Origin of the sequence: Achromobacter sp. ACM04 (assembly GCF_014851465.1) — a bacterium.
Classification (GTDB): domain Bacteria; phylum Pseudomonadota; class Gammaproteobacteria; order Burkholderiales; family Burkholderiaceae_B; genus Achromobacter; species Achromobacter aegrifaciens.
Map to the genome: position 1 here is coordinate 226157 of NZ_JACUZS010000003.1, position 222172 is coordinate 448328.

A 222172-nucleotide genomic window follows, 5' to 3' on the forward strand; every position below is an offset into this window, starting at 1 on the left:
CGACGGAGGGGCCCGAGGTATTGCGGTAGACCCAGTTGCGGTTGCCGCCGTAGCGCAGGCCATCCTGGCTGCTGGCGGAGGCGAACCAGGGCCGGGAAGCGCGCGACACGCCAGAGATCATGACCACGGGTATGCGGGGCAGGTCGCCATCCTGGAGGGTGAGCGAGTAGTCCGGCGCAGGGTCTTCGGGCGTCGCGAGCACGGTGCAATCCTGCGGAACCGGCGCGGGCTGGGCATCGCCGGACAGTCCCAGTCCGGTGCCGGGGATCAGGTCCGTGTCGCCCGTGCTGTGTACGCTGGTGTCCAGCGCCGGCTCCATGGTCTGCATGTCGCAAGGGGACGGATCCAGCGGCACCGCGCGCGACGCCATCGAGGCTGCGGGGCGCACGGGCATGGGTTGAACCGGGGACAGTATGCCGATGCCGCGCGCAGAGGGCGGAGCGGGCATATAGGGGGACGCCGCAAGCGGATCGCCCAGGGCCGGGGCGATCGGGCAGGCAGAGGCCGCGACCAGCGCGGCGCGCAACAAGGGTTTTCGCCAGAGGAATGCAGGGGCGACCATAGGCACAGTGTAGAAAGGGAGCGCTGCCTTGCCTGTAAACGTTTTTTAGCAAAGCGGACAGAAGGCGGGCCGGGTTCCATTTTAGGGCCAGTCCGCATCGGGCGCTGCGCCTTGGCGGGAAAGCGCTGGTAAACGCGCTCAACATCGTGCAACAGGTATATTTCAGTTGATTTCCCGCCTCTTGCGGCTTGTGGCGGCGGGCCGCACTATGGCATCCATGGACAATCCCCACACCAAGCTGCTGGTCGTCGACGACGATCCGGCCCTACGGCAATTGCTGGCCGACTACCTGAACCGGCACGGCTACGACACCCTGCTGGCGCCGGACGCCACCGACCTGTCGTCCCGCATCACCCGCTACGCGCCCGACCTGCTGGTGCTGGACCGCATGCTGCCCGGCGGCGACGGCGCAGACGCCTGCCGCCGCCTGCGCGAGCAGGGCGAGGACATCCCCGTCATCCTGCTGACCGCGCGTGACGAGGCGGTGGACCGCATCATCGGCCTGGAGGCCGGCGCCGACGACTACGTCGGCAAGCCGTTCGATCCGCGCGAGCTGCTGGCCCGCATCGAAGCCGTGCTGCGCCGCAAGCGCGGCCCGTCCGCGCTGACCAAGGACGCGCCGGTCTCGTTCGGTCCCTTCGTGTTCGATCCCTCCACCCGCCAGCTGTCGCGCGAAGGCACGGTGGTCAAGCTGACCGGCGGCGAAATCAATCTGCTGGAGGCGCTGGTGCGCAACGCGGGCAAGCCGCTGTCGCGCGAACGCCTGCTGGCGCTGGCGCGCGACGACGACGCGGGCGAACGCAATGACCGCGCCATCGACATCGCCATCCTGCGCCTGCGCCGGGTCATCGAAGACGATCCCAAGCAGCCGCGCTGGATCCAGACCGTCTGGGGCATTGGCTACCGGTTTTCGCCCTGATGCGCTTTTCTCCCGGCTTCCTGGTGCCGCGTTCGCTGCGGGCAAGGCTCATCCTGCTGATCCTGGGCTCGGTCCTGCTGACGCAGGCGGCCACGCTGGTGACGGTGTCGTACTTCCGGCACAAGTTCATGGAAGACGTGGCCATCGGCTACATCGTCACCACCATCCGCACCTTGCGCGCCGCGGTGTCGCAGGTGCCGGCGGAGGAACGCGCCGACTTCGTGCGCGCCGCCTCGCAGAACCAGTGGCGCCTGTGGTCGCGGGTGCTGCCCGCCGAGGCCAAGCTGCAACGCTTCAATGGCCGCCGCCCGCCGCCGAAGGCCGCCCCGAAGCCGCCGCCTCCGCCGCCCGCGGACATGCAGATACACGGCCCGCCGGCGCCGCCCCCCCCGGAAGTGCGCGACGAGGAGCATGGCGATGAACGCGCCAGCGCCAGGGAAGGCGAGCGCGCGCGCGATCGCGACCGCGAAGAACACAGCCGCCGCTATCAGCCTGAACCGGATGACATCCGCCGCGACCTGCGGGTGCTGGTGCAGCAGCTCAATGAACGTTTGAACGACGGCACGCGCGTGGCGCTGTCGCGCGGACCCACGCCGGAGATCTTCATTTCGCTGGCGCCCAACCCCGCCAGCGAGGACGCGCCGCGCCTGCGCGAATGGCTGGTCATCCCGCTGGACCGCCTGGATCCGCCGGTTGCGACGCCGTTCATCGCCGCCTGGCTGGGCGGCCTGGGGCTGCTGCTGTTGCTGGCGGTGGGTTTTTCCTGGCACATCACGCGTCCTATCACCCGGCTGGCCGACGCGGCCGACCGGTTGGCGGCAGGGCAGCCGCAACGGGTCGAGCCCTCGGGCCCGCACGAAACGCGGGTATTGGGAGAACGCTTCAACGCCATGCTGGATGCGCTGTCCGAATCCGATTCGGTGCGCCGCACGCTGCTGTCGGGCCTGCCGCATGACCTGAAGGGTCCCTTGTCGCGGATGTGGCTGCGCATCGAGCTGGCCGACGACTCCAAGCTGAAGGAGGGGCTGCGCGCGGACCTGCAGGACATGCAGCACATGGTCGACCAGTTCATCGGCTTCGTGCGCGGCACCGACCCGGCCGCCTACCGCTACGCCTCGATGCTGCTGTCCGACTGGCTGACCGAGCGCGTGGGCGCCTGGCAGGGCGCCGGCACCGATATCAGCCTGCGGGCCGGCGACGACGTCGCGACCCTGGTGGTGCAGGCGGACGCCGTGGCGCTGGGCCGCCTGCTGGACAACCTGATCGGCAATGCGCTGAACCACGGCGCGCCGCCGGTCCAGGTCAGCCTGAGGCATGAGGGACGCCACGCGGTGCTGGACGTGGCCGACCATGGCTCCGGCATCGTGCCGGAACGGCGCCAGGAAGCGCTGCGCCCGTTCAGCCGCCTGGACGACGCGCGCACGCGCACCGGCAGCGTGGGCCTGGGGCTGGCGCTGGCCGAGGCCATCGCGCGGGCCCATGGCGGCTCGCTGGAGCTGCTTGAGGCGGAGTCCGGCGGGCTGTGCGTGCGGGTCAAGCTGCCGCTGTCCGAGACGTCCTAGGGGCGCCCGCAAGGGCGCTCGCTTCCCCCTGGGCGGGGCGCGCTACGGTACGATGCATCCTGCTCAGCATTTTGTCGTTTCCGCACCATGGCCATCCAGTCCGATTCGCTTTCCTCCCGTCCCGACGCCCCCCGTATCGTGGCGCCGCAGCCGGTCTCGCCCAACGAGGAGTCGATCGAACGCGCCCTGCGGCCCAAGGCGCTGGACGAGTACGTCGGCCAGCAGCGCGCCCGGGAACAGCTGGAGATCTTCATCGCCGCAGCCAGGAAGCGCGGCGAGGCCCTGGATCACGTGCTGCTGTTCGGTCCCCCGGGCCTGGGCAAAACCACGCTGGCCCACATCATTGCGCATGAAATGGGGGTGCAGCTGCGCCAGACCTCCGGTCCGGTGCTGGAACGCCCGGGCGACCTGGCGGCGCTCTTGACCAACCTGGAAAAGAACGACGTCCTGTTCATCGACGAAATCCACCGCTTGTCGCCCGTGGTCGAGGAAATCCTCTATCCGGCGCTGGAGGACTTCCAGATCGACATCCTGATCGGCGAAGGCCCGGCCGCGCGCAGCGTGAAGCTGGACCTGCAGCCCTTCACCCTGGTCGGCGCCACCACCCGCGCCGGCATGCTGACCAACCCCCTGCGCGACCGCTTCGGCATCGTGTCGCGGCTGGAGTTCTACAACGCCGCCGATCTCGGCCACATCGTCACGCGCAGCGCCGGCCTCTTGAACGCCGGCATCACGCCGGACGGCGCGGCGGAAGTCGCGCGCCGCGCCCGCGGCACGCCCCGCATCGCCAACCGGCTGTTGCGCCGGGTGCGCGACTATGCCGAGGTCAAGGCGGGCGGCACCATCGATGCGGACGTCGCGGGCCGCGCGCTGGCCATGCTGGAGGTGGACCCGCAAGGCCTGGACCTGATGGACCGCAAGCTGCTCGAGGCCATCATCCATAAGTTCGACGGCGGTCCCGTCGGCGTGGACAGCCTGGCCGCCGCCATCGGCGAAGAGCGCGACACCATCGAGGACGTGATCGAGCCCTATCTGATCCAGCATGGCTACCTGCAGCGCACGCCGCGCGGCCGCACCGCCACGCTGACCACCTGGCGCCACCTGGGGCTGACCCCGCCCGCCGGCGCCACGGCGGGCTCCGGCGATCTTTTCGGGAAGTAGGCTGCGGGCAAACCGGACCGTGCCCGGGCGCCGGAGGGCGCCCGAAGCCGGCCGCGGGTTTATCATCCGGAGGTTTTGATTATTCTCCGCGATCAAAGGACCCAAGCCCATGCAGCCCGAATTGCCCACCTATGACGACGTCGTGCGCGCCAGCGAGCGCCTGGCCGGCAACGCGCACCGCACGCCCGTACTGACCTCGGCTACCGCCGATGCGATCAGCGGCGCGTCGGTCTTCTTCAAGTGCGAGAACTTCCAGCGCATGGGCGCTTTCAAGTTCCGCGGCGGCTACAACGCCATCGCCCGCCTGACCCCGGAACAGCGCGCGGCCGGCGTGGTCACGTTTTCGTCGGGCAACCACGCGCAGGCCATCGCACTGGCCTCCAAGCTGCAAGGGGTGCAGGCCACCATCATCATGCCGTTGGACGCCCCGGCCGCCAAGCGCGCCGCCACCGAGGGCTATGGCGGCAAGATCGTCACCTATGACCGCTACACCGAGGACCGCGAGGCGATCGCCCGCCGCATCCATGCGGAAACCGGCGCCACCCTGATCCCTCCCTATGATCACGAAGACGTGATCGCCGGCCAGGGCACCGCCGCCAAGGAACTGTTCGAGGAAGTGGGCGAGCTGGACTACCTGTTCGTCTGCCTGGGCGGCGGCGGCCTGCTGTCGGGATCGGCCCTGTCCGCCTACGCGCTGAGCCCGCGCTGCCTGGTCTACGGCGTCGAGCCCGAGGCTGGCAACGATGGCCAGCAGTCCTTGCGCAAAGGCGAAATCGTCCGCATCCCGGCGCCCAAGACCCTGGCCGATGGCGCCGCCACGACGCACCTGGGCAACCTGACCTTCCCGCTCATCCAGAAGCATGTGCGCGACATCGTCACGGTGACGGACGAACAGCTGGTCACCACCATGCGGTTCTTCGCCGAACGCATGAAGATGGTGGTGGAGCCCACCGGCTGCCTGGGCGCGGCCGCCGTCATGCAGAACGTGGTGCCGGTGCGCGGTGCGCGGGTCGGCGTCATCATCAGCGGCGGCAACGTCGACCTTCCGGCCTACGCCAAGCTGCTGGCGGGCTGACCCCCTTCTGGCGGCCCCCTTGCGGGCCGCCGCCGCGCGCTTGCGGTTGTCGCGTGTGCAAGGCAGAATCGGGACTGAATCCTGACGAACAGGGGCTGCGACATGCGTATCCTTGTCATCGGCGGCACCGGTTTCATAGGCCGTCATCTGGTAGCGCGGCTATCCGCGGATCAGCATCAGATCGTCGTGCCCACCCGGCTCCACAGCCGCGGGCGCGACCTGCAGATTCTTCCCACCGTGACCTTGCTCGAAGCCGACGTGCACGACGACGCCACGCTGGACGGCCTGGCGCAGGGCTGCGACGCGGTCATCAACCTGGTGGGCATTCTGCACGGCAACGCCGGCCGGCCTTATGGCTCGGAATTCGCGCGGGCCCACGTGCTGCTGCCGCAGCGCATCGCGCAAGCTTGTCGCCGGCAGGGCGTGCGCAGGCTCATCCACATCAGCGCGCTGGGCGCCGATTCCAACGGCGACAGCATGTACCAGCGCTCCAAGGGCGACGGCGAAGCCGCCATCAAGCAGGAATTCCAGGGCAATCAGGACGGCGGCTGGACCATCTTCCGGCCCTCGGTGGTCTTCGGTCCGGACGACAAGTTCACCAATATGTTCGCCGGGCTGGCGCGGTGGCTGCCGGTGCTGCCGCTGGCCGGCGCGCATGTGCGCATGCAGCCGGTCTACGTGGGCGACGTGGTCGCTGCCATCGTCTCGGCCCTGGGCAATACGCACACCTGCGGCAAGACCTATGAACTGGGCGGACCCCAGGTCTACACCTTGGGCGAGATCGCGCGCCTGTGCGCCGCCTGGAGCGGCCATCCGCGGCCGGTGGTCAGCATGCCGATGGGCGTGGGCCGCATGCAGGCCCGGCTGTTCGAATGCATGCCGGGCACGCCTTTGATGTCGCGCGACAATCTGGATTCCTTGCGCCGCGACAACATCTGCAGCGGGCCGATCGCGCCCGAACTGCACGTGGTGCCGACGGGCCTGGAAGCCGTGGCGCCGCGCTACCTGTAAGCCGGTTTCAGCGCACCAGTGCTTTCAATGCCTGCTTGATGCCGTCGGACACGCCCACGCCTTCGGGCAGCGTCTTCAGCGCCGACAGCGATTCCTTTTCTGAATAGCCCAGCGCCAGCAGCGCGTTCAGGATGTCCGACTGGTTGTCCGGCGCTGCATGCGGCGAGGCGCCGATGTCCGCGCCCAGTTTGCCCCGCATTTCCAGCAGCAGGCGTTCGGCGGTCTTCTTGCCGATGCCGGGCACGCGCGTCAGGCGGCCCGATTCCTGCAGCGTAATGGCCTGCGCCAGGTCAGCCACCGACAACCCCGACAGCACCGACAGCGCGGTGCGCGCGCCGATGCCGCTGACCTTGATCAGTTCGCGGAAAGCGCTGCGTTCGCCTGCCGAAGCGAAGCCGTACAGGATGTGGGCGTCTTCGCGCACCGTCAGGTGCGTGTAGAGCGTGACGCGCGCGCCCGTGTCGGGCAGCGAGTACAGCGTGCTCATGGGCACGTCGATGTCATAGCCCAGACCGCCCACGTCCACGCAGATGGTGGGCGGGAGTTTCTCGATCAGGGTTCCGGTGATGCGTCCGATCATGGTGATGGTGGCCTGGCAATGGTGAGGCCGCTGAATGCGCGGCGGATGCGGGGATTCTATACGCGCGGGCGCGCATGCGGCGGGAACGGGTCCCGCTTCGCGGCAAATCGCGGCGTGCCAGGCGTTCAGCCGATCAGGCGGCCGTTGCGGATGCGGGTCTTGCCGCTCATGCGCAGCGAGGCGCCCAGGCGTTCGAGCTTGTCCTGCAGCGGGCCGGCATGGGCATGGCAGATGGCACAGGCCAGCGCGTCCGCCGAGTCGGGCGCGGGCGCGCCGTCCAGCGACAGCAGGTGCTGCACCATCATCTGCACCTGCTCCTTGGCGGCGCGGCCGGTGCCGACCACGGCTTTCTTGATCTGCAGCGCGGTGTACTCGTGCACGGGCAGCGAACTGTCGGCCAGCGCGCACAGCGCGGCGCCGCGCGCCTGGCCCAGCAGCAGGGTGGAAGCGGGGTTGGTGTTCAGGAAGATGATTTCCAGCGCGGCCACGTCGGGTTGCGTGTCGCGAGCCACCTGGCGCAGATTGTCCAGGATGACCTTAAGGCGTTCGGACAGCGCCAGCGCCGGCGGGACCACGATGGTCCCGCTGGCCACATAGCGCAGCCGCGGGCCGTCGGCATCGATCACACCGAAGCCGGTGCGGCGCAGGCCGGGATCGATGCCGAGGACGCGCATCAGTGGCGGAAGTGGCGGGTGCCGGTCAGCACCATGGCGATGCCGTGCTCGTCGGCTGCGGCAATCACTTCGTCGTCGCGCACGCTGCCGCCCGGCTGGATCACGCAGGTTGCGCCCGCGGCCACCACCACGTCCAGGCCGTCGCGGAACGGGAAGAAGGCGTCCGACGCCACGGCCGAGCCCTTCAGGGTCAGACCGGCGTTTTCCGCCTTGATCGAGGCGATGCGGGCCGAGTCGATGCGGCTCATCTGGCCGGCGCCCACGCCCAGGGTCATGCCGCCGCCCACGAACACGATGGCGTTGGACTTGACGTACTTGGCGACCTTCCAGGCGAATGCCAGGTCGTTCATTTCGGCTTCGGTGGGCTGGCGCTTGCTGACCACCTTGAGCGCGTCGCGCGGCACGTTGTAGGCGTCCGGGCTCTGCACCAGCCAGCCGCCGCCCACGCGCTTGATGTCGAAGGCGTTCTGGCCCGTGCCCATCGGCACTTCCAGCACGCGCACGTTCTTCTTGGCGGCCAGGATGGCCAGCGCGGCGCCGTCATAGGCGGGAGCCAGCAGCACTTCCAGGAACTGCGCGCTCACGGCTTCGGCCGTGGCGGCGTCGACCGGGCGGTTGAAGGCGATGATGCCGCCGAAGGCCGAGGTCGGGTCGGTCTTGAAGGCTTGCTGGTAGGCGCCCAGCGTGTCGGCCGCGACGGCCACGCCGCAGGGGTTGGCGTGCTTGACGATGACGCAGGCGGGCGCTTCGAAGCTGCGCGCGCATTCCCAGGCGGCGTCCGCGTCCGCAATGTTGTTGTAGGACAGTTCCTTGCCCTGCAGCTGGCGGTAGTTGCCCAGCAGGCCAGCCGGACGCTGCGCGTCCACGTAGAAGGCGGCGGTCTGGTGCGGGTTCTCGCCATAACGCAGGGCCTGTTCCTGCTTGACCTGCAGGGTCAGGGTGCCGGGCCATTCGTTGCGGGCCGGCACGGCTTCCTGCTTGGGCTCGGCTTCGGCCAGGCTGGTCAGGTAGGCGGCGATGGCGCCGTCGTAGGCGGCGGTGTGGGCGTAGACCTTGGAGGCCAGCGCCAGGCGCAGGCCATAGGAGGTGTTGCCGCCCTTGTCCATTTCGGCCAGCACGCGCGAATAGTCGACGGGGTCGATCACCACCGTCACGCCGCCGGCTTCGGTGCCGTGGTTCTTGGCCGCCGCGCGCAGCATGGCCGGGCCGCCGATGTCGATGTTCTCGACGGCGTCGGCGAAGGTGCAGTCCGGCTTGGCAACGGTTTCGCGGAACGGGTACAGGTTGACCACCAGCATGTCGATGCGGTCGATGCCCGCCGCCTTGATGGTGTCCATGTGCTCGGCGCTGTCGCGGCGCGCCAGCAGGCCGCCGTGGATTTTCGGGTGCAGCGTCTTGACGCGGCCATCGAGAATTTCGGGCGAACCCGTGTGGGCCGCCACTTCGGTGACGGTCAGGCCGGAGTCGGCCAGCAGCTTGGCGGTGCCGCCGGTGGACAGCAGGCGCACGCCGCGCGCAGCCAGGGCGCGGGCAAATTCAACGATGCCGGTCTTGTCGGACACCGAAAGCAGGGCGGTTTCGATTTTCATGGTGAGGGACGGAGTGGGGCGGGAGCGCCTTTCTCGTTCAGGTCGGATGGGAAATCTGGGGGAGCGGGCGGCGCGATGCGCCTGCCGCCCGCGCGCGAAAGCTATACCTGGATATTGTGCGCCAGCAACTTCTTGCGCAGGGTGTTGCGGGTGATGCCCAGCATTTCGGATGCCCGCGACTGGTTGCCGCCCGACCTTTCCAACGCCACTTCAAGCACCGGGCGCTCCACGCAGCGCATCACCATGTCCCACATGTCGTGGGGTTCGGATTCGCCCAAGTCTTCGAAATAGCGCTCCAGGCTGGCGCGCACGCATTCTTCCAGGACATCTTTCTTGCTCATTTGAGTACAGATATTTTTATGTTGGTGTTGAGGCGGTTATGCCGCCAGCAGGGCTTCTGCGACCGGCGCCGGATGGGATCCGCCGTCGCGCGAGATGAGGTCGAACCAGTCCGACACGGCCCGCCACTGGTCGCGGGTGTTGTCGATCAGATTCATGCGGGCGCAGAACGAATCCGCCCCCGGCAGGCCGTCCAGATACCAGCCTATGTGCTTGCGCGCCGTGCGTACGCCGGTGTGCTCGCCGTAAAACCGGTAATGGTCGTCGAGATGTTCGAGCAGCAGCTCGCGCATTTCCCCATAGGAGGGAGGGGCCAGTGTTTCGCCCGTGCGCAGGTAGTGGTCGATTTCGCGGAAAATCCAGGGACGGCCTTGGGCCGCCCGGCCGATCATGACCGCGTCGGCGCCAGTGTAATCCAGGACGTGCCGGGCTTTTTCGGGCGTAGTGATATCTCCGTTGGCGACAACGGGGATTTTCAGCTCGGCCTTGACGGCGCGGATAGTGTCATATTCCGCCTCGCCCGTATAGAGGTCGGCGCGGGTGCGGCCATGCAGGGTCAGGGCGGCGATGCCGGCGTTTTCGGCCATTTTCGCCACCCGCAGGGCATTGCGGCTTTCGCGGTCCCAGCCCGTGCGGGTCTTCAGGGTCACCGGCACGTCCAGCGGCGCGCAGGCGGATACCACCGCGTCCAGGATGCGGGCGATCTGGTCTTCATGGCGCAAGAGCGCAGACCCGGAGGCCACGTTGCAGACTTTCTTGACCGGGCAGCCCATGTTGATGTCGATGATCCGGGCGCCCTTGCTGGCGTTGAACACCGCCGCCTCCGCCATCATGGCAGGGTCGGCGCCGGCAATCTGCACCGAAATGGGGGCGATCTCGCCGTCATGGTTCAGGCGGCGGGAGGTTTTGACGCTATCCCACAGCTTGGGGTTGCTCGCGGCCATTTCCGAAACGGCATAGCCCGCCCCCAGCTTCTTGCAAAGCTGGCGGAAAGGACGGTCCGTCACGCCCGCCATGGGCGCGACCAGCACGTTGTTGGGAAGGGTCCATTGACCTATGCGCATGCTCACATTTTAACCGGCTCGTTCGCGCCCTCTTTGTCACCTGGAGAACAATTCGTAACAAAGGAAGGCGAAAGCAGACAACCGCCCCCATTATCGGGGGCGGATAGGAAGAGTTCAGGCGCGGAAACCTTGCAGCAGATGCTGCGCCAGCGGCGCGCGCAGCGGAGAGGCCAGATCCATCCCCAATAAGGCCAGACCACAGGCGTGCTCCACCGGCGCCAGGCCGGTCGAGAAGATGCGGGGCATCAGATCGGTCAGGCCGGCGGTGATGAAGCGGTCCACGTGGCGCGCTCCGGCGAATTCCGCCAGGGCGGAGCCGGGATTGACCTCCGGGTGAGCCAGCCAGCCGGCCAGCGTCTGGGCCAGGCGGGCTGCGTCGCGCAGGCCCAGGTTCAGGCCCTGGCCTGCGACCGGATGCAGGGTTTGCGCGGCATTGCCGATGGCCGCCACGCGGCCGTGCACCTGGGCGCGGCGGGCGCTGAGCGCCAGCGGAAAGACATGCCGGGGCGCCTGGCTGGAAAGCCGTCCCAGGCGGTCGCCGAAGGCGACGGACAGCGCCCGCGAAAACGCGGCATTATCCAGCGCCGCCAGTTCGGCCGCGCGCTCGGGCGCGCTGCACCAGACCACCGAATAGGCGTCCGGGGTCTGCGGATGCGGCAGCAGCGCCAGCGGGCCCTCGGCGGTGAAGCGCTCCCAGGCCCAGCCGCGGCGGGGCAGGGTGGCGTGCGCCGTGGTCAGCACCGCGTGCTGGTCGTAGTCGCGGCGCACGTCGACCGCGCCCGCGCCGTCGGATTGCACCGCCACCCGGCACAGCAGCGTCGTGTCGCCTTGTTCGATGCGCACGCCGTCCGCGTCCTGCATGCCGATCCGGGCGGGCGGGCCCGGCAGCACGGTGACGCCGCAGGCGGCCACGCATTCGTCCAGCTTGGCATGCAGGCCGGAATAGGCGACCACGCTGCCCAGCTGCGGCACGCCGAAATCGGTGTTCTGGATCAGGGTCCGGCCCAGCCGGCCGCGTTGCGACACATGGATGTTGCGGATGTCGGCCGAGCGTTCGGGCCAGGCATGCAGCGACTCCAGCAGCACCCGGCTGCCGTGGTTCATGGCCAGCACGCGGGGATCCGTGGCGGGCGCCGCCGCCGACGGCGCGACCGGGGCGGGCGCGCTGGCGGCAAGCAGCGCGATGCGCGCGGGGTCGGGCGCCACGCGCGCCAGCATCAGGGCCAGCACGCGGCCCACCGGGCCCGCGCCTAGAATCGCTATGTCGAAGGCGGATGAAGTCATGCCCGGATTTTAACCGTCCACTACAATCCGCAGCAGCCGGCGCGTCTTGGCGCCGTGGTCCTCTTTCCGGTCGATCGACATGACGCAGCTACAGGCCTCATCCCCGTTGTCCGCAGCTTCCGCCCGCCGCCCGCGCGGCAAGGTCGCGGTCGGGCTGCTGGCCTGCCTGTTCGGGGCGGTGGGGGCGCATTGGTGGTATCTGGGGCGCCGCCACGCCTGGCTGGTGACCGCGTACACGCTGATCAGCCTGTTCTGTGCCGTCAGCTTCTACCCTGTCTGGTACGACAACCCCGCCTTCTTCCTGGTGTTCATACCCATGGTCGACGGGTTCATCGAGAGCGCGGTGTTCTCGTTGATGCCGGACGAGAAATTCGACCGCCTCTACAACGACGGATTGGGCCGGCCGACCCAGACCGGCTGGGGGCCGGTGCTGGTTGCGATCCTGGCCTGCCTGGTCGGCGCCATCGTGTCCATGTTCGCCATCGCCATGGTGGTGGTCTACACCTGGATCGCCATGGGCTGGCTCGACGGCTACGTCTTTTAGCGCGGCTCTGGCGCGCCGCCAGCCTACTCGCGCATCAGCGCTTCGATCTCGCCGGCCTGCACCGGCACGCCGCGGGTGATGAGTTCACAGCCTTCGTCCGTGACCAGCGCGTCGTCTTCGGTGCGGATGCCGATGTTCCAGTAGGCCTCGGGCACGTCGTCAGCGGGCCGCACGTAGATGCCGGGCTCGATCGTCAGCATCATTCCCGGTTCCAGCTTGCGCCAGGGGCGTTCGGCGCCGTGGGCCGGGCCGGGCTGGCGGTAGTCGCCCACGTCGTGCACGTCCAAGCCCAGCCAGTGGCCGGTGCGGTGCATGTAGAAGCGGCTGTAGTCGCCGGATTCCAGCACCCCGTCCAGCGAGCCTTTCAAGAGTTTCAGGTCCAGCATGCCCTGCGCCAGCACGCGCAGGGCGGCCTGATGGCCGTCGTTGAAGCTGCGGCCGGGCGCCGTGGCCTGGGCGGCGGCATCCTGCGCGGCCACCGTCAGGTCGTACAGCGCGCGCTGCGGACCGCTGTAGCGGCCGTTCACCGGGAACGTCCGGGTGATGTCGCTGGCGTAGCTGTCGACCTCGCAGCCTGCGTCGATCAGCACCAGGTCGCCGTCGCGCAACACGGCTTCGCCGGCCGGGTAGTGCAGCACGCAGGCATTGGCGCCGGCGGCCACGATGCTGTTGTAGGCCACCGATTGCGCGCCGTGGCGGCGGAACTCGTACAGCAGTTCGGCCTCGATCTCGTATTCCCGCATGCCGGCGCGGGCGACGCGCATGGCGCGCACGTGGGCGCCGGCGGAGATCTTGGCCGCGCGCCGCATGGCCGCGATTTCCGTGGCGTCCTTGATCAGCCGCATCTCGGCCAGCAGCGGCCGGATGTCCTGTTGGCGCGAAGGCGGCGCATGGCCGCCGCGGCCAGCCTCGCGCGCCGCGGCCAGCCAGCGGTGCAGGCGCCCGTCGCTGCGCTTGTCGCCCGCCAGTGGGGCGTACAAGGTGGCATGGTCCTGCAGCAGCGCCGGCATCAGTTCGTCCAGCGCATCGAGCGGATGGGCGTCGTCGAAGCCGAAATGCGCGGCAGCCGCCTCGGGGCCGAAGCGCTTGCCCTCCCATATTTCATGTTCGATGTGGCGGGGGCGGCAGAAGAGCACGGCGCGGTCGGTCGCACCGGCGGTCAGCACCAGCCAGGCGCCGGGTTCGGTGAAGCCGGTCAGGTAGAAGAAGTCGCTGTCGTGCCGGTATGGATATTCCGCGTCGCGGTTGCGCGTGGCTTCCGGGGCGGTCGCCAGTATGGCGATGCCGCCGCCCTCCGCGCGCATCTGCGCCATCAGGCGTTGGCGCCGCGCGGCGTAAGGGGCGATGTCGTCGGGAGGCAGGCTCATGGCGGACTGGGGCGCGAACCCCGGCAGGGTGAGGATGCCGTTTACTTTACCTGCCATCCCCTGCTTGCGACAGCCCGCAAGGGGCGCATTGAATTCGCTGGACCGCGCAGGCCAAGCTGCTACAATCGCGGCTCTGTCATTGGGGAGTAGCCATCCTTTGTGCCCACAAAGGAGCTAGCGTCAACAGACTTGGTGGTTCAGCGCTGCGCAGCAGCCGCTAGAACTCCATGGCGCTAGTAGCGGTATCCATGCACGGCGGCACCCGCCGCATGGATCAGCCAGGCGAGACCTTTGGCCGCGTTGCGTTCACCCCAGCCGGGCGAGCCGCGACGTCGCGCCAATTGGTTTCTGCTCGTCCGGCTCGCCCATATGTTTCTCACCCTGTTCCTGTTTTTCCTGTCAGCGGCAGTGATCTACTTCGCCTGCGAGTTCTTCGTGAACGGCGTCGAATGGGTCGGCCATCGCTTCCAGCTTGGCGCCACCGCCACCGGCACCGTGCTGGCCGCGTTCGGTACGGCCTTGCCGGAAAGTGCCGTGACCTTCATGGCTGTCGTGTTTGGCGAAACCCCCGAGCAAAAAGACATAGGCGTCGGCGCCGCCATGGGCGGCCCGCTGGTGCTGGCGACGCTGGCGTATGCGGTGGTTGGCCTGGCTCTGTGGCGCTCACGCCGCGGGCGGGCCACGCAGGCGGACTGTATCAACGCGGACCAGCGCCGGCTGGCCCGCGACCAGGCCTGGTTCATGGGCATCTTCATCTTCAAGGTGGGCCTGGGCCTGCTGGCCTTTGCCTGGAAGCCCTGGTTGGGCATCCTGTTCCTGGCCACCTACGGCCTTTACGTCAAGCGCGAGCTCAGCAACGACGAGGAGAGCCTGGACAGCGAGGACCTCGAACCGCTGAAGCTGCGCCCGCGCGACGAGGATCCGAGCATGTTCTGGGCAGTCACGCAGACGGTGCTGGCCCTGGTCGTGATCGCCGGGGCATCGCATGTGTTCGTGAACCAGATCGAGTTGCTGGGCGTGGCGATGGGCGCATCGCCTCATGTGGCCGCGCTGTTGCTGGCGCCGGTGGCGACCGAGCTGCCGGAAATCATGAACGCGCTGATCTGGGTGCGCCAGGGCAAGGAGCGGCTGGCGCTGGCCAATATTTCGGGCGCCATGATGATCCAGGCGACCATCCCAAGCGCGCTGGGCATCTTCATGACGCCCTGGCTGCTGGACGGTCCCCTGCTCGCGGCAGGCCTGTTCACGATGCTGTCGATCAGCCTGCTGTGGCTCCGTTTCCGCCGCTCGGCTATGAGCGTGCCGGCGTTGTCGGCCGTGGGGGGCCTGTATGCCGTGTTCGCAGCCTATCTGGGCTGGCATTTCTACGTCTAACGGCGTTTGGTGCGCGGGGCTTGGGGCCCCGCGCTTTTTTCCGCATTCAGGCTCGATTTAGCGCCAAAAGCCTTGTCCATAAGTGGAAACCCGCGTAAAATCTTGCCCGTTATCCATCCCAGGAGCAGTCTTCGTGAATACCGATTCCGGCGAAAGTTGTCGATCTTGCATCGACGTCGCTGTTTAACAGGTCCACGCAGAACTCCGTCTGCCGCAGCCTGTTGAACAGGTTGCGGTTGTATCCCAAGCTCCAGGCGCAAGCCAGGGCAATCGCGCAAGCCAGCGGCTTGCCGGGAAACTCCCCAACATAAACCGCCAGAACCGCCGCTTCAGCCGCAGCGTCAGCGTTCGCGCACGTTTTTCTCGTGCCTGTCCGCCAAGCGCAGCGCGCATGCGCGCGTATTCGCGATCACGCTCCCCATTCTTGCAATGGAGGTCGTTATGCGTTTCTTCGACTTGTTCCTACGCCGCGCCGGCGTGGACCGCGCCACCGCCCTGGGCCGCCGCCGCGGCACTTCGCGCCTGACGGTCATCTGTCCGCGCGACGAGCTGGGCGCCTTGCGCAAGCAGATCTGCCTGGACTTCAGCGCCGCCGGCCTGGACGTCTCGCAAGTGCAGATCGACCAGGGCCGGGATCCTGGCATGGCATCCGCCTGCATCACCGTCAATTGCCCCCCGGAGCTGCGGGGCGAACTGATGTCGCAGGCGCGCCGCCTGAGCGCCAATCCCGCCGTGCGCCACGTGCATTTCGGCACCCAGACCACGACGCCGGCCGCGCAGGCCGCGCTGGCCTGAAGCCATCCTTTCTTCCACAGGAGAGATCATGCCCAGTGCCTTAGACCCCGAGCCTCGATTGCGCCCAGTGCGCGGCGCCGGCATGCCTGTCTGACCTGTCTTCTCGCTGCGAGCCGACAGGCAGGATAGTCATCCTGGCCCGTACGGAGTCCGCAGCCAAGAATCACCGGCCTGGCCCACGTCGCGTGCGCTTCTGCCGCCGGCACCGATTCCTCCGCTAGCTCCCATCCGTTTTCCGCACCCGGCGCATTTCATGCGATCCGGATACCGGCAACATTGCCCCGGCGCCTGCGCACGCCTGTACGCGGCGGTTTGACGGCTTTCTGCGCGAAAGCCGCGGACCGCTGCTCTGCCCGCGCGCAGCCAGCAGAGGGCAGGGTCGTCCGTGTCTCCAACAACTACACGTACAACCGGAGCACTCCGATGTTCAAGTTTCTCAAGTCCTTCTTTACGTCGGCGGCGGGCCTGCGCCATAGCGCCAGACACTTCCGCCGTTCGCCCATGCCGGAACGCGGCGTCGCGACCGCCGCGGCGTCTTCCGACACCGCGCGCCATGCCAACCGCCAGATGCTGGACCTGTCGCGCATGGGCTTTGGCGCCCTGTTCGCCCTGTTCGGCAGCAGCCGCGGCGGGCTGTCCGAGGCCCAGGCGCAGACCGCGCGCGAACGCTACGGCGCCAACGAGGTCGACCACGAAAAGCCGCTCTCCTGGTACACGCATCTGTGGCTGTCCTATCGCAATCCGTTCAACCTGCTTCTGACCGCGCTGGCGGCGCTGTCCTGGCTCACCGACGTGCGCATGGCCGTGCCGGACGACCAGTCCTGGACGGCGGTATTCATCATCGGCGCCATGGTGCTCATCTCCACCGTGCTGCGGTTTGCGCAGGAACAGCGCTCCAGCCGCGCCGCCGAGGCGCTCAAGGCCATGGTGCAGAACACCGCCACCGTGCTGCGCAGCGACCCGGCGACCCAGGCCGAGGGCGATGCCCGCCGCTATTTCGGCGTGGCGCTGCATGTCAGCGGCTCGCGCCAGATCGAGGTGCCGCTGGCGGAGCTGGTGCCGGGCGACGTGGTGCTGCTGTCCGCGGGCGACATGATTCCCGCCGACTGCCGCATCCTGAATGCCAAGGACCTGTTCATCGCGCAGGCCGCGCTGACGGGCGAATCGCTGCCTGTCGAAAAGTACGCCACGCAGCGCAGCGAGACCGCCAACGCGCTGGAACTTGAGAACATGGCGTTCATGGGTACCAACGTGGTCAGCGGCTCGGGCAGCGCCCTGGTGGTCGCCACGGGCTCGCGCAGCTACTTCGGCCAATTGGCCGGGCGCGTCACGCAGACCAGCCGCGCGCCGACCCAGTTCCAGCAGGGCATCAACCGCGTGAGCTGGGTGCTGATCCGTTTCATGCTGGTCATGGCGCCCATCGTCATGCTGATCAACGGCTTTACCAAGGGCGACTGGATGGAGGCGCTGCTGTTCGCGCTGGCCATCGCCGTGGGCCTGACGCCCGAAATGCTGCCCATGATCGTCACGGCCACCCTGGCCAAGGGCGCCGTGCGCATGTCGCGCCGCAAGGTCGTGGTCAAGCGGCTGGACGCGATCCAGAACCTGGGCGCGATGAACGTGCTGTGCACGGACAAGACCGGCACCCTGACCCAGGACCGCATCGTGCTGGAGCGCCACACCGACGTCTACGGCGCCAGCAGCGACGACGTGCTGGCCTACGCCTATCTCAACAGCTACTACCAGACCGGTTTGAAGAACCTGCTGGATGTGGCGGTGCTGCAGCACGCCGAAGTCGAGCGCAAGCTGGATCTGGCGGCAAAGTACCGCAAGGTCGACGAGATCCCCTTCGACTTTTCCCGGCGCCGCATGTCGGTCGTGGTCAACGAAACCGAGAATGGCCGCGAGCATCACGAATTGATCTGCAAGGGCGCGCTGGAGGAGATGCTGGCGGTCTGCACCCGCCTGCGCGTGGGCCACGAAGAGCATCTGCTGACCGATGCCCGCCGGGCCGACATCCGCCGGGTGACGGCGGACCTGAATCGCGACGGCCTGCGCGTCATCGCGGTGGGCGTCAAGGAAATGCCGCCCACCCAGCAAACCTACGGCGTGGCCGACGAGTCCGATCTGGTGCTGGTCGGATACATGGCCTTCCTGGATCCTCCCAAGGAATCCACCGCCCCCGCGCTCAAGGCGCTCAAGGATTCCGGCATCGAAGTGAAGGTGCTGACCGGCGACGTGGAGCTGGTGACGCAGAAGGTCTGCCGCGAGGTCGATTTCGAGGTGCGCAAGGTCTATCTGGGCGCCGATATCGAGGCAATGGACGAGGCGCAACTGGCCGCCGCCGTGCGCGAGGCCAATGTGTTCGCGCGGCTCACGCCGGCCCACAAGGAGCGCATTGTGCGCAGCCTCAGGGCCCAGGGAAACACCGTGGGCTTCATGGGCGACGGCATCAACGACGCGCCAGCCCTGCGGGCGGCCGACGTGGGCATCTCGGTGGATTCGGCGGTCGATATTTCCAAAGAGGCTGCGGACATCATCCTGCTGGAAAAGAGCCTGATGGTGCTGGAGGACGGCGTCATCGAAGGTCGCAAGACCTTCTGCAACATGCTCAAGTACCTGAAGATGACGGCCAGCTCGAACTTCGGCAATGTCTTCTCGGTCCTGGTCGCCAGCGCCTTTCTGCCGTTTCTGCCGATGCTGCCCATCCACCTGCTGGTGCAGAACTTGATGTACGACATTTCCCAGACCGCAATCCCGTTCGACAATGTCGACGAAGAATTGTTGAAGAAGCCCCAGCAGTGGGACCCTGACGGCCTGGGTCGCTTCATGGTGTTTTTCGGTCCGATCAGCTCCCTGTTCGACATCGCCACCTATGCGCTCATGTGGTACGTTTTCCAGGCCAATACGCCGGAACACCAGACGCTATTCCAGTCGGGCTGGTTCGTCGAAGGATTGTTGTCGCAGACGCTCATCGTCCATATGATCCGCACACGCAAGATCCCGTTCCTGCAAAGCCGCGCCGCGTGGCCGCTGATGGGCATGACCCTGCTGGTGGTGACGATGGGGTTGCTGCTGCCGTTTTCGCCCTTGGCCGAGTACCTCCAGCTGCAGCCGCTGCCGTTGAGCTACTTCCCCTGGCTGATCGGCATCCTGTTGGCCTATTGCACGCTGACGCAGTTCCTGAAGGGAATCTGGGTCCGCCGCTACGGCTGGCAATAAGTAGATGAGGCCCGCGGCGGGCGCAAGCCCGCCGCGCGATCAGGAGAAACACATGAGAATCGCTACTTTTGCCGCGCTGATGGCAGTGGGCCTGGCCCTTCCCTTGGCGGGTCGCTGCGCCGAGACCGGGCAGGGGCTGACGCTGTACGGGGTGGTGGACGCGGGGCTGGCCGTCACCTCGGTCTCGGGGCAGGGCAGTCACAGCGGGCTGCTCAACGGCGGATTGACCGATACCCTGTGGGGCATGACGGGGGCGGAAGACATGGGCGGGGGCTGGAGCGCCAGGTTCCAGCTGGAAAGCGGCTTCGATCCCTCGTCGGGCAAGCGGGCCGACGACGACCGCTACTTCAATTACGCCGCCTGGGTCGGCCTGGGGCATGACAGCTTCGGCGACCTGCGGTTGGGGCGCCAGCACACCATAGGCCAGGTCTACGGCAATTCCCTGGAAATCGCGTCCTGGAAGGAAATGGGCATGGGTGCCACCTTCAAGGCGTCCGACAACTACCAGCTCAGCAACCTGGTCAATTACTACACGCCGGTATGGCAGGGCTTCCAGGCAGGCATCGGCTATTCCTTCGACGCCGACGACCGCAGCCAGTTCAAAACGGCCAACAACAACCGCGCGCTCAGTCTCGGCCTGAAATATGAGGATGGACCCTTGCTGGCGGTCGCCACCTGGGACCAGCTGCGCCTGGCCGACGCGCCGCCGGGCAGCAACGGACGGCCGCAAGCGGTCCAGCTGGGCGCTTCCTATGACTTCGAGGTGCTGAAGCTGTCCCTGGCCTGGTCGCGCCAGCGCAACGGCGATGTCGGGCTGGACGGGGGCGATCCCGACGGACTGGGCATGGGCCTGGGACCGGCTGCCTTCGTGCGCGGCGGCACGGTCGATGCCTGGCTGGTCGGGGCCAGCGTGCCGGTCGGGCCTGGCGCCGTGCTGGTGCAATGGTCGCTGGCCCATCCGGACTGGCATTGGGACAACGGCATGACGGCGCGCAATGCGCAGGTGATGACGCTGGGCTATACCTACAGCCTGTCCCCGCGCACGACGCTCTATGCCTTCGCCGGCTATGCGTCGAACTACACGCTGGACGACCAGTTCGATCCTGCCCATTCCCACACCACGCGGGTGGGCACGGGCATTTCGCACCGTTTCTGAGCGCCGGGGCAGGGCGGGCCGGGGTCAACTACAATCGGCGAGTGCGGCGCATGGCGCCCGTCCTCGTACAGCCCCGACGTTTTCCGGATGGTTTGCATGGATAGTCTCGAATGGCTCATACCCTGGGAGTTCTCTCCCACGCTGGTGGCCTCCTTCCTGGTGGCCATCGTGCTGTTCGTGCGCGGCCAAAAGGTCCATCGCGTGACCGCCGCCCGCAGCATCCTGTTCTGGACCGGCATGGTGCTGCTGTACCTGTCCATGCATACCCGGCTGGACTACTACGCCGAGCGCATGTTCTTCATCCACCGCATCCAGCATCTGGTGTTGCACCATCTGGGGCCGCTGCTGGTGATGGCGGCGTTCCCGGGGCAGGTGATGCGCGCGGGCCTGCCCATGCGCTGGCGCATCCGCCTGCGCGACTTCCTGCGCACCGGCGCCGGCCGCGCCACGGTGGCGGTGCTGACCCACAAGATCTTCGTGCCGACGCTGTTTGTTTTCCTGGTGCTGGTCTGGCTGATCCCGTCGGTGCAGTTCTATTCCATGCTGGACTGGCGCCTCTACCGCCTGATGAACTGGTCGGTGGTCATCAGCGGCTTCATGTACTGGAACCTGATCCTGGACCGCAGGCCCGCGCCTCCCGCGGCCATGACGCCGGGCGGCCGGGTCATTTCTCCCGTGCTGACGATGCTGCCGCAAATGGTGGCCGGCGCGGTCATTGCCTTCACTGAAAGCGACATCTATCCGCTGTTCGAACTATGCGGCCGCGCCATCGCCATGTCGGCCCAGACCGATCAGACCATAGGCGGCCTGACCATGTGGATTCCGGCCGCGCTGGTCGAGGTGATCGGCCTGATGGTGGCCCTGGGAACCCTGATGCGCCTGTCGGCCAAGGGGCGCTTGCGCAAGGCGGATCGCGATGCGCTGGCCCGTTCCAAGGCCCGTGCCCGCGCCGCTTCAGCCTGAAAACCGCGGCGGGTGGCATACGCCGTCAGCTTAGAAGCTCTTCGGCGTATTGACCCAGAACAGTTCCACGGTTTGCTCGCCGACGACTTTCCACGAATGAGGCCGTCCGCTCAGGAACGAAATGCTGTCTCCGGCGCGCAAGGTCACGGGCGCCGCCAGATCGACCGTAATGCTGAATTCGCCGGCGATGACGTGTATGCACTCCTCTCCATGGTGCGTATAGGCGCCTTCACTGCGGGCGCCCGGCGCCAGGACCCATTTCTGGCAGTCGAGCGAAGGCAGGCTCGTCGCGAGCTGCAGGATCTGGATGCCCGCGCCGAACGACGGGGCATGTCTTTCCTGGCCCTTGCGCACCACCTCGGCCGCGTTGCGCGACGGCTTGGGCGACACCTCCGACAGGGCCGTCAGCGACGTGCCATAACAGGTGGCAAGCAGCTTCAGGCTGGCGACGGTGGCCCCGCGGCCTGTCCGTTCAAAGGTGGAAATGAAGGACACGGGCAGGCTGGTTTCATCTGACGCTTCTTTCAGCGACAAGTCGGCGCTGCGGCGCGCGGTGCGAAAACGCAGTCCAAGCGCGGCGGCGTCAGCCATTTCACGGGCCTGGGATGCCGTGGCGCCTGAGGCGGTCGAGGGTGGCGCCGCGGACGCTGATCCGGCCTGCGACTCCTCCAGTACGCGACGGATCGCAGGCATGTTCAGGCCGTTGATCTGCCGCAGACGAACGATATGGGATACCCGAGCCAGATCTGCATCTGAATAGATGCGCTGTCCCGTTTCGGTGCGCGCCGGAACGAGGAGGCCGTGTTGCTCCCATAGCCGCAGCGTCGAAATGTTCGTGCCCGTGAGGCGCGCGACGTCGCCGATTCGATACTCAGACATGCGAGTGAAGTTCCTGTGCTGGTGCGGTGGATGGACCAGTGTGGCAGTTCGTACAGAATATATATAGATAAATTATATAAATCCGATCCTTCATGATAGGACCGGACATATCGGGGAAAGCCCCTATTTTTTGCAAAAATCAGCTTCGATAGGATCACAACCTACAGAAATTATGTAGACATATTAAATTCGAGGCGCGGCTGGATTAAAGCCGCTTTGCTCATGATCATTTCACGCCATACAAGCCAAGCCGAACCTTTCCTGCAACGCAGCTTCTGGATGCAGGAGGCGGAGCCCGCCATGCAGGCAAGTGCGCCCATGACCGGTAGCCAGGCCGCCGACATCGTGATTATCGGTGGAGGCTATGTAGGCCTGTGGACGGCGTTGAGCATCAAGGAGCTCAGTCCTTGGTCCAAGGTCGTGGTCCTGGAACGCGACGTTTGCGGCGGGGGCGCTTCAGGGCGCAACGGCGGCATGGCCATGTCCTGGTGGCCGAAAATCGCTTCGTTGCTTGCTTTCGCGGATGCCGACGAGGCGCTGTTCCTGGCCCAGGCCTCGGAACGCGCCATCGATGAAATCGAACAGTTCTGCGGCCGCCATCGCATCGATGCGCACATCCGCCGCGGGGGATGGCTCTGGACTGCCACTTCCGAGGCGCAACAGGAGTCATGGGACGGCACGCTCCAGGCCTGCGCCCGGGTCGGCGCGCGTCCCTTCGAGTACGTACTCCCGGAGGACGTTGCACGTCGAACCGGGTCTCGCATGCACAGGGCGGGCGTGTTCGAGCGCGGCAATGCCACGGTGCAGCCGGCACGGTTGGTGCGCGGTATGCGCAGGGTGGCCCTGGAGCGCGGCATCGTGATCCACGAGAACACGCCGGTGCTGGAGTTGAGCGACGGCTATCCGGCGGTGATCCGCAGCGCCTTGGGCACCATGCTGGCCAAAAGCGTCGTGCTGGCGACGAATGCATGGGCCACGGCCATTCCTGAAATCTCAAGGCTGATCGTGCCCGTCAACAGTTCCATCGTCGTGACGCAGGCGATCCCCGAGCGCCTGGCTTCCCTGGGCTGGACCGGAGGCGAAGCCATCACCGATTCGCAGTTGATGGTCGGGTATTACCGGACCACAAGAGACGGGCGGATCGCGTACGGCAAGGGTACGGGGGCGCTTTCCCGGGGAGGCGTCATCGACGCCACCTTCAGCCGCCACGAAGAAAGCTGCCGGATGGCGGAACAGGATTTCCGCCGCGCCTACCCGATGCTTGCCGATGTGCGCGTCTCGCATGCGTGGTCGGGCCCGATTGATCGGACTTACGACAGCCTGCCCGTTTTCGGCACCTTGTCCGGTACGGGGCACATCCACTACGGAGTGGGTTGGAGCGGCAACGGCGTCGCTCCCAGCCTGTTGGGCGGCAGGATTCTGGCGAGCCTGGCCCTGGATCGCAACGATTCTTGGCGCCGCTGCGCCCTGGTTGGCCGCAAGCCCAAGCGGTTTCCGCCCGAACCCATCAAGTACTTCGGCGGTTCGCTGGTCCGCAACGCCGTACGCAGAAAGGAAGCGCGCGAAGCGCGGGATCTTGCGCCGCGCTGGCTGGACGCGCTCCTGGCCGGGTTCGCGCCCGCGGGACTTGAAGATTAGGGTCAGGCGCGCCTTGCATCAGGCCTGTGCGGAAAAAAACAAAACAAGCGCGTTCCATACCGGGGGCGCGGTCAAAGGAGAAAGCATGTCTAAGGGTGAGGGACTCAAGGGTGGGCTGCAATCGCGCCACATGACGATGATTTCCATTGCCGGGGTCATCGGCGCGGCCTTGTTTGTGGGGTCCGGCAAGCAGATCGCGCTGGCCGGACCCGCGGCGATCCTGGCTTATCTGGGCGGCGGGATCCTGGTGTTTCTAGTCATGCGCATGCTGGGCGAGATGGCCGTGGCCCAGCCCGATACCGGTTCCTTTTCGACTTACGCGGATCGCGCTATCGGGCGCTGGGCGGGTTTCACCATCGGTTGGCTGTATTGGTACTTCTGGGCGCTGCTGATGGGGTGGGAAGCCTATGTCGCGGGACAGATTCTGCATGGCTGGTTCCCCGTGGCGCCCAATTGGGTCTACGCGCTGCTCCTGACGCTTGGGTTGATAGGCGTCAACTTCATGAACGTCAGGAACTACGGGGAATTCGAGTTTTGGTTCGGCCTGATCAAAGTGGTGGCCATCGTCTTGTTCCTGGTGGTCGGAACGCTGGCGGTTGTGCACCTGTGGCCCTTTGGCGATGCCGGCGGCATGTCCAATCTCGCCGATCGGGGTTTCATGCCCAATGGGCCCGGCGCCGTGGTCACCGCATTGCTGGGCATCATGTTCGCAATGATGGGCGCGGAAGTCGTCACGGTGGCGGCGGGAGAGACCTCCGAGCCCGGTGGCCAAATCGTGAAAGCCATCCGATCGGTGGTCTGGCGGATCTGCCTGTTCTATGTAGGGTCCATCTTTCTGGTGGTTTGCCTGGTGCCCTACGACACGCCCGCCCTGGTCGACCCGACGCGTGGCAGCTACAACGTGGTGCTGGACGCGATGGGCATTCCCTACGCACAATTGATCGTCAACGCCATCGTGCTGACTTCGGTCTGCAGCTGCTTCAACTCGGCGCTTTACGTCTCGTCGCGCATGCTCTATTCATTGGCCCGTCGCGGCGACGCGCATCGCATCATGGCCGTTACTGGCGTTTCGTCCGGTGCGCCGTACGTGGGCGTGGTCATATCCAGCGTGTTCGCATTCGTTGCCGTCTACATGATGGCGACGTCCTCGATGGACCTGTACGACGTCCTCATGCAAACCACGGGCTGCGTGGCGCTGTTCGTCTACCTGACCATCGCATGCTGCCAACTGCGCATGCGGCAGCGCCTGCAGGCTCAGGGAGCCGAACTGAAGTTCAAGATGTGGTTGTTTCCCTGGCTGACCTGGGCGGTCATCCTGTTCATCTGCGCAGCCTTGCTGACGATGGTGCTGGAGGGTACGTACCGCCAGGAGGTGCTGTACACGTCCGCACTGGGCGCCGTGATCGTCCTGATGGGCGTGGCGGCACAGCGCTTTGGCATCGGCGGGCCGAAGGCCCATGAGCCCTCGGCGCGGAAGATTCTGGAACAAGGCTTCAACGGCCGGCGCGAGGCCGCGGCGCTCAAGCCTTGACGCGGCACGAATAGCCGCAGGCTTGCGGCTATTCCGGCAGCAGGCCGTGGTACTTCTTGCCCAGCGCCACGGTGGCCTGGAACATGCCGGCCTTGCTGCCACAGTCGTAGCGCACGCCTTCATAGCGGTGCGCATACACGGCGCGCTCGCGCATCAGCGAGGCGATGCCGTCGGTCAGCTGGATCTCGTTGCCGGCGCCCATCTTGGTCGAGCGCAGGTGGTCGAAGATCGCGGCTTCCAGCACGTAGCGGCCCACCACGGCGAGCGTCGACGGCGCGGCTTCGGGGTCGGGCTTTTCGACGATGTGGGTGACGCGTTCCGTGCGGCCGCTGGCGCTGGCCTCCCCCTGGCGGGTGGCCACGATGCCGTACTTGCGGGTATCCGCGCGCGGCACGTCCTGTACGCCGAGCACACTGGCGTTCTGCGCCACGGCCACGTCGATCAGCTGCTTCAGCGCGGGCTGGTCGGAGTCGATCAGGTCATCGGCGAGCAGCACGGCAAACGGTTCGTCGCCCACGGCCGGCGCGGCCGACAGCACCGCGTGGCCCAGTCCCAGCGGGGCCGACTGGCGGATGTAGAGGCAATTCACATGCGCGGGTAGAATGCCCCGCACCATGGCCAAAAGCTCGTGCTTGCCCTTGCTTTCCAGGTCCGATTCGAGTTCCGGCGCGGAGTCGAAGTGGTCTTCGATGGCGCGCTTGTTGCGCCCCGTCACGAAGATGAGATCGGTGATCCCGGCGGCCACGGCTTCTTCCACGGCGTATTGGATCAGCGGCTTGTCGACCACGGGCAGCATTTCCTTGGGCATCGCCTTGGTGGCGGGCAGGAAGCGCGTACCCATGCCGGCGACGGGGAAAACGGCTTTACGGACAGGACGCATTGAGACCTCGTTGGGGCTATCGATGAAACATTTTAAGCGCATCGCTATCATAGGCTTATGAACCGCAGGAAAATGCCATCCATTTGCTCGATTGCGAAACGGGGTGCAATCGTCGGGCTGTCCGTGGCCCTGGCCGTGCCCGTCCTCCCCATCGCCGCCTGGGCGCAGCCCGTAGGCCTGCCCTCGATGGGTGCGGCCTCTGCCGCTGAACTGTCCCCTGCGCTGGAGCGCAGCCTGGGCGAGGCCATCATGGCCCAGGGGCGGCGCGACCCGACCTATGTGGACGATTCCGAACTCAGCCAGTACCTCACCACCATGGGGCGCAAACTGGCGGCCTTCGCGCCCGGCGCGGTCCCCGAGGTCGAGATGTTCGGCGTGCGCGACCCCGAAATCAACGCTTTCGCCATGCCTGGCGGCTTCATCGGCGTCAATACGGGACTGATCGTGGCTTCCGCCAGCGAGTCCGAACTGGCGGCGGTGCTGGCGCACGAAATCGGCCACGTCGTGCAGCGCCACATCGCCCGCGGCATGACCCAGCAGAACCAGAACAGCATGGTGATGCTGGCGAGCCTGGCGGGGGCGCTGCTGGCAGCCCTGGCCGGGGGCGGCGGCAACCTGGCGGTGGGCGTGGCGGCATTCGGCCAGGCCGCGGCCATCAACCGCCAGCTGGGTTTTTCACGCGATGCGGAACGCGAAGCCGACCGGGCCGGGCTGCAGATGCTGACCAAGGCGGGCTACGACGCCGAAGGCATGGCGCAGATGTTCGGGCGCCTGATGAATGCGTCGCGCCTGAATGAAGGCGCGGGCGGCGGCTCATGGGCCAGCACCCACCCGCTGTCCATCGAGCGTATGTCGGACGTGCAGAATCGGGTGCGCAACCAGTCTCCGGTGGCGCGCCACGTGGATAGCGACGATTTCTGGTACATACGCGCCAAGATGCGCGTGGTGCAGGGCCGCGACGCGGTCAGCCTGCGCACCGCCGGCCAGCAATTGCAGGACGAGGCCCAGGCCCTGTCGGGCGTACGCAAGTCGGCCGCCTACTACGGCCTGGCGCTGCAGGCGTTCCAGCGCAACAACCTGGCCGAGGCCGAGCGCAACTGGAACCTGGCGTCGGCGGACGGTCGAAGCTCGGCCCAGCTGGCCAAGCTCAGTGTGGATATCGCCCTGGCCCGCAAGGAGTACCCCCGGGCGCTGGAGCTCGCCCAGGCTGGCACCAAGCGCTGGCCCGCCCACCGGGCCCTGGGCATCGCCTACGCCCAGGCGCTGCAAAGCGTCGGCCGCCACACGGACGCGCAGGAATACCTGCGGGCCAAGATCAAGCAATGGGGCAGCGACGAGCCCAGCCTCTACCAGATGCTGGCGCAGAGCGAAGACCGCAACGGCAAGCCCGTGGCCGCGCGCCGCGACCAAGCGCGCTTTTACGTCATGACGGGCGCATACGCCGCCGCGGAATCGCAGCTGCAGCAGGCGCGCAACATGTCCACCGACTTCTACGAGCAGTCTCAGATCGACGTGCAGATCAAGGAAGTGAAGGACAAGCTGGCCGAAGAGCGCCAGTTGCTGGAACGCTTCAAGTCGGGCTGAGCGCCCGGCCGAGCCGGGCAGGGCGCAGGACGCGCCCTACAGGCCGGTTTCGAAGAAGCGTCCCAGCCGCTGGGGCAGCCAGTTCAGGTGGGCGGGGAAGCTGCCGGTCGGAAAACCGGCATGGCCGCCATCGGTAGGCTGATGCAGCAGGATGGTGGACGAGCATTCCTCGGGCGTCGGCAGCGACGCGGCCGGCACGAACGGATCGTTGCGGGCATTGAGCACCAGCGTCGGCACGGATATCTTCGGCAGCCAGGGCTTGCTGGACGCCCGCGTCCAGTAATCCAGCGCATTGCGAAAACCGTGCATGGGCGCGGTGTACGTGTCGTCGAATTCGCGCAGATCATGCGCATGGGCGATGCGCATGACGTCCACGGCGCCGGGATAGCGGTGCGCCTTCTCCAGCACCTTGTGCTTGAGCGTCTTCAGGAAATGGGCGGTGTAGACCCTGCGGTTGAATATGCCGGTGGACAGCGTCTTGCCGCAGGCCACCAGGTCCAGCGGCACGGACACGCCCGCGCAGGCCGTCAGCCAGCCGGTATCCTCCTGGTGTTCGCCCAGGTATTTGAGCAGGGCGTTGCCCCCCAGCGATACGCCGACCGCATGCCAGCGAGCATGCGGGATGCGCTGGCGCACGGTATTCAGCATGAAGCCGACCTCGGCCGAATCACCCGAGTAGTAGGCGCGGGCCAGGCGGTTGGGCACGCCCGAACAGCCGCGGAAATGCGCGATCACCACGATCCAGCCGCGCGCGCGGAAGTGATGCGCGATGGACTGCGCATAGCGGCTATTGCTGCCGCCTTCCAGGCCGTGGAACAGGATCAGGGCTGGGGTATCGGGCGTATGCGGCAGGGACTTCCAGTCCGCATCCGTCATCCACCGGGCCGCGGCGGTCTTGCCATTGGCAACCGGACGCTGGCCGCTGACGGGCGCACCGTCGGCGGACTTGTGTGGGAACAGGCCCGGACCGGTCCAATCGAAATCGACGAAGTCGGTGTCGGGCGTGTCCACCCGTTCGCGTACGAATGCGATGCGGTGATACTGCGCGAACAGGGCGGCATAAACCGTCTGGCTGTCGCCTCCGGGCAACCAGGAGGGGACGGGACAGGGCGTTGTATCAAGACGAGCAGCGGCCAACTAAAAATCCACCCGATTCAGTGCAGCATGTCGGGTACGTCGTGCAAGTCGAGCACCCCGGCTTCGGTGGGCGCCGGCGAGGCATGGTGCATGACCATGCGCCAGCCGGTGGGCCCCTTGTGGTAGATGTTGGTGGCGTAGCAATTGGCGAATTGCGTGCCTTCCCGCGTCTGCACCGCCACCTGTTCCACCAGCACGTGCACCGCGCACATCATGCTGAGCATGACCAGCGGGCGCAATGGGCGCACGTGCAGCGGGCCGTTGGCCAGCACCTGCTGCCAGGAATCGTGCACCGCCGAGTGGCCGACGATGCGCAGGCCCCCCGGATGGATGCAGACGACTTCCTCGTCGTCCGCCCAGACTTGCATCAGGCGTACGACGTCCGCCTGGTCGAGGGCTTCGTAGAACGCGTGCTCTGCTTCTTCGGGCGTGGCGAACATGGCGGCGGAAACGGGTGGACGTTATAGAGCGGGTGACTCAGTGCCCGTGGCCGTGCAATACGGTGCCGGGCTTCAGGCGGTATTCGGCGCCGCAGTAGGCGCAACTGGCGGAGCCGGTGCGGGCCACGTCCAGGAACACGCGCGGATGCATGCTCCAGAGCGGCGCCTTGGGGCCCGGACAGAACACGGGCAGGTCGTCAGCGCCGACCTCGATGACTTCGTGGGGGTGGGGGACGGCGGCCGGAGCAGCAGCGGTCATGGATATTCCTGAAAAAAAACCGGTAATCGGCAGGTTGGGGCAATGATGCGGCCTGGTCATGGACCGGGCCGCGCGGATCAGACTTTACTCAGCCAGTGATGGTACTTCGGGTTGCGGCCATTCACCACGTCAAAAAAAGCTTTCTGCAGCCGCTCCGTGATCGGGCCGCGCCGGCCGGAGCCGATCTGGCGGTTGTCCACTTCGCGGATGGGGGTCACTTCGGCGGCCGTGCCGGTGAAGAACGCCTCGTCGGCGATGTAGACGTCATCGCGTGTCAGGCGCTTGGTCACCACGCGCAAGCCCAGGTCGGCGGCCAGCGCATGGATGGTGGAGCGGGTAATGCCGGTCAGGGCGGATGCGATCTCAGGCTCGCAGAGCACGCCGTCCTTGACGATGAAGAGGTTTTCGCCGGAACCCTCGGCCACGAAGCCTTCCGTGTCCAGCAGCAGGGCTTCGTCGTAGCCGTCCTGCAGGGCTTCGGTATTGGCCAGGATCGAATTGGCGTAGGTGGTGGCCACCTTGGCGCGCGGCATCGTGACGTTCACGTGCTGGCGCGCGAATGACGACACCTTGACGCGGATGCCTGCGGACAGCGCCTCTTCGCCCAGATAGGCGCCCCAGGGCCAGGCGGCGATGGCCACGTGCACCCGGGCGCCCTTGGGCGACACGCCCATTTTTTCGGGGCCGTAGAACACCAGGGGGCGCAGGTAGCCGGCTTCCAACTGGTTTTCGCGCACGACCGTCCGCTGCGCCTCGTTGATCGTGTCGCGATCGAAGGGCATCGGGATCTGGTAGATGTGAGCCGAATTGAAGAGGCGGTTGGTGTGGTCTTCGAGGCGGAAGATGGCGGTGCCGATCTCGGAGCGGTAGGCGCGCACGCCTTCGAATACCGACAGGCCGTAATGCAGGGAGTGCGTCAGGACGTGCGTGGTCGCGTCTCGCCACGGTACGAGCTTGCCGTCATACCAGATGAAGCCGTCGCGGTCTGCCATCGACATGGTCTACTCCCAAGCGCCCAAGAATCCCGAGGCCCGTATTGTATCAAGCAGCGAGGTTACAATACGCCCCTATTCGCGCCCCGGCGCGGCGCCGCCAGGCCCGCGCGTAGTGATCCCGGCGGGCGAACGGGTTGTCGTGCGTTCCTTTTCCTTAGAGTTTCCATGTCGTCCTGTCCGAATCGCCAGGGGCCAGCAGTTGTCCTCTGAATCCGCGCTTCCTGAATCCGAAGACCCCGTCGCGGTCCGCCAGGAGCGTATCGCTGCATTCCGGGCTGGCGTGCACGCCATCGTGCCCGCCCTGATCGCCACCGCCACTTGGGGGCTGGTCACCGGCGTGGCCATGGTCAAGTCGGGCTTGACCGAAACCATGGCGCTGGCCATGACCCTGTTGCTGTACGCGGGCTCGGCCCAACTGACGTCCCTGCCGCTCATCGCTACTGGCGCGCCGCTTTGGCTGATTTTCGCCGCCGGCTGCGTGGTGAACCTGCGCTTTCTCATTTTCGGCGCGGCGCTGCATCCCTATTTCCGCCACCTGTCCTGGCCCAAGCGGCTGGGGCTGGGGTATTTCACGACCGACATGGGCTTCGTGCTGTTCATGCCGCGCTTTGGCGATGCGGCCGTGCGCGGCACCCGCGAGCAGCTCTGGTTCTTCCTGGGCGCCATCGCGCCGGGCTGGTTCGTGTGGCAGACCTCGTCCATCGTCGGCATCTATCTGGGCTCCATGGTGCCCACGGACTGGTCGCTGGACTTTGCCGCGGTGCTGGCGCTGCTGGCCATCACGGTGCCGCTGGCCAGCACCAAGCCCATGCTGATTTCCATGCTGGCAGCCGGCGTGGTCGCCTGGACCGGGCAGGTCCTGCCGCTGCGCCTGGGCCTGGCCGCCGCCGTGGTGGCGGGCGTGGTCGCCGGCATTTGGGCCGAACGCTACTTCAAGGCCCGCGCATGACCCTCTGGCCTGCTGAAATCTACGTCTATTCCGCCATCCTGCTGCTGGCGCTGTGCAGTGTGCTGACGCGCGCCGGCTTCATGCTGTTCGGCGACTACATCCCCCTGCCGGAAGGCGTGCGCCGCGCCTTGCGCTACGCGCCCGCCGCCGCCCTGACCGCCATCATCGTGCCCGACCTGCTGCCCTGGAAGGCCGGCCTGGGGCCGGTGTTCGACTACAAGCTGGTCGCGGGCGTACTCGCCATCCTGGTATTCCTGCGCACCCGCAGCGCGGTGCTGGTCATCATCGTCGGCATGCTGGCGCTCTGGGGCCTGCGCTGGCTGGCCGGCTAAGAGTCATTACCCAAAACGTCCATCCAGTGGACGCGGCTGGTATGCCCGGCGGGCGCTTGCTGACAGCGGGCGGAAGGCGTTTGCAATGCCTTTCAGAAGGCGGCTGGACCGTGTGGTAATGCGGCTGCGCTAAAATCATGTTATCCACAGCAATCCGGGCCTGGTACTGCCCTCATAAGTATCGAATCCAGAATGCGCCGCCTGGCCAGCAAGGCAGGATGCAGATTGCGCGTGTTCAGGTTGTTCCGATGCATATGTAGTGCAGTGCGCGTAGCACTCTCGTTTTGTTCTTTTTCACTGGTCCCGGTATCTGCCTAACCCTGATGACTGAATCCACTCAATCCGTAGCACCTGCCGCGCCCGCGCCGACGTTCACCGATTTCGGGCTGCACCCTCTGCTTCTGCAGTCCATCGCCGAAACCGGCTACACCACGCCCACGCCGATCCAGGCGCAGGCCATCCCCGTCGTGGTGGAAGGGCGCGACGTCATGGGCGCAGCCCAGACCGGCACCGGCAAGACGGCCGCCTTTACGCTGCCCATCCTGCATCGCCTCATGCCGCTGGCCAATACCAGCGCATCGCCCGCGCGCCATCCGGTGCGCGCGCTGATCCTGACGCCCACGCGCGAACTGGCCGACCAGGTCTACGAAAGCGTCAAGCGCTACAGCAAGCAGACGCCACTGCGTTCGGCGGTGGTGTTCGGCGGCGTGGATATCGGTCCGCAGAAGGAAGCCCTGCGCCGCGGCTGCGAAGTGCTGGTGGCCACGCCCGGCCGCCTGCTCGACCACGTCGAGCAAAAGAACGTGAACCTGAGCCAGGTCGGCATCCTGGTATTGGACGAAGCCGACCGCATGCTGGACATGGGCTTTCTGCCCGACCTGGAGCGCATCATCCGCCTGCTGCCCGCGCAGCGCCAGGGCCTGCTGTTCTCCGCCACGTTCAGCAATGAAATCCGCAAGCTGGGCCGCTCGTACCTGAATCAACCGGTCGAAATCGAAGTCGCGGCGCGCAACGCCACCGCCAACACGATCACCCAGATCGCCTACAAGATGCCCAGCGACGCCAAGCGCGCCGCGGTCGTGCATCTGGTGAAGTCGCGCGGCCTGAACCAGGTCATCGTGTTTTCCAACACCAAGATCGGCACGGCGAGGTTGGCCCGCGACCTGGAACGCGATGGCGTCAAGGCTGAATCCATTCACGGCGACAAGACCCAGGCTGACCGCATGAAGGCGCTGGAAGCCTTCAAGGCCGGCGAACTGGAAGTGCTGGTGGCTACCGACGTGGCCGCGCGCGGCCTGGACGTGGCTGGCGTGCCTTGCGTCATCAACTACGACCTGCCGTACAACGCGGAAGACTACGTGCACCGTATCGGCCGCACGGGCCGCGCGGGCGCATCGGGCGAGGCCATCGCCTTGTTCACGCCCGACGAAGAACGCTTCCTGCTCGACATCGAAAAACTCATCAAGCGCGAAGTGCCGCGCGGCACCCTGGATGTTCCTGCCGACCTGGTCGCGCGCAGCCACCGCCGTAGCGACGAGCGCCGCGGTTCGTCGTCGCGCGAAGGGCGCGAGGGTCGTGAAAGCCGTGACAGCCGCGGCGACCGCGGCCGTTCGTCCGACCGCCGCTCCGGCTATTCGTCCGGCGCGCCGCGCCAGCCCGTGGACGATTTCTTCCTGAAGCCCTACGAGCCCTCGGCGCCGTCCGCGCCCGCCGAAGAACCGGCGCCCAGGAGCAATGGCGCATCCTCGGGGCCGAAGCGCCAGATCGCCGTCCTGCTGGGCGGCAGCCGCAAGCCCTGAAAGGCGCCGGCATGAAAAAACCCGCAAGCCCTTAGGTCTGCGGGTTTTTTTATGGCTGGCGCGCGTGACGCCCGCTGCGGCTCAGGCGGCCAGCATGCGCGGCAGGTCCGGCAGCGCGGTGGCGACCGCAGGGCTGTTTTCATTCAGGCTTTCGAGCAGGCGTTCCAGGTGGCCGATGTGCGGCAGCATGGGGCCGTAGAACACCACCTTCGATCCGATCTGCACCAGCAGCGTGGGGAAGTTCTCCACGTCTTCGTCGCCCAAGAGTTCGGCGTGGTCCTCGATGTCGATCCAGGCGAAGACGTGCCGCGGCATGGCGGCGGCCAGCGCTTGCAGCTTGGGCTTGTATTGCTCGCAGGTGTCGCACCAGGCCGCGCAGAAGCAGGCCACCAGCCAGGCGTCGGGCGATGAGCCCAGCCGCGCGCGCAGCGCGGCCAGGTCGGTATCGGGTACAAGTAGGGACATGTGGGCAGATGAAGGCGTGTTTGACTATCATACCCGGGATGTCTACCCCCTCATTCCTCGTCCATGACTGCTTTGCGCACTGATTCCGCCACGCCCGACAACGGCCGATTTTCCGCTGCCGGGGCCGGCGCCGTCAGCGTGGGCCAGGCGTTCAAGCGCGCCCTGGTGTCCCAATGCCATCCCTCCATGCTGTTCGCGGTGCTGCTGCCGTTCCTGATCGCGCTGGTGGGGGCCCTGTTGCTGCTGTACCTGTTCTGGACGCCGCTGAACGAATGGCTGGCTGCCGAGGCGGCGCGCTGGGACTTCGTCAACCGGGCCGAGGACTGGATGCTGGCGATGGGGCTGTTCTCGCTCAAGGTCTACATGATCCCCGTGATCGCGGTGGCCATCCTGTTGCCGGTATCGGGCATCCTCGGCCTGGCGATTGCCGCCGTGTTCGTGATGCCGCTGGTGCTGAACCACGTCGGCAAGCGTGAGTATGTGAGCGTCACGCGGCAAGGCAAGCATGCGACGGCGGTCAGCGTATGGAACGCGATCTGGGTATCGCTGGCCTTTGCCGCGGGCTGGCTGCTGACGCTGCCGCTGTGGCTGGTGCCGCCCATGGCTATCGCCTTGTCGATCTTCTGGTGGGCGTTCGCGTTTTCGCGCATGATGCGCGTAGACGCCATCGTCGAACACGCCAGCCCCGCCGAGCGCAAGCTGATCCTGGAACGCAACAACGGCGGCTTCTGGACCATAGGCCTGATCTGCTCGCTGTTGAACCTGTTGCCGCCCGCGTGGGTCATCCTGCCGGTGTTCTCGGCCCTGGTCTACGCCCACTACGGTCTGGAAGCGCTCAAGCGCTTGCGCGAGGACCGGGTCATCGACGTCTGAACCGCGTCATTCTTCTCAACTTCTGGAATCGGACATGGCCGCAGAATCCGCCGCCCGCCGCATTGGCCTCATCATCGTAGGGGACGAAATCCTCTCGGGCCGCCGTCAGGACAAGCATTTTTCCAAGGTCGTCGAGCTTCTGGGCGCGCGCGGCATGCAGTTGGGCTGGGCTGAAATCGTGCCCGACGACCGCGACACGCTCATCGCCACCTACAAGCGCAGCTTTGTCACCGGCGATGTGGTGTTTTCCTGTGGCGGCATCGGCGGCACGCCCGATGACCACACGCGCCAGGCCGCCGCGGCCGCGCTCGGCCTGCCGCTGGCGCTGCACCCGGAGGCCGAAGAGGCCATCGCGCTGCGCACGGCCGAGATGGCTGCCAAGGGGCAGGGCACAGCCGACATGAGCGCGCCGGAAAACCAGCAGCGCCTGCAGATGGGCGTGTTTCCGGAAGGCTGCGAGATCGTCCCGAATCCCTACAACCGCATTCCCGGCTTCTTCATCAAGGACCACACCTTCGTGCCGGGCTTTCCCGTCATGGCGTGGCCCATGCTGGAATGGACGCTGGACACGCGCTATCGTGCGCTGCAGCATGTGCGCGCCCACGCGGAGCACTCCTTCCTGGTATTCAGCATGCCGGAGTCGCGCATTACGCCGGCCATGCAGGCCGTGGAAACGCGCTGGCCCGGCGTGCGCGCGTTCAGCCTGCCCAGCGTGGGCGAGGCCGGCGGCACCCCCCATATCGACCTGGGCGTGAAGGGCGAACCGGCCGCGGCAGCCGAAGCGCTGGAGTATTTGCGGGCCGAGGTGCTGCGCCTGGGAGGCAGGCTGGCGCCCCCGCCAGCAGTCTGAAGTCAGGGCCGCACCCGATGTGCGGCCCTTTTTTTGATACAAAAAGCGGTTGCCAAACGCGCCAGTAAATTTCACAATACGGGAAAGAACTGTTTGCTGCAATGCCGCAAGTCCGGTTCCCTAAGGTGGGGCCCTACAGGCGGCGCGGCTGTCCACGCCCCCCTTTCCATGTCCCGTCTCCCCACTACCCGCAACGCCCTGGACGCCGAGACCGAAGGCGCCTCCGCCCATCCCATCGCCATCCAGGTGATCGAACGCGCCATGCGTCTGCTCGATGCCCTGGCCGCGCAGCCGGATCCGGTAACGCTGAAAGAACTGTCCGCGACCACGGGCCTGCATGCGTCCACCGCGCATCGCATCCTTAACGACCTGGTCGTGGGCCGCTATGTCGAACGCGTCGACAACGGCCTGTATCAGCTGGGCATGCGCCTGCTGGAGCTGGGTTCGCTGGTCAAGGGGCGCCTGAACGTGCGCGAGGCGGCCATTTCCGCCATGCGCTCGCTGCACAAGCTGACCGGGCAGACTATCAACCTGTCGGTCCAGCAGGGCGACGAGATCGTCTACATCGACCGCGCCTGGAGCGAGCGTTCCGGCATGCAGGTGGTTCGCGCCATCGGCGGCCGCGCGCCGCTGCACCTGACCTCCACCGGCAAGCTGTTCCTGTCCACCGCCGATGCGCGCCAGGTCCGGGCCTACGCGCTGCGCACCGGCCTGGCCGGCCACACGCGCAACAGCCTGACCGACCTGGACCGCCTGGAGCGCGAACTGGCGTTAGTGCGGCGCCACGGTTATGCGCGCGACAACGAAGAACTGGAACTCGGCGTGCGCTGCATCGCCGCCGGCATTTTCGACGATACCGGCAAGCTGGTCGCCGGCCTGTCCATTTCGGCCCCCGCCGAGCGCCTGCAGGACGACTGGATCAAGGCGCTGGTCGACACCGCCGCCAGCATCTCGGAAGCGCTGGGCTACGAGCCCTCCGTTTCCACCGGCTTCAACGGTCTGGGCATGGCCGCAGAGGCTCTGCGCCCGTAATCCAGGGCCGGCCTGCAAAAAAAGAAAAGCCCCGGACGGGGCTTTTCTTTTTGCATGCGCCGCCAGGGCGCATGGTTTGGGTTACTGCTGTTCGACGCCAGCCTTCTTGAACAGCTCGCCCCACTGCGGGACTTGCTGCTTGACCTTGGCTTCCAGGGCTTGCGGGTTCGCTTCGGACGTCAGCACAGTCGCGCCCAGCTGCTTCATGCGTTCCTGGAATTTGGGATCGGCCAGGCCAGCCTGCAGGCTCTTGACCAGCTTGTCGACGACGGGCTTGGGCGTGCCCTTCGGCACCCACATGCCATGCCAGATGCCCACTTCGAAGCCCTTGTAGCCGGATTCGTCCATGGTCGGCAGGTTCGGCAGCGTGGGGACGCGCTTCAGGCTGGTGACTGCGTAGGCCTTCACCTTGCCGCTGTCGATCTGCTGGGTGGTGTTGGTGGTCTGGTCGCAGAGCAGGTCCACCTGCTTGCCCAGCAGGTCGTTCATGGCGGGCGCCGTACCCTTGTAGGGGATGGTCAGCAGCTGTACGCCCAGCGCCTCGACCAGCATGGTGCCGCACAGATGGCTGGCGGCGCCGATGCCGGCGTTGGCCAGGGACACCTTGTCCTTGTTCTGTTTGACGTACTCGGCCAGTTCCTTGATGTTGTTGGGCGGGAAGTCCGAACGCGCGATGATGGTCATCGGCACGTCGACCACCAGGCCGATGGGCTCGAAGCTCTTGTAGGGGTCGTACCCCGGATTCTTGTACAGCGAGGGCGCCGTCGAGAAGCCGGCGTGCATCAGCAGGACGGAGTAGCCGTCAGGCTGGGCGCGCGCTACCTGGGTCGTGCCGATGGTGCCGCCGGCGCCGCCCTTGTTCTCGACCACGACCGTCTGGCCCAGGCTCGGCCGCATGGCTTCCGCGAGCGAACGCGCGACGTTGTCCGTCGGGCCGCCAGCGGCGAACGGCACCACCATGTTGATGGGGCGATCCGGATATTCGGCTTGGGCGGCGCCGGCTGCGAGCATGGCGCTGGCCGCGAGCAAGGCCGAAAGCGTGCGGGGGATGAGGGTCATGGAGTCTCCAATTGCAGGGTTTGCTGCGATTTGCTGTTGCGCGCTGACTTGTGGGTTTATTTGTCTGTCATCAGCGTGAAAGCAGTTTAGAAAACAATTGATACGACGTCACTTCGGGTATTTCCTGAATCCTGGGAAACCTTTGTGCTGGATCAAACCCGGACAAGGCATGCACCGTCAAAGTGCAATTCTTTGTTGCGTCGCACAAAAACTCCTTGACAAGGATTTTTCTCAGCCTAGAATGTCAATTGTGCAGTGCATCAAACGGGCCGGCGGTAGCTTGTAGTACCAGTTTCCGCGCACGTTTCTATAGTTCGTCGCAGACAACCATTCCTTATTTGCCGGACAGCCTCCGGCTACCCTGAAGGAGCATTCTATGAGCGCTATCCCGCAACAAGTCCTGGACCGTCAAAAGGCCAGCATCAACACCATCGTGGCCGCCCAGTCGGCCGTGTTCGCCGGCTTCGAAAAGCTGGTCGAGCTGAACCTGAAGGTCGTCAAGGCCACCCTGGACGAAGTCGCCCAGAAGTCGCAGCAAGCCGCTGAAGTCAAGGATCCGCAGGAAGCCGCCGCTTTCGCCTCGGGCCTGCTGCAGCCGGGCGCCGAAAAGGCCATGGCCTACACCAAGCACGTGTACGACATCGTTGCCGGCGTGCAGACCAGCCTGGTCAAGCTGACCGAGGAACAGATCGCCGAAGGCCAGCAGCAGCTGAGCGAAGCCGTCGACCAGTTCTCCAAGAACGCCCCGACCGGCTCCGAAAGCGCCGTTGCCCTGATCAAGTCCTCGCTGGCCACCGCGACCAGCGCCTACGATTCGATGACCAAGGCCGCCAAGCAGGCCGCCGAAGTCGCCGAGTCGAACCTGAATGCCGCCGCCAACGCGACCTTCAAGGCTGCCTCGGATGCCGCCGACGCCGCCACCAAGGTTGCCAGCCGCAGCCGCCGCAGCGCCTAAGTTTTTGGCGCGCAGTGCTGCGCAAACCGCAGTTATGTAGTACTGTTGAGTGACAGAGCAGAGCTGGAATTAGGGCCACCCACCGGGTGGCCCCTTTTTTTGCCTGCTTTTTTCGCTGTACGGCCGGCGGATGCCGGCCGCGTCCGGGCTCAGCGCGCCACGGCGCGCACGCACTCGCCCACCAGGGCCGGGCCGCGGTAGATCAGGCCGGTATAGAGCTGCACGGCGTCGGCGCCCGCATCCATCTTTTCGCGGGCCTGGCGGCCCGACATCACGCCGCCCACGCCGATGATCGCCAGGCTGCCGCCCAGCTTTTCCTTCAGGCGGCGGATGACGGCCAGAGACAGTTCATGCACCGGGGCGCCCGACAGGCCGCCCGCTTCCTCGGCATGCGGTTGGCCGGTGACGGCGTCGCGCGAGAGGGTGGTGTTGGTGGCGATGACGCCGTCGATGCCGTGGCGCGGCAGCGTTTCCGCGATGGAATCGATCTGTTCGTGCGTCAGGTCCGGAGCAATCTTCACCGCCATGGGCACGCGCCGCTGGTGCTGGTCTTCCAGCGCGCGGCGCTTGTCCGCCAGTTGCGCCAGCAGGGCCGACAGTTCGTCGCCGCCTTGCAGCGCGCGCAGGTTCTTGGTGTTGGGCGACGAAATGTTCACCGTCACGTAGTCGGCATGCGGATACACGCCTTCCAGCCCGATCAGGTAGTCATCTGCGGCGCGCTCGATGGGCGTGTCCGCGTTCTTGCCGATGTTCAGCCCCAGAATGCCGCCTTGCTTGCGCCAGGTGCTGCGCTGCACATTGGCCAGGAAGGCTTCCAGGCCCTGGTTGTTGAAGCCCAGCCGGTTGATCAGCGCATTGGCGCGCGGCAGCCGGAACATGCGCGGCTTCGGGTTGCCGGGCTGCGCGCGCGGGGTCACGGTCCCCACCTCGATGAAGCCGAATCCCAGGTTGCCCAGTGCGTCGATATAGGCGCCGTTCTTGTCCAGGCCCGCGGCCAGCCCGATCGGGTTGGCCAGCTGCAAGCCCATCAGCGTGCTTGGCGCCTTCGGCTGCGCGTGCATGAGCTTGCGGGTGGCACCGCATTCATAGGCGCGTTGCAGGCCCGACAAGGTGACTTCGTGGGCGGTTTCCGCGTCCATGGCGAACAGCGCCGGGCGGGCCAGGGGATAGGCGTGGAAGAGGATAGACATGGGGCGGAATTGTAGAGCGAATTTTGCCGGCCCTGCGCCGCCCCAGGCGCTCCAAAGAAGGGGCGGATCAGGCGGGCGGCAACGCGGGCTGGTCGCCCCACACGCCGTCGACCAGGAACTGGGCTGGATGGAAGCTGGATTTGTAGGACATCTTGCGGCTGTCGGCGATCCAGTAGCCCAGGTACAGCCAGGGCAGGTTCAGCGTGCGGCATTGTTCGATCTGCCACAGGATGCTGTAGGTGCCCAGGCTGCCGGCAATGTCGGGATCGTAGAAGGTGTAGACGGACGACAGGCCGTCGTCCAGCACGTCGATAATGGACACCATGACCAGCTCGCCGGTCTCGTCGCGGAACTCGACCAGGCGGGTGTTGACACGGCTGGTGAGCAGGAATTGCGCATACTGCGTGCGGCTGTCCTCGTCCATGCCGCCGCCCGGATGGCGGCCCTGCTGGTAGCGCGTATAGAGCCGGTAGTGCTCGGGCGACCAGGCCAGCTCCGCCACGAATGACTGCAAACCCTGGTGATCGCGCCAGGCGCGGCGCTGGCTGCGATTGGGCGCGAAGCCCGCCGTATCCACGCGCACCGGGATACAGGCGTGGCAGTTGTCGCAATGGGGCCGGTAGGTGAACAGCCCGCTGCGCCGAAAACCTTGCTCCACCAGTTGCGAATACGTCCCTGCGTTGATCAGATGGCCGGGCGCGGCAACCTGCGACCGTGCCTGGCGACCCGGCAGATAGCTGCAAGGGTAGGGAGCGGTGGCGTAGAACTGCAGGGTGGAGAAAGGGAGTTCTTTGAGCTGGCTCATCGGAGGTCCCGCAATGCGGCAGCAGGCCCGCAAGGGGAGTGGCTACATATTAACGCCGAACCCCGGGCCCGATGCTGTGTCGGGATGCAAGCGGCCAGCGCTGTCCAGCGTGCCCCGCGCCCACGCGACGGCAGGTAGCGCAGTGGCGGTGCGCACATGCTGCAGGAAAGCGGCGCGCGGGATGGGGCGCGCGCCCAGGCTGGCCAGGTGGCGCGTCTGCTGCTGGCAGTCTATGCGTTGCACGCCTTGCGCGGCCAGATAGCGCACCAGATAGGCCAGCGCGATCTTCGAGGCGTTGGGCGCGCGGGTGAACATGGATTCACCGAAGAACATGCGGCCCAGGCTGATGCCGTAGAGGCCGCCGGCCAGTTCGCCGTCAATCCAGGTTTCGATGCTGTGCACGTAGCCGGTCTCATGCCAGGCGCGATAGGCCTGCTGCATGGCTGCGGTGATCCAGGTGCCGGGCTGGCCGTCACGCGGCGCGGCGCATTGCGCCATCACCTCGGCGAAAGCGGTGTCCACGCGTACCTGCACGCGCGGCGCGGCGCCTTGCTCCTGGCTGGCGATCTGCCGCAACAGCTTGCGCAGCGAATGCGAGGGCGCGAAGTCCTTCACGGCGAGCACCATGCGCGGATCTGGGCTCCACCACAGGATGGGCTCGCCCTCGGAGTACCACGGGAATATGCCGTTGGAATACGCCTCGATCAGCCGGGGCGTGGACAGGTCGGCACCCGCCGCGAGCAGGCCGTCGGGATCCGCAAGCGCAAACTCCGCGGGCGGAAAAGGGGTGTCGACGGCGAGCCAGGGCAGTTTCAACGGTGCGATTCTAGGGTGTAGTGATGGGGGGGGTACATGCCCTGCTTGCGGTCGTCGAAGTAGTGGCGCAGCGTGGTCGCCACGGTGCGGAACGCCAGGTCGTCCCAGGGGATCTCGGATTCGTCGAAAAAGCGCGCTTCCAGGCTTTCGGGGCCCGGGTCGAGGTCGGCCGACAACGCCTGGGCCAGGTAGAACACGTGCACCTGATCGATCTGCGGCAGGTCGATGACGGTGTAGAGCTCGCCCAGCTTGATGCGCGCGCCGGATTCTTCCAGTGTTTCGCGGGCGGCGCCCTGCGCCGTGCTCTCGCCCAGCTCCATGAAGCCGGCGGGCAGGGTCCAGGTGTTGTAGCGCGGCTCGATCGCGCGCCGGCATAGCAGGACGCGGTTCTCCCAGACCGGCACCGTGCCGACCACCAGCCTTGGATTCTGGTAGTGGATCGCACCGCAGTGATCGCAGATGTCGCGTTCGCGGTTGTCGCCTTCGGGAACCCGGCGGCTGATGGGCGAGCCGCATTGGCTGCAGAAATGCGAACGGCGCGGCGCGGGGAAGTATTCGAGGGGCGATTTTGCGGTCATGGGTACGATTCTAACGGCTGCGGCGGGGGCTGGCGCGCCGGCCCGGAACGGCTGGGGAGGAGGCGCCGAAGCGGCCTTCCAGATGCTCCACGAAGGATCGTACCTTGGGCGACAGAAAGCGCCGGTGCGGGTAGACGGCGTACATGGAGATCGGGGTGTGGGCGTAGTCGGTCAGCAGCGCAATCAGGCGCCCGGCGCGGACGTCGTCGCCCACCAGGAAATCGGGCTGCAGGATGACGCCGTGCCCGGCCAGGGCCGCGGTCCGCAGCACATCGCCGTTATTGGCCCGCAGGGCCGCGTTCACGCGCACCAGATGGGTCACGCCGTCTTTCTCGAAATGCCATTCGTTGCCGGTGCTGGCATAGGCGTAATGCAGGCAGCGGTGCTGCTTCAGTTCCTCGGGCGTCTGCGGCGTGCCATGGCGTTGCAGGTAGTCGGGCGCGGCGCAGACCAGCAACTGCTGCGGCGCCAGCGGCCGCGCGACCAGCGAGGAATCCTGCAGCGGCCCGATGCGCACCGCCACGTCGTAGCCGTCCTCCACCAGGTCCACCACGCGGTCGTTCAGGTCCAGGTCGATGATCACGTCCGGGTAGCGTTGCAGGTACTCGGCTATGGCAGGCCCCAGGTGCAGGATGCCGAACGACACCGGCGCGCTCACCCGCAGCCGGCCGCTGGGCCGTTGGCCCTCGGCCTGCAGCGACAGCTCCAGGTCCGCCACCTCGGCCAGGATGGGCCGCACGCGTTCATAGAAGGCGCGTCCGGCGTCGGTCATGCTCAGCTTGCGCGTGGTGCGGTTCAGGAGGCGCACGCCGTACTTCTGTTCCAGATAGGCGATCTGGCGCGTGACCACGGAACGGGCCTGGCCCATCTTGTCGGCCGCGGCCGCGAATGAGCCCAGCTCCACGACCTTGGCATAGGTCTGCATGGCGGTGTGCGTGTCCAAGATTGTTTCCTATCGGGGAACAATAATTTGCAATTCTGCATGTTTATCTTTGTTTTTGGAATCGCAAGAATAGCGCTCATCAAGAATCTTCCCATCCTGGGCGATTCCCCTACCGCTCTAGGAGAGTGCAATGGTTGATACCCGTACCGCGCCCTATGCCGCGCTGTTGCTGCGCGTGGCGCTCGGCGTCATGTTCCTGGCCCATGGCCTGACCAAGCTGCTGGTGTTCACGCTGCCCGGCACCGCGCAGTTCTTCGCCAAGATCGGCTTCGCCGGCTGGCTGGCATACCCGGTGACGTTTTTCGAGGTCGGTGCCGGCGTGCTGTTGATCCTGGGCGTCGTGCCGCGTTGGGTCGCCGCCATTGCCGTGGTGCAGCTGTTCGTGGCGTCGACCGTGCATTTTCCCAATGGCTGGGGCTTTGGCAATGCGGGCGGAGGCTGGGAATATCCGATCTTCCTGACCGTGGCTGCGGCCGTACTGGCGTTGCTGGGCGACGGCAAGTACGCGCTGGTCAAGAGCGGCCGCGGCTGATCGCTGCGCGCACCAGACTGTCTACCGCCACGGACGTGGCCGACAGGACGGCCGGACCATAGAATGGCCCGGCCGTTTTTCCATTCCGGAGTTCTCCATGTTCTTCTCCAAGCCTTGCTTCAAGCGCGCCGTTGCCGCAGCCATGCTGGCCCTGGCCCTGTCTCCCGCCGTCCATGCGTCCGCCGAACAGGAAGCTGCCAACAAGGCGGCCGTGCTGGCCTTCTACGAGAAGGGCCTGAATCAGAAGGACGCGGATGCCGCCTTGAAGTACGTCGGCGACCGCTATGTGCAGCACAACCCGAATGCGGCGGACGGCCCCGAAGGCTTCCGCAAGTTCATCGCCTTCCTGCGCGACAAGTTTCCGCAGTCGCGCAGCGAGATCAAGCGAGTCTTCACCGATGGCGACTACGTGATCCTGCACGTGCATGCGGTGCGCCAGCCCGGCGATCGTGGCAGCGCCATCATCGATATTTTCCGCCTGGAGCAGGGCAAGATCGTGGAACATTGGGACGCGGTGCAGCCCATTCCCGAGCAGTCCGCCAATCCCAACGGCATGTTCTGAACGCGCCGTTCAGGCGCGGGGATTCGCTTCGAAGCCCAATTCCCGCGCCACATCCTTTTGCGCTATCAGCGCCAGCGGCGCGGCCGCATAGGTTCCGGGCAGGACGGCCTGGACTGCGCCACCGGGCGCAAGATCCGCCAGCGCATCCAGCAGCGGGGCGCCGTCCGCCGTGGCCATCTTCTCCAACAGCGGCTGCAGATCGCGGTCCAGCACGATGCCGGCGCCCAGGGGCGTCATCGCATACAGCTGTCCCGCGTCGTCCAGCTTCCACGCGTCGACCGAATCGACCGCGACGTTCGTGTGCGTGAGCAGTCGGCGGTTGTCGTCGCTCAGCCGCAGCACATAGGGCGCGGCGTCCAGCCGCAGGAACACGCGCTGCGGACCATTCTGGAAGAACCAGCGGCCCGCTTCATCGTGTTCGTAATTGCGGTTGATGAATTCCAGGATCTGGGTATTGGTGATGGATTCGCCCGGGCCGCCTTCGGCTGATTGCCCTTGCGGATGCAGGCGCCAGCGGCCGCGCGCGTCCAGCGACAGCCAGCCGTATACCGCTGGCACGTCGGGCCAGCGGGCTAGCGCGTCCTTCACCGATTGATCCATGTTCAGGGGCGGATGATGATGGGGGGCGGGTTGATGACAATGGCGGGCGCCGGCATCACGGCCACCGGCTGCGGCACCTGCACATAGCCGTGGCGGTAGTCGTCCCGGCATTTGCGCTTTTCCTGGTAGTCGCCATTGCGCTTCCATTTACGCTCGACCTTACAGGCGCCGTCCCAATACTGCTCTTTATACTCGCGCCCGTGGCGATGGCGGTGCTTGTCCGAATCGGCCTGCGCCGCAAGCGGGGCGAGCGTGAGCAATGCCGCCGTGGACAGCGTCAACAACGCGGAGGAGGGGCGGGCTCGAGAGTTCGGAATGGTACGCATAGGGTCCGTCATCAGTTGCAAACGGCGTCACCATAGCAATCATTTGATTGACGGCGCGTAGGGATGCGTAACCAGATGCTGGCAGAAAGCCGCAATCGTACCTGAGCCTCGGTTTATTTCGGCGCGGCAGGGCGCCGTTGCGAGCGTCTTTCGCGCCTTATGAATCCCAAGAGCGCTTCGGCAGCGGGTGAAAGGCTGCTGCCGCGGCGTTGCATCAGCACGAATGCCCGCGACACAGCGGGGCGCACCAAGGGCACCGCCGCCAGCATCGGATAGGCCCCAGGTTGCAGGGCGAGATCGGGAACGATGGCCACGCCCACTCCCGCCGCCACCATGCCCACCGCGGTCGTGCTTCTCTGGACCTCGAAGCGGGCCTGCAAGGCGATGCCCGCGGGCAGTTGATCATCAAGCAGGGGGCGGTTGCTGCTGCCCGCGCCAGGCAGGGTCAGCGCTTCGTTCTCCAGCTCGGACCAGGGAACCGCCTTGCGCCGGGCCAGGCGGTGTTCATTTCCGCAAACCAGCACGAAACGGTCGTGCAGGAGTTCCTCGTATTCGATTTCGGGTACGAGTCTGTCCGCGATCCCTATGCCGAACTCGGCGGCGCGGTCCAGAACGGCCTGCTGCACGGCAGCGGAAGAGTGGTCCAGCACGCTGACCCGGTTGTCCGGAAATGCCGAGGCATAGGCTTGCAGCACGCGTGGCAGAAAGCGGACGCCCACCGTCGGCACGCAGGCCATGGTCACGTTACCCGCGAGCGCCTGCCGTTGTTCCCGGATCTGCTGCAGAGCGCTTTCCAGTTCACCCAGCAGGCGCCGCGCCTGCGGCAGGAAGCTGCGGCCCACGGTGCTCAGAGAGAGCGTGCGGGTGGTGCGATCGACCAGGCGTACGCCCAGGTGGATTTCCAGGTTCCGGATGCGGCGGCTCAGCGCCGCCTGCGAGAGGAACAGCGACTCGGCGGCCTTGCCGAAACTTTCCCGTTCGGCCAATGCCACAAATGCTTGAACGCCCAGGACGTCCAGTTTCATAGGTTTTTTGCATCAATGAACGAAATCATTTCATTTTACGAGGAGCCCCAGGCAGCGTAAAAATTGAGCACTCACTCTCACCCAGCAGGGTACCGCAAATGAAGATCGCTATTCTGGACGACTGGTTCGACACTCTCCGTCGCCTTCCTTGCTATGCCCTCTTGCGAGATCACGAGGTCACTGTCTGGACGGATCACGCCGAAGATACCGATGTGCTCGCGCAGCGCCTCGCCGATACGGAAGCGTTGGTCTTGATCCGCGAGCGCACCACCATACGTCGCGAGTTGATCGAAAAGTTGCCCAAGCTGCGCCTGATTAGCCAGCGCAGCGTCTATCCGCATATCGACGTCGCCGCATGCAGCGACCATGGCGTCCTCGTTTGCTCGGACCTGCACGCCGATACGCCCTCTTATGCCGCGGCGGAGCTGACCTGGGCGCTGGTGCTGGCCGCTATGCGCCAGTTGCCGCAACAGGTGGAATCCATGCGGCACGGCCATTGGCAAAGCGGCGTGGGCCACACCGTCCGGGGCAAGACCATGGGCATCTTCGGCTATGGCCGCATCGGCCGGGTGGTTGCCGGCTACGCGCGGGCGTTCGGCATGCGGGTGCTGGTCTGGGCCCGCCCCGAGTCGCTGCAGCACGCACGCGACGACGGGCACGAAGTCGCGGCCTCCAAGCAGGAGTTCTTCGCGTCCTGTGACGTGCTGTCGCTGCATATGCGCCTGGTCGCCGCCACCAAGGGCATCGTCAACGCGGCGGACCTCGCGGCCATGAAAGAAGGATCGTTGTTCGTGAACACCAGCCGTGCCGGACTTGTCGAACCTGGCGCATTGGAGCGGGCGCTGCGGGCAGGCCGTCCGGGTATGGCGGCGCTGGATGTCTTCGAGCAGGAGCCATTGACCGATACCGCGAATCCGTTACTGCAGATGCCCAATGTCCTGTGCACGCCTCACATCGGATACGTGACCTATGAGGAATGGGATCTGCAGTTCAAGGATGTGTTCAACCAGATTCTCGGCTTTGCGGCAGGCAAGCCCGTGAACATGGTGAATCCGCAGGTGGCGTCGTCATGAACCTGTCCTTGGAGCGCCTGGCGAAGCTGCTGGATCTGGATGCGGCGAACCATGAGCGCCTGCGACTGACTTTCGGCCTCGCCTGTGCGCAGCGGGTCGAGTATCTGCTCGAAGAACAGGAGGTCGTGGATTGCCTGGCGAGCCTGGGCCGTTATCTGGGCGGCGCGATCGACCACGAACAGCTGGAGCAGATTTCCAGGCGGGCTGCGAGCCTGGCGAACCAGCACCAGGGATCGAAATCGTTGGACGGCTGCGGCCATGCCGCGGTGTCCGCGACCTATGCGGTTGCCAGCGCCCTGGCCGGCAAGGCGCTGCGCGCAGCCGAATACGCGGCTTACGCAGCGGTTTACGGACAGGGTGGTTACGGCGCCGTGTCTGATCCCGAAGCGTTCAGGGTGGAGTTCGCCTGGCAGACGAAATGTCTGGAGTCCTTGGCTGCCGGTAGGGTTGAATAGTCCGTATCGATGCTGTGGAACGGCGCCTTGTCGTGCGGAGCCCGGCATCTCGGAAAACAAAAAACCCGCAGATTTTCATCTGCGGGTTTCGGAAAATCGCTGGAGGCGCAAGCCGGAATCGAACCGACGTACACGGATTTGCAATCCGCTGCATAACCACTCTGCCATTGCGCCAGCACTTGCAAGAAAAAAGGAAGCGCGGTGTTGGCCGTTGCTTCCTTTTTGTATTTGGAGCGGGAGACGAGTCTCGAACTCGCGACCTCAACCTTGGCAAGGTTGCGCTCTACCAACTGAGCTACTCCCGCGGGGGTACTGCAATTTGGTGTGTTTTCTGACTTGGTTTTCAGAAAGGCCGTGTCCACCAAAGACAGCGATTATACACAGAATTTCGGGCTTGTGTAGCCTGGCGGGGCGGGGAAGTGAAAAATCCCCGCTCGCCGGGCCAAACAATGTCCTCAGGGCGTATCGCTCGATGCCGGCGTTGTGACGGTCGCGGCTTCGGGGGCGGCTTCAGGCGCGGGGGCGTCAGCCGGGGCGTCAGCGGATGCGGCAGCCGGCGCGGCGGCCTTTTTCGCGGGACGAGCCTTGCCGGCCGGCCGGCGCGAAGCCTGGCGGCGCGCGTACGCGGCTTGTTCCGCCGTTACCGTGCCTGCGGGCTGGCCTTGCAGGTCGACGCGAGTGGCGTCCGCGACCATGCTGCTCCAGTAGCGGCTGCCCTTGCACCAGGTGGCGATGGCTTGTTTGAGCTGTTCTTCCGTCATGCCCAGCTTCTCGAGATGCTGGGCCGCGTCGGCCAGGATGCCTTGCTTGAGCGGCAGCTTGGGCGCGGGATTCTTGGGGAACGCCTGCGGGAAGTGCTTTTGCAGGCGCCAGATGGCCTCGACCGCGGGGTCGACGGGCTCGCGCTTTTGCTGCGCGCGGGCGGCAGCCTTCGCTTGACCCGACTCGCGCTTTTGCTGCGGCCGCGCCGCAGCCTTCGCTTGATCAGGCTCCCGCTTCTTTGTCCGGCCTGCCGCCTTCGGTTGGACCGGCACCGCCTTTTGAGCCTGTGCCCGCAGCTGCTCGCGCAGGTCGGCAAGTTTTTCAAAACCCATTGTTATTTCCAAGACCTCAGATTTGTTCAGGCTGAAGGTTACCGCAAGTGCGCGAATGCAGCACAGCCTGGGCGTTACGCGTGTGGCGCCGACGCCATGGCCGCAGACGTCGGCGGATGCCGGTTTGCCGGCGGATCAGCGTTTGGAAGACGGGCAGGCGGGCTGGCCGGGCACCTGTATGTTTCTCTCGGTTTGCGGCGGGCCGGACCAGGCTGAGTCCGATCGGCGCGACGTCGATGATCTTGCGGTTCAGCGCGAGGCTGTCGATGAGCGCTGTCTGATGCCGTATCGCGGGCGAAACCAGCGTTTCCCTGATGTGGCGTACGCCCAGCTGGCGCCTTGGAAGCTGAAGGAGTCGCGGGCCAACCTTGCCGAGATCGAGCCGGTTGCGGAAGGAGAGGGGCCGCCGTGCAAGGCGACCCGGCTGTCATTGTCGTAAAGCGCATAGCTTGCGCCGTCGCTGGCGTGTTCCGCTGTGATGACGGAGGCGATGTCGTCGACTTCGAGCCCCACCCAGGTCTGCTCGTTGCCAGCCCCTTCGAGCGGCGTATACAGAAACAGATAATCGGTGGCGTCCGCTGTGGTGTCCGCCTAGCCGCGTGTCGTCCACCGCCAGGCGCGTCGAGCCGGGGCCTGCCAGCGTCGTGTAGACGATGCGCGCGTTGGCGGCGGCTACGTCCGCCCGGTTGCGGCGGGTAAGAATCAGCGCCCAATCGTAGGAGTCCGCCCCGTTCATCAGCGGGATGACGTTGACCTGTCCGGTCTGGCCGAAGGTCCTGGGCGTGTGCTGGGCTGGCATGCGGTCGGTGTTGCGCACTGACGAGGAGGCCACTGCCCGGAGCAGCGTTTCGCGCTGATCGAAGAATATCTGCGCGCGGTCAGCGGCGGCATTCATGCGGCGGCGGTAGCTGGAGACCTCGTCACTGAACGACCAGTACATCGACAGCATCGTGCCGATGAGTATGCATGCCTGCAGTGCCATGGCGAGCAGATGCAGCAGGATCATCGGCAATCTGGCGGTTGCCGGCGTGTATCCGTCGGGGAGGCTGGGGGCGGCCATCATGCCAGCGATGGTATGGGCCGGGCCGGGCTTCACGGATAAGAAAATTCTGGAAGCGCGATGGCGCCGGAGGCCTCGTTCCCATACGGCTATGTCAATTTGTTTCCCGATTGCCTCGGAAATCGGGAAATAGTGCGCCAGTTGTGTCGGCGTGGATGGTATCCGACAAGAAAATTTAAATAAATCGGATATTGGTCATTTTATTTATTTTCTACGTGCGGATGGTATCCATATTCAAATTCTGCGATTTTGGATGGTATCCAAGATACTGAATTAATTAATAAAGATGGTATCTATTCATTAATTTTCGATATTGAAAGAAAAGGGGTATAAATTGCCTCCTTTTTTCGCGAAAACTTGTTTCGGCCATTAGGTTTACCCGGTTACTTAATAATACTTTTATAGCGATCCGGTAATGCCTTGGATATCAGATTTATTAATCGACATATGGAGGATTTACGTTGATACACGACACGAAGAAATGGCTGACGGCGACGCTCGCGCTGAGCGCGTCCTACTGCGGTGGCGTTACGGCTGCGGACCTGACGGTTACGTCGGGCAATACGCAGGTGTTCGACGGCTCGGCCAATTTCCCCGGCGGGGTGGATGTCAACGGCGGCACGCTGGTGATCGGCGGCAATGGCGGCGGCTCGGGCGTTACGTTGGGCGGTAACGTCAATGCGAACTCGAACGGCACCGTCGCGGGCTTTGGCTCGATCAATGGCGACCTCAACGTGTCCGGCGCGCGCGTGGCGCCCGGCTATGAAGTCGGCACGCCCACTGGCGTCTCCAACGGCAATCTGGTCGTCAACGGCAACCTGTCGATGAACAATGCCGTGTTCAATTTCGAGACCGGCTACGCGGGGCTGCCGATTACGCAACCCGGCACCGGCGACAACATTACCGTGCGCGGCGATGCCGCCATCAACAACACCACGCTGAACGTCACGGTCAACACCCTGGGCGTCAATGCCGGCTACTACCGGATCCTGTCCTACGGCGGCAATCTGAGCGGCAACGGCCTGACGCTGGGTTCGGTCTCGGGTGATTCCGCCCCTGCCGCGACCATCCAGAACCTGACTGGCGACAAGCAGATCAACCTCATCCTGGGGCCGAGCACGACCAATCTGTGGAACGGCAACGGCGCGGCATCTGCAACCCGCTCGGGCGGCGGCAACGGCACCTGGAGCGCGGCCAGCACCAACTGGAACAGCCCGAGCAATGCCACGGGCGCTCTGCCCGACGGCGGCTATGCGATTTTCACGGGCGCAGCCGGCACGGTGACCGTGGACGGCAGCGCCGGGCCGGTGCGCGTGTCGGGCATCCAGTTCGCCACCGACCGCTATCGCCTGCAAGGCGCTCCCATCACCCTGGTCGGCAGCGGTGGCAACCCGCCCGCGATCGTGGTCGGTGACGGCACCTATGCTTCGGGCCAATTCGTCGACACCATCGACAACCCGCTGCAAGGCACGCAGGGCTTCGTCAAGACCGGCCCGGGATCGGTGATCCTGACCGCGGACAGCAGCGGCCTCACGGGCCCCATCCTGATCGCCGACGGCGCCCTGGAAATCGACGGCAAGCTGAACGGCCCAATGGACATCGGCCGCGAAGTCGTGCTGGCGGGCGTGGGCCAGGTAGGCACCACCAACCTCTATCCCACCGCGGTCATTTCTCCGGGCAATGACGGCACGCCCATGGGCACGCTCACCGTCAACGGCAACCTGACCTTTGGCCAGAACACCATCTACCGCGTGCATGCCGATCCGGCCAGCAGCCTCAGCGACCGCATCCACGTCACCGGCGTCGCCTACCTCGACGGCACCGTGGCGCATGTGGGGCCAGACGGCAACTACGCGCCGCGCACGACCTACAACATCCTGACGGCCGATGGAGGCATCCAGGGCCAGTTCACCGGCGCTTCGAGCGGATACGCGTTCCTGACGCCCACGCTCAGCTACGACCCGAAGAATGCGTACATGACCCTGACGCGCAACGACGTGCCGATCGGCAGCATCGGCGGCTCGGGCAACGAGAGCAACGTGGGTGGCGCGCTGGATCAGGAAGAGCCGCCCGCGACGGGCAACGGTTCGTCCTCGAACGGCAACGGCTCGACGTCGACGGGCAATGGCTCGTCTTCTGCCGGCAATGGTTCGACGTCGACGGGCAACGGTTCGTCTTCGGCTGGCAACGGTTCGACGTCGACGGGGAATGGTTCGTCTTCGACCGGCAACGGCTCGACATCGACCGGCAACGGTTCGTCCACAGCCGGCAACGAAACGCCCCCCGCCGGTAGCGGGTCCTCCCTGGTCGACAGCGGCGTCGCCGCGGGCAAGAACACCGGCGCCAGCCAGGTGGCGGCGGCCGTGCTCGCCATGACGCCGAACGAAGCGCGTTCGGCCCTGAAGATGCTGTCGGGCGAAGCCTACGCCAGCACCGCCAGCGTGCTGCTGAGCCAGGGCGACACCGTGCGCACGCTGCCGCTGTCGCATCTGCGCGGCAATCTCGACGCGCCGGTGCTTGCCGGACGGCCCACGGCCCAACTGGGTGCGCCGTCGTCCGACGCCATGCCGCAAAGCGGCGCCTCGCCGGTTTGGGCGCAAGCGTTCGGCAACTGGAGCAAGTTCGGCAGCGACGGCAACGCGTCCAGCGTGAGCCAATCGTCGGGCGGCCTCTTCGTCGGCGGCGATGGCGCGGTCGGCGGCGGCTGGCGCCTGGGCGCTGCGGTCGGCTACATCGGCAGCCACAACTCGATCGACGACGCGTCCTCGCGTACCAATGTGGACAGCTACACGGCCACCTTGTTCGGCGGACGGAACTTCCAGGCCGGCCCTGGTCACGTCCGGTTCATGGCCGGCGCGGCCTACACCTGGCATGACATCGACGCAAAGCGCGACGTGGCAGCCGGCAGCCTGAACCAGCGCCTCGAGTCGTCCTACCACGCCTCGTCGACGCAGGTGTTCACCGAACTCGGCTACAACCTGCCGCTGGGCGATGCCTACACCATCGAACCCTTCGCCGGGCTGGCATGGAACCAACTGCGCACGCGCGGCTTCGAGGAATCAGGCGGCACGGCGGCCCTGCACGGGTCCAGCAATTCCGATGACGTGACCAGCACCACGCTGGGACTGCGCGGCGGCTGGGAGTTCGGCTCTGACCGCACGCCGGGCCGTCTGACCGCGTCGCTGGGCTGGCGCCATGCCATGGGCGATGTCAAGCCCAAGCAACAGCTGGCCTTCGAAGGCGGCAGCACGTTCTCGGTGACGGGCGTGCCGATCGCCCGCGACGCCGCGGTGTTGGGCCTGGGCGCAGAAATGGCGATCACGCGCAACACGACGGCCGGCATTGCGTATGACGCGCAGTTCGGCGGCGGCAACCGCCAGCAATCGGGCGTGCTCAAGCTGGCTGTGCGCTTCTGATTGGACGCCGCACAGGCGCAACAGGCATCGCGATTGCGGCGCCCGTTGTGCCTGTGCGGGTTGGAATCCAGGCCAAATGAAAAGGGGCGAATCGAAAGATTCGCCCCTTTTTCCAGGACTTGCTCAAGAATGCGCGCTGAGCGGGGCCAGGGCGGACGAGACGCAGTTGGTCCTAGCGCTTATCGGCCCCTTGCCATCGCAGATAAGCCGAGCGGGTAACAGCAGACACTGAATCGAGGACTTTCCGGTGATCGACCTGATGCCGCAGCATCAGCCGTGCATCGGCCACGGCGCGGGATTTGCAGAACCAATGGCAACTGTGCTGCAGCAGATATAACTCTGCCGAGAGGTGGTACGCGCGTTCTCTTGCGTCCCAGTGGCTCTCGTTGTCCACGACATGGCGCAAGCCGGATGCATGAATGTGCAGCAGTTCACGAAAATCCCGTGTCCTTGCAGGAAGAAAGCGCTCGATGTATGGCACGCAGAACGAGAGCGTGCTCACACGGGTAGCCTGCGGACTTTCCTTTTGCATGGCGTCGGCCAGCGACCGTACTTGTGCCGCCACGGCGCGTTCGGTCTGAGCGAAGGTTTCCAGCACCTGTAGCTGGCGTGTTTCGGCGTCTTCGCGGATGGCGCGTGTGTAGCCTTGCGTCAGGGTTTCCATGTGGCGCTCAAGCTGCAAACCGCCCAGATGACGGCCCAGCAGCGCGATGCGGGCGCGCTGGTAGCGCACGCGCAGCACCTGCCATGCAGCGACAAGCACCAGCAGGATCAATGCGGTATCCATTGCCCGTGTTCCTTCATTTTTCAAGCGGCGCAAACCGCAATGAAAAAAGGGCCCGTAGGCCCTTTCTCAAGGATTTTCAGAATTCCGAGAAGGAAGCTGGAAATCAAAATTTGGAGCGGGAGACGAGTCTCGAACTCGCGACCTCAACCTTGGCAAGGTTGCGCTCTACCAACTGAGCTACTCCCGCAATTTCTTGTCTGGAGCCAGCCCCAACTGGGCGGTTCCTGACAAGCGAGGCGGAAGTATACCCAATTTTTCCAAAGATGCACGCTGGCGGCGGAATGCCGCGATGCGGGCCCTCGAAGCGGCGCGCTGACGCTGCTTCGGCGCCCCGGTGGTCGCCATTGATTGAACATGCGGCGGCGCGGCATGCGCCGGATCGCCAGTCCGGCGCTATGAAAACTGGCAAATTATCTTCAAAAAATATCAACAAAATCCATATTGCTTCACTCATACGCGAGATTCAGAATTCTGTTCATGGGCGCAGCCTGTCGCCCGAGGGCGGAAAATGGATACCAAGAACTCCACGAATCAGAGACAACTCACGGTCCGCATTTCCCGGGGAACCGAGGACGGGGCCTACTCCACGTACTCGGTCCCCTGGCGCGAAAACCAGACGGTCCTGGATGTGGTGACCGAAGTCCAGCGCACGCAGGAGCCCAGCCTCTCGTATCGCTACGCCTGTCGCGTCGGCGTGTGCGGGTCCTGTGCCATGACGGTCAATGGCAAGCCGCGCTGGACCTGTCGCACGCATGTGAGCCGCGTCGAGGAAGGCGGCGTGATCGTGATCGAGCCAATGCGCAATATGCCGCGGATCAAGGATCTCGTCGTCGATATGAGCGAGTTCTTCCAGAAGTGGGCGCGCGCCGGGAACACCTTCGTCGGCACAGCTACACGCAACGATCCGCCGGCGTTGGTGTCGCCGCAGAGCAAGAAGCGCAAGCAGGCCGACGCGGCCATCGAATGCATCAATTGCGGCGTGTGCTACGCGGCCTGTGACGTGGTGTCCTGGGACAAGGACTATCTTGGCCCGGCCGCCCTGAACCGCGCATGGACGCTGTACAACGACGAACGACACGCCGACCCCAAGGACGTGCTGCGCAAGGCCACCTCCGGCAGCGGCTGCAATTCCTGCCACTCCCAGGGCAGCTGCATGAAGCACTGTCCGGTAAGCCTCAGCCCCACCGGCAGCATTGCCGGATTGAAGCGCAGCGCCATCTTCAGCCTGCTCAAGGGAGGCTGACATGGAAGCTCGTCTTTTCGCGCTCCAGCGTCTGACGGCGATGGTGATGGCGCCCTTTGTCCTGGTACATGTGGGCCTGGTCATCTATGCAGTGCGCGGCGGCCTGACCGCGGGCGAGATCCTCTCGCGTACCGAGGGCAACTGGTTCTGGATAGTCTTCTACGGCCTGTTCGTCGTGAGCGTCTCGGTCCACGTGCCGATCGGCGTGCGCAACATCCTGATCGAGTGGCTGCAGTTGGGCCGCGGCGCGGCGTCCGCGGTCGGACTGGCGTTCGGCCTGGGACTGCTCATCCTGGGCGTTCGCGCCGTCGCGGCGGTGGGAGGCCTGATGCCATGAGATCCGCGCGCAACCATCAGGCGTACTGGGCTTTCCTGGGGCATCGCATTTCCGGCCTGGCGCTGGCCCTGTTCCTGCCGGCGCATTTCTATGTGCTGGCGATGGCGCTGGACGAAGCGCGGCTGGACGGATTCCTGAAGCTCGCCGACATGCCGGCGATGAAGGTCGGCGAGTGGGGGCTGGTGCTGCTGCTGACCCTGCACATGTTCTTCGGGCTGCGCCTGCTCGCACTGGAGCTGCTGCCTTGGCGTTCGCCGCGGGACGCGCGCGTCGCGTGGATCGGCTGGGGCTTTGCGGTCTCCATGGCGACGGGCCTGGTTTTCATCGCGGGAGTGATCTGAGATGCGGATCGAGAACATCAAGACGGACATCCTTGTGCTGGGCACCGGCGGCGCGGGCCTGTTCGCGGCGCTGCACGCCAAGAAGGCGAATCCGTCGCTGCGCGTGACGGTGACGGTGAAGGGCCTGTTGGGCAAGTGCGGCTGTACCCGCATGGTCCAGGGCGGCTACAACGTCGCGTTGGCCGCCGGCGACTCGGTGGAACGCCATTTCATGGACACCATCGAGGGCGGCAAATGGCTGCCGCGCCAGGACCTGGCGTGGCGGCTGGTCGAAGGCGCCGTCGAGCGCGTGCGCGAACTGGAAAACGAGATCGGCTGCTTCTTCGACCGCAATCCCGACGGCACCCTGCATTCCAAGGCGTTTGCTGGCCAGAGCTTCGACCGCACTGTGCACAAGGCAGACCTGACGGGCATCGAGATCATCAACCGGCTCATGGAGCAGGTGCGGGCGCTGGACGTCGATGAACTGGAAGAGCATCGCGCCATCGAACTGATTCCCGCCGCCGACGGCTCTGGTATTTCCGGCGTGCTGTTCATCGACATGCGGACAGGCCTTTACCGCTACATCCAGGCCAAGGCCGTGCTGCTGGCAACGGGGGCGGGGCCGACCATGTACCGCTACCACACGCCTTCGGGCGACAAGACCTGCGACGGCCTGGCCATGGCGCTGCGCTACGGCTTGAAGCTGCGCGACATGGAGATGGTGCAGTTCCATCCCACCGGCCTGCTGGGCGGGCCGGACACGCGCATGACCGGCACGGTGCTGGAGGAGGGCCTGCGCGGAGCGGGCGGCTACCTGCTCAATGGCGACGGCGAGCGCTTCATGGCCAATTACGACAAGCGCGGCGAACGCGCCACGCGCGACGTGGTCAGCCGCGGCATCTACGCCGAAATGCGCGCAGGACGCACGGGGCCGATGGGCGGGGTCTACATCCAGATGAGCCATCTGGGCCCGGACAAGGTGGCCAAGACTTTTCCCGGCATGGTCAACCGATGCAAGGACTGCGGCTTCGATCTGGCGGGCGGCAAGGTGGAGGTGGTGCCGACGGCGCACTACCTGATGGGTGGGGTCGAATTCAATGTGGACGGTTCAACCGCGTCGCCGGGCCTGTATGCGGCCGGCGAGGATTGCGGCGGCGTGCACGGCGCCAACCGCCTGGGTGGCAACGGCGTCGCCAATTCCACGGTGTTCGGCGGCATCGCGGGCGATGCGATGGCGGCCTACGTTGCGAAGTCCGGCCAGTGGCGCGACCCCGACCAGGGCGTCATCGCGCGCGGCATCGAACGCGCCGAGTTCCCGTTTTCCCGGCCCGCGGGCCGCATCCACGAGCTGCGCGACGCGCTCTCGCAAACCATGTGGGACGACGTAGGCGTGCTGCGCCGCCAAGAGGCCATGGCGCATGGCCTTGATGCCATTGCCGGCCACCGCGCCGCCTTGCGCGATATCGGCGTGGCGGACGGCGACCGCCGCTACAACCTGACCTGGCACGACTGGCTCAACCTGGAAAGCCTGGTCGACATTTCCAAGGTCATCACGGTTTCGGCGCTGGCGCGAGAGAACAGCCGCGGCGCGCACTACCGCGAAGATTTTCCCGAGGCCGGCGACCTGCACACCAGCTGCTACACGCGCGTGAGCGCGCAGGACGGCGAGGTGGCGCTGGAGATGGTTCCGGTTTCCTTCGACATCGTAAAACCCGGCGAATCGCTCATCGAGGGCGAGGCGGGCATTCCCCAGAGCTGAGGCACTCCAACCATGAGCATTCCTGTCCAGAAAGTTGAAGAGGCGGCGCTGGAGATCATGCGCCGCGCGGCCATCGAGATTCCGGCCGACTACAAGCGCGGCATCCAGGAGCTGCAGAAGAAGGAAACCGGCAAGCTGCCGCGTTTTGTCATCCACGCCATGGTGGACAACTGGGAAGCCGCCGATCAGGACCGGCGCCCAATGTGCGCCGACACCGGCCTGCCGCGCTACTACGTCAAGGTGGGCAACAACGCCTCGGTCGACAGCGGCTTCGTCGCCGTGGAACGTGCGCTGCGCCACGCCACGGCCGAGGCCACGGTCAGCGTGCCGCTGCGGCCCAACCGCGTGCATCCGCTCTGGCGCACCGACCATAACAACAACGTCGGCATCAATGCGCCAGAGGTCGAATGGTCCTTCGAGCCGGACTGCGACTGGATAGACATCACCACCGTGCACAAGGGCGGGTTGTTCGGCACCGACTACCGCATGCTGTTTCCAGGCGACGGCATAGACGGCATCAAACGCTTCGTGCTGGACACGCTGATCGCCTTCGGCAAGCGCGGGCTGGCCTGTCAGCCGGCCATCGTCGGCATCGGGCTGGGCGGCTCCAAGGACACCTGCATGCAGCTGGGCAAGCAGGCGGCCTGTCTGCGCACGGTCGGGGACCGCAATCCGGACCCCAAGGTGGCGGAGCTTGAACTGGAGCTGATGCAGCTGGGCAATTCCATCGGCATGGGCGCCATGGGTTTCGTCGGCTCCGGCATGGTGGTGGACTGCCATATCGAGTGCGGCTACACCCACACCGGGGGCATGCCCATCAGCCTGCACACTTTCTGCCTGTCTTCGCGCCGCGCCACTGCGCGGATCCATGCCAACGGGGAGATCGAGTACCGCACCGATCCCCAATGGTTCACGCCCTACATGCGCCGGGAGACGGTCGAATGGTAAGCAATGACGACGACATCAAGGTCTTTCATCTGGACCTGCCCGCCAGGCGCGAAGACATCGCCAAGCTGGAACTCGGCTCGGCCGTGTACTTGAACGGCGTGGTCTACACGGCCCGCGAAGGCGTATACAAGAAGGTGCTGGACCAAGGCTTGCCGCTGCCCGTGGACTTGCGCGCCATCAGCAACGTCAACTTCCATTGCTCGCCGGCGGCGGCGCCGGACGGTCGCGGCGGCTACAACGTGGGCGCCGTCACCGCCACCGCCTCGTTCCGATTCTCCAAGTGGATACCGCGCTGGCTGGAAGAGACCGGCTGCCGCATCCTGATCGGCAAGGGCGGGATGCCCGCCGACGATTACAAGCAGGTATTGGCGCCGGGCGGCGCGATCTACCTGACGACCGTGGGCTACGGCACGGGCGCACTTCTGGGCCGGGGCATCAAGCGCGTGCGCGAAGTGCATTGGCTGGACGAACTGGGCATAGCCCAAGCCATGTGGCTGTTCGAGGTCGAAAATTTCGGGCCCTTCATCGTCGAGAGCGACCTCGAAGGCAATTCGCTTTTCGCCCAGCACGCCGAGACCATCAATGCAGGCATCGAGAAACTCTACGCCGGGCTGAAGCCGCCCGCGCTGCACCGCTACGGCGAGACGGACGATCGCAAGGACGAAGTGATGTAGGCGTGCAAGCGCGGCCCGGGTAACTCCACCCCCTGACAAAGAGACTGCAATGATCATCGACTTTAGGCTGCGGCCGCCGGTAGGCGGCTTCCTGGATACGCTGATGTACTCGGCGGGAGAACGTCGCGATGGCTTTACGCGGACGGTGGGCTTCGAGCCCTCGGCCGCGGCGCAGCAGCAATCGATGGCGCTGCTGCTGAAAGAAATGGATGCCGCGCGGATAGACCGCGGCGTGGTCGTGGGACGCCTGGCCGGCGTGCTGGGCAGCGTGTCCAACGAGGACGTGCGAGGCATCGTGGCCGAGCATCCGGGCCGATTCATCGGCGCCGCCTCCATCGACCCCACCGACCGGCGCCGCGCGTGCCAGACCATCAGCCAGGCGGTGGAGGGCGGCTTCAAGCTGATCAATATCGAGCCGGGCTCCTACCCGGTTCCCATGTACGCCGACGACAGACGCCTGTATCCGATCTACGGCCACTGCGAGGACCTGGGCGTGCCGGTGATCATGATGGTCGGAGGCACGGCGGGGCCGGACTTGAGCTATTCGGATCCGATACGGACCGACCGCGTGCTGGCGGATTTTCCCGCCCTGAACGTGGTGGTCGCCCATGGCGGATGGCCCTGGGTCACTGAGATCCTGCACCTGGCGTTCCGGCGCCAGAACCTGTGGCTGTCGCCCGATATGTATTTTTCCCGCATGCCAGGCTGGGAGGAATACGTGAAGGCGGCAGACGGTTTTCTCTCGGACAGGATGCTTTACGCCAGCTCGTTCCCGTTCTGCCCGGTGCAAGGGTACAAAGAGTGGTTCGAGACCTTGCCGATCCGGGAAGATAATCTTGGGAAAGTCATGGGAGGGAACGCGCGGCGGCTGCTTGGCATCTGACGCGGCATACTCCTCCTTTCCGCAATGCCGTCAACACCAGGAACCTTCTTGCATGGATATCCGCACGCTCTACACGCTGATCGCGATTGCAGACCACGGCAGTTTCGCCGAGGCCGGCAATACCATCGGCCTGTCGCTGTCGGCGGTGAGCATGCAGGTTCGCGCGCTCGAGGACGAGCTGGGCATCACGATCTTCGACCGCAGCCGGCGTCCGCCCATCCTCACGGACACGGGGTTGGCGCTGGTGCACCGGGCGCGCGACCTGATCGCGCATTGGGAAAGCATGAGCGCCGCCTTGAAGAAGGGTACTTCGTCGGGATTGCTCAGGCTCGGCAGCGTCCATACCTGTGTGTCGGGCGTGCTGCCGCTGGCGCTGCGGCACCTGCAGAAGCAGGGCCACGGCCTGGAGGTCCATGTCACCACGGGACTCACGCACGACCTGGAGCGCGCCATCTATCACCGCCAGCTGGACGTGGCGATCGTGACCGAGCCCGATGCGCCGCGCTCGGGCCTGGATTTCCTGCCGTTCGTCGAGGAACAACTGGTCGTCATCGCCCACCGCTCGGTCAAGGGCGCCAGCGATCAGGAGATCCTGGAGCAGAATCCCTATGTCCGTTTCAATCGTTCGGCGCGCGTGGGGCATCTGGTGCAGGAAGAGATGGTGCGTAGGCGCATCACCGTGCGTTCGACCATGGAGATCGACAACCTGGAAGGCGTGATCGCCATGGTGGCCAATGGCCTGGGCGCATCGGTGGTACCGGCCTGCCGCGGCAGGAACGAGTTTCCCCCGGGCATCCGCGTCATTCCGTTCGGCTCGCCCACGGTCACTCGTCGCCTGGGCATCCTGGCGCCGAAGGAGAACCCGCGGGCCCATCTTACGCAGTTGTTGCTCGACGCATTGAAGTCAGTCTGTGCCGGCCAGTAGTTCTTAGTCCGGTAGTTCTGTAGTTCAGCAGCCTAGTAGTCCGCAGAAAAACACCGCAACGTCCCGAAAAATCGAGCCATCGGCCCGAGGGTCAGTTGCTGCCTGGCGAATCGTCAGCCGGCCGAACGCCGACCCGCTACGCCGTCCCGCGAACTGAAGGAGACAAAGCCATGAAGAACCAAACTCAACCCAATATTGCGCGCCGCCGCATCGTCAAGACGCTGGGCTGTGGCCTCGCGCTTACGCCGTTTATCGCCCTTCCGGCGCGAGCCGACTGGCCGGCGGACAAGGTCATACGCATGATCGTCCCGTTTTCGGCGGGCGGGGCCACCGACCTGCTGGGCCGCGCGTTGGCGGCCGAATTGGGCAAGGGCCTGAAGCAGAGCGTAATCGTCGAGAATCGCGCGGGCGCTGGCGGCAGCGTGGGCGCGCAGGCTGTCGCCAGCGCGCCGGCGGACGGCTATACGCTGTTGCTTGCGTCGGGCAGCATGTTCACGGTCAACCAGTTCATCTACAGCAAGCTGCCTTATTCGCTGACGGATTTCAGTCCCATCGGCAAGGTGGCAAACGGACCCATGGTCATCACCGTCAATGCCAACCTGCCGGTCAAGAACACGCGCGAGCTGATCGAGTACGCCCGCGCCAGGCCTGGCAAACTCAGCTTCTCGTCCGCGGGCGTGGGCAGCCAGACGCACATGGCGGGCGAAGCTTTCAGCGATGCGGCCGGGATCGAACTCATGCACGTCCCGTACAAGGGCGAGGGGCCGGCCTACACCGACCTCATGGCGGGCGTGATCGAAGTCGCCGTGGGCAATATCAATGCCATCGTGCCGTTGCTCAAGGGAGGACGCCTGCGGGCGCTGTCGGTGACGGGCAAGGAACGTTCCGCGTTGCTGCCGGACGTGCCGACCACGGCCGAGGATGGAGTGCCGGGGTTCGAGTTCACGGGGTGGTTCGCCCTGCTGGCGCCGGCGGGCACGCCCCAGGCTTCGGTCGACCGGCTGCTGGCCGATGCCAGGACGGCGGTGGCGCAGCCCAACATGCAGCGCTATCTGGCTGACCAGGGGATGTCGGCGACCATCGTGCCTGCCGCCGCGCTCAGGGAGGAGATCGCCAGGGAGTCCGCCAAGTGGAAGGCGCTGGTGGAAAAGAAGAAGATCACCGCAAGCTGAATCCGCATGATGCCGCCCGATACGCTCGCCTTTGCCGCACCCGTCGTCCTTGCCGCCTATGTCGTCTTCGGGATGACGGGATTCGGCGCGGCCATGGTGGCCGTGCCGCTGCTGGTCCAGTTCATGCCCTTGCAGTTCGCGGTTCCGCTGGTGGTGCTGTTCGACCTGGCCTGCACCGCGCTGGTGGGCGGCAGCAACTGGCGGCGCGTTTCCCTGGTCGAACTCAAGCGCCTGTTTCCCTGGCTGCTGCTGGGGATAGGGCTGGGTGTGACGCTGCTGCACAACGCCGGCGCTCGCTGGCCTTTGATCCTGCTGGGCAGCTTCGTGCTGGCGGTGTGCATCAAGGGCCTGCGGGGCGCGCGCGGGGCCAAGCCGTCGGCGCCGCTGAATACTTTCTGGGCCTTGCCGTTCGGCGTGTTCGGCGGCATCTTCAGTGCGCTGTTCGGGACCGGCGGGCCGATCTACACCATCTATCTGTCGCGCCGGCTGGATGCGCTGGACCAGTTCCGCGCCACGATCTCGGTGGTCATCCTGGCCAGCGGCCTCATCCGGGCGGCGGCCTTCGGCGCCGCCGGACTGTATGCGCAGCCGGAAATCCTGTTCGCGGCCGCCATGCTGCTGCCCGTGGCCCTGATCGGCCTGTACGGCGGATCCCGCCTCAGGGTTCGGGTGTCCCCGGAACTGCTGAAGCGGGCCATCTTCGTTCTGCTCGCGATAGCGGGCGCAGGCGCCATCTATCGCGGATGGGTCTCGCCTGCGTGAGACAGGCTGCCGTTACTTGGCCGTCGGCATGGCGAACTCGGCGCCCTTGCCAATGCTTTCGGGCCAGCGCTGCATGATCGACTTCTGCCGCGTGTAGAAGCGCACGCCTTCTTCGCCATAAGCGTGCATGTCGCCGAACAGGCTGCGCTTCCAGCCGCCGAATCCATGCCAGGCCATGGGCACGGGGATGGGTACGTTGATGCCCACCATGCCAACCTCGATGCGGCGGCCGAACTCGCGCGCGACGTTGCCGTCGCGGGTGAAGCAGGCCACGCCGTTGCCGAATTCGTGGGCATTGATGAGATCCACGGCTTCTTTCAGATCCTTCACGCGCACGCAGCCCAGCACCGGGCCGAAGATCTCTTCCTTGTAGATGCGCATGTCCGGCGTGACGTGGTCGAACAGCGTGCCGCCCATCCAGAAACCGTCGCCGCAGCCTGCGCCTGCCTGAGAACCCTGGAAGCCGCGGCCGTCCACCAGCAGTTGCGCGCCTTCCTGCACGCCCAGATCGATATAGCCGCTGATGCGCTCATGCGCGGCGCGGGTCACGATGGGGCCCATCTCGGCCGCGGGGTTCTCGCCGTCCAGCACCTTCAGCGTCCTGGTGCGTTCGATCAGTCTGGGCAGCAGCCGGTCGGCCACGTCGCCCACCAGCACCGCCACGCTGATCGCCATGCAGCGCTCGCCGGCCGAGCCGTAGCCGGCGCCGATCAGGGCGTCGACCGCCTGGTCGATGTCGGCGTCCGGCATCACGACCATGTGGTTCTTGGCGCCGCCCAGGGCCTGCACGCGCTTGCCATGGCGTGCGCCGGTCTCGTAGATGTAGTTGGCGATGGGCGTGGAACCGACGAAGCTGATGGCTTTCACGTCCGGGTGTTCCAGCAGCGCATCAACCGCCACCTTGTCGCCCTGCACCACGTTGAACACGCCGTCGGGCAGCCCCGCTTCGCGCAGCAGTTCGGCGATGCGCAGCGATGCGCTGGGGTCGGTGGGGCTGGGCTTGAGCACGAAGGTGTTGCCCGCCGCGATCGCCACCGGGAACATCCACATGGGTACCATCACCGGAAAGTTGAACGGCGTGATGCCCGCCACCACGCCCAGCGGTTGGCGCAGCGTCCAGTTGTCGATGCCGGTGGAAACCTGCTCGGTGTGGGCGCCCTTCAGCAACTGGGGAACGCCGCAGGCGAACTCGACGATGTCGATGCCGCGAGTGACTTCGCCTTGCGCATCGCTGAAAACCTTGCCATGCTCGGCGGTGATCAGGTGGGCAAGTTCGTCGCGATGCTTGTTCATCAGTTCAAGAAACCTGAACAGCACGCGGGCGCGGCGGATGGGAGGGGTGTCCGCCCATTGCGGAAATGCCGCCCGGGCGCTGGCCACGGCGCGGTTCACCTCGTCGGGCGTGGCCAGCGCCACCTGCTTGGCGACGGCGCCCGTGGCCGGGTTGTAGACGGGCTGGCGGCTGCCTGTCCCGTCGACGAGGCTGCCGCCGATATAGTGTCCGGCATCGCGGGATTGGGCGCTGGCATTGCTTGCGGTCATGGCTGGCTCCTGGGCTCATGCATGGTGTTCTGGAGCTGGCAATGTCGCGCATTGCCGCCCGGACGTCGAGACCGCAGGGCTGGAATCAGTGTTTGATGTTTCGAACAATGGAGCAAGGCATGACGAAAACCAGGCGTCTGGAAGATCTGTGGTCGCATATCCATTGCCTTGGGGTGCTGGCCGATACCGGCAGCTATACGGCGGCCGCGCGCCGCCTGCAGATCAGCAAGGCGTCGGTGAGCCAGCGCATCGTGGAACTGGAGCAGGCGGCTGGCGTCCCCCTCGTGCGCCGCACCACCCGCAGCGTCGGCCTGACCGAGGCGGGGCAGAGCCTGGTCGACCAGACCGCGGCGGCCTTTCTGCGCATCGAAGAGGGCTTCTCGGCCGTGCGGGACCTGTCCGAGGGGCCGCGCGGCGTGCTGTCCGTGACCGCACCCGTAGCCCTGGGACGTCAGGTCATTGCGCCGCTGATACCCGGATTCCTGAAGAATTTTCCCGACGTGCGGATCCAGCTGGAACTCAGCGACCATCTGGCGTCCCTGGCTACCGAAGGCTTCGACCTGGCTATCCGGCATGTGGCCGGCGTGCCAGACACGCACGTCGCGTCGGTCATCTGCGAGACGCGCTCCGTGCTGGTTGCGGCCCCGGAGTACCTGGCGCAGCACGGCACGCCGAAGACGCCGATGGATCTGGCCGCCCACAATTGCCTGCACTACCTGCGGCGCAGCGGCAGCGCTACCTGGTCGTTCGAGTCGCGTGACGGAGACAAGCGCGTGGCGGTTCCGGTGCGCGGCAGCTTCACCGCGAACAACAGCGAAGTGCTGCGGGAGGTGGCTGCCGGATCCCTGGGGATCGCGCTGGTGCCGGATTTCAGCGCCAACCAGGCCCTGCGCAGCGGAGAGCTGGTCGAGGTCCTGCGCGGGTGGCGCGTGGTGGGCGAATATGCAGAACGGCTGTACGCAGTCAGGCCCTACACGCCGCGCGTGCCGCTGACCGTATCCTCATTCGTCGGTTACCTGCGCGAGGCGATCCCGGCGTCCGCCGGACTTGGCGGACCGCCAGGGGCGGGCAATGAGGCGAGTTAATTGACTTGCAACCCGGCCTTGGCCACAAGGTCGGCATAGATCGCGGCTCCCTGGCTGACGTATTTTTCCGTTTCCGCGGGGGACAGGACGTGGGGGATGCCGCCGAAGTTGGCGTTGCCGGCGATCCACTTCGGATCCTGTGCGATCTGCTTGAGCACGTCGGCCCATTTGGCCACCGCTTCGGGACTCATGCCCGGCGGCCCGAACAGTCCGCTCCAGCCTACGACAGCTTCGAGTTGAGGCAGCCCCAGCTCGCGGGCGGTCGGGATGTCGGGGAACTGCGCCAGGCGTTCGGGCGTGGTCGTCAGCAGGGCGCGCAGCTTGCCGCTGGCAAGTATGCCCGTCATCGAACTCAGGTTGTTGCAGGCGAAGTCCGCATCCTTGCTGAGCACCGCCAGCGCGACTTCGTTGCCGCCCTTGTAGGGGACGTTGACCACGGCCTCGGATTTCAGGCCGAGGCTGTTGAGCAGCAGCTGCGGCGCAAGATTCTGCACCGTGGCCGGACCGGAATGGCTGTAGTTGAGCTTGCCGGGATGGGCCTTCAAGGCCTGTGCCAGATCGCCGATCGTCTTGTAAGGGCTGTCCGGATGCACCACACAGACCACGGGGTTCAGCTCCAGCAGTCCGATGTACGTGAAGTCCCGGGCGGTATAGGGCGTGGTCTTGGGTTGTAGCGCGGGCAGCAGGACCTGGGAGCCTATCCGGCCGACGAGCAGGGTGTAGCCGTCGGGAGCGGCGTTCTTCACGGCGGCCGAGCCGATCGCGCCGTTCGCCCCGGCCTTGTTGACGACGACCAGCGGCTGGCCAAGCAGGCCTTGCGCGGCGGCGGACAAGTTGCGGGCCGCCATGTCGGCGTCGCCGCCCGCGCTGAACGGCACGATGAGCTGGACGGGTTTGGCGGGATAGGCTTGGGCGGTTGCCAGGCCCGGAAGCGCGGCCAGCATGCAAATCGCGGCGCGAGCGAACGCGCCCGGCCAGAGGCCGGTAGGTCTCATCATGAGAAGTCTCCTGTCGTGCTAAGGGACGAAACCGGACTGCAGCTGGGCTCGATGCTTCGAGGTCAATGACCGGTCGCGGACTGCGTTGATGCGCTGAAAACCGGAGCGGGTTCGCCCGCCAGGGATACGTTGACACATGCGGGCAGCCCGCTGTCCGCCGCCGCGCGCAGCGCGGTGGCGAGGCTGTCGCTGTCCCGGGCGGCGTAGCCGGCTCCGCCAAGCGCCGCGGCGACTTCGTGGTAGCGCGCGGTCGGCGCGAGTTCGCAGCCGATCAGCCTTTGCGGACCGTAGGTGCGCATCTGGATCAAGTGTTCCGCGTTCCAGCGCAGGTCGTTGCCGACCACGGCGACGATCGCGGCGCGCTCGCGTACGGCCGTGTCCAGCTCCATCAGGTGAAAGCCCGCCGTGCCGTCGCCCATGAGCACGGCCACGGTGGCCTCTGGTTGTGCGATCTTGGCGGCGATGGCGTAGCAGATGCCTGCGCCGATCGCGCCCGACATGCCGTTGATGATGCGCACCGGCGCCTGGCAGTATGCCTGCGCCCACTGGCCGAATTCGCCGCCGTCGCAGACCAGGATGGGATTGGGGGCGGACGTGAGAAACGCTTGGACCGCTTCACATAGCGCGCGCGGCCCCAATGCTCCATCGGCGCAAGCCGCGGCGCCCAGAGTGTTCCGGTTGCGCAGCGCTTCGTCCACGCGCGCGCGCCACGAGGCGCGCGCGGCCGGGGCTGGCGCCGCTGGCAATGCCGGCAGCACGGTGTAGGGATCGCCCTGCAGGGCCAGAGCCAGGCGGTCGCCCAGCAGGCGGGCCGCGCGTTCCAGCATCGCGGGGTCGGGGTCTATCGCCACGACCCGGGCCGTCTTGCCCAGCGCGCCCGTGCCGCCGAAGCCCAGCGTGAAGTCCAGGCACTTGCCGGCCAGCACGATGAGGTCCGCCTGCGGAATGATTTCGGCCAGGGAGCCCAGGGAAGGGTCCTTCAGGCCGCGCGGGCTTTCCATGGGGATGAGGTGCACGCCTAGCGTTGCTTCCAGCTTCTCGCGAACCGCGCGCATGTGCGGACGCGCTCCGGTGGGGCCTGCCAGCAACAGGGGGCGCTGTGCCGAGTCAAGCAGCGCGGCGAGCTGTTCCAGGCCGGCTGCGTCCACTGCAGCGGGCTCGCGCTTCGGTGTAGTGGCGGGCAGTTCTGCCAAGCCCGTCTCCGCGGTCATCAGGTCGAAGGGCAGGGCCAGATGAACCGGTCCGCGCCGTGGGGCAAGCGCTTGCGCGACCGCGCGGTCGAGCGCGGGATAAAGCTCCTGCACGGTCCGCGGACGCAGCGATAGCTTGGTCAAGGAACGGGTGATGGAAACCTGGTCCAGTTCCTGGAACGCGCCCATGCCGTCTTCTCCTACCGAGGAGTCGCCGGAGATGAGGAGCACGGGGCTTTCCGCCTGCGACGCCGAGTAAAGCGGCGCCAGGCCATTGGTGATGCCGGGCGCGGCGGTCAGCATCGCGACGCCAAGCTCGCCGGTGATCTGGGACCAGGCGTCCGCCATGAAGACGGCGGCCGCCTCATGCCGCACATGGATGATGCGGATGCCTGCATCGATACAGGCATCGTAGAGCGGCATGATCTGATTGCCGGACAGGCTGAAGATGGTCTTGACGCCCAGGCGATGCAGCGTACGGATAATCAACTGGGATCCAAGCACCTGTCTCTCCGCTGGGGCTGCGTCGGCTGTGCGCCGCGCGCCTGTTTTTTACCGGCTATGGGAGAGTTCAGTGTATCGGCTATCCGTGGCGGGTTGGTTGATGTTTTTTGAACCTAGGGGGCGGCCCGCGGACGGTCTTGTTCCGTCTGCGCGACCGCGTCGCGCACGCCTTGCCCATAGGCCGGGTCTGCCCGGGTGCAGTTGGCGATATGGCGTTCGATGACTTCCCTGGAGGCGCCGCGGATCGCGCGCGCGGTGTTCTGGAACAGTCTCTGTTTTTCGTCCGCCGCCATCAACCGGAACAGGTTGCCGGGCTGGGAGTAGTAGTCGGTATCTTCCCTGTGATCCCAGCGGGCCGCAGCGCCGCTGATCTCCAGCGGTGGTTCGGAATAGTCCGGCTGCGCCTGCAGGACGCCATGGCTGTTGGGCGTGTACGCGGGCGTGCTGCCGCCGTTGCCATCCACGCGCATCGCTCCGTCGCGGTGATAACTGTGAAATGGGCAGCGAGGCGCGTTCACCGGGATCTGCGGGTAGTTCACGCCCAGCCGATAGCGCTGCGTGTCGCCATACGAGAACAGGCGGCCCTGCAGCATCTTGTCCGGAGAGAAGCCAATGCCGGGCACGATTGCCGCGGGACTGAACGCGGCTTGTTCGACCTCGGCGAAGAAATTCTCGGGGTTTCGATTGAGCTCCAGGACGCCGACTTCGATCAGCGGATAGTCCTTGTGCGGCCAAACCTTGGTCAGGTCGAAGGGGTTGAGATGATAGGTATGGGCTTCGGCGTCGGGCATGATCTGCACATACAGGGTCCAGCGCGGAAACTCGCCGCGTTCGATCGCTTCGTACAGGTCACGCTGATTGCTTTCGCGGTCCGCGGCGATGACCTGACCGGCCTCGGCGTCCGTCAGGTTCCGGATGCCCTGCTGGGTCTTGAAGGTGAACTTGACCCAGAAGCGCTCGCGGGCGGCGTTGATGAAGCTATAGGTATGGCTGCCGAAGCCATGCATGTGGCGATAGCTCTTCGGAATGCCGCGGTCGCCCATGATGAGCGTCACCTGGTGCAGGGTCTCGGGCAGCAGCGTCCAGTAGTCCCAGTTGTTCTGCGGGCTGCGCATGCCGGTGCGAGGATCGCGTTTGACGGCCCGGTTCAGGTCGGAGAATTTCAGCGGATCGCGCACGAAGAAGACCGGCGTGTTGTTGCCGACCAGGTCCCAGTTGCCCTCCTCGGTATAGAACTTGAGCGCGAATCCGCGGATGTCGCGTTCCGCGTCGGCCGCGCCGCGTTCGCCCGCCACGGTCGAGAAGCGGGCGAACATTTCGGTCTGCTTGCCTACCTGGCTGAAGATCCTGGCCTTGGTGTAGCGCGTGATGTCATGGGTGACGGTGAACGTGCCGAAGGCGCCGGCTCCCTTGGCGTGCATGCGCCGCTCGGGGATCACTTCGCGGTCGAAGTGCGCCATCTTTTCCAGGAACCAGACGTCCTGCAACAGCGCCGGCCCGCGCCGGCCGGCGGTCATCGTGTTGTCGTCGTCGGGCACGGGGGCGCCGAACGCGGTGGTGAGTTTGCTCATGATGGGCTCCTTGCGTGGTTCAACGGGGCAGCGGCCTTCAAGAGCGGGAGCATCGCAACGGGCTCGGATCCGGCCGCGCCAATCTCAGACGTAGTGCTCGATGGGGGAATGGTCTTCCAGGCGCAGCACACGACCATCGATGACGAGGGACGGCAGGCGGGTGATGCCAAGCGCCCGGGCCTGGGCGGCGGACCCGGGCTGCCGCGCGAGATCGAATGATTCGTAGCGATGCTGAGGCGTCGCGAAGGCCGCGGCCATGCTGCGGTCTATGCCCAGGCAGAGATTGCAGCCGTCGTGGAACAGGGTGACTTGAATCAAGGCGATCTCCTTGGCGTGCCGCCAGGGCGGCTGCGTCCCGGCACCCGTGCCTCATGGGCCGACATGCCAGGCTGGTCTTGGAGGCGCGGGCTGGAATCGAACCAACCTCAGGAGATTTGCAATCTGCCGCATGACCACTCTGCCACCGCGCCGTTTTGTTTGTCCTAGGACGTAATGAATGGTACGGAAGCCGGGCAGGGCGCGGGCTTCCTCGAATCCACGAAAATTGTCCTGGCGTCCAGCATGAATGACGCAGGCCAAGGCCGCGTATGTCATAGGGCGTGTGACAGTGGGGGACGGAGAGGGCGGCGCAATATGGCCGCAGGCAGCGTGGGGAGATGCCCGCGTTGCGAGCAGAAATGAAAAAAGGGCCCGAAGGCCCTTTCTCAAGGATTTCCAGAAAGAATCTGGAAATCAGAATTTGGAGCGGGAGACGAGTCTCGAACTCGCGACCTCAACCTTGGCAAGGTTGCGCTCTACCAACTGAGCTACTCCCGCATGGGTTCTGCACTTGAAACAGCCAGAACCTGTTTTCTTATTCACTCTGATCAACTTGGTTATCGATCAGAAGGCGCGCATTCTACATGATTTTTTTGAGCTTGTCTTGGCCTGGACTTATTTGGGTCTGTTCACTGCAAGCAGTTTGCGAACAAAGCCTGAAATTCAGGGCAAGCACTCAATCAAGTAATATGAGCGAAGACAGAAACTATAGCAATCCGCAGCATCCATGTCAAATTCTCCCGCCAAAGTTCTTCCGTCCCCAGCCTTGTCGCCAGCCAGCCAGGATCTCACCCGGCTGAATACGTTGGGCCTGGCGTCGCGGGCCGGGGCCTTTGTGACCCTGGAAGATGCGGCGCAGTTGCCGGCGTTGTCGCAGCTGGCGCACGAGGCGTCTTCCCTGCTGGTGCTGGGGGGAGGCAGCAATCTGGTATTGCCGAGCCAGGTGCAGGGATTGGTGGCTCGCGTCGCGTTCAAGGGCGTGCGCCTGCTGGAAGCTCGTCCGGATGCCTGGCTGATCGAGGCGGCGGGCGGCGAGACCTGGCACGGCTTTGTCGAAACCTGCGTGAACCAGGGCTGGGACGGGCTGGAAAACCTGGCGCTGATCCCGGGTACGGTGGGCGCGGCACCGGTGCAGAACATCGGCGCTTACGGCGTTGAACTGCAGGAGCGTTTCCACAGCCTGACCGCCTGGGACGTGCGCGCAGGGCGCCTGGTCGAAATGAGCGCGGCCGATTGCCGCTTTTCCTACCGCGACAGCGTGTTCAAGCACGACGAGCCCGGACGCTGGGTCATCGTGAGTGTGCGTTTCGCCTTGCCCCGGCCCTGGCGGCCCGTGCTGGGCTACCCTGATTTGCAGCGCCACGCGCGGCTGGCGGCGGGACAGCCGAGCGCCCGCGATATCTTCGACGCGGTGTGCGAGATCCGCCGCGCCAAGCTGCCCGATCCGGCGGTGACGGGCAACGCAGGCAGTTTTTTCAAGAACCCTATCGTGTCGGCGCAAGTGCGGGACAGGCTGCTGGACCGTTTTCCCGGTCTGGTGTCCTACGTCCAGCCCGACGGCGGCTACAAGCTGGCGGCCGGCTGGCTGATAGACCAATGCGGCTGGAAGGGCCGCTCGCTGGGGGCCGCGGGCGTGCATGAGCGCCAGGCTCTGGTACTGGTCAATCGCGGCGGGGCCACGGCGGCCGACATCATGGGCTTGGCGCATGCCATCCAGGCCGCGGTGTCCGAGCGCTACGGCGTGCGGCTCGAACCGGAACCCGTGGTGGTGTGAGGCCGTTTGGGCCGGGCAAGAAAAAAGGACCCCGCAGGGTCCTTTTTTGCAGGCGAGGGCTTGGGCTTCAGAGGCCCAGCACCGATTGCATGTCGTACAGGCCGTTGTGCTTGCCTTCCAGGAAGCGGGCGGCGCGCAGGGCGCCTTCCGCATAGGTGGCGCGGCTGGCCGAGCGGTGCGTGATTTCGATGCGTTCGCCGGTGCCGCAGAAGGACACGGTGTGGTCGCCGACGATGTCGCCGCCGCGCAGCACCGAGAAGCCGATGGTGCCCGGCTTGCGCACGCCGGTATCGCCGTGGCGGCTCCAGGTGGCGACGTCCGGCAGGGCCACGTTCCAGGCCGAAGCAATGGTTTCGCCCATTTTCAGCGCGGTGCCCGAAGGCGCGTCGACCTTGTTGCGGTGGTGCGCTTCGAAGACTTCGACGTCGTAGCCGGAGTTCAGGATGCGAGCGGCCATGTCCAGCAGCTTGAGCGTGGCGTTCACGCCCACGCTCATGTTGGGCGCGAAGACGATGCCGATCTTCTGGGCGGCGACTTCGATCGCGGCGCGGCCGTTGTCGTCGAAACCGGTGGTGCCGATGACGGCGTTCACGCCGTGCTTGACGCAGGCCTGCAAGTGTTCAAGCGTGCCTTCGGGGCGGGTGAAGTCGATCAGGCAGTCGGCCTGGGCCAGGGCGTCGAGGTCATCGGTGATGGCCACGCCCGTCTGCTTGCCCAGCGGCGCGCCGGCGTCCTGGCCCAGCGCGGCCGAGCCCTGGCGGTCCAGCGCCGCGGCGAGCTGCAGGCCGGAGGCGTTCAGCACGGCTTCGATCAGCATCTGGCCCATACGGCCGCTGGCGCCGGCAATTGCGATACGCATAGATAGTCCTTGGTGTTACTTGAGCGGCTCTGGGGCGTTGCCGGGCTGGCCAGGGTACTGGTTGAGGGGGCTGACCGGGGCGGCGGAGTCGCGCTTGCGCTGGTCTTCCTCTTCCTTCTGGCGGGTTTCTTCTTCGATGAGGCGCTTGTCTGCCTTTTCGTCGGCGACGGCGTTGGGCGTATTGATCTGGTAAGGCTGCAGTTCTGGCTGCTTGTCGCCTTCCCAGCGGGTCAGGCGGTCGTTTTCGAACCAGACGGTGAATTTGCGTTCCTGGGCGTCGCCGTAGCCAGGCTTGTAGTAGTAGGGGTAGTCCCAGCGGTTGGCGTGCAGCACGCTGGTCAGCGTGGGGCTGCCAAGGGCGAAGCGCACCTGCTCGCGCGTCATGCCGGGCTGCAGCAGGGCGACCTGCTCCTGGGTGATCCAGTTTCCTTGCTGGACGCCGGCCTTGTAGGGGAAGCCCCACTTGTCCCCCGAGCATCCAGCCAGGGCGACGGCCAGAGCGGCCACCGCCAGGCCGGTCTTCAGCGAGCGGGAGGGAATTCGTGCAATCATGGACACTACGCGCCCCTATTATTTGGAAGCAGACAAAACCGTTATCATAAAGGTTTCATAAGGATAGTTCCGCGTGGCGGCATGATTTCGGTGAGCCGGCTCGCGGTGAACCTATCCTGCCCATGCCAACGCGGACGGAGAGCGATTACACCATGAGCGACCAAAGCGAACTGAAGAACATGGGTTTGAAGGCGACGTTTCCCCGCCTGAAAATTCTTGATATTTTCCGGAAATCGGATCAACGGCACCTGAGCGCCGAAGACGTCTATCGCGCCCTTATCGGCGAAAACGTCGAAATCGGGCTGGCCACCGTCTATCGCGTCCTGACCCAGTTCGAACAGGCCGGCATCCTTGCCCGCAGCCAGTTCGACAGCGGCAAGGCGGTGTTCGAGCTCAACGACGGCGATCACCACGATCACCTGATCTGCACGAATTGCGGCAAGGTGGTCGAGTTTTCGGACCCCGAAATCGAAAAGCGTCAGCAAAAGATTGCCAAGGACAACTCCTTCGCGCTGGAAAGCCACGCCATGGTGTTGTATGGCATCTGCGGCAGCTGCATGAAGGGCCGCTGATCCGGCCCTGCCTACGGCCCGCGGCTACGCTCGCAGCGGGTCCGTGAGATCCAAATCCCCTTCAATGTGAAGGGGATTTTTTTATGGCGCGAATCGGCCCTGTTTTTGCCGGCGTCCCCGCTGTAAAGCGGCGGGCCAGCGCTTCAGTTCTGCCCGAAACCTTCCAGCATTTCGCGGGCGTGTTCGCGGGTGGTCGCCGTGAGCTTGATGCCGCCCAGCATGCGCGCGATTTCCTCCACGCGGGAGGAAGCGTCCAGTTCCTCGATGCTGGAGCGGGTGGCGCCGCGCGATTCCGCCTTGCTGACCAGGAATTGGTTGTTGGCGCAGGCCGCGACCTGGGGCAGGTGGGTCACGCACAGCACCTGATGACGTTCGCCGAGCTCGCGCAGCAGCTTGCCGACGGCCTCGGCCACCGCGCCGCCCACCCCGCTGTCGACTTCATCGAAGATCAGCGTCGGCACGCGCGCAGCGCGACTGGCGATGACCGACAGCGCCAGCGAAATCCGCGACAGTTCGCCGCCCGAAGCCACCTTGGCCAGCGGCCGCGGCGTGGTGCCGGCATGGCCGGCCACCAGGAACTCAACCTGCTCGTTGCCGTGCGCGGACGGCGCCGATTCGGCTAGCGTGGGTTCGAACTTGCCGCCCTGCATGGCCAGCGTCTGCATGGCTTGCGTGACCTGCTTGCCCAGGTCCTTGGCGACCTTGCGGCGCGCCGTCGTCAGCTTGGCGGCCGTGGCGTCGTACTGCGCCTGCGCAGCTTGCGTCTGGGCGCGCAGGGCATCGATGTCGCCCGCGGCTTGCAGCGCCTTGAGCTGCGCATGCAGCGTGTCGCGCAGCTCGCAAAGCGCGTCGGGCTCGACGCGGAATTTGCGAGCGGTTTCGAATACCAGGCCCAGGCGCGCCTCGACCGCTACGAGCCGCTGAGGATCGAGATCGACTCGGCTGACGTAGTTGTTCAGGTCCGATACGGCCTCGCTGATCGCGATGCGGGCCGATTCCAGTTCATCGTAGACGCCCTGCAAGCCGGGATCGTGGCGCAGCATCTGCTGGATGCGGTGGTTGGCCGCGGTGAGCCGGTGGTGCGCGGAATCGCCTTCGCCGTCCAGCCCTTCGAGGATCTGGTTGGCGCCATCCAGCAGGGATTGCGAATGCGACAGGCGGGTGTGCTCGGACTGCAGCGCATCCCATTCGTCGGGACCGAGATTCAGCTGATCGAGTTCGTCGACCTGCCATTGCAGGCGGTCGCGTTCGGTAGCCAGGCTTGCGGCGTCCTTTTCGGCGGATTCCAGCTGGCGCGCCAACGCGCGCCATTGCTTCCAGGCCTGGCCGACCGAGTTGCGCAGTTCGCCATGGCCGCCGTGGGCATCCAGCAGGTCGCGCTGGGCGTCGGCGCGCATCAGGCTCTGGTGCGCATGCTGGCCGTGGATGTCGACCAGGCTGTCGCCCAGTTCGCGCAATTGCGCCACGGTGGCCGGCGTGCCATTGATGTAGGCGCGGCTGCGGCCCTGGGCGTCGATGACGCGGCGCAGGGACAGTTCCGTGTCGGCGTCGATCTCGCGCTCTTGCAGCCAGGCGATCAGGCCCTTGGGGGTATCGAAGACCGCGGTGATGTCGGCGCGCGGCGCGCCCTCGCGCAGCATGCTGGCGTCGCCGCGTTCGCCCAGCGTGAGCGCCAGCGCGTCCACCAGTATGGATTTGCCTGCGCCGGTCTCACCGGAAAAGACGGTAAAGCCGGGGCCGAAATGGATCTCGGTCTGTTCGACGATGACGAAGTCGCGGATATGCAGGGTGCGCAGCATGTCGGGGCGCTTACTACTCTACGTTGTCAGAGGCTTCGGGCATCAGGTTCCAGTGCAGCTTGCGGCGCAGGGTGGAGAAGAAACTGTAGCCTTCGGGATGCACGAAGCGGATGGTATAGGGCGCGCGCTGCACGACGATGCGGTCGCCCGGCTGCAGGTCGGACCAGGTCTGCATATCGAAATGCACGCTGGCGCCGACTTCGACGCGGCCCATGGCCGTGAGCGTCATGTTCAGCACGCCGGAGTCGGGAATGACGATGGGGCGGTTGGACAGGGTTTGCGGCGCCACCGGCACCAGCACCATGGCGTTCATGCCCGGATGCAGGATGGGACCGTTGGCCGACAGCGCATACGCGGTGGAGCCCGTAGGCGTGGCGATGATCAGGCCGTCGGCGCGCTGCGTGTACATGAAGGCGCCGTCCAGCTCCACCCGCACTTCGATCATGCCGCCGCGTCCCGCGCGGTTCAGCACCACGTCGTTCAGGGCCGACGCGGAATACATTTTCTGATCGCCGCGCCACACGCTGCCTTCCAGCAGCATGCGTTCCTCGATCTGGAAGCTGCCTTCGAGCACGCGCGCCAGCGCGCCATGCGCGTCCTGCAACGCGATGTCGGTGATGAAGCCCAGGCGTCCGTGGTTGATGCCGACCAGCGGCATGCCATAGGGAGCAAGGTGGCGGCTGGCGCCCAGCACGGTGCCGTCGCCGCCCATGACGACGGCCAGCGACGCGGTCTTGCCGATTTCCTCGAGCGTGGCGACGGGGTATTCGGTCAGCCCGGTGTTGCGCGCCGTGTCCGCATCGATGAGCACCTGCCGGCCCGCTTGCGTCAGCGCGTGGGCGAGTGCTCTCAGCGGTGTGTCCAGGCCGGTGTCCTGGTATCTGCCGATCAGGGCTACGGTAGGAAAATGCATGGCTGCTTGCGTATCAAAAAAGGCCGGACCAGAAGCCGAAACCTGCCCGGAATGGGCGGTTTAGCCGATTATATGGGGCCGCATATGTGCTTGCGGGACAAAAATCGCCTCAATTGAAAAAGATTCCCTAAAATACTTGTTATGGATGACCGCGCACGCGCACTACTGAAAGCGTTGATCGAACGCTATATCGCCGATGGGCAGCCAGTCGGCTCGCGGACGCTATCGAAAGTATTCGACTTGTCCCCGGCCACGATCCGCAATGTGATGGCGGATCTCGAAGAACTGGGACTGATCCACAGCCCGCACACCTCCGCCGGCCGCGTGCCCACGCCGCGGGGCTACCGCATGTTCGTCGATTCGCTGCTGGCGGTGCAGTCCTACCAGCTCGAACCGCACAACATGGGCGAGATGCTGGCGGCCGCCGAACCTACGCGCGCCGTCAATGCCGCCGCGGCCCTGCTGTCCAACCTGACCCAGTTCGCGGGAGTGGTGCTCACGCCCAAGCGCGCCCAGGTGTTCCGCCAGATCGAATTCATCCGCCTGTCCGATAAGCGCGTGCTGCTCATCATCGTCACGCCCGACGGCGATGTTCAAAATCGCATCCTTTTCGTTCAGCGCGACTATGCCGAAGCGGAACTGCTGGAAGCCGGCAATTTCTTCAACATGCATTTCGCCGGCAAGTCCTTCAATGTCGTGCGGCAAACCCTGTCGACCGAACTGGCGCAATTGCGCGAGGACATCTCGCGCCTGATGCAGGCCGCGGTCGAAGCCAGCGCGGAAGCCGCCGAGGACGGCGATGCCATGGTCATTTCCGGCGAGCGCAAGTTGCTGGACGTGACCGACATCGCCTCCGACATGGACCGCCTGCGCAAGATGTTCTCGCTGTTCGAGAAAAAGACCGACCTGCTGCAGCTCCTGGACGTGTCCACCCGCGCCCAGGGCGTGCAGATCTACATCGGCGGCGATTCGCAGCTGGTGCCGATGGAAGAGGTCTCGGTCATCACCGCGCCTTACGGCGTGGACGGCAAGGTCGTGGGCACGCTGGGCGTGATCGGTCCCACGCGCATGGCCTACGAGCGCGTCATTCCCATAGTGGATATCACGGCGCGCTTGCTGTCCAACGCCCTCAGCCACAACCAGTAGGTCCATCCGAAGCTACGTCCTCCTTGCGGAGGAAGGGGAGTGTTTGTGTTTCTTCGCCTGTTCAAGTACCTGTGGCCTGAGCGCTATCTGCCGGAACCCGAGCAGGAGGACCCCTTCAACGAAGACCCCGCGCCCCGCGGGCCGGCCAAGGTCGGCGTGCTGCTGGTGAACCTGGGCACCCCGGACACCCCGGGTAAGCAAGACATACGCAAATACCTGGGCGAGTTCCTGTCCGACCCGCGCGTGATCGAGATCCCGCGCTATCTGTGGAAGCCCATCCTGCATTGCCTGGTGCTGACGATGCGGCCCAAGAAGCTGGAGCCGCGCTACGCCGGCGTCTGGATGAAGGAAGGCTCGCCCCTGATGGTGTACAGCCAGCGACAGGCCGATGGTGTGCGCGCGGCCCTGGCCGAGGCCGGAATCGACGCCGTGGTGGAGCTGGGCATGCGTTACGGCAACCCCTCGATCCCCGACGCCATTTCCCGGCTGCGCCGGCAGGGCTGCGAACGCATACTGACCGTCCCGCTCTATCCGCAGTACGCCGCCAGCACCACCGCCACGGTGGTGGATGCGGTCACCCGCCATGCCGGCCGCCTGCGCGACCAGCCCGAGCTGCGCTTCATCAAGCGTTTCCACGAAGAGCCGGCCTATCTGGACGCGCTGGCCGGTCGCATCGAACGCTATTGGCAAGAGCACGGCAAACCGCAGAAGCTGGTCATGAGCTTTCACGGCCTGCCGCGCTATTCGATCGAACTGGGCGACCCGTACTACCGCGACTGCATGGAAACGGCGCGCCTGCTGGGCCAACGCCTGTCGCTGCCGCGCGAACAGGTCGAGGTGACCTTCCAGAGCCGTTTCGGTACGGCCCGCTGGCTGGAGCCCTATACCGAACCGACCCTGAAGGCGCTGGCCGCCGCCGGGGTTACCGAGGTCGATGTGGTGTGCCCGGGTTTTGTGGCAGACTGTCTGGAAACCCTGGAAGAGATCAGCCTGGAGTGCCGCGACGCCTTTATCGGGGCCGGCGGCAAGCGTTTCCGCTACATCCCGGCGATCAACGACGATCCGGCCTGGATCGCAGGGCTGGCCGACCTGGTGGCACGCCACTTGCAGGGGTGGCCCACGCAAATCACGGACTTGAAGGAGAAGGCGCATGCACCATGATCCCAAGACTGGAAAGATCGTCAAAAAGGGGCAGGTCAGTACCCCGGTGGACGAAGATCAGGTGGAACACGAACTGGACGAGGCGCTTGCCGAGACCTTCCCCGCCAGCGACCCCATCGCGATCAGCCCCGAGCCGGACGAGGACCGCGCCGTGGACCGCGCCCTGAAGGACAGTTTTCCCGCCAGCGACCCGGTGGCGCCCGCACAGCCGCACAAGAAATAGCCTGGCGCAGAGGGCGTCCGCCATTTGCCGGATGGCGTCGAAAAGCGCTGAATCTATGCTTGCAGTCTGAGATTTGACGGCATTTGGCAGAAATTGGGCGGATTTCTGATTACATTCCGCCTGCCTCTGCTGGCTGGCGCCGTCAGGGAATATTTGCTTTCCCGGGCTTGAAATAGGGGTATTGGCCCCCATTCATGTCTGCGAAAGCCATACTTTTTGGAGGATTCCCCATGACGGCACCCAACGAGCCTGTAGATCAGACGCCCGAAGTCGGCCAGAACGCCGATGCGGCCTCCGCCGCCGAGGACGCCGTGCAGGCCGAGCTGAACGAGTTGCGCGCCCAGCTGGACGCCGCCCAGGCTACCGTCAATGAGCAGCAGGACCAGCTTTTGCGCATCCGGGCCGAAGCCGAGAACGTGCGCCGCCGTGCACAGGAAGACGTGTCCAAGGCGCGCAAGTTCGGCATCGAGTCGTTCGCGGAAAGCCTGGTCCCGGTCAAGGACAGCCTGGAAGCAGCGCTGGCCCAGCCTGAGCAAACCGTTGAAACCCTGAGCGAAGGCGTCCAAGTGACCCTCAAGCAGCTGACGGCCGCCTTCGAGCGCAATCTGCTCAAGGAAATCGCGCCGGCACAGGGCGACAAGTTCGACCCGCACCTGCACCAGGCCATTTCGTCCATCCCCGCCGAGCAGCCCGCCAATACCGTGGTCCAGCTGCTGCAAAAGGGCTACGCCATCGCCGACCGGACCTTGCGCCCCGCGCTGGTCGTGGTGTCCGCCGGCCAGGGCTGAGCAGGCGGCGTGCCATGACGGATCCCCGGTTCGACCCCGCCCAGATATTCCAGGTGTTCGGCATGCGGCACGTCGACACCGAGGGATTCGACGCGGCGGTGGTGCAGGCGCCGGGGACGGATCTGCGCTGCGTGTTCCTCTGGGGACAGGATTGCTATAACTGCAATATTTTCAAGCAGACCGCCTTGCTGCACCGGGACGCGCTGCTGGAGCTGGGGCTGACCTGGTTCGAAGCCGACGTCTACGCGGACGAAGCGCTGGGAAGGCGCTTCTCGCTGCATGGTGTCCCCACTTTTGTGCTGTACCGCGCTGGCAAGCGGCTGGGCCGCGTCACCGGCTGGCCCGGCCTGCCGCAATTCACCGCGGCCATGCGCCGCCTGCAGGAAACGGCTGTAGAAAATTCCGGCCAGGCGTCTTGAAAAACCCTGCGGGCAGCCCCAGTTATGTGGGGACAAGAAGTTTCTCCCTATTTTCATAGATTCAATCAAGGTAACCGACCATGAGCAAGATTATTGGCATTGACCTGGGCACGACCAACAGCTGCGTGGCTGTCATGGACGGCGGGCAGGTCAAAATCATTGAAAACGCGGAAGGCGCTCGCACCACCCCCTCCATCGTCGCCTACATGGACGATGGCGAAACCCTGGTCGGCGCGCCGGCCAAGCGCCAGGCCGTGACCAACCCGCGCAACACCCTGTATGCGGTGAAGCGCCTGATCGGCCGCAAGTTCGAAGAGAAGGCGGTGCAGAAGGACATCAACCTGATGCCCTATGCCATCGTCAAGGCCGACAACGGCGACGCCTGGGTGGAAGTGCGCGGCAAGAAGATGGCGCCTCCCCAAGTGTCGGCCGACGTGCTGCGCAAGATGAAGAAGACCGCCGAGGACTACCTGGGCGAAGAAGTGACCGAGGCCGTCATCACCGTGCCCGCCTACTTCAACGACAGCCAACGCCAGGCCACCAAGGACGCTGGCCGCATCGCCGGTCTGGAAGTCAAGCGCATCATCAACGAACCCACCGCAGCCGCGCTGGCGTTCGGCCTGGACAAGACCGAAAAGGGCGACCGCAAGATCGCCGTCTATGACCTGGGCGGCGGCACGTTCGACGTGTCCATCATCGAAATCGCCGATGTGGACGGCGAAAAGCAGTTCGAAGTGCTGTCGACCAACGGCGACACCTTCCTGGGCGGCGAAGACTTCGACCAGCGCATCATCGACTACATCATTGCCGAGTTCAAGAAGGAACAAGGCGTTGATCTGTCCAAGGACGTGCTGGCCCTGCAACGCCTGAAGGAAGCGGCCGAAAAGGCCAAGATCGAGCTGTCCTCGGCGCAACAGACCGAAATCAACCTGCCGTACATCACGGCGGATGCCTCGGGCCCGAAGCACTTGAACCTGAAGATCACGCGCGCCAAGCTGGAAGCGCTGGTCGAAGAACTGATCGAACGCACGATCGAGCCCTGCCGCGTGGCCATCAAGGACGCCGGCGTGAAGGTTTCCGACATCGACGACGTGATCCTGGTCGGCGGCATGACCCGCATGCCCAAGGTCCAGGAAAAGGTGAAGGAATTCTTCGGCAAGGATCCGCGCAAGGACGTGAACCCCGATGAAGCCGTCGCCGCTGGCGCCGCCATTCAAGGTTCCGTGCTGTCGGGCGACCGCAAGGACGTGCTGCTGTTGGACGTCACCCCCCTGTCCCTGGGCATCGAAACCCTGGGCGGCGTGATGACCAAGATGATCCAGAAGAACACGACCATTCCGACCCGGTTCTCGCAGACCTTCTCGACCGCTGACGACAACCAGCCGGCCGTGACGATCAAGGTGTTCCAGGGCGAGCGCGAAATCGCTGCGGGCAACAAGGCCCTGGGCGAGTTCAACCTCGAAGGGATCCCGCCGTCGCCCCGCGGCATGCCGCAGATCGAAGTCACCTTCGACATCGACGCCAACGGCATCCTGCACGTGTCCGCCAAGGACAAGGGCACCGGCAAGGAAAACAAGATCACCATCAAGGCCAACTCGGGTCTGTCGGAAGACGAGATCCAGCGCATGGTCAAGGATGCCGAGGCCAATGCCGAGGAAGATCACCGCGTTGCCGAACTGGCCCAGTCGCGCAACCAGGCCGATGCGCTGGTGCATGCCACCCGCAAGTCGCTGACCGAATATGGCGACAAGCTCGAGGCTTCCGAAAAGGAAGGCATCGAAGCCGCCATCAAGGAACTGGAAGACACGCTGAAGGACGGCGACAAGGCCGCGATCGACGCCAAGGTGGAAGCCCTGTCGACGGTTTCGCAGAAGCTGGGCGAAAAGATGTACGCCGACATGCAGGCGCAGCAAGCCGCCGGCCAGCAGCAAGCGGCCGACAACGCGAAGCCGGTGGACGACAATGTCGTCGACGCCGACTTCAAGGAAGTCAAGCGCGACCAATAATGGCCGGGCGCTGACCTGCCTCTGCCGCCCGGTAGCCGGAGAAATCCGCCTACCGGGCGTACTCATTCTGTAGCACTGAAAAGAAGGCTCGTTTTCGAGCCCACGGATCATGGCAAAACGTGACTATTACGAAGTCTTGGGCGTCGCGAAGAACGCCTCGGACGACGACCTCAAGAAGGCCTATCGAAAGCTGGCCATGAAGTACCATCCGGACCGCAATCCGGACAGCAAAGAAGCCGAAGAGAAGTTCAAGGAAGCCAAGGAAGCCTACGAGGTCCTGGGTGACGATCAGAAGCGCGCCGCCTACGACCGCTACGGCCACGCGGGCGTGGACCCCAACTCCGCCGGCATGGGCGGCGGCATGGGCGGCGGTTTCGCCGATGCGTTCGGCGACATCTTCGGCGAAATCTTCGGCGGCGGCGGCGGTGGCCGTCGTGGCGGCGGCCCGCAGGTTTACCGCGGCGCCGACCTGAAGTACGCGCTGGAAATCACGCTGGAGCAGGCCGCGGCCGGTTTCGACACCGAGATCCGCGTGCCCAGCTGGGAAAACTGCGACACCTGCCACGGTTCCGGCGCCAAGGCCGGTACCTCGCCCAAGACCTGCCGCACCTGCGGCGGCTCGGGCGCCGTGCGCATGCAGCAGGGTTTCTTCAGCGTGCAGCAGACCTGCCCGACCTGCCACGGCAACGGCAAGGAAATCACCGATCCCTGCCCCGCCTGCGACGGCGTGGGCCGCATCCGCCGCAACAAGACGCTGCAGGTCAAGATTCCGGCCGGCATCGATGACGGCATGCGCATCCGCTCCAGCGGCAACGGCGAACCGGGCATCAACGGCGGTCCTCCGGGCGATCTGTATGTGGAAATCCACATCAAGCAGCACAAGATCTTCCAGCGCGACGGCGACGACCTGCATTGCGAACTGACCATTCCGTTCACGTCGGCGGCGCTGGGCGGCGAGCTTCAGGTACCGACGCTGGGCGGCAAGGCCGAAATCTCGATCCCCGAAGGCACGCAGTCGGGCAAGACCTTCCGCTTGCGCGGCAAGGGCATCCGCGGCGTGCGCGGCAGCTACCCGGGCGATCTGTACTGCCATGTAGTGGTGGAAACGCCCGTGCGCCTGAGCGACGATCAGAAGAACATCCTGCGCCAGTTCGAGGCTTCGCTGAACGATGGCGGCGACCGCCATTCGCCGCAAAGCAAGTCCTGGACCGACCGGGTGAAGGAATTCTTCAGCTGAATTGGCTGAGGCATGCAAAAAGCCGCGATCATGATCGCGGCTTTTTTTTGCCCGGCGAGGGCGTGGGGGCGGGGGCAGCGCGCATATGAAAAGACCGCGGCTTGCGCCGCGGTCCAGTGCTACTGCTACTGCGAGTACTGCAACTGCTGTATCGACTGCAACTTCAACTTCAACTTCAGCTTCAGCTTCTACTGCTACTTTCACAGCTACTTCTACTGCTACTTCTACTGCTACTTCGACCGCCGCTGTCGCCGATAAAAACCGGCCTCAAACCATGATGCCGTCCGAGGCCGGCCGGGCCACAGCAAGCAGCTCACCGGGTGATCGGCGGGTACTCGAGTTCGCCGAACGTGTATTGGCCGCTGGCCTTGGCTTGCGCCAGTTCCTGCTGGACTTCAGCGCTGGTCTTGGCGCTGGCGGGGGCGGATACAGCCGCCGGGTATTCCAGTTCACCGAAGGTGTACTGGCCGCTGACCTTGGCTTGTTGCAGCTGGGCTTGCACTTCCTGCGAGCTCAGGCTGGTGGTCTGGGGCAGGGCGGGCGGATAGTCCAGCTCGCCGAAGGTGTACTGGCCGCTGATCTTGGCTTGCTGCAGTTCAGTGGCGACCTGGGCGCTGCTCTTGGCTTGTTCAACGCCGGCGGCTTGGGCGCCAACGCCAACCAGGGCCAGGGATAGCAGCAGGGTGGTGGTTAGGGTTTTCATGGTAGACCTCCAATTCGTCTTGGTTGGGGACCGAATCCGGCGGCCCTCCGTCGTGGTTCGTTGTGTGTTCCCGATGACTGAATTGTGCTCGTTATCCCACCTGGGATAAACCCGTATTCCTTGAAAACATCTTTCCAAATAATCGAGTAATCACGTTCGCTTTTATGATTTCATCCATTTTTGGCATAGTCGGGGGGCGTTCTGGTGAATTTTGGTGAGCTGACCAGCGCCGGAAAGCCAAAAAAAGCCCCGCCGCAGCGGGGCTTGAGCGAGGCGGGCCTGGTCAGGGCGCCGGCTTCTTCTTGAAGTCGCCGGCAACCGCGGTGCTGAAACCGTCCGCGCGCAGATACTTGCGCAAAGCCGCATTGACCGAATCGGCCGTCAGCGCGGAGATCTTCTTGTCCATGTCGGCCGACCAGGCGAAGGTGCGGCCGCGCTGCATGTAATCCAGCCAGGTGCTGGCCAGGACGTCGTCCTGGGCGCGGGCCAGATTGCGGTAGTTCAGCAGGGCCGTGATGCCGTCCGAGATTTCCTTGTCCGTGAAGCCGTCCTTCAGCACGCGCGCCAGTTCTTCGCCGATGGCCTTTTCCAGGCGCTCGCGGTTTTGCGGCGCGTAGATGGCGTACATGGTCCAGCTGGCGGAGGGCTCGAACGACGAGACCGACAGCGAGCTGCGCACGTTGTACGAGAGGCCGTCGGTTTCGCGTACGCGGTTCCACAGGCGCGAGGTTTCGGAGGCGCCGAACAGGTAGTTGGCCAGGTACAGCGCGGCGTAGTCCGCGTCCGTGTCCTGCAGCTTCAGCGGCATGCGCGAAATGTAGAACGCATTGGCCTTGTCGGGCGTGTCGATGTCGAACTGCTTGGCGGGAATGTCGCGGTACGGATTGGGCACGCGCGTGTAGCCAGGAGCCTTTTTCCAGCCGGCCAAACCGGTCTTGAGCGCCTTTTCCACGGCTGCGGGCTCGAAATCGCCCACCGCCGAGTACTCGATGTTGCCGGCGCCGTAGAACTTGGAATGGAACTTGACCAGGGCGTCGCGGTTCAGGGCGCGCACGCCGGCCAGCGATTCCTCGAAGGTCGGCACGTAGCGCAGGTCATTGGCGGGCCACGGATTGTCCTGGCGGGCCAGCGCGCGTCCGGCCAGTGCCGACGGTTCGGTCATGGCGTTCTGGATCGAGGTTTCGAGCTGGCGCTGATATTCCTCCAGTTGCTCCTTGGGGAAGTTGGCGTTGCGGACGATGTCCAATGCCAGCGCGGTGAGTTCGGGCAGGTTTTCGCCCTTGGTCGACATGGCGATCTTGAGCGTGGTGCCGCCGCCGCTGAAGCCGAGTTCGGCCTGCAGCTTGTCCAGGCGGTCCTGGATGTCCTGGCGCGACAGCTTGGCCGTGCCGCGGGTCAGCAGGTCGGCCACGGCGCTGGAATTCACGCGTTGGCCGAGCAGGTCTTTTTCGTTGCCGAACTGGATCAGCATCTGCGCCTGCACCCGGTTGCCGCGCGTGGCCTTGGGCAGCAGCGCCAACTGCACGGAGCCGTTGGGCAGGTCCAGCTTCTTGCGCTGCGTCAGCTTGTCGATGTTCTCGGGCGTGGGGTCGAAGGCCGATGCGGCCTTGAAGTCCGGATCGCCCTTGTAGTCCTTGAAGACGGCCGTCAGGTCCACCCGTTGTTCTTGCGGCGCGCGCACGGGCTTCTCGGTGGGGATGTAGCGGCCTTCGACGCTGTTGCTTTGGACCAGGTAGGTGGTCGCGGCGCGCTGCACTTCGGCCAGCGTGGCCTTGCGGGCGCGGTCGCGCTGCAGGAAGAACAGGCGCCAGTCGCCGGCGGCGATGGCCTCGGACAGCGCCACGCCGACCTGTTCGGGATCGCTATAGGTCTGTTCCCAGGCAGTCAGCCATTTGCTGCGGGCGCGGTCCAGCTCCTGCTGTGTGAAGGGCTTCTTGTCCAGGGTCTCCAGCGTGCCGGTCAGCGCCTTCATGGCGGCGTCCAGGCTCTTGCCCGGCGTCAGTTGGGCGGCGAACATCGCCAGGCCCGGATCCAGGTTTTCCATGGTGAAGCCGAACACGCCCGAGGCCAGCTTGGTCGGGACCAAGGCATGGTAGAGACGGCCGGAGGGCGTGTCGGCCAGGATGGTGGCGGCCAGGTCCAGCGGCACGAAGTCGGCGCTGCCGGCGGCAGGAATGTGGTACATGGCCGCGACCAGCGGCGTGCCGCCCGTGCGGCGCAGGGTTACGGAACGTTCACCATCCTGCACGGGTTCCACCGTGTATTCGGGCGGGAGCTTGCGTTCGGGCTTGGGCAGCTTGCCCAGCGTTTCCTCGATGTCGGCCAGGGTCGCCTGCGGGTCGAACTTGCCCGCCACGATCAGCACGGCGTTATCGGGCTGGTAGTACTCGTGATAGAAGGCGCGCAACTGGCCGATGTCCACGTTCTCGACGTCGGAACGGGCGCCGATGGTGTTCTTGCCGTAGCTGTGCCACTGGAAGGCCGCGGCCTGCATCTTCTGCATCAGGATGCGGAAGGGGCTGTTTTCGCCGCTTTCCATTTCGTTGCGGACCACGGTCATTTCCGAGTCCAGGTCTTCCTTGGCGATCAGGGAATTGACCATGGCGTCGGCCTGCCAGCCCAGGTACCACTTGAGCGTGTCGGGGTTGGCGGCGAAGCTGGCGAAGTAGTTGGTGCGGTCGCTGGAGGTCGAACCATTGGCCTGCAAGCCGCGGCGCGAGAACTCGCCCATGGCGTTGCGGGTGGTCGAGGTGCCCTTGAACAGCATGTGCTCCAGCAGGTGAGCCATGCCTGTCTGGCCGTAGTTCTCGTTGCGCGAGCCCACCAGGTAGGTCATGTTGACGGTGGTGGACGGTTTGGATTCATCGGGAACCAGCAGCACCCTCAGGCCGTTGGCCAGGCGGTATTCGGTGATGCCTTCGATCGAGGCGGCCTCCGAGACGCCCGCCGGCAGGCTGGCGGCGCCGGCCTGAAAGGCCAGGAAGGAGGAAAACAGCAGCACGCTCAGCGGGCGCGGCAGCTTCGACAGGGACAGGCGCATGGCAGACAATTCCTTTGGCATGGCAGAATCCGTTGGAGTGTATACGTTGGCAATGGTTCAGGGGCGCGGCGCGGCGTTGTCCACGGCGCGCGGCCCGGGACCGCAAGCAAGGAAGTCCGTCATGTCTCTATCCCTGGAAGTCGAAACGCCACGCCTGGTGCTGCGCCAATGGCGCGCCGCCGACCGTGAACCTTTCGCGGCGCTGAACCAGGACCCCCGCGTCGCCGAGTACCTGCTGCCGCTGAATGCACAGGAAAGCGATGCGCTTGCCGACCGGCTGGCCGCCGGCATCGACGAGCACGGCTGGGGCTTCTGGGCCGTGGAGGCGCCAGGCGTGGCGCCCTTCATCGGTTTTGTCGGCATCAAGCCGCTGGCGCCCACCCTGCCGTTCGCGCCAGGCGTGGAGATAGGCTGGCGCCTGGCGCAGCGGCACTGGGGCAAGGGCTACGCCAGCGAAGCCGCCGAGGCGGCCTTGCGCGCGGGGTTCGAGCAGGTGGGACTGGATGAGATCGTGGCCTTCACGGCCACGGGCAACCTGCGTTCGCGTGCGGTGATGGACCGCTTGGGCATGAGGGAGGATCCGGAAGGTTTCGACCATCCCGCCGTTCCACAGGGGCATCCGCTGTGTCGACACGTGCTGTACCGCATTGGGCGTGAGAACTGGCGATTGCGGCAAATTGGTGACACAGGTGAAGCAGCCGTGCCAGTTGCGGCGGCATAAGGGTCCAGGAGGGGCGTCCGGCTGTGATGTTGCGGCGCAATATGACGAAATGACGGGGCTGATTTGAGCTGTCCCGGCCCACGGGTGTAAGCTTTTCAAGACGCAGTACCCAGTTGCAGACGGGATGCGCGACAGCCCGCCCACAGGTTTCCCGTCCAACGCCAGACGCCGTTTTCTGCCCGGCGCCGGTGCTTGTCGTTCGCGCCTTCGCCGCCGGCATTGTGCCGGCGCACTTACCGGAGGAACGACCCATGCTGACCGAGATCGTCACGCGTGCCTTGTCCCAATTGACCGGCAGCCCATTGAGCGGCGACGGGATCAAAGGACAGTTTCAGTACGCCTATGCCAGTGATGACGGCCAATTCGTGGCCATATTGACCCATGACATGACCACCTATGTGGTGGACTTGAGCACACAACGATATTTCGCGGAGTGCGGCGGCTCGCCACGGGGCTTCGCCGGGCACGTGCTGGAAATGGAAGGCGCGGCGGCGCGCAGCCATCCCTGGCCCGCCGCCAACGATCTGTTCGACCTGGACATGGATGCGGATGAGCTTGCATGGCGCAACTGCCCTGGCTTGCGTGGCGAGCCGCCCGCCGCCCGATCTGCTGAGAGCCGCGCCGCCTGAGAGTGGCCAGAAGCGGCAAGATCCAATTGAACCGGCGGCTCCGCCGGTTTTTTTTGCCTGTAGCGGCCGAAAGCCGAATCGCCGCAAGGCCTTGCGGGTCGCTACAATTTGCGCCATGACTACGCACGCCGAAACCCGCGCGCCGGATGGCGCAACCCTGGTCGATTGCACGCATGAGCGCCATGCCGACCAGATACTGGCCATATTCAACGACGCCATCGTCAATTCCACCGCGCTGTACGACTACAAGCCGCGGCCGCGCGAGGCGATGCTGGGCTGGTTCCAGACCAAGCAGCAGGGCGGTTTTCCGGTGCTTGGGTACGAGAATGCCGACGGCGAACTGATGGCCTTCGCCAGCTACGGCACCTTCCGCGCCTGGCCGGCCTTCAAGTACTCGGTGGAGCATTCCGTGTACGTGGACGGACGTTTTCGCGGACTGGGCTTGGGCGAGGCGCTGATGCGCGAGCTGATCCAGCGGGCGCGCGCCAATCAAGTGCACGTGCTGGTCGGCGGCATCGACGCGAGCAATCAGGGCAGCATCCGCCTGCACGAGAAGCTGGGCTTCACGCATGCAGGCACCATCCGCGAGGCAGGCTTCAAGTTCGGACGCTGGCTGGATCTGGCGTTCTATCAGCTGACGCTGGATACGCCTGAAAAGCCGGTCGACGGGTGACCGGCAGTCCTACTTCGATAGCACACGCATGGCCTGTTCCAGGCCGGCGACCGTCACCGGGTACATGCGGCCCTGCATGATGTCGCGCATCAGCGCGATGGACTGGCGGTATTGCCAGGACGCGGTGGGCTCGGGATTGAGCCAGACCGATTTGGGCCAGGCGTCCAGCAGGCGGCGCATCCATTCGGCGCCGGGCTCCTTGTTGTAGTGCTCGACGGAGCCGCCCGGCTGCAGGATTTCGTAGGGGCTCATGGTGGCGTCACCGACGATGATCAGGCGCCAATCCGGGTTGTACTTGCGCAGCACGTCCCAGGTGTCGAAGCGTTCGTTCTGGCGCCGGCGGTTGCTTTGCCACAGGCTTTCGTACGGGCAGTTGTGGAAGTAGTAGACCTCCAGGTTGCGGAATTCGCTGCGCGCCGCCGAGAACAATTCCTCGACGCGTCCGATGTGGTCGTCCATGCTGCCGCCCACGTCCAGCAGCATCAGCACCTTCACGGTGTTGTGGCGTTCGGGGACCATGCGCAGGTCCAGATGGCCGGCATTGCGCGCGGTGCTGGCGATGGTGTCGTCCAGGTCCAGTTCCATTTCGGCGCCTTGCCTTGCGAAGCGCCGCAGGCGGCGAAGCGCCACCTTGAAGTTGCGCGTGCCCAGCTCGACCTGATCGTCGTAGTCCTTGAACTGGCGCATGTCCCAGACCTTGACCGCGCTGCGGTTGCCGGCCGAGTCGCCGCCCACGCGTATGCCTTCGGGGTGGTAGCCGCCATTGCCGAAAGGCGAGGTGCCGCCGGTGCCGATCCATTTGCTGCCGCCGGCGTGGCGTTCCTTCTGCTCTTCCAGGCGCTCCTTGAAGAGCTCCATCAGCTTGTCCCAGCCGTGCTTTTCGATTGCGGCTTTTTCTTCCGGGCTCAGGCTTTTTTCGAACTGCTTGATGAGCCAGTCCAGCGGGATTTCCTTGCCTGGGGGCAGGGCGGCCGCGATGCCCTTGTAGTAGGCGCCGAAAGCCTTGTCGTAGCGGTCGTAGAGCGCCTCGTCCTTGACCAGCGTGGCGCGCGCCAGGAAGTAGAACTCGTCCAGCGTGGGCGCCATGAGATCCTGGCGCAGGGCGTCCACCAGGGTCAGGTATTCCTTGACCGAGACGGGCAGCTTATGCGCCCGGAGGTGATAGAAGAAGTCGATCAGCATTTGCGGGCTGCCGGTAGTTGCTGGCGGATCGTTGCTGGCGGATCAGCGGCGCTGGCCGCCGCGCGTCATGGCCGCCAGGCGTTCCAGCAGGTGCACGTCCTGCTCGTTCTTGAGCAGCGCGCCGGCCATCAGCGGCACGGCCGTGGCCGTGTGCGCGTCGATCTCGGCGGCGGTCGAACCCTCGGCCAGCAACAGGCGCAACCAATCCAGCAGTTCGGAGGTGGACGGTTTTTTCTTCAGGCCCGGCGCGTCGCGCAGCGCGAAGAAGGTGTCCAGCGCCGCGCGCAGCACGTCCTGCTTCAGGTGCGGGTAGTGCACGGCCACGATGTCGCGCATGGTTTCGCGGTCGGGGAAACGGATGTAGTGGAAGAAGCAGCGGCGCAGGAAAGCGTCGGGCAGGTCCTTTTCGTTGTTGGACGTGATGATGACCAGCGGACGGTGCCGCGCGGAGATGGTCTCGCGCGTTTCGTACACGTGGAATTCCATGCGGTCCAGTTCGCGCAGCAGATCGTTGGGGAATTCGATGTCGGCCTTGTCGATCTCGTCGATCAGCAGCACCACCGGCTCAGGCGACTGGAAGGCCTGCCACAGCGTGCCCTGCACGATGTAGTTGCGAATGTCGCGGACCTTTTCGTCGCCCAGCTGCGAGTCGCGCAGGCGCGACACCGCGTCGTATTCATACAGGCCCTGATGGGCCTTGGTGGTCGACTTGATGTGCCACTGCAACAGCGGCCGTCCCAGCGCACGCGCCACTTCCTCGGCCAGCATGGTCTTGCCGGTGCCGGGTTCGCCCTTGATCAGCAGCGGACGCTGCAAGGTGAGGGCGGCATTGACGGCGAGTTTCAGGTCATCGGTGGCGACATAGTTGTCGGTCCCGTCGAAGCGGTCTGGCGAGGCGGAAGTAGCGGACTGGGCTGCGGACATGGTCTGATGGCTTCTGAGATTTGACGGTGATCAATACCATGGTAAAGGTATTAATCCTGAGCAATTATCGTACAATCAGGCGGTTTTGCTTTGGGTTCGACCCGCAACGTGTTTGCCGAGGGCCTTTTCGTGTGAGCAGGCCCTAGTCCTTAGCCATACCAAGAAGAGCCATTCCAATGAAGTTGCGAACCTCTCTGAAGTACACGGTATCCGTGTTGGCCGCGATGGCATCCTGTGCGATCGCCGGCCAGTCTGTTGCTGCAGACGCAGCAGTGGTCGGTAATGTCCAGAACGCCCGCGACAAGGTTTCCATGTGCATCGGTTGCCACGGCATCGAAGGCTACAAGGCAACGTTTCCCGAGCTGTACCACGTGCCGATGATCGCTGGGCAGAACGCCAAGTACATCGAAACCGCCCTCAACGAGTACAAGAAAGGCGCGCGCAGCCATCCCACGATGGACGCCATTGCCGGCAGCCTGTCCGACCAGGACATCGCCGATCTGGCCGCGTACTACTCGAATCTCAAGTAAGGGGGCAAACACATGAATCGCTACATGCTTGCCCTTGCGGGCGCGACCCTGGCCATGACGGGCGTTGCCGCCCAGGCGCAGGACCTGGCGGCCGGCAAGGCCGTCTTCGACAAATTCAACTGCGCTTCCTGCCACGGCGCCGACGCCAAGACGGCCGTGGATCCGGCCTATCCGACGCTGGCTGGCCAGCACGCGGACTACCTGGTTCACGCCCTGAAGGCCTACAAGCGCGGCGCGTCCGGCAGCGCGGCCACGGCCAACGTGCGCAAGAACCCCATCATGGGCGCTTTCGCGACCCAGCTGTCCGACCAGGACATCTCCAACGTGGCGGCATGGCTGTCGGCGCAGCCGAGCGACCTGGGCGTGCGCAGGTAAGCCGTCCGGATCCGTTCCGCAAACAAGAAAGCCCTCGGTCGAGGGCTTTTCTTTTTCCGCCGGGCCGTCCCAAGGAAAAATAGCCCCCTCGGGGGGCAGCAAGCCGAAGGCGCAGCGTGGGGGCTTTTCTTTTTCCGCCGGGCCGTCCCAAGGAAAAAAAGCCCCTCGGGGGGCAGCAAGCCGAAGGCGCAGCGTGGGGGCGGTGCTCAGCGGCTGGCGCGCTGGCGGATCAGGTCGATATAGGTGTCGCTGTCCAGCGGCGTGCCCAGGCGCTGCGCTTCCCACACCACCTGCCCCAGGCATTCCATGATTTCATGCGCGGCCTGGTGCGCGTCGCCGCGCGACACCAGCTGCTGGTAGGCCTGCCGGATTCCCGGCGGATGGTCGATGGACAGCTGCTCTGCAATGGCCAGATGCATGGACAGGTGCAGAAAGGGATTGGTGCGCCCCTTTTCCACCGAGTATTCGGCCGTCATGGCCTCGGGGTTTTCCAGGTCGCCGTGGTATTCGGGATGTTCGATGATCCAGTCCAGCGCGATGGCCTCGAGCGGTGTCAGCACTTCGGAGGCGCGATGCTTGCGCCAGGTTTCGATGAAGAATTCGCGGACTTGGTCGCGTGAGGGATTGAACATCTGATGGGGCTGAAAAGCGGGCTGGTGATGCATTATTTTACCGCCGCGCGCGGGCCGTCAGGCCCGCTGGCCCCTTTGCGATATAGAATTGGTTGCTATCGGCCATCCAGTGCGCGGTTCCCGTGGGCGATCTTCCCCGCCGGAACGGACGCTTCCCGATGCCGGCGCGTGCAGAAAAACCACTCGGAGCAAATGGAGCATTCATGTCCTACCAACATATCAAGGTTCCCGCTGGCGGCCAGAAGATCACGGTCAACGCTGATTTCTCGCTGAATGTGCCCGATCAGCCCATCGTCCCCTACATCGAGGGCGACGGCACGGGCGCCGACATCACCCCGGTGATGATCAAGGTCGTCGACGCGGCGGTGCAGAAGGCCTATGGCGGCAAGCGCAAGATCCACTGGATGGAAGTCTATGCCGGCGAGAAGGCCACCAAGGTCTACGGCCCCGACGTGTGGCTGCCCGACGAGACCCTGGACGTCGTCAAGGACTACGTGGTGTCGATCAAGGGCCCGCTGACCACGCCGGTGGGCGGCGGCATCCGTTCGCTGAACGTGGCCCTGCGCCAGCAGCTGGACCTGTACGTCTGCCTGCGCCCGGTGGCGTACTTCAAGGGCGTGCCCTCGCCGGTGCGCGAACCCGAAAAGACCAACATGGTGATCTTCCGCGAGAACTCGGAAGACATCTACGCCGGCATCGAATACATGGCCGAAAGCGAGCAGGCCAAGGAGCTGATCCAGTTCCTGCAGACCAAGCTCGGCGTGAAGAAGATCCGTTTCCCGAACACTTCGTCCATCGGCATCAAGCCGGTGTCGCGCGAAGGCACCGAGCGCCTGGTGCGCAAGGCCGCGCAGTACGTCATCGACAATGACCGTACGTCGCTGACCCTGGTGCACAAGGGCAACATCATGAAGTTCACGGAAGGCGGCTTCCGCGATTGGGGCTACGCGCTGCTGCAGAAGGAATTCGGCGCGACGCTGATTGACGGCGGCCCGTGGTGCAAGTTCAAGAATCCGAAGACGGGCCGCGAGGTCATCGTCAAGGACGTGATTGCTGACGCGTTCCTGCAGCAGATCCTGCTGCGCCCGGCCGAATACGACGTGATCGCCACCCTGAACCTGAACGGCGACTACATCTCGGACGCGCTGGCCGCGCAAGTGGGCGGCATCGGCATCGCCCCGGGCGCCAACCTGTCTGATTCGGTGGCCATGTTCGAAGCTACCCACGGCACTGCGCCGAAGTACGCAGGCAAGGACTACGTGAACCCCGGTTCCGAAATCCTGTCGGCCGAAATGATGCTGCGCCACATGGGCTGGACCGAAGCCGCGGACCTGATCATCTCCAGCATGGAAAAATCCATCCTGTCCAAGAAGGTCACGTACGACTTCGCGCGTCTGCTGGAAGGCGCGACCCAGGTGTCGTGCTCGGGCTTTGGCCAGGTGATGATCGAAAACATGTAATCGGCAGTGCGGCTCAAAAGCCGCCTCCATGAAAAAACGCAAGGCAAGCGCGCCTTGCGTTTTTTTTATGGGCCTTGCGTTAAATCAAACGCCCTCTGCAGTCTTGGTGAAAACCCTGGTGCTGTCCCTTATTCTGACGGAATACATACATAAACCGTCACATTCTGCCTTGATTGGTTTCATTGGGCGGGTGAAGAAGGATGAGAGGACTATGAAGAATTCCAGCTTGCGCAGGGAACTGCTGTGGTTTGTGTTCGCGGTCGGCGCTGTCGTGCTGGCCCTGGGCGCCTGGGACGCCTGGGAGCGCCGCGCTGAGATGGTGGCCGAGCGCAGGAGCGAGCTGCGCCACGTCCTCGATCTGGCGTCCGGCATCGTGCGCAATGGCAAGCAAAGCGTGCGCGAGGGCATGCCCCTGGACGAGGCCAAGCGCAATGTGGCGCGCCGATTGGCGCAACTGCGTTATGGCGAGGACGGCTATGTGGGCGCCTTCGGCGACGGCTACGACCTGCTGGTGCATCCCGATCCCAAGCTGGTCGGCACCAACGTCCGGGCCGTCAAGGACAGCGCCGGGCAGCCGATCTTCGAAAACCTCTATGCCCAAGGCAAGGCGGGCGGCGGCTATACGCGCTACCAGTTCCCGCGGCCGGGAACGGATCGGGCGCTGCCCAAGATCAGCTATGCCACCTACGACGCCGACTGGGGCTGGTTGTTGTTCACGGGCCTGTACGTGGATGACGTCGATCAGGCGTTCTACGGCACTTTGTGGCGGCAAGGCGGTGTGACGCTGGGCCTTCTGGTGTTGCTATTGGCGGCGGCGCTGCGCTTTTTCCGCACGCATATCCTCGGTCCGCTGGACCAGGCGGTGGTGGTGTGCGAGCGCGTGGCCAATGGCGACTTGTCGGGCAGCGTGCCGCGCAATCAGCGCGGCGAGATCGGCCGCCTGTTCGACGCCCTGGCGCGGATGCAGCAACGCCTGGACGGGGCGGTGCGCAGCATTGTGCATTCCACGGCTTCCATTGCCGCGGCCTCGCGGCAGATCGCGGCGGGCAGCATGGACCTGTCGGACCGCACCGAGAAGCAGGCCGCCGCGCTGGAGCAGACCGCCGCCAGCGTGGAGCAGATCACCGCGACCGCGCAGCAGAGCGCGCAACATGTGCGTGAGGTCAGCGCGCTGGCCGGTCAGGCAGCGCAACTGGCCAGGCAGGGTAGCGATGAAACGCAGCACGCCATCGACGCCATGCGCGAGATTTCGCATAGCTCGCAGCGCATCGACGAGATCATCCGGCTGATAGACGAGATCGCGTTCCAGACCAACATCCTGGCGCTGAACGCCGCGGTGGAAGCGGCGCGGGCCGGAGAACAGGGCCGGGGCTTTGCCGTGGTGGCGGGCGAGGTGCGCGCGCTGGCTCAGCGTTCGGCCACCGCCGCCAAGGAGATCAAGACGCTGATCGAAGCGTCGGCGGATTCGGTGGCTCGTGGCAGCCAGCGCGTCGAGCAGGCCAGCGCGACGATGGGCAACGTGCTGGAGTCCGCCGCCACCAGCGCGCCGCTGATGGGAGAGATTGCCACGGCCTCGGCCGAGCAGAGCGTGGGCATCGAACAGATCAATCAGGCCGTGACGCATCTGGACGGCGTGACGCAGCAGAACGCCGCGCTGGTGGAAGAGTTCGCCGCGTCGGCTGGCGCGCTGCGCGATCAGGCGGCCGAGCTGGCGAATGCGGTGTCCGTCTTCAGGCTGTCTGCAGCCGCCTAGGCGAGCCCTGCACCACGTTCATGGCCCGCTGCAGGCGCTGTCCAAGCTCTCGGCTGGCGCTGGTCATGGGCATGCGCAGCTCATCGGTGATCAGGCCCTGCATCGAGAGGGCGCGCTTGATCGGAGCAGGGTTGGGTTCGGTAAACAGCAGGCGGATCAGGCCGCGCAGGGGCTCGAAGAGTTCGCGCGCGGCCTCCGCGTGGCCGTCGCGGGCCAGCTGCATGACCTCGACATAGCGCTCGGGATAGACATGCGCGGCGGCCGGGATGGCGCCGAGGCCGCCGGCCAGGAAGTGGTCCAGCAGGGCCATATCTTCCCCGCATAGCGGCGTCAGCGTGCCGCGCCGGTTCAAGGCCGCCAGTACCGCAGGATTGCATTCCTTGACGGCGCTGAAGTTGGGCAGCGCGGCCAGCGCTTCCATGGTTTCGACCGTCATGGTGACGCCGGTGCGCTTGGGGATGTTGTACAGGATGATGGGCCGCTGCGTGGCCCAGGCAATCTGGCGGTAGTGCCACAGGATGCCGGCCTGCGAAGGGCCCAGGTAGTAAGGCGGCGGCACCAGGTAGCCGGCCGGCTGGTACTTGTCCAGGCGCCGGATGGCGGTTGCGACGCCGCGCGTGTCCACGCCGCCCGCGCCGAACACCAGCGGCAGCGCGTGCGGATCGCTCGATATGGCTTCTATCATGTCGACCTTTTCCGGCACGCTCAGCAGATTGCCCTCGCCGGTGGAGCCAAACAGCACCAGGCCGGAGATACCCGCGTTGCGGTAATAGCGGGCCAGCGCCTGCGCGGCGTCCAGGTCCACATAGCCGCCGCGCATCGGCGTGACCATGGGCAGCCAGATGCCTTCAAACGCGGTCTTGCGTGGCGTGTCCATGGCTTACTGCCCCGTCATCGCGTATGCGGGAAGCACCGGGCCGAACTCGGCGCGGGGCAGGCCCGACATCACCGCGTGCATCAGCGCATCCAGCTGTCCGCGTTCGCATTGCAGTTGCAGCACGCTTTGCGCATGGACGTGATCCACCGACAGCACGTAGACGCCGATGCGTTCGCCCAATGCGCGATGCAGCGCCAGCCGCACGTTCAGTGCGTCCAGCGTGTCTATCCTGATGGTCAGCGCGACTCGTTCGACGCGGGCGTGCGTACGCTGCGCGGGCAGGATGTCGGACATGGGGGCGAGGCAGGCTTGAAGTCGGGGGATCATGGCGGGTAGCGGGACCGGAGGCGCAGCTTGCAGCGTTCCGGGGATCCGGTTGGTTAATGACGGTTCCACTATAGGAAGCGCGCCGTAAATCCTGCCGATAAAAGCGGACGCAGCGCGTAAAAAACGCGTCAACGTCCGGGGCGCTCAGAACGTCTTGGTCAGCGACAGCAAGCCCGTTGCGCGGCCCATGTCGCGGCCGCGCGTATTGGTGTAGACGGCGCGGTCCGCGTTGGTGTCCAGATAGGCCAGCGAGACCGACAGGCCCCGGCCGAAGTCCTTCGTCAGCCCCAGCTTCCAGTCCGTGTAGTTGCCGTTGTCGACGTTGCGCACCAGTTGCCGGCCGACGTGCGCGTTGACGGTCAGGCCCCAGACGCCCGTATCGAAGTTGCCGGACAGGTCGAAGTACTGGCTGTGCTTGCTGTCGGCGAAGCCGAACAGGTTGGTCAGGGAGAGGGAGTACTTGAACATCAGAGGTCCATAGCCGATGCCGGCATACAGCTCGGTGGTGTCGGGACTGGTGTAGCCGGACGGATAGTCGCCAGGGTAGAAGTACTGCAGGACGCCCAGGTCGACGGGCACGTCCTGCGCGAGATTGCCCTTGTAGCCGCCGTAGAAGTCCATTTCCACGGGCGCGGACACGTCGCTGTTGCTGTCGTCGAGCCAGCTGATGCTGGAGTTCCAGTTGCCCAGGTAGAAGCCGCTGGAGTGGGCCAGATCGAATCCGCCCTGGATGGCCGGCTTGTTATTGCTTTGCATCAGGCCGCGATAGCGGTATTGGCTGGCCAGGGTGACGTTGGCCGTCAATGTGAAGTCGGACGCGGCAGGCGCCGCTTCGGCGGGCGCGTCGGCGGCCAGTGCGTTGCCGGCTTGCGAGGCGGCCAGGGTCAGCAGCGCGAGCGCGGCCAAGGTGTGGCGGGGCATGGAATTGCTCCTACTGTTGGATGGGACCGCAACAATAGGAGCAAGCGCGTAAAGGCCGAGACAAGACTTGCGGGTTGCGCGTAAACGCGGCGTCAATGCGCGCCCGGGACGCGCGCCTCAGCCGGCGAAGCGGTAGCCCACGCCGATCTCGGTGAGCAGGTAAACCGGCTGGGCGGGATCCGCTTCCAGCTTCTGGCGCAGATGGCCCATGTAGATGCGCAGGTAGTGGTTGCTTTCCACGTGCGACGGACCCCACACCTCGCGCAGCAGTTCGCGGTGCGTCATGACCTTGCCGCGATGCGCCAGCAGCGCCGCCAGCAGGCGGTATTCCATCGCAGTCAGGTGCACGTGCTGGCCGCTGCGCTCCACCACGCGTTTGGCGAAGTCCACGCGCACGTCGCCGAAGCTGATCTCGGAAGCATTGCCCGCGCCGCCTCTTGCGTGCCGCCGCAGCAGCACGCGCAGGCGCGCCAGCAGTTCGCTGACGCCGAACGGCTTGGTCAGGTAGTCATCGGCCCCGGCGTCCAGCGCGGCGACCTTGTCGGCCTCGGCGCTGCGGGCGGACAGCACCAGCACCGGCACCTCGGTCCAGCCGCGCAGTTCTCGGATCAGGATCATGCCGTCTTCGTCGGGCAGGCCCAGGTCCAACACCACCGCGTCGGGCTGCCGGGTGCCGGCTTCGATCAGGCCGCGCTTGACGGTTTCGGCTTCGTGGACGACGCAGCCCTCGCTTTCCAGGGCCTGGCGCACGAAGCGCCGGATGTTGGCGTCGTCTTCAATGATCAGGACGGTAGGCTGGTAATCGAACATGCGTTGCGGCGTTCAAGGGGTTTCGGATTGGATCGGGGGCGGCGCGCCCAGTGGCAGCGTAAAGACGAACTGGGCGCCGGATTCCTGGCCCGGCGCGTGTTCGACCCAGATTTTCCCATGGTGGGCGGCGATGATGGCCTCGCACACGGCCAGGCCCAGGCCGACGCCCGGGGTGGCGGACTCGCGGTCGCCGCGCGTGAATTTTTCGAAGATGCGGCGCTCAGCGCCCGGCGGCACGCCCGGGCCGTTGTCGCTGACCGCCACGCGCAGTTCGCCCTCGTGTACGTCCGCATGCAGACGCAGGGCGCTGCCGGCAGGCGTGTACTTGGCCGCGTTCTCCAGCAGATTGCAGAGCACGCGTTCGATCAGTACGCCGTCGCACTCCACCAGCGGCAGATGCGACAGGCTGTCCACGGTGACGCGGTGCGCGGCCAGCGGTTCGCGCATGGCGGCAAGCGAAGCGCCGACCAGTTCTTCGATGGATTGCCATTCCAGGCGCAGCGGCGTGTCGCGGTTCTGCAGCCTCGCCATGTCCAGCAGATTGACCACCAGCGCGTGCATGCGCTGGGCCTGGTCGCGCATGGCGCGGACGGTGTCGTGGATGTCGGGCGGCAGCGTCGCCTGCTGGCGCATCAGCGTGTCCGTCATGCCGACCAGGCTGGTCAGCGGGGTGCGCAGATCGTGCGACACGGCCGCCAGCAGCGAGTTGCGCAGCTTTTCGGATTCCATGCTGACCAGCGCCTGCTGCGCCACTTCCACGTAGTGCAGGCGTTCGAGCGCGATGGCGATCAGGGTGGCGTAGGCCTCGATCTGGCGGCGCGAGTCGGGATTCAGGAACAGGCTGCGGCGCGGAGCGGCCAGCGCCAGCACGCCGCGGGTGCGCATCGGCGCCTTCAGCGGCAGGTACAGCAGTTCGCTGTTGGACAGGGTGGAGGTGCCTGCGCCGGCCGGCTGTCCGTGGTCGTAGACCCATTGGGCCAGCGCGGATTCCAGCGGCGGCATGTCGTCCGCGGCGGGAGACGCCAGCTTCAGGCGGTCGTCCATGCCCAGGATGTATAGCGCGCAGCGCGAACCGAAGGTGGCATGCACGAAGGCGCCCGCCAGGGTGACGATCTGCTCGGGCAGCAGCGCGGACGACAATTCGCGCGCGAATTCGTAGAGGCTGCGCGCATCGGCTTCGCGCTTGACCGAAGCCTGCGCCTGCAAGCGCAGGCCGGCCGTCAACTGGCCGATCAGCAGGCCCACCGACAGCAGCACGCCGAAGGTCAGCAGATACTGCACATCCGATACGGCGAAGGACGCCAGCGGTTGCACGAAGAAGAAATCGAACAGCCCTACGCTGATGACCGAGGCCAGCGCCGCCGGTCCGCGCCCGTGGCGCAGCGCAACGGCCACCACCGCCAGCAGGAACAGCATGACGATGTTGGTCTGGTGCAGCGCCGGGAAGGCCAGCATGGACAGCGCGGTGGCCGCGGCGCAATAGCACAGCGCCCAGGCGTAGCCCGCCAGCGGCCGCGGATTGCGCTCGTCGGCGGCCTGGCGCGTACGTTGTCCCAGCGTGAGCGGATCGCGCCCCGGCGCGGATGCGGCCGGCAGCGGCGGCGCGCCCAGGCGGATGATGTCGATTTCGGGGCAGCCCGCGGCCAGCATGTCGGCAAAGCTGTGGCGGCGCCACAGCCAGCCCGGCGAGATGGCCGCGGTCAGCAGCGCAGACAGCGACAGGCGCAGGCGTTGCAGGCCGCTGGCGCGGGTGCGGCCGATGATGGCCTTGGTGATGTTGTGGCGGCGCACATAGCGCACCACGGCGTCGACCATGTCGCCGCCGGCCAGGACTTCGCTGCGCGCGCCCAATGCATCCGCCAGGGCCAGGCTGCGCTGGATGCGCTCCTGTTCGGCCTGGGGCGGCGGGGCCGCGCGCGGTGTGTCGATGGTGACCACGTGCAGATCGCATTCCAGCTGCTGGCTCAGGCGGTGTGCGCTGCGGATGACGTACTCGGCGTCCACGTCCGGACCGATACACGCGACCACGGCTTCGCGCGTACGCCACACGGGTTCGATGGCGCGGTCGCGGCGGTAGGCCTGGACGTCCTCGTCGACGTGGTCGGCGGTGCGGCGCAGCGCCAGCTCGCGCAGCGCTATCAGGTTGCCCTTGCGAAAGAAATTGCGGGTGGCGTGGCGGGCCTGTTCCGGCAGATAGACCTTGCCTTCCTTCAGTCGGCGCAGCAGCTCGTCGGCCGACAGGTCCACCAGGATGACTTCGTCGGCCGCATCGAAGACCTCGTCCGGCACGGTTTCCCAGACGCGCACGCCGGTGATGCTGCCCACGGCTTCGTTCAGGCTGTCCAGGTGCTGCACGTTCAGCGTGGTCCAGACGTCGATGCCCGCCGTCAGGAGTTCCTGGATGTCCTGCCAGCGCTTGGCATGGCGCGAGCCTGGCGCGTTCGAGTGCGCCAGCTCGTCCACCAACACCAGGTTGGGATGGCGGGCCAGCGCGCCATCCAAATCAAATTCCTTCAGTACGTGGCCGCGGTACGGCACGTCCTTGAGCGGCAGGACAGGCAGGCCTTCCAGCAGCGTGGCGGTTTCGCGCCGGCCGTGGGTCTCAACGATGCCGGCCAGCACGTTGGCGCCCTGGGCGGCCTGCGCGCGCGCCGCCTCCAGCATGGCGTAGGTCTTGCCCACGCCTGCCGACGACCCGAAGTAGACGCGCAGCTTGCCGCGCACCGCCTGGCGCGCAGCGTCGTCCAGGGTCTTCAAGAGCGCGTCGGGGTCGGGACGCTCGCCAGCGATATCAGCCATGAACGCGCAGTAGGTGTGAGGGAACGGCTGGCAATACTATACGCCGCGGCATCAGCGGGCTGGACGCAATTGGTCCAGCGCCAGGTTCAGCGTCAGCACGTTGACCGCGGGGTCGCCCAGCACGCCCAGCCAGGGCTTCTCGGTATGGGCCTGGATCAGCGCGTCGACCTGCGCGCGCGGCAGGTCGCGGGCGCGCGCCACGCGCGCCGCCTGGTAGGCAGCGGCGGCCGGGCTGATGTGCGGATCCAGGCCGCTGCCTGATGCGGTGACCAGGTCCACCGGCACCGGGACCGGGTTGTCCGGATCGGCCGCCTTCAGGGCAGCGATGCGCGCCTGGATGGCATCGGCCAGCGCCGGATTGCGCGGCCCCAGGTTCGAACCGCCGGAGCCGGCGCCGTTGTACGGCATGGGCGCGGTGGCCGACGGGCGGCCCCAGAAGTAGGCAGGCGAACTGAACGACTGGCCGATCAGTTCGGAGCCGACGACGCGGTCGCCTTGCTTGATCAGCAAGCCGGCGGCCTCGTGCGGGAAGACGGCGGCGGCGATGCCCGTGGTCAGGAAGGGATAGGCCAGGCCGGTCACCAGCGACAGCGCGGCGAAGACGACCAGCGCGGGACGCAGGATGCCGCCTTGGCGCGGCAGTGTGGCGGAATTTTTCATGATGGGTTCCTTGCGGTTTCGGGGCTCAGGCCCAGCCCAGGGCGGCCAGGACCATGTCGACCAGCTTGATGCCGGCAAACGGCACCAGCAGACCGCCCAGGCCATAGATGAGCAGATTGCGGCGCAACAGCACGGCCGCGCCCAGCGCGCGATAGCGCACGCCCTTGAGCGCCAACGGGATCAGCACCACGATGATCAGCGCGTTGAAGATCACGGCAGACAGAATGGCCGAGGCCGGTGTGGCCAGGCCCATGATGTTCAGCACGTTCAACTGCGGATAGACGGTGGCGAAGGCGGCCGGAATGATGGCGAAGTACTTGGCCACGTCGTTGGCCACGCTGAAGGTAGTGAGCGCGCCGCGGGTCATCAGCATCTGCTTGCCGATCTCGACGATCTCGATCAGCTTGGTGGGGTTGGAATCCAGGTCCACCATATTGCCGGCCTCCTTGGCGGCCTGGGTGCCCGAATTCATCGCCACCGCCACGTCGGCCTGCGCCAGCGCAGGCGCATCGTTGGTGCCGTCGCCCGTCATCGCTACCAGCCGGCCCTCCGCCTGGTAGGCGCGGATCAGCTTGAGCTTGGCCTCGGGCGTGGCTTCCGCGAGGAAGTCGTCCACGCCCGCCTCGGCGGCGATGGATGCGGCCGTAAGCTTGTTGTCGCCCGTGATCATCACGGTCTTGATGCCCATGCGACGCAGCTCCGCGAACCGCGATTGGATGTCCGGCTTGACGATGTCCTTCAGCTCGACCACGCCCAGCGCCCGATTGCCGTCGCTGACCATCAGCGGCGTGCTGCCGCGGCGGGCCACGTCCTCAGCCAGGCGCAGGGCCTGTTCCGGCACGGTAGAGTCCTGCTCGGCCAGCCAGGCCTGCACGGCGTCGACCGCGCCCTTGCGGATCATGCGGCCATTCAGATTCACGCCGCTCATGCGCGATTGCGCGGTGAAGGGCACGAATTCGGCATGCGCCATGGGCGCGGCCGGGGCGTGGATGGACTTGTCGGCCAGCGCCACGATGCTGCGGCCTTCCGGCGTTTCATCGGCCAGCGAGGCCAGGCGCGCGGCCTCGGCCAGTTCGCGCGCGGACACGCCGGGGGCAGGTAGAAAGGTCGAGGCCTGGCGGTTGCCGAAGGTGATGGTGCCGGTCTTGTCCAGCAGCAGCACGTCCACGTCGCCAGCGGCTTCCACGGCGCGGCCGGACGTAGCGATGACGTTCGCGCCCATCATGCGGCTCATGCCGGCCACGCCGATGGCCGACAGCAGGCCGCCGATGGTGGTGGGGATCAGGCAGACCAGCAGCGCGACCAGCACCGTGACCGTCACCACAGAACCGCCGCCAGCGGCGTTGACCGCGTAGATCGAGAACGGCATCAGGGTCACGACCACCAGCAGGAACACCACGGTCAGGCCCACCAGCAGGATGGTGAGGGCGAGCTCGTTGGGCGTCTTCTGGCGCTTGGCGCCTTCGACCATGGTGATCATGCGGTCCAGGAAGCTCTCGCCGGGGTCGGCGGCGATGCGCACGAAGATCCAGTCAGACAGCACCCGGGTGCCGCCGGTGACCGACGAGAAGTCGCCACCGGACTCGCGGATCACGGGCGCGGATTCGCCGGTGATGGCGCTTTCGTCCACTGACGCCACGCCGGCGATGACCTGGCCGTCGCCGGGGATGATGTCGCCCGCTTCGACCAGCACTACGTCGCCCCGGCGCAGCAGGCCCGAAGGCTGGCTGACTGCCTGGTTGCGCCAGGCGCCGGGCGCAGCCAGGCTGGCGTCGGCATCGCGAAAGCCCTTCAGCAGACGGGCGTCGATGGTGGTGCGCAGGCCGCGCAGGGTGGCCGCCTGCTGCTTGCCGCGGCCTTCGGCCAGGGCTTCGGCGAAGTTCGCGAACAGCACGGTGAACCATAGCCACACGGCGATCGCCAGGATGAACCCGGCGGGCGCTTCGGCCCGGCCGCGCAGGGCCATGACCCACAGCACCGTGGTCAGGATGCTGCCGACGTAGACCACGAACATCACGGGGTTCTTCAACTGCGCGGCGGGCGATAGCTTGCGCAGGCTGTCCAGCACCGCCGGACCGATCAGGGCGCGCGACCACATGCCGAACTGGCGTTCACGCGCAACGCCAGTCGCGGTGCGGGCGGCGCCGCCGCCGGCGCCGGTAGTAGAAGTTTCAATCTTGGCCATTTTCATTCCTAGCCTTTAATTTGCAGGTGTTCCGCCACCGGGCCCAAGGCCAGTGCGGGCACGTACGTCAAAGCGCCTACCAGCAGCACCGCGCCGATCAACAGCACCACGAACAGCGGGCCGGTGGTGGGCATGCTGCCGGGACCGGCGGGCAGCCGGCGCTTGGCGGCCAGCGAGCCGGCCATCGCCAGGATGGCGACGATGATGGCGAAGCGGCCGAACCACATGGCGACGCCCAGCAGCACGTTGTAGAAGGGCGTGTTGGCCGACAATCCGGCGAAGGCGCTGCCGTTGTTGTTGGCGGCCGACGTCAGGCCATAGAGGATTTCGGAGAAACCGTGGATGCCCGGATTCAGCACGCCAGCCTGGCCGGCCGGCACCGAGACCGCCAGCGCCGTGCCGACCAGCACCAGCAGCGGGGTAGCCAGGATGACGATGGAGACCATCTTCATGTCATAGGCTTCGATCTTCTTGCCCAGGTATTCCGGGGTGCGGCCTATCATCAGTCCGGCGATGAAGACGCCCAGGATGGCGAAGGCCAGCATGCCGTACAGGCCCGAACCCACGCCGCCGAAGACCACCTCGCCCAATTGCATCAACAGCATCGGCGTCAGGCCACCCATGGCGTTGAGCGAATCGTGCATGCCGTTGACCGCGCCGCAGGACGCCGCCGTGGTGACGGTGGCGAACAGCGAGGTGGCGGCGATGCCGAAGCGGGTTTCCTTGCCTTCCATGTTGCCGCCCGGCGAGAACGCGCTGAGCGCGCTGTCGGCGCCGGCCTGGGCCGCCATCGGATTGGGCTGCTGCTCGAAGTAGGCGGCGGATAGCGCAAACACCGCGAACAGCACGGTCATGGCCGCCAGGATCGCGATGCCCTGGCGCCGGTTGCCCACCATTTCGCCGAACGAGAAGCACAGCGCGGCGGGAATGGCCAGGATGGCCAGCATCTCCAGGAAGTTCGCCAGCGGCGTGGGGTTCTCAAAGGGATGCGCGGAGTTGGCGTTGAAGAAGCCGCCGCCGTTGGTCCCCAGCAGCTTGATCGATTCCTGCGAAGCGACCGGACCCATGGCCAGGGTCTGGGTCTTGCTGACGGCGGGATCGGTCACGGCCTGTCCCTGGGCGTCCAGCACGGGCTGGCCTTGGGCGTCCACGCGGGGCTGCTCGTAATGCACCGCCTCGATCGTCTGGACTTCCTGATAGGGGCTGAAATTCTGGATCACCCCCTGGCTGACCAGCGCCAGCGCCAGGACCAGGGACAGCGGCAGCAGCACGTACAGCGTGCTACGCACCATGTCGGTCCAGAAGTTGCCCACCGTGGCCGAGCAATGGCGCGACAGGCCGCGGATCAGCGCGAACAGCACGGCGATGCCGGTGGCGGCCGAGACGAAATTCTGCACCGTCAGCGCCAGCATCTGCGTCAGGTAGCTCATCGTCGATTCGCCGCCATAGCCCTGCCAGTTGGTATTGGCCACGAAGCTGATGGCGGTGTTCAGGGCTGAGTCCGGTGACACCGCGCCCATGCCGGCGGGATTGAGCGGCAGCATGCCCTGCAGGCGCTGCAAGGCGTAGACGGCCGCGATGCCGATGATATTGAAGGCCAGCACCGCCACGGCGTAGCGCTTCCAGCCCATTTCGGCCTGCGGGTCTATGCCCGCCAGCCGGTAGATGCCGCGCTCGATTGGACGGCCCCAGGCGGTCAGCCGGGATTGCCCGTTTTCCATGGCGATGCGGATATAACGCCCGAGCAGGGGCGCGATCGCAAGCAGGACTGCCAGGTACGCGACCAGCAATCCGACGAATTCGGCGGTCATCAGAATTTCTCCGGTTTGAACAGCGCGACCAGCAGGTACACGAACAACAAGGCGGCCGTCAGGCCGCTCAGCCAATAGAGCCAGTTCATGGCTGCTCTCCCGCAGACAAGGTTTCGCAGAACCGCAACAGGGCGAAAGTCAGCCCGGCCATGACGGCAAAGATGGCGATATAGAAGGCATCCACGTTTTTCCTCCCGGGAGCGGCGCTCCCTTCGAACGACGGGCCTGCTCGGCGAATAGGGATGCGCGCCGGGCAGGCGTAGTGACCAATCAGGACATCGGCAGGTTACGGAGCGGGGGGTAAAAACGGGGTATACGTTTGGGAGGGGGGTGTAAATGAAACGTAAAATCCCAATATTCAGTACGGGAACACCGAATTGCACTAAGTTGGTGCATGGAATATGTAAATGAATGCTCCTTCTTAGGGCATTCCCCTAGTGTGACAATCCCGCATCTGGTGCAGAATCTCTTCCCATGCAGGTGAGGAGACAAAGCCCTGCATGGGCAAATACCGGCGGCACCGGTACATAAAAAAAGTAAAGCAGTACCCAAAAAAAGCAAAACGCACAACGGCTGGCACCAGGTAGTGCCGGCCGTTGTCGCATAAAAAGCCGGCATTTCAAGCGCAAAGGCTTTTCAAGCGCCGCGTTTCGCGATAATCAGACAGGGTTCGCTCATCCCAGCTATGTCGGAATCGCGCCTTTCATCCTCGGCACCCGCCACGACTCCCTATTGGCGCCGCAATTTGTGGCTGATCCTGGTGTTGCTCGTCGCCTGGGCCGCGCTGACCTTCATTCCCGCTTTTTTTGCCCGCAGCCTGAACTTCGATTTCATCGGCTGGCCGTTCGCGTTCTGGATGGCGGCCTATGGCGCACCGCTGGCCTACCTGGTCATCATCGGCATCTACGCCCGGATCATGAATCGCGCCGATGAGCGCTCCGACGACACGGGAGGGCACCGCTGATGCCGTTTTTCAGCGGAGACACGCCCCAGCAATTCAGAGTCCGGCTGCGCCGCATCTACGTGCTGTACACGGCGGGCTTCGCGTTGATGATCCTGTTGATGGCGCTGGCCGAGATCCTGGGCATGCCGCGCAACTGGATCGGCTATGTATTCCTGCTGGTCACGGTCAGCCTGTACGCCGGTATCGGCATCGTCTGCCGGACCTCGGATCAGGTGGAATACTACGTGGCCGGCCGGCGGGTGCCCGCGATCTACAACGGCATGGCCACCGCCGCCGACTGGATGTCGGTGGCTTCCTTCATCGGGGTGGCCGGCACGCTCTACCTGACGGGCTACGGTGGGCTGGCCTACATCATGGGCTGGACCGGCGGCTACGTACTGGTGGCGATGCTGCTGGCGCCTTATCTGCGCCGCTTCGGCCAATACACCATCCCCGACTTCATGGGTGCGCGCTATGGCGGCAACATGCCGCGCCTGGCGGGCGTGGCCTGCGCCATACTCTGTTCCTTCACCTACCTGGTGGCGCAGATCTACGGCGTGGGCATCATCACCACGCGCATGACCGGCATTTCCTTCGAGCTCGGCATCTTCGTGGCGCTGGGCGGCATGCTGGTCTGTTCGTTCCTGGGCGGCATGCGCGCGGTCACCTGGACGCAGGTGGGGCAGTACATCATCCTGGTCATTGCCTATCTGGTGCCGGTGGTCTGGCTGTCCATCAAGCACACCAACATGCCCGTGCCGCAGTTGTCGGCCGGGGTGGTGCTGCAGCAGGTCACTGAAAAAGAAATCTACCTGCAGAACGACCCGTCCGAAATCGAGGTGCGCAGGCTTTGGCAGGAGCGCGCCGACGAAATGGGCCGCCGGATGGCGGCATTGCCAGAATCCTGGACACTGGAAAAGGACAAGCTGCGCAGCCGGCTGGCGCAGTTGACGGCGAATGATGCGCCCATGGTCGAGATCCGCTCGGCCGAACGCGAGCTGGCCGGCTATCCCCCCAGCGTGGAGGAGGCGCGTGTCGCATGGGCGCAGGCCAAGGCCGCCTTCGAGGCGCGGGCGGCGCCCGCCACACCGCATGCGGAACCGTTCCCGTCCAAGGATCCGGAAGAGCAGCGCAATATGCGCGTCAACTTCCTGGCGCTGGTGCTATGCCTGATGCTGGGCACCGCCGGCATGCCGCACATCCTGATGCGTTCATACACCACGCCTTCAGTCATCGAGGCGCGCAAATCGGTGTGCTGGTCGCTACTGTTCATCCTGCTGCTGTATTTCATGGCGCCGGCGCTGGCGCTGCTGGTGAAGTACGAGGTCTATACACAGGTGGTGGGGTCCAGCTTTCTCAGCCTGCCCAACTGGGTGCATGCCTGGAGCGCCGTCGACAGCAATCTGCTGGACGTGACCGACGTCAACCGCGACGGCATCGTGCAGTTGAGCGAAATCAGCATGGGCGCCGACGTGGTGGTGCTGGCCATGCCGGAAATCGGCGGGCTGCCCTACGTCATATCGGCCCTGGTGGCGGCGGGCGGGCTGGCTGCGGCGCTGTCCACCGCCGATGGCCTGTTGCTGACCCTGTCCAACTCCCTGTCGCACGACATGTGGTACCGCATGGTGTCGCCGCGCATGTCGGCGGCGCGCCGCGTGATGGTGTCCAAGATCCTGTTGCTGCTGGTGGCGTTCGGTGCGGCCTGGGTGGCGGCGCGCAAGCCGGCGGACATCCTGTTCATGGTGTCGGCCGCGTTTTCCTTCGCGGCTTCGTCGTTTTTCCCGGCGCTGGTCATGGGCGTGTTCTGGCGCCGGGCCAACAAATGGGGGGCGACGCTGGGCATGGCGGCGGGGCTTGCGGCGACGTTCGCCTACATGACGCACACGCATCCGTGGCTGCGCGAATGGGTGCTGGGCATTTCACGCACCCAGCCCGTGGACCTGTGGTGGGGCATCCAGCCGATCGCGGCGGGCGTGTTCGGCGCGCCGGTGGCATTCCTGACGATCATTGTGGTGTCCCTGCTGACGCCGCCTCCCGACCGGGCCACGCTGGCGCTGGTGGACTACCTGCGGCATCCGGGCGCACCCAAACCGCAGGGCGAACGCGCCTAAGGCGCTGCGCAGGCGTCGGCCTTCCGGTTTTCCGGATCGACGCAGGAAGCCCATGCCGCCGCGGGCATCGTTTGCAGCAGGGTATAGGTCTGGCCGGGCGCCCATAGCCATTGCACGCCGCCAGGCGTCTGGCCGGCGGCCTCCCAGACCCGTTTGCGTTGCGCGCTGGTCATGGGGAACTGTCCATCGTCGCCGCTTTTTCCTTTTGCCAGCACCTGGGCGGGGTCCCGCTTGGCGTCATAGATGCTGACCATGCCTGCGGCGGTCTGCTTGGGTTGCACGATGGTCCAGTCGTAGTTGTACGAATCCAGCGCTGGCGCTTTCCAGGCCGGACCGGGCAACACTAGTACGGCATAGTGGCCCGGACTTTCGCGGTAGGGCAGTCCCAGAACGGCGGGCTCGTCCGCCCACGCCGTCCGCTGGCGCAAGTAGCGCTGCGCCCTGCGGCCCTGAGCGTCATACGTCACGACTTCGAACGCGTCTTCGGATCTGTCTTGATAGGAAATCGTGCGCAACAGCCGGCCCGCCGCGTCATGCACGTAGCGGGCCATGGGCCGGGAGCGCGCCGAGCAATCGTTGGCGCCCAGCTCGGCCAGCCAGCCGTGGGCGTCGTAGCGCAGGCAGTAGCGCGCCGGCCGGTTGCGGCGGCCGTCCCATGCGCGCGAGCGCTCCTCGTAGCCAGTCAGCCGACCGGCGGCGTCATAGTAGAAGCGCGTTTCAGCGTCTGGCGGGGGCAGCTCGGCCTTGCCCGATGCGCGGGTTTCGTGGACTGCGTTGGCACTGTAACGGGCGATGCCGCACAAATGCTGGCGGCCGTCGGGGGCGCTTTCCCAGCGCAGCATCGTGACGCCGATGCGGGCGTGCGGCGCGGCGGCGTAGACGGACCAGTCCACCTGTTCGGCCCAGATGGCGGGGGAGGCGCGTCCGTCCGTGTCTATGGCGACGCCAGGCAGCCATGACCGGATGCGCGAGCCGTCCAGCGCCAGCAAGGTATTCGTGTCGTCCAGGGAAATGTCCATCACCCTGGTGTGGCGCTGCGCGGACGCCGCCAGTGGCTCGCAGAGCGCGCTGGCCAGCCCCGGCGCCATGGAAAGTGCCGTCAGCGTAAGCAGACGCAGAGAGCAATCAAAGCGCGGCATTGTGCAGGTAGGCGATCAGCCCCCAGAGTTCGCTGCTGACGCCGCCCAGGCGCAAGGCGTTGTCGCGGGTGTCCATCAGCAGGAAGGGGTAGGCGTTGCGTTCCAGCTTGCCCGGAGGAGGTAGTCGGTAAGGCGTGAAGTGCTCGCCCGACAGCAGGTAGGTATTGGTCATGTCGCCGACATCCACATGCAGGTACCAGACGGTCAGCTCCGCGACGTTCAGGGCAGCATCCGCTTCCGGATATAGGCCGCCCTGGCCGGCGGGGATGGCACTGTCCAGCACGGCCATGAGCACGGCGCGCGGGCCAGGCTTCGGAAAGTTTGCGCCTTCACCGCCGCGCTGCGTGAACGCCTGGCGGATGAATCCCGCGCCGCGTGAGCCGGGCACCACCGTGCGGGCGAACATCGCCTCCAACTGGGCTTGCGACAAGGGGCCGGGCGTAGCGGACAACTGGTCCAGGTCCTGCTTGAAAGCGCTCAGCCAGGTGCGGTAGCGCACGAGCTCAGCCGCGCGGTTGAACTCCTGGGCCCAGGCATTGCCGGCCGGCAGCAAGCCCAGACAGCCCAGGCACAGCCAGGCCGCCAGCCAGCGGCGGATCCGGGAACTCGCCGTGGACCCGTCGCGGGGCTTCAATGCGAAACGGATTTCGAGAACACGTTCATCACCACCACGCCGGCGATGATGAGGCCGATGCCGATGAGCGCGGGCGTGTCCAGGTGCTGCTTGAACAGCACCGCGCCCACGATGGATATCAGCACGATACCCACGCCGGACCAGATGGCGTAGGCGATGCCCACCGGTATCTCGCGCAGGGTCAGCGACAGGAAGTAGAACGAGATCAGATAGCCGAACACCGTCACGATGGACGGCGCCAGGCGGGTGAAGCCTTCGGACCCCTTGAGCGCGCTGGTCGCGAAGATCTCGGCGATGATCGCTATGCCCAGATAGAGCCACTTCATTTGCGCGTTCCTTCGGCTTGTCGCAGCAGCACCAGCAGGGCGCCCGCGCCGCCTTCGCGCTCGGGCGCCTCGGAAAACGCCAGCACCTCGTTTTTCTGCACCAGCCAGGTGCGGGCCTTGTCCTTGAGCACCGGTTCCAGCCCCTGTGAGCCATAGCCCTTGCCGTGCACGATGCGCACGCAACGGATGCCGTGCTCCTGGCATTCGTCCAGGAACGACAGCAGGGCGTGGCGGGCCTGTTCCACCCGCAGACCGTGCAGGTCCAGTTCGGCGCCTGCGCGCCATTGGCCGCGGCGCAGGTTGCGCGCGGTGTCGGGCGCGGCGTCGCTGCGTACGAAGGCGGTGCCGCCTTCGGACAGCAGATGCGTGATTTCGCCGCCGTCTGAGACGCCGGCGTCGGCGCGCGTGGGCGTTTCGCCCAGCGCGTTGGCGCGGCGCAGCGCGGGCGCAGGCTGTGCCACGGGCTTGTGCTCCACCCGGGCGGCCTGCTTGATGGGCGTGACCGACTGCATCGTGCGCTTGAACGCCGCCATGTCGTCCACGGGGGCGGTGTCGGCTTTTTTCAGCACCGCCACCCGCTGGGCCAGGGCGGCGCGTTCGCGCTCGGCCTGCAGGTCTTTCTTCAGGCGTTTCAGGTCGGCCAGGCCGACCTTACTGCCCCGCATTCTCCAGCCACCGTTGTGCGTCCAGCGCGGCCATGCAGCCGGTGCCGGCGCTGGTGATGGCCTGGCGGTAGACGTGGTCCTGCACGTCGCCGGCCGCGAACACGCCCGGGACCGAGGTCATCGTGGCCATGCCGGACAGGCCGCTCTTGGTGACGATGTAGCCGTCCTTCATTTCCAGTTGGCCCTGGAAGATTTCGGTGTTGGGCTGGTGGCCGATGGCGATGAAGGCGCCGGTGGCCGCCATGTCTTCGGTGACGCCGGTGTCGACGTGGCGCACGCGCACGCCGGTGACGCCGCTGTCGTCGCCCAGCACTTCTTCCAGGGTATGGAACAGCTTGAGTTCCATGTTGCCGTTCTCGACCTTGCTCATGAGCTTGTCGACCAGGATGGGCTCGGCGCGGAACTTGTCGCGGCGATGGATCAGGGTGACCTTGCGGCAGATGTTCGACAGGTACAGCGCTTCTTCCACGGCGGTATTGCCGCCGCCGACGACGACGACGTCCTGGTTGCGGTAGAAGAAGCCGTCGCAGGTGGCGCAGCCGGACACGCCGCGGCCCATGAAGGCCTCTTCAGACGGCAGGCCGAGGTACTTGGCCGAGGCGCCGGTGGCGATGATGAGGGCGTCGCAGGTGTAGATCTTGCCGGTGTCGCCCGTGAGGGTGAACGGGCGCTTGGACACATCGACCTTGGCAATGTGGTCGAAGATCATTTCGGTGTTGAAACGTTCGGCGTGCTTCTGGAAGCGCTGCATCAGGTCCGGACCCTGCACGCCATCGGCGTCGGCCGGCCAATTGTCGACGTCCGTGGTGGTCATGAGCTGGCCGCCTTGGGCCAGACCTGTAACAAGAACAGGGCTCAGATTGGCGCGTGCCGCATAGACGGCCGCCGTGTAACCGGCGGGGCCGGAACCGAGTATCAAAACTTTAGCGTGCGTAGGCGTGGACATGGGCGGGTATCTTTAGGTTAACGCCCAATTATAATGAGCCGCATGCCGCGTATCTCGACTGCTTCTCCGCGCGCCTCGCGCAATACCCGTAACGGGCCTTCCCCCCTGCAGACGCGCTTGTCCGCTCTGCTGCGCGAAGCCCGCTGGATCCTCTTCGCCGCCCTGGCGGCCTGGCTGACGCTGGTGCTGGCCACCTGGAATGCGGCCGACCCTGGCTGGTCGCATTCCGTCCCCGCCGGCGCCATCCACAACAAGGGCGGGACCCTGGGCGCCTATCTGGCGGACATCCTGCTCTATCTGTTCGGCTTTTCCGCCTGGTGGTGGGTAATTTTGCTGCTGCACCGGGTGCGCGCGGGCTACCGCCGCCTGGCCAGCCATCTTCGCGTTACCAATAGTAAGCAGCCGGAAGTGTTGCCCCGCGTCCACTGGGAAGAGGGCATCGGTTTCTTTCTGCTGCTGGTGGGGTCGCTGGGCATGGAAGCCCTGCGCCTGGCCAGCCGCGGCACGCATCTGCCCGGCGCCTCCGAGAACACCAGCGGCGCCGGCGGCGTGATCGGCCAGACGCTGGCCGACCTGATCGGCCGCAGCATCGGTTTCACTGGCAGCACGCTGGCCTTTCTGGTCATGCTGGCCATCGGCCTGAGCCTGTTCTTCTCGTTTTCCTGGCTGTCCATCGCCGAACGCGTGGGCTCGTGGCTGGAGGGCCTGGTGCGTCGCGTGCGCGACTCCTACGCCGCCCGCGAAGACCGCAAGGTCGGCGAGGTCGCCAAGGCCGTGCGCACCGAACAGGTCGTGGCCAAGCAGGAAAAGCTGGTCCACGAGCAGCCGGTGCGGATCGAACCCGCCATTACCGTGGTGCCCAAGTCCGAACGCGTTGAAAAGGAAAAGCAGCAATCGCTGTTCTTCGCGCCCTCGGGCGGCGCGGAAGGCGATCTGCCCGCGATCAGCCTGCTGGATCCACCCCTGGCCAACCAGGAAACGGTGTCGGCCGAAACCATTGAATTCACTTCGCGCCTGATCGAAAAGAAGCTGGCCGACTTTGGCGTGTCGGTCACCGTGGTGGCGGCGCAGGCCGGCCCGGTCATCACGCGCTACGAAATCGAGCCCGCCACGGGCGTGAAGGGCAGCCAGATCGTCAACCTGGCCAAGGACCTGGCGCGCGCGCTCAGCCTGGTCAGCATCCGGGTGGTGGAAACCATTCCGGGCAAGAACCTGATGGGCCTGGAACTGCCCAACCCGCGCCGCCAGATGGTGCGCCTGTCCGAGATCCTGGGTTCGCAGACCTACCACGCCAGCCATTCCGTCGTGACGATGGCGCTGGGCAAGGACATCGCCGGCAATCCGGTGGTGGCCGACCTGGCCAAGATGCCCCACCTGCTGGTGGCGGGCACGACCGGTTCGGGCAAGTCCGTGGGGATCAACGCCATGATCCTGTCGCTGCTGTACAAGGCGGACGCGTCCCACACCCGGCTGATCCTGATTGATCCGAAGATGCTCGAAATGAGCGTCTACGAAGGCATTCCGCATCTGCTGGCGCCGGTGGTCACCGACATGCGCCAGGCCTCCAACGCGCTGAACTGGTGCGTGGGCGAAATGGAAAAGCGCTACCGCCTGATGAGCAAGATGGGCGTGCGCAACCTGGCGGGCTACAACACCAAGATCCGCGACGCCATCAAGCGTGAGGAACCCATTCCGAATCCGTTCTCGCTGACGCCGGACGCGCCGGAGCCGCTGTCGCCGCTGCCCACCATCGTGGTGGTCATCGACGAACTCGCCGACCTGATGATGGTGGTGGGCAAGAAGATCGAAGAGCTGATCGCCCGCCTGGCACAGAAGGCGCGCGCCGCCGGCATCCACCTCATCCTGGCCACGCAGCGTCCCAGCGTCGACGTCATCACCGGCCTGATCAAGGCCAACATCCCGACGCGCATCGCGTTCCAGGTGTCGTCCAAGATCGACTCGCGCACCATTCTGGATCAGATGGGCGCCGAAACCCTGCTGGGCCAGGGCGACATGCTTTACATGCCGCCGGGCACCGGCCTGCCGGTACGCGTGCACGGCGCGTTCTGCAGCGATGACGAAGTGCACCGCGTGGTGGAAAGCCTCAAGGCGCAGGGCGAACCCAACTACATCGAAGGCCTGCTGGAAGGCGGCCTGGACGGGGATGCGGGCGAAGGCGCCAGCAGCGTCACCGGCATCGGCGGCGACGCCGAATCCGACCCGATGTACGACCAGGCTTGCGAAGTGGTGCTCAAGCACCGCCGCGCGTCCATTTCGCTGGTGCAGCGCCACCTGCGCATTGGTTACAACCGTGCTGCCCGGTTACTGGAGCAGATGGAGCAATCGGGTATGGTGTCGGCGATGCAGTCCAATGGCAACCGCGAGATCCTGGTTCCCGCAGCCGCCGCCCGAGAGGAAGCTTGATGAAGATGTTCCGCCGACTGGCCGCCGTGGCGGCCCTGAGCCTGGCGCCCGCCATGGTGTTTGCCGCCAGCGCGCAGGAGCAGCTGCGCGCTTTCGTGGCCACGGTGACCTCGGCCACCGGCTCGTTCTCGCAGTACACGGTGAACAATCAGGGCCGCACGCAGCCCGCCCAGACCGGCGTGTTCTCGTTCCAGCGTCCCGGCAAGTTCAAGTGGGCGGTGCAGAAGCCCTATGAGCAACTGGTGATCTCGGATGGCCGCCAGGTATTCCAGTTCGATCCGGACCTGGCCCAGGTCACCGAACGCAAGGTCGATGCCGCCATCGGCACCTCGCCCGCCGCCATCCTGTTCGGCTCGGGGTCGCTGGAGCAGTCGTTCGACGTTTCGGCCCTGCCGTCCAAGGATGGGATCGATTGGCTGCGGGCCAAGCCGCGCACCGCCGATGCGGGCTTTTCGCGCGTGGACATCGGCATGAAGGACAACCTGCCGGTGCGCGTGGAGCTGCTGGATTCATTTGGCCAGACCACCCGCGTGGATTTGTCCGGCATTGCCGCCAATCCGCAGCTGCCGGCCAAGGAATTCCAGTTCGTCGCGCCCAAGGGTGTTGATGTCGTGAAGATGTGAAAAAAGCCTGGCAACGCCAGGCTTTTTCTTGTGTGGTGTCCGCTTAGGGACGCTTATACGCGATGCAGTCGACCTCGACCTTGGCGTCGACCACCAGCGACGACTGCACGCAGGCCCGCGCCGGCGGGTTCTCGCCGAAGTATTCCTTGAACACCTTGTTGAACGACGCGAAGTCGCGCGCGTCGTCCAGCCACACGCCGCAGCGCACGACGTGTTCGGGACCGTAGCCGGCTTCCTTCAGGATGGCCAGCACCTGCTGGATGGCCTTGTGCGATTGGGTCACGATGCCGCCTTCGACGACTTCGCCGTTGTCCATCGGCACCTGGCCGGACACGTGCAGCCAGCCGTCGGCCGCGACCGCGCGGGCAAATGGCATGTGCGAGCCGCCCTGGCCCGTGCCGCCGGCGACGCCGTAGCGGGTGATGCCGTTGCTGTCGGCGGTGGGAGCATTGCTCATGGTTCTCTCCTTGAAATGAATGGCCGGTTTTGCGCCGGGATTTCGCCCGTTGCTTACTGGAAGTTCTTGCGCAGGTCGCCGCTGCGCGGCAGCCAGCGGCCGGCGCGGTCGCCGGTGGCCTCGCCCTGGCGATAGGACAGGGCGCCATTGACCCACACCGCCTCGATGCCAGCGGCAGTCTGCACCGGCGCGGCGAAGGTGGCGCGGTCGATGACCGTGGCCGGATCGAACAGCACCAGGTCGGCGTGGTAGCCCTCGCGCACCAGGCCGCGTTCGGCCAGGCCGAAGCGGGCGGCGGACAGGCCCGTCATCTTGTGCACGGCCTCGGTCAGTGGGAACAGTCCCACATCGCGGCTGTAGTGGCCCAGCACGCGCGGGAACGCGCCCCAGAGCCGGGGGTGAGGCATGGGATCGTTGGGCAGGCCGTCGGAGCCCACCATGGTGAGCCGGTGCGACAGCACGCGGCGCACGTCGTCTTCATGCATGTTGTGGTACACGGCGCCGGCCGGCTGCAGGCGCGCGGCCGTTTCGAGCAGGCTCAGGCCCCAGTCGGAGGCAATGTCGGCCAGCTTGCGGCGGGCCTGCTCCGGATGCGGCACGGACCAGGTGATGTCGATGTCGAACTCGTCCGTGACCTGCTTCAGGTCCAGGGTCGAGGAGCTGGCGGAGTAGGGGTAGCAGTCGCAGCCCACGTGTTGCAGGCGGCCGGCGGTCTCGAGCGCGGACAGCACTTCTTTCGTGCGGCCCCAGTTGCCGGCGCCGGCGCATTTCAGGTGCGACACCACCACCGGCACGCGGGCATGCTGGCCGATGTCGAAGGCTTCCTGCATGGCCTCCAGGATGGCGGCGAACTCCGAGCGCAGATGGGTGGTGTAGAGCGCGCCGAATTCATCCAGCGCCTCGGCAAGCAGCTTGACCTCTTCGGTGTCCGCGTCGAACGCGGAGGCATAGGCCAGGCCGGTGCTCAGGCCGATGGCGCCATGGGCCAGCGCGTCGCGCAGCTGCTCGCGCATGGCCAGCACTTCCTCGCGAGTGGCGGCGCGGTCGAGCCGGTCCATGTGGTTGCTGCGCAGGGCGGTGTGGCCGACCAGCGCGGCCACGTTCACGGCGGGGCGCGCGGCCTCGATGGCGCGGGTGTAGTCCGCGAAGGTGGGGTAGCTGAAGTCCGCGCGGGCGCCCAGCAGGTTCATCGGGTCCGGCGGTTCGCCGCGCAGGGCCACGGGCGACGCGCTGATGCCGCAATTGCCCACCACCACGGTGGTCACGCCCTGGGACAGCTTGGGCAGCATGTCCGGCGTGCGGATGACGTTGGTGTCGTCATGCGTGTGCACGTCGATGAAACCCGGGGCCAGCGCCAGGCGGGTGCCATCGATGATCTTGCGCGCCGCCGCGCCGGGCAGGTCGCCGATGGCCGCGATGCGGCCGTCGGCCAGCGCCACGCTGGCGCGGTAGGCGGGTTCGCCGGTGCCGTCCAGGACCAGCACATTGCCTATGAGGGTGTCGTACATCTTGTGTTCCAGTTCAATCGCCCAGCGGCAGGCGGTTTGGACCGCCGCGGTGTTCGTCCAGCGCCAGCTTGATGCGGCGCAGGCGCTCCCGGTTTTCTTCTTGGTTCAGCATGGCCAGTTCGGTCGAGAGCAGGTCTATGGCCAGCATCATCGCGTAGCGCGATGCCGAGGGCTTGTAGATGAAGTCGGTTTCGTCGGTGCGGATGGGCAGCACCACGTCGGCCAGTTCAGCCAGGGCGGAGGTGGCGTCGGTGATGGCGACGATGCGCGCCTGGTACTGCTTGACGATGCGGGCCGCGCCCACGATTTCCGGCGTGAGGCCCGAGGCCGACAGGATCAGCACCGCGTCGCGTTCGTCCAGCGTGGCCGCGACCATGCGCAGCAGCACCGCATCGCTGTACACGGCAATGGGATAGCCCAGGCGAACCAGGCGCGACTGCACTTCCTGCGCCAGCACGGCCGACGCGCCGCCCATGCCGAAGACATAGATCATGCGCGCGCCGTCGACAATGCCGGCGGCCGCCTCGAACAGTTGCTCGGTGAAGTTGGGCAGGTGGGCGCGCAGCGTGCTTTCGATGTCGGCGTAGATGCGGGCGTAGAAGGTGCTTTCCTCGGTTGGCGCGCTGGGGTCCAGGAAGCGGCTGCCCACTGTGCTGGCCTGGGCCAGCTTGAGCTTCAGGTCGCGGGTGTCGTCGCAGCCGACCGTGCGCGCGAAGCGCGAGATGGTTGCGATGCTGACGCCGGCCTTGGCCGCCAGCTGGTCGACGGTGGCGCTGGCGCCCCAGATGATGTCGTCCAGGATGGCGTCGGCGACCTTGCGTTCGGTCACGCTCAGCGAGTCCCGCCGACTGCGTATCTGGAAGACGATGTCGCGGATGATGTTCATGTGGGCTTCCTGGATCTGTTCTGGACTGGGCGGTTATCAGGCGGCCAGCTCGGCGTCGCCGATGCGCGAACACGCCACATAGTGGCCCGGGCCGACATTGGCGGCCTGCGCCTCGGTGGTTGCGCAGCTTTCGATGGCGTAGGGACAGCGGGTGCGGAACACGCAGCCGGAAGGCGGGTTGACCGGGCTAGGGATGTCGCCCTTCAACAGGATACGCGAGCGCGGCGCGCGCGGGTCCGGCACCGGCGCGGCGGACAGCAGCGCGCGGGTATAGGGATGGCGGGGGCGGGCGTAGACCTCACTGGTCGGGCCGCGTTCCATGACACGGCCCAGGTACATCACCACGACCTCGTCGCACAGGTAGTCCACCACCGCCAGGTCGTGGGCCACGAACAGCATGGTCAGGCCCAGGTCGCGCTGCAGGTCCTGCAGCAGGTTCAGCACCTGCGCCTGCACCGACACGTCCAGCGCGGACACCGGCTCGTCGGCCACGATGAAATCGGGCTCGACTGCCAGCGCGCGGGCGATGCCGATGCGCTGGCGCTGGCCGCCGGAGAACTCGTGCGGATAGCGGCGGCTGTGGTCGGCGTTCAGGCCCACGCGTTCCAGCAGCTCGCCGATGCGGGCCATGCGGCGGTTCTGGGCAAGCCGGTGGGTGTCCAGCGCTTCGCCCAGGATCTCGGCCACCGTCATGCGGGGGTTGAGGCTGGCGTAGGGATCCTGGAACACGATCTGCATGCGGCGGCGCCAGGGCAGCATCTGCTTTTCGGACAGCTTGGTGATGTCCTGGCCGTCGAACAGGATGCGGCCGGCGGTGGGCGCGAACAGGCGCAGCAGGGCGCGGCCGGTGGTGGTCTTGCCCGAGCCGGATTCGCCGACCAGGCCGACGATGGTGTTGCGCGGCACGTCGAAGCTGACGCCGTCCACGGCCTTCACGACCGGCGCATGGCGCGCCTGCGAGGTGGGGAAGTGGACCTTGAGGTCCTGGATCCGCACCAGCGGCTCCTCGGCGCGGATGGGAATGGGGCTACTCGTCATATCGGATTCACCTTGATGCAGCGCGCGCGGTGGTCGGTCTGCACCGGCATGAGTTCGGGTACGGCGGCGCGGCAGTCGTCGGCAGCCAGCGGGCAGCGCGGCGCGAAGGTACAGCCGGCCGGCAGCGACAGCACGCTGGGCACGTTGCCCGGGATGGCGCGCAGCCGTTCGCCGGAGGCCAGCAGGGCGGCCGTGGGGATGCAGGACAGCAGACCGCGGGTGTAGGGGTGCGTGGGCTTTTCGAACAGGTCGTAGACGCTGGCGTCCTCGACCACGCGGCCCGCGTACATGACCGCCACGCGATGCGCGATCTCGGCCACCACGCCCAGGTTGTGCGTGATGAACAGGATGCTCATGTTCATCTCGGCTTGCAGCCGGCGCAGCAGGTCCAGGATCTGCGCCTGCACGGTCACGTCCAGCGCGGTGGTCGGCTCGTCCGCGATCAGCACGGCGGGGTTGCACGCCAGGGCCAGCGCGATCATCACGCGCTGGCGCATGCCGCCCGACATCTGGTGCGGGTACTCGTTGATGCGCCGCTCGGCCGCCGGGATTTCGACGCGCTCCAGCATTTCACGGGCGCGCCGCATGGCCGCGTCGCGGGAGCCGCCCTCGTGCTGCAGCACGGCTTCGGCGATCTGGTCGCCCACCGTGTACAGCGGATTCAGGCTGGTCATGGGCTCCTGGAAGATCATGGCGATTTCGGCGCCGCGGATCTTGCGCAGGGTGGCGGGCGAGGCCTGGGCCAGGTCGTGCCGCGCGCCCTGGCGGTCGCGGAACAGGATCTTGCCGGCCTCGATGCGACCGGCCGGCTTGGGCAGCAGGCCCATGATGGACAGGCTGGTCACGGACTTGCCGGAGCCGGACTCGCCGACGATGGCCAGCGTTTCGCCGCGGGCCAGGTCGAAGGTAACGCCGTCCACGGATTTGGCGATGCCGTCGCGGCTGTGGAACCAGGTCTTCAACCCTTCCACGGAAAGCACGACGTCTCGGGTGCTTGCGGTCATGATTACAGCTCCTTGCGCAGGCGCGGATCGAGGACGTCGCGCAGGCCGTCGCCGACCAGTTGCAGCGACAGCACGGACAGGACGATGGCGATGCCGGGGAAGATCATGATCCAGTCGGCCGAACCCATGTACTGCTGGCCGGCGTTGATCATGGTGCCCCAGGTGGGGATGTCGGGCGACACGCCCACGCCCAGGAACGACAGGCCGGCTTCGGCCAGGATCGCGTAGGCGAAGATGAACGTGCCCTGCACCAGGATGGGCGACACCAGGTTGCGCAGCACGTGCACGGTGACGATGCGCCAGGTCGGCACGCCCAGCGCGCGGGCGGCTTCGACGAAGGGCAGTTCGCGGATCACCAGGGTCGAGGCGCGCACGATGCGCGCCAGGCGCGGCGTGTAGACGATGCCCAGCGCGATCACCACGTTGACCAGCGACGGCCCCAGCGCGGCCACCAGCGAGATCGCCAGCAGGATGTCGGGAAAGGCCATCATGGCGTCGATCAGGCGCGACACGAACTTGTCCGCAGTGCGGAAGAAGCCGGCGATCAGGCCCAGCGCGATGCCCAGGATGCTGGACACGATCACGACGGAGAAGCCCACCATCAGCGACAGGCGGCCGCCGTGGATGACGCGGCTGAACACGTCGCGGCCGAAGTCGTCGGTGCCGAACCAGTGCGCGGCGCCCGGCGCCTTCAACCGGTTCATGATGGACAGCTTGAACGGATCGTAGGGGCTGATCCAGGGCGCCAGCAGCGCAGCCAGGACCAGCACGACGATCACGATCAGGCTGATCAGCACGGTCTTGCGCGACACCAGCAGGCGCAGGACCTGCCAGCGGTCGGCGCCCGCGCCGGAATTAGCGGTAGTTGCGATAGCCATATCAGTAGCGGACCCGGGGATCGACCAGCAGGTAGAGCAGATCGATGAAGAGATTGATCAGGACGTAGATGGCCGCGATGATCAGCAGCGCGCCCTGGATGACGGGGTAGTCGCGGCGCAGCACGGCCGACACCACCAGGCTGCCCACGCCGGGCAGGCCGAACACGGTTTCGGTCACGACCGCGCCGCTGATCAGCAGCGCCGTGGTCAGGCCCAGCACTGTCAGGATCGGGATCAGCGCATTGCGCACGGCGTGCTTCAGGATCACCTTGCTTTCGGGCAGGCCCTTGGCGCGCGCGGTGCGCACATAGTCGTCGCGCAGCACGTCCAGCATGCTGGCGCGGATGAAGCGGGTGATCAGCGCCGAGTTCACCAGGCCCAGCACCACCGCAGGCAGGATCAGGTGCGACAGCCGGGTCATGAGCGAGGCGTCGGGCCCGCCGTAGCCGGCCACGGGCAGCCAGCCCAGCTTGACCGAGAACACCTGCATCAGCAGCAGCCCGAGCCAGAAGCTGGGCACGCTGGAGGTGAACATCGAGAACGACAGTACCGACTGGTCCAACGTGGTGCCGCGTTTGACCGCGGACAGTATCCCCACCGGCAGCGCGATGGCGCTGGCGATCAGCAGCGACATGAGCGTCAGCAGGATGGTGGGTTCGGCGCGGTCGGCCAAGGCCGACAGCACCGGCTTGTTCATGAAGATGGATTGGCCCAGGTCGCCTTGGGCCAGCTTGCCCAGCCACGAAACGTACTGCACGGCCATCGGCTGGTCCAGCCCGAGCTGGGTGCGCAGGGCGGCGATGTCCTGCTGGCTGGCCTGCGGACCCAGCATCACGGCGGCGGGATCGCCTGGCGTGACGCGGATGATCACGAACACGATGGTCGCGACGATGAACATCACGGCCACCAGCCCGACCAGCCGGTTTAAGAGATAACGCAACACGATGGATGTCCTAAAAAAGCGTCGTATCGTGGGGAGGGGCGGCGCGCTTGTTGGAAGGGCGCGCTCTGCGGGTCATGCATTGATGCGTGGAGCGCGGCAGGAGGTCTTGTGTGCGCCTTTGCCCTGCCGCGCTACGCCATTACTTGGACTTCCAGGCGTTCCAGAAGTAGGGCCACGGCACGGCCTTGGTGCCTTGCAGCGACGGCGAGCGCGCGGCCTGGGCGTTGAAGTCGCCGACCTTGATGAAGGGCACTTCGTCGTACACGGCCTGCTGCACATCGGCCCAGCGCTTGATGCGCTCTTCCTGGTTGCTGGCCTGGTTGAAGGCGTCCAGCGCCTGGTTGCGGCGGGGGGTGTCCCACCAGCCCGGCGCGTCCTTGGACGGGAAGTCGATCAGGGCGGGTTCAGGCAGGAAGGGGCTGTGCGTGATGAAGACGTCCCACAGGGCCGGGTCCTGGCGGCGCTGCGTCAGCGTGGCCCAGTCCACCACCTGCATGTCCACGGTGAAGCCCGCGGCCTTCAGGTATTCGGCGGCGACCAGCGCCATCTTGTAGTGGAACTCGTACTGCTGGCTGGTCAGGATGCGGATCTTGCGGTCCTGCACGTTGGCGCCATCCACCAGCTTCTTGGCGCCGGCGGCGTCGCCCTTGTTGTAGACCTTGCCGCCCAGGGACGTGGCCCAGGGATAGCCCTCGGGATACAGGTCGCCGTTGAGCTTGTAGAAGTTCTTGTCGCCGAAGGCGGCGTACAGCATGTCTTCTTCGTTCAGCGCCAGCTGCACGGCCTGGCGGACCGCCAGGTTCGTCATGATGCCTTGCTTGGTATTGAGCACCAGGCGCGGCCAGCCGAAGGGCTTGAGCATGACGGGGTCGGAGCGGCCGTTCTTGAGCTTGGGCAGCGATTCCACCGGCAGCGAGTCGACGTAGTCGAACTGGCCGGCCACCGCGCTTTCGACGCGGGTGTTGGCGTTGCTGACCGGTACGAAGCGGATCTCGTCCAGGTACTGCTTGCGCGCGCCGCCAAAGCCGTCGGGCTCGCCTTCGCGCTGCTTGTAGCCTTCGAAGCGGACCAGCTGGATGTACTGGTCGGGCACGCGCGCCTTCAACTGGTAGGGGCCGGTACCGACGAATTCGGTCAGGGCCGGAGCGATCTTGCCCTTGGGCATGATGACGGCGGCGCTGTTGTTCATGGCCAGCAGCGCGGTCAGGGGCGCATAGGGCTGCTTGAGCGTGATGCGGATGGTGTTGGCGTCCGGCGCTTCCATGCCGGTGATGATCTTGGCGGCCATCTTGCCGCGCGTGGCGGTCTCGGTCCAGCGCTTGAGCGAGGCCAGCACGTCGGACGAATCCATCTTGGATCCGTCATGGAAGGTGATGCCCTGGCGCAGCGGGATCGTGTAGGTCAGCCCGTCGGCGGAGACTTCCGGCAGCTTGTCGGCCAGGAGCGGGGTCAGGTTCCACTTGCCGTCGAAGGTGTACAGCGTTTCGAAGAAGTGCTGGGTCAGGATGCCCACCAGGTCGGCCGTGCTGGTCATCGGATCCAGCGTGGGCGGCTCGCCTATGGTGGCAACCGAAATCGTGCCTCCCTTGATCGGCGTGGCACAGAGGGCGGGGGTCGACAATGCGGTCAAGCCAATTGCGCCGGCCAGCAGCAGGCTATTGAGCCCACCGCCTCGCCGGGAGGTACGGAAGTTCATGATTCTCTCTCCAGAGGGTCAAAAACGGGTTTTGCTTGTAGTAATTAGAGGTTTGCGCCGGAATCCCGCGATTCCTCCTGCCCGCCGGGTACCGGCGCGGTGCGGCGGGCAGGGCCGTTCAGAAGAAGGTTTCGGCCACGTCGGTAACGCGGTATTGCTCGTCCACCAGCAGCACCTGGCGCCACTTGTCGAAGGTCAGGCAGGGGTGGGAAATATCGAAGGCGATCATGTCGCCGACCTGGATGTCGTCGCCTGCGCCGATCTGCATGAAGGCGTGCTGGTCCATCATCGCGCTCAGCTTCCAGTGGCCGGGAGCCTGGCCGGGCGCGGCGTCACGGCCGGGGCGGTACAGCGCGGCGGGCGTGGGCAGGCCGGCGTCGAAGGCGGCGTCGCGCTTGCCCATGGCGACGATGGCGCGGCCCGGTTCGGGCAGAGACTGTACGTAGGCCCAGACCTGCAAGGCCGGCTGCAGGCCGGGTTCCATCTTTTGCGCGACCGGATTGTGGGCGTTGATGCGCTCGGCGGCCGAGCGGTAGATGCCGACGTCATGCGACAGGTAGCAGCCAGGGCGCAGCACGATTTCCAGCGGCGCGCCGATGTCCAGTTGCGAGAATTCTTCGGCCACCACGTCGAACCAGGCGGAGCCGGCGCCAGAGATCAGGGCGGGGCCGTTCTTGCGCAGGCGGCCGGCGGCGGCGAGGCCGCGCAGGGCGTCGGCGGCGCGGCGCAGGAAGGCGCGGATGGCGTCTTCTTCCTGCAGCACGCCTTCGTAGACTTCGATGCCGGCCAGGGCCAGGCCGGGCCATTTGCCGATTTCGTCGACCAGCGCCCGCAATTGGGCGTCGTCGCGCACGCCGGTGCGGCCGCCTTGCGGGCCCAGCTCGATCAGCACCGGCAGGGTCAGGCCCTGTTCGCCGAAGTACGCGCCCAGCTGGGCCGCGTTGGCCGGGGAGTCCACTATGCAGAAAAAGGTGAAGGCCGGGTCGCGCAGCAGGTGCGCAATGATGGCCATGTTGGCGCGGCCCACCAGCTGGTTGGCCATCAGGATCCGGCGCACCCCATGCTGGTAGGCGGCCCGGACCTGCGGGGCGGTTGCCAGCGTGATGCCCCAGGCGCCGCCGGCGATCTGGCGCTGGAACAGAGCCGGGCTCATGGTGGTCTTGCCATGGGGCGCCAGCTTGACCTTGTACGCTTCCATGAAGCGCTGCATCCATTGCAGGTTGTGGCGCACGCGGGCTTCGTACAGCACCGCCACGGGCAGGCTGACGTCCTCATTGAGCAGGTTCCAGTTCAGCGCCGCCACGCCGGCGGTGGTACAGGATTCCGGAAAGGCGCCCAGGCCTTTGCCGTTCACGTCCAGGGGGGCTGCGGGGAAGGAGGAGTTCGTCATGGGGCGCCTGCTATGGAAAATATTTACGTCAAACCTGGTTTTTTTCATTATCGTGAAAAGAATTTACAAGCGGGAGTTAGGAGTTTCCCGTAGTCGGCGCTGGCCGGCGGTTGGCGCGACAATAGGAAAAACCTCCGACACAAGGAAGCGTCATGCTGAAAGTTGCTTTGGGCCAGTTCGCCGTCAGCCGCGTCTGGGAAGAAAACGCCCAGGTCTGCATAGACTTGATGGAGCGCGCCCGCGCCGGCGGCGCCGGCCTGCTGGTCTTGCCCGAAGGCATCCTGGCCCGCGACATCACCGATCCGCAGATCGTCCTGAAGGCTGCCCAGCCGCTGGACGGTCCCTTCATGAGCCGCCTGCTGGAAGCCAGCCGCGGCTCGCAGTTGGCGACCATGATGTGCGTGCATGTGCCGACCGGGGAAGGGCGGGTCTGGAACACGCTGGTGACGCTGCAAGACGGCAAGATCCTGTCGCAATACCGCAAGCTGCACCTGTACGACGCCTTCAACATGAAGGAATCCACCAACGTCACGCCCGGCGTCGACATCCCGCCGCTGCTGGACATCGGCGGCCTGCGCGTGGGCCTGATGACCTGCTACGACGTGCGCTTCCCCGAACTGGCGCGGCGCCTGGCGCTGGACGGCGCCGACCTGCTGGTGCTGCCGGCGGCCTGGGTTCGCGGCCCGTTGAAGGAAATGCACTGGGAAGTGCTGGTCACGGCGCGCGCGCTGGAAAATACCTGCTATGTGGCTGCCACCGGCGAATGCGGCGAACGCAACATCGGCTGCAGCATGGTGGTGGATCCGCTTGGTGTGGTGACGGCGCGGGCGGGCGAAGCCCCGGCTCTGGTTTTCGCCGATATCGACCCCGAACGCCTGGCCCATGCCCGCAAGGTATTGCCGGTGCTGGCGAACCGGCGCTTCGCGCCGCCGGGACTGGCCTAGGACCGCTAAGGGAGGCAGGCCCGCGCCATGGTGTAATGCTGGCTTGAATTACTTGCTGTCTCCCCTCATCTTCTGCCAATGAGCAACGATCTCTTCGCGGCCGATCCTGCGCATCGGCCCTATGTGCCCCTGGCCGAGCGGCTGCGCCCGCGGACCCTGTCCGACGTGGTCGGACAGTCGCATCTGCTGGGGCCCGACAAGCCCCTGCGCGTCGCCTTCGACTCGGGCCGGCCGCATTCCATGATCTTCTGGGGGCCGCCAGGCGTGGGCAAGACCACGCTGGCGCGCCTGATGGCGGACGGCTTCGACGCGCAGTTCATCGCCATCTCGGCGGTGCTGGGCGGGGTCAAGGACATCCGCGACGCGGTCACCGTGGCGCAGGTGGCGCAGGGCCAGGGACGACGCACCATCCTCTTCGTCGACGAGGTGCACCGCTTCAACAAGGCGCAGCAGGATGCCTTCCTGCCCTATGTGGAAAGCGGGCTGTTCACCTTCATCGGCGCCACCACCGAAAACCCCTCGTTCGAGGTCAATTCGGCGCTGTTGTCGCGGGCACGGGTGTACGTGCTGCAATCGCTTACCGCCGAGGAGCTGCAACAGCTGGTCGACCGCGCCGTGCAGGCCCTGAACGACGGGCTGGAAGAGGGCGAGCGCATCCATGTCGAGGCCGACGCGCGCGAACAGCTGGCGGCCTGGGCCGACGGTGACGCGCGCCGCCTGATCAGCGCCGTGGAAGTGGTGGCCGAGTCGGCCCAGGCCGCCGGCCGCGATACGGTGGACGCGGCCTGGCTGGAGATCTCGCTGTCGCAGAACCTGCGCCGCTTCGACAAGGGCGGCGACGCGTTCTACGACCAGATCAGCGCACTGCACAAGTCGGTGCGCGGCTCCAACCCAGACGCCGCGCTGTACTGGTTCTGCCGCATGATCGACGGCGGCGCCGATCCCAAATACCTGTCGCGCCGGCTGGTGCGCATGGCGGTGGAAGACATCGGCCTGGCCGATCCCCGCGCCACCGACCTGGCCGTGAACGGCGCCGACATCTATGAACGCCTGGGCTCGCCGGAAGGCGAACTGGCGCTGGCGCAGGCGGTGGTCTACATGGCCTGCGCGGCCAAGTCGAACGCCGTCTACAACGCCTACAACCAGGCGCGCAAGTTCGCGGCCGAGCACGGCAGCGCGCCGGTGCCGATCCACCTGCGCAATGCGCCCACCAAATTGATGAAGCAGCTGGGCCATGGCAAGGCCTACCGCTACGCGCACGACGAGCCGCACGGCTACGCCGCCGCCGAGCAATATTTCCCCGATGGACTCAATCCCTCCTTCTATCGGCCGACCGATCGCGGCCTGGAGGCTAAAATCCAGCAAAAGCTGGCATTCCTGCGCGAGCTGGACGCACAGGAACGCGCCAAGAAACGGTAACGGGCGTCGCCCGTTGCTTCACGCAACCTCACCGATATCACCATGCTAGACCCGATACTGCTGCGCAAAGACCTGCAAACCGTCGTAGACCGCCTCAAGAGCCGTGGCGTGTCCTTCGACACGGAACGGTTCAATGAGCTGGAATCCCGCCGCAAGGCCGTCCAGACTGAAACCGAGTCCCTGCAAGCCCGCCGCAACGCGCTGGCCAAGCAGATCGGCCAGCTCAAGGCCAAGGGCGAGGACGCCAGCGCCGTCATGGCCGAATCGCAGGCCGTGCCCGTGCGCCTGAAGCAGCTGGAAGAAGAGCTGGCCGCCTTGCAGCAGCCGCTCAATGAACTGCTGATGTCGGTGCCCAACCTGCCGCACGCCAGCGTGCCGCTGGGCGAATCCGCCGACGACAACGTCGAAGTGCGCCGCTGGCTGCCGGGCGCGGCCGGCGCCGACGGCAATCCGCCGGCCCTGGCGTTCGAGGCCCGCGACCACGTCGCCATCGGCGAGCCCCTGGGGCTGGACTTCGACATGGCCGCCAAGCTGTCCGGCGCCCGCTTCTCGTTCATGCGCGGCCCGATTGCGCGCCTGCACCGTGCGCTGTCGCAGTTCATGCTGGACCTGCAGACGGGCACGCACGGCTACACCGAGTGCTACACCCCCTACATCGTCAATGCCTCGACGCTGTACGGCACGGGCCAGCTGCCGAAGTTCAAGGACGATATGTTCGCCGTGTCCAAGGGCGGCGGCGACGACGATCCCAAGGTCGACGACCAGGGCAAGCCGTACGTGCGTGAAGACCAGTACCTGATCTCCACCTCGGAAATCACCTTGACCAGCGTGGCGCGCGACACCATCCAGGCCGCCGCCGACCTACCGCTCAAGCTCACGGCGCACACGCCGTGCTTCCGCTCGGAAGCCGGCAGCGGCGGCCGCGATACCCGCGGCATGATCCGCCAACACCAGTTCGACAAGGTTGAAATGGTGCAGATCACCCAGCCCGATCAGTCCTACGAGGCGCTGGAAGACATGGTGGGCCATGCCGAGCGCGTGCTGCAACTGCTGGGCCTGCCCTACCGCGTTGTGCTGTTGTGCACGGGCGACATGGGCTTCGGTTCGGCCAAGACCTATGACCTGGAAGTGTGGCTTCCCGCGCAGAACACCTGGCGCGAGATTTCCTCGGTGTCGAACTGCGAAACCTTCCAGGCCCGCCGCATGCAGGCGCGCTTCCGCAATGCCCAGGGCAAGCCGGAATACGTGCACACGCTCAACGGTTCGGGCTTGGCCGTGGGCCGCGCGCTGGTCGCCGTGCTGGAAAACCACCAGCAGGCAGACGGCAGCGTGCTGATTCCGGAGGCGCTGCAGCCTTATATGGGCGGCCTGACGGTGCTGAATCCGGCACCGAAAGCCTGACGCTTTTCAGCTGTCCATCCGTCATTTGGCGGAGTAAAAGACGGAGCCTTCGGGCTCCGTTTTTTTTTATTATCTGTACATATTCCTGTCGCCTCGGGCCTTTAAGCTGCCTGCGCGAGTGTTTGATTATGATGTGAGCAATTGTGTATTCCAATAAAAGGGCCGGATAGTTACGGCACAATATGCCCCGTGTGCTACACGCTTCATTCACTTAAATAACAAGGAGTTGCCCATGACTTCAAGAATGATTGGAGATTTTCGTGTGAGATGCTCCGTGGCTCAGGAAGACGAGCAGGGCTACCGTGTGCAGATATGGACGCGCCGGGTTGGCGGCACCGCGCCGGAAAAGTGCTGGACCGTGCCCGGACAGGCGCCGTTTTCGAGCCTGCACGAAGCCGAGCAGGAAAGCCTGCAACTGTTCCAGGGCATCAACGGCGTGCGTTTCAACGGTGAACCGGAGTTTGCCCATGCGTCCGCATAATGGTTGGTGGCGGTCGTCGAGCGAGCCCCGCCGTTGGATCGATCTCGTTCAGGAAACGCCGCGGTGGAGCGATGCCAAAGCCAGCAAGGCTCCGCAGCAACCGGTGGTGTTGGTCGGCAAACCCGTGCAGGCTCCTGCAGCCTGAGGTGCTTTCCGCGCGGCACCGGACATTGCCCCGCAGAAAAAAAGGCCACTCGCAAGAGTGGCCTTTGCTTTTTCCGGCGCCTGGCGGCCGTCACGCATTAATCGCGGTCGTGTCCGCGACCACGGCCGTGGTGGTGGTCATGTCCGCGTCCGCGGCCATAGTAATAGCCGCGGTCGTAATAGCGGCCGCCGCCGCGGTAGTACACCGGCGCCGGGTAGACCACCGGCGGCGCGACATACACCGGCGCGGGGCGGTAATAGACGGGCGGCGGGGGCGGCACATACACGGGCTGCGGCGCGACGTAGACCGGCGCGGGGTATACGATCCCCGGTATGCCGATCGAGATGCCGACGTCCACGCGAGCCAAGGCGACGCTGGAGATCAGCAGACCAGCGGCACCAGCACCAGCGATAAGCCATTTTTTCATCTTGCACCTGCCTGCCGCTTGACGCAGCAAAGTTGAGTATTCGTTGATGCCATTTTCGGGCTTTTCGATCAGGCAGACGTAAGCGGGCCCGCGTCAATCGCGACAATCCGCAACCGTCCCCGCCCATATGGCATGCGGCTTGCTGCTACGCAACAGCGTGAGTCCGCTCTGATGCGGCCGCGATTGAAATGGATTGAAATCGCCTGGAATCAGGTGAAGCCGGGTGGCCAGGTTACAGGCAGTCACCATCCGCCCCTGTTTCCGCGTAACGACGTTGCGCGGGCGCACCAGTTTTTTGGGGCAGGAGCTAGGCGTCCAGCTCCCCATCGGCCTGTTGGCGACGGAATTCGACCACCCAGACCCACGGGTTCGCTGCCCAGGCGTGCGAGCCGTAACGCTCGCACCAGGTCAAGGCGAAGGCGGTCTGCAGCGGCACGCCCGGCAATAGGGCGGAGCTTTGGTACAGGGCTTGCGTGCCTTCGGCGCGGGCATCGGCTTCGGACAGCGTTTGCAGGCGCTGGACGCGCACGCCCACGATAACGGCGGTGGCGAAGGTATTGCCGGCTTCGTCGGTCAATTCGATACTGTCGCCGGATTTTCCAAATGGGCACCTGACCCAGCTTGAGGTCTTGCGCAATTCGGATGGATTATCCAGCGACGGGCCCATGGCCACCCATCTGCCGGAATCCGCGGCGTCCGCATACCAGACCGTGGTCAGTTTGGTCGGTTGCGGCTTCAGGATGCGCCGGCTCTGCACTTTACGGCCGTCCAAAACAGCTTGTTTAAGCGGCTCGCTGAATTGAAGAGACTGCCTTTTCATACGCTCGCGGTTCCTCCAACGGTCAAAGCATATGCGCCAATGCGGCGACAGCCTGGTCGACGCATGCCTACTGTGCGGGCGGTTTGGGCCTGGAATCGGGAAGTATGCCGCCTCAAGGCCATCATGTCAGGCATGAGCTGGATTTATGTGTCTTTTTGAATACGGCGCGGGGATGTTTGTATACTCGAAACATGACTACGAACCTGCATGATCTCAAGCCGGGTTACTACTGGTACACCATGGCAAATGACCCGCTCGCCATCATTCATATCCATGAGGATGGCGGCGCCACGCTGATGGGTACGGATTACCGCATCGGCGCCGAAGGCGTGGCCGACATGGTCCGCCAGGGTGAACGTTTCTTCTGGATAGAACCGCCCCAAGCCTGAGCTTGATGGCGCGTGCCGCCTGGTCTGCGCAAGGCCGGCCGCCACGCGCGGCGCCTGGAATCCTGCCATGACCAATCTGTTTTTGAAGAATGTCCGCGCCCCGCAAGGCGGTGCGGTGGACGTGCTGGTGCGCGACGGGCGCATTCAGGGTATCGGGCCGGGCCTCGCCGCCGCGCCCGGCATGCCTGTCGAGGACGGCGCAGGCGCCTTGCTGCTGCCTGGCCTGGTCGAAGGCCATACTCACCTGGACAAGACCACCTGGGATTCGCCCTGGTACGTGAACGAAGTGGGCCCGGCGCTGACCGACCGCATCGAGAACGAACGCGTCTGGCGCGCCCGCAGCGGCCATGACGCGGCCAGCCATTCGCGCGCCCTGGCGCTGGCCTTCCTGCGCGAAGGCACGACCCGCATCCGCACGCACGTGGACATCGACACCGACGCCGGGTTGCGCCATCTGGAGGGTGTGCACGCCACGCGCCAGGAGCTGGCCGGACGCGTCGAGATCCAGACCGTGGCCTTTCCCCAGTCGGGCCTGCTGGTCCGGCCCGGCACGGCCGAGCTGCTGGACCAGGCGCTGGCGCAGGGCGCGGATGTGCTGGGCGGGCTGGATCCCTCGGCGATAGACCGCGATCCGGCGAGGTCGCTCGACGTGCTGTTCGGCCTGGCGGACAAGCATCACAAGCCCGTCGATATCCATCTGCACGAGCCGGGCGAACTGGGCGCCTTTACCCTGGACCTGATCCTGGACCGCGTCCAGGCGCTGGGTATGCAGGGCAAGGTTGTCATCAGTCACGCCTTCTGTCTGGGCGGCGTCGACGCCAAGCGGCTGGACGGCCTGCTGCGGCGGCTGGCCGCGCTGGACGTGGCCTTGCTGACGACCGCGCCGCCGTCGCGGCCCGTGCCGGCCGTGCGCGCCTGTCGCGAGGCGGGGGTGACGATCTTCGGCGGCAACGATGGCATCCGCGATACCTGGACGCCTTACGGCAGTCCCGACATGCTGGCGCGCGCCATGCTGATCGGGCTGCGCAACGACCTGCGGCGCGACGACGAGGTCGAATGGGCGTTCGATTGCGTGACCGCCGCCGCGGCCCGCGCCTGTGGTTTCAGGGACTATGGCCTGGCGCCGGGCGCGCGCGCCGACCTGGTGCTGGTCGACGCCAGCTGTATTGCGCAAGCCGTGGCAACGCGCGCGCCGCGCCGCCTGGTGGTGTCGGGCGGCGTGGTCGTGGCGCGCGACGGCCGCGACGCAAACGCACAGGGCTGATCTTCCGCGCTCAGTCCAGGCCGAGCTGGGTCTCGGCCATTTCCACGAAGGCCTGCATCAGCGCCGAACGCACGCCGGAGCGCAGCCAGACCGCGCCCACGGTGCGCACCGGGCAGGGCGGCGGCAAGGGCCAGCGCCTGACGCGGGCTGACGGTTCACCGGTGGTCGCCCAATCCGGCAGCAGCGCCACGCCCAATCCTTCCGACACCAGTTTGGCAATGGAATCGATTCCATCCAGCTCGAAGCGCACATGCGGCCGCAGGCTGCGCGCACGCAGGTAGTCGTCGGCCATCTTGCCGCCCACCACGCTGCGGTCATAGCAGATATAGGGTTCGCGAGCGATGACTTCCAGCGGATCGCGCACCTTCATGTCGGCCGGCGTGACCAGCACCAGCGGTTCTTGCCGCAGGTCGCGCCAGGCGCAGGTCTTGGGGATGGCGAATAGCGGATGCACCAGCAGCGCGCCGTCCAGTTCGCCGGACAGCACCTTGCCGTAGAGCAGGGTGGTGGGCGCGGGTTCTATGTAGATTTCAATGTGGGGATGGCGCGCGGTCCAGGCGCGCAGCACGGGCGGCATGATGCCGGTCAGCGCGGTGGGCGTGGCGCCCAGGCGCAAAGGGCCCGCCGGCAGTTCGGTGTCGGACGCGGCCGAACGCAGGTCGCGCACGTCGCGCAGGATGGCGCGGGCGCGCTCCAGGATCCGCATGCCGGCCGGGGTGGGCTTCACGGTGCGGCCGGAGCGCGCGATCAGGGCGCTGCCCATGTCCGCTTCCAGCGCGCGCAGGCGCTGCTGCACCGTGGCGGGCGTCAGCCCCTGGTGGCGCGCGGCCTGGGCGATGGAACCCAGCTCCACCACGTGCACATAGGTTTGCAGAAAGCGCGAATCCACGAACCAGCTTCTCCTGAAAAGATGCTTTTTCCATATTCTAAAGATGGATGAAGATAATTGTTGTTTTCTTTTGCCGCGGCAAGAATACGTTCAGAGCGTTGAGGCCCCGCAAGCCGCGCAGGCCCCGCCCGACCATCCCGATTACCAAGGAGCCAGTTGTGCCCATCATTGAATCCATAGACGTGTGCGCCGCCGCGGTGCCCCTGGACAAGGTCACCTCGTTTTCGAACCGCACCGTGTCCACGCGGCACTACGGCCTGGTGAAGGTTCGTTCCTCCGACGGCGTGGAGGGCATCGGCTTCTGCTACGTGGGCAGCGCCGGCGGCGCCATCTTCGAAGCCGCGGTGCAGAACCTGCTGGGCCCCGTGCTGCTGGGCAAGGATTCGCTCGCTGTCGAAGGCCTGTGGCAGGCGATGTACCAGGAAGCCCTGCTGCAAGGCCGGCAAGGCACGGTAATGCGCGCATTGAGCGCCCTGGACATCGCGCTGTGGGACCTGAACGCCAAGACCGTCGGCCTGCCGCTGCACAAGTACCTGGGCGCGGTCGAGCTCGAAACCGTGCCGGCCTATGCCAGCGGCGGCTATTACCTCGACGGCAAGACGCCCCAGCACCTGGGCGAGGAAATGGCGAGCTACGTGGACAAGGGCTTTCGCGCCGTGAAGATGAAGACCGGCCGCCTGTCCCCGGCCGAGGAAGAGGCGCGCCTGAAGGCGGCGCGCGAGGCCATCGGCCCCGACGTCGAGCTGATGATGGACTGCAACAACGCCTGGCAGGACGTGACTCAGGCCATGCAGTACATCCGCCGCTTCGAACAGTACGATCCGTACTTCATCGAAGAACCCTTCGGCCCCGACGACATCGACAGCCACGCCAAGCTCGCGCGCCTGACGCGCCTGCCCATCGCCACCGCCGAGATCGGCTACGGCCGCTGGTATCACAAGGAGCTGCTGGACAAGGGCGCAGCCGGCATCCTGCAGACCGACGCCGCCGTCTGCGGCGGCATCACCGAATGGAAGCGCATCGCCGCTACCGCTGCCAGCTACGGCGTCGTGGTTTGCCCGCACTGGTTCCATGACGTGCATGCGCCGCTGGTCGCCGCGACGCCGAATGCACGCTACGTCGAATTTTTCTGGGACGATCAGGTCCTGAACTTCCGCAGGCTGGTCGACCGCCAGTTGACGCACAAGCAGGGGCGCGTGGTGTTGCATCAGGAGCCCGGCCTGGGCTTCGGCTTCGACGAGCGCATGGTCGAGCGCTACGGCAAGTGGAGCCGGGTCGCTGGTTGAGGGCAGGGCGCGCGGCCTGCCGGCCGCGCGCAGCAGCGCAGGAGCATCGCAGCCAGGCCGCGCCAGACGGCCGCTTGCGGTGAGCGGTGACAGAGTTTCGAGAACCAGTCGCCGGCCATCGGACCGGCGCGCGAGGAGACAGCAATGCAACGTAGGCAATTCATGACCGGCGCCGCGGCGCTGGGAGCCGCGCTGGTCCTGCCGGCGGCGGCGCGGGCGCAAGACCTGCCGCAGGGGCCGGTGAAGATCGTGGTGGGCTTTCCCGCCGGCGGCGGCACCGACGTGCTGGCGCGCCTGCTGGGGCAGAAGCTGGGCGTGATGTGGAATATTCCCGTCATCGTCGAAAACCGCGCGGGCGCGGCCGGCATCATTGCCGCCGAACAGGTGGCGCGCCAGCCCAACGACGGCAACACGCTGTTGATGGCGCACGTCAACAGCCACGGCATCGCGCCGGGCCTGCAACCCAAGCTGGCCTATTCGGTGGACCGCGACTTCACGCCCATCGCGCTGGTCGGAAAGACGCCCACCATCCTGATCGGCGGCGCCTCTCAGCCCGCCAAGACGCTGCCCGAGCTGGTCGCGCTGTGCAAGGCGCAGCCGGGCAAGATCGTGTTCGGTTCGGCCGGCAGCGGTTCGGCGCAGCACCTGGCGCTGGAGATCTTCAAGGCCCGCGCCCGGATTGATGTGCTGCACGTGCCCTACAAGGGTTCGGCTCCCTTGATGAACGACCTGCTGGGCGGCCACGTGCAGTACTGCTTCGAAGGCATGACCACCGCCACGCCGCTGGTGCAGTCCGGCAAGGTGATCGCGTTGGCGCAGACTCTGCTGCAGCGCTCCAAGAGCCACCCCAATGTGCCGACCGTGGCCGAACAGGGCTATCCCGGCTTCGAGGCCAGCATCTGGTTCGGCATGGTCGGTCCGGGCAAGATGCCGGCCGCCATGGTCCAGCGCATGAACCAGGACATCGACCGGGCGCTGGCGATGCCGGATGTGCAGGAAAAGCTGGCGCAGGTGGGCGCGGAGGATGGCGGCGGCAGCGTCCAGCGCTTTGCCGACTTCATGAAGCAGGAGCAGCAGAAGTACGCCCAGACCATCCGCGACGCGAAGATCGTGGCGGAAGGCTGAAACGCCGGCTGCGAGCGGAAATTGATGGAGACACTGCCCCCTCAAAAAGTGTAAAAAGATATAACCTCGCCAGCCGGCGATCCCTGGGGACGGCCTCGATGCCGCGCAAGTTTGTAATCGGCATCGCCATCGCTCTCGCCGCCGCCGCGGCGCTGTTGCCCATCGGCTTCGCGCTGCACATGTCCTGGTCCCGCGCCGTCGCGGGCGAACAGCGCTATCTGGACGACCAGGCCCAGCGCATCCTGAGGGACACGCAGGACTTGCTGGACCAGACCGTGACCACGCTGCGCGATCTGGACGGGCTGGCATTCGAACCCTGTTCACCCCAGCACATCCGCCATATGCGGGCCCTGGCCCTGAGGGACCGGGCCGTGGACGATCTGGCCTACGTGGCGGGCGGCATCGTCCAGTGCACCACCTGGGGCGTGCCCAGCTACGAAGAGCCGCTGGTTCCGGCCCAGGTCGAACTGGCCAATGGTGGACGCCTGTTGCTGGACGCAGTGCCCGTCTTGAGCCCCGGCATCAGGATGGTGGCCGTGCGCCACGGCGATTACAGCGCCTTGTTCGAACCAGGCCGGTTCACCGAAAAGGCGCTCACGGACGGCGCGCAACTTGCCGTGGTCCTGCCGGGCGTGGGCATGCTGGGCACCCGCAACGACCCCGATCTCGTGCTGGTATCGCAGGCGCTGAATGGCGGCAAGCTGGACATCGACGAGGCCTATCTCAGCGCCGTCGCCCGCAATGCGGACCTGGCCGTCGTCCTGCTCGAACCTCAAACCGAAGCGCTGGACATGCTGCCGCGCGAACGCCTGTTCTGGTTGCCCATGGGGACGCTGGTCGCGGCAGCCATGATCGCACTGGTCGTCTGGCTGTCGCGCCGGCGCCTGTCGATCGCGGGCGAATTGGCCGCCGGCATCAGGCGGCGTGAATTCGTCGTCCACTACCAGCCCATCATCGACCTGCGCACTGGCCGCTGCATCGGCGCGGAGGCGCTGGTGCGTTGGATCAGGCGCGGCGGCAAGACCCTGAGACCTGATCTGTTTATCTCGATCGCCGAGGACAACGGCCTGATGGCCCGCATCACCGAAGAGGTGTTTCGCCTGGTGATCCGGGATATGGAGGATCTGCTGGGCGAGGACCGGGGAGCGCACATCTCGGTCAACCTGAGCGCCAGCGATCTCAAGGATGGCGGGGCGTTGCGGGTGTTGCAGCGCATGCTCGAAGGCACGGTCATCGATCCCCGGCAGATCTGGCTGGAAGCCACCGAACGCGGCTTCATGGACGTGGACAAGGCCTGCAGCGTGATCGAACAGGCCCGGGCGCAAGGCCATGCCGTGGCCATCGACGACTTCGGCACGGGTTACTCCAGCCTGTCCTATCTGCAGCGGCTGCCGCTCGACTCGCTGAAGATCGACAAGTCCTTCGTCGACACCATCGGCACCGATTCCGCGACCCACAAGGTCACGGACCACATCATCGACATGGCCAAGTCGCTGAACCTGCTGACCGTGGCCGAAGGCATCGAACGCCAGGAACAGGAAGACCACCTGAAAGCGCGCGAGGTGGATTTCGGCCAGGGCTGGCTGTACGGCAAGCCCATGCCGGCGCCGGAGTTCATCGCTTACTACAAGAAAAACGTGGCCAGCACGCCGCCGCCCAGCCGGCTGCCCGACGCGCGGAGGTGAGGGCGGCAGAAGCGCCTAGCGCGCCTGCGGCTCCACCCAGCCTGCCGTTGCCGAGATCGAGCGGGCTTTTTCACTGAGCAGCCGCGCCGTGTCGGATTGCAGGTCGTCGTCGATGGCGCCCACCGGGCCCATCAGCGTGATGGCCGCCTTCATCTCGCCCAGCATGTCGAAAATGGGCGCGGACAGCGACGTGAAGTGCGGCAGCAGCGCGTCGCGGCAACGGCTGAGGTGGTGTTCGAGCACTTCCTCGCGGATGGCCTGCACGTCCTTTTGCGTGTAGGACTTGCCGCCATATCCGTCCGAACCGGCCGAGGCCATTTCCTGTTCCAGCAGTTCGCGCGTGCTGGCTTCCGGCAGGTGCGCCAGGAAATTGCGGCCCAGCGCCGAGGACAGCAGCGGCAGCACGCTGCCCACGCGCAGTTCCAGCAGGGGGCGGCTGCGAGCGCCTTCGACGCGGTAGACGATGGTCGGGCCCTTGTTGCCCCACACGCCCAGGAACACGGTGTGGCCGGTGACCGCGGCCACTTCGGCCATGATGGGCCGGGCGGTGGTGAATACGTCGAACTGTTCCAGGGCCGCCAGGCCCAGCCGCAGGGCATAGGGACCCAGGCCGTAATGGCCCGTATCCGCGTGCTGCTGCACCACGCCCACCTTCTGAAAGCTGACCAGGTAGTAGTGGACGTTGGGTACCGTCAGTTCACAGGCATCCGCGATTTCCTTCAGGGGCAGGGGGCGGCCGGCCTTGCGGATGACGTCCAGGATCCGGAATCCCACTTCGATCGACTGGATGCCCCTGCGCGCGGCGGCAGGCGCCTGTTCCGCGTTCTTTTCCATCTTGCCGGCGGGCCTTGCCATTGCTGCCTCCACTGTTTTTCTGGCGGGAGTGTAGCAGCGGGGCGGACCCTTGCCGCCCGGGCGCGCGGGCGGCTTCGCCGGGTTTCCCCTAGTTTTTCAGGTCCTGGGTTAAGTTTGATAATAGTTAATGAATACAGCATTATCAATCTAAAGCGATTGGGGAAAGCAAGCATGGAAGCGAATGTGGCAATGCCGCGGATCGACGCCGGTCCGACGCTCAGCAGGAAAGAGGAACGCCAGGTGGTGGTGGCCTCGACCCTGGGCACCTTGTTCGAGTGGTACGACTTTTTCATTTACGGGACCCTGGCCGTCTTCATGAGCCAGGTGCTGTTCCCGCAGGACAACCCCACGGTGGCACTGCTGGCCGCGCTGGGCGCGTTGGCGGTGGGCTTCATCATCCGGCCCCTGGGCGCCGTGATGTTCGGCTACCTGGGCGACAAGCTGGGCCGCAAGTACACCTTCCTCATCACCGTGGTGATGATGGGCGGCGCAACCGTCCTGATCGGCTGCCTGCCCACCTATGAATCGGCCGGCCACCTTTCATGGATCCTGCTGCTGACCCTGCGCGTGGTGCAGGGCCTGGCGGTGGGCGGCGAGTACGGCGGCGCGGTCATCTATGTGGCCGAGCACTGCGAACCCAAGCGCCGAGGCCTGCTGACGGGCTGGATCCAGATCACGTCCTCGGCGGGCCTGATCCTGTCCCTGATCGTGATCCTGTGCACCCAGGCATCCATGAGCGCCGAGGATTTCCGCCAGTGGGGCTGGCGCCTGCCGTTCATCCTGTCGATCGTGATGCTGGCGATTTCGATCTACGTGCGCGCCAAGCTGCACGAGTCGCCCGTGTTCACGCGCATGAAGCAGCAGAACCGCCTGTCCAAGAACCCGGTCAAGGAGACCTTCGGCCAATGGTCCAGCCTGCGGCTGGTGCTGCTGGCGCTGATCGGCGTCACCGCCGGCCAGGGCGCTACCTATTTCACCGGCCAGTTCTACGTCATGATCTTCATGCAGCAGGCCGTGCAATTGGACCAGACCAGCGTCTACACGCTGATCCTGATCGGTTTCATCATCGGCGCGCCGACCTTCGTGCTGTTCGGCTGGCTGTCGGACCGCATCGGCCGCAAGTGGATCATGATGGTCGGCTTGTTCGTCGCGGCGCTGGGCTACCACTCCATGTTCGACGTGCTGCTCAAGGCGGGCAACCCGGCCCTGGCGCAAGCCATGCAGACCACCCCGGTGCGCGTGCATGCCGACACCAGCGGCGGCGCCTGCGATTTCGGACTGCAGGCCGCCATGATCGGTAGCCACGCCGACCACAAGAAGGTCTGCGTGCAGGCCAAGAAATTCCTGGTCGGCAAGGGCATCAACTTCGAATACGCCGCGCCGCTGCCCGGGCAGAGCATCGCCATGAGCGTGGGCGGCACGACCGTCAACGGCTTTGACCGCGCCGCCTACACCAGCGCGCTGACGGCCGCCGGCTATCCGGAGCGGGCCGACCCCGCACGCGTCGACCGCACGACCATCATCCTGATCCTGGTGCTGATGACGGCCGTGGTCGCCATGGTCTACGGCCCGGTGGCGTCCTATCTGGTCGAACTGTTCCCGGCCCGCATCCGCTATACGGCGCTATCCTTCCCGTACCACATCGGCGCCGGCATCTTCGGCGGCATCGTGCCCTTTACCGCCACCTACCTGGCTCAGGCCAGCGGCAATATCTTTGGTGGCCTGATGTATCCGGTCGTCGTGACCGCGGTGGTCGGCGTCATCGGCAGCCTGTTCCTGCCGAACACCCGCGCCCGCGCCATCGACGAAGACGCTGCACACTGAGAAAGAGGAGAGACATGTCCACGCAACAGAGCTTCAAGGCTGCCGTCATCCAGGCGGCCTCCATTCCCACCGACAGCGTCGCCTGCGCCGAAAAGGCGGCATCGCTCATTCGCCAGGCGGCCGAGCAGGGCGCCCGCGTGCTCGTGTTCCCCGAGGCGTTCCTGGGCGGCTATCCCAAGGGCAACTCCTTCGGCGCGCCCATCGGCATGCGCAAGCCCGAAGGCCGCGACGCCTTCGCCAGCTATCACAACCAGGCCATCCGGCTGGATGGCGAAGAGGTCGCGCTGGTGGCCCAGGCCGCGGCCGACACCGACAGCTTCGTGGTCATGGGCTGCATCGAGGCCGATGGCGGCACGCTGTACTGCACGGTGCTGTACTTCAATGGCCGTGAAGGGCTGGCGGGCAAACACCGCAAGCTCATGCCCACCGCCGGCGAACGCCTGATCTGGGGCTTCGGCGATGGTTCCACCATGCCCGTCTTCGACACGCCCTACGGCAAGATCGGCGCGGTCATCTGCTGGGAAAACTACATGCCCATGCTGCGCATGTACATGTACAGCCAGGGCGTGGCGCTGTATTGCGCGCCCACCGCCGACGACCGCGATTCCTGGATTCCCAGCATGCGCCACATCGCGCTGGAGGGGCGCTGCTATGTGCTCACGGCCTGCCAGCATCTGCGCCGCGATGCCTATCCCGACGATTTCGAATGCGCACTGGGCGACGCGCCCGACACCGTGCTGATGCGCGGCGGCAGCGCCATCATCGATCCGCTGGGCGAAGTGCTGGCAGGGCCGGATTTCTCAGCCGAGACCATCCTGTACGCCGACATCAATCCCAACCAGATCCTGCGCGGCAAGTACGACTTCGACGTCTCGGGCCACTACGCACGCCCCGACGTGTTCCAGCTGCAGGTCGACACCCGTGAAAAGCGGGCCGTCTCGGCGCTGAATGCCGGGGAGGCTTGAATCATGCATTTTGATTTCAGCGCCTTGCCGACGCAGACGGTCTACAACGTGCTGACCTCGACCGTCACCCCGCGCCCGATCGCGTGGCTTACCACCATTTCGGACAAAGGCGTTGTCAACGCGGCTCCCTTCAGCTTCTTCAATGTCATGGGGCCTCAGCCGCCGACGGTCGCCATCGGCCTGATGCGCCATGCCAGCGGCGAACTGAAGGATTCCGGCGCCAACATCATCGAGAACGGCGAGTTCGTGGTGAACCTGGTGCCGGAGTCGCTGGTTGCGCAGATGAACCAGACCTGCGCCGATTACCCGGCGGACGTGGACGAGATGGCGGCGGCCGGCCTGACCGCGCTGCCGGCTACACACGTGCGTCCCCCGCTGATCAAGGGCAGTCCGGTGTCGCTGGAGTGCGTCAGCCAGGCAACCATCGTGACCGGCCCGCGCCAGCTCGTGGTGATCGGCCGGGTGCTGGGCGCGCACGTCGACGATGCCTATGTGCAGGACGCCGAGCGCGGCTACATGGACACGCCGGCCATGGGGCTGATCGCGCGCATGCACGGCGGCGGCTGGTACGCGCGCAGCACGGACCTGTTCCAATTGGCGCGGCCAACGGCGCCCTTGTGATAGTCAGGCGGGGCGGCCCCGCCTTCGCTTGCTGCAATGGATGCGCAAAGCGTAGTGGCCCGCGGGGCGACGGGAGCGCTCACAGGAAGTCGGAAACTTCGCACGGTCTGCCAAACAGAAAGCCTTGAAAGGCTGAGCAGCCAATGTTCCGTAGATAGGCAAATTGCTCGGCCGTTTCCACGCCCTCGGCGACCACATCCACCTCCAGGGCCTGGGCCAGCATGACGATGGCCCCGACTATGCCCTGATCCTTCTTGCTCACGACAACTTCGTCGATAAAGGTCTTGTCGATTTTTATTCGGGAGATCGACAGGTATTTCCGGTTGCTCAACGCATCCTGCAGCGCATGGAATGACTGAATGGCAGCATGGTGATACATGGGCCCTCTCTAGCTGTTGGAGGGATTGCGGGCGTCGAAAGAACTGGGCGTCGGCCTAGGTTAGGAGAATGCCGCAGCCGGGTCTTGCCATTCGATGCCAAGTACGAAGCAGCCGTTCAAGCCGGTCTCGAAAAGGCATGGGAGACGCCGATCTTCCTGTCTTGACAGGTATTGCCTCGCTCTGAATACTCCTGGCGCGCCGATGGGGGGGGGCTCGAGTCTGCGGCTTGCCATATGGTGCCAAAGTGACATGGGTCCATATCTGGCGATGGGGCGCTGTCGGGCCATTTCGATGCTCGCCCCGGTGGGGCTGCACTTCGGATCCCTCCGTCCGGCCACCGGCTCAAGGCATCTACCCATGAACGGGGTCCAAACCCAACGCATTAGGCAACTGCCAGCCGAGGACCCCGGAGCCATCCGAAGCGCAGCCCCACCGGGGCGAGCATCGGAATGGCGCAGGGCAGCCTCGGCGGCTAAAGGACTCTGGCATCCGCAAGCTCGAAGCCCTACCGCCCCGCACTTCGGTTTTGTGAGGCAGCGTTCTTGAGTCGCCGCCGTCCGGACTGCGGGATTCCGATGCTCGCCCAGTGGGGCTGCGCTTCGGATCCCTCCGTCCGGCCACCGGCTCGCGGCGTCTGCCCATTACGGGATCCAAAACCAACGCATTAGGCGCCTACCAGCCGAGGACCCCCGGAGCCATCCGAAGCGCAGCCCCACCGGGGCGAGCATCGGAATGGCGCAGGGCTTGCCTACACGCAAGCCGGCGCGCGCCGAGCCTGTGCGTTTTTAGTTTTTATGAAGTCCGAAGGAAAAAGAAAAAGGCCAATCCCGAGGGATTGGCCTTTTTTGCAATACTTGGCGGAGAGGGTGGGATTCGAACCCACGGTACGGGGATACCGTACGCCTGATTTCGAGTCAGGTACATTCGACCACTCTGCCACCTCTCCGTGGCTGGGTTTCGTAACGGTGGTGTTCCTGGCTGGCCTGGGTTACCCCAAGGGCCGGGTCTTCCACTAAAGATCCCTGGTCGGAAGGATCTTCGTTGTCGAAGCAGCGAAGCCCGCAATTCTACAGGATTTTTTTTGTTTGTGTAAAGGGGGTGGTTGAAAGTCTCCCACAGCGGGTTTCAACCGGCTTTCAGCGGCGGCGATCTTTGCCCAGAATTCCGACATGCCCGGCGTCCCTGCCCGGCACTCTTCTCTTCTCGGCGCTCATCCCGGAACCGCTAGTCCCATGGATCTCATCCTTATCCTTTTGCTTGCGGCCGTGCTGTGCGTGCCCCTGACCCAGCTGCTGGGCCTGGGCGCGATCCCGGGCTATCTGCTGGCCGGCGTGCTGGTGGGGCCGTCCTGCCTCAGGCTCGTCACCAATGTGGACACCATGATCAATGTGTCCCAGTGGGGCGTGGTGATGATGCTGTTCATCATCGGGCTGGAGCTCTCGCCCAAACGCCTGTGGGCCATGCGCAACGAAGTCTTCGTGCTGGGTTCCTTGCAGATGCTGGCCTGCGGGCTGCTGCTGGCGGTGGTGTTCGGCGCGGCGCTGCGGCATCTGGCCGGCATGGAATGGCAGGCGGCAATCCTTTGCGGGCTGTCGCTGGCCCTGTCGTCCACGGCGGTGGCCTTGCGGCTGCTGGACGAACGCGTGCTGACGCGCACGCCCCTGGGCAGGTCGGCGCTGGGGATACTGCTGTTCCAGGACATGGCGGCGATCCCGATGCTGGTGGCGGCGGGCCTGCTGGGTTCGGATGGCGCCTCGGCGCCTTCCTTCAAGGAGGCGCTGATCGCCGTGGTGGTGGTCGCGGCGGCGTACCGGCTGCGGCTGCTGGGCTGGGCTGCCAAGGCGCAGTTGAATGAATTGTTCACGGCCGCCGCCCTGCTGATGGTGGTGGGCGCTGCTCAACTGTTCGACTACGCCGGCCTGTCCGCGGGCCTGGGCGGGTTCCTGGTGGGCGTGCTGATGGCCGAGTCGCGCTATCGGGATGACCTGGAAAAGGCCATCGACCCGTTCAAGGGGCTGCTGCTGGGCCTGTTCTTCGTAGCCATCGGCATGTCCGTGAATCTGAAGGTGGTGGCCAACCACTGGCCCTTCATTCTTGTAGGCGTATTCGCGCTGCTGCTGGTCAAGGCCTTGATTCTGTACGGCTTTTCGCGCTTTCTGGGCCTGCCGCGCTATCACCGCCTGCTATTCGCGCTGGCGCTGGCGCAGGGCGGGGAGTTCAGCTTCGCCATCTTCAACGAAGCCTGGGACAACAATCTGATGAACCTGGAACAGCGCGACTTGCTGTCCGTCATCGTGGCGATTTCGATGGGCGTGGTGCCGATGCTGATCAAGCTGCTGGAACGCATACCCGAGAACCGGGGCGGCATGGCCGATCTGCCGGCAGCGGAACCGGTCCAGGACGAGGCGCCGAAACCTCCCGCGCCGCGCGATCCTCCTCCCGCTGCTTGACCCTGCGTGCCGTACGGGCATGGCATGATTGCCGTCATGCCGGGCAGCTACACTTGACCCTTGCTTGGCCCGTCCAATGTGCTCGACCACAGGAGAATGCTCATGCTTAAAGGAAAAGTCGCCCTTGTCACCGGTTCCACCAGCGGCATCGGCCTGGGTATCGCCACTGCCTTCGCCCAGCAAGGCGCCGATATCGTCTTGAACGGCTTCGGCGATGCGGCCGAAATCGAAAAGCTCCGCGCCGGCCTGGCCGACAAGCATGGCGTGAGGGTCATCTACGACGGCGCCGACCTGTCCAAGGGCGCGGCCGTGCGCGAGCTGGTCGAGAACGCCGTGCGCCAGTTGGGCCGCATCGACATCCTGGTCAATAACGCCGGCATCCAGCACACCGCGCTGATCGAGGACTTCCCCGCTGAAAAATGGGACGCGATCCTGGCGCTGAACCTGTCGGCAGTGTTCCACGGCACCGCCGCCGCCTTGCCGCACATGAAGAAGCAGGGCTTCGGCCGCATCATCAACATCGCCTCGGCCCATGGCCTGGTGGCTTCGGCCAACAAGTCGGCCTACGTCGCCGCCAAGCACGGCGTGGTCGGCTTCACCAAGGTCACCGCGCTGGAAACGGCCGGCCAAGGCATCACGGCCAACGCCATCTGCCCGGGCTGGGTACGCACTCCGCTGGTCGAAAAGCAGATCACCGCGCTGGCGGAAAAAGATGGCGTGGACCAGGAAACCGCCGCGCGCGAACTGCTGAGCGAAAAGCAGCCGTCGCTGCAATTCGTGACGCCGGAGCAACTGGGGGGCACCGCCGTGTTCCTGGCCTCGGACGCCGCCGCGCAAATCACAGGTACGTCCGTCTCGGTCGATGGCGGCTGGACGGCACGCTAAAAAAGGAATTCCCGAATGCTGTTTTTGCTTTCTCCCGCCAAGAAGCTGGATTACGACTCGCCGCTGCACATCGAGACGCATACCCAGCCGCTGTTCGTGGACCAGGCCGCCGGCCTCATCAAGGTGCTGAAGACCAAGTCGGCCGAGGACATCTCCGAGCTCATGAGCTTGAGCCCGGCGCTGTCCGAACTCAACGTGCAGCGCTATGCCCACTGGAAGCGCAGCTTCACGCAGGCGAACTCGCGCCAGGCGGTGCTGGCCTTCAACGGCGACGTCTACGAAGGGCTGGAGGCCGCGACCCTGTCGGCCAAGCAGCTGGACTGGGCGCAAGAGCACGTGGCCATCCTGAGCGGCCTGTATGGCGTGCTGCGCCCGCTGGACCTGATGCAGCCCTACCGCCTGGAAATGGGCACGCGCCTGGCCACGCCCAAGGGCAAGAACCTGTACGAGTACTGGGGCCCGGCCATCGCTGACTATCTCAACGAACGGCAGGCCGGCCAGAAGGCGCCGGTGATCGTCAACCTGGCGTCCGAGGAATACTTCAAGTCGGTCGACCTGAAGACGCTGAAGGCGCGCGTCGTGCAATGCGTATTCCAGGACTGGAAGAACGGCGCCTGGAAGGTCATCAGCTTCCACGCCAAGCGCGCGCGCGGCCTGATGGCGCGCTACGCGATCCTGCACAAAGTGTCCAAGCCCGAAGGCCTGCAAGGCTTCGACCTGGAAGGCTACAAGTTCGACGCCTCTGCCTCGTCGGAAGACAAGCTGGTGTTCCGCCGCAAGGTCTGATCCGGTCCCGGGCGTTGCGCCCGGGACTCCCCATTCCCGTCAGAGCCATCCACGCCGGTCATGCTGCCGCCGCCACCGGCGGCGCGTGCGTAGGATCGGCCAGCGCGTGCAGTTCCTGGCGGATCATGTGCGCCGCCTTCAGCATCTGCTTGACCGGATAGACCAGCGCCGCCTGTTCGCCTTCCGTGTCGAACTGGGTCGGCAGGCCGGCCGGCGCCTGCGCGCGGTTCTCATCCAACAGGTCCACCATGCCGGTCAGCGCCCGCTGTACCGCTTCGGGCGTAGCCGGCAGGCTGGCCAGAATGGGGATGGCCGCTGTGATCTGCGAAGCCAGGATGTGGTTCTGGATCAGCAGGTTGTTCAGCTCCGGCACGCTCACTTGGTGCGACGTGGGCTCGCTCATCATCCGGTAGAAAGCCTCGGCGAAATTGCTGAAGGAGATGTGCACGTTCTTGCGCGCCAGCCGCCAGGCCAGGTCGGCGTCCGTGACCGCCGGAGTCTCGCCGGCGGCGGCGCCCACGGGCGCGCCGTGGGCCTGCATGGCCTCGACGTAGCGCAGGCCGGCGATCAGGTATTCGCGATTGGCGCGCGTGGCCGCGGCCGCCAGCGGTTTCAGGTAGCGGGCCTCCCACCAGGGCAGGATGTAGCTGCAGATCAGCGCCAGCGCGCAGCCGATCAACGTGTCGATGGCGCGTTCGCCGATCACCGACATGGACACCGTGCCCGGCGACACGAAGTGGAACACCAGCACCACGAACAGCGTGTTGAAGGTGGCGCTGGCCATGTAGTTCAGCTGCACCAGGCTGTTGCCCATGATGCAGGCGCCCAGCAGCGCGGCGAACAGCAGTTCGGGCCGGTCGGTCAGGTTGAACAGCAGCAGGGCCAGGATGCAGCCGATCAGCGTGCCCGTCAGGCGCCAGCTATTGCGCTGGCGGGTCAGCGCGAAACCCGGCTTCATGATGATGACGATGGTCAGCATGATCCAGTAGTTGTGCGCGGAAAACGCTGGCGAAAGCCATTGGCTGGCCAGCGTCATGGCGATGGCCGCGGCCGCGGTGACGCGCAGCGCATAGCGGAAGTGCGGCGAATCCAGGCGCAGGTTGCTGGTCAGGAGCCCCACGCGGAATTCCTGCCGCGAAATGAAGCGCGTCAGCGACTTGTTGATGCGCAGCACGTCGGTGGGCTTGGCGTCGGGCGAAGCGGCGGTGTGGTCGGCCAGGCGGTCGACGATGCGCGCCGAATTGCGCAGCCGGCGCAGCACCTGGACGATCAGCGCCAGCATCTCGGGCTCGCGCTCGCCCAGGCCCTGCTGCTTGAGCTGTTCGATCTCGTATTCGATGGCGCGCAGTTCGGCCTTGGCGCTGCTGCGGTACTGCACCTTGCGCCCGCGCGACACGTCCAGCGCGATGCGGTTGAGCTCCAGCGACATCTTCACCAGCGCATCGCGCATGAACATCAGGCAGTCGCTGCCGGCCAGCGCGCGGCGCAGCGCCGCGTAGTCGGTATGCGTGGCCACCAGCGTATCCAGCAGCTGCAGCATATCGACGAACATGTTCCAGATCATCACGCGTTGGCGGTCGCCCAGGCCTTTGCCGCGGGGCAGGGCGCGCAGCACCATGTCGCGCGCCGCCTGGTGCTTTTCCGTCATGACGGATTGACGCTGGATCAGCTCGCGGTAGGCGTCGTCCAGATCGGCGGTTTCATCGTAGAAGGTGGCGCGCGCCGCCACGTAGTCGGCGGTGGCGAAGAGCGCCACCGACATGGCCTGCTGCTCCTCGCGCAGCCAGAACAGGCGCGAGAACCCCAGGCTGAATGCGACGTAGAACAGCGCCCCGCCCAGCGTGGCCGCGGCGTGCGCCAGCACCTCATGGGGCGCCAGCGGCGAATGCATGGTCAGGGTCATCAGCAACAGGCCGGCAAAGCCGATCAGCCCGCCGCGTTTGCCGAACACCGTGAACATCGAATAGACGAAGCACTGCGCGATGACCGCCAGCCAGATCAGCACGGGGTGCGATGACGCCAGCCCTGTGATGATGACCGTCAGCGTGCCCAGCGCGGCGCCGCCCAGCATCTCGTTGGTGCGGTGGCGCTGCGGCCCGCCCGGCTGGTCGATGATGGCCAGGCATTGCGCCCCGAACGTTGCAACCAGACCCGTGGTGTAGTTGCCGAACAGGCCGCCCAGCACCAGCACGGGCAACAGCATCCCCACCCCCTGACGCACCCCTCCGAAGAAGTAGTGGCTGTAGAGGAAGCGGCGGATGCTGGCAATGCGCAAATCCATGAGGCGGCGGCTCGGTTTCGGATGACGAAACAAGTATAGAGAGACTGCCTAAATTTTTGGGGTCGGATAGTTACCGAACCTTCCAAGCAACGGTCGAACAAAAGTCGATTTGCTACCTTTGACGCAACGCGGTAAATTGCTCCACTTGCATCGGTCTGCCTATCCGAAACCGGTGCGTTGAGGCGGATTGCCAGGGTCACCTCCCAGCCATCCCGCAGCAGTTACACCTGCCGTTGGCCGCGCCACAAGCGTGTGTTGCCAAGGCTTCCATTTCGACCTCCAGCGTCCCCCAGGGGCGTTTGCACTGCGTTCTGTCGAGCGTGTGCCGGGTCGGCAAGGTGTCCGGGTGGCGTGGCTCCGTGAGCCGCAAAGCGCCGGATCATGTTGTCGGGACCGGTATGGGTTCAGTTGCCGCCGTATCCGGGCGAGCAGCAGTCAGGGTTGCAGGGCCGGTACTGAAAGGAATGACAACATGGAACTGAATGGCGCCGATATCGTCGTGCGCTGCCTGGCCGATGAAGGCGTGGAACACGTTTTCGGCTACCCCGGCGGCGCGGTGCTTTACATCTACGACGCGATTTTCAAGCAAGACAAATTCCAGCATATCCTGGTTCGTCACGAGCAGGCCGCCGTGCACGCCGCCGATGCCTATTCGCGCTCGTCGCAAAAGGTCGGCGTCTGCCTCGTGACCAGCGGACCGGGCGTGACCAATGCCGTCACCGGCATCGCCACCGCCTACATGGATTCCATCCCCATGGTCATCATCAGCGGGCAGGTGCCCACTGCGGCCATTGGCGAGGACGCCTTCCAGGAATGCGACACCGTCGGCATTACGCGTCCCTGCGTCAAGCACAACTTCCTTGTGCGCGACGTCAAGGACCTGGCCGAAACCATGCGCCGCGCGTTCTACATCGCGCGCACCGGCCGTCCCGGCCCGGTGCTGGTGGATATCCCCAAGGACATCACCATCGCGCAGTGCAAGTACACGCCGCCCAAGGGCGAGATCTCGATGCGCTCCTATGCGCCCGTCAACAAGGGCCACCAGGGGCAGATCAAGAAAGCCGTGCAGATGCTGCTGGCCGCCGAGCGGCCCATGATCTACACGGGCGGCGGGGTCATCCTGTCGAACGCCGCGCCCGAGCTGAACAAGCTCGTGTCGCAACTGGGCGCGCCCTGCACCAGCACCCTGATGGGTCTGGGCGGCTACCCGGCCAGCAGCGGCCAGTTCGTCGGCATGCCCGGCATGCACGGCACGTACGAGGCCAATATGGCGATGCAGCACTGCGACGTGCTGCTGGCCATCGGCGCCCGTTTCGACGACCGCGTGATCGGCAACCCCAAGCACTTCGCCCAGAACGCCCGCAAGATCATCCATATCGATATCGATCCCTCGTCGATCTCCAAGCGCGTGCGCGTGGACGTCCCGATCGTCGGTAACGTCAAGGACGTCCTGGCCGACCTCAGCGCGCAGTACGACATCGCCGCGGCCGAGCACAAGCCTGCTCCGATCGCCAAGTGGTGGGAGCAGGTCGAGTCCTGGCGCGGCAAGGAATGCCTGAAGTTCGCCAACTCGGACGAGGTCATCAAGCCGCAGTTCGTGGTGGAAAAGCTCTGGGAAGTGACTGGCGGCGACGCCTTCGTGACTTCCGACGTGGGCCAGCACCAGATGTGGGCCGCGCAGTACTACAAGTTCGACAAGCCGCGCCGCTGGATCAACTCCGGCGGCCTGGGCACCATGGGCGTGGGCCTGCCGTACGCCATGGGCGTGCAGATGGCCAATCCTGGGCACGACGTCGCCGTCATCACGGGCGAAGGGTCGATCCAGATGAACATCCAGGAACTGTCGACCTGCCACCAGTACCGCCTGACGCCGAAGATCATCTGCCTGAACAACCGCTTCCTGGGCATGGTCCGGCAGTGGCAGCAGATCGACTACGGTTCGCGCTATTCCGAGTCCTACATGGATTCGCTGCCCGATTTCGTCAAGGTGGCCGAGGCCTATGGCCACGTGGGTCTGCGCATCGAACGACCGGCGGACGTCGAGCCGGCGCTGCGCGAAGCGTTCAAGAAGCACAAGGATCGCCTGGTTTTCCTGGACTTCATCACCGACCGCACCGAAAACGTGTGGCCGATGGTCAAGGCCGGCCGCGGGCTGACCGAAATGCTGCTCGGCTCTGAAGACCTGTAAGGAGGCCACCCATGAAGCACGTGATTTCCGTCCTCCTCGAAAACGAACCCGGCGCGCTGTCGCGCGTGGTGGGCCTGTTTTCCGCGCGGGGCTACAACATCGAGACCTTGACCGTGGCGCCCACCGAGGACTCCACGCTGTCGCGCATGACCATCGTGACCACCGGTTCCGATGAAATCATCGAGCAGATCACCAAGCACCTGAACCGCCTGGTGGATGTGGTCAAGGTGGTCGACCTGACCGAAGGCGCGCACATCGAGCGTGAGCTGATGCTCGTGAAGGTGCGCGCGGTCGGCAAGGAGCGCGAGGAAATGAAGCGCATGGCGGATATCTTCCGCGGCCGCATCATCGACGTGACCGACAAGTCCTACACCATCGAATTGACCGGGGTGCAGGAAAAAGTACAGGCCTTCCTGGAGGCCCTGGACCGCAGTGCAATCCTTGAAACCGTGCGCACCGGCGTGTCCGGCATCGGACGCGGTGAACGGATTTTGAAGATTTGACCGGCCTTCCAGGCCAAGCCGCACCCTACATCTGAATTAAACAAATATCCAAAATACTGGAATCTGGAGCACAACCATGAAAGTTTTCTACGACAAAGACTGCGATCTCTCCCTGGTCAAGGGCAAGACTGTTGCCATCATCGGCTACGGCTCGCAAGGACACGCGCACGCGCAGAACCTGCATGAGTCCGGCGTGAAGGTCGTGGTCGGCCTGCGCAAGGGCGGCGCCTCGTGGAACAAGGCCGCCAACGCCGGCCTGGAAGTCAAGGAAGTTGCCGACGCGGTCAAGTCCGCCGACATCGTCATGATGCTGCTGCCCGACGAGAACATCGCCTCGGTCTACAACAAGGAAGTGCACGCCAACATCAAGCCCGGCGCCGCCCTGGCGTTCGCCCACGGCTTCAACGTGCACTACGGCCAGGTCGTGCCGCGTGAAGACATCGACGTCATCATGATCGCCCCGAAGGCCCCGGGCCACACCGTGCGCAACACCTACAAGCAAGGCGGCGGCGTGCCCCACCTGGTGGCCGTGTACCAGGACAAGTCGGGCGCCGCGCGTGACGTGGCCCTGTCGTACGCCAGCGCCAACGGCGGCGGCCGTGCCGGCATCATCGAAACCAACTTCCGCGAAGAAACCGAAACCGACCTGTTCGGCGAACAGGCCGTGCTGTGCGGCGGTACCGTCGAACTGATCAAGGCCGGTTTCGACACGCTGGTGGAAGCCGGCTACGCGCCCGAAATGGCGTACTTCGAATGCCTGCACGAACTGAAGCTGATCGTCGACCTGATCTATGAAGGCGGCATCGCCAACATGAACTACTCGATCTCGAACAACGCCGAGTTCGGCGAGTACGAAACCGGCCCGAAGATCGTCACCGACGAAACCCGCAAGGCCATGCGCCAGTGCCTGACGGACATCCAGACCGGCGAATACGCCAAGAAGTTCATCCTGGAAAACACCGCCGGCGCTCCGACGCTGACCTCGCGCCGCCGCATCAACGCGGAATCGCAGATCGAGCAAGTGGGCGGCAAGCTGCGCGCCATGATGCCCTGGATCGCCGCCAACAAGCTGGTGGACAAGTCCAAGAACTGATCCATGCCATTGCGCGGGGCCTGCCCCGCGCAATCAGGGTCGAAGCGGCATGCCTGCGAGGGCATGCCGCTTTTTTTTGCAGGCTTCCCCTCGATTGGCCAGGCACGCGGCTTGCTCCGCCCCGCAAGCGGGGCCAGATGGGTTAACCTTTCAATGTTCGTTGTAAGTTATTGAGACCATGCCCAATTTTTCCATGCGCGATTCCGAGAACCGCCACCGCAGCATCTACCTGCTGCCCAACGCGTTCACCACCGCGGCACTGTTCGCGGGGTTCTACGCCGTCGTGCAGGCCATGAACGACCGCTTCGAAGTGGCCGCCATCGCCATTTTCGCGGCCATGGTGCTGGACGGCATGGATGGCCGGGTTGCCCGCCTGACCAACACCCAGTCCGCCTTCGGCGAGCAGTACGACTCGCTGTCCGACATGACCTCCTTCGGCGTTGCGCCCGCGCTGGTCATGTACGAATGGATCCTGAACGACCTGGGCCGCTGGGGCTGGCTGGCCGCGTTCGTCTATGTCGCCGGCGCCGCGCTGCGCCTGGCGCGTTTCAACACCAACATCGCCGTGGTCGACAAGCGCTACTTCCAGGGCTTGCCCAGCCCGGCTGCCGGCGCGCTGGTGGCGGGTTTCGTCTGGCTGGCCGTGGACAACAAGCTGCCCATCCATGACAGCCTGATGGCCTGGGCGGCGTTCACGCTGACCATGTACGCGGGCATTTCCATGGTGTCGAATGCGCCGTTCTTCAGCGGCAAGAGCTTCGCCCTGGGCCGCAGCGTGCCGTTCTGGGGCATCCTGCTGGTGGTGGCCGTGTTCGTGTTCGTGTCCAGCGATCCTCCGGTCGTGTTGTTCGGCCTGTTCGTGCTGTACGGCCTGTCGGGCTGGATCATGTGGGCCTGGCGCTGGAACCGCGCGCGCCGCCTGACGCAGGAACGCCGCAACCAATCGTCCTGATTGGTGAACGCCTTGAAAACAAAACCCGCCTGATGGCGGGTTTTGTTTTTTAGAGAGGCGGGGGAATCAGCGCCACATGAACCGGTCGTCGTCGTACATGGGGTCCGGGCCGGGATGGAAGTGCGTCAGCTTGCTGCCGTCGCGGCTCATGTAGACATACATCAGCGAGTTCCAGACGCCGTTTTCCTTGTAGCGGTACGACCAGACCACCTCGCGCTTTTCTCCCAGGCCGGCTTCCTCGATCTTGGCGGGCGGGCCGAATTCGCAGCGCACGCGGTCGGGACCCCATACGCCTTCGCTCAGCACCTTGAAGTGTTCGTCCGTCAGCAGCGGCACCACCTGGCCCACGCGTCCGTCCGCGCCGACGTTGGTGCCCCAGGCGTACTGGCCCATGGGCTGCTGGGTCCAGATCACGCGCCGCCCGCCATTGGCTTGCGGGCATTCGAAGTTGGGCCGGCCGAACTGGGCTTGCACGTCGGCGTAGGGCGTGCCGGGAGGAATCTGGGCCATGTTTGCGCAGGCGGCCAGGCCGGCCAACGCGGCGGCAGCCAGTGCCAGGCGCGCGCTTCTGTAATATTTAGACATATCTTCTCCTTATGTGGCATCGCGGCCTGCGGCGGGGCAGGCGGCCCTCATTGGGGTAATTCTAGCGAATCGGCTATAATCATCGAGCTTTATCAAGTGTATTGATCTTGCAACATCCTTTGCGCTGGCCGCAGAGCTGGTCCAGGTGCCAGGCCCCGGTGTCGAAACACCGCGTCCAACACCCGGATTCCAGGCTTCTGTTTGAGTCATCAATGGCAGCAGTGAGAAAGCGAATTCCGCCAGGTTCGCGCAAATTTTTTCCAAACCACGTCAGGGCGCCTCGGCCCTGTCGCATGTCCGAAGAGGTCATAAATGTCTGTAGCTGACATCAAAAAATCCGATATCGTCGCGCAATTCCAACGCGCTCAAGGCGATACCGGCTCCCCCGAAGTTCAGGTGGCTCTGCTCACCGCCCGCATCAACGAACTGACCGGTCACTTCAAAGAACACATGAAGGACCATCACTCGCGCCGCGGTCTGCTCCGTATGGTCAGCCGTCGCCGCAAGCTGCTCGACTATCTCAAGGGCCGCAATCCCGATTCGTACCGCGCACTGATCGAAAAACTCGGTCTGCGCAAGTGATCGACGGGGCTGGCTCCCCATGACGCAACCGTGGTCGGTGCGACGTATGTCGCGACGGCCACGGTTTTTCATTTGTAAGGAATAATCGTCATGTTCAACAAAGTGACAAAATCGTTCCAGTACGGCCAGCACACGGTCGTCCTGGAAACTGGCGAGATCGCTCGCCAGGCCTCCGGCGCCGTTGTGGTGTCGATCGAGGACACCGTCGTCCTGGCCACCGTCGTGGCTTCCAAGAAGGCCAAGCCGGGTCAAACGTTTTTCCCGCTGACCGTTGACTACATCGAGAAGACCTACGCCGCCGGCCGCATCCCGGGTGGCTTCTTCAAGCGCGAAGGCAAGCCCTCCGAGAAGGAAACGCTGACCTCGCGCCTGATCGACCGTCCCCTGCGTCCGCTGTTCCCCGAAGACTTCTACAACGAAGTCCAGGTGGTCATCCACACGCTGTCGGTCAATCCTGAAATCGATCCCGACATTCCCGCCATGATCGGCGCCTCGGCCGCGCTGGCCATCTCGGGCATCCCGTTCAACGGCCCCATCGGCGCCGCGCGCGTGGGTTATATCGATGGCCAGTACGCCATCAACCCGACCGCCTCGCAACTGAAGTCGTCCAAGCTGGATCTGGTCGTCGCCGGCACCGAAAACGCCGTGCTGATGGTGGAATCCGAAGCCGACCAGCTGTCCGAAGAAATCATGCTGGGCGGCGTGGTCTACGGCCACCAGCAAATGCAGGCCGTCATCAACGCCATTCATGAACTGGTGAAGGACGCCGGCAAGCCCGATTGGGACTGGCAAGCGCCCGCCAAGGACGAAGCCCTGATCGCCGCGGTCACCGCCGCTGCCCAGGAAGGCCTGAACGCCGCCTACCAGATCCGCGAAAAGCAGGCCCGTACGACCAAGCTGCGCGAAGTGTCGGCTGACGTGTCGGCCAAGCTGGCCGCCGCCGCCGCCGAAAAGGGCGAAGCGCTGCCGGACGCCGTCGCTGTCGACAACATCATGTTCTCGCTGGAATCCGCCATCGTGCGCGGCCAGATCCTGAACGGCGAGCCGCGCATCGACGGCCGCGATACCCGCACCGTGCGCCCCATCAGCGTGCGTCTGGGCGTGCTGCCCCGCGCACACGGCAGCGCGCTGTTCACCCGCGGTGAAACCCAGGCGCTGGTCGTGGCCACGCTGGGCACCAAGCAGGACGAGCAGATCATCGACGCGCTCATGGGCGAATACCGCGACCGCTTCATGCTGCACTACAACATGCCTCCGTTCGCCACCGGTGAAACGGGCCGCATCGGTGTGCCCAAGCGCCGCGAAATCGGCCACGGCCGCCTGGCCAAGCGCGCGCTGATCCCGCTGCTGCCGGCTCCGGAAGACTTCCAGTACACCATCCGCATCGTGTCGGAAATCACCGAGTCCAACGGCTCGTCGTCGATGGCTTCGGTCTGCGGCGGCTCGCTGGCCATGATGGACGCCGGCGTGCCGGTCAAGGATCACGTGGCCGGCGTGGCCATGGGCCTGATCCTGGACGGCGGCAAGTTCGCCGTGCTGACGGACATCCTGGGCGACGAAGATCACCTGGGCGACATGGACTTCAAGGTTGCGGGCACCGAGAACGGCGTCACCGCACTGCAGATGGACATCAAGATCCAGGGCATCACCAAGGAAATCATGCAAGTGGCGCTGGCTCAGGCCCGCGAAGGCCGCCTGCACATCCTGGGCAAGATGAAGGAAGCGCTGGACGGTTCGCGCGGCGAGCTGTCGGCTTTCGCTCCGCGCATGCTGACCATCAAGATCAACCCCGAGAAGATCCGCGACGTGATCGGCAAGGGCGGCGCCACCATCCGCGCGCTGACCGAAGAAACCGGCACGCAGATCGACATCTCGGACGACGGCACGATCGTGATCGCCAGCGTCGACGAAGCGCAGGCCAAGGAAGCCCAGCGCCGCATCGTCGAACTGACCGCCGACGTCGAAGTGGGCCAGATCTACGAAGGCGCCGTGCTGCGCCTGCTGGATTTCGGCGCCATCGTGCAAGTGCTGCCGGGCCGCGACGGCCTGCTGCACATCTCGGAAATCGCCAACTACCGCATCGCTAACATCAACGATGTGCTGAAGGTCGGCCAGCAAGTCCGCGTCAAGGTCATCGAGGCCGACGACAAGGGCCGCCTGCGCCTGTCCATCAAGGCGATTGGCGGCATCGAGCAGCAGCAAGCCGCTGCGGCTCCCGAAGCTGCCCCGCAATCGGAACCGCAAGCTGAATAAGCCTGCTTGACCGGTAGCATGAAACGGCGCCTGCGGGCGCCGTTTTTCATGGGCCGGCGCGCGCGCTTGTGGCCGGCATGATTCATCTTCTTGCTTCTTCAGACCCCGGACATCTCCCAACTGCGCTTACCTTCCTGTAAAGTCTTGCGCGAGAGCGAGGCCCCCCGACCACGGAGGATGGCCTGCGCGACGTGGCAAAGAAGGGGGAAACGGATGGGCAAGGCATGACGGCGTGGGCCAGATCCGCCAGTGCCGCGGCGCTGCTTGCGGCCGTGCTGAGCGGCTGCATGAGCAGCCCCGCGCCGGGCAAGGGCGGTCCCAAGAGCGAGGACATGTCCGCCGACCAGTTCGGCCAGACCGACTTCAACCGCACCGTCACGCTGGAGGTGCGCGACAACCTGGCCAGCCTGTATGTCCTGCTGGACAAGCTCTACCGCCGCAATCCGCGCGAATGGCGCAAGTCCGGCGCGCCCGACCTGGCCAAGGCGGTGTCGCTGGTCAAGCATTCCATCGAAGTCCGCATCCCGCCCAAGGACCTGGCGGGACTGCGCGACATCCAGATCCTGGCCGTGTCCCTGGACCCCAACTATTCGGGCGACCGGGTCGGCGCTTTCATCTACGGCCTGGCCGACACCATCATCGCCGCCCACAACGGCAAAACCCGCCTGTACGCCACCGACGCGCTGGACGGGCAGCGGGTCTACAATGCCGCACGGAACGTCGAGGCAGCCGCCTGGCTGCTGGCGTCGCGCCGCAATACCCAGGGCGAACCCTTGCTGCTGGCCAACGAAATGTCCCAGAACGCCACCAACCTCAGCTTTGAACGCGAATTCGGCGCCATCATCGGCCGCCTGGATCTGATCGCGAACCTGCTGGGCGAGAACACGCGGCGCATCGGGATCAACTACGCGCAGGGCCTGCTGCTGTTCAATTTCCTGCCGGTGCGCTAACAGGATTTCCATCGTGATCGATATCGCCTCCATTCAGACCGCCCGCGAGAACCTGCGCGGCCAGGTGCTGAAGACCCCGTTTACCCTGTCCCGCACGCTGTCCGACATCTTTGGCGCGGAGATCTGGCTGAAGTTCGAGAACCTGCAGTTCACGGCTTCGTTCAAGGAGCGCGGCGCGCTCAATCGCATGCTGACGCTGTCGGAAGCAGAACGCGCCAAGGGCGTGATCGCCGTGTCCGCCGGCAACCACGCGCAGGGCGTGGCCTACCATGCCCAGCGCATGGGCGTGCCGGCCGTGATCGTGATGCCGCGGTTCACCCCCACCGTCAAGATCGCCAACACGCGCCGCTTCGGCGCCGAGGTGGTGCTGGCCGGCGACACCTTCGACGACGCCAAGGCGCGCGGCTACGAGTTGGCGCAGGAGCGCGGCCTGATCATGATCCACCCGTACGATGACGAGGCGGTCATATCGGGGCAGGGCACGGTGGCGCTCGAGATGCTGGAAGACCAGCCGCAGCTGGACACCCTGGTCGTCGCCATCGGCGGCGGCGGCCTGATCTCCGGCATTGCCACCGCGGCCAAGGCGCTCAAGCCCGGCATCGAGATCATCGGCGTGCAGACCGAGCGCTTTCCGTCCATGTACGCCGCCGTCAAGGGCGTGTCCATGCCGCAGGGCGCCTACACCATCGCCGAAGGCATCGCGGTGAAGTCGCCGGGCGCGCTGACCCAGCCCATCGTCACCCAGCTGGTCGATCGACTGGAGCTGGTCAGCGAAAGCGATATCGAGCACGCCATCGTGGTGCTGCTGGAGATCGAGAAATCGGTGGTCGAAGGCGCGGGGGCCGCCGGCCTGGCCGCGCTGCTGCGCGCGCAGGAAGAGGGCAGCGACCGCTACAAGGGCAAGCGCATCGGCCTGGTGCTGACGGGCGGCAACATCGACCCGCTGATGCTGGGCGAACTGATCGAGCGCGGCATGGTGCGCGCCGGCCGCCTGGCGCGCATCCGCGTGGACCTGCGCGATCTGCCGGGCGCGCTGGCACACGCCACCAAGCTCATCGCCGACGCGCAGGCCAACATCACCGAAGTGCACCACCAGCGTGCGTTCACGTCATTGCCGGTGCGCAATGTCGAGGTGGATTTCGTGCTGCAGACGCGCGGCCACGAGCACATCCAGGAAGTGATCGACATACTGAACGCGGCGGGCTTTGCCGCCAGCAACCACGACCACTGAGCACGCTGGCGCGGTTCAGGCGCCGCCGTTCTGCGCGGCGTCGCGCGCCAGCAGGTTCTTCAGGCCATACAGGCGCTCGCGGTGCAGCGTCGCCGACAGCGGCTCGGGTTCGCGCCCCAACGCCACATAGTCCGCGGGCACCTGTGCCGCCGCCGCACGGATGGCGTCGGGCGCGGCCTGCCACCATTGCGTCAGCATGCGGTCGGGGTTGTAGACGTCCAGCCCCTGGCGCCGCAGTTCGGAACGGTTGAAATCCTTCAGATTCCAGGTCAGCACCTGCACCACCGGCGGCTGTTGCAGGCCGCAGCGCGCGCGCCGCGCCAGGCCGGCCGCGATCACGTGGAAGTCCTTGGGGTCGCTGTAGCGCAGGGAGGCCTCGTAGACCTGGGTGTCCGTCTCGCGGGCGCCGGGAAAGCGCGCGTTCATGTCGTCCCACATCTCCATCATCACCTCGGGCGGGATCTCCCAGATGCGCGAGGCGTTGCGGCGCCATTCCTCGCCGATGCGGTCGGTCCAGACCGGCGTGTACACGCCGGCCTCGGCCAGCCTGAGCAGCAGGCGGCGCAGGATGCCTGACATGAGGACGCAGGCGTCGAGGACGATGAAGGGCGGGGAGGAGGAAGCGGCGGTCAAGTGAGGTCTGAAGCCCCGCCGGCGCATGGCGGGCAGGGCGGAAACGTGGAAAACGAGGCGCAAGAATAACGTTTTTGGAAGCCGTCCGGGGCGGGCGGCCGCGCGCGGGAAGGGAGTCAGGCCTTAACCGAGTTCGGCGCGCACGGCATTGCACAGGCTCACCAGGTTGCGCCGCGACACCAGGCACTGTTTGAGCGGCGTGTCGATGGCGTAGAAATAGATATTGGCGAGAAAGCCGTAGAGCCCCGCGTCCACGCTACCCGGATTGGGGCCGAACATGAAGCCGTTGTCGCCCAGCAGGCTGGAGACGGCCTCCAGGTCGGCGATCCCGCGCGCATAGGCGTCTTCGGGGGCGTAGCGGCCTATGCCTTGGTAGTGGTAGCGCTGGAAGTTGTATTGGCGGGCGGCTTCCAGCTGCTCGGGCGTGACGTCCGGGTGGGCGTCCAGCAGCGCGCGGCGGAAGGTCGGCCAATAGCGGTCATCGCGCCAGCGCGAATAGGACATGACCCAGTACAGGTCGTCCAGCGCGCGGCGCACCAGCAAGTCCTGGCGCTGCTGCTCGGGCGTGAGGGAATCGTCGATGGTCAGTTCGTACTGGCGCTTCAGGTAGGCGATGATGGCGTCGCTGTCGCCGATACGCAGATCGCCGTCGGCGATGTAGGGCAGCTGGCCACGCGGGGCGGACTGTACGTCCAGCGTATGCCGGTGGTCGAACGGCAGCCGGCAGAGCTTCAGGAAGGCGTAGATCTTCAGGCCGTAAGGGTTGTTGTCTTCCAGCCCATAGAGTCCGGGGTACGAGTAGAGGGTGATCATGGCGCGCTCCCTGGTTACCGGACTAGATTAGATCGGCGGGGGCAATTTTGCGCGCTTCAGTTTGACGAGGCAGGCGTTCGCCGGTTTGCGACGAAGGATGGACGCCTGGCCTGTGGCGGGGTGGTGCCCGAGACCGGAATCGAACCGGTACGGCCGCGAGGCCGAGGGATTTTCTTACCACTTCGGCTTTCGCCGCCAGCGCGGATGCGCTGTTCGTGGTCTGGAGCACGCCTTCACCATAGCCTTGCGGCCTTAGGTGCCCGCCGTCTGCTCTCTACACCTTCCCCGGTCATGCGACCTGGGCTTGGCTCGGCGTTGGCTCGGAACGGGTCCAGGGCATTCGCCGAGTTTGACGGGCTACACCTTTGGAGTTTCCCCCAAAGGGCTCAAATTAGTTCAAGTCCCTTGTGTCTACCAATTTCACCACTCGGGCGTTGCGCGGCCCGGAAGGGCCGGCAGCGGGCGAGACTATACCATCCCGGCGCCAGGTGCCCTGATTGCGGGCTCCCGTCAGCCGGGGCGTTCAGGAGACGAAGCGCACGGCGGGGCGCGGGCGTTCGTCCACGGTCAAGGAAAAGACGTCGGGGCGCGAGTAGTGGCCCACCACGTCGAAGTCGTAGCGGGCGCGCACCAGTTCCGCCGTGTCGACCTGGGCGGTCAGCAGGCCGGCCTTGCCGCGCAGCGGGCCCGCCAGCACGTCGCCCAGCGGACCGACGATGACCGAGCCGCCGTTGATCAGAGGGCGGTTGGCGTCCCAGCCCGGCACGTCCTGGCCCAGTTCGGCGGGCGAGGGCTGCACCTGGCAGGCGCTGACCACGAAGCAGCGGCCTTCGTGGGCGATGTGGCGCATCGAGCACTGCCAGATGTCGCGTTCGTCCACGGTGGGCGCGCACCAGATTTCCACGCCCTTGGCGTACATGGCGGTGCGCAGCAACGGCATGTGGTTTTCCCAGCAGATGGCGCCGCCGATGCGGCCGGCTTCGGTGTCGACGACCGGCAGGGTCGAGCCGTCGCCTTGGCCCCAGATCAGGCGTTCGGTGCCGGTGGGCATGAGCTTGCGGTGCTTGGCGGCGAGGCCGGTAGCAGGTTCGAAGAACAGGGCGGAGCAATACAGCGTGTTGCCGCCGCGTTCGATCACGCCCACCACCAGGCTGGCCCCGGTGCGCTGCGACAGGGCGGCGAGCGCTTCGGTTTCGGGGCCGGGCACGTCGATGGCGTTGTCGTAATAGCGGGCATAGGCCTCGCGACCTTCGGGCAGGCGGTAGCCCAGGCGGGTGCCGAAGATCTCGCCCTTGGGATAGCCGCCCAGCAACGCTTCGGGCATGACCACGAGCGAGGCGCCAGAGGCGACGATCTCGCCCTCGTAGGCGAGGATGTCTTCCAGGGTGCGGGCTTTGCCCTCGGGGGAGGAGCCGATCTGCAGGGCGGCGACGGTTTTCGTGGTCATGGCGGGGGTCTCGGAACGTGGCAATGGGCTTCAGTGTCCGGCCGGCCCTAAAATCAATCAATCCTGGTCAGAGATAAATGATATGAACCAGATTGATATCGAGTCAGCCGACCTGAACCTGCTCAAGATCTTCGAGGCCATCTATGACGAGGGCGGAGCGGGACGTGCCGCGCTGCGCCTGGGCGTGACGCAGTCCGCTGTCAGCGCGGCGCTGGGCCGCCTGCGCGCGCTTTACGGAGATCCCCTGTTCACGCGCACCGGCAGAGGGCTGACGCCCAGCCTGCGGGCGCGCGAACTGCGGCCCGTCATTGGCGAAGCCCTGGACAAGTGCCGTCAGAGCCTATCGCTGGCGCGGCCTGGCGCGGCGGGCTTTGCCGGCAGGTCGGTGACGCTGGGGCTATCGGACGATTTCGAGATCGCGCTGGGACGAGACGCGATCCACGCGCTGGCGCAGAGCGCGCCGGGGCTGCGCCTCATCTTCCGCCAGACCCACAGCCGGCTGGCGGCCGACATGCTGATGGCGCGCGAGGCGGACCTGGTGATCGCTTCGGGCGGACTGGCCTCGCAGGCCTTGCAGCGCGTGACGGTCGGGCAGGGCGGCTATGCCTGCCTGCTGGATCCCGCCAGCGTGGCGCCAGGCCAGACCACCTTGTCGCTGGAGGAATTCATCCGCCGCCAGCACATTCTGGTGTCGTCCGGCGGCTTCATCGGGGTGGTGGATGAAGTGCTGCACGGGCTGGGACTGACGCGCCGGGTGCAGGCATCGACCACGCATTTTTCGGCGTTGGCGTTCCTGTTGCGGGGCAGCGATGCCCTGTCGACCTTGCCCGCGCACGCGGCGCGCGGCCTGGCTGCCGCTTCCGGCCTGCGCATGCTGCCCTGCCCGGTCGCGATGCCGGGCTATGCCATCGAAATGGGCTGGCGCGCCGATGCCTTGCGGGATCAGGCAGTGGCCGTGGTCAGGCGCGGTTTGCTGGGCTTGCTGACTGGCTACGCATGGGAGGGCGGTATGGGCGTGCGGGGTTAAAGGCGCAAGGCGCCCCGGACCGGGAAAACCCCGATCCCTGCGCAGGCGCGCAAGGCACGACACTTCCCGGCATGAAGCCCGTCCCGTCTCCCCCGCCGCATCCCCGCGATATCGATCCCGTCTCGCTCCGCCTGTTCCTCGCAGCGCTGGAGGAAGGCAGCCTGGCGCGCGCCGCCGCCCGCGAGAATATCGTTCCTTCCGCCGTCAGCAAACGCATGTCGGAGATGGAGGATGCCTTCGGCGTGCCGCTGCTGGAACGCGGGGTCAGGGGCGTGCAGCCCACGCCGGCAGGCAATGCGCTGGCCACGCACGTGCGCATGGTGCTGCAGAGCATGGACCGCATGCGCCGCGAGATGGCGGGCTTTGCGACCGGCGTGCGCGGCAGTATCCGGCTCGCGGTCAGCGTGGCGGCGCTGTCCGGCGAACTGCCGGCGCAGATCCAGTCCTTTCGCCGCGCCTATCCCCAGATCGATATTTCCCTGGAAGAGGGCACCACCCAGGAGGTGTTCCGCGCGGTGCTCGACGGCCAGGCCGACGTGGCGGTGGGTTCCGATTTTGGTCATGACGGTTTGCAGGTCTTTACCTGTGGCCGCTGCGATCTGGCGGCGGTCGTGCCCGGCCAGCATCTGCTGGCCGACCGCGACACGCTGGACTACGCGCAATTGCTGCCCTTCGAGCAGATCGAACTGAACCGCGACAACGGCATCAGCGCGGTGTTCGAGCAGGCGGCGCAGGATGCGGGCGTGGCGCGGCGGATCAGCGCGCGGGTCAGCTCGCATGAAACCATCTGCATGCTGGTGGCGCGCGGCATGGGCGTGGCCGTGGTGCCCATGTATCTCAAAGCGCGCCACGCCAACCTGGACATCCGCTTCATTCCGCTCTCCGGAGCCTGGTCCAGCACTTCCTTGTGCATCGCCGTGCTGGGGCTGGACGCCTTGCCGCCCGCCGCTCGCGTGCTGTTGGCGCATCTGGGCGTGGCGGAGGCCGCCTGAAACGACGGGCCTCAGGGCTTTCCCGGACGTTCCCAAACGAGAATGCCCCCGTGCTGAAAGAGCGCTACCCGCTGATCCGGCTTGCCGCCGATGATGGGGCATGGGGCGGCGGCATGCATCGATCTTGCCGTTGCCTGTTTTTCAGCGCATCAGGCCCGAGGATATGCAGATGGCAGCAACACCGGCTTCACCCTTCATGGACCACACCGAATTACCGCTGCGCGGCATCAAGGTGCTGGAGCTGTCCCACATGATCATGGGCCCGGCGGCCGGCCTGGCGCTGGCGGACCTGGGAGCCGAGGTCATCAAGGTGGAGCCGATCGAAGGCGACCGCACCCGGCGCCTGAAGGGCTCGGGCAGCGGCTACTTCCCGGTCTTCAATCGCAACAAGCAAAGCCTGGCGATCGACCTGAAGGCGCGCGAGGGGCAGGCCGTGGTGCGCCAGCTGGCCTTGCAGGCGGACATGGTGGTGGAGAATTTTCGCGACGGCAGCCTGGCCCAGTACGGGCTGGACTATGAGTCGCTGTCGGCCGAGAACCCTGGGCTGATCTACGTATCGCTCAAGGGCTTTCTGTCCGGCCCCTACAAGCAGCGCACCGCGCTGGACGAAGTGGTGCAGATGATGGGCGGGCTGGCCTACATCAACGGCGGCGCGGACACGCCCCAGCGCGTGGCGGCCTCTGTAAACGACATCCTGGGCGGCACCTTCGGCGTGGTGGGCGCGCTGGCGGCGCTGCACGACCGCCACGCCACGGGGCGCGGCAGGCATGTGCGCTCCGGCCTGTTCGAGAACAACCTGCTGCTGGTCGCGCAGTTCATCGCGCAATACCAGCTGACGGGCGCGGCGCCCAAGCCCATGGGCGCGGAGCGCCGGCCGCCCTGGGGCGTGTATGACGTGTTCGAGACCGCCGACGGCCGCGTGTTCGTCGCCGTGGTGGGCGATGCGCAATGGCGCAACTTCGCCCAGAAATTCCTGCCGCCCGAGTGGGCCGCCGATCCGCGCCTGGCCACCGCCGTCGACCGCGAGGCGGCGCGGCCCTGGCTGGTGCCGGGCGTGGGCGAGATCCTGAAGACCTGGAAGACCGACGAGCTGTGCGCGGCACTGGAAGCCGCCGGCCTGTCCTATGGCCCGATACGCCAGCCGCACGACCTGCTGGACGATGCGCACCTGAACGCCGGCGGCGCGCTGCTCAAGACCCGGCTGCCGGACGGCGGGGAGATATCCGCGGCGGCGCTGCCCATCGAGTTCGACGGCCTGAAGGCCGGCAAGCGTTCCGATCCGCCGCGGCAGGGCGGCGACACGCAGGCCATCCTGCAGGGCCTGGGCTGGGATGCCGCGCGCATCGAGGTCCTGCGCAGCGCAGGCGTTATTGCATGAACGGGCGGTAGCGCCCGATATCGGTCGAGGCGGCGCAGACCGCCAAGACTTCCATCAAAGAGGAGACAAGATGATCCGCAAACTGTTCGCGGTGGCCGCGCTGGCCGCCGCCTGTGCCGCACACGCCCAGGACTATCCCAGCAAGCCCATCCGCATCATCATCCCGTCCACGCCGGGCGGAGGCACCGACTACATCGGCCGCCTGATGAGCACCAAGCTGCATGAACTCAACGGCTGGTCAGTGATTCCCGAGAACAAGCCGGGCGCGGGCACGGCGCTGGGCCTGGCCGAAGCGGCGCGCTCGCCTGCCCAGGGTTACGACCTGGTGATCGGCCAGTCCGACAACGTCACCCTGATTCCGCTGCTGATGAAGGTGTCGTACGACCCGGTCAAGGACCTGGCGCCGGTGGCGCTGGTGGCCACTACGCCCATGGTGCTGCTGGTGTCGGACAGCTCGCCCTACAAGACGCTGCCCGAAGTGATCGACGCCGCCAAGAAGGATCCGAACAAGATCTCCTATGGCACCTCGGGCACGGGCGGCGGCGTGCACATCGCCATCGAAATGCTGCAGCACGCGGCCGGCTTCAAGATGCAGCACGTGCCGTACAAGGGCTCGGCCCCGGCGCTGGCGGACCTGATGGGCGGACACCTGCAGTTCGCGGGCTCTTCGATTTCGTCGGCGGCCACGCTGATCAAGTCCGGCAAGGTGCGCGCGCTGGCAGTCACTTCGCCCAAGCGCAATCCGGCGCTGCCGGAGGTGCCCACGGTCGCGGAGCTGGGCTACAAGGATTTCAGCGTGGTGACCTACTACGGCGTGCTGGCCCCGGCCAAGACGCCGTCCGCGGTCGTGTCGCGCCTGAATAGCGACTTCAACAAGCTGCTGGCGCGCAAGGACGTGCAGGAGGCGCTGGCCTCGCAAGGCCTGGAAACCGATCCGGTGTCCACCGAACAGTTTGCCGCGTTGATCAAATCGGACATCGCCAAGGCGCGCCAGACCATCGAAAGCGCGGGCATCGTGGTGCAGCAGTAGGCCGGCCGGGAAAGGACAGCACATGAACCAGGAAATCAGGCTTTGCGAAGTGGGTCCGCGCGACGGGCTGCAAATGGCCAAGGGCATGATGTCCGCGGCCGACAAGCTGCGCTGGATCCGGCAGCTGGCCGACGCCGGCCTGCGCGAGATCGAGGCGGGCAGCTTCGTGTCGCCGCGCTTGGTGCCGCAGATGGCCGATACGGGTACGGTCCTGCCCGACGTCCTGAAGATCGAGGGCTTGACGGTGGTTGCCCTGGTCTGCAACCTCAAGGGCGCCATTGCGGCCTACGAGGCTGGCGCGCACGCGCTGTCGTTTCCTGTCTCCGTTAGCGACACGCATAGCCGCGCCAACGTCGGCAAGGGCACCGACGCACAGGTGGAGGTGCTGGCCTCCATCGTCGATTGGGTGCGGGCGCAGCCGCGGCCCGTGCGCATCGATGCGGCGGTCGCCACCGCCTTCGGATGTTCGATGGAAGGCGTGGTGCCGGTGCGCCGTGTCGCGCAGGTGGCCGCCGCCGCCGCGTTGGCCGGCGCCGACGAGATCTCGCTGGCCGACACCGTGGGCTATGCCCATCCGGCGCTGGTGCGCGATGCGGTGCGCGCCGCGCAGGACGCCGTGGGCGCGCGCCTGGTCAAGCTGCACCTGCATGACACGATGGGGCTGGGCCTGGCCAATGCGCTGGCCGGGCTGGACGAAGGCATCCGCGCTTTCGATTCCTGCCTGGGAGGCCTGGGAGGCTGTCCCTTCGCGCCTGGCGCGTCGGGCAATATCGTCACCGAAGACCTGGTCTTCATGCTGGAAAGCATGGGCTACCGCACGGGCGTGGATCTGTCGCGGTTGCTGCAGGCGCGGCCCTTGCTGGCCCAGGCGCTGCCGCAGGAAAGCCTGCGCAGCGGCGTGGCCGCCGCTGGCATACCGAAGACCTACGGAGCGCGCGCCGCGGTCTAGTCCAAGCGCCGGTCTTAGCGGTAGACGATCACCGGCAGCGTCGAATGCGCCATCACCTTCTGCGTCTGGCTGCCCAGCAGCACGGCCGCCAGTCCGCCGTGGCCGCGCGAGGCCATGGCGATCAGGTCGCAGCCTTGCGTCATGGCGATATCGATGATGGTCTGCGCCGGGTTGTTGCTTTCGCGCATTTCGGTGGTGCAGGGCACGCCCGCGGCGCTGGCTTGCGCGGCCGCTTGCGACAGGTACGACTTGGCGAGTTCCTGGGCCTCGCGCTCATATTCCGTATGCACGCCCTCCAGGTGCACCGTTTCCATGGAGGTCGGGCGGTAGGCGCTGTACACCGTCAGCACCGTGACGCTTGCGCCCAGGGCGCTGGCCAGGCCCAGTCCTTGCGCCAGGCCGGCATAGGAACGCTCGGATCCGTCGATGGGGATGAGTATGTGCTTGTACATGACAACCTCCTGAGGGTGTGGAGGGCGGCGCGAGTCCGCGCGGCCCTAGGAGCGTGAACAGCATCTATCCCCATACTACGCCTAGTGGTGCCCTTAGCCCACCTTTCTCTCCTCATGCGCCCAGTGCGCGTCCCTCAGTTGCTTGCGCGCGAGCTTGCCGTTGGCGTTCTTCGGCAACTCCGCCACCAGTTCGATGCTGCGAGGCTTCTTGAAATCCGCCAGGTGCTTGCGGCAATGCTCGATCAGATCGGCCGGGGTGGTGGTGTCGCCAGGCTTGAGCACGAGCACAGCCTTGACGGACTCGCCCCACACCTTGTCGGGCACGCCGAAAACGCAGGCTTCGTACACGCCCGGATGCTGATACAGCGCCTGTTCGACTTCAGTAGGGTAGATATTGAATCCGCCCGAGATGATCATGTCCTTCTTGCGGTCCACGACATAGAGGAAACCTGCATCGTCCATCCGAGCCAGGTCGCCGGTATGCAGCCGGCCATCGCGCAGGGCTTGCGCGGACAGCTCGGGTTCGCGCCAATAGCCTGCGAAGATGTCGGGGCCGGTGGCGGTAATCTCGCCGACCTCGCCGGGCGCGACCTCACGGCCGTCTTCGTCCAGCAGACGAACCTCGCTTTCGCCGAATGGACGCCCGCAGGAGAGCAGCCGTTCCGGGTGGCCCGACATGGCTGCGGCATGGTCCAGGGCACTCAGCAGCACCAGGCCGCCGGTGGTTTCACCCGCGCCATAGCCCTGGCTGAGCTTGGGTCCCAGGGCTTCCCAGGCTTCGCGGATGCGGGCCGGCGCCATCGGCGCGCCGCCATAGGAAATCTGTCGCAGCGCGCTCAGGTCGTGCTGATGCAGCCGCGGATGCGCGATCAGCATGTTGACCATCGTGGGCACCATGAAGCTGAAGGCGGCGCGATGCCGGGCAGCGGAGGCCAGGAAGCTCTCGGGGTCGAACCGGTCATGCAGCAGGATCGTTCCGCCCTGGAACAGGAAGGGCTGCATGAACATGCCGCTGGCGTGGGTAATGGGGCCGGCGAGTGCCAGCACTTCGCCGGGATTGGCGCGCATGCGGCCCATCACGACCTTGCGCAGCGACGCCAGGCGGTTGCCTACCGTCTGCATGGCGGCCTTGAGCTTGCCCGTCGAGCCCGACGTAAAGTGCAGCACGGCCAGGTCGCCGGGTTGCATCGGCACGTCCGGGTTGCTGTCGGCGGCCGATTCCAGCAGGCGTTCGTATGAGCGCCAGCCTTCGATGTCGCTGGCGCCCATCACCAATCGATGCCGCACGTTCTCCAAGCCGTCCAGCAGGGATTGCGCTGCTTCCACATGGGCTGGGTCCACAATGAAGGCCGCCGCATCGGCATTGTTGACCGAATCCAGCACCTCCTGGTTCGACAGGCGCGCGTTCAGGGCCACTTTCACCAGTCCCGCCTTGTACAGCGCGCATTCGAGTTCGATGATCTCCGGGCAATTCCAGGCCAGAATGGCGACGCGATCGCCTTTCTTCAGCCCCAGGCCCAGCAAGGCGTTGGCCAGGCGGTTGGAGCGGGTTTCCAGCTGTCCGAAGCTCAGCGTCCTGTCGCCGAAAATGACGGCGGGACGGTCGCGCCAATAGCGCGCATTGCGGGTGGTGTATCGGCCTTGGTTCATGGTGTGTCCGTGTCTGGGGGTTGGCTTGCCGCTATCCTGCGGGGCGGCAAGGCGCCCGCGGATAACCAGGACGCGAATCCTCATGCCGCGCCGTTATCGTGCGGGGGCGATTCCCCTGCGTTATGGAAATCGTTGGATGCGGCATGACGTTCAGGCGGCCTGCGGGTTACCTCTATGCGAAAGCGGGGCCAGCATCGGTCCCGCCTTGCACAAGAACAGGAGACAACATGAACCAGCGAAATTTCCGCCTGCGGGACAGGGCGGCCCGTTGCCTGGCGGCCGTCAGCCTGGGGCTTGCCGCGCTCATGGCGGGACCCGCGCAGGCGGCTGGCGCCGGGGCTGCCGGCTACCCCGATAAGCCCATACGCTTCATCGTGCCGTTCTCGGCTGGCGGCCAGTTCGACTACATCGCCCGCCTGGTCGCCGTGCCCCTGGGCAAGGAACTGGGCCAGACCATCATCGTCGAGAACGTGGGCGGGGGCGGCGGCAATCTGGGCGGCGCCAAGGTCGCGAACGCGCCTGCGGACGGCTACACCCTGCTGGAGTACGGCGGCAACTTCGCGATTGCCAAGCATCTTTCGCCCAAACTGTCGTTCGACCCCATCGCGGATCTGGCGCCTGTATCCGGACTCAGCATCGCTCCGCACGTGGTCCTGGTCAGCAGCGCCTTGCCGGTCAAGACATTCCAGGAGCTGCTCGCATACGCCCGCGTCAATCCAGGCAAACTGAGCTACGGCAGCCCGGGGGTGGGCTCATCCATGCATCTGACGTTTGAAACGCTCAAGCAGCATTTCGGCCTGGACGCCATACACGTGCCCTATCGGGGTGGCAGCAACGCGCTCAATGACCTGGCAGGCGGCCAGATCGATATCGGCATCGTCGCGGTCGCGCCCGCCATGCCCTTCATCGCCTCAGGGAAGATCCGCGCGCTGGCCGTCACCAGCGCCAAGCGCGCCGCTTCCCTGCCAGAGGTGCCTTCCGTGGCCGAGCTGGGATATGCCGGCTTCGACAGCGGCAGCTGGGCGGGAATCGCCGTGCCGAAAGGCACGCCGCAGGAAATCATCGACCGGCTGAATGCCGCCGTCGGCCGCGCGATGCAGGATGCCCAGGTGCTGGAGGCCTTGGCGTCGCAATCGTTCACGCCCATACCCGGCACGCCGCAGCAGCTGCGCAAGCTCATCGATGATGAGTCCGCCCGCTATGGGCCGCTCATCGACAAGCTGGGCTTGCAGGCGGATTGAGGGCTAGGCGCCCGCCCGGGCGCGGGCATGCTCCCGCAGGATTTCCAGCAGCCGCTGCGTCAGCGGCGACTGGTAGCTGTTGCGCCGCGTCAGCACGCCGATCTGCCGATGCCATGTCATGTCGTCCAGAGGCAGGATGCTCAGGCCCTGGCCGGCATGCGCGGACAGGGTGATTTCGCTTACCAGAGTCAGCAGGTCCGTGCTGTGCAGGATGCCCAGCAATCCCGATACCGACGCGTTGGATTCGATCGTCACGTTGGGCGGCGCCGACCCGTGTTGCTCGAACTTGGCTTCCAGCCAGCGCCGTGATGCCGCCTGCGGTCCCGGCAGCATCCACTGGCACCCCGCCAGATCGGCAAAGCGGATCTTGCGGCGGCCCAGCAAGGGATGGCCCGGGCGCACGGCAACGAAAAGCTTGTCTGCGAACAAGGGTTCCCGTTCGAACTCCGCCGCGGAGGCGGATTCGAACAGCGAACTGATGGCGAAGTCCAGGTCTCCCTGCCGTAACGCTGGAATCAAGGCATCGTTCAGGCTGACCATGACCTGGACCTTGGCGGCGGGTCGTTGCGCCAGCAGTTCGATGCAGGCCGGATTGAAGAACGATTCCGCGAGCAGCGGCGTGACGCCGACGCGCAGCAAGCCGATGCTTCCGCGGTGCAGGTCACCCGCTTCCTGCATGGCGTCGTCGAGTTCCCGCCTTGCCTGCATCGAGCGCTGGTAGAACGCGCGTCCTGGAATTGTCAGCTCCATGCCCTTGGGCGTGCGGACAAAGAGCTGCAGTTTCAGTTCTTCTTCCAGGCGCCGGATGCCCTTGGTCAGTGCAGGCTGGCTGACGCCTATGCCGTCGGCGGCCCGGCCGACATGGCCCAGCCGCGCGACCGCCAGGAAATAGTCCAGATCTTCCAGCCTCATGATTCCGCCAGGTTATTGAAAACGAAGAAAAGATAATTGCGAGGATGCCGGGCGCTGTCAAGCTGGGGACTACTCAAAGGAGACGACATGGCCCAAGACGACAAACAGGCGCTGACCGGCCTGCGCACCCGGTTGCAGCAGTACCTGCAGGACGAACTCATACCGTTGGAACAGTCGCTCGGCCTGGGGTACGAGGACAAGTTCGGGCGCGACCTGGTGCAGTCCGTGTGGAAACGATGCCGGGCGCTGGGATTCTATGGAGCGCAGCTGCCGCGCGAGCTGGGCGGGCAGGGGCTGTCCTACCGCGACCTGTGCGTGCTCAAGGACGACGTCGCGGCATCCGGCGCCATCCTGTTCCCCCATGTGCTGGGGGATTGGGGCGGTCCTTCGCGCATCGGCAACCTGGTCCAGTATGCGACCCCGTACCAGCACGACCGCTACATCATGCCCGTGGTCAACGCCGAGCGCGGCGCCTGCTTCGCCATGACCGAGCCGCAGTCGGGCTCCGACGCTACCCGCTTGCAGACCGTCGCGGTGGCCGACGGCGACGATTACATCGTGACCGGGGTCAAGCACTACATTACCGCCTCGACGTTCGCCGATTTCGCCATCACCATGTGCGTCACCGATCCTGACCGGGGCGCGGAAGGCATATCCGCGATTTTCATCGATCTGGACAGCCCCGGCGTACGGCTGGTGCACGATTGCGTGCCGATGACAGGCCAGTATGTCGATGCGGACATCGTGCTGGATCAGGTCCGGGTGCCGAAGAAGAACCTGATCGGCAAGGAAGGGCAGGGTTTCAAGATCGCCATGAACCGCGTCAGCGTAAACCGCCTGCTGCATTGCCCGACCATGATAGGCCTGGCGCGCCAGGCTTTCAGGCTGGCTGTGGACTACGCCAAGCACCGTCAGCAGTTTGGCGGCCCCATCAGCCGCTTCCAGGCCATCCAGCACATGCTGGCCGACATGGCGACGGCCCTCTATGCCTGCGAACAGATGGTGCTTGCCACGGCAGAGCGTGCCGACTCGGGCGAGGACGTGCGCGATGCGGCGTCGATGTGCAAGCTGTTCGTGTCCGAGCGTTGCTTCGAAATTGCCGACAAGGCCATGCAGATCCATGGAAACGTGGGAGTGACGAAGAACCATCCGGTGGAGTTCATCTTCCGCCGCCTGCGCCTGTACCGCATCGTCACTGGAACCAGCGAAATCCAGCGCAATACCATCGCAAAGGGGATACTCGCATGAGCGCCGGCGCAGAGCAGGGGGCGGCGGGCTACCTGAGCGGCATGTCTGTGCTCGACCTGGGCCAACTGCACCCTGGGCCGTACACCGCCATGTTGCTGGGACAGTTGGGGGCAACCGTGATCAAGGTGGAAAAGCCGCAGGGCGACACCGCTCGCCAGTTGGGAGCCGAGACCTTCGCCAAGTACAACCGGGGCAAGCAGTCCATCTGCCTCGATCTGAAGCGCGAAGAAGACAAGCGCGTCCTGCTGCAACTGGTGGCAGGCAGCGACGTCGTGGTGGAGGGTTTCAGGCCTGGCGTAATGGCCAATCTGGGACTGGACTACACGCAATTGGCGCGCGTCAATCCGCGGGTGGTGCTGTGTTCGATTTCGGGATTCGGGCAGACAGGGCCCTATGCGCAACGGCCCGGCCATGACGTGAATTACATGGCCCTGGCCGGATACTGGGCCGTGCCGTCGCAGGTGCGCGATGTCATGGCGCGGCCGCGATTGCGTCTGTCGGATTACTGCGCAGCCATGCACGCCGCGCTCGCGATACTGGCTGCCGTGCAGGACGCGCGCGAGTCCGGCGTGGGGCAGCATTTGGACGTGTCGATCCATGACACCATGACGGCATGGATGGCCCCTGCATTGCAGGCGATGAACGGTCCCGCTGGCCCGGAGGTGGCGCATCTGCCGCATGTCATGCCTGACAACGACGTCTTCGAGACGGCGGACGGCCGGCATCTTGCGCTCGGCATTCTGGAGGAATCGTTCTGGCGCAACCTTTGCGTGGCGCTGGCCCCGGTCTGCCCGGATCTGAACGCGCCGGGCTACCAGACGAGGGCGGGGCGGATGCGCGAAAAGCGGGTCTTGAACGATCGACTGCGTGAATTGTTCAAGAGCCGCAGCCTGGCGGATTGGGAACGCCTGTTCGACGGTCACGATATCCCCTGGGCGCCAGTACTGCGGCACGATGAAGTGTTCGAGGACCCGCACGTCAGACATCGCGGGGTCGTTGCCGATACGCCGGCAGGACGCGTGGTGGGCTTCCCGGTGAAGTTCTCCAAACCCCTGCCGTCGATGGCGCGGGAGGTCCCCGGCCTGGACCAGCATCGCGCACAGATCCTGGCGCGTTTGCGCGCCCAGGCGTCCTGAACGCCCCTGGCGCACCCATTGCACTTGCGTCGACCGTACCTATTGCAGCCGCCGGTCGCTTCCTACACTTCCTCCTGAAGCCTTATTTTGCGCAGCCTGGCTGCAAGGGAGGGAGTAGTGAGCGGAACGGTTTACCTGGTTGGCGCCGGTCCGGGCGATCCCGAATTGCTGACGGTGCGCGCCTTGCGGCTATTGCAGCAGGCCGATGCCGTGGTCTGCGACAGGCTGGTAGGCGGCGGCATCCTGCCCCTCATCAATCCCGCCGCGCAGTTCCATGACGTAGGCAAGATGGCGGGCGACTGCCGCCACCGGCAGGAAGACATCCATCAGCTGCTGTTGGCGCTGGCGGGGTCTTGCTCCCGCGTCGTGCGCTTGAAGGGCGGCGATCCGTTCATTTTCGGGCGCGGCGGCGAGGAGCTGCTATTTCTGTCGCGGCACGGCGTGCAGGTTGAGGTCGTGCCGGGCATCAGCGCCGCCAACGGCTGCGCGGCAGCGCTGGGCATACCCCTGACGCATCGGGGCGTGGCGGCCAGCGTGCGTTTCATCACGGGTCATCTGCGGGACGACGCCGGCCTTGAACTGGACTGGAGTTCGCTGGCCGATCCCACCTGTACCCTGGTGTTCTACATGGCGGTGGCCAACGCCGCCGAGATCGTCGCGTCCTTGCAGCGGCATGGGCGCGGCGGCGACACGCCGGCCGCGCTGGTTCATTCCGGCACCACCGAAGCCCAGGACTGGACGGTGGCCCCCTTGCGCCAGATTCCGCAGCTGGTGGCCGGCTTCAAGCCGCCCACGCTGCTGGTGGTCGGCGACGTGGTGCGACTGGCGCAGCGCGCCTGGTCCGCCGCCGCGGCGGGACAGCTGTTGTTGCGTGACGCGGCCGAGCCATGCGCCCCGGTCGCGGCCTGACATGCCTGGCGCTGGCCTGTTGCACGGGGCTGGGAGCGGCGGTGGGCCGGACGCAGGCGGCGCCGGACCTCGATCCCGTCGATCAGCAGCGACTCATACACCTGGTGCGGCAGGACTGCGGCTCCTGCCATGGATTGCGCCTGAATGGCGGCCTGGGGCCGGCGTTGACGCCGCAAGCGCTTGCTGGCAAGCCGCCGGCCTATCTCGAACAGGCGATTCTGCACGGGCTGCCCGGCACCGCCATGCCCGGGTGGCGCGGCATGCTTGCGCCCGACGAAGCCGCCTGGATCGCCGCGCGGCTGCTCAAGGGCTTTCCAGAGGAATAAAGCGTTCATGAAACTGCGTTTCCTGCTCGTCCTGGCCGCCGTTGTGCTGGCCGGCTGCGCCGCGGCCACCGACCCGCGCGGCACCAACGACCTGGGCATGGTGATAGAGCGTGCCGACGGCGCCGTCTCCATCGTCGAAACCAGCGGACAGACCCGGCTGGCGCGGGTCGAAGGGCTGGGCGACCTTTCCCATGCGCACATCGCCTATTCCCGCGATGGCCGCTACGGCTACGTCTTCGGCCGGGACGGCGGGCTGACCAAGGTGGATCTGCTGCGGAAACGCGTGGACCGTCGCATCATCCAGTCCGGCAATGCGATCGGCGGCGCCATTTCGCAGGACGGGCGGCTGATCGTGGTGCAGAACTACACGCCCGGCGGCATCAAGGTCTTCGACGCTGTGACCTTGCGCCAGATCAGCGAAGTGCCCGCCGAGTATGCGCCGGGCAGGCGCTCCAAGGTCGTCGGCCTGGCGGACCTGCCTGGACAGAAGTTCGCCTACGCGCTGTTCGACGCGGGCGAGATCTGGATCACGGATCTGTCGGACCCCGCCCGGCCGGCCACACAACGCCACAAGGCCGGTCGCCAGCCCTACGACGCGCTGGTCACCCCGGACGGCCGCTATTACATCGCCGGGTTGTTCGGCGAGGATGCGCTGGCCATGATGGACCTCTGGCATCCGGAGGCTGGCGTGCGCAAGATCCTGCAGGGCTATGGGCGCGGCGAGGAGGCGTTGCCGGTCTACAAGATGCCCCACCTGCGAGGCTGGAGCGCGGCGGGCGGACGCCTGTTCCTGCCCGCCATCGGCAGGCACGAGGTGCTGGTGGTGGATACCGCCACCTGGCAGGAGACCGGCCGCATCGCCACACTGGGCCAGCCGGTGTTCGTCATGGCGCAGCCCGATGGCCGCCGCGTCTGGGTCAACTTTGCGGTGCCGGACAACGGCCAGGTACAGGTCATCGACACCGAAACCCTGGCCGTGGTCCGGACGCTGGCACCCGGTCGCGGCGTGCTGCACATGGAATTCACGCCGCGAGGAGAGGCGGTATGGCTGTCGGCGCGCGACGACGACCGGGTGGTGGTGTATGACACCCGGACGCTGCAACGCGGCGCCACGCTGGACATTCCCAAGCCCAGCGGCATTTTCTTCACCAACAGGAGCGGCCGCATTGGCTTCTGAACTGTCCGATTCCGATCTGCGTCTGCTCGATGGCTGGCAGCGGGACTTTCCGCTGGTCTCGCGGCCCTACGCCTTGCTGGCCGAGCGCGTCGGCCTGGATGAGGACACGGTGCTGGCGCGCTTTCAGCGGTGGCAGCGCGAGGGGCTGGTGAGCCGTGTCGGTCCGGTGCTGCACCAGTCCTGCTTTGCCAGCGCGCTGGTCGGCATGCACGTGCCGTCCGCCCGCCTGGATCAGGTTGCCGCCTACGTCAGCAGCCTGCCACAGGTCAATCACAACTACGAGCGCGAACATGCCTTGAACTTGTGGTTCGTCGCCGCCTGCCGCAAGCCTGGCGCGTTGGCGCGCTTGCTGGCGCGGATCGCACAGGCCTCCGGCTGCGAGCCGCTGGCCTTGCCCATGGAGGCCGAGTACCACATCGACCTGGGTTTCAGTCTGAGCGCGCCACAACAACGCACGACGCCGCAGCGCAGCGGCGGACGAGCCGTGCTGCCACCCGCCGGCAGCGCGCAAGAGACCTTGCTCCATGCCGTGCAGGATGGGTTGGACCTTTGCGCGCACCCCTATCGCCGGTTGGGACTACTTGCGGGGCTGGATGAGGACGAGACGCTGCACCTGCTGGAGCGCTGGCAGCGCGCAGGCCTGTTCCGCCGTTTCGGCGTGGTGCTGAGACATCGCCAGCTGGGCTTTCGCGCCAATGCGATGTGCGTCTGGAACGTGGACGACACGCGGGTGGATGCGCTGGGGCAGCGGCTTGGCGCCGAGCCCGGCGTCACGCTTTGCTACCGGCGCACGCGGCGCTTGCCGCAATGGCCCTACAACCTCTTCTGCATGATCCACGGCAAGGAGCGGAAAGCGGTGCAGGCGCTGCGCAATGCCATCGCCGGCCGTCTTGGACTTGATGCCTGGCCGCATGCGGTGCTGTTCTCGACCAGATGTTTCAAGCAGCGCGGTGCGAGGTTCGTGCCGGAAGAGGCGACGCATGGTTAGGTCCAAGGACATTGCCGCGGGCATGCCGCTGGGCTTGGACGCTGCCGACCGCAAGCTGATCAACCGCCTGCAGGGCGGCTTTCCGATCAGCCCGCGTCCGTTCGCGGACGTCGCGCGGGCGCTGGGGCTGGACGAAGACGCCGTGATCGCGCGGGTAGCCCGCTTGCGCGAGTGCGGCGCGCTGAGCCGTTTCGGCCCGTTGTTCCAGATCGAGCGCGCCGGCGGCGCGTACTGCCTGGCGGCGATGGCCGTGCCGCAGGCGCAATGGGAGCGGGTCGTGGCCCTGGTCAACCGCCGGGTCGAAGTGGCGCACAACTACCGCCGCGAGCATGCGTTGAACATGTGGTTCGTGCTGGCGGCGGCTGATCCCGCCGAAGTTGCCGCCTGTTTGCGCGCCATTGAGCAGGAGACGGGCCTGCCCGTGCTGGCGTTTCCGAAGGAGCGCGAGTACTTCCTTGAAATGAAGCTGGAGGTCTGAGATGGACGCAGCCGGCCTGACTCCGTTCGAACTGTCCCTGGTCCGCGCCACGCAGGAGGGGCTGCCGATCCGGCGGGATCCATACCGGGCCGTGGCCGCGCGGCTGGGCGTCACCGAAGCCGAGGTGATGGCGCAGTTGCGCGACATGCTCGCGCGCGGCGTGATACGGCGCATCGGCGTGGTACCCAACCACTACGCGCTCGGATTCGTGGCCAACGCCATGTCGGTCTGGGACGTGGAAGACGGTCAGGCCGACGCTGTGGGAGCCTGGTTGGGTCAGCGCGCGGACGTGAGCCATTGCTACCGGCGTCCCCGGCATCCGCCGCTGTGGCGCTACAACCTCTACGCCATGCTGCACGGGACCGATCGCGCGGCGGTGCTGGCGCGCATCGATGACGTCGCCGAGGCTTTGCACGTGCGCTTTCCGGACGCCCTGCGTGCGCACGACGCGCTGTTTTCCTCGGCAATCCTGAAAAAGACTGGCCTGCGCCTGAAAGAAGGCCAGGGGCCGGCAGCATAGCGAGGAATTCCGCATGTTCCGCATCTCTGCCTTCGTGTCTGAACTGCTGCGTCCCACGCCGCTTGCGCCGCGCCGTGGGGCGGCCGGACCCGTGGTGATCTGGAACCTGATCCGGCGCTGCAACCTGCATTGCCGGCATTGCTACTCCGCTTCGGTCGACAAGGATTTCGCCGGCGAATTGGACTACGCCGAGGTCTGCGCAGTCATGGACGATCTGCATGCCTACGGTGTGAGGGCGCTGATCCTGTCTGGCGGCGAACCGCTGTTGCGGCCGGACATTTTCGATATTGCGCGCCGGGCCAAGGCCATGGGCTTCTACGTGGGCCTGTCGTCCAACGGCACCCTGATAGAGCGACGCAACATCGAGTCCATCGCCGGTTGCGGCTTCGACTATGTAGGTATTTCGCTGGACGGCCTGGGCGCGACGCACGACCGCTTCCGGGGCGAGGCGGGCGCCTTCGATGCCTCGCTGGCAGGCATCCGGCTGTGCAGGGACCGCGGCCTTAAGGTCGGCATCCGCTACACCCTGACCCAGGGCAACGCCGACGATCTTCCCGGGCTGCTGGCATTGCTGGACGCCGAGAATGTCGACCGCTTCTACTTTTCACACTTGAACTACGCCGGCCGCGGCGGCCGCAACCGGGGCGAGGACAGCCATCACCGCATGACGCGCGCGGCCATGGAGCGGATCTTCGAAACCTGCCTGGAACAAGCCGCGGCCGGCAGACCGCGTGAGTTCACGTCCGGCAACAACGATGCCGACGGCGTGTTCTTCCTGCACTGGGTGCGTCGCCGGTTCCCGCAGAGCGCGCCGCATATCGAGGCCAGGCTGCGCCTGTGGGGCGGCAACGCCAGCGGCATGAACGTCGCGAACATCGACAATCGCGGCAATGTCCATGCCGACACCATGTGGTGGCACTACACTCTGGGAAATGTGCGCTTGCGGCCCTTTTCGGAGATCTGGTCGGATCCCGCCGAACCCTTGCTCAAGCTGCTGCGGCTGCGGCCGCGGCCCGTCAAGGGACGCTGCGCCAGCTGCGCCCACCTGGACATCTGCAACGGCAACACCCGCATCCGTGCGCAGAAGCAGTCGGGCGACCTCTGGGCCGAGGACCCCGGCTGTTATCTGACCGAAGACGAGACAGGAGTGTGAATGGAATTCCCGCCCAACCCGGTGGATGCAGAAGACGCGCCGCTGCAGCGCGCCTGGCAGCTGTTCGATGAGTACAACCGGCGCGATCCCAATCTGGTCGCCTGGAATGGCGCGATGCAGCCGCGCGAATGGCTGCACGCCCAATTCCTCCACGCCTGGGTGACGAAGCTGGCCCCGCAGGCCGGCTCTGCCTTGCGGCTGGCCGCCCGCTGCCAGCACATCGGCCGCTGGGAGGTCCCGCGCGAGGCCTGTCCGGCCGGCAGGGCTGGCTATCTGCAATGGCGCAATACGCTCAAGGAGCATCACGCGGACGTCGCCGCAAGGCTGTTAGCCAGCGCAGGCCATGACGCGCAAACCATACAGGCGGTGCTGAAGATCGTGCGCAAGCAGGGCATCAAGCGCGATGCCGACGTCCAATGCATGGAGAACGCGCTGTGCCTGGTGTTTTTGGAGCACCAGTACGAGGAATTCTGCGAACGCTATCCGGACAAGGTCGTCGCGGTGTTGCAGAAGACCTGGCACAAGATGGACGAAGCCGGCAGGCAGGCGGCTGCGTCGCTGTCCTTCAGCGAGCGGGGCCAGGCTTATCTGGCGGCTGCGCTGGCGGGTGGCGAGGAAGCGGGGACCTGACTTCCTGATCGCGGCGCTGGTCCGGGGCCGGACGTTCACAGGACGTTGCATGCCACGCCGCAAGCCGATATTCGTCGCGCCAGCAGCTTCGCGTCATGCGCGGTTCCCAGCAGCAGGACGGCGCGCTGGCCCGCCTGCACCTGGCGGGCCAGCCAGTCCAGTCCCGCGCCTGCGGCCACGGCCGGATCAGGCTGCAGGCCCGGGCCTTTCAGCTCGATTCTCGCCGCGTCCCGCCGTGCCTTGTCCAATATGGCCGGATTGACCGCCGGCACGTGCGCGACCAGGTCGGCCTGGTTCAGCAGGCGCAAGGCGCGCAGGGTCAACAGATCGGCGGGGCCGTCGGCGGCTGCCAGTATCGTCGCGCTGCCTGTGCGGGGCAGGGTATCGGCCTGCATCGCGGCTTCGAGGGCCAGACCGGCCTGCCTGCCGTCGCCGGCCGCCAGCAACGAGGGCAGCGGGCCGTCCAGCATCCAGTCGTAGAAGTCGCGACGTTGCTCCAGGTCGCGGAAGCGCGCAACGATGCGGTTGCGATAGCGTGCCGCGAGCCGCGCCAGATCTCCCGTGCTTTCGTCGAGCAAGGCTTCGAGCCGTTCGCGGATGCGCCGCGCCAGCACGGGCGCACAGCCTCCTGAAGAAATCGCCACCACCAGCGGAGAACGGTCCAGGATGGCGGGCACTTGTATCGTCGAAAGAACGGGATCGTCGACCACGTTGCAGGGAATGCGGCGCGCAAGCGCCGCCGCGGCAACCGCCTGGTTCGTGCCGCCCTGATCGGTCGCGGCCACCGCCAGCCAGGCGCCGTCCAGGCAGGCCGGCGAGAAGACGGCCGGCATATGCTGGAACTGGTCCTGGTCCGCGGCTGCGCGCAGCCAGGGCGTCAGGGCCGGCGCCGCCACGGCAACGGCGGCGCCGGCCCTGAGCAGCAGCCTGATCTTGCGTTCGGCCACGGCCCCGCCGCCCACCACGACCACCCGCCGGCCGGCCAGGTTGAAGTACACCGGGAAGAGCATCGCGGATGGCGCGTCCATGGCGGCCTGCTCCCTTACTTGCGGCTGGAGAAGTACTGGGCCAGTTCCTGGATGGCTTCGGGGCTCAAGGGCTCGGCCATCGAACTCATGACCGGGTCATTGCGCTCCCGGGTCTTGAAGGCATTGAGCTGTTTGACCAGGTACTCCATCTTCTGCCCTGCAAGATTGGGGTACAGGCCGACGGCGCTGATGCCGTCCGCGCCATGGCAGGAGGCGCATAGCGGCAGCATGGCGGAGACGCGGGGCGAGAGCGTGTCGGGATTGCCGCCGGCGACCAGGGCGGGCTGCCCGTCGGCGGCCAGCGCGTGCGCGGCGGCCTGGGACAGCAGCAGTGCCGTGAGTATGCGGAATAGCGTTTTCATATGTGGGTTCCTCGGCTCAGAATTTGCGCGTTTCGGACAGGCCGATGGTCAGCCAGCGGGTGCGGGCGCGGGAGAAAATGCCCGAGGGGCTTTCCATCTTGTGTTCCGCCACCAGCTCCAGGGTCTTGCTGTCGTAGATCTTGATGCGGTCGCCCCAGTAGCCCGAGCTGACATAGAGGTAATTGCCGGTGCGGTTGTAGTCGGGGAAGAAGGCATGCCCGCCCACGTCCAGCGTCTTGGCCACTTCCAGCGTGTTCTTGTCGATCAGCTGGATCCAGGCCGCGCGCTTGTCCTTGTCGACGATGTCCACCGCCACGTAGGGCGCGTTCGGATGCGCGGCGGGCGATTCGGTGGCTCCGGCCACCGGGATCTGCTTGACCACGGAAAAGTCTTTGGTGTCCCAGACCGTGACCACGGAGCCCTTTGCGCAGGTGCCGATGTTGGTGCCGAAGGCCAGGAAGCGGCCGTTGACTTCGGTCACCGCGCCCGATCCGACGTGAGGCTGGCAGCCGGCGGGTATGTCGCGCACCACCTTGTCGTCCTTGAAGTCGATCGCGACGATCTTGTTGTCGTCATAGGACGCGACCATGGAGTAGCGCCCGTCGGGCGTGAGGAAGGTGTCATGCAGCATGCGGCCGACCTTGGTCAGCTTGGTCACGGGCATGTCGGGCTTGTCGGGGTCGATGATCCAGATCTGGCCAGCCTGGCGCAGCGTCAGCGCGAACTTATTGTTGATCCGGCTGCCGATGACGGGCCCGCCGGCCGATTTGACGAACTTGCCGTCCGGATCTTCGCCCTCAAGGTCCATGTACTTGACCGGTTCCAGCGTGTCCGCCTTCAGGATGGCGACGCTCTTGGGCACGAACGAACTGATGGCCAGCCACTTGCCGTCGTTGGACAGGGCGATACCGGGGCCGGTCAGGCCGACCTTGGCCTTGCGCACGATCTGCAGCGAGTACAGGTCGATCTTGTAGACCATGCCGTCGTCGCTCTTGAGCCAGGCCCAGCGTTCCGCCACGGGGCTGAAATCCATGATGTGCGGCGCCACCGGCGTGGCGATCTCGCCGACCACCTTGTTGGTCTTGCCGTCCAGGAACACGGTGCGCGCATTGTTGCCCGCGTCGCCGCGCCCATAGCGTCCGCGCGCCATGACCACCATCAGGTCGTAGACGGTGTCGATGGCGTAGGTCGGCTTGGCGGGCAGGGTGGCTTCGTCGACCACCACCTGCACGCTGGCGCGGATCTGGTCCAGCCCCCATTTGGGATCGTCCGCTGTCTGCGTCTTGATGAGCCGGGCCAGCGCCCGGATCTCTTCGTCGGACAGGCGGCCCACGAAGGGCGGCATCAGCGTGTCGGGGATGCCGGTCATGATGGTGCCGCGCAGCGCCGCCTCGCTCTGGACCAGGCGGTCGCTGGTCAGGCCCGGCGCGATGTAGCCGCCGCGGTCGGCGCCATGACAGACGGCGCAGTTCTGCTGGAACAGCTGATTCGCCTTGAGGTACTCCCCGGTCGGCGCACTCCAGGCGGCGCCGGCCGAGACGAACAGCAAGGCCGCGCTCAATAGCTTGGTGTGCATGTCGATCTCTCCCGTAAGGTTTTGCCGAAACTGCGGCACATGCACTGTGTCATCGCGGCGCCGGGCCGATAAGGCACGGCTCACGCCTGCACAATGGTTACGGTCCAATCTGTTTTTTGACATAGGACAAAGTGAGGCCGTGGCCAAAGCACTACCGTGAGAGCAAACGGAGCGCGGCCGGCCCGCGCCGCTTCGAAAGGCCGGCGCCATTTTTTGTCCTGTGGTTGTCCGCCATGTTTTCACTCCCGCTCTCTCTATCCCGCCAGGATGCAAAACCCTACAAGCAGCAGATCGCCGACCAGATCGAGGCGTTGATACGCGCCGGACGGTTGCAGGAAGGGGACAGGCTGCCGGCCATCAATCGGATGTCATCGCTGCTGCAGGTATCGAAGAACACCGTGCTGGGCGCGTATGAACTGCTGATCGATTCCAGCTTGATCCAGAGCAAGCCCAGCCGCGGCTATTTCGTGACGTTGAATCGCAGCCTGGTCATCAATCCGCGTTGCCCCGATTTCGTCCAGGACCGTCCGCCGGTCTACGCCGACGCCGTCAGCCAGGCTCTGTCCAGCGGCGTCTGCGGCCAGTCGCCGCCGATGCCCCTGCGCTATGACTTCAAGGTCGGCCGTCCCTCGGTCCACGCCTTTCCGCTGCGCCAGTTCATCACGCTGTCGAACCAGCTGCTGCGGCATGCGGGCTGCGCCATGGCCGAATATGCGCCACCGGCCGGCCTGTGGGGCTTGCGCGTGCAGATTGCCGATTACCTGTCGGCGGCCAAGGCGTTGAAGGTCGAACCGGAACAGGTGCTGATCACGGCCGGCAGTCAGGAGGCTTTGAGCCTGATCGCCTCGCATTTCCTGGACCGCCACGGCAGGGCGGTGTTCGAGTCGCCCTGTTACGCGGGATTCAGGAATCTGGTGCGGCGGCATGGCGCGCAGGAGGCGCCGGTTCCGGTGGACGGGCAGGGACTGCGCACGGATCTGTTGCCGGAAGGGCCGGCCAGGCTGGCCTATGTGACGCCGTCGCACCAGTACCCCCTGGGCCACGCCATGTCGCTGTCTCGGAGACGGCAGTTGCTCGAATGGGCGGGCCGCAGCGGCGCGCTGATCATCGAGGACGACTACGACGGCGACTTTTGCTATGAGTCTGTACTGCCCATGCCGCTGGCCGCGATGAGCCCGCGGCAGGTCGTGTACCTGGGGACGTTCTCCAAGACGCTGGGGCCCGGCCTGAGGCTGGGATACATGGTTTGCCCGCCTGCGCTGGTCGACGATTTCGTCGAACGCAAGGCCTTGCTCAACAACGGCAGTCCATGGCTGACGCAGGCCGTGCTGGCGCGCTACTTCGATGAGAACAGTTTCGCGCGTCACCTGCAGACCTTGCGGCGGCGCTACCAGGCGCAGCGCGACGAACTGCTGCGCGGCATCCGCAAGGTCTGGGGCGGACGCGGCCGGATCAGCGGACAGAATTCAGGGATGCACCTGGCCTTCGAACTGCCGGCGGACAGCCCACCCGCCGACGCGGTCGCCGCGGCCGCGCTGGCGCAGGGCGTGAGGCTGTATCCGCTGGCCCAGGCCGCCGCCTGTGCGGCCGAGGGCGCCGAGCCCCGACATCTGCTGTTCGGCTTTGCCGGTCTGGATACTGGCGAGATCGCCCAGGCCATGGCGCGCGTGCACGCGGCTTGCAAACAATTGCAGGAATCCTGTCCGGACCGGGCGGCGTCTCGCCCGTCTTTGGACGAAGCGCGCTGCGCGGGTGTCTAGCACGCCTGCCGCGTTTCCGGTAGGGACGGTGGCGCAGCGCGGGGACCGGCGGCATCGCTATGCGGCGCTGCCGCGTCGTTCGTAGAATCAATTTGTCCTATGACAATATAAGATTCGTTCGGCCTGTGGGCACCTGGGGCGGACGGTCACGCATGGAGATGCTGCGATGCCGATTACCGCTACCGGGTCCGTCCCGCTGACTTCCCGCCGGCCCGTGCCGGAGGTTCCGAATGCCGCAGCCCGGACCGGCAGGCGCCTGAACCGGACCGATGCCGCGTTCCTGCTGATCTGCCTTGCCGGCTGCGCCTATGCGTTGGCGGAGTTCGGCCCGTTCCTGAACGGCTACGAGAAAGCGATGCTGATCGGCGCCGTGCCGGCCCTGGCCTGGCTGGGATGGTTGTGGCGCCCCTTGCGGACTCTGGCCCTGTCCAGCGGCGCCAGCGCGCTGCTGGCCGTGTGGCTGTATGCGGGCGGGGCAGGGCTGCTGCAGGGCGACCTGGGGCGCGCCGAAAGCGTCTTCCTGCTCAAGTACCTGCTGTCGTCGCAGTCGTCCATACTCTGGATGAGCTGCCTGTTCGTGCTGGGCACGCTCTGCTATTGGGCGGGACTGGCCCGGCCCGCGATCGCCTGGCTGGGCACTGTCCTGACGTGGGGCGGGGTATGGGCAGGGCTGACCGGCCTGCTGGTGCGCTGGCGCGAAGGGCATCTGCTGGGACCGGATGTCGGACACATTCCAGTCAGCAACCTGTACGAGGTATTTGTTTTTTTCGCGCTGGTCACGGCGCTGTTCTACCTCTACTACGAGGCCCGCTACGCCACGCGGGCGCTGGGCGGCTTCGTCATGCTGGTGGTCGCCTCGATGGTCGTCTTCCTGTCCTGGTATTCGCTCGCGCGCGGCGCCCATCAGATCCAGCCGCTGGTCCCCGCGCTGCAAAGCTGGTGGATGAAGCTGCACGTGCCGGCCAATTTCATTGGCTACGGCACGTTCTCGCTGGCGGGCGCGGTGGGTTTCGCCTACCTGGTCAAGCTGCACGGGCAGAGCGCCGCAGGCAAGCGCCTGATTCCGGTTTTCCTGCTGGGTGCGCTGCTATGCGCCGAGCCGATGATCTTCGGCTCGCGGCGGCTGCCGCCTGTGTGGATGCTGTATTTCGGCGCGGGCGCCATCCTCGTGGGCGCGGTGCTGGCGCTGCGCCGGCCGATTGCCTGCCGGCTGCCGTCCCTGGAGGTGCTGGAGGACATCATGTACCGGGCCATCGCGCTGGGTTTCGCCTTTTTCACCGTGGCCACCGTGCTGGGCGCGTTGTGGGCCGCCGACGCCTGGGGCGCGTACTGGCAATGGGATCCCAAGGAGACCTGGGCGCTGATCGTATGGCTGAACTATGCCGCCTGGCTGCACATGCGGCTGCTCAAGGGGCTGCGGGGAGAGGTGGCGGCCTACTGGGCGCTCGCCGGCCTGGTGGTGACGAGCTTCGCCTTCCTGGGGGTGAACATGTTCCTGTCGGGGCTGCATTCGTACGGCAGCCTGTAGGCCCCTGCCGCCTTGCGGGCGGCGATGCGCGCTGGCATCGGGTGTCTTGGCGGAAGCGGTGAGATTCGAACTCACGAACGGTTGCCCGTTGCCGGTTTTCAAGACCGGTGCAATCGACCACTCTGCCACGCTTCCTGGTATTGCGTATATTCCGGCGATCCGGCCATCAGGCAAACAATCTGCCAGGCCGGGAACACGATACGCCGTAAAGGGCGCAATAATAATCCATTTGCTGCAAAGGAGGCACGCGATGCACGCCGTAGAAATCTCTCGCCCTGGTGGCCCCGAGGTCCTGGTCCCCGTGGAGCGCCCCACGCCGGAAACCGGCGCGGGTGAAGTTCTGATCAAAGTCAGCGCCGCAGGCGTCAATCGTCCCGACGTGTTCCAGCGCAAGGGCAACTACGCGCCGCCGCGCGGCGCCTCGGACCTGCCGGGCCTGGAAGTGGCCGGCGAAATCGTCGGCGGCGACCTGGCGGGCAGCGGTTTCGCCATGGGCGACAAGGTCTGCGCCCTGGTGGCGGGCGGCGGCTACGCGGAATACTGCGTGGCGCCCGCCGCGCAATGCCTGCCCATCCCCAAGGGTCTGTCCGACATCGAGGCCGCCGGCCTGCCGGAAACCTATTTCACGGTCTGGAGCAACGTCTTCGACCGCGGCCGCCTGTCCGAAGGCGAGGCGCTGCTGGTGCACGGCGGCGCCAGCGGCATCGGCACCACGGCCATCCAGCTGGCCCGCGCCATGGGCCACAAGGTCTATGCCACCGTCGGCAGCGACGACCGGGCCCGCGCCGTGGAAGCGCTGGGCGCCGAACGCGGCATCAACTACAAGACCCAGGATTTCGTGAAGGAAGTGCTGGACGCCACCGGCGGACGCGGCGTGGACGTGATCCTGGACATGGTGGCCGGCGATTACATCGGCCGCGACATGCAGTGCCTGGCCGACGACGGCCGCATCGTCATCATTGCCCAGCTGGGCGGTTCCCACGCCAATGTGGACACGGCCCAGGTCATGCGCCGCCGCCTGACCATCACCGGCTCGACCTTGCGTCCCCGTCCGGTCGCCTTCAAGGGCGCCATCGCCCGTGCGCTGCGCGAACAGGCCTGGCCCTTGCTGGAAAAAGGGGCCATCAAGCCCATCGTGCACGCCACCTTCCCGCTGGCCGAGGCTTCCCGCGCCCATGCCATGATGGAAAGCGGTGAAAACATCGGCAAAATCATCCTGACCATGTAAGAAATGGGGGGCGCTCGGCGTAGCGTCCCGCAACAGGATACAATCACGGGTTTCGCCTGGAATTTTTTCCAGGCAGGCCCGTGGGCGGTTGCTACGCAGCCCTTGGCTCGCCCCAGTCCAACCGATACAGATACCTCGCCATGACTTCAGTCGAAAACCGCGCCCGCCTCGTGCTGGGCAACTGGAAGATGCACGGCAACCTGGCCGAGAACGCCGCGTTGCTGACCGAGCTGCGCGCCGCGGATGCTGCGAGCCACTGCGAAATCGGCATCTGTGTGCCGTTCCCCTATCTCGCGCAGGCGGCGTCGGCCCTGACCGGCAGCAGCGTGTCCTGGGGCGCGCAAGACGTCAGCGCCCATGAAAAGGGCGCCTACACCGGGGAAGTCTCCGGCGCCATGCTGAAGGAATTCGGCTGCCGCTGGGCCCTGGCCGGCCACTCCGAGCGCCGCGTGCTGCACGGCGAGACCGACGAAGCCGTCGCCGCCAAGGCCCAGGCCGCGCTGGCCGCCGGCCTGACGCCGGTGGTGTGCGTGGGCGAGTCCCTGGCCGACCGCGAAGCCGGCAACACGCTGGCCGTGATCGAACGCCAGTTGAAGCCCGTGCTGGCGCTGGGCGCCGAGGCGGTTTCGCGCATGGTCCTGGCCTATGAGCCCGTCTGGGCCATCGGCACCGGCCGCACCGCCAGCCCCGAGCAGGCGCAGGAAGTCCATGGCGCCATCCGCGCCGCCCTGCGCGCGCTGGGCGCCGCGCAGGTGCAAGTGTTGTACGGCGGCAGCGTCAAAGCTGCCAATGCCGCCAGTCTGTTCGCCATGACTGATATCGACGGAGCCCTGGTCGGCGGCGCGTCGCTCGTGGCCGAAGAATTTTTGCGAATCGCCGCTATCTAAGTTTCCGTTCCGGAGTCTGTAATGCCCTTGATGCTCAAAATCCTGCTGGCCGTCCAAGTGATCTCGGCGCTGGCTATCATCGTCCTGGTCCTGCTTCAGCAGGGCAAAGGCGCCGACATGGGGTCCGCCTTCGGCAGCGGCTCGGCCGGCAGCCTGTTCGGCGCCACCGGCGCGGCGAACTTCCTCTCGCGCGCGACCAAGTGGGCCGCCGTGGTCTTCTTCGCGTCCACCGCCGGCCTGGCTTATGTCAGCCACAAGGGCAATAGCGGCCCGGCCGTCGACTCGGGCGTGATGCAGAGCTTCCCGGCCGACCGTTCGGTGCCGCAAGTGCCGGGCGCGGCGCCTGCTCCCGCTGGCTCGTCGGTTCCCGGCGCCGCCTCGGTTCCCGGCGCGGGTTCCGTGCCCGCCGCTCCGGCCAAGCCCGACGCGTCGGTGCCCTCGGCCCCGGCCGCTCCCGCCACCCCGGCCGCTCCGGCCGCAGGCGAAAAGCCCGCCGAAACGCCCGCGAAGTAAGGCACAGCAAACGGAAAGGCCGGCACATGCCGGCCTTTTTCATGGGCGGCGCGCGCCTGCCCGGACATCCTGTCATCGGCGGCCGTTAGCATGCGTCGTCGCCGCGCCGGCAGCGGGTAGGGTATCGTTGCCTGCGCACCCGGTTCCCGTTTCTCGATCTCCGCCATGGCCACATCCAAACGCACTCCCCGAACCCCGCCCGCCGCCGATCAGCAGCGGGGCTCGCCGCAGGCCATGCTGGCGCGCATCCAGAGCCTGTTGCCCTCGATGGGGGCGGCCTCGCAGCGCATTGGCGAATTCGTCATACGCAACCCCGCCGAGGTGGTGCACATGTCGGTCAGTGAAGTGGCCGAGCGCACCCAGTGCAGCGAAGGCAGCGTGGTGGGCTTTTGCAAGCTGCTGGGGGCCACGGGCTTTCAACAGCTGAAGATCGCGCTGGCGCAGCAGATCGTGCAGCCGGTGCAGTACATCCACGAAGACCTGGCCGCCCAGGACACGCCCGAGCAGGTCGTCAGCAAGATCTTCCATAGCAATATCCAGACCCTGCAGGAAACCGAATCGGTGCTGGACGTGGCAGCGCTGTCGGCCGCGGTGGACCTGATACGCGGCGCCCGCCGCGTTGAAATCTACGGCATCGGCAGCTCGGCCGTCATCGCGCACGACGCGCACTACCGCATGCTGCGCATCGGGCTGCATGCCACCGCAGTGACCGATTCCCACGTGCAGGCCATCAGCGCGTCGCTGACCGGGCCGGACGTCGCTGTGCTGACCATTTCGCACTCGGGCAGCACGCACGAGACGGTGTTGGCGACGCGGCTGGCCAAGGAAGCCGGCGCGCGCACGATCTGCATCACCAATTTCGGCAAATCGCCGATCCAGGAGCATGCGGACGTGGTGCTGCACACCATGTCGCGCGAGACCCGTTTCCGCACCGAGGCCATGACCAGCCGGCTGGCCCAGCTCGCCATCATCGACACCCTCATCGCTTGCCTGGCCTTGTCCGACTACGACAAGGCCGTCTCCACGCTGCGCAGCACCTTCGACGTGCTGTCGAACAAGCGCTACTGATCGTCTTCAATGCCCGCCGGCAGCGCATGTCGGCGCGGGCATGCGCTGTCCAGCAGCCTCGCCACGTCCGGCGCATCCGCGCAGGGCGCATTGCCCACCAGCAGGTAGCCGATACCCAGGCGTACCGCACCCAGCCCATCGGTGCGCACGTTGTCGCCGATCACCGTGACGTCCGCAGGCGCCAGGCCCAGCCGGCGCAATCCTTCCTCCAGCAGCATGGCTCCCGGCTTGCCGAGTATGTGCGGCCGCGCGCCGGGCGCGCAGGCCAGCACCGACTGCAATAGCGCGCCCGTCTCCGGGACGATGGCGCCTTGCGGGCCGGGATGGGTGAGGTCGCCGTTGCTGACCATCAACGCCGCGCCACGCGCCAGCTCGCCTGCCAGGGTCTGCAGCGTCCCGTAGCCGAAGGAGAGATCGCGCGCCAGCAGCACGATGTCCGCATCGCGGTCGACCAATGCCAGCCCCAGTCCGGCCGCGAAACTGCGCAATGCGTCCGAGGCGCAGAGCAGCACCGCGGCCCGCGGGTTTTGCCGGGCGATATGGCGCACGGCCTGTTCACCGGCCAGGACCAGCATTCCGGCCTGCACCGGCAGGCCCATCGCCCGTAAACGCGGCGCCAGGTCCGCCGCCGTGTCGGTGGAATTGTTGGACACGATGACGCAGCGCCCTGCCCAGCGGGTCAGCAGCTCGCTGGCGCCCGGTATCACTTCATGCCCCCGGATCAATGTCCCGTCCAGGTCCAGGATCAGGCCGCGTGATCGGGCGGTCCAGGGCGGTTCTGCCGTCGGCGCTTGGGGGAAGGAAGCGAGGGGAGTGCGGGCAATGCGGGTCATGGATCGGCGTGGTGGCGTCGAAGCGCGTGCAGGGTTGAAAGAAGTGGGCGCCCGCTACGGTTCGGGCCTGCCCGGCGGCTGTGATTCTATCTGAACAAAATTCAAAAATTCATTTTTTTGATTTGAGAAATTTTCATTTGCCTGTCATGTGCGGTGACTAATCTGCGTTCCGGAATCAGGGCCGAGCACGCTGCGCCCCGATGGCAACCTCAACAAGACTAGGAACAGAAAAATGAAGATCCGCACCTGCGCGTCCGCCCTGGCGCTGGTTTCCCTGCTGGCCGCCGCGCCTCTCGCACAAGCCCAATCCCTGGCAGACGGCTCGCAGCAACGTCCGCTGCGCGTGCTGCTGATACCCGCCGACGGCGGCACCGAGTCGGGCACCAAGGCCGACTACGCGCCGATCTTCAACGCGATCACGCGCAGCACCGGCCTGCATTTCCAACTGACCGTGGGCCAATCCTACGGCGCCGTGGTCGAAGGCATGTGCAACCAGTTGGCCGAGGTCGCGTTCCTGGGTCCGGTTTCCTACGTGCAGGCGCATGAGCGCCAATGTGCGCAATTGCTGGCCGTGGGCGTGCAGAAGGGCGAATCCGCCTACTACGCCGCGATGTTCGCCAAGGCTGATTCGCCGATCAATACGTTGGCTGATCTGAAGGGCAAGCGCGCCGCGTTCGGCGACGTGAATTCGGCCTCCAGCTTCACCTTCCAGGTGGCATCCATGATCAAGGACGGCATGGACCCGGCCAAGGACCTGGCGGCGCTGCAACTGACCGGCAGCCACGCCAGCAGCCTCGCCGCGCTGGTACAGGGCCAGGTCGACGCGGCCGCGCTGTCGTTCGATTCCTTCGACAAGGCGGTGCGCCAGGGCGCGGTGGACCCGAAGTCCGTGAAGGTGATCTTCAAGAGCGAACCCATCCCGTATCCGCCGTTGGCGATGAACACCAAGCTGCCCGAGACGCTGAAGGCCACGCTCAAGCAAGCCTTTGCCACGGTCCATCAGGCGCCCGGTGTAACGCCTGACATGGTGCGCGGCTATGGCGGCGCCAAGCTGGATCGTTTCGACACCGAGTTCTCCGAGGCGCAGTTCGCCGGCCCGGCCTCGAAGATGGCCCTGCTGACCGACGAGATCAAGGGAGAAATCCTGCAGAAGGCGGCACAGCGGTGATCGGCGGAGCAAGCGAAATGGACATGCTGCGCTATGACGCTGTAGGCATGCGCTATGCCGATGGGACCGCGGCGCTGAACTCGGTGTCGCTGCAGGTGCCGCGCGGCCAGTTCTGCGTGATCCTGGGCGCCTCGGGCGCGGGCAAGTCGACTTTGCTGCGCATGGCCAACGGCTTGACCGCGCCCACCCAAGGCGAAGTGTGGGTCGATGGCACGCAGGTGCAGCCCTCGACGCTGGCGGCCGTGCGGCCACGGATCGGCATGGTGCATCAGCACTTCAACCTGGTGTCGCGCGCGACGGTCGCGACCAACGTGCTGTCGGGTGCGCTGCCCGGCTTGCCGGCATGGCGCGCCTATCTGATGCGCTTCCCCGCGGAATTGCGCGAACGGGCCTGCAAGCTGGTGCGCGAAGTCGGCCTGCAGCCCGAGCACCTGCAACGCCGCGTGAGCGAATTGTCCGGCGGCCAGCAGCAGCGCGTGGGCATCGCCCGAGCGTTCATGCTGGCTCCGGCCTTGCTGCTGGCCGACGAGCCGGTGGCCAGCCTGGACCCGCGCATCAGCCGCGACATCCTGGAGTTGTTGCGCAATCAGGCACGCGAACGCGGCGCCACCGTGCTGTGCAGCCTGCATCAGGTCGACCTGGCCCGCGAGTTCGCCGACCGCATCGTGGCCCTGCGCCATGGCGTCATGGTGTTCGACGGACCGGCGGGCGCGTTCGATGAGGCCACTGCCCGTGCGCTGTATCAGGCGCCGCAGGCGGAAAGCGGCATGGCCGCGCTTGCGGGCCGCGGCCATGCTGAACCTCGCATGGCCAGGCCGATCCGGCCGGCGGTGCTGTCGGCGGGAGGCGCGCAATGAACACGCATGCATTGAAGACGCCGGCCGACAACGCGGCCTGGCGCCTGGATCCGCCCTATGGCGCCCGCGCGCTGCTGATCGTGATCGCTGCGCTGATGCTGTTCCTCTACACCGGGCAGCGGGTCGAGATGGGTCGCATGGCGGCGCTCACCCTGGACGGCGCGCTGGCGGCGGTGGGCCTGAAGGAGCAGTCCCAGGTCACCTCGGGCCTGGGCGCCCTGGCCGACAACCTGTTCCCGCTGCAGGTCTCGTACCGCACCGAGACTTCGCGCATAGAGGGCTTCGACCCGGACAGGCTGCCGTGGCTGGCGCATGTGGAAACGGTGCAGGTGACCGAGAGCCGGCTGAATCCGCACACGCTGAAGATGGAAGACGAGGTATCCACGCAGACCTATCTGGTCGAGCCGCTGGGCTATCTATGGCGGGTGGCGGTGAAGATGGTAGAGACCTTCGAGATCGCGATCTGGGCGACCTTGCTGGCCGTGCTGGGCAGTGCGCCGCTGGCCTATTGCAGCGCCCGCAACTACGCGCCCAACCGCCTGCTGTACGTGGCGGCACGCGCCCTCGTCAGCATGTTCCGTGCGATGCCCGAGCTGATCTGCGCGCTGTTCCTGGTGCTGGCCTACGGCTTCGGCCCGATTGCCGGGGTGCTGGCGCTGGCCATTCATTCGATGGGATTCCTGGGCAAGTTCTACGCCGAGGACATCGAAACGGCCGACACCAAGCCGCAAGAGGCGCTGGCCGCGATCGGCGCCAGCAAGCCGCGCGTGCTGGCCTACGCAGTGCTGCCGCAGGTCATGCCCAAGTTCACCGGCTACACCCTGTACATCCTGGACCGCAACGTGCGCATGGCGACCGTCGTGGGCCTGGTGGGCGCGGGCGGCATCGGCCAGGAACTCAAAGGCCGCTACGACATGTACCAGTACGCCCACGTCGGGACCATTCTCGTCGTGATCTTCATCACCGTGTTCTTGCTGGACCAGGTCGCCGCCCGCTTGCGGCGCCGCTTGAGCTGAGCCGGCGCGGCGGCCAGCCAGGCCGCCGCGCCCCGATAGGTTTTCTGCCGGACGGACCCGGCAACGTTCCCTGACCAGGAGTTTTCATGACCCCGTACTTTGCACTGGGCCGCGCCCTTGTTGCGGCCATCGCCTTGAGTTTGACCCTTGCCGCCTGCGGCGGCGATGACGACTCGGATGACGGCGCGACCACGCCGCCCGAGACCGGACAGCCAGAGACGCCGCCGCCCGCGCCGCAATTGCGCTGCGCGCCCTGAACGCCCGATCCGCCCAACCCCACGCAAGAGTAGCCCCATGACCAAGACCTATCCCTCGCATCCCGCCAGCGCGTCCCCGGCCTTGCCGGGCCGCCGGCAGTTCTTCCGCGCCTCGGCCCAGGCGGCCGGCGCCCTGTCGGCAATGGCCTTGCTGCCCGCCTCGATCCAGCGCGCGCTGGCGGTTCCGGCCGCGGTTGAAAGCGGCACCATCAAGGACATCAAGCACATCGTGATCCTGATGCAGGAGAACCGCTCGTTCGACCACTATTTCGGCACCATGCGCGGCGTGCGCGGTTTCGGCGACCGCTTCCCGATTCCGCTGGCCAGCGGTAAATCGGTGTTCTTCCAGCCCGACCCCAAGGGCGGCCAGGACATCCAGCCCTTCCGCCGCGATTCCAGGACCAGCAACGCGCTGATCGGATCGGGCACGCCGCACAATTTCCCGGACCAGCAGGCAGCCTGGAACCAGGGCAAGATGGACCAGTGGATCCAGTACAAGAACCAGGCCACCATGGGCTTCTTCATGCGCGAGGACATTCCGTACCAGTTCGCGCTGGCCGACGCCTTCACGGTCTGCGACGGCTATCACTGTTCCATCCTGACCGGCACCGATCCCAACCGCATCGTGTTCTGGTCAGGCGCCAACGCCAATCCCGAACTGCGCAAGCTGGGCGTGAACAGCACCGACACCGATTCGGAACCCGTCAACTCGCGCTGCTGGCCTAACCCGTCCAACTGGGTGGCGGGCCGCGCGCAGCTGGCCGACGGTTCGGGCCAGGTCGACCCCGCGACCGGCGCCTACAACTACAAGTACGTGAACAGCGCCTTCAAGTGGGACACCTTGCCCGACCTGCTGCAGCGCGCCGGGGTCAGCTGGCACATCTACCAGAACATGAACAACAACTGGACGGGCGCCATGCACGGCTGCCTGGCCTTCAAGAGCTTCCGCACCGCGCAGCCGGGTTCGCCGATCTATGAACATGGCCTGACGGGCGGCCCCGAGAAGAACGACGGCGCCGTCAACTTCCTAGCCCAGCTCAAGCAGGACGTCGCCAATGGCACTTTGCCGCAGGTGTCGTGGGTGTTGCCTACGCAGGCCCTGGCCGAGCACCCTGGCAGCAGCGAAGGCGTGGCCGGTGCCGCCGATTTCATCGCCGACGTGCTGGACGCGCTGACCTCCAATCCGGAAGTCTGGAGCAAGACCGCACTGTTCGTGACCTTCGACGAGAACGACGGCTTCTTCGATCACGCCGCCATGCCCGCAGTGCCGTCCTATGACGCCAATGGCGTGCTGATGGGCAAGTCCACCGTGCCGCTGGAGGGGGAGTATTTCGATGCCTCGGTGGGCAACTACCTGAAGGCCGACGACAAGATCACCGGCAACATCCGGCCGTGGGGTCTAAGCTCACGCGTGCCGATGTACGTCGTGTCGCCGTGGAGCAAGGGCGGCTGGGTCAATTCCCAGGTGTTCGACCATACCTCGGTGGGCCGGTTCCTGGAGCAGCGCTTCGACATCAAGGTCGACGCCATCAGTCCTTGGAGCCGCGCGGTCTGCGGCGACCTGACCACCTGCTTCGACTTCGTCAGTCCCAACGATCCGCGCGTGCCCACGCTGCCCGACACCAGCAACTATCCCGCGGTCAACGCGGCGCAGAAGCTGTTGCCCACCACCGCCGTGACCCAGGCGCCCGCAATCCCGCAGCCGCTGTTCCAGGAGACCGGCACGCGGCTGTCGCGCGCGCTGCCCTATGAACTGCACACCAGCGCCCGGTTGGGGGCGGATGGCGCGGTCGAACTGCTGTTCAGCAACACGGGCGAAGCCGGCGCGGTGTTCCATGTGTACGACAAGCGCAACCTGGACCTGATCCCGCGGCGCTACACCGTCGAAGCCGGCAAGACGTTGTCCGACACCTGGACCGGCGGCGACTATGACCTCTGGGTGTACAGCAGCAACGGCTTCGTGCGGACCTTCTCCGGCAATACGCAGCGTGGCGCGGCCTTGGAAGTGCAGGTCTGCTACGAGCCGGCAGGCAGCGCGCTCTACGTGAAGGTGTCCAACCGCGGCACGGCCAGCCTGCAGGCGAACCTGCAATCCAACGCCTACCGCAAGGACGGCCCCTGGACCCTGGCGGTCGAGCCGGGCAAGGTCGCCGAACACCACTGGTCCATCAAGGAAAGCGGCAACTGGTACGACTTCACCGTCACCGCCGAAGGCTTCGAACGCCGCTTCGCGGGACGCATGGAGAACGGCCGCGCGAGCGTCAGCGATCCGGCCATGGCGCTGCATCTGTGATGGCTCAGGCATGAGCGGGCCGGGCGCGCATCGGGGTGCGCGTCCGGCCGGTCCGCAACAACAATCGATCAACATACAAATGAAGCACACATACGCAATTCTGGCCGCCAACGGCTTGTCGGTGGCGGTTCTGGTGGGCGCGCTGGCCGGGGGATCGGCCGCGCAGGCGCAGACCGCGCCGCCTGTGAAGTGGGACGGCAGCAACCTCGGTTATGGGCCGGGCGCCGCTCAGGGCGTGACGGGCAAGGGCAATCACGCGATCGGCAAGAACGCTGGCGCCAACGTGAAAGGCAGCAACAATATCGGCCTGGGCAATGGCGCGGGCCAGGACGTGAGCACCAACTGGAACCTGGCGATCGGCGAGGGCGCGGGCTCCAAGGTCGGCGGCAAGAACGCCAACCAGGCCATCGGCTATTACGCCGGCACCAATGTGCAGGGCGGCTGGAACCAGTCGTTTGGCCGAAGCGCCGGCCAGAACGTCACGGGCGACTACAACGATGCGTTTGGCTTCTGGGCCGGCACGGATACGGTGGGCAACAACAATGCCGCCTATGGCACCAACGCCGGGCGCAATGTCACCGGCAACGGCAATTCGGCCTTCGGCCAGGAAGCGGGCCGCAACGTCGTCGGTGACGGCAACCTGGCGCTGGGCCAGAACGCGGGGCAGAACGTGGAGGGCGAGGGCAATCTGGCGCAGGGCAAGAACGCCGGGCAGAACGTGACCGGCGCCAACAACACGGCTGCCGGCGCCTACGCCGGCTATGGCGTGCAGGGCGACGGCAATACGGCTGGCGGGCTGGCTGCGGGGCGCGACGTCGTCGGCAATAACAACGTGGCGCAGGGCACGGCCGCGGGGTCGGGCGTGCGGGGCAACGACAACGTGTCGATAGGCTCGAACGCCGGACGCGGTTCCGTTGCCGACCGCAGCGTGTCGGTGGGAGCGGATTCGTCCGCGGCCACGCAGAGCGTCGCGGTCGGCGCAGGCGCGGTGGCCAGCGCGGGCAACAGCGTGGCGCTGGGGGCGGGGTCCTCGGCGGCGCGCGGCGCGCAGGAGAACTACGAAGCCTACGGCATGGCGCAGCCCCAAAGCTCCACGGGCGAGGTGAACGTGGGTGGACGCCAGATGACGGGCGTGGCTGCAGGCAGCGAGGACACCGATGCCGTCAACGTGGGCCAGCTGCGCGCCGCAAGCAGCGCAAGCGAGGCGCGCGTGGGCGCCGTCGAGCATTCCCTGCAGAACCTGCGCAGCGATCTGGAGTCCCAGGAGCGCATGCTGAGCGCGGGGGTGGCTGCGGCCATGGCGACGGCTTCCTTGCCGCAGGCCTACTTGCCCGGCCGCAACATGCTGTCCATGGCGGGCGGCACCTGGAATGGGGAATCGGGTTACGCCCTGGGGCTGTCGCGCGTGTCCAGCGGCGGGCGCTGGGTCTACAAGGTGTCGGCCAACGGCACGTCCCGCGGCGACTTCGGCGGTGCCGCGGGGGTCGGATACCAGTGGTGAGGCCGGGCCTGCGATAATGCCGCAAGCGCGGCGGCCGGCGATGGAACGCGGGCCGCCGCCAGCACAGGCATACCCGGATCGGCCCCATGGAAAAGCGTTTGATGCCATCGATGATGGCGCTGCAATGTTTCGAGGCGGTGGCGCGGCACATGAGCTTCACGCGCGCCGCCGAGGAACTGCACATGACCCAGAGCGCGATCAGCAAACAGATCGCGCAGCTGGAGGCGCTGCTGCGCAACCCGCTGTTCCTGCGGGTGCGGCGGCGCCTGCAACTGACGCCTGCGGGAGCCTTGTACCAGTCCGAGGTCAGGGCCATCCTGAACCAGGTGGACATGTCCTCGCGCTACATCCTGACCTACGGCAGCGAGACTCAGGTGCTGACCATCGGCACCCAACCCACCTTTGGCGCGCGCTGGCTGATCCCGCGCCTGCAGGGCTTCATGGCCGCCCATCCCGACATCCAGGTCAAGGTGCGCAGCGAAACGCGGCCCTTCGACCTGATGCAGGCCAAGATCGACATCTCCTTCTTCTTCGGCCATGGCACCTTGCCGGGCGCCCAGTGCCGGGAATTGTTCGAGGCCGAGGTCGTGCCGGTGTGCGCGCCCGGCTTTCTTCCGGGTGACAGGGTCGACAGCCTGGAGGCGCTGAGCGCGCAGGCGCTGATCCAGTGCGCCTCGCGTCCGGAGGCCTGGCACGACTACTTCTCGCGCCAGCAATTCCAGTCCGACCGCAGCTACCACGGTCCCCGCTTCGATACCTTCTACATGTGCGTGCGCGCTGCGGAGGGCGGTTGCGGCGTGGCGTTGACGCCGCGCCTGCTGGCCGAAGAAGAGCTGCAGGCCGGCAAGCTGGTGATTCCCTGGGACTACGTGCAGCCCAGCGACGGCGCGTACTTCGTCGCCTATTCCGAGCACTCGGCCGAAGTGCCCAAGATCAAGCAGTTCGTCGCCTGGGTTGAGGAAGAGGCCGCGCGCAAGCGTGAGCGCGACGCCCAGCGGGCGCGGTCCATGAAAAAACGGACTGATTAAGCCGATTTTTTTCATTTGATCGCACGCGCGGCGCATGATTTCATGCGGGCCATCCTTGTTTACCGATGTGCCGAGCCCGCCATGAGTCAGAATTTCGTCAATCCGGACCAGATCCGCGCCTGGTTCTCCCGCGCCATGTCCGACATGTACAAGTCGGAAGTGCCGCTGTACGACACGCTGCTGGACCTGGTCGCCCAGGTCAACGCCAAGACGCTGGCCGAACAGCCCGAGTTGGCCGCCCAACTGGCCCGCACGGGCGAGATCGAGCGCCTGGACATCGAGCGCCACGGCGCGATCCGCGTCGGCACCGCGCAGGAACTGGCCAACATGCGGCGCGTGTTCGCCGTGATGGGCATGCAGCCGGTGGGCTACTACGATCTGTCGCCGGCCGGCGTACCGGTGCATTCCACCGCCTTTCGCGCCACCCACGAAGCCTCGCTGCAGGCCAGCCCCTTCCGCGTCTTCACCTCGCTGCTGCGGCTGGAACTGATCGCCGACGAGGCCCTGCGCGAGAAGGCCGCGCGCATCCTGGCCGCGCGCCAGATATTCACCGCGCGTACGCTGGAACTCGCGGCCCGCTTTGAGGCGCAGGGCGGACTGGTTGAAGCCGAGGCCCGCGAATTCGTGGCCGAAGCCCTGCACACTTTCCGCTGGCACAGCGAGGCCACCGTCAGCCTGGAAGACTACGAGGAACTGCACGGCCAGCACCGCCTGATCGCCGATGTGGTGGCCTTCAAGGGCCCGCACATCAATCACCTGACCCCGCGCACGCTGGACATCGACGAGGCCCAGGCCGAGATGCCGCGCCGCGGCGTGTCCGCCAAGGCCGTGATCGAAGGCCCGCCGCCGCGCAAATGTCCGATCCTGCTGCGCCAGACCAGCTTCAAGGCGCTGGAGGAGGCGGTTCTGTTCGCCGGCGCCGACGGCCAGTCCGCGGCCGGCAGCCACACGGCGCGCTTCGGCGAGATCGAGCAGCGCGGCGTCGCGCTGACCCGCAAGGGCCGCGCGCTATACGACCAATTGCTGGATCTGGCCCGCAGCCGCATCAGCGGCGCGCCCAACGAAGGCAATGCCGCGGCCTACATGCAGAACCTGCAGGACTGTTTCGCCGCCTTCCCGGATGACTATGACGCGCTGCATGCGCAGGGGCTGGCCTATTTCCGCTATTTCCTGACCGGCAAGGACGGCGCGGATGCGCAAGCCAGCCTGCAGGACCTGATCGCCCAGGGCTACATCCGCTTCGAGCCGCTGGTGTACGAGGACTTCCTGCCCGTCAGCGCGGCCGGCATCTTCCAGTCGAACCTGGGCGACAAGGCCCAGGCCGAATACGCGCAGAACGCCAGCCAGGCGGCTTTCGAGCAGGCCCTGGGCGCCCAGGTGCAGGACGAGCTGGCGCTCTACCAGGACACGCAGGACCGTTCGCTGGCCGCCTGCATGCAGGCGCTGCGCGCGCAGGCCGGCTCGCCGGTGGCCGCATGAGCCGTCTGGATCGTTGCCTGTCCGTGCGCGACTTCGAACGCGAGGCGCGGCGCATCATGCCGCGCTGCGTCGAAGGCTACGTCTGCGGCGGCACCGAGGACGGCGCCTCGCTGGCCGAGAGCGTGCGCGCATTGAGCGACGTGGGTTTCCGGCCGCGCGGCCTGCGCGTGGTGGACCAGCGCAGCAGCCAGGTCGAACTCTACGGCCAGCGCTACGCCATGCCGGTGGGCTTCGCGCCTACCGGGTTCTCCGCCATCGTCATGCATGAGTGCGACCTGGCGCTGGCGCAGGCCGCCCAGCAGGCCGAGATTCCCTTCATCATCAGCGGCGCTTCCAGCGTGCCGCTGGAACGCTTGCAGGAGGCCACGGGCAAGCGCTGCTGGTACCAGGCCTATCTGCCGGGCAATACCGAGCGCATCGGCAAGCTGATGGCGCGGCTGCGCCAGGCCGAGATCCCGGTGCTGGTCGTGACCATCGACACCTGCGTCGGCGCCAACCGCGAGAACCTGCAGAAGCTCTCGTTCACCGTGCCCTTCAAGCTCAGCCCCAGCGTGATGCTGGACGGCATGCGCCACCCGCGCTGGAGCTTCAACGTCTTCCTGCGCACGCTGCTGGGCAGCGGCATCCCCAGGTTCTCGAACCTGTACGAAGAGATCGGCCCGCCCATCACCCAGGACCCGCCCAACGGCTTTCGCGGCGAACGCGACAAGCTGTCGTGGGAACACATCCGCTGGATCCGCGAGAACTGGCCGGGCAAGCTGGTGCTCAAGGGCGTGATGCATCCCGATGATGCGCGCCTGGCCTGCGCGGCGGGCGCCGACGGCGTGATCGTGTCGAACCACGGCGGACGCCAGCTGGATGGCTGCATCTCGCCCGTGCAGGCGCTGCCCGACGTGGTGGCCGCGGTGCCGCCCGGCTTCCCGGTGATGGTGGACGGCGGTTTTCGCCGCGGCTCCGACGTGCTCAAGGCCGTGGCCCTGGGCGCGCGCATGGTCTTCACCGGCCGGCCCCAATTGTTCGGCGCGGCCGTGGCCGGCAGCGCCGGCATCCGCAAAGTGGCGGACATATTCCGCAGCGAGATCTCGACCAACATGGCGCTGCTCGGCTGCGCGACGCTGGCCGACCTCACGCCGGACCTGATCGCGCCCTTGCGGCCGGCAGGCGCCGTCTGACGCGGGCGGCTGTGCCGCCCCGGGCAGCAGCGCCCGCACAACAACAAAAAACGGTGCGCATCCCCATGCGCGCCCATCCGTTTTCGACAGGAGGAAACATGAAGAAGATCTATACCAAACTGGCCGGCGTGGCGGCAGTGCTGGCGTGCATCGCCAGCGGACCGGCGCAGGCCCAGGCCGGCGCCTATCCGACCAAGCCGGTGCGGCTGGTCGTGGGCTACGCCCCGGGCGGCACCACCGACATCAGCGCGCGCATGATCGCCGACGTGCTGGGCAAGGAGTTCGGCCAGACCTTCGTGGTGGAGAACAAGCCCGGCGCCAACAGCAACATCGGCGCCGAGTCCGTCGCCCGCTCGGCGCCCGACGGCTACACGCTGTTCGTCGGATCGATTTCCACCGCGATCAACCAGTCGCTCTATTCCAAGATGTCCTATGACGCGCTCAAGGACCTGGACGCCGTCGCCCTGCTGAACGTGGTGCCCAACATCCTGGCCGTCAACGCCAGCGTGCCCGTCAAGTCGGTGCAGGAATACATCGCCTACGCCAAGAAGAACCCCGGCAAGCTCACCTGCGCTTCGCCCGGCAACGGCTCGTCCGCCCACCTGGGCTGCGAACTCTTCAAGATGAAGACCGGCATCGACATCCTGCACGTTCCGTACCGCGGCAGCGGCCCGGCCGTGGCCGACCTGCTGGGCGGACAAGTGGACTCGATCTTCGACAACCTGCCGCCGCTGCTGCCGCATGTGCGCGCCGGCAAGCTGACCGGCCTGGCCGTCACCACCGCCAGCCGCGTGCCGTTCGCCCCGGAAATCCCCACCATCGCCGAATCCGGCGTGGAAGGCTTTGACGTGGCAGCCTGGTTCGGCGTGTACGCGCCGGCCGGTACACCGCCCGAAATCGTCCAGAAGGTCAACGCCGCCATCAACAAGGCCCTGACCTCCGACGCCGCGCTGGCCGCCAGCTACCAGACCAACGGCTTCCTGATGCCCCCGCCGCCCAACACGCCGCAAGCATTCAAGGCCTTCATGGAAAGCGAAACCCGCAAGTGGGGCGAAGTCGTCAAGGCGACCAACCTGCAGATCAACTGATAGGCGGGGGGAGGGGGCATTCGCGGCTCCTCTGGATAGTACTTGGGGACGGATTGGTGGCATGCCAGCGACAAAGCGGCACGGAACCACCCGTTTCCCAATTTGCGTGATAGAATGTTCGACTTTCCAGGAAAGCACGCTTTTCTGGCTGAAGTTAGCCGACGTGGTGAAATTGGTAGACACGCTATCTTGAGGGGGTAGTGGCGAAAGCTGTGCGAGTTCGAGTCTCGCCGTCGGCACCAAGAATTTGTTCCAGGGGTCGCCCCTGGAAAATGCAAAAGACCCGCATTCCTTTGACCAGGATGCGGGTTTTTTCATTTCGCGGTGTTCCCAGCGCCGCGGCAACTATCGGGAACGCATGGCCAGCCAGCTGCGGCAGTCTACCCGCAATCAAAGGCGCTGCCATATGCCGCGAGCAGAGTCTTGCACCCTCAGACCGGCAATGTTTCGAAGCAATTGCCCGTGAATCCCTGATTCCAAGAGCCTGCTATAAAGTCGGCTACAGCTTTTCTGCAGGACCAGGAAATGTCCATTCAAACGTTGAGCCGCTGTGGTGTGGCGATTTTCGCGGCTGCGCTGATGGCCGGTTGCTCGTCCAGCGGTTCCAAGACTTCGGATCAGGCTGCCGCCAAGTCGTATTCCTCCTCTGCCCGCGCCGGCGGCGAGTGCGCGAGCCGCAGCAAGTGCATCTACAAGGGTGCCTACGAATCAGGGGAACGGAACTACGCCGAAGCGGAAGCCAAGCGCCTGAACATGGCCGAGCTGGAGCGCCTGCGTCGCGCTTTCGGCAATTGAGCCCGGCAGGAAACCGGCGCGCGCCCACGCCGGAAGAAATCATGCGGCACTACGACTCGGATCCGGACGAGGATCCCTGGGTCCGTGGCAAGCCGGCGCCGGAATTGGTCGCGGTCGTACCCTATGACCCTGATTGGCCGGTCCGTTATGGCCAGCTTGCGACGCAGGTGCGCGAGGCCTTGGGACCGGCGGCGCTTGCGGTCGAGCATATGGGATCGACGGCGGTTCCGGACCTGCCGGCCAAGCCGGTGATAGATATAGACCTGACAGTGGCCGACCCCGTCCAGGAGGACTCTTATGTCCCCGCGCTGGAGGCGGCCGGTTACGCGCTGGTCTTGCGGGAGCCGTCCTGGCATCAGCACCGTCTTTTGCAGCTGGCCGCGCCGCGCGTGAACCTGCATGTGTTCGGCCCGGACTGCCCCGAGAACGTCCGCCACCGGATGTTCCGCGACTGGCTGCGCCAGCACGACGCCGATCGCGATCTGTATGCCCAGGCCAAGCGCGAGGCGGCGGTCGGCGCGATGCAGGTCATGGACTACAACAAGCGCAAGGAAGCGGTCCTGCGCCAGATCTACCAGCGCATGTTCCGCGCCGCCGGCTTCATCTGAGGCGCGCCGGCGCGGACTTTCTCCATCCGCCTCAGTAGTGGCTTTTCAGTGGCACGGCCGGGTCGGCCAGCACGTCGCGGGGCGGGTTCAGCCCCAGCTCCAGCAGCTTGCGCGCCGCCAGGTGGTCCATTGGGGCGTTGATCGATTCGACGCAGACCAGATGGCCGTCGGCAAAGTGCAGGATCGAGAAGCTGCCGGGCTTGGCGCCCGGGCGCAGGACGCGCTCGGTGTCCGGCGGCGCCAGGCCGGCGATCTGCAGGCGCAAGGCGCCCTGGTCGGACCAGAACCAGGGCAGGGCGTGATACGGCGTCTTGGTGCCGAGCAGCACGCCGGCCAGGGTGCGGGCCTGGTCGTTGGCGTTCTGCACCGACTCCAGGCGCAGGGTCTTGCCCCAGCGCGCATACGGAAACGAGGTGCAGTCGCCGATGGCGTAGATGCCGGGCGCCGAGGTTTGCATCAGCCCGTCCACCACGATGCCGTTCAGGCAGTCCAGGCCCGCAGCCTGCGCCAGCGTGATCTCGGGCACGGCGCCGATGCCGGCGACCAGCAGGTCTACCGGATGCTCCACGTCGTTGACGACTACGCTGCGCACGCGGCCGTTCTCGGTCCGGATGTGTTGCAGGTCGGAGGACAGGCGCAGGTCGACGCCGGACTCGTGCAGCACGCGGGCGACGTGGTCCGAGGCTTCGGGCGACACGGAGCGCGCCAGCAGGCGCGGCGCGGATTCGAAGACGGTGACCGGGCGTCCCAGGGCGCCGGCCGTGGCCGCGATTTCCAGGCCGATGAAACCGCCGCCCACGACCGTGACCGAAGGCGCGTCGGCGATCGCGGCGCGCAGGCGCGCGGCATCGTCGGCGTTGCGCAGGTAGATCAGGTTCTGGAGTTCATCAGGGACGTCCGGCAGGCGCCGCGCGCGCGTGCCGGTGGCCAGCACCAGCGCGTCATAGTCCAGCTGTTTGCCCGAAGCCAGCGTCAAGCGGCGCGCGTCGCGGTCTATGCCGACCGCGGGATCGGCCAGCAGCACCTGCACGCCGGCGTCGGCGTAGACCGCCTCGGCGCGCAGCAGCTGGATCGGGGCTTCCGGATCCTTGATGTAGGTCTTGGAGAGCGGCGGGCGGTGGTAGGGCAGCGAGGCCTCTTCGCACACCAGCGTCAGGCTGCCGGGAAAGCCGCCTTCTATCAGGCTGGCGCACAATTGCGCCGCCGCGTGGCCGCCGCCGACGATTACCACCTTCTGCATGCATGACTCCTGTTCTGCCTGGCCCGGTCTCGGGCCGAATCGGCAATGCTACCGCAGGTGGCAGCTGGAGGAAGTGCATGAAAGTGGGCACTGCGCGTCCGAACGAGATCGGGTCGCAGCGATTGGGGGCGGGCTCAGGCGCCCGGCAGCATGTAGCGGGCGGAAACGGCCAGGATGCGCTGCGCGGATTCGCGCAGCCTGCGCGCTTCGCGGTGGGCGTGGAGGGAAACCACGGCGTCGTAGCGGCGCGCGCTGAGCGGGCCGGCCAGCAGCACCGGGCGGCGGGTAAGTATCGGGGATATCAAGCGTTGCATGTGGAGCATTCCTGCGGGCGTCAGGCCCTGTCGATGCCAGGTATCGTAAGGCGGCCAGGGGCGGCGGCCAACGAAATACCTTTTATATGAATATCCGGCGCGCGCCCGGGATCGGGGGCTGGCGGATATCCGGACGCCAGTATCGCCCGCGAGTATGACAGCCATATGCCAGTGCTGCGCGCGGCCGCCCGGCAGGGAACGGGCAGGCCGGCGCACAGGCGTTCCGGTCGGCCGCGCCCTTGGCGTGGCTGCCGCCTCAGGGCGCCTTCAGCCGCGACGGCACTTCGCCCACGTCGCTGCACACTGCCAGCACTTCGGCGGGCTTCCTGCTCATCGACAGGTACACGTGGCCGATGCTGCTGTCGAAGTAGGCGGTCTCCAGCTTGCCCAGCACGACGCTGTCGCCATTTTCGAACTGGATGCGGACCTTGCCCGACAGCACCAGCGCGAATTCCTGGCCCGGGTGCCGGATGTAGTCCTCGAACTCCACCACCTTGCGCGAGTCGATGAGCGCCAGCATGGGCGTCATCTTCTTGCCGGGGTATTCGCCCATGAGCAGGCGGTAGTGGTAGTTCTCGGTGACGTAGTCGCGGGCGTCGCTGAGCTTGTTCTTGACGAAGGTGGGGGCGACGGCGGCCTGCGAGGCGTCCGGCAGCATGAACATGCGGGTCATGTCTATGCCGAGCGCGCCGGCCAGCGCGGCGAACTTCTCGTAGCTGAGGGCAATCTGCCCCAGCTCTGCCTTGGACAGCGTCGAGACTGCGATGCCGCTGGCGCGGGACAGCGCCTGCAGGGTCATCTTGCGCGCCTTGCGCTCGGCCCGCAGGCGAGCGCCCATTTCTTCCTTGCCGACGATCTCGGGCGGGGATGTAGTGCCGGGTAGGGCCATGTAGCGATCTGGCAGGTAGGAGGTGGTTGGGGCAGGGCCCGCAAGCCCCGCTGCGTATGCCGGATTGTAAGGGCTGGCCGGGATCAGGCACCCGCCCGGTTGAGGACGCGGCCCGCGTGCTGGCCGGTGAAGGCCTGGCCTTCCCAGACGGGCGCGCCGTTGACGTACACCGAGTGGATGCCCGCGGCGCGCTCGGTGGGACGATCGAAGGTGGCCGAGTCGGCCACGGTGGCGGGGTCGAAGACCACCAGGTCGGCGTAGTAGCCGGGCTGCACCTGGCCGCGTTCGGCCAGGCCGAACTTGGCGGCGGTCAGGCCGGTCATCTTCCAGACCGCGGTTTCCAGCGGGAACAGGCCCAGGTCGCGTGAGTAATGGCCCAGCACGCGTGGGAAGGTGCCCCACAGTCGCGGGTGCGGACGCTCGTCGTGGGGCAGGCCGTCGGAGCCGATCATGGTGGGGCCGAACGCCAGGATGCGCTGCACGTCGGGCTCGTCCATCATGAAGTAGATGGCGCCTGCGGGCTGCAGCTCCGGCACCACGTCGTACTTGGACTTGCCGCGCTCGGCGGCGATTTCCTCCAGGTCGCGCCCGCTCAGTTCGGGAAAGGGCTTGCACCAGGTGATGAGCGTGCGGCCAGCCAGCAGCACGCGGTCCTGCTTGAGCATGGTGGAGCCGGCCACGTAGGGATAGGCGTCCAGCGACACGTCCTGGCTGGCCATGGCGGCCTCGATCAGCGCCAGCGTTTCCTTGGAGCGGCCGAAGTTGGGCTTGCCCATGACCTTGTGGTGCGAGATCACCACCGGCACGTCCAGTTCGCGGCCGATGCGGAAGGTCTCTTCCAGTGCCGCCACGATATGTTCGCCTTCGTCGCGCATGTGGGTGGCGTAGACGCCGCCATGCGTGCCCAGCGGGCGGCACACCGCGATGATTTCCTCGGTGCTGGCATGGGCCGCGGGCGGATAGAACGCGCCGGTGGAAATGCCGATGGCGCCGCTGGCGAGCGCGTCGTCGGCCAGCGCCCGCATGGCCTGGATTTCCTCGGCCGTGGCTTCGCGCTTCAGATCGGGCATGACGGCAGCGCGCAGGGTGGAATGGCCCACCATGCAGGCGGCGTTGACCGCGGGCGGCGCGGCGCGCAGGGCCTCCAGGTAGTCGGAGAAGCGCTCGAAGCGGAACGAGCCGCCTTCGTCCAGCAGGTCCAGCGGCGCGGGCGGGTTGGCGTGCGCCAACGGCGCCAGGCTGATGCCGCAGTTGCCGGTGACCACGGTGGTGACGCCTTGCGAGATCTTGGGCGTCATGTCGCGGTGCTTGAGCAGATAGTTGTCGTCGTGCGTGTGCGAATCGATGAAACCCGGCGACACCACTTTGCCGGCCACGTCGATGCGCCGCCGGGCACTGCTGGCGCTCAGGTCGCCGACGGCGGCGATGCGGTCGCCGCGCACGCCGACATCGGCCAGCCGGCCCGGCGAGTTGGTGCCGTCGATGACGGTGCCGCCGGCAAGGATGTAGTCGAACGGGTTGGCGTCGGTCTGGGACATGCGTATCTCCGGCTAAACGGGGGTGGCGAAGTGGCAGGCGACCTGCTGTTCGGGGGCGATCTGGCGCGGCTGCGGCGCTTCCTCGGCGCAACGCGGCTGCGCCATCGGGCAACGGGTGCGGAAGGCGCAGCCCGAGGGCGGCGACAGCGGGCTGGGAATCTCGCCCTTGAGCACTTCCACGGGCTTGCGCTCGCCCTGTCGGGCCGAAGGGACGGCGGCCAGCAGGGCGCGGGTATAGGGATGGGCGGGCCGTTCGAAGATGGCCTCGCGGGTGCCGGTCTCGACGATCTTGCCCAGGTACATCACGGCGACGCGATGGCTGATGTGGCGCACCACGCTCAGGTCGTGCGAAATGAAGACATAGGTCAGCCCCAGGTCGCGCTGTAGGTCCATCAACAGGTTGATGACCTGCGCCTGCACCGACACGTCCAGCGCCGACACCGGTTCATCGCAAACGATCAGGCCCGGGTCCAGCGCCAGCGCGCGGGCGATCACGATGCGCTGGCGCTGGCCGCCGGAGAACTCGTGGGGATAGCGGTCGGCGGCGTCCGGGCGCAGGCTGACGCGGGCCAGCAACTGCGCGACTCGGTCGCGGATGGCCGCGCGGCTGTGGCCGAAGGCGCGCAGCGGCTCGCCGATGATGTCGCGCACCCGCATGCGCGGGTTCATCGACGAGAACGGATCCTGGAAGATGAACTGCATGCGCTGGCGCATGGCGCGCAGCTCGCGGCTGTTCATGGCGGCCAGGTCGCGGCCTTCCAGCAGGATGCGACCTTCGGTGGGATCGGTCAGGCGGATCAGGCATTTGCCGGTGGTCGATTTGCCGCAGCCGGATTCGCCCACGAGGCTCAGCGTCTGGCCGCGCGGCACCGACAGGGAAACGCCGTCGACCGCGCGCAGCACCTTGGCGCCGCTGCCGCTGTCCACGGGGTAGTGTTTCTTCAGGCCGACGACTTCCAGCATGGGCGGGGCGTCGGCGGCGGGCGCGGACACGGCGCTCGCAAGGGGGATGTCGTGCAGATTCATGGCGGGCCTCAGGCGGTCAGGGCGGCGGGGGCGGATTCGGCCGCGCGGGCCCAGCACCAGACGCGGTGGCGGCTGCCGGCATCGGCGGCGGGAGGCGCCTGCTCGGAACAGCGCGGTTGCGCCTCCGGGCAGCGCGCCGCGAAGGCGCAGCCGCGCGACTCGGGCGTCATCACCGGCACGATGCCAGGCAGCTCGGCCAGCCGCGCCGTATGGTCCTGGCCGTCGGCGAAGTCCGGCAACGAGCGGATCAGCGCCTGGGTGTAGGGGTGCTGGGCGCGATCCAGGATGTCGTCGACGCTGCCTTCCTCGACCTTGCGCCCGGCGTACATCACGATGACGCGCTGGCACATCTGCGCGACCACGCCCAGGTCATGGGTGATCAGCACGATGGAGGTGCCCAGCCGCTGCTGGATTTCCCGCAGCAGGTGCAGGATCTGTGCCTGGATGGTGACGTCCAGCGCGGTGGTGGGCTCGTCGGCGATCAGGACCTTGGGCTGGCAGGCCAGCGCCATGGCGATCATGGCGCGTTGGCGCATGCCGCCCGACAGCTGGTAGGGATACTCGCGCACCCGGCGCGCCGGGTCGGAGATCTGCACCAGCTCCAGCAGCGATTCGGCCTGCGCCATGGCCTCGCGCCGCGACAGGCCCTGGTGCAGCATCAACGATTCGCTGATCTGCCGGCCCACCGTGAACACCGGGTTCAGCGAGGTCATGGGTTCCTGGAAGATCATCGAGATCTGGTTGCCGCGGATCGCGCGCATGGCCTTTTCTGGCAGCGCCAGCAGATCCTGGCCGTCGAACTCGATGCTGCCGCCGGCCACTCGCCCGGGGGCGCGCAACAGGCGCATGATGGACAGGGACGTGACGCTCTTGCCGCAGCCGGATTCGCCGACCAGGCCCAGGGTTTCGCCGGGCATCAGATCGAAGGACAGGCGGTCCACGGCAAGCACTGTGGTTTCATCGCCATCGAAACAGGTGGTGAGGTCGTGCACGCGCAAGACGGGTTGGGTTTGCATGGGCGCTCCTACAGCTTTTTCGCCAGACGGGGATCGAGCATGTCGCGCAGTCCGTCGCCCACCAGATTGACGGCCAGGACGGCCACGCCCAGGAACAAGCCCGGATACAGGATGATGTGGAAAGCCACGGCCACGAAGTTGCGGCCTTCGGCCATGATGTTGCCCCAGCTGGGGATCTGCGGCGGTATGCCCACGCCCAGGAAGCTCAGCACGGCCTCGGTCAGGATGGCGGACGCCGCGATGAAGGTGGCCTGCACCATCAGCGGGGCGAACAGGTTGGGCAGGATGTGGCGCAGCAGGATCGCGGGCACGCGCGTGCCGGACGAAATGGCGGCCTCGATATAGGGCTGCTCGCGTATCGTCAGCACCAGCGCCCGCACCAGCCGCACCACGCGCGGCACCTCGGGGATGACGATGGCGATGATCACGGTGCCCAGGCCGCCCTTCAGCGTGGCCATCAGGGCGATGGCCAGCAGCACGCCCGGAATGGCCATCAGGCCGTCCATGATGCGCATGATGAAGGCGTCGATGCGCCGGAAGTAGCCCGCGGCCATGCCCAGGGCCACGCCGGCGACGGTGGAGACCACCGCCACCACGATGCCGACCACCAGCGAGACGCGGGCGCCCCAGACGGTGCGCGAATAGACGTCGCGGCCCAGCGCGTCGGTGCCGAAGAAGTGTTCGGACGATGGCGGCTTCATGCGCGCCAGCGGATTGATGTCCTGCGGATCGACGGTGGCCAGCCAGGGCGCGGCCAGCGCAATCGCGGCCAGCGCCAGCAGAATGGCGCCGCCGATGTAAAGCATGGGATGGCGGCGCAGCGAGCGCAGCACGCGGCGATGGCGCGGCCGGCGCGCGGGCAGGGACAGGGTAGTGGTCGTCATGCGTAGAGTCCCCGTTCAATAGCGGATGCGCGGATCGAAGAGCCGGTAGCTCAGGTCGACCAGCAGGTTGATCAGGACATAGATGCCGGAGGCCACCAGCAGCACGCCCTGGATCACGGGATAGTCGTGGCGCAGCACGGCGTCGATGGTCAGGCGGCCCAGGCCGGGAATCGCGAATACGGTTTCCGTGACCACGACGCCGCCGATCAGCAGGGCCACGCCCACGCCGATGGTGGTGACGATGGGATTGGCGGCGTTCTTCAGCGCATGCCAGACGATGGGGCCGGCCGCCAGGCCCTTGGCGCGGGCGGTGCGGATGTAGTCTTCGGACAGGGCTTCCAGCATGGTGGCGCGCGTCATGCGCGTGAGCAGCGCCATGTAGACCAGGCCCAGCGACAGGCAGGGCAGCACCAGATGGCGCAGGTAGGGCACCACGCCGTCGGCCAGGGGCTTGTAGCCCTGCACCGGCAGCCAGCCCAGCTTGATCGAAAAGCCGTAGACCAGGCTGTAGCCGATCAGGAACACCGGCACCGAGAATGCGCAGACCGCGCCTATCATGACCAGCCGGTCGAGCCAGCGGCCCGCGTGCCAGGCCGCCAGCACGCCCAGCGGAATCGCCGCGATCACCGCGAACAGCATGGTGAAAATGGCGATGGACAGCGTCGGCCCCATGCGCTGGCCGATCAGCTGCGAGACCGGCATCTGTGTCGACATCGACGTGCCCAGATCACCAGTGGCGATGTGGCTGACCCAGATGCCGAACTGCTGCAGCAATGGTTTGTCCAGCCCCAGGTTCTGGCGGATCTTCTCCACGTCGTCGGCGGTGGCGTTGTCGCCCGCGATCACCGCCGCGGGATCGCCCGGCGACAGGTGGATCAGCAGGAACACCACGACCGCGACCACGGCCATGACAGGAATGACGGCCGCGATGCGGCGCAGTACGTATTTCACGCTGGTTTTCCCCCGGCTTGTGGCCGGGCGCACATGGCGCCCGGCGCCCGCCTTACGGCTTCTCGATGTTCCACATCACCGGGATGCCGGTCTTCAGCAGTTCGGTGTGCTGCAAGCCGCGGAACGCGGACACGGGCTTGAATTCCCCCCACATGACATACGGCACGCTCTGGTAGGCGCGCGCCTGCATCTGCGCGGCGATGTCCTTGCGCTTGGCCGGGTCCGTTTCGCGGATCCAGCTGGTGCGCAGCGCGTCCAGTTCCTTGTCGCAGGGCCAGCCCGGCAGGCTGTTGCCGCAAGCGGCGGACATCCAGGGATTGGTCACCGGCGTGCTGGCGTCGTAATAGCCGCCCCAGGTCAGGAAGACGTTCCAGCCGCCTTGCGCGGGCGGATCCTTCTTCAGGCGGCGTCCGGCCAGGGAGGCCCAGTCCATGGATTGCAGGTCGACGTTGATGCCGGCCTTCTTCATGTTCTGCGTCAGCACCATGACGGCGGGCGCGCTGAGGTGGTCCGTGGGGTACAGCACCACGACTTTCTCGCCCTTGTAGCCGGCTTCCTGCAGCAGTTGCTTGGCGCGCGCCGGATCGGTCTTGGCGTACGGCGCCGCGCCCGCGTCGCTGGCCAGCGGCGAGCCGCAGACAAAGAGGCTGGGGCAATAGTCCACGCGGTATTTCTCCGGGTAGCCCATGGCCGACAGCATTTCCTTCTGGTTCACCAGGTGGTAGAGCGCCTGGCGGGCAAGCTGGTTGTCGAAGGGCGGATGCAGCGAATTGAGGATGACCATGCCCTGCGTCGCGACGGACGTGTTCAGGGTGATGTCCTTGTTGGTCTCCAGCACGGGCAGGAAGTCGGGCGTGGTCTGTTCGATCATGTCGACTTCGCCGTTCATCAGGGCGGCGGTGGCCGTGTTGCCGTCGGGAATGTAGACCCACTCGACGCGGTCCACCTTGACGTTCTTGCCGCCCGCCAGGCCGTCGGCAGGTTCCGTGCGCGGCACGTAGGCCGGGTTTTTCACGTACACGACCTTGTTGCCCGGCACCCATTCATCGCGCTTGAAGAGGAAGGGGCCCGAGCCGACCATTTCCGTGACCTGGGTGTTCGGGTCCGTCATGGCCAGGCGCTTGGGCATGATGAAGGGCGGCATGCCGGAAGGCTTGGACAGGGCGTCCAGCACCAGGCCGAAAGGCTCCTTCAGCGTCAGCGTGAAGCTGTTGTCGCCGGTCACCGCGAGTTCCGCGCCCGCGGCCATCATGGCCTGGCCCAGCGTGTCCTTCTTGGCCCAACGCTGGATCGACGCCACGCAGTCCTCGGCCTTGACGGGTGTGCCGTCATTGAACTTCAGGCCTGGGCGCAAGGTGAAGCTCCAGCTCTTGCCGTCCTCGGACACGGTCCAGCTGTCCACCATCTGCGGCTTGACTTGGCCCTTGCTGTCCTGCGAGAACAGGGTGTCGAACACCATGTAGCCGTGGTTGCGCGTGATGTAGGCCGTGTTGAACAGCGGGTCCAGCGTCTTGAGGTCCGCGTGCGGCACCAGGCGCAGGGTCTTGGTCTGCGCCAGCGCGCCGGTGGCGGCCCCCATGGCCAGCAGGGCGGCTGCGCCCAGCAAACTGAAACGTCTGATCATTGTTATCCCCTTCGTTATTCCCATGCCCTGGTCGGGCGGCGATCGTTGAGCCTCAGGCCTTGAACGGCCACTTCGGCAATTTGCGCTTGGTGTAAGGCAGCGCGTTGTAGTCGGTGGTGATGGCGCCCGGCGTTTCCACGTAGATGACGTGGCGGCCGACCTGCGAATACGAGGCGTAGAAATGCTGCGACGATTTCACGATGATGAGCCTCATGGCCTGCAGGTCCACGCCGAACTGCGTGAACAGGTCGGTGCCCATGGCCTGGGTGCGGTTGGTGGTCAGGGCGATGGTCACGCCCTGGCTGCGCACGATGGCCACGTCGCCCAGCAGGGCGGGCGTGCCGGCCAGCCCGGTCATGATGGCGTCGCGCTTGAGCGCCACGATTTCGCAGTCCAGGTCCAGCGGCTGTCCCGATACCGGCGCGACCTTGCCGCCGATGCGCAGCTGGATGCGCGCGCCTTCGCCAGCTTCGAAACAGAGCTGCACCGCCACCGGATCCCAGAAGGGGCCGGTCGCGACGTCGGTGATGCCGCGCGCCAGCACGCGTTCCAGGATGAAGGTGGCGTCGCTGGGTGCGCCGCCGCCCGCGTTGTCGGCGGAATCGGCCAGCACCACCGGAAAGTCGTTCAACGCCAGGGCCTGGTCCAGCGCTTCGTCGGCGCCGGGGTAGGGCGGCGCCAACTGGTCGCGAAAGCCGATGATCTCTTCGCCCAGCGCGCGCGCCAGGGCGTTGGCCTGGGCCTGGTCGCCGTCGGTATAGACCAGCACCTTGGAACCCATGTCGGGGGTGTCGCCCCACGGGAAGCCATGCGCGATCGACACCGACAGCACGCCTTCCTTGCCTTCCATCGCGAGCAGGCGGTCGACGAAGCTGCGCATGGGTTCGCGGCTGGTGTGCATGATGGAGATCATCTCGCAGTCGTACACGGCGCGCGTTGGCTTGATGCGGCCTTCGGCGCGCGCCACGCACAGGTCCACCAGGTCGTAGGCGCGTTCCAGGATGTCCGTGTGCGGATATTCCTTGAAGCACACCAGGAAGTCGGCGCTTTCCACCATGTCCGCCGTCATGTGGCAATGCGGGTCCAGTTCGGCGCCGATCACGGTGTCGGGGCCCACGATCTCGCGCGCGCGGCGCAGCAGGTCGCCTTCGCAGTCGTCGTAGCCGTCGGCCACCATGGCGCCGTGCAGGCCGAACAGGGCGATGTCGACGCGGCCCGCGCGCTTCAGGTCGCCCAGCAGTTCGTCGCGCAGGGTTTCGTAGGCGTGGCGGGTGGTGATGCCGGCCGGCGTTGCGCCGGCGGTCAGGCCTTCGATCAAGGTCCAGTCCTTGCCTTGCGCGCGCTGGCGCGCCGCCCACAGCGGCCCCGAGAACATCTGCATGCGGTCCGGATGCTGGCCTGCGGGGTAGTAGCCGCGCGCCCGATAGGCCGACAGCCCGGTCGGGATGGGAGAGAAGGTGTTCGTCTCGGTCGCCAGGGACCCGGAAAAGATTTTCATGCTGCCGCTCCGCGTAAGGATGTGCACATGGGGGCGCAGGCGTTGCCGCGAGCGCAAGGAAAAGACCGCACCGCCTGGCGCGAGGGCCGGGCAGTGTCAAACCATCGGACAGGCCCGCGGGGCGGGATCAGGCTTCGGACACGGGGCCCGGCGTGTAGCCGCCGTGCGCGACTGCCGCGCCCAGCCAGGCCTGCACCTCGATTTCCACGTCCACGCCCATGGCCAGCTTGGCCTCGACCGTCGAACGCGAAGGGAAGTCGGACGAGAAATGGCTGCGGTAGGTGTCGTTGAACTGCGCAAAGAGCTCCAGGTCCGACAGCCATACCGTCACGCGCACCACGTCCTTGAGGGTGGCGCCCGCCAGGGCCAGCGTTTCCTTGATGCGCTCGATGGCGGCATGGGTCTGGGCGGTGATGTCGCCGCGCACGACCTGGCCGTTGGCGTCCATCGGGATCTGGCCCGACAGGAACAGGAAGCCGCCGGCCTGGGTGGCGCGGGAGAACGGCAGGGGCAGGGGGCTGGGGTAGCGGGCAATGGTGGTCATGGTGGACTCTCGCAGGCAAGGGGGTGGGTTCAGCGCAATCGCGCAGGACGCACGGCTTCGGCATTCACGCCGTGCGCATGCAGATGGGCGGGCAGCGGCTGGCGCGTGAGCAGCGCGGCAGCCAGCTCAGAAGTCGCCGCGGCCGTCTGGATACCATAGCCGCCTTGGGCCGCCAGCCAGAAGAAGGCGGGCGCATCGGCATCCCAGCCGACCACGAAATCGCCGTCGCGCACAAAGGAGCGCAGGCCGGCCCAGGTGTGCTTGGGGCGGCGGATGGTGAGCGAGGTCGCGCTTTCGATGCGGTAGATGCCGGTGGCCACGTCCAGTTCTTCCGGCACCACGTCATGCGCGGCGACCGGATCGGCGTTGGCCGGCGATCCCAGCAATTGGCCGGCATCGGGCTTGAAGTAATAGCTTTCGTCGACGCCGACCACGGCCGGCCAATGGGCAAAGTCCACGTCCTGCGGGCCGGAGAACGTGAAGGCGGTGCGGCGGCACGGCTGCAGGCCGACGGGCGAGGCCCCGCAGAGGGCCGCGGTATGGTCCGCCCAGGCGCCCGCGGCGTTGACCAGCGCCCGCGCACGCAGGCTGCGGCCATCGGCCAGCGTCAGCGTCCAGACGCCGTCCGCATGGGCGGCCGACACGACTTCGGCATTGTTGTGCAGTACTGCGCCCTGGCGCGACATGCCGCGCAGAAAGCCCTGATGCAGCGCGTGCACGTCGATGTCGCGCGCGTCCGGTTCTTCGATGGCGCCGCAGATCTGGTCGGCGCGCAGACAGGGCACGCGCTCGACGGCCGCTTCGGCGTCGATCAGCGCCACATTGGGCGATTGGCTGCGGAAGTCGTCATAGACCTGGCGCAGCAGGTCCCGCTGTTCGGGCGTGGCGATGTACAGCACGCCGCGCGGGCTGAGCAGCGGATGCTCGCTGAAGCCCTGCGGCGGATTTTCGTAGAAGGCGCGGCTGGCGCGCGTGAGCGCCTTGATCTGGTCCGTGCCGTAGGTTTCCATGAACATGGCCGCGGAACGGCCGGTGGAGTGGTAGCCCGGCTGGGCCTCGCGTTCCAACACGGCCACCGAGGCCGTGGCGCTCAGGCGGTAGGCCACGGAAGCGCCGGCGATGCCGGCGCCGATCACGGCGTAATCGAATAGGGGTTCTGCTGTCATTTTGTCGGAAGCGAGAATTCTCTTATTTGATAATTCTCGAATACGATAGTTTTTTGACGGCAGACAAGTAATAGGGGAAAGCCCCGATGGAGGAAACTCCGGGGCCCGGGAGGTCAGGTCAGGCGGGTGCCATTGGGAACCTGATCGTCCGGCACTGCCAGCACGATGCCGCCGGACTCGTCCGCGAAACCCAGCACCAGCACTTCGGATTTCATCGGCCCGATCTGGCGCGGCGGAAAGTTCACCACCGCCATGACGCGCTTGCCCGTCAGCTGTTCCAGTGTGTAGCGATCGGTGATCTGCGCCGAACTCTTGCGGATGCCCACGCCGGCGCCGAAATCTATCGTCAGCTTGTAGGCGGGTTTGCGCGCCTCGGGAAAGGCCTGCGCCGACTGGATGGTACCGATGCGGATGTCGACCTTGAGGAAGTCGTCAAAGCCGATATCGGCGGCGGCGGGGGTGTTCGGGTCTTGGGTGTAATGCACGTTGGGTCCTTGGATTGGGCTGTCCGTCACCTTGCGCAGAGCCGATTTGGTCGATAGGCGGAACAGTTTGTTCCGCGCAATGGGGTGTTTTTTGGCTTCCTGGACGTATTCGGGACAATTGCCGGTCGGTAGAATTCGCCATGCATTTTCCTCTATCTACTCGTCGGAAGGCCACAACGTCATGAGCAACGCTTATCTGGACGCCCTCAAGCAGCGTCGCACGCAGTACTCGCTGGGCCGCAACCTGTCGATCTCCAAGGAGGAACTGACCTCCCTGATCCAGGAAGCGATCAAGCACAGCCCCTCGTCGTTCAATTCGCAAAGTTCGCGCGCCGTGATCCTGTTCGGCGCCGAGAGCGAAAAGCTCTGGAACATCGCGATCGAAGAAGTGCGCAAGGTCGCGCCGGCCGAGAGCTTTGCCCAGACCGAAGCCAAGCTCAAGAGCTTCGCCGCGGGCGTGGGCACCGTGCTGTTCTTTGAAGACCAGGGCGTGGTGCAGGGCTTGCAGGAAAAATTCGCTCTGTACGCGGACAACTTCCCGGTCTGGTCCGAGCAGGCGGGCGGCATGGCCCAGTTGTCGGTCTGGAGCACCCTGGCCAGCGCGGGCGTGGGCGCCAGCCTGCAGCACTACAACCCGCTGATCGACGCCGCCGTCGCCCGCGAATGGAACGTTCCGGCGTATTGGAAGCTGCGCGCGCAGATGCCGTTCGGCTCCAACGAAAACGGCTTCGGCGAAAAGGCGTTCATGGACGATGCCGAGCGCTTCCGCGTGGCCGGCTGAGTTTTCGGGACGCCTTGCGCGTCCCGGTCCGAGCGCATCGGAAAGCCCGCAATTCCCAGGGAATCGCGGGCTTTTTTACGTCCGGCTTCTGGCGGACTTCAATCCGTCTTCCAGCCCCATTTCTTGAAGATCGCCCGGCCTTCGGGCGCGGTCAGGAAGTCGACAAAGGCCTGCGCCTGGGCATTGCCCTTGCCTTTCCTGGTCACGACGGCGCCCGCGTCGCGATAGATGCGGTACGGCTCTTCCACCTCGACCATGCTGGCGAGCTCGGGGTTGGACACCTGCCAGATGTTCCAGATCAGCCAGGCGTCTATGGTCTTGTCCTCGGTCCATTGGGTGCGCGCCTGTGCGCTGTTGCCGGCCTCCGGCAGCACGAGGTTGGCGCGGAAGGCGCGCACGGTTTCGATGTCGCCAAGACGGCCGGCCACGTCTTCCCACAGTCCCGTCTGGCCCGCGCCGGACACGGCCATGACCTTGATGCCGGGCTTGAGCAGATCCTTGAAGCCCTTGATTGCCTTGGGATTGCCCGGACGCACCAGGATGGCCGAGGGCCTCAGGTACAGCGTGCGGGCCTCGCGCAGCTCGAACACGCCGGGCAGCGCCGAGGCGAAACCACTCATCATGTTTTCGGCGCCGCTGTAGATCACGTCGGCGTCCTGTTTGGCCTTGTCGGCCCAGGCCGGCGTGGGGCCCGCGGTGACGCTGACGTCAATGCCGTGCAGCTTGCCGAACGCAGTGGCCGCTTCCTTCATCGCGGGTGCGGGACCGCCGGGGCCGTACACGTTCAGGCCTGGAGCGGCCCAGGCGCTGCCGGCGGCGGTGCAAGCCAGGGCAATGCCGCAGGCAAACGATCTGATCGACTTCATATCAAGACTTCCATTTCTGCGCTGACCGACGCCGGGCGTCCGGCGCGTTCGGCTGGTTGATCCGTGGCGTGCTGCGTAGTCTCTTGCGCGGCTTGCCACTGAGTAGACGAGCAGGGGAAGGGGAATATTCCAATGGACTGTGCAATCCGCGCTGCGTTGCAGAGCGTTGAACTCTGTTTCCAGTCTGTTAAAAAGTCGCGTGCAAAATTGCAGCCTTGCTGCCGCCTTGCGATGAATGGCTTAACGGTCTGCAAGCATCGAAACGCTGCGCAGCGCATTCTCAAAGAGAAACGTCACATGAAATCTGGAATCCCCGTGGGCCGCCTGCTGTGCGTCGCCGGCCTGTTCGCGCTTGCCGCGCCCGCCTATGCGATCGATTGCGCCAAAGCCGCCAGCGCCGTGGAAAAGCTGATCTGCTCGGACCGCAAGACCGTGGCGGCGGACGCCGAGTTGAACCGGGCTTACGCCGCGATTCTGAAACAGGCTCCCGACGGAGATATCCGCGCCATGCTGGCGCACAACCAGAAGCGCTGGATTGTGGCGCGCGACCGCGCGCTCACGAACCTGATCGAGGACCCGGGTTCGGTTCCCGACGGCAAGACGGCCGCAGGCGTCGCTCGCGATTTGATCCAAAGCCGCACGGCGCAGCTCAAGGAGACGCACAAGGGCGCCACGCTCCCCGACATGATCGGCAGCGCAGTCCGCCAGCAGCAGTTCCAGGCGCAATTCACCGGCGGCGCTTACGCCGGCTACTCGACTTCTTGCGACGTCTTCCCAGGCGAAAATGCCTACTACGGCTGCTTCGCGACGCGGCATTACCAGAATAATGACCGCATTTGCTCGGTCGACGAGTACTGGGCGTCGGGCGGCGTCTACACCAAGCGCTATGTCGCCAACGTCGTGGACGGCAAGCCGCAGTTGGCGGCATCCTGCTCGTTCAGCAGCTCGGACGAGGCATGCTCCGATAAGGCGGGCGAGACAAAATGGAACATGAAGCCGAAAAAGCCAGACTTTTCCTATCCAGCCCAGCCGCTGCCCAAGATCGATGGAGAGATCGTGGGCGATGACGACTATGAGTGGGCCCGAGCTTGCCTGACGGGCGCGGCCTACCCTGCCAATTGACGCTGGCGAGCCGATCGCGAGCGCGCGATCGGCCTTGTATTGCGGTGGTTTGCGCGTATTGCGTGCAGTTCGCGGTGGATTGGCAATACTTGCAGTATTTTGAGGGTTATGTATTTAGTTGTAAGTCAAGCGGAACCTCACGGTGATCCGCTGGCAGGCAAGAGCGCTATACGTTTACCTAGGGAAAACCCGTAGATTGCGTTGCTCAGAGGGTGTTTTTCAGGCCGGATCTGCGGCAAGATTTTGAAACCGACTGGATGGCTGCGTGTTTAAAACGTCCATCCCGCGAACGTAGAATCCCGTTTTTCATCAGTGCCATCCGGCTGACAGGAAACGAACCATGAAGAAAACCATCCTCCTTGCGTCCGTATGCGCCGCGCTGCTGCAAGCTTGCGCTCCGACTTCCTCTCCCCGTGAAGGATCGTCCTCCATGCCCACTACCGCCACCACGCCCGCCAGCCCTGAAGTTAGCCTGCCCGCCTATTACTGGCGCCTGGCTTCCGCCACCGATGCAGCGGGCAAGCCGATAGCCGCGCTGCAGGCTGGCGTCGAACACCAACTGCGCCTGTCGTTCACGCAGGACGCCTTGAACATCCGCGGCGGCTGCAATGCGCAGTTCGGGGGCTACACCTACAAGAACGGCGTGCTGCAGGTGGCGAACCTCGCGTCGACCATGAAGGCCTGCGACCAGAGCCTGATGCGCCTGGACGCCGAGATCGGCCAGCGCATGAAGGGCGACCTGCGCGCCACGCTCAGCGGACACGCTTCCGAACCCGGACTGGAGCTGGTTGCGCAGGACGGCAGCGTCCTGAAGTTCGTCGGCGAACCTACGCCCGAGACCCTGTACGGCAGCGCCGGCGAAATCATGTTCCTGGAAGTTGCCGCGAAGAAGACGGAGTGCAGCCACCCGCTGATTCCCAATTATCAGTGCCTGATGGTGCGCGAGCGCCGCTACAACGAAGCCGGCGT

At 66.0% G+C, this 222172-nt stretch carries 213 protein-coding genes, 8 tRNA genes and 1 riboswitch (2 of these 222 cut by a window edge); of the genes, 119 read left to right on the top strand and 102 right to left on the bottom strand.

Features of this window, described 5'->3' with window-relative positions; all coding sequences use genetic code 11:
* Positions 1-562, bottom strand: the beginning of a protein-coding gene (locus IB259_RS17350) for a hypothetical protein (RefSeq protein ID WP_054457347.1). 743 nt of this gene lie to the left of the window's left edge; the window shows 562 of its 1305 coding nt (coding positions 1-562); it begins with the start codon at positions 560-562; its stop codon lies off the left edge, out of view.
* Between the two features lie 217 nt (positions 563-779).
* On the opposite strand from IB259_RS17350, the gene IB259_RS17355 reads away from it, so the two are divergent.
* From IB259_RS17355 to IB259_RS17375, 5 genes are all read left to right on the top strand, one after another.
* Positions 780-1481, top strand: a complete 702-nt coding sequence (locus tag IB259_RS17355) for a response regulator (RefSeq protein ID WP_054457345.1) — start codon at positions 780-782, stop codon at positions 1479-1481.
* Positions 1481-3043, top strand: a complete 1563-nt coding sequence (locus IB259_RS17360) for an ATP-binding protein (protein ID WP_192329763.1) — start codon at positions 1481-1483, stop codon at positions 3041-3043. Before IB259_RS17355 ends, IB259_RS17360 begins: the two co-directional genes overlap by 1 nt.
* An 87-nt stretch (positions 3044-3130) precedes the next feature.
* Entirely contained in the window at positions 3131-4204 is a 1074-nt protein-coding gene (gene ruvB, locus IB259_RS17365; protein ID WP_054457342.1) for a Holliday junction branch migration DNA helicase RuvB, read from the top strand.
* Between the two features lie 109 nt (positions 4205-4313).
* The gene (locus IB259_RS17370; protein ID WP_054457340.1) at positions 4314-5279 is read left to right on the top strand and encodes a threo-3-hydroxy-L-aspartate ammonia-lyase; all 966 of its coding nucleotides are present in this window, start codon (positions 4314-4316) and stop codon (positions 5277-5279) included.
* A gap of 102 nt (positions 5280-5381) precedes the next feature.
* Positions 5382-6290, top strand: a complete 909-nt coding sequence (locus IB259_RS17375) for a complex I NDUFA9 subunit family protein (protein ID WP_054457338.1) — start codon at positions 5382-5384, stop codon at positions 6288-6290.
* A gap of 7 nt (positions 6291-6297) precedes the next feature.
* Here IB259_RS17375 and ruvA read toward each other — a convergent pair whose 3' ends face one another.
* The 6 genes from ruvA to IB259_RS17405 form a co-directional block, all read right to left on the bottom strand.
* The gene (ruvA, locus tag IB259_RS17380) at positions 6298-6870 is read right to left on the bottom strand and encodes a Holliday junction branch migration protein RuvA (protein WP_013391723.1); all 573 of its coding nucleotides are present in this window, start codon (positions 6868-6870) and stop codon (positions 6298-6300) included.
* Positions 6871-6995: 125 nt separating this feature from the next.
* Complete coding sequence (ruvC, locus tag IB259_RS17385; RefSeq protein ID WP_054457336.1) at positions 6996-7544, bottom strand: crossover junction endodeoxyribonuclease RuvC; 549 nt, start codon at positions 7542-7544, stop codon at positions 6996-6998.
* On the bottom strand, positions 7544-9133 hold the full coding sequence (gene purH, locus IB259_RS17390) for a bifunctional phosphoribosylaminoimidazolecarboxamide formyltransferase/IMP cyclohydrolase (RefSeq protein WP_054457334.1): 1590 nt from the start codon (positions 9131-9133) through the stop codon (positions 7544-7546). Before purH ends, ruvC begins: the two co-directional genes overlap by 1 nt.
* Positions 9134-9234: 101 nt before the next feature.
* Positions 9235-9474, bottom strand: coding sequence for a helix-turn-helix domain-containing protein (locus IB259_RS17395; protein ID WP_006217670.1), 240 nt, complete (start codon positions 9472-9474; stop codon positions 9235-9237).
* 36 nt (positions 9475-9510) lie between these two features.
* Positions 9511-10536 carry a tRNA dihydrouridine synthase DusB gene (gene dusB / locus IB259_RS17400; protein WP_054457331.1) on the bottom strand — a complete coding sequence of 342 codons (1026 nt, stop codon included), beginning with the start codon at positions 10534-10536 and terminating at the stop codon, positions 9511-9513.
* A 114-nt stretch (positions 10537-10650) separates the two neighbouring features.
* Positions 10651-11820: a UbiH/UbiF/VisC/COQ6 family ubiquinone biosynthesis hydroxylase gene (locus tag IB259_RS17405; protein WP_054457329.1), complete on the bottom strand. Its 1170-nt coding sequence runs from the start codon at positions 11818-11820 to the stop codon at positions 10651-10653.
* Positions 11821-11899: 79 nt separating this feature from the next.
* On the opposite strand from IB259_RS17405, the gene IB259_RS17410 reads away from it, so the two are divergent.
* Complete coding sequence (locus IB259_RS17410) at positions 11900-12364, top strand: hypothetical protein (protein ID WP_054457327.1); 465 nt, start codon at positions 11900-11902, stop codon at positions 12362-12364.
* 23 nt (positions 12365-12387) lie between these two features.
* On the opposite strand, the gene IB259_RS17415 is transcribed toward IB259_RS17410, so the two are convergent.
* Positions 12388-13731, bottom strand: coding sequence for an aminopeptidase P N-terminal domain-containing protein (locus IB259_RS17415; protein WP_119449696.1), 1344 nt, complete (start codon positions 13729-13731; stop codon positions 12388-12390).
* 122 nt (positions 13732-13853) lie between these two features.
* A riboswitch (yybP-ykoY riboswitch) is annotated at positions 13854-14093 on the top strand.
* Between the two features lie 7 nt (positions 14094-14100).
* On the opposite strand from IB259_RS17415, the gene IB259_RS17420 reads away from it, so the two are divergent.
* The 5 genes from IB259_RS17420 (at position 14101) to IB259_RS17440 (ending at position 21241) form a co-directional block, all read left to right on the top strand.
* Positions 14101-15105, top strand: coding sequence for a sodium:calcium antiporter (locus tag IB259_RS17420; RefSeq protein ID WP_192329764.1), 1005 nt, complete (start codon positions 14101-14103; stop codon positions 15103-15105).
* Between the two features lie 441 nt (positions 15106-15546).
* Positions 15547-15900, top strand: a complete 354-nt coding sequence (locus tag IB259_RS17425) for a hypothetical protein (RefSeq protein WP_054449923.1) — start codon at positions 15547-15549, stop codon at positions 15898-15900.
* Positions 15901-16323: 423 nt separating this feature from the next.
* Positions 16324-19122, top strand: coding sequence for a magnesium-translocating P-type ATPase (gene mgtA / locus IB259_RS17430; RefSeq protein ID WP_175159432.1), 2799 nt, complete (start codon positions 16324-16326; stop codon positions 19120-19122).
* Positions 19123-19174: 52 nt separating this feature from the next.
* Entirely contained in the window at positions 19175-20278 is a 1104-nt protein-coding gene (locus IB259_RS17435; RefSeq protein ID WP_054449927.1) for a porin, read from the top strand.
* Positions 20279-20365: 87 nt separating this feature from the next.
* Positions 20366-21241, top strand: coding sequence for a cytochrome c oxidase assembly protein (locus IB259_RS17440; RefSeq protein WP_156337297.1), 876 nt, complete (start codon positions 20366-20368; stop codon positions 21239-21241).
* 30 nt (positions 21242-21271) lie between these two features.
* On the opposite strand, the gene IB259_RS17445 is transcribed toward IB259_RS17440, so the two are convergent.
* Complete coding sequence (locus tag IB259_RS17445; RefSeq protein ID WP_125471652.1) at positions 21272-22120, bottom strand: MerR family transcriptional regulator; 849 nt, start codon at positions 22118-22120, stop codon at positions 21272-21274.
* Positions 22121-22420: 300 nt separating this feature from the next.
* On the opposite strand from IB259_RS17445, the gene IB259_RS17450 reads away from it, so the two are divergent.
* Positions 22421-23758 carry an FAD-binding oxidoreductase gene (locus tag IB259_RS17450; RefSeq protein WP_225596892.1) on the top strand — a complete coding sequence of 446 codons (1338 nt, stop codon included), beginning with the start codon at positions 22421-22423 and terminating at the stop codon, positions 23756-23758.
* 85 nt (positions 23759-23843) lie between these two features.
* A complete protein-coding gene (locus tag IB259_RS17455) occupies positions 23844-25289 on the top strand; it encodes an amino acid permease (protein ID WP_192329766.1) in 1446 nt (481 codons plus the stop codon).
* Positions 25290-25317: 28 nt separating this feature from the next.
* On the opposite strand, the gene galU is transcribed toward IB259_RS17455, so the two are convergent.
* A complete protein-coding gene (galU, locus tag IB259_RS17460; RefSeq protein WP_054449934.1) occupies positions 25318-26169 on the bottom strand; it encodes a UTP--glucose-1-phosphate uridylyltransferase GalU in 852 nt (283 codons plus the stop codon).
* A 57-nt stretch (positions 26170-26226) separates the two neighbouring features.
* Here galU and IB259_RS17465 point away from each other — a divergent pair, with 57 nt between their 5' ends.
* Positions 26227-27753, top strand: coding sequence for a M48 family metalloprotease (locus tag IB259_RS17465; RefSeq protein WP_192329767.1), 1527 nt, complete (start codon positions 26227-26229; stop codon positions 27751-27753).
* Positions 27754-27789: 36 nt separating this feature from the next.
* On the opposite strand, the gene IB259_RS17470 is transcribed toward IB259_RS17465, so the two are convergent.
* From IB259_RS17470 to IB259_RS17485, 4 genes are all read right to left on the bottom strand, one after another.
* Positions 27790-28890 (bottom strand): YheT family hydrolase, encoded by a 1101-nt coding sequence (locus IB259_RS17470; RefSeq protein ID WP_054449938.1) that lies wholly within the window; start codon positions 28888-28890, stop codon positions 27790-27792.
* Between the two features lie 17 nt (positions 28891-28907).
* Positions 28908-29330 (bottom strand): nuclear transport factor 2 family protein, encoded by a 423-nt coding sequence (locus IB259_RS17475; protein ID WP_054449940.1) that lies wholly within the window; start codon positions 29328-29330, stop codon positions 28908-28910.
* Positions 29331-29367: 37 nt separating this feature from the next.
* Complete coding sequence (locus IB259_RS17480) at positions 29368-29589, bottom strand: zinc-finger domain-containing protein (protein ID WP_059371641.1); 222 nt, start codon at positions 29587-29589, stop codon at positions 29368-29370.
* Between the two features lie 77 nt (positions 29590-29666).
* Positions 29667-30587: a branched-chain amino acid transaminase gene (locus IB259_RS17485; protein WP_054449943.1), complete on the bottom strand. Its 921-nt coding sequence runs from the start codon at positions 30585-30587 to the stop codon at positions 29667-29669.
* A gap of 196 nt (positions 30588-30783) precedes the next feature.
* On the opposite strand from IB259_RS17485, the gene IB259_RS17490 reads away from it, so the two are divergent.
* The 3 genes from IB259_RS17490 to IB259_RS17500 all read left to right on the top strand — a co-directional run bounded on the left by IB259_RS17490 (position 30784) and on the right by IB259_RS17500 (position 33664).
* A complete protein-coding gene (locus IB259_RS17490; RefSeq protein ID WP_175181131.1) occupies positions 30784-31533 on the top strand; it encodes an AzlC family ABC transporter permease in 750 nt (249 codons plus the stop codon).
* Positions 31530-31865 carry an AzlD domain-containing protein gene (locus IB259_RS17495; protein WP_054449947.1) on the top strand — a complete coding sequence of 112 codons (336 nt, stop codon included), beginning with the start codon at positions 31530-31532 and terminating at the stop codon, positions 31863-31865. Before IB259_RS17490 ends, IB259_RS17495 begins: the two co-directional genes overlap by 4 nt.
* Before the next feature lie 323 nt (positions 31866-32188).
* Entirely contained in the window at positions 32189-33664 is a 1476-nt protein-coding gene (locus IB259_RS17500; RefSeq protein ID WP_156337298.1) for a DEAD/DEAH box helicase, read from the top strand.
* A gap of 81 nt (positions 33665-33745) precedes the next feature.
* On the opposite strand, the gene IB259_RS17505 is transcribed toward IB259_RS17500, so the two are convergent.
* Entirely contained in the window at positions 33746-34129 is a 384-nt protein-coding gene (locus IB259_RS17505) for a thioredoxin family protein (RefSeq protein WP_054449951.1), read from the bottom strand.
* 63 nt (positions 34130-34192) lie between these two features.
* Between IB259_RS17505 and IB259_RS17510 the strand changes: the two genes are divergently transcribed.
* From IB259_RS17510 to IB259_RS17520, 3 genes are all read left to right on the top strand, one after another.
* A complete protein-coding gene (locus IB259_RS17510) occupies positions 34193-35002 on the top strand; it encodes an EI24 domain-containing protein (protein ID WP_054449954.1) in 810 nt (269 codons plus the stop codon).
* A gap of 34 nt (positions 35003-35036) precedes the next feature.
* Positions 35037-35852 carry a molybdopterin-binding protein gene (locus IB259_RS17515; RefSeq protein ID WP_192329768.1) on the top strand — a complete coding sequence of 272 codons (816 nt, stop codon included), beginning with the start codon at positions 35037-35039 and terminating at the stop codon, positions 35850-35852.
* A 168-nt stretch (positions 35853-36020) separates the two neighbouring features.
* Positions 36021-36884: an IclR family transcriptional regulator gene (locus IB259_RS17520; protein ID WP_119449688.1), complete on the top strand. Its 864-nt coding sequence runs from the start codon at positions 36021-36023 to the stop codon at positions 36882-36884.
* Between the two features lie 81 nt (positions 36885-36965).
* Here IB259_RS17520 and IB259_RS17525 read toward each other — a convergent pair whose 3' ends face one another.
* Positions 36966-37943 carry a tripartite tricarboxylate transporter substrate binding protein BugD gene (locus tag IB259_RS17525; protein WP_054449960.1) on the bottom strand — a complete coding sequence of 326 codons (978 nt, stop codon included), beginning with the start codon at positions 37941-37943 and terminating at the stop codon, positions 36966-36968.
* A 376-nt stretch (positions 37944-38319) separates the two neighbouring features.
* Between IB259_RS17525 and phaP the strand changes: the two genes are divergently transcribed.
* On the top strand, positions 38320-38898 hold the full coding sequence (gene phaP, locus IB259_RS17530; RefSeq protein WP_054449962.1) for a TIGR01841 family phasin: 579 nt from the start codon (positions 38320-38322) through the stop codon (positions 38896-38898).
* Positions 38899-39047: 149 nt separating this feature from the next.
* Here the strand turns inward: phaP and IB259_RS17535 are convergent, their stop codons facing one another.
* The 5 genes from IB259_RS17535 to IB259_RS17555 all read right to left on the bottom strand — a co-directional run bounded on the left by IB259_RS17535 (position 39048) and on the right by IB259_RS17555 (position 43230).
* Positions 39048-40088 carry a quinone-dependent dihydroorotate dehydrogenase gene (locus tag IB259_RS17535; RefSeq protein ID WP_119449687.1) on the bottom strand — a complete coding sequence of 347 codons (1041 nt, stop codon included), beginning with the start codon at positions 40086-40088 and terminating at the stop codon, positions 39048-39050.
* A gap of 67 nt (positions 40089-40155) precedes the next feature.
* Positions 40156-40893, bottom strand: a complete 738-nt coding sequence (locus IB259_RS17540; RefSeq protein ID WP_054449966.1) for an arginyltransferase — start codon at positions 40891-40893, stop codon at positions 40156-40158.
* A gap of 42 nt (positions 40894-40935) precedes the next feature.
* Positions 40936-41709: a leucyl/phenylalanyl-tRNA--protein transferase gene (gene aat, locus IB259_RS17545; RefSeq protein WP_175213840.1), complete on the bottom strand. Its 774-nt coding sequence runs from the start codon at positions 41707-41709 to the stop codon at positions 40936-40938.
* On the bottom strand, positions 41706-42287 hold the full coding sequence (locus IB259_RS17550; protein ID WP_119449686.1) for an NUDIX hydrolase: 582 nt from the start codon (positions 42285-42287) through the stop codon (positions 41706-41708). The genes aat and IB259_RS17550 overlap by 4 nt, the downstream gene beginning before the upstream one ends.
* A gap of 10 nt (positions 42288-42297) precedes the next feature.
* Positions 42298-43230, bottom strand: coding sequence for a LysR family transcriptional regulator (locus IB259_RS17555; protein WP_175213841.1), 933 nt, complete (start codon positions 43228-43230; stop codon positions 42298-42300).
* 130 nt (positions 43231-43360) lie between these two features.
* Between IB259_RS17555 and IB259_RS17560 the strand changes: the two genes are divergently transcribed.
* Both IB259_RS17560 and IB259_RS17565 read left to right on the top strand, forming a co-directional pair.
* The gene (locus tag IB259_RS17560) at positions 43361-43762 is read left to right on the top strand and encodes a DoxX family protein (protein ID WP_054449973.1); all 402 of its coding nucleotides are present in this window, start codon (positions 43361-43363) and stop codon (positions 43760-43762) included.
* Between the two features lie 97 nt (positions 43763-43859).
* Complete coding sequence (locus tag IB259_RS17565) at positions 43860-44324, top strand: nuclear transport factor 2 family protein (protein ID WP_175159438.1); 465 nt, start codon at positions 43860-43862, stop codon at positions 44322-44324.
* 9 nt (positions 44325-44333) lie between these two features.
* On the opposite strand, the gene IB259_RS17570 is transcribed toward IB259_RS17565, so the two are convergent.
* The 3 genes from IB259_RS17570 to IB259_RS17580 form a co-directional block, all read right to left on the bottom strand.
* A complete protein-coding gene (locus tag IB259_RS17570) occupies positions 44334-44924 on the bottom strand; it encodes a DUF2946 family protein (RefSeq protein ID WP_192329770.1) in 591 nt (196 codons plus the stop codon).
* 2 nt (positions 44925-44926) lie between these two features.
* Positions 44927-45262, bottom strand: a complete 336-nt coding sequence (locus IB259_RS17575; protein ID WP_225591437.1) for a hypothetical protein — start codon at positions 45260-45262, stop codon at positions 44927-44929.
* A gap of 101 nt (positions 45263-45363) precedes the next feature.
* Entirely contained in the window at positions 45364-46275 is a 912-nt protein-coding gene (locus IB259_RS17580; protein WP_192329772.1) for a LysR family transcriptional regulator, read from the bottom strand.
* A gap of 98 nt (positions 46276-46373) precedes the next feature.
* Here IB259_RS17580 and IB259_RS17585 point away from each other — a divergent pair, with 98 nt between their 5' ends.
* Together IB259_RS17585 and IB259_RS17590 are read left to right on the top strand one after the other, a co-directional pair.
* Entirely contained in the window at positions 46374-47348 is a 975-nt protein-coding gene (locus tag IB259_RS17585; protein ID WP_192329774.1) for a D-2-hydroxyacid dehydrogenase family protein, read from the top strand.
* Positions 47345-47803, top strand: coding sequence for a hypothetical protein (locus IB259_RS17590; RefSeq protein WP_192329776.1), 459 nt, complete (start codon positions 47345-47347; stop codon positions 47801-47803). The genes IB259_RS17585 and IB259_RS17590 overlap by 4 nt, the downstream gene beginning before the upstream one ends.
* A gap of 100 nt (positions 47804-47903) precedes the next feature.
* Here IB259_RS17590 and IB259_RS17595 read toward each other — a convergent pair.
* From IB259_RS17595 to IB259_RS17605, 3 genes are all read right to left on the bottom strand, one after another.
* Positions 47904-47977, bottom strand: a tRNA-Cys gene (locus IB259_RS17595).
* A gap of 55 nt (positions 47978-48032) precedes the next feature.
* Positions 48033-48108: transfer RNA gene (locus IB259_RS17600), tRNA-Gly, on the bottom strand.
* 150 nt (positions 48109-48258) lie between these two features.
* Complete coding sequence (locus IB259_RS17605) at positions 48259-48897, bottom strand: ProQ/FINO family protein (protein WP_192329778.1); 639 nt, start codon at positions 48895-48897, stop codon at positions 48259-48261.
* Between the two features lie 55 nt (positions 48898-48952).
* Between IB259_RS17605 and IB259_RS17610 the strand changes: the two genes are divergently transcribed.
* On the top strand, positions 48953-49336 hold the full coding sequence (locus IB259_RS17610) for a hypothetical protein (protein ID WP_192329780.1): 384 nt from the start codon (positions 48953-48955) through the stop codon (positions 49334-49336).
* On the opposite strand, the gene IB259_RS17615 is transcribed toward IB259_RS17610, so the two are convergent.
* Positions 49325-49960: a hypothetical protein gene (locus IB259_RS17615; protein WP_192329782.1), complete on the bottom strand. Its 636-nt coding sequence runs from the start codon at positions 49958-49960 to the stop codon at positions 49325-49327. The two genes, IB259_RS17610 and IB259_RS17615, sit on opposite strands and share 12 nt — an antisense overlap.
* A 458-nt stretch (positions 49961-50418) precedes the next feature.
* On the opposite strand from IB259_RS17615, the gene IB259_RS17620 reads away from it, so the two are divergent.
* Complete coding sequence (locus IB259_RS17620) at positions 50419-53373, top strand: autotransporter outer membrane beta-barrel domain-containing protein (protein WP_175159442.1); 2955 nt, start codon at positions 50419-50421, stop codon at positions 53371-53373.
* A gap of 172 nt (positions 53374-53545) precedes the next feature.
* On the opposite strand, the gene IB259_RS17625 is transcribed toward IB259_RS17620, so the two are convergent.
* The gene (locus IB259_RS17625; protein WP_192329784.1) at positions 53546-54160 is read right to left on the bottom strand and encodes a hypothetical protein; all 615 of its coding nucleotides are present in this window, start codon (positions 54158-54160) and stop codon (positions 53546-53548) included.
* 111 nt (positions 54161-54271) lie between these two features.
* Positions 54272-54347: transfer RNA gene (locus IB259_RS17630), tRNA-Gly, on the bottom strand.
* Positions 54348-54668: 321 nt separating this feature from the next.
* On the opposite strand from IB259_RS17630, the gene IB259_RS17635 reads away from it, so the two are divergent.
* From IB259_RS17635 to IB259_RS17680, 10 genes are all read left to right on the top strand, one after another.
* On the top strand, positions 54669-55403 hold the full coding sequence (locus tag IB259_RS17635; protein ID WP_054449990.1) for a succinate dehydrogenase/fumarate reductase iron-sulfur subunit: 735 nt from the start codon (positions 54669-54671) through the stop codon (positions 55401-55403).
* Between the two features lies 1 nt (position 55404).
* Positions 55405-55740, top strand: a complete 336-nt coding sequence (locus IB259_RS17640; RefSeq protein ID WP_054449992.1) for a succinate dehydrogenase — start codon at positions 55405-55407, stop codon at positions 55738-55740.
* The gene (locus tag IB259_RS17645) at positions 55737-56081 is read left to right on the top strand and encodes a succinate dehydrogenase (RefSeq protein WP_054449994.1); all 345 of its coding nucleotides are present in this window, start codon (positions 55737-55739) and stop codon (positions 56079-56081) included. Before IB259_RS17640 ends, IB259_RS17645 begins: the two co-directional genes overlap by 4 nt.
* Before the next feature lies 1 nt (position 56082).
* Entirely contained in the window at positions 56083-57822 is a 1740-nt protein-coding gene (locus IB259_RS17650) for an L-aspartate oxidase (protein WP_175213856.1), read from the top strand.
* Between the two features lie 12 nt (positions 57823-57834).
* Positions 57835-58770: a fumarate hydratase gene (locus IB259_RS17655; protein WP_054449999.1), complete on the top strand. Its 936-nt coding sequence runs from the start codon at positions 57835-57837 to the stop codon at positions 58768-58770.
* On the top strand, positions 58764-59444 hold the full coding sequence (locus IB259_RS17660) for a fumarate hydratase C-terminal domain-containing protein (RefSeq protein WP_119452069.1): 681 nt from the start codon (positions 58764-58766) through the stop codon (positions 59442-59444). The genes IB259_RS17655 and IB259_RS17660 overlap by 7 nt, the downstream gene beginning before the upstream one ends.
* 49 nt (positions 59445-59493) lie before the next feature.
* Positions 59494-60327 (top strand): amidohydrolase family protein, encoded by an 834-nt coding sequence (locus tag IB259_RS17665; RefSeq protein ID WP_192329786.1) that lies wholly within the window; start codon positions 59494-59496, stop codon positions 60325-60327.
* A 52-nt stretch (positions 60328-60379) separates the two neighbouring features.
* On the top strand, positions 60380-61252 hold the full coding sequence (locus tag IB259_RS17670; RefSeq protein ID WP_054450007.1) for a LysR substrate-binding domain-containing protein: 873 nt from the start codon (positions 60380-60382) through the stop codon (positions 61250-61252).
* A 170-nt stretch (positions 61253-61422) separates the two neighbouring features.
* Positions 61423-62424 (top strand): tripartite tricarboxylate transporter substrate binding protein, encoded by a 1002-nt coding sequence (locus tag IB259_RS17675; RefSeq protein ID WP_119452067.1) that lies wholly within the window; start codon positions 61423-61425, stop codon positions 62422-62424.
* A gap of 6 nt (positions 62425-62430) precedes the next feature.
* Positions 62431-63186, top strand: a complete 756-nt coding sequence (locus IB259_RS17680; protein WP_341868343.1) for a sulfite exporter TauE/SafE family protein — start codon at positions 62431-62433, stop codon at positions 63184-63186.
* 12 nt (positions 63187-63198) lie between these two features.
* Here the strand turns inward: IB259_RS17680 and IB259_RS17685 are convergent, their stop codons facing one another.
* Positions 63199-64728 (bottom strand): CoA-acylating methylmalonate-semialdehyde dehydrogenase, encoded by a 1530-nt coding sequence (locus tag IB259_RS17685; protein ID WP_119452066.1) that lies wholly within the window; start codon positions 64726-64728, stop codon positions 63199-63201.
* 119 nt (positions 64729-64847) lie between these two features.
* Here IB259_RS17685 and IB259_RS17690 point away from each other — a divergent pair, with 119 nt between their 5' ends.
* On the top strand, positions 64848-65813 hold the full coding sequence (locus IB259_RS17690; protein WP_175159444.1) for a LysR family transcriptional regulator: 966 nt from the start codon (positions 64848-64850) through the stop codon (positions 65811-65813).
* Here the strand turns inward: IB259_RS17690 and IB259_RS17695 are convergent.
* The 6 genes from IB259_RS17695 to IB259_RS17720 form a co-directional block, all read right to left on the bottom strand.
* Positions 65810-66811, bottom strand: coding sequence for a tripartite tricarboxylate transporter substrate binding protein (locus tag IB259_RS17695; protein ID WP_192329788.1), 1002 nt, complete (start codon positions 66809-66811; stop codon positions 65810-65812). The two genes, IB259_RS17690 and IB259_RS17695, sit on opposite strands and share 4 nt — an antisense overlap.
* A 62-nt stretch (positions 66812-66873) precedes the next feature.
* Complete coding sequence (locus IB259_RS17700; RefSeq protein ID WP_192329790.1) at positions 66874-68505, bottom strand: thiamine pyrophosphate-binding protein; 1632 nt, start codon at positions 68503-68505, stop codon at positions 66874-66876.
* A gap of 113 nt (positions 68506-68618) precedes the next feature.
* Positions 68619-70076 carry a catalase gene (locus IB259_RS17705; protein ID WP_054450017.1) on the bottom strand — a complete coding sequence of 486 codons (1458 nt, stop codon included), beginning with the start codon at positions 70074-70076 and terminating at the stop codon, positions 68619-68621.
* A gap of 84 nt (positions 70077-70160) precedes the next feature.
* Entirely contained in the window at positions 70161-70394 is a 234-nt protein-coding gene (locus IB259_RS17710; RefSeq protein ID WP_054450019.1) for a hypothetical protein, read from the bottom strand.
* A 78-nt stretch (positions 70395-70472) separates the two neighbouring features.
* Positions 70473-70546 (bottom strand) — tRNA-Cys (locus tag IB259_RS17715).
* 270 nt (positions 70547-70816) lie between these two features.
* Positions 70817-70892, bottom strand: a tRNA-Gly gene (locus IB259_RS17720).
* A 229-nt stretch (positions 70893-71121) separates the two neighbouring features.
* Here IB259_RS17720 and murB point away from each other — a divergent pair.
* Positions 71122-72168, top strand: coding sequence for a UDP-N-acetylmuramate dehydrogenase (gene murB, locus IB259_RS17725; RefSeq protein WP_192329792.1), 1047 nt, complete (start codon positions 71122-71124; stop codon positions 72166-72168).
* A 67-nt stretch (positions 72169-72235) separates the two neighbouring features.
* Here murB and dapB read toward each other — a convergent pair whose 3' ends face one another.
* Together dapB and IB259_RS17735 are read right to left on the bottom strand one after the other, a co-directional pair.
* Positions 72236-73027: a 4-hydroxy-tetrahydrodipicolinate reductase gene (dapB, locus tag IB259_RS17730; protein ID WP_192329794.1), complete on the bottom strand. Its 792-nt coding sequence runs from the start codon at positions 73025-73027 to the stop codon at positions 72236-72238.
* A 15-nt stretch (positions 73028-73042) separates the two neighbouring features.
* On the bottom strand, positions 73043-73579 hold the full coding sequence (locus tag IB259_RS17735; protein WP_054450027.1) for an outer membrane protein assembly factor BamE: 537 nt from the start codon (positions 73577-73579) through the stop codon (positions 73043-73045).
* A gap of 152 nt (positions 73580-73731) precedes the next feature.
* On the opposite strand from IB259_RS17735, the gene fur reads away from it, so the two are divergent.
* On the top strand, positions 73732-74151 hold the full coding sequence (gene fur / locus IB259_RS17740; protein ID WP_043543731.1) for a ferric iron uptake transcriptional regulator: 420 nt from the start codon (positions 73732-73734) through the stop codon (positions 74149-74151).
* 143 nt (positions 74152-74294) lie between these two features.
* Here the strand turns inward: fur and recN are convergent, their stop codons facing one another.
* A complete protein-coding gene (gene recN, locus IB259_RS17745; RefSeq protein ID WP_119450762.1) occupies positions 74295-75950 on the bottom strand; it encodes a DNA repair protein RecN in 1656 nt (551 codons plus the stop codon).
* A 13-nt stretch (positions 75951-75963) separates the two neighbouring features.
* The gene (locus tag IB259_RS17750; protein WP_054450031.1) at positions 75964-76863 is read right to left on the bottom strand and encodes an NAD kinase; all 900 of its coding nucleotides are present in this window, start codon (positions 76861-76863) and stop codon (positions 75964-75966) included.
* A gap of 141 nt (positions 76864-77004) precedes the next feature.
* Here IB259_RS17750 and hrcA point away from each other — a divergent pair, with 141 nt between their 5' ends.
* The 7 genes from hrcA to dnaJ all read left to right on the top strand — a co-directional run bounded on the left by hrcA (position 77005) and on the right by dnaJ (position 83843).
* The gene (gene hrcA, locus IB259_RS17755) at positions 77005-78009 is read left to right on the top strand and encodes a heat-inducible transcriptional repressor HrcA (RefSeq protein WP_054450033.1); all 1005 of its coding nucleotides are present in this window, start codon (positions 77005-77007) and stop codon (positions 78007-78009) included.
* Between the two features lie 45 nt (positions 78010-78054).
* Complete coding sequence (hemH, locus tag IB259_RS17760) at positions 78055-79170, top strand: ferrochelatase (RefSeq protein WP_054451294.1); 1116 nt, start codon at positions 78055-78057, stop codon at positions 79168-79170.
* Positions 79160-79393, top strand: coding sequence for a hypothetical protein (locus tag IB259_RS17765; RefSeq protein ID WP_013391860.1), 234 nt, complete (start codon positions 79160-79162; stop codon positions 79391-79393). The genes hemH and IB259_RS17765 overlap by 11 nt, the downstream gene beginning before the upstream one ends.
* Before the next feature lie 230 nt (positions 79394-79623).
* Positions 79624-80181: a nucleotide exchange factor GrpE gene (gene grpE / locus IB259_RS17770; protein ID WP_054450035.1), complete on the top strand. Its 558-nt coding sequence runs from the start codon at positions 79624-79626 to the stop codon at positions 80179-80181.
* A 14-nt stretch (positions 80182-80195) separates the two neighbouring features.
* Positions 80196-80600: a thioredoxin family protein gene (locus tag IB259_RS17775; RefSeq protein ID WP_054450037.1), complete on the top strand. Its 405-nt coding sequence runs from the start codon at positions 80196-80198 to the stop codon at positions 80598-80600.
* Positions 80601-80680: 80 nt separating this feature from the next.
* Complete coding sequence (gene dnaK / locus IB259_RS17780; RefSeq protein ID WP_054450039.1) at positions 80681-82606, top strand: molecular chaperone DnaK; 1926 nt, start codon at positions 80681-80683, stop codon at positions 82604-82606.
* A gap of 109 nt (positions 82607-82715) precedes the next feature.
* Positions 82716-83843, top strand: a complete 1128-nt coding sequence (gene dnaJ / locus IB259_RS17785) for a molecular chaperone DnaJ (RefSeq protein WP_059373782.1) — start codon at positions 82716-82718, stop codon at positions 83841-83843.
* Positions 83844-84156: 313 nt separating this feature from the next.
* On the opposite strand, the gene IB259_RS17790 is transcribed toward dnaJ, so the two are convergent.
* Both IB259_RS17790 and IB259_RS17795 read right to left on the bottom strand, forming a co-directional pair.
* Positions 84157-84546 carry a DUF4148 domain-containing protein gene (locus IB259_RS17790; RefSeq protein WP_119450764.1) on the bottom strand — a complete coding sequence of 130 codons (390 nt, stop codon included), beginning with the start codon at positions 84544-84546 and terminating at the stop codon, positions 84157-84159.
* 283 nt (positions 84547-84829) lie between these two features.
* The gene (locus tag IB259_RS17795; protein WP_192330096.1) at positions 84830-87586 is read right to left on the bottom strand and encodes a pitrilysin family protein; all 2757 of its coding nucleotides are present in this window, start codon (positions 87584-87586) and stop codon (positions 84830-84832) included.
* A 121-nt stretch (positions 87587-87707) separates the two neighbouring features.
* Between IB259_RS17795 and IB259_RS17800 the strand changes: the two genes are divergently transcribed.
* The 3 genes from IB259_RS17800 to IB259_RS17810 all read left to right on the top strand — a co-directional run bounded on the left by IB259_RS17800 (position 87708) and on the right by IB259_RS17810 (position 89609).
* On the top strand, positions 87708-88307 hold the full coding sequence (locus IB259_RS17800; protein WP_192329796.1) for a GNAT family N-acetyltransferase: 600 nt from the start codon (positions 87708-87710) through the stop codon (positions 88305-88307).
* Between the two features lie 251 nt (positions 88308-88558).
* A complete protein-coding gene (locus IB259_RS17805) occupies positions 88559-88936 on the top strand; it encodes a hypothetical protein (RefSeq protein ID WP_054450052.1) in 378 nt (125 codons plus the stop codon).
* A gap of 115 nt (positions 88937-89051) precedes the next feature.
* Positions 89052-89609 (top strand): GNAT family N-acetyltransferase, encoded by a 558-nt coding sequence (locus tag IB259_RS17810; protein WP_119450767.1) that lies wholly within the window; start codon positions 89052-89054, stop codon positions 89607-89609.
* A gap of 9 nt (positions 89610-89618) precedes the next feature.
* Here IB259_RS17810 and IB259_RS17815 read toward each other — a convergent pair whose 3' ends face one another.
* Positions 89619-90791 (bottom strand): VWA domain-containing protein, encoded by a 1173-nt coding sequence (locus IB259_RS17815; RefSeq protein WP_054450056.1) that lies wholly within the window; start codon positions 90789-90791, stop codon positions 89619-89621.
* A 42-nt stretch (positions 90792-90833) separates the two neighbouring features.
* On the bottom strand, positions 90834-91715 hold the full coding sequence (locus tag IB259_RS17820) for a MoxR family ATPase (protein WP_042796600.1): 882 nt from the start codon (positions 91713-91715) through the stop codon (positions 90834-90836).
* A 176-nt stretch (positions 91716-91891) separates the two neighbouring features.
* On the opposite strand from IB259_RS17820, the gene IB259_RS17825 reads away from it, so the two are divergent.
* Positions 91892-92245 (top strand): cytochrome c, encoded by a 354-nt coding sequence (locus IB259_RS17825; RefSeq protein WP_013391872.1) that lies wholly within the window; start codon positions 91892-91894, stop codon positions 92243-92245.
* 12 nt (positions 92246-92257) lie between these two features.
* Entirely contained in the window at positions 92258-92620 is a 363-nt protein-coding gene (locus IB259_RS17830) for a cytochrome c (protein WP_054450058.1), read from the top strand.
* Between the two features lie 206 nt (positions 92621-92826).
* Here IB259_RS17830 and IB259_RS17835 read toward each other — a convergent pair whose 3' ends face one another.
* On the bottom strand, positions 92827-93252 hold the full coding sequence (locus IB259_RS17835; protein WP_054450061.1) for a DUF1841 family protein: 426 nt from the start codon (positions 93250-93252) through the stop codon (positions 92827-92829).
* Between the two features lie 203 nt (positions 93253-93455).
* Between IB259_RS17835 and icd the strand changes: the two genes are divergently transcribed.
* Together icd and IB259_RS17845 are read left to right on the top strand one after the other, a co-directional pair.
* Complete coding sequence (gene icd / locus IB259_RS17840) at positions 93456-94712, top strand: NADP-dependent isocitrate dehydrogenase (protein ID WP_054450062.1); 1257 nt, start codon at positions 93456-93458, stop codon at positions 94710-94712.
* Positions 94713-94923: 211 nt separating this feature from the next.
* On the top strand, positions 94924-96465 hold the full coding sequence (locus tag IB259_RS17845; RefSeq protein ID WP_054450065.1) for a methyl-accepting chemotaxis protein: 1542 nt from the start codon (positions 94924-94926) through the stop codon (positions 96463-96465).
* Here IB259_RS17845 and dapA read toward each other — a convergent pair.
* The 9 genes from dapA to kdpF all read right to left on the bottom strand — a co-directional run bounded on the left by dapA (position 96443) and on the right by kdpF (position 106944).
* The gene (gene dapA, locus IB259_RS17850) at positions 96443-97342 is read right to left on the bottom strand and encodes a 4-hydroxy-tetrahydrodipicolinate synthase (protein ID WP_192329798.1); all 900 of its coding nucleotides are present in this window, start codon (positions 97340-97342) and stop codon (positions 96443-96445) included. The two genes, IB259_RS17845 and dapA, sit on opposite strands and share 23 nt — an antisense overlap.
* A gap of 3 nt (positions 97343-97345) precedes the next feature.
* Entirely contained in the window at positions 97346-97636 is a 291-nt protein-coding gene (locus IB259_RS17855) for a hypothetical protein (protein WP_054450069.1), read from the bottom strand.
* Between the two features lie 177 nt (positions 97637-97813).
* Positions 97814-98590, bottom strand: a complete 777-nt coding sequence (locus IB259_RS17860) for a TorF family putative porin (protein WP_192329800.1) — start codon at positions 98588-98590, stop codon at positions 97814-97816.
* Between the two features lie 117 nt (positions 98591-98707).
* The gene (kdpE, locus tag IB259_RS17865) at positions 98708-99400 is read right to left on the bottom strand and encodes a two-component system response regulator KdpE (protein ID WP_054450072.1); all 693 of its coding nucleotides are present in this window, start codon (positions 99398-99400) and stop codon (positions 98708-98710) included.
* A gap of 12 nt (positions 99401-99412) precedes the next feature.
* Positions 99413-102199, bottom strand: a complete 2787-nt coding sequence (locus IB259_RS17870; protein ID WP_054450074.1) for a sensor histidine kinase KdpD — start codon at positions 102197-102199, stop codon at positions 99413-99415.
* 51 nt (positions 102200-102250) lie between these two features.
* Positions 102251-102859 carry a potassium-transporting ATPase subunit KdpC gene (kdpC, locus tag IB259_RS17875; protein ID WP_192329802.1) on the bottom strand — a complete coding sequence of 203 codons (609 nt, stop codon included), beginning with the start codon at positions 102857-102859 and terminating at the stop codon, positions 102251-102253.
* 25 nt (positions 102860-102884) lie between these two features.
* Positions 102885-105044 carry a potassium-transporting ATPase subunit KdpB gene (kdpB, locus tag IB259_RS17880; protein ID WP_175159454.1) on the bottom strand — a complete coding sequence of 720 codons (2160 nt, stop codon included), beginning with the start codon at positions 105042-105044 and terminating at the stop codon, positions 102885-102887.
* Positions 105045-105052: 8 nt separating this feature from the next.
* Positions 105053-106855, bottom strand: coding sequence for a potassium-transporting ATPase subunit KdpA (gene kdpA / locus IB259_RS17885; protein ID WP_119450773.1), 1803 nt, complete (start codon positions 106853-106855; stop codon positions 105053-105055).
* Positions 106855-106944: a K(+)-transporting ATPase subunit F gene (kdpF, locus tag IB259_RS17890; protein ID WP_013391886.1), complete on the bottom strand. Its 90-nt coding sequence runs from the start codon at positions 106942-106944 to the stop codon at positions 106855-106857. Before kdpF ends, kdpA begins: the two co-directional genes overlap by 1 nt.
* Before the next feature lie 596 nt (positions 106945-107540).
* Between kdpF and IB259_RS17895 the strand changes: the two genes are divergently transcribed.
* Together IB259_RS17895 and IB259_RS17900 are read left to right on the top strand one after the other, a co-directional pair.
* Positions 107541-107819 (top strand): DUF4212 domain-containing protein, encoded by a 279-nt coding sequence (locus IB259_RS17895; protein ID WP_054450082.1) that lies wholly within the window; start codon positions 107541-107543, stop codon positions 107817-107819.
* Positions 107819-109909, top strand: coding sequence for a sodium:solute symporter family protein (locus IB259_RS17900; RefSeq protein ID WP_175159458.1), 2091 nt, complete (start codon positions 107819-107821; stop codon positions 109907-109909). The genes IB259_RS17895 and IB259_RS17900 overlap by 1 nt, the downstream gene beginning before the upstream one ends.
* On the opposite strand, the gene IB259_RS17905 is transcribed toward IB259_RS17900, so the two are convergent.
* The 5 genes from IB259_RS17905 to trxB are packed head-to-tail and all read right to left on the bottom strand — an operon-like array spanning position 109906 to position 113619.
* On the bottom strand, positions 109906-110997 hold the full coding sequence (locus IB259_RS17905; protein WP_225596894.1) for a hypothetical protein: 1092 nt from the start codon (positions 110995-110997) through the stop codon (positions 109906-109908). The two genes, IB259_RS17900 and IB259_RS17905, sit on opposite strands and share 4 nt — an antisense overlap.
* A 37-nt stretch (positions 110998-111034) precedes the next feature.
* Complete coding sequence (locus IB259_RS17910; RefSeq protein WP_054450088.1) at positions 111035-111682, bottom strand: hypothetical protein; 648 nt, start codon at positions 111680-111682, stop codon at positions 111035-111037.
* Positions 111679-112008 carry a multidrug efflux SMR transporter gene (locus IB259_RS17915; protein WP_054450090.1) on the bottom strand — a complete coding sequence of 110 codons (330 nt, stop codon included), beginning with the start codon at positions 112006-112008 and terminating at the stop codon, positions 111679-111681. Before IB259_RS17915 ends, IB259_RS17910 begins: the two co-directional genes overlap by 4 nt.
* A complete protein-coding gene (locus IB259_RS17920) occupies positions 112005-112673 on the bottom strand; it encodes a Smr/MutS family protein (RefSeq protein ID WP_054450092.1) in 669 nt (222 codons plus the stop codon). The genes IB259_RS17915 and IB259_RS17920 overlap by 4 nt, the downstream gene beginning before the upstream one ends.
* Positions 112660-113619 (bottom strand): thioredoxin-disulfide reductase, encoded by a 960-nt coding sequence (trxB, locus tag IB259_RS17925; protein WP_054450094.1) that lies wholly within the window; start codon positions 113617-113619, stop codon positions 112660-112662. Before trxB ends, IB259_RS17920 begins: the two co-directional genes overlap by 14 nt.
* Positions 113620-113661: 42 nt before the next feature.
* Here trxB and IB259_RS17930 point away from each other — a divergent pair, with 42 nt between their 5' ends.
* Both IB259_RS17930 and lolA read left to right on the top strand, forming a co-directional pair.
* Positions 113662-116043 carry a DNA translocase FtsK gene (locus tag IB259_RS17930; RefSeq protein ID WP_192329806.1) on the top strand — a complete coding sequence of 794 codons (2382 nt, stop codon included), beginning with the start codon at positions 113662-113664 and terminating at the stop codon, positions 116041-116043.
* Positions 116043-116666 carry an outer membrane lipoprotein chaperone LolA gene (gene lolA / locus IB259_RS17935; protein WP_054450098.1) on the top strand — a complete coding sequence of 208 codons (624 nt, stop codon included), beginning with the start codon at positions 116043-116045 and terminating at the stop codon, positions 116664-116666. The genes IB259_RS17930 and lolA overlap by 1 nt, the downstream gene beginning before the upstream one ends.
* Positions 116667-116709: 43 nt before the next feature.
* Here the strand turns inward: lolA and IB259_RS17940 are convergent, their stop codons facing one another.
* The 9 genes from IB259_RS17940 to IB259_RS17980 form a co-directional block, all read right to left on the bottom strand.
* Positions 116710-117123 (bottom strand): RidA family protein, encoded by a 414-nt coding sequence (locus tag IB259_RS17940; RefSeq protein ID WP_118931699.1) that lies wholly within the window; start codon positions 117121-117123, stop codon positions 116710-116712.
* 53 nt (positions 117124-117176) lie between these two features.
* Positions 117177-118631, bottom strand: coding sequence for an amidohydrolase family protein (locus IB259_RS17945; protein ID WP_175159464.1), 1455 nt, complete (start codon positions 118629-118631; stop codon positions 117177-117179).
* Positions 118632-118644: 13 nt separating this feature from the next.
* Positions 118645-119517 (bottom strand): MurR/RpiR family transcriptional regulator, encoded by an 873-nt coding sequence (locus IB259_RS17950; RefSeq protein WP_054450103.1) that lies wholly within the window; start codon positions 119515-119517, stop codon positions 118645-118647.
* 36 nt (positions 119518-119553) lie between these two features.
* Entirely contained in the window at positions 119554-120555 is a 1002-nt protein-coding gene (locus IB259_RS17955) for an ABC transporter ATP-binding protein (RefSeq protein WP_054450105.1), read from the bottom strand.
* Positions 120552-121559, bottom strand: a complete 1008-nt coding sequence (locus IB259_RS17960; protein WP_192329808.1) for an ABC transporter ATP-binding protein — start codon at positions 121557-121559, stop codon at positions 120552-120554. Before IB259_RS17960 ends, IB259_RS17955 begins: the two co-directional genes overlap by 4 nt.
* A 2-nt stretch (positions 121560-121561) precedes the next feature.
* The gene (locus IB259_RS17965; protein WP_054450108.1) at positions 121562-122437 is read right to left on the bottom strand and encodes an ABC transporter permease; all 876 of its coding nucleotides are present in this window, start codon (positions 122435-122437) and stop codon (positions 121562-121564) included.
* A 1-nt stretch (position 122438) separates the two neighbouring features.
* On the bottom strand, positions 122439-123380 hold the full coding sequence (locus IB259_RS17970) for an ABC transporter permease (RefSeq protein WP_054450111.1): 942 nt from the start codon (positions 123378-123380) through the stop codon (positions 122439-122441).
* A gap of 139 nt (positions 123381-123519) precedes the next feature.
* The gene (locus IB259_RS17975; protein WP_192329810.1) at positions 123520-125076 is read right to left on the bottom strand and encodes an ABC transporter substrate-binding protein; all 1557 of its coding nucleotides are present in this window, start codon (positions 125074-125076) and stop codon (positions 123520-123522) included.
* A gap of 118 nt (positions 125077-125194) precedes the next feature.
* Positions 125195-126466, bottom strand: a complete 1272-nt coding sequence (locus IB259_RS17980; protein WP_054450114.1) for an amino acid deaminase — start codon at positions 126464-126466, stop codon at positions 125195-125197.
* 152 nt (positions 126467-126618) lie between these two features.
* Between IB259_RS17980 and IB259_RS17985 the strand changes: the two genes are divergently transcribed.
* The 4 genes from IB259_RS17985 (at position 126619) to IB259_RS18000 (ending at position 130711) form a co-directional block, all read left to right on the top strand.
* Positions 126619-127410: a deaminated glutathione amidase gene (locus IB259_RS17985; protein WP_082400636.1), complete on the top strand. Its 792-nt coding sequence runs from the start codon at positions 126619-126621 to the stop codon at positions 127408-127410.
* A gap of 78 nt (positions 127411-127488) precedes the next feature.
* Positions 127489-128829 (top strand): replication-associated recombination protein A, encoded by a 1341-nt coding sequence (locus IB259_RS17990; RefSeq protein WP_054450116.1) that lies wholly within the window; start codon positions 127489-127491, stop codon positions 128827-128829.
* Between the two features lie 42 nt (positions 128830-128871).
* Entirely contained in the window at positions 128872-130230 is a 1359-nt protein-coding gene (serS, locus tag IB259_RS17995; protein ID WP_054450118.1) for a serine--tRNA ligase, read from the top strand.
* A gap of 232 nt (positions 130231-130462) precedes the next feature.
* Entirely contained in the window at positions 130463-130711 is a 249-nt protein-coding gene (locus IB259_RS18000) for a hypothetical protein (protein ID WP_082400638.1), read from the top strand.
* 242 nt (positions 130712-130953) lie between these two features.
* On the opposite strand, the gene IB259_RS18005 is transcribed toward IB259_RS18000, so the two are convergent.
* Both IB259_RS18005 and IB259_RS18010 read right to left on the bottom strand, forming a co-directional pair.
* Complete coding sequence (locus IB259_RS18005; RefSeq protein WP_119450778.1) at positions 130954-131283, bottom strand: virulence factor; 330 nt, start codon at positions 131281-131283, stop codon at positions 130954-130956.
* Positions 131284-131590: 307 nt separating this feature from the next.
* The gene (locus IB259_RS18010) at positions 131591-132103 is read right to left on the bottom strand and encodes a hypothetical protein (protein ID WP_054450123.1); all 513 of its coding nucleotides are present in this window, start codon (positions 132101-132103) and stop codon (positions 131591-131593) included.
* Between the two features lie 191 nt (positions 132104-132294).
* On the opposite strand from IB259_RS18010, the gene IB259_RS18015 reads away from it, so the two are divergent.
* Positions 132295-132492 carry a hypothetical protein gene (locus IB259_RS18015; protein WP_013391913.1) on the top strand — a complete coding sequence of 66 codons (198 nt, stop codon included), beginning with the start codon at positions 132295-132297 and terminating at the stop codon, positions 132490-132492.
* 67 nt (positions 132493-132559) lie between these two features.
* A complete protein-coding gene (locus IB259_RS18020) occupies positions 132560-133756 on the top strand; it encodes an amidohydrolase family protein (RefSeq protein ID WP_175159471.1) in 1197 nt (398 codons plus the stop codon).
* A 10-nt stretch (positions 133757-133766) separates the two neighbouring features.
* Here IB259_RS18020 and IB259_RS18025 read toward each other — a convergent pair whose 3' ends face one another.
* Positions 133767-134645 (bottom strand): LysR family transcriptional regulator, encoded by an 879-nt coding sequence (locus IB259_RS18025; RefSeq protein ID WP_175159473.1) that lies wholly within the window; start codon positions 134643-134645, stop codon positions 133767-133769.
* A 158-nt stretch (positions 134646-134803) separates the two neighbouring features.
* Here IB259_RS18025 and IB259_RS18030 point away from each other — a divergent pair, with 158 nt between their 5' ends.
* From IB259_RS18030 to IB259_RS18040, 3 genes are all read left to right on the top strand, one after another.
* On the top strand, positions 134804-135931 hold the full coding sequence (locus IB259_RS18030) for a mandelate racemase/muconate lactonizing enzyme family protein (RefSeq protein ID WP_054450128.1): 1128 nt from the start codon (positions 134804-134806) through the stop codon (positions 135929-135931).
* A 144-nt stretch (positions 135932-136075) separates the two neighbouring features.
* Entirely contained in the window at positions 136076-137056 is a 981-nt protein-coding gene (locus IB259_RS18035; RefSeq protein ID WP_192329812.1) for a tripartite tricarboxylate transporter substrate binding protein, read from the top strand.
* A gap of 98 nt (positions 137057-137154) precedes the next feature.
* Positions 137155-138741: an EAL domain-containing protein gene (locus tag IB259_RS18040; protein WP_054450132.1), complete on the top strand. Its 1587-nt coding sequence runs from the start codon at positions 137155-137157 to the stop codon at positions 138739-138741.
* Between the two features lie 15 nt (positions 138742-138756).
* Here the strand turns inward: IB259_RS18040 and IB259_RS18045 are convergent, their stop codons facing one another.
* On the bottom strand, positions 138757-139596 hold the full coding sequence (locus IB259_RS18045; RefSeq protein ID WP_054450135.1) for an IclR family transcriptional regulator: 840 nt from the start codon (positions 139594-139596) through the stop codon (positions 138757-138759).
* A 171-nt stretch (positions 139597-139767) separates the two neighbouring features.
* On the opposite strand from IB259_RS18045, the gene IB259_RS18050 reads away from it, so the two are divergent.
* Genes IB259_RS18050 through IB259_RS18060 form a run of 3 tightly spaced genes read left to right on the top strand, consistent with a single transcriptional unit; the run spans position 139768 to position 143006 of the window.
* A complete protein-coding gene (locus tag IB259_RS18050) occupies positions 139768-141420 on the top strand; it encodes an MFS transporter (protein ID WP_054450137.1) in 1653 nt (550 codons plus the stop codon).
* A 14-nt stretch (positions 141421-141434) separates the two neighbouring features.
* Entirely contained in the window at positions 141435-142385 is a 951-nt protein-coding gene (locus tag IB259_RS18055) for a carbon-nitrogen hydrolase family protein (protein WP_054450139.1), read from the top strand.
* A 3-nt stretch (positions 142386-142388) separates the two neighbouring features.
* Complete coding sequence (locus IB259_RS18060) at positions 142389-143006, top strand: flavin reductase family protein (RefSeq protein ID WP_119450782.1); 618 nt, start codon at positions 142389-142391, stop codon at positions 143004-143006.
* Between the two features lie 79 nt (positions 143007-143085).
* Here IB259_RS18060 and IB259_RS18065 read toward each other — a convergent pair whose 3' ends face one another.
* Positions 143086-143385, bottom strand: a complete 300-nt coding sequence (locus tag IB259_RS18065) for an EAL domain-containing protein (protein WP_192329814.1) — start codon at positions 143383-143385, stop codon at positions 143086-143088.
* A gap of 856 nt (positions 143386-144241) precedes the next feature.
* A tRNA-Ser gene (locus tag IB259_RS18070) sits at positions 144242-144332 on the bottom strand.
* A 286-nt stretch (positions 144333-144618) separates the two neighbouring features.
* On the opposite strand from IB259_RS18070, the gene IB259_RS18075 reads away from it, so the two are divergent.
* From IB259_RS18075 to yaaA, 3 genes are all read left to right on the top strand, one after another.
* Positions 144619-145836, top strand: coding sequence for a cation:proton antiporter (locus IB259_RS18075; protein WP_054450164.1), 1218 nt, complete (start codon positions 144619-144621; stop codon positions 145834-145836).
* 102 nt (positions 145837-145938) lie between these two features.
* Positions 145939-146721 (top strand): 3-hydroxybutyrate dehydrogenase, encoded by a 783-nt coding sequence (locus IB259_RS18080; RefSeq protein WP_119450785.1) that lies wholly within the window; start codon positions 145939-145941, stop codon positions 146719-146721.
* Positions 146722-146736: 15 nt separating this feature from the next.
* Positions 146737-147507, top strand: a complete 771-nt coding sequence (gene yaaA, locus IB259_RS18085) for a peroxide stress protein YaaA (protein WP_054450168.1) — start codon at positions 146737-146739, stop codon at positions 147505-147507.
* A 58-nt stretch (positions 147508-147565) separates the two neighbouring features.
* Here yaaA and IB259_RS18090 read toward each other — a convergent pair whose 3' ends face one another.
* Positions 147566-149788 carry an FUSC family membrane protein gene (locus tag IB259_RS18090; protein ID WP_119450786.1) on the bottom strand — a complete coding sequence of 741 codons (2223 nt, stop codon included), beginning with the start codon at positions 149786-149788 and terminating at the stop codon, positions 147566-147568.
* Between the two features lie 418 nt (positions 149789-150206).
* Here IB259_RS18090 and IB259_RS18095 point away from each other — a divergent pair, with 418 nt between their 5' ends.
* The 4 genes from IB259_RS18095 to pssA all read left to right on the top strand — a co-directional run bounded on the left by IB259_RS18095 (position 150207) and on the right by pssA (position 154524).
* Positions 150207-151976 (top strand): acetolactate synthase 3 catalytic subunit, encoded by a 1770-nt coding sequence (locus IB259_RS18095; protein ID WP_255423500.1) that lies wholly within the window; start codon positions 150207-150209, stop codon positions 151974-151976.
* 11 nt (positions 151977-151987) lie between these two features.
* Complete coding sequence (ilvN, locus tag IB259_RS18100) at positions 151988-152479, top strand: acetolactate synthase small subunit (protein ID WP_054450173.1); 492 nt, start codon at positions 151988-151990, stop codon at positions 152477-152479.
* Positions 152480-152555: 76 nt separating this feature from the next.
* Positions 152556-153572, top strand: a complete 1017-nt coding sequence (gene ilvC / locus IB259_RS18105) for a ketol-acid reductoisomerase (protein WP_013391929.1) — start codon at positions 152556-152558, stop codon at positions 153570-153572.
* A gap of 178 nt (positions 153573-153750) precedes the next feature.
* A complete protein-coding gene (pssA, locus tag IB259_RS18110) occupies positions 153751-154524 on the top strand; it encodes a CDP-diacylglycerol--serine O-phosphatidyltransferase (RefSeq protein ID WP_054450175.1) in 774 nt (257 codons plus the stop codon).
* 66 nt (positions 154525-154590) lie between these two features.
* On the opposite strand, the gene IB259_RS18115 is transcribed toward pssA, so the two are convergent.
* On the bottom strand, positions 154591-155109 hold the full coding sequence (locus IB259_RS18115; RefSeq protein WP_054450177.1) for a hypothetical protein: 519 nt from the start codon (positions 155107-155109) through the stop codon (positions 154591-154593).
* Between the two features lie 312 nt (positions 155110-155421).
* On the opposite strand from IB259_RS18115, the gene rpsO reads away from it, so the two are divergent.
* The 4 genes from rpsO to IB259_RS18135 all read left to right on the top strand — a co-directional run bounded on the left by rpsO (position 155422) and on the right by IB259_RS18135 (position 160125).
* On the top strand, positions 155422-155691 hold the full coding sequence (rpsO, locus tag IB259_RS18120) for a 30S ribosomal protein S15 (protein ID WP_006223612.1): 270 nt from the start codon (positions 155422-155424) through the stop codon (positions 155689-155691).
* Between the two features lie 90 nt (positions 155692-155781).
* On the top strand, positions 155782-157944 hold the full coding sequence (pnp, locus tag IB259_RS18125; RefSeq protein WP_054450179.1) for a polyribonucleotide nucleotidyltransferase: 2163 nt from the start codon (positions 155782-155784) through the stop codon (positions 157942-157944).
* 287 nt (positions 157945-158231) lie between these two features.
* Positions 158232-158894 carry a hypothetical protein gene (locus tag IB259_RS18130; RefSeq protein WP_370127071.1) on the top strand — a complete coding sequence of 221 codons (663 nt, stop codon included), beginning with the start codon at positions 158232-158234 and terminating at the stop codon, positions 158892-158894.
* Positions 158895-158907: 13 nt separating this feature from the next.
* A complete protein-coding gene (locus IB259_RS18135; protein ID WP_054450181.1) occupies positions 158908-160125 on the top strand; it encodes a threonine ammonia-lyase in 1218 nt (405 codons plus the stop codon).
* Between the two features lie 15 nt (positions 160126-160140).
* Here IB259_RS18135 and IB259_RS18140 read toward each other — a convergent pair whose 3' ends face one another.
* From IB259_RS18140 to IB259_RS18150, 3 genes are all read right to left on the bottom strand, one after another.
* A complete protein-coding gene (locus IB259_RS18140; RefSeq protein ID WP_175159655.1) occupies positions 160141-160785 on the bottom strand; it encodes a PIN domain-containing protein in 645 nt (214 codons plus the stop codon).
* 96 nt (positions 160786-160881) lie between these two features.
* The gene (locus IB259_RS18145) at positions 160882-161571 is read right to left on the bottom strand and encodes a glutathione S-transferase family protein (protein ID WP_054450186.1); all 690 of its coding nucleotides are present in this window, start codon (positions 161569-161571) and stop codon (positions 160882-160884) included.
* A gap of 523 nt (positions 161572-162094) precedes the next feature.
* Positions 162095-163018: a carbon-nitrogen hydrolase family protein gene (locus tag IB259_RS18150; RefSeq protein ID WP_175159485.1), complete on the bottom strand. Its 924-nt coding sequence runs from the start codon at positions 163016-163018 to the stop codon at positions 162095-162097.
* 82 nt (positions 163019-163100) lie between these two features.
* Here IB259_RS18150 and IB259_RS18155 point away from each other — a divergent pair, with 82 nt between their 5' ends.
* The 5 genes from IB259_RS18155 to IB259_RS18175 all read left to right on the top strand — a co-directional run bounded on the left by IB259_RS18155 (position 163101) and on the right by IB259_RS18175 (position 168394).
* Positions 163101-164045 (top strand): LysR substrate-binding domain-containing protein, encoded by a 945-nt coding sequence (locus tag IB259_RS18155; protein ID WP_192329815.1) that lies wholly within the window; start codon positions 163101-163103, stop codon positions 164043-164045.
* A 71-nt stretch (positions 164046-164116) separates the two neighbouring features.
* Positions 164117-165037, top strand: coding sequence for a LysR family transcriptional regulator (locus IB259_RS18160; RefSeq protein WP_054450193.1), 921 nt, complete (start codon positions 164117-164119; stop codon positions 165035-165037).
* Positions 165038-165206: 169 nt separating this feature from the next.
* On the top strand, positions 165207-166415 hold the full coding sequence (locus IB259_RS18165) for a CaiB/BaiF CoA-transferase family protein (RefSeq protein ID WP_082400642.1): 1209 nt from the start codon (positions 165207-165209) through the stop codon (positions 166413-166415).
* Between the two features lie 70 nt (positions 166416-166485).
* Entirely contained in the window at positions 166486-167445 is a 960-nt protein-coding gene (locus tag IB259_RS18170) for a tripartite tricarboxylate transporter substrate binding protein (RefSeq protein WP_192329817.1), read from the top strand.
* A gap of 22 nt (positions 167446-167467) precedes the next feature.
* Entirely contained in the window at positions 167468-168394 is a 927-nt protein-coding gene (locus tag IB259_RS18175; RefSeq protein WP_119450838.1) for a hydroxymethylglutaryl-CoA lyase, read from the top strand.
* Positions 168395-168408: 14 nt separating this feature from the next.
* Here the strand turns inward: IB259_RS18175 and IB259_RS18180 are convergent, their stop codons facing one another.
* Together IB259_RS18180 and IB259_RS18185 are read right to left on the bottom strand one after the other, a co-directional pair.
* Positions 168409-168846, bottom strand: coding sequence for a universal stress protein (locus IB259_RS18180; protein WP_054450200.1), 438 nt, complete (start codon positions 168844-168846; stop codon positions 168409-168411).
* A 93-nt stretch (positions 168847-168939) separates the two neighbouring features.
* Positions 168940-170496 (bottom strand): AMP-binding protein, encoded by a 1557-nt coding sequence (locus tag IB259_RS18185; RefSeq protein ID WP_125470928.1) that lies wholly within the window; start codon positions 170494-170496, stop codon positions 168940-168942.
* Between the two features lie 227 nt (positions 170497-170723).
* Between IB259_RS18185 and IB259_RS18190 the strand changes: the two genes are divergently transcribed.
* The gene (locus IB259_RS18190) at positions 170724-171737 is read left to right on the top strand and encodes a tripartite tricarboxylate transporter substrate binding protein (RefSeq protein ID WP_158598566.1); all 1014 of its coding nucleotides are present in this window, start codon (positions 170724-170726) and stop codon (positions 171735-171737) included.
* Positions 171738-171740: 3 nt separating this feature from the next.
* Here IB259_RS18190 and IB259_RS18195 read toward each other — a convergent pair whose 3' ends face one another.
* A complete protein-coding gene (locus IB259_RS18195) occupies positions 171741-172649 on the bottom strand; it encodes a LysR family transcriptional regulator (RefSeq protein ID WP_119450841.1) in 909 nt (302 codons plus the stop codon).
* 87 nt (positions 172650-172736) lie between these two features.
* On the opposite strand from IB259_RS18195, the gene IB259_RS18200 reads away from it, so the two are divergent.
* The 10 genes from IB259_RS18200 (at position 172737) to IB259_RS18245 (ending at position 181214) form a co-directional block, all read left to right on the top strand.
* Positions 172737-173897 carry an acyl-CoA dehydrogenase family protein gene (locus IB259_RS18200; protein ID WP_175181165.1) on the top strand — a complete coding sequence of 387 codons (1161 nt, stop codon included), beginning with the start codon at positions 172737-172739 and terminating at the stop codon, positions 173895-173897.
* On the top strand, positions 173894-175033 hold the full coding sequence (locus IB259_RS18205; protein ID WP_175181166.1) for a CaiB/BaiF CoA-transferase family protein: 1140 nt from the start codon (positions 173894-173896) through the stop codon (positions 175031-175033). The genes IB259_RS18200 and IB259_RS18205 overlap by 4 nt, the downstream gene beginning before the upstream one ends.
* Positions 175034-175150: 117 nt before the next feature.
* Entirely contained in the window at positions 175151-175942 is a 792-nt protein-coding gene (cobA, locus tag IB259_RS18210) for a uroporphyrinogen-III C-methyltransferase (protein ID WP_119450844.1), read from the top strand.
* Positions 175921-176268 carry a cytochrome c gene (locus IB259_RS18215; protein ID WP_082400648.1) on the top strand — a complete coding sequence of 116 codons (348 nt, stop codon included), beginning with the start codon at positions 175921-175923 and terminating at the stop codon, positions 176266-176268. The genes cobA and IB259_RS18215 overlap by 22 nt, the downstream gene beginning before the upstream one ends.
* 7 nt (positions 176269-176275) lie before the next feature.
* On the top strand, positions 176276-177445 hold the full coding sequence (locus IB259_RS18220; protein ID WP_192329820.1) for a cytochrome D1 domain-containing protein: 1170 nt from the start codon (positions 176276-176278) through the stop codon (positions 177443-177445).
* Entirely contained in the window at positions 177435-178433 is a 999-nt protein-coding gene (locus IB259_RS18225) for an AsnC family transcriptional regulator (protein ID WP_217472152.1), read from the top strand. The genes IB259_RS18220 and IB259_RS18225 overlap by 11 nt, the downstream gene beginning before the upstream one ends.
* Positions 178426-178911 carry an Lrp/AsnC family transcriptional regulator gene (locus IB259_RS18230; RefSeq protein WP_175181170.1) on the top strand — a complete coding sequence of 162 codons (486 nt, stop codon included), beginning with the start codon at positions 178426-178428 and terminating at the stop codon, positions 178909-178911. The genes IB259_RS18225 and IB259_RS18230 overlap by 8 nt, the downstream gene beginning before the upstream one ends.
* 1 nt (position 178912) lies before the next feature.
* The gene (locus tag IB259_RS18235; protein ID WP_175181171.1) at positions 178913-179431 is read left to right on the top strand and encodes an Lrp/AsnC family transcriptional regulator; all 519 of its coding nucleotides are present in this window, start codon (positions 178913-178915) and stop codon (positions 179429-179431) included.
* 13 nt (positions 179432-179444) lie between these two features.
* Entirely contained in the window at positions 179445-180584 is a 1140-nt protein-coding gene (gene nirJ / locus IB259_RS18240) for a heme d1 biosynthesis radical SAM protein NirJ (RefSeq protein WP_192329822.1), read from the top strand.
* Positions 180585-181214, top strand: a complete 630-nt coding sequence (locus tag IB259_RS18245; protein WP_119450850.1) for a DUF4202 domain-containing protein — start codon at positions 180585-180587, stop codon at positions 181212-181214. It begins immediately after the preceding gene.
* Positions 181215-181249: 35 nt separating this feature from the next.
* On the opposite strand, the gene IB259_RS18250 is transcribed toward IB259_RS18245, so the two are convergent.
* The 3 genes from IB259_RS18250 to IB259_RS18260 are packed head-to-tail and all read right to left on the bottom strand — an operon-like array spanning position 181250 to position 184180.
* Positions 181250-182242, bottom strand: a complete 993-nt coding sequence (locus tag IB259_RS18250; RefSeq protein ID WP_054450226.1) for a bifunctional precorrin-2 dehydrogenase/sirohydrochlorin ferrochelatase — start codon at positions 182240-182242, stop codon at positions 181250-181252.
* A 14-nt stretch (positions 182243-182256) separates the two neighbouring features.
* On the bottom strand, positions 182257-182604 hold the full coding sequence (locus IB259_RS18255) for a cytochrome c (RefSeq protein WP_054450228.1): 348 nt from the start codon (positions 182602-182604) through the stop codon (positions 182257-182259).
* Positions 182605-182620: 16 nt separating this feature from the next.
* The gene (locus tag IB259_RS18260; protein ID WP_119450851.1) at positions 182621-184180 is read right to left on the bottom strand and encodes a nitrite reductase; all 1560 of its coding nucleotides are present in this window, start codon (positions 184178-184180) and stop codon (positions 182621-182623) included.
* A gap of 233 nt (positions 184181-184413) precedes the next feature.
* On the opposite strand from IB259_RS18260, the gene IB259_RS18265 reads away from it, so the two are divergent.
* Positions 184414-185940, top strand: a complete 1527-nt coding sequence (locus IB259_RS18265) for a PLP-dependent aminotransferase family protein (RefSeq protein ID WP_192329824.1) — start codon at positions 184414-184416, stop codon at positions 185938-185940.
* Between the two features lie 166 nt (positions 185941-186106).
* Positions 186107-187468, top strand: a complete 1362-nt coding sequence (ccsB, locus tag IB259_RS18270; protein ID WP_192329826.1) for a c-type cytochrome biogenesis protein CcsB — start codon at positions 186107-186109, stop codon at positions 187466-187468.
* Positions 187469-187515: 47 nt separating this feature from the next.
* Here the strand turns inward: ccsB and IB259_RS18275 are convergent.
* A tRNA-Ser gene (locus tag IB259_RS18275) sits at positions 187516-187603 on the bottom strand.
* A gap of 115 nt (positions 187604-187718) precedes the next feature.
* Here IB259_RS18275 and IB259_RS18280 point away from each other — a divergent pair.
* The 4 genes from IB259_RS18280 to IB259_RS18295 all read left to right on the top strand — a co-directional run bounded on the left by IB259_RS18280 (position 187719) and on the right by IB259_RS18295 (position 191164).
* Positions 187719-188696 (top strand): NAD(P)H-quinone oxidoreductase, encoded by a 978-nt coding sequence (locus IB259_RS18280; RefSeq protein WP_054450236.1) that lies wholly within the window; start codon positions 187719-187721, stop codon positions 188694-188696.
* Positions 188697-188836: 140 nt separating this feature from the next.
* Positions 188837-189583 carry a triose-phosphate isomerase gene (gene tpiA, locus IB259_RS18285; RefSeq protein ID WP_054450238.1) on the top strand — a complete coding sequence of 249 codons (747 nt, stop codon included), beginning with the start codon at positions 188837-188839 and terminating at the stop codon, positions 189581-189583.
* Between the two features lie 21 nt (positions 189584-189604).
* Positions 189605-190096 (top strand): preprotein translocase subunit SecG, encoded by a 492-nt coding sequence (secG, locus tag IB259_RS18290; RefSeq protein WP_054450241.1) that lies wholly within the window; start codon positions 189605-189607, stop codon positions 190094-190096.
* A 165-nt stretch (positions 190097-190261) separates the two neighbouring features.
* Positions 190262-191164 carry a MurR/RpiR family transcriptional regulator gene (locus tag IB259_RS18295; protein ID WP_225596896.1) on the top strand — a complete coding sequence of 301 codons (903 nt, stop codon included), beginning with the start codon at positions 190262-190264 and terminating at the stop codon, positions 191162-191164.
* Here the strand turns inward: IB259_RS18295 and IB259_RS18300 are convergent.
* Entirely contained in the window at positions 191158-191997 is an 840-nt protein-coding gene (locus tag IB259_RS18300) for an HAD-IIA family hydrolase (RefSeq protein WP_119450854.1), read from the bottom strand. The two genes, IB259_RS18295 and IB259_RS18300, sit on opposite strands and share 7 nt — an antisense overlap.
* Positions 191998-192229: 232 nt before the next feature.
* Between IB259_RS18300 and IB259_RS18305 the strand changes: the two genes are divergently transcribed.
* From IB259_RS18305 to IB259_RS18365, 13 genes are all read left to right on the top strand, one after another.
* A complete protein-coding gene (locus IB259_RS18305) occupies positions 192230-193165 on the top strand; it encodes a phosphate/phosphite/phosphonate ABC transporter substrate-binding protein (RefSeq protein ID WP_119450855.1) in 936 nt (311 codons plus the stop codon).
* 17 nt (positions 193166-193182) lie between these two features.
* Entirely contained in the window at positions 193183-194022 is an 840-nt protein-coding gene (locus IB259_RS18310) for a phosphonate ABC transporter ATP-binding protein (protein WP_054450248.1), read from the top strand.
* Positions 194019-195038 (top strand): phosphonate ABC transporter, permease protein PhnE, encoded by a 1020-nt coding sequence (phnE, locus tag IB259_RS18315; protein ID WP_054450250.1) that lies wholly within the window; start codon positions 194019-194021, stop codon positions 195036-195038. Before IB259_RS18310 ends, phnE begins: the two co-directional genes overlap by 4 nt.
* 86 nt (positions 195039-195124) lie before the next feature.
* Positions 195125-195295, top strand: coding sequence for a hypothetical protein (locus tag IB259_RS18320; protein WP_166738396.1), 171 nt, complete (start codon positions 195125-195127; stop codon positions 195293-195295).
* Between the two features lie 37 nt (positions 195296-195332).
* On the top strand, positions 195333-197588 hold the full coding sequence (locus tag IB259_RS18325; protein ID WP_175159515.1) for a phosphocholine-specific phospholipase C: 2256 nt from the start codon (positions 195333-195335) through the stop codon (positions 197586-197588).
* Between the two features lie 79 nt (positions 197589-197667).
* On the top strand, positions 197668-199089 hold the full coding sequence (locus tag IB259_RS18330) for a YadA-like family protein (RefSeq protein WP_119450857.1): 1422 nt from the start codon (positions 197668-197670) through the stop codon (positions 199087-199089).
* An 86-nt stretch (positions 199090-199175) separates the two neighbouring features.
* Positions 199176-200117 carry a LysR substrate-binding domain-containing protein gene (locus tag IB259_RS18335; RefSeq protein ID WP_119450858.1) on the top strand — a complete coding sequence of 314 codons (942 nt, stop codon included), beginning with the start codon at positions 199176-199178 and terminating at the stop codon, positions 200115-200117.
* A gap of 81 nt (positions 200118-200198) precedes the next feature.
* Positions 200199-201596 carry a VOC family protein gene (locus IB259_RS18340; RefSeq protein ID WP_054451301.1) on the top strand — a complete coding sequence of 466 codons (1398 nt, stop codon included), beginning with the start codon at positions 200199-200201 and terminating at the stop codon, positions 201594-201596.
* Positions 201593-202768 (top strand): alpha-hydroxy acid oxidase, encoded by a 1176-nt coding sequence (locus IB259_RS18345; protein ID WP_192329828.1) that lies wholly within the window; start codon positions 201593-201595, stop codon positions 202766-202768. Before IB259_RS18340 ends, IB259_RS18345 begins: the two co-directional genes overlap by 4 nt.
* Positions 202769-202866: 98 nt before the next feature.
* Positions 202867-203856 carry a tripartite tricarboxylate transporter substrate binding protein gene (locus IB259_RS18350; RefSeq protein ID WP_054450261.1) on the top strand — a complete coding sequence of 330 codons (990 nt, stop codon included), beginning with the start codon at positions 202867-202869 and terminating at the stop codon, positions 203854-203856.
* 157 nt (positions 203857-204013) lie between these two features.
* Positions 204014-204098: transfer RNA gene (locus tag IB259_RS18355), tRNA-Leu, on the top strand.
* 283 nt (positions 204099-204381) lie between these two features.
* Positions 204382-204651, top strand: coding sequence for a hypothetical protein (locus tag IB259_RS18360; protein ID WP_119450861.1), 270 nt, complete (start codon positions 204382-204384; stop codon positions 204649-204651).
* A gap of 41 nt (positions 204652-204692) precedes the next feature.
* Positions 204693-205259, top strand: a complete 567-nt coding sequence (locus tag IB259_RS18365; RefSeq protein WP_192329830.1) for a GrpB family protein — start codon at positions 204693-204695, stop codon at positions 205257-205259.
* Positions 205260-205290: 31 nt separating this feature from the next.
* Here IB259_RS18365 and IB259_RS18370 read toward each other — a convergent pair whose 3' ends face one another.
* The 13 genes from IB259_RS18370 to IB259_RS18430 form a co-directional block, all read right to left on the bottom strand.
* A complete protein-coding gene (locus IB259_RS18370) occupies positions 205291-206499 on the bottom strand; it encodes an NAD(P)/FAD-dependent oxidoreductase (protein WP_119450862.1) in 1209 nt (402 codons plus the stop codon).
* A 134-nt stretch (positions 206500-206633) separates the two neighbouring features.
* Positions 206634-206813, bottom strand: coding sequence for a hypothetical protein (locus tag IB259_RS18375; protein WP_054450268.1), 180 nt, complete (start codon positions 206811-206813; stop codon positions 206634-206636).
* Positions 206814-207069: 256 nt separating this feature from the next.
* The gene (locus tag IB259_RS18380) at positions 207070-207702 is read right to left on the bottom strand and encodes a helix-turn-helix domain-containing protein (protein ID WP_054450270.1); all 633 of its coding nucleotides are present in this window, start codon (positions 207700-207702) and stop codon (positions 207070-207072) included.
* An 83-nt stretch (positions 207703-207785) separates the two neighbouring features.
* A complete protein-coding gene (locus tag IB259_RS18385; RefSeq protein WP_192329832.1) occupies positions 207786-209240 on the bottom strand; it encodes an amidohydrolase family protein in 1455 nt (484 codons plus the stop codon).
* 12 nt (positions 209241-209252) lie between these two features.
* Positions 209253-210266, bottom strand: a complete 1014-nt coding sequence (locus IB259_RS18390) for an ABC transporter ATP-binding protein (protein WP_054450273.1) — start codon at positions 210264-210266, stop codon at positions 209253-209255.
* Between the two features lie 8 nt (positions 210267-210274).
* Positions 210275-211282, bottom strand: coding sequence for an ABC transporter ATP-binding protein (locus tag IB259_RS18395; RefSeq protein ID WP_192329834.1), 1008 nt, complete (start codon positions 211280-211282; stop codon positions 210275-210277).
* A gap of 8 nt (positions 211283-211290) precedes the next feature.
* Positions 211291-212166: an ABC transporter permease gene (locus IB259_RS18400; protein WP_054450278.1), complete on the bottom strand. Its 876-nt coding sequence runs from the start codon at positions 212164-212166 to the stop codon at positions 211291-211293.
* A gap of 15 nt (positions 212167-212181) precedes the next feature.
* The gene (locus IB259_RS18405) at positions 212182-213117 is read right to left on the bottom strand and encodes an ABC transporter permease (RefSeq protein ID WP_192329836.1); all 936 of its coding nucleotides are present in this window, start codon (positions 213115-213117) and stop codon (positions 212182-212184) included.
* A gap of 52 nt (positions 213118-213169) precedes the next feature.
* On the bottom strand, positions 213170-214741 hold the full coding sequence (locus IB259_RS18410) for an ABC transporter substrate-binding protein (RefSeq protein ID WP_119448993.1): 1572 nt from the start codon (positions 214739-214741) through the stop codon (positions 213170-213172).
* Positions 214742-214793: 52 nt separating this feature from the next.
* Positions 214794-216239 (bottom strand): M81 family metallopeptidase, encoded by a 1446-nt coding sequence (locus tag IB259_RS18415; protein ID WP_192329838.1) that lies wholly within the window; start codon positions 216237-216239, stop codon positions 214794-214796.
* A gap of 127 nt (positions 216240-216366) precedes the next feature.
* Positions 216367-216783, bottom strand: coding sequence for a RidA family protein (locus IB259_RS18420; protein WP_119448995.1), 417 nt, complete (start codon positions 216781-216783; stop codon positions 216367-216369).
* Positions 216784-216812: 29 nt separating this feature from the next.
* Positions 216813-217949 (bottom strand): FAD-binding oxidoreductase, encoded by a 1137-nt coding sequence (locus IB259_RS18425; protein ID WP_054450289.1) that lies wholly within the window; start codon positions 217947-217949, stop codon positions 216813-216815.
* 113 nt (positions 217950-218062) lie between these two features.
* Positions 218063-218434, bottom strand: a complete 372-nt coding sequence (locus tag IB259_RS18430; protein ID WP_119448997.1) for a tRNA-binding protein — start codon at positions 218432-218434, stop codon at positions 218063-218065.
* Positions 218435-218615: 181 nt separating this feature from the next.
* Here IB259_RS18430 and IB259_RS18435 point away from each other — a divergent pair, with 181 nt between their 5' ends.
* Positions 218616-219215 (top strand): nitroreductase family protein, encoded by a 600-nt coding sequence (locus IB259_RS18435; RefSeq protein WP_054450292.1) that lies wholly within the window; start codon positions 218616-218618, stop codon positions 219213-219215.
* 98 nt (positions 219216-219313) lie between these two features.
* Here IB259_RS18435 and IB259_RS18440 read toward each other — a convergent pair whose 3' ends face one another.
* Positions 219314-220081 (bottom strand): extracellular solute-binding protein, encoded by a 768-nt coding sequence (locus tag IB259_RS18440; RefSeq protein WP_119448998.1) that lies wholly within the window; start codon positions 220079-220081, stop codon positions 219314-219316.
* 132 nt (positions 220082-220213) lie between these two features.
* Here IB259_RS18440 and IB259_RS18445 point away from each other — a divergent pair, with 132 nt between their 5' ends.
* Together IB259_RS18445 and IB259_RS18450 are read left to right on the top strand one after the other, a co-directional pair.
* Entirely contained in the window at positions 220214-221203 is a 990-nt protein-coding gene (locus IB259_RS18445) for a lysozyme inhibitor LprI family protein (protein WP_306650121.1), read from the top strand.
* 430 nt (positions 221204-221633) lie between these two features.
* Positions 221634-222172: the 5' portion of an META and DUF4377 domain-containing protein gene (locus tag IB259_RS18450; protein WP_054450298.1), read on the top strand. Its footprint extends 184 nt past the window's final position; 539 of the gene's 723 nt are visible here — the first part of the coding sequence; the start codon lies at positions 221634-221636; the stop codon falls past the right edge of the window.

Excerpts from the sequence above, each read along its gene's own strand:
- IB259_RS17440 (WP_156337297.1), top strand. The coding sequence starts at position 20,366 with ATGGTTTGCATGGATAGTCTCGAATGGCTCATACCCTGGGAGTTCTCT.
- IB259_RS18140 (WP_175159655.1), bottom strand. The coding sequence starts at position 160,785 with ATGCGCCGGCGGGGCTTCAGACCTCACTTGACCGCCGCTTCCTCCTCC.
- IB259_RS17375 (WP_054457338.1), top strand. The coding sequence starts at position 5,382 with ATGCGTATCCTTGTCATCGGCGGCACCGGTTTCATAGGCCGTCATCTG.
- IB259_RS17775 (WP_054450037.1), top strand. The coding sequence starts at position 80,196 with ATGACGGATCCCCGGTTCGACCCCGCCCAGATATTCCAGGTGTTCGGC.
- pssA (WP_054450175.1), top strand. The coding sequence starts at position 153,751 with ATGCCCAATTTTTCCATGCGCGATTCCGAGAACCGCCACCGCAGCATC.
- IB259_RS17645 (WP_054449994.1), top strand. The coding sequence starts at position 55,737 with ATGAGATCCGCGCGCAACCATCAGGCGTACTGGGCTTTCCTGGGGCAT.
- IB259_RS18000 (WP_082400638.1), top strand. The coding sequence starts at position 130,463 with ATGACTTCAAGAATGATTGGAGATTTTCGTGTGAGATGCTCCGTGGCT.
- ruvA (WP_013391723.1), bottom strand. The coding sequence starts at position 6,870 with ATGATCGGACGCATCACCGGAACCCTGATCGAGAAACTCCCGCCCACC.
- IB259_RS17860 (WP_192329800.1), bottom strand. The coding sequence starts at position 98,590 with ATGCCCCGCCACACCTTGGCCGCGCTCGCGCTGCTGACCCTGGCCGCC.
- IB259_RS18090 (WP_119450786.1), bottom strand. The coding sequence starts at position 149,788 with ATGGATTTGCGCATTGCCAGCATCCGCCGCTTCCTCTACAGCCACTAC.
- IB259_RS17670 (WP_054450007.1), top strand. The coding sequence starts at position 60,380 with ATGGATATCCGCACGCTCTACACGCTGATCGCGATTGCAGACCACGGC.
- IB259_RS18420 (WP_119448995.1), bottom strand. The coding sequence starts at position 216,783 with ATGACCACCATTGCCCGCTACCCCAGCCCCCTGCCCCTGCCGTTCTCC.
- ilvN (WP_054450173.1), top strand. The coding sequence starts at position 151,988 with ATGAAGCACGTGATTTCCGTCCTCCTCGAAAACGAACCCGGCGCGCTG.
- IB259_RS17570 (WP_192329770.1), bottom strand. The coding sequence starts at position 44,924 with ATGGATCAATCGGTGAAGGACGCGCTAGCCCGCTGGCCCGACGTGCCA.
- ccsB (WP_192329826.1), top strand. The coding sequence starts at position 186,107 with ATGCCGATTACCGCTACCGGGTCCGTCCCGCTGACTTCCCGCCGGCCC.
- tpiA (WP_054450238.1), top strand. The coding sequence starts at position 188,837 with ATGACTTCAGTCGAAAACCGCGCCCGCCTCGTGCTGGGCAACTGGAAG.
- IB259_RS18150 (WP_175159485.1), bottom strand. The coding sequence starts at position 163,018 with ATGACCACGAAAACCGTCGCCGCCCTGCAGATCGGCTCCTCCCCCGAG.
- IB259_RS17765 (WP_013391860.1), top strand. The coding sequence starts at position 79,160 with ATGCACCATGATCCCAAGACTGGAAAGATCGTCAAAAAGGGGCAGGTC.
- kdpF (WP_013391886.1), bottom strand. The coding sequence starts at position 106,944 with ATGAACTGGCTCTATTGGCTGAGCGGCCTGACGGCCGCCTTGTTGTTC.
- IB259_RS18345 (WP_192329828.1), top strand. The coding sequence starts at position 201,593 with ATGAGCCGTCTGGATCGTTGCCTGTCCGTGCGCGACTTCGAACGCGAG.
- IB259_RS18410 (WP_119448993.1), bottom strand. The coding sequence starts at position 214,741 with ATGATCAGACGTTTCAGTTTGCTGGGCGCAGCCGCCCTGCTGGCCATG.
- trxB (WP_054450094.1), bottom strand. The coding sequence starts at position 113,619 with ATGTCCACGCCTACGCACGCTAAAGTTTTGATACTCGGTTCCGGCCCC.
- IB259_RS17900 (WP_175159458.1), top strand. The coding sequence starts at position 107,819 with ATGCCGTTTTTCAGCGGAGACACGCCCCAGCAATTCAGAGTCCGGCTG.
- IB259_RS17795 (WP_192330096.1), bottom strand. The coding sequence starts at position 87,586 with ATGCGCCTGTCCCTGTCGAAGCTGCCGCGCCCGCTGAGCGTGCTGCTG.
- IB259_RS18130 (WP_370127071.1), top strand. The coding sequence starts at position 158,232 with ATGAGCAGCCCCGCGCCGGGCAAGGGCGGTCCCAAGAGCGAGGACATG.
- ruvB (WP_054457342.1), top strand. The coding sequence starts at position 3,131 with ATGGCCATCCAGTCCGATTCGCTTTCCTCCCGTCCCGACGCCCCCCGT.
- IB259_RS17405 (WP_054457329.1), bottom strand. The coding sequence starts at position 11,820 with ATGACTTCATCCGCCTTCGACATAGCGATTCTAGGCGCGGGCCCGGTG.
- IB259_RS17815 (WP_054450056.1), bottom strand. The coding sequence starts at position 90,791 with ATGCTGATCGACTTCTTCTATCACCTCCGGGCGCATAAGCTGCCCGTC.
- IB259_RS17685 (WP_119452066.1), bottom strand. The coding sequence starts at position 64,728 with ATGACCGCAAGCAATGCCAGCGCCCAATCCCGCGATGCCGGACACTAT.
- IB259_RS17515 (WP_192329768.1), top strand. The coding sequence starts at position 35,037 with ATGGCCGCAGAATCCGCCGCCCGCCGCATTGGCCTCATCATCGTAGGG.
- IB259_RS18065 (WP_192329814.1), bottom strand. The coding sequence starts at position 143,385 with ATGTATCACCATGCTGCCATTCAGTCATTCCATGCGCTGCAGGATGCG.
- IB259_RS18175 (WP_119450838.1), top strand. The coding sequence starts at position 167,468 with ATGAACCAGGAAATCAGGCTTTGCGAAGTGGGTCCGCGCGACGGGCTG.
- IB259_RS18385 (WP_192329832.1), bottom strand. The coding sequence starts at position 209,240 with ATGTCCCAGACCGACGCCAACCCGTTCGACTACATCCTTGCCGGCGGC.
- IB259_RS18440 (WP_119448998.1), bottom strand. The coding sequence starts at position 220,081 with ATGAAGTCGATCAGATCGTTTGCCTGCGGCATTGCCCTGGCTTGCACC.
- icd (WP_054450062.1), top strand. The coding sequence starts at position 93,456 with ATGTCCTACCAACATATCAAGGTTCCCGCTGGCGGCCAGAAGATCACG.
- IB259_RS18335 (WP_119450858.1), top strand. The coding sequence starts at position 199,176 with ATGGAAAAGCGTTTGATGCCATCGATGATGGCGCTGCAATGTTTCGAG.
- IB259_RS18280 (WP_054450236.1), top strand. The coding sequence starts at position 187,719 with ATGCACGCCGTAGAAATCTCTCGCCCTGGTGGCCCCGAGGTCCTGGTC.
- IB259_RS18005 (WP_119450778.1), bottom strand. The coding sequence starts at position 131,283 with ATGAAAAAATGGCTTATCGCTGGTGCTGGTGCCGCTGGTCTGCTGATC.
- IB259_RS17790 (WP_119450764.1), bottom strand. The coding sequence starts at position 84,546 with ATGAAAACCCTAACCACCACCCTGCTGCTATCCCTGGCCCTGGTTGGC.
- kdpB (WP_175159454.1), bottom strand. The coding sequence starts at position 105,044 with ATGGCCAAGATTGAAACTTCTACTACCGGCGCCGGCGGCGGCGCCGCC.
- IB259_RS17975 (WP_192329810.1), bottom strand. The coding sequence starts at position 125,076 with ATGAACTTCCGTACCTCCCGGCGAGGCGGTGGGCTCAATAGCCTGCTG.
- ilvC (WP_013391929.1), top strand. The coding sequence starts at position 152,556 with ATGAAAGTTTTCTACGACAAAGACTGCGATCTCTCCCTGGTCAAGGGC.
- galU (WP_054449934.1), bottom strand. The coding sequence starts at position 26,169 with ATGCGTCCTGTCCGTAAAGCCGTTTTCCCCGTCGCCGGCATGGGTACG.
- IB259_RS18400 (WP_054450278.1), bottom strand. The coding sequence starts at position 212,166 with ATGACGACCACTACCCTGTCCCTGCCCGCGCGCCGGCCGCGCCATCGC.
- fur (WP_043543731.1), top strand. The coding sequence starts at position 73,732 with ATGAGCGACCAAAGCGAACTGAAGAACATGGGTTTGAAGGCGACGTTT.
- IB259_RS17695 (WP_192329788.1), bottom strand. The coding sequence starts at position 66,811 with ATGATGAGACCTACCGGCCTCTGGCCGGGCGCGTTCGCTCGCGCCGCG.
- IB259_RS18220 (WP_192329820.1), top strand. The coding sequence starts at position 176,276 with ATGAAACTGCGTTTCCTGCTCGTCCTGGCCGCCGTTGTGCTGGCCGGC.
- IB259_RS18165 (WP_082400642.1), top strand. The coding sequence starts at position 165,207 with ATGGCAGCAACACCGGCTTCACCCTTCATGGACCACACCGAATTACCG.
- IB259_RS18425 (WP_054450289.1), bottom strand. The coding sequence starts at position 217,949 with ATGACAGCAGAACCCCTATTCGATTACGCCGTGATCGGCGCCGGCATC.
- recN (WP_119450762.1), bottom strand. The coding sequence starts at position 75,950 with ATGCTGCGCACCCTGCATATCCGCGACTTCGTCATCGTCGAACAGACC.
- IB259_RS17415 (WP_119449696.1), bottom strand. The coding sequence starts at position 13,731 with ATGAGCCTGCCTCCCGACGACATCGCCCCTTACGCCGCGCGGCGCCAA.
- IB259_RS18265 (WP_192329824.1), top strand. The coding sequence starts at position 184,414 with ATGTTTTCACTCCCGCTCTCTCTATCCCGCCAGGATGCAAAACCCTAC.
- IB259_RS17485 (WP_054449943.1), bottom strand. The coding sequence starts at position 30,587 with ATGTCGATGGCAGACCGCGACGGCTTCATCTGGTATGACGGCAAGCTC.
- grpE (WP_054450035.1), top strand. The coding sequence starts at position 79,624 with ATGACGGCACCCAACGAGCCTGTAGATCAGACGCCCGAAGTCGGCCAG.
- IB259_RS17750 (WP_054450031.1), bottom strand. The coding sequence starts at position 76,863 with ATGCATTTTCCTACCGTAGCCCTGATCGGCAGATACCAGGACACCGGC.
- IB259_RS17610 (WP_192329780.1), top strand. The coding sequence starts at position 48,953 with ATGCAGCACAGCCTGGGCGTTACGCGTGTGGCGCCGACGCCATGGCCG.
- IB259_RS18215 (WP_082400648.1), top strand. The coding sequence starts at position 175,921 with ATGCGCCCCGGTCGCGGCCTGACATGCCTGGCGCTGGCCTGTTGCACG.
- IB259_RS17930 (WP_192329806.1), top strand. The coding sequence starts at position 113,662 with ATGCCGCGTATCTCGACTGCTTCTCCGCGCGCCTCGCGCAATACCCGT.
- IB259_RS18050 (WP_054450137.1), top strand. The coding sequence starts at position 139,768 with ATGGAAGCGAATGTGGCAATGCCGCGGATCGACGCCGGTCCGACGCTC.
- IB259_RS17450 (WP_225596892.1), top strand. The coding sequence starts at position 22,421 with ATGCAGGCAAGTGCGCCCATGACCGGTAGCCAGGCCGCCGACATCGTG.
- dapB (WP_192329794.1), bottom strand. The coding sequence starts at position 73,027 with ATGCGTATCGCAATTGCCGGCGCCAGCGGCCGTATGGGCCAGATGCTG.
- IB259_RS17370 (WP_054457340.1), top strand. The coding sequence starts at position 4,314 with ATGCAGCCCGAATTGCCCACCTATGACGACGTCGTGCGCGCCAGCGAG.
- hrcA (WP_054450033.1), top strand. The coding sequence starts at position 77,005 with ATGGATGACCGCGCACGCGCACTACTGAAAGCGTTGATCGAACGCTAT.
- IB259_RS17520 (WP_119449688.1), top strand. The coding sequence starts at position 36,021 with ATGTCCCGTCTCCCCACTACCCGCAACGCCCTGGACGCCGAGACCGAA.
- IB259_RS18080 (WP_119450785.1), top strand. The coding sequence starts at position 145,939 with ATGCTTAAAGGAAAAGTCGCCCTTGTCACCGGTTCCACCAGCGGCATC.
- phnE (WP_054450250.1), top strand. The coding sequence starts at position 194,019 with ATGAACACGCATGCATTGAAGACGCCGGCCGACAACGCGGCCTGGCGC.
- IB259_RS18160 (WP_054450193.1), top strand. The coding sequence starts at position 164,117 with ATGAAGCCCGTCCCGTCTCCCCCGCCGCATCCCCGCGATATCGATCCC.
- IB259_RS17960 (WP_192329808.1), bottom strand. The coding sequence starts at position 121,559 with ATGACCGCAAGCACCCGAGACGTCGTGCTTTCCGTGGAAGGGTTGAAG.
- IB259_RS18310 (WP_054450248.1), top strand. The coding sequence starts at position 193,183 with ATGGACATGCTGCGCTATGACGCTGTAGGCATGCGCTATGCCGATGGG.
- dapA (WP_192329798.1), bottom strand. The coding sequence starts at position 97,342 with ATGGACACGCCACGCAAGACCGCGTTTGAAGGCATCTGGCTGCCCATG.
- IB259_RS17950 (WP_054450103.1), bottom strand. The coding sequence starts at position 119,517 with ATGAACATCATCCGCGACATCGTCTTCCAGATACGCAGTCGGCGGGAC.
- IB259_RS18295 (WP_225596896.1), top strand. The coding sequence starts at position 190,262 with ATGGCCACATCCAAACGCACTCCCCGAACCCCGCCCGCCGCCGATCAG.
- dnaK (WP_054450039.1), top strand. The coding sequence starts at position 80,681 with ATGAGCAAGATTATTGGCATTGACCTGGGCACGACCAACAGCTGCGTG.
- serS (WP_054450118.1), top strand. The coding sequence starts at position 128,872 with ATGCTAGACCCGATACTGCTGCGCAAAGACCTGCAAACCGTCGTAGAC.
- IB259_RS18320 (WP_166738396.1), top strand. The coding sequence starts at position 195,125 with ATGACCCCGTACTTTGCACTGGGCCGCGCCCTTGTTGCGGCCATCGCC.
- IB259_RS17500 (WP_156337298.1), top strand. The coding sequence starts at position 32,189 with ATGACTGAATCCACTCAATCCGTAGCACCTGCCGCGCCCGCGCCGACG.
- IB259_RS17895 (WP_054450082.1), top strand. The coding sequence starts at position 107,541 with ATGTCGGAATCGCGCCTTTCATCCTCGGCACCCGCCACGACTCCCTAT.
- IB259_RS17955 (WP_054450105.1), bottom strand. The coding sequence starts at position 120,555 with ATGACGAGTAGCCCCATTCCCATCCGCGCCGAGGAGCCGCTGGTGCGG.
- IB259_RS18360 (WP_119450861.1), top strand. The coding sequence starts at position 204,382 with ATGTCCATTCAAACGTTGAGCCGCTGTGGTGTGGCGATTTTCGCGGCT.
- IB259_RS17825 (WP_013391872.1), top strand. The coding sequence starts at position 91,892 with ATGAAGTTGCGAACCTCTCTGAAGTACACGGTATCCGTGTTGGCCGCG.
- IB259_RS18435 (WP_054450292.1), top strand. The coding sequence starts at position 218,616 with ATGAGCAACGCTTATCTGGACGCCCTCAAGCAGCGTCGCACGCAGTAC.
- IB259_RS17920 (WP_054450092.1), bottom strand. The coding sequence starts at position 112,673 with ATGCGGGGCAGTAAGGTCGGCCTGGCCGACCTGAAACGCCTGAAGAAA.
- IB259_RS17905 (WP_225596894.1), bottom strand. The coding sequence starts at position 110,997 with ATGGCGCCGGGGCTGGCCAGCGCGCTCTGCGAGCCACTGGCGGCGTCC.
- kdpA (WP_119450773.1), bottom strand. The coding sequence starts at position 106,855 with ATGACCGCCGAATTCGTCGGATTGCTGGTCGCGTACCTGGCAGTCCTG.
- IB259_RS17830 (WP_054450058.1), top strand. The coding sequence starts at position 92,258 with ATGAATCGCTACATGCTTGCCCTTGCGGGCGCGACCCTGGCCATGACG.
- IB259_RS18375 (WP_054450268.1), bottom strand. The coding sequence starts at position 206,813 with ATGCAACGCTTGATATCCCCGATACTTACCCGCCGCCCGGTGCTGCTG.
- IB259_RS17705 (WP_054450017.1), bottom strand. The coding sequence starts at position 70,076 with ATGAGCAAACTCACCACCGCGTTCGGCGCCCCCGTGCCCGACGACGAC.
- lolA (WP_054450098.1), top strand. The coding sequence starts at position 116,043 with ATGAAGATGTTCCGCCGACTGGCCGCCGTGGCGGCCCTGAGCCTGGCG.
- IB259_RS18445 (WP_306650121.1), top strand. The coding sequence starts at position 220,214 with ATGGACTGTGCAATCCGCGCTGCGTTGCAGAGCGTTGAACTCTGTTTC.
- IB259_RS18045 (WP_054450135.1), bottom strand. The coding sequence starts at position 139,596 with ATGGCAAGGCCCGCCGGCAAGATGGAAAAGAACGCGGAACAGGCGCCT.
- IB259_RS17845 (WP_054450065.1), top strand. The coding sequence starts at position 94,924 with ATGAAGAATTCCAGCTTGCGCAGGGAACTGCTGTGGTTTGTGTTCGCG.
- IB259_RS17990 (WP_054450116.1), top strand. The coding sequence starts at position 127,489 with ATGAGCAACGATCTCTTCGCGGCCGATCCTGCGCATCGGCCCTATGTG.
- IB259_RS18155 (WP_192329815.1), top strand. The coding sequence starts at position 163,101 with ATGAACCAGATTGATATCGAGTCAGCCGACCTGAACCTGCTCAAGATC.
- IB259_RS17640 (WP_054449992.1), top strand. The coding sequence starts at position 55,405 with ATGGAAGCTCGTCTTTTCGCGCTCCAGCGTCTGACGGCGATGGTGATG.
- IB259_RS18170 (WP_192329817.1), top strand. The coding sequence starts at position 166,486 with ATGATCCGCAAACTGTTCGCGGTGGCCGCGCTGGCCGCCGCCTGTGCC.
- IB259_RS18205 (WP_175181166.1), top strand. The coding sequence starts at position 173,894 with ATGAGCGCCGGCGCAGAGCAGGGGGCGGCGGGCTACCTGAGCGGCATG.
- IB259_RS17540 (WP_054449966.1), bottom strand. The coding sequence starts at position 40,893 with ATGAGCCAGCTCAAAGAACTCCCTTTCTCCACCCTGCAGTTCTACGCC.
- IB259_RS18200 (WP_175181165.1), top strand. The coding sequence starts at position 172,737 with ATGGCCCAAGACGACAAACAGGCGCTGACCGGCCTGCGCACCCGGTTG.
- IB259_RS17565 (WP_175159438.1), top strand. The coding sequence starts at position 43,860 with ATGTTCTTCTCCAAGCCTTGCTTCAAGCGCGCCGTTGCCGCAGCCATG.
- IB259_RS17480 (WP_059371641.1), bottom strand. The coding sequence starts at position 29,589 with ATGACCGCTGCTGCTCCGGCCGCCGTCCCCCACCCCCACGAAGTCATC.
- IB259_RS17690 (WP_175159444.1), top strand. The coding sequence starts at position 64,848 with ATGACGAAAACCAGGCGTCTGGAAGATCTGTGGTCGCATATCCATTGC.
- IB259_RS18325 (WP_175159515.1), top strand. The coding sequence starts at position 195,333 with ATGACCAAGACCTATCCCTCGCATCCCGCCAGCGCGTCCCCGGCCTTG.
- IB259_RS17425 (WP_054449923.1), top strand. The coding sequence starts at position 15,547 with ATGCGTTTCTTCGACTTGTTCCTACGCCGCGCCGGCGTGGACCGCGCC.
- kdpC (WP_192329802.1), bottom strand. The coding sequence starts at position 102,859 with ATGAAAAATTCCGCCACACTGCCGCGCCAAGGCGGCATCCTGCGTCCC.
- IB259_RS18305 (WP_119450855.1), top strand. The coding sequence starts at position 192,230 with ATGAAGATCCGCACCTGCGCGTCCGCCCTGGCGCTGGTTTCCCTGCTG.
- IB259_RS17585 (WP_192329774.1), top strand. The coding sequence starts at position 46,374 with ATGAAGATCGCTATTCTGGACGACTGGTTCGACACTCTCCGTCGCCTT.
- IB259_RS18255 (WP_054450228.1), bottom strand. The coding sequence starts at position 182,604 with ATGAAAACGCTATTCCGCATACTCACGGCACTGCTGCTGTCCCAGGCC.
- IB259_RS18350 (WP_054450261.1), top strand. The coding sequence starts at position 202,867 with ATGAAGAAGATCTATACCAAACTGGCCGGCGTGGCGGCAGTGCTGGCG.
- dnaJ (WP_059373782.1), top strand. The coding sequence starts at position 82,716 with ATGGCAAAACGTGACTATTACGAAGTCTTGGGCGTCGCGAAGAACGCC.
- IB259_RS18300 (WP_119450854.1), bottom strand. The coding sequence starts at position 191,997 with ATGACCCGCATTGCCCGCACTCCCCTCGCTTCCTTCCCCCAAGCGCCG.
- IB259_RS18330 (WP_119450857.1), top strand. The coding sequence starts at position 197,668 with ATGAAGCACACATACGCAATTCTGGCCGCCAACGGCTTGTCGGTGGCG.
- IB259_RS17395 (WP_006217670.1), bottom strand. The coding sequence starts at position 9,474 with ATGAGCAAGAAAGATGTCCTGGAAGAATGCGTGCGCGCCAGCCTGGAG.
- IB259_RS18380 (WP_054450270.1), bottom strand. The coding sequence starts at position 207,702 with ATGGCCCTACCCGGCACTACATCCCCGCCCGAGATCGTCGGCAAGGAA.
- IB259_RS17650 (WP_175213856.1), top strand. The coding sequence starts at position 56,083 with ATGCGGATCGAGAACATCAAGACGGACATCCTTGTGCTGGGCACCGGC.
- IB259_RS18395 (WP_192329834.1), bottom strand. The coding sequence starts at position 211,282 with ATGCAAACCCAACCCGTCTTGCGCGTGCACGACCTCACCACCTGTTTC.
- nirJ (WP_192329822.1), top strand. The coding sequence starts at position 179,445 with ATGTTCCGCATCTCTGCCTTCGTGTCTGAACTGCTGCGTCCCACGCCG.
- IB259_RS18015 (WP_013391913.1), top strand. The coding sequence starts at position 132,295 with ATGACTACGAACCTGCATGATCTCAAGCCGGGTTACTACTGGTACACC.
- ruvC (WP_054457336.1), bottom strand. The coding sequence starts at position 7,544 with ATGCGCGTCCTCGGCATCGATCCCGGCCTGCGCCGCACCGGCTTCGGT.
- rpsO (WP_006223612.1), top strand. The coding sequence starts at position 155,422 with ATGTCTGTAGCTGACATCAAAAAATCCGATATCGTCGCGCAATTCCAA.
- IB259_RS18075 (WP_054450164.1), top strand. The coding sequence starts at position 144,619 with ATGGATCTCATCCTTATCCTTTTGCTTGCGGCCGTGCTGTGCGTGCCC.
- IB259_RS18180 (WP_054450200.1), bottom strand. The coding sequence starts at position 168,846 with ATGTACAAGCACATACTCATCCCCATCGACGGATCCGAGCGTTCCTAT.
- IB259_RS17495 (WP_054449947.1), top strand. The coding sequence starts at position 31,530 with ATGACCCTCTGGCCTGCTGAAATCTACGTCTATTCCGCCATCCTGCTG.
- IB259_RS17945 (WP_175159464.1), bottom strand. The coding sequence starts at position 118,631 with ATGTACGACACCCTCATAGGCAATGTGCTGGTCCTGGACGGCACCGGC.
- IB259_RS18235 (WP_175181171.1), top strand. The coding sequence starts at position 178,913 with ATGGACGCAGCCGGCCTGACTCCGTTCGAACTGTCCCTGGTCCGCGCC.
- IB259_RS17735 (WP_054450027.1), bottom strand. The coding sequence starts at position 73,579 with ATGATTGCACGAATTCCCTCCCGCTCGCTGAAGACCGGCCTGGCGGTG.
- IB259_RS17940 (WP_118931699.1), bottom strand. The coding sequence starts at position 117,123 with ATGAGCAATGCTCCCACCGCCGACAGCAACGGCATCACCCGCTACGGC.
- IB259_RS18020 (WP_175159471.1), top strand. The coding sequence starts at position 132,560 with ATGACCAATCTGTTTTTGAAGAATGTCCGCGCCCCGCAAGGCGGTGCG.
- IB259_RS18060 (WP_119450782.1), top strand. The coding sequence starts at position 142,389 with ATGCATTTTGATTTCAGCGCCTTGCCGACGCAGACGGTCTACAACGTG.
- IB259_RS17805 (WP_054450052.1), top strand. The coding sequence starts at position 88,559 with ATGCTGACCGAGATCGTCACGCGTGCCTTGTCCCAATTGACCGGCAGC.
- IB259_RS18145 (WP_054450186.1), bottom strand. The coding sequence starts at position 161,571 with ATGATCACCCTCTACTCGTACCCCGGACTCTATGGGCTGGAAGACAAC.
- IB259_RS18245 (WP_119450850.1), top strand. The coding sequence starts at position 180,585 with ATGGAATTCCCGCCCAACCCGGTGGATGCAGAAGACGCGCCGCTGCAG.
- IB259_RS18055 (WP_054450139.1), top strand. The coding sequence starts at position 141,435 with ATGTCCACGCAACAGAGCTTCAAGGCTGCCGTCATCCAGGCGGCCTCC.
- IB259_RS17525 (WP_054449960.1), bottom strand. The coding sequence starts at position 37,943 with ATGACCCTCATCCCCCGCACGCTTTCGGCCTTGCTCGCGGCCAGCGCC.
- IB259_RS18230 (WP_175181170.1), top strand. The coding sequence starts at position 178,426 with ATGGTTAGGTCCAAGGACATTGCCGCGGGCATGCCGCTGGGCTTGGAC.
- IB259_RS17455 (WP_192329766.1), top strand. The coding sequence starts at position 23,844 with ATGTCTAAGGGTGAGGGACTCAAGGGTGGGCTGCAATCGCGCCACATG.
- IB259_RS17660 (WP_119452069.1), top strand. The coding sequence starts at position 58,764 with ATGGTAAGCAATGACGACGACATCAAGGTCTTTCATCTGGACCTGCCC.
- phaP (WP_054449962.1), top strand. The coding sequence starts at position 38,320 with ATGAGCGCTATCCCGCAACAAGTCCTGGACCGTCAAAAGGCCAGCATC.
- IB259_RS17870 (WP_054450074.1), bottom strand. The coding sequence starts at position 102,199 with ATGGCTGATATCGCTGGCGAGCGTCCCGACCCCGACGCGCTCTTGAAG.
- IB259_RS17575 (WP_225591437.1), bottom strand. The coding sequence starts at position 45,262 with ATGACGGACCCTATGCGTACCATTCCGAACTCTCGAGCCCGCCCCTCC.
- IB259_RS17665 (WP_192329786.1), top strand. The coding sequence starts at position 59,494 with ATGATCATCGACTTTAGGCTGCGGCCGCCGGTAGGCGGCTTCCTGGAT.
- IB259_RS17355 (WP_054457345.1), top strand. The coding sequence starts at position 780 with ATGGACAATCCCCACACCAAGCTGCTGGTCGTCGACGACGATCCGGCC.
- secG (WP_054450241.1), top strand. The coding sequence starts at position 189,605 with ATGCCCTTGATGCTCAAAATCCTGCTGGCCGTCCAAGTGATCTCGGCG.
- IB259_RS17855 (WP_054450069.1), bottom strand. The coding sequence starts at position 97,636 with ATGTCCGACATCCTGCCCGCGCAGCGTACGCACGCCCGCGTCGAACGA.
- IB259_RS18390 (WP_054450273.1), bottom strand. The coding sequence starts at position 210,266 with ATGAATCTGCACGACATCCCCCTTGCGAGCGCCGTGTCCGCGCCCGCC.
- IB259_RS17625 (WP_192329784.1), bottom strand. The coding sequence starts at position 54,160 with ATGGATACCGCATTGATCCTGCTGGTGCTTGTCGCTGCATGGCAGGTG.
- yaaA (WP_054450168.1), top strand. The coding sequence starts at position 146,737 with ATGCTGTTTTTGCTTTCTCCCGCCAAGAAGCTGGATTACGACTCGCCG.
- IB259_RS18250 (WP_054450226.1), bottom strand. The coding sequence starts at position 182,242 with ATGGACGCGCCATCCGCGATGCTCTTCCCGGTGTACTTCAACCTGGCC.
- IB259_RS17965 (WP_054450108.1), bottom strand. The coding sequence starts at position 122,437 with ATGGCTATCGCAACTACCGCTAATTCCGGCGCGGGCGCCGACCGCTGG.
- IB259_RS17560 (WP_054449973.1), top strand. The coding sequence starts at position 43,361 with ATGGTTGATACCCGTACCGCGCCCTATGCCGCGCTGTTGCTGCGCGTG.
- purH (WP_054457334.1), bottom strand. The coding sequence starts at position 9,133 with ATGAAAATCGAAACCGCCCTGCTTTCGGTGTCCGACAAGACCGGCATC.
- IB259_RS18195 (WP_119450841.1), bottom strand. The coding sequence starts at position 172,649 with ATGAGGCTGGAAGATCTGGACTATTTCCTGGCGGTCGCGCGGCTGGGC.
- IB259_RS17675 (WP_119452067.1), top strand. The coding sequence starts at position 61,423 with ATGAAGAACCAAACTCAACCCAATATTGCGCGCCGCCGCATCGTCAAG.
- IB259_RS18370 (WP_119450862.1), bottom strand. The coding sequence starts at position 206,499 with ATGCAGAAGGTGGTAATCGTCGGCGGCGGCCACGCGGCGGCGCAATTG.
- IB259_RS17820 (WP_042796600.1), bottom strand. The coding sequence starts at position 91,715 with ATGTCCGCAGCCCAGTCCGCTACTTCCGCCTCGCCAGACCGCTTCGAC.
- IB259_RS17420 (WP_192329764.1), top strand. The coding sequence starts at position 14,101 with ATGTTTCTCACCCTGTTCCTGTTTTTCCTGTCAGCGGCAGTGATCTAC.
- IB259_RS18340 (WP_054451301.1), top strand. The coding sequence starts at position 200,199 with ATGAGTCAGAATTTCGTCAATCCGGACCAGATCCGCGCCTGGTTCTCC.
- IB259_RS18040 (WP_054450132.1), top strand. The coding sequence starts at position 137,155 with ATGCCGCGCAAGTTTGTAATCGGCATCGCCATCGCTCTCGCCGCCGCC.
- dusB (WP_054457331.1), bottom strand. The coding sequence starts at position 10,536 with ATGCGCATAGGTCAATGGACCCTTCCCAACAACGTGCTGGTCGCGCCC.
- IB259_RS17445 (WP_125471652.1), bottom strand. The coding sequence starts at position 22,120 with ATGTCTGAGTATCGAATCGGCGACGTCGCGCGCCTCACGGGCACGAAC.
- IB259_RS17590 (WP_192329776.1), top strand. The coding sequence starts at position 47,345 with ATGAACCTGTCCTTGGAGCGCCTGGCGAAGCTGCTGGATCTGGATGCG.
- IB259_RS17360 (WP_192329763.1), top strand. The coding sequence starts at position 1,481 with ATGCGCTTTTCTCCCGGCTTCCTGGTGCCGCGTTCGCTGCGGGCAAGG.
- IB259_RS17605 (WP_192329778.1), bottom strand. The coding sequence starts at position 48,897 with ATGGGTTTTGAAAAACTTGCCGACCTGCGCGAGCAGCTGCGGGCACAG.
- IB259_RS18115 (WP_054450177.1), bottom strand. The coding sequence starts at position 155,109 with ATGTCTAAATATTACAGAAGCGCGCGCCTGGCACTGGCTGCCGCCGCG.
- IB259_RS18190 (WP_158598566.1), top strand. The coding sequence starts at position 170,724 with ATGAACCAGCGAAATTTCCGCCTGCGGGACAGGGCGGCCCGTTGCCTG.
- IB259_RS17835 (WP_054450061.1), bottom strand. The coding sequence starts at position 93,252 with ATGTTCAATCCCTCACGCGACCAAGTCCGCGAATTCTTCATCGAAACC.
- IB259_RS17615 (WP_192329782.1), bottom strand. The coding sequence starts at position 49,960 with ATGATGGCCGCCCCCAGCCTCCCCGACGGATACACGCCGGCAACCGCC.
- IB259_RS17550 (WP_119449686.1), bottom strand. The coding sequence starts at position 42,287 with ATGACCGCAAAATCGCCCCTCGAATACTTCCCCGCGCCGCGCCGTTCG.
- IB259_RS18010 (WP_054450123.1), bottom strand. The coding sequence starts at position 132,103 with ATGAAAAGGCAGTCTCTTCAATTCAGCGAGCCGCTTAAACAAGCTGTT.
- IB259_RS18185 (WP_125470928.1), bottom strand. The coding sequence starts at position 170,496 with ATGAACCAAGGCCGATACACCACCCGCAATGCGCGCTATTGGCGCGAC.
- IB259_RS18035 (WP_192329812.1), top strand. The coding sequence starts at position 136,076 with ATGCAACGTAGGCAATTCATGACCGGCGCCGCGGCGCTGGGAGCCGCG.
- IB259_RS17680 (WP_341868343.1), top strand. The coding sequence starts at position 62,431 with ATGATGCCGCCCGATACGCTCGCCTTTGCCGCACCCGTCGTCCTTGCC.
- IB259_RS17410 (WP_054457327.1), top strand. The coding sequence starts at position 11,900 with ATGACGCAGCTACAGGCCTCATCCCCGTTGTCCGCAGCTTCCGCCCGC.
- IB259_RS17800 (WP_192329796.1), top strand. The coding sequence starts at position 87,708 with ATGTCTCTATCCCTGGAAGTCGAAACGCCACGCCTGGTGCTGCGCCAA.
- IB259_RS17465 (WP_192329767.1), top strand. The coding sequence starts at position 26,227 with ATGAACCGCAGGAAAATGCCATCCATTTGCTCGATTGCGAAACGGGGT.
- IB259_RS17980 (WP_054450114.1), bottom strand. The coding sequence starts at position 126,466 with ATGACGAACTCCTCCTTCCCCGCAGCCCCCCTGGACGTGAACGGCAAA.
- IB259_RS17505 (WP_054449951.1), bottom strand. The coding sequence starts at position 34,129 with ATGTCCCTACTTGTACCCGATACCGACCTGGCCGCGCTGCGCGCGCGG.
- IB259_RS17535 (WP_119449687.1), bottom strand. The coding sequence starts at position 40,088 with ATGTCTATCCTCTTCCACGCCTATCCCCTGGCCCGCCCGGCGCTGTTC.
- IB259_RS17985 (WP_082400636.1), top strand. The coding sequence starts at position 126,619 with ATGCTGAAAGTTGCTTTGGGCCAGTTCGCCGTCAGCCGCGTCTGGGAA.
- pnp (WP_054450179.1), top strand. The coding sequence starts at position 155,782 with ATGTTCAACAAAGTGACAAAATCGTTCCAGTACGGCCAGCACACGGTC.
- IB259_RS17635 (WP_054449990.1), top strand. The coding sequence starts at position 54,669 with ATGGATACCAAGAACTCCACGAATCAGAGACAACTCACGGTCCGCATT.
- IB259_RS17655 (WP_054449999.1), top strand. The coding sequence starts at position 57,835 with ATGAGCATTCCTGTCCAGAAAGTTGAAGAGGCGGCGCTGGAGATCATG.
- murB (WP_192329792.1), top strand. The coding sequence starts at position 71,122 with ATGTCAAATTCTCCCGCCAAAGTTCTTCCGTCCCCAGCCTTGTCGCCA.
- IB259_RS18365 (WP_192329830.1), top strand. The coding sequence starts at position 204,693 with ATGCGGCACTACGACTCGGATCCGGACGAGGATCCCTGGGTCCGTGGC.
- IB259_RS18415 (WP_192329838.1), bottom strand. The coding sequence starts at position 216,239 with ATGAAAATCTTTTCCGGGTCCCTGGCGACCGAGACGAACACCTTCTCT.
- kdpE (WP_054450072.1), bottom strand. The coding sequence starts at position 99,400 with ATGTTCGATTACCAGCCTACCGTCCTGATCATTGAAGACGACGCCAAC.
- mgtA (WP_175159432.1), top strand. The coding sequence starts at position 16,324 with ATGTTCAAGTTTCTCAAGTCCTTCTTTACGTCGGCGGCGGGCCTGCGC.
- IB259_RS17580 (WP_192329772.1), bottom strand. The coding sequence starts at position 46,275 with ATGAAACTGGACGTCCTGGGCGTTCAAGCATTTGTGGCATTGGCCGAA.
- IB259_RS17510 (WP_054449954.1), top strand. The coding sequence starts at position 34,193 with ATGACTGCTTTGCGCACTGATTCCGCCACGCCCGACAACGGCCGATTT.
- IB259_RS17475 (WP_054449940.1), bottom strand. The coding sequence starts at position 29,330 with ATGTTCGCCACGCCCGAAGAAGCAGAGCACGCGTTCTACGAAGCCCTC.
- IB259_RS18260 (WP_119450851.1), bottom strand. The coding sequence starts at position 184,180 with ATGCACACCAAGCTATTGAGCGCGGCCTTGCTGTTCGTCTCGGCCGGC.
- IB259_RS17435 (WP_054449927.1), top strand. The coding sequence starts at position 19,175 with ATGAGAATCGCTACTTTTGCCGCGCTGATGGCAGTGGGCCTGGCCCTT.
- IB259_RS17810 (WP_119450767.1), top strand. The coding sequence starts at position 89,052 with ATGACTACGCACGCCGAAACCCGCGCGCCGGATGGCGCAACCCTGGTC.
- IB259_RS17915 (WP_054450090.1), bottom strand. The coding sequence starts at position 112,008 with ATGAAGTGGCTCTATCTGGGCATAGCGATCATCGCCGAGATCTTCGCG.